This window comes from Azospirillum thiophilum (assembly GCF_001305595.1).
Classification (GTDB): Bacteria; Pseudomonadota; Alphaproteobacteria; order Azospirillales; family Azospirillaceae; genus Azospirillum; species Azospirillum thiophilum.
Genome location: NZ_CP012401.1, coordinates 505938 through 736623, shown reverse-complemented (window position 1 = coordinate 736623; position 230686 = coordinate 505938). Strand labels below are relative to the sequence as shown.

General features: G+C 67.0%; 193 protein-coding genes, 2 tRNA genes and 7 pseudogenes (2 of these 202 only partly in view). 104 read left to right on the top strand and 98 right to left on the bottom strand.

Annotated elements, in window-relative coordinates:
• Positions 1-109, top strand: the end of a protein-coding gene (locus AL072_RS03315; RefSeq protein WP_082108874.1) for a flagellin N-terminal helical domain-containing protein. It extends 2261 nt beyond the left edge of the window; the window shows 109 of its 2370 coding nt (coding positions 2262-2370); the start codon falls outside the window, past its left edge; it ends in the stop codon at positions 107-109.
• 86 nt (positions 110-195) lie between these two features.
• On the opposite strand, the gene AL072_RS03310 is transcribed toward AL072_RS03315, so the two are convergent.
• The 8 genes from AL072_RS03310 to AL072_RS03275 form a co-directional block, all read right to left on the bottom strand.
• Positions 196-525, bottom strand: a complete 330-nt coding sequence (locus AL072_RS03310; RefSeq protein WP_144428137.1) for a hypothetical protein — start codon at positions 523-525, stop codon at positions 196-198.
• Positions 526-680: 155 nt separating this feature from the next.
• The gene (locus tag AL072_RS03305; protein ID WP_045581527.1) at positions 681-1262 is read right to left on the bottom strand and encodes a hypothetical protein; all 582 of its coding nucleotides are present in this window, start codon (positions 1260-1262) and stop codon (positions 681-683) included.
• Positions 1263-1273: 11 nt separating this feature from the next.
• Positions 1274-1618, bottom strand: a complete 345-nt coding sequence (locus AL072_RS03300; RefSeq protein WP_060721690.1) for a hypothetical protein — start codon at positions 1616-1618, stop codon at positions 1274-1276.
• Between the two features lie 364 nt (positions 1619-1982).
• Positions 1983-2417, bottom strand: coding sequence for a DNA N-6-adenine-methyltransferase (locus AL072_RS33230; protein ID WP_144428136.1), 435 nt, complete (start codon positions 2415-2417; stop codon positions 1983-1985).
• Between the two features lie 8 nt (positions 2418-2425).
• Positions 2426-3655 (bottom strand): hypothetical protein, encoded by a 1230-nt coding sequence (locus AL072_RS03290; RefSeq protein ID WP_045581530.1) that lies wholly within the window; start codon positions 3653-3655, stop codon positions 2426-2428.
• Positions 3656-4732: 1077 nt separating this feature from the next.
• A complete protein-coding gene (locus AL072_RS03285) occupies positions 4733-5680 on the bottom strand; it encodes a hypothetical protein (RefSeq protein ID WP_144428135.1) in 948 nt (315 codons plus the stop codon).
• Complete coding sequence (locus AL072_RS03280) at positions 5665-6909, bottom strand: MBL fold metallo-hydrolase (RefSeq protein ID WP_045581532.1); 1245 nt, start codon at positions 6907-6909, stop codon at positions 5665-5667. The genes AL072_RS03285 and AL072_RS03280 overlap by 16 nt, the downstream gene beginning before the upstream one ends.
• On the bottom strand, positions 6906-7580 hold the full coding sequence (locus AL072_RS03275) for a hypothetical protein (RefSeq protein ID WP_052709954.1): 675 nt from the start codon (positions 7578-7580) through the stop codon (positions 6906-6908). The genes AL072_RS03280 and AL072_RS03275 overlap by 4 nt, the downstream gene beginning before the upstream one ends.
• A gap of 96 nt (positions 7581-7676) precedes the next feature.
• On the opposite strand from AL072_RS03275, the gene recD2 reads away from it, so the two are divergent.
• Complete coding sequence (gene recD2 / locus AL072_RS03270; RefSeq protein WP_425388569.1) at positions 7677-9917, top strand: SF1B family DNA helicase RecD2; 2241 nt, start codon at positions 7677-7679, stop codon at positions 9915-9917.
• A 464-nt stretch (positions 9918-10381) separates the two neighbouring features.
• Here the strand turns inward: recD2 and AL072_RS03265 are convergent, their stop codons facing one another.
• Both AL072_RS03265 and AL072_RS34835 read right to left on the bottom strand, forming a co-directional pair.
• A complete protein-coding gene (locus AL072_RS03265; protein WP_045581533.1) occupies positions 10382-10750 on the bottom strand; it encodes a hypothetical protein in 369 nt (122 codons plus the stop codon).
• A 56-nt stretch (positions 10751-10806) separates the two neighbouring features.
• Positions 10807-10974, bottom strand: coding sequence for a hypothetical protein (locus AL072_RS34835; protein WP_158511039.1), 168 nt, complete (start codon positions 10972-10974; stop codon positions 10807-10809).
• A 310-nt stretch (positions 10975-11284) separates the two neighbouring features.
• Between AL072_RS34835 and AL072_RS03260 the strand changes: the two genes are divergently transcribed.
• On the top strand, positions 11285-11917 hold the full coding sequence (locus tag AL072_RS03260) for a hypothetical protein (RefSeq protein WP_144428134.1): 633 nt from the start codon (positions 11285-11287) through the stop codon (positions 11915-11917).
• A 145-nt stretch (positions 11918-12062) separates the two neighbouring features.
• Positions 12063-12716 (top strand): recombinase family protein, encoded by a 654-nt coding sequence (locus AL072_RS03255; RefSeq protein WP_245636740.1) that lies wholly within the window; start codon positions 12063-12065, stop codon positions 12714-12716.
• A 12-nt stretch (positions 12717-12728) separates the two neighbouring features.
• On the opposite strand, the gene AL072_RS35495 is transcribed toward AL072_RS03255, so the two are convergent.
• Together AL072_RS35495 and AL072_RS03250 are read right to left on the bottom strand one after the other, a co-directional pair.
• Positions 12729-13382, bottom strand: a complete 654-nt coding sequence (locus AL072_RS35495; protein WP_158511038.1) for an SEC-C metal-binding domain-containing protein — start codon at positions 13380-13382, stop codon at positions 12729-12731.
• Positions 13383-13461: 79 nt separating this feature from the next.
• The gene (locus tag AL072_RS03250) at positions 13462-14370 is read right to left on the bottom strand and encodes a hypothetical protein (protein WP_045581536.1); all 909 of its coding nucleotides are present in this window, start codon (positions 14368-14370) and stop codon (positions 13462-13464) included.
• A 281-nt stretch (positions 14371-14651) separates the two neighbouring features.
• On the opposite strand from AL072_RS03250, the gene AL072_RS36200 reads away from it, so the two are divergent.
• Positions 14652-14987, top strand: coding sequence for a GIY-YIG nuclease family protein (locus tag AL072_RS36200; RefSeq protein WP_144428132.1), 336 nt, complete (start codon positions 14652-14654; stop codon positions 14985-14987).
• A gap of 20 nt (positions 14988-15007) precedes the next feature.
• Positions 15008-15412: a hypothetical protein gene (locus tag AL072_RS03245; RefSeq protein WP_045581537.1), complete on the top strand. Its 405-nt coding sequence runs from the start codon at positions 15008-15010 to the stop codon at positions 15410-15412.
• A gap of 43 nt (positions 15413-15455) precedes the next feature.
• On the opposite strand, the gene AL072_RS03240 is transcribed toward AL072_RS03245, so the two are convergent.
• Complete coding sequence (locus AL072_RS03240; RefSeq protein WP_144428131.1) at positions 15456-16016, bottom strand: helix-turn-helix domain-containing protein; 561 nt, start codon at positions 16014-16016, stop codon at positions 15456-15458.
• 334 nt (positions 16017-16350) lie between these two features.
• On the opposite strand from AL072_RS03240, the gene AL072_RS03235 reads away from it, so the two are divergent.
• The gene (locus AL072_RS03235; RefSeq protein ID WP_045581538.1) at positions 16351-16686 is read left to right on the top strand and encodes a hypothetical protein; all 336 of its coding nucleotides are present in this window, start codon (positions 16351-16353) and stop codon (positions 16684-16686) included.
• A gap of 43 nt (positions 16687-16729) precedes the next feature.
• Here AL072_RS03235 and AL072_RS03230 read toward each other — a convergent pair whose 3' ends face one another.
• Positions 16730-17026, bottom strand: a complete 297-nt coding sequence (locus tag AL072_RS03230; RefSeq protein WP_045581539.1) for a hypothetical protein — start codon at positions 17024-17026, stop codon at positions 16730-16732.
• A 724-nt stretch (positions 17027-17750) separates the two neighbouring features.
• On the opposite strand from AL072_RS03230, the gene AL072_RS03225 reads away from it, so the two are divergent.
• Positions 17751-18359 carry a recombinase family protein gene (locus tag AL072_RS03225; RefSeq protein ID WP_307420799.1) on the top strand — a complete coding sequence of 203 codons (609 nt, stop codon included), beginning with the start codon at positions 17751-17753 and terminating at the stop codon, positions 18357-18359.
• Here the strand turns inward: AL072_RS03225 and AL072_RS34120 are convergent.
• Positions 18319-18705 carry a hypothetical protein gene (locus tag AL072_RS34120; protein WP_144428130.1) on the bottom strand — a complete coding sequence of 129 codons (387 nt, stop codon included), beginning with the start codon at positions 18703-18705 and terminating at the stop codon, positions 18319-18321. The two genes, AL072_RS03225 and AL072_RS34120, sit on opposite strands and share 41 nt — an antisense overlap.
• A gap of 256 nt (positions 18706-18961) precedes the next feature.
• Here AL072_RS34120 and AL072_RS03220 point away from each other — a divergent pair, with 256 nt between their 5' ends.
• Complete coding sequence (locus AL072_RS03220; RefSeq protein ID WP_045581516.1) at positions 18962-19198, top strand: hypothetical protein; 237 nt, start codon at positions 18962-18964, stop codon at positions 19196-19198.
• 724 nt (positions 19199-19922) lie between these two features.
• Entirely contained in the window at positions 19923-20306 is a 384-nt protein-coding gene (locus AL072_RS03215) for a hypothetical protein (protein ID WP_045581515.1), read from the top strand.
• Between the two features lie 477 nt (positions 20307-20783).
• Here the strand turns inward: AL072_RS03215 and AL072_RS03210 are convergent, their stop codons facing one another.
• The 3 genes from AL072_RS03210 to AL072_RS03200 all read right to left on the bottom strand — a co-directional run bounded on the left by AL072_RS03210 (position 20784) and on the right by AL072_RS03200 (position 23773).
• A complete protein-coding gene (locus AL072_RS03210) occupies positions 20784-21710 on the bottom strand; it encodes a restriction endonuclease (RefSeq protein ID WP_045581540.1) in 927 nt (308 codons plus the stop codon).
• Between the two features lie 123 nt (positions 21711-21833).
• On the bottom strand, positions 21834-22883 hold the full coding sequence (locus AL072_RS03205; RefSeq protein ID WP_045581541.1) for a DMT family transporter: 1050 nt from the start codon (positions 22881-22883) through the stop codon (positions 21834-21836).
• Positions 22884-23023: 140 nt separating this feature from the next.
• Complete coding sequence (locus tag AL072_RS03200) at positions 23024-23773, bottom strand: SDR family NAD(P)-dependent oxidoreductase (protein WP_045581542.1); 750 nt, start codon at positions 23771-23773, stop codon at positions 23024-23026.
• 186 nt (positions 23774-23959) lie between these two features.
• On the opposite strand from AL072_RS03200, the gene AL072_RS03195 reads away from it, so the two are divergent.
• Positions 23960-24571, top strand: coding sequence for a TetR/AcrR family transcriptional regulator (locus tag AL072_RS03195; protein ID WP_045581543.1), 612 nt, complete (start codon positions 23960-23962; stop codon positions 24569-24571).
• Positions 24572-24698: 127 nt separating this feature from the next.
• Here the strand turns inward: AL072_RS03195 and AL072_RS03190 are convergent, their stop codons facing one another.
• A complete protein-coding gene (locus AL072_RS03190) occupies positions 24699-25097 on the bottom strand; it encodes a MarR family winged helix-turn-helix transcriptional regulator (RefSeq protein WP_245636739.1) in 399 nt (132 codons plus the stop codon).
• A 560-nt stretch (positions 25098-25657) separates the two neighbouring features.
• Here AL072_RS03190 and AL072_RS03185 point away from each other — a divergent pair.
• Positions 25658-26341, top strand: a complete 684-nt coding sequence (locus tag AL072_RS03185; protein WP_045581544.1) for a fumarylacetoacetate hydrolase family protein — start codon at positions 25658-25660, stop codon at positions 26339-26341.
• A 9-nt stretch (positions 26342-26350) separates the two neighbouring features.
• A complete protein-coding gene (gene xth, locus AL072_RS03180) occupies positions 26351-27145 on the top strand; it encodes an exodeoxyribonuclease III (RefSeq protein ID WP_045581545.1) in 795 nt (264 codons plus the stop codon).
• Between the two features lie 37 nt (positions 27146-27182).
• Here the strand turns inward: xth and AL072_RS03175 are convergent, their stop codons facing one another.
• The 3 genes from AL072_RS03175 to AL072_RS03165 all read right to left on the bottom strand — a co-directional run bounded on the left by AL072_RS03175 (position 27183) and on the right by AL072_RS03165 (position 29748).
• Positions 27183-27764, bottom strand: a complete 582-nt coding sequence (locus AL072_RS03175) for a histidine phosphatase family protein (RefSeq protein ID WP_045581546.1) — start codon at positions 27762-27764, stop codon at positions 27183-27185.
• Between the two features lie 14 nt (positions 27765-27778).
• Positions 27779-28648 (bottom strand): YcbK family protein, encoded by an 870-nt coding sequence (locus tag AL072_RS03170; protein WP_245636738.1) that lies wholly within the window; start codon positions 28646-28648, stop codon positions 27779-27781.
• A 212-nt stretch (positions 28649-28860) separates the two neighbouring features.
• Positions 28861-29748 (bottom strand): MBL fold metallo-hydrolase, encoded by an 888-nt coding sequence (locus AL072_RS03165; RefSeq protein ID WP_045581548.1) that lies wholly within the window; start codon positions 29746-29748, stop codon positions 28861-28863.
• Positions 29749-29998: 250 nt separating this feature from the next.
• Between AL072_RS03165 and AL072_RS03160 the strand changes: the two genes are divergently transcribed.
• Positions 29999-30778, top strand: a complete 780-nt coding sequence (locus AL072_RS03160) for a hypothetical protein (RefSeq protein WP_045581549.1) — start codon at positions 29999-30001, stop codon at positions 30776-30778.
• A 42-nt stretch (positions 30779-30820) separates the two neighbouring features.
• Here the strand turns inward: AL072_RS03160 and AL072_RS03155 are convergent, their stop codons facing one another.
• Positions 30821-31525: a response regulator transcription factor gene (locus AL072_RS03155; RefSeq protein WP_045581550.1), complete on the bottom strand. Its 705-nt coding sequence runs from the start codon at positions 31523-31525 to the stop codon at positions 30821-30823.
• A gap of 117 nt (positions 31526-31642) precedes the next feature.
• Positions 31643-32215, bottom strand: coding sequence for a glycosyl transferase (locus tag AL072_RS03150; RefSeq protein WP_245636737.1), 573 nt, complete (start codon positions 32213-32215; stop codon positions 31643-31645).
• 231 nt (positions 32216-32446) lie between these two features.
• On the opposite strand from AL072_RS03150, the gene ribA reads away from it, so the two are divergent.
• From ribA to AL072_RS03135, 3 genes are all read left to right on the top strand, one after another.
• Positions 32447-33751 carry a GTP cyclohydrolase II gene (gene ribA / locus AL072_RS03145; RefSeq protein ID WP_082108878.1) on the top strand — a complete coding sequence of 435 codons (1305 nt, stop codon included), beginning with the start codon at positions 32447-32449 and terminating at the stop codon, positions 33749-33751.
• A gap of 231 nt (positions 33752-33982) precedes the next feature.
• Positions 33983-34948 (top strand): hypothetical protein, encoded by a 966-nt coding sequence (locus tag AL072_RS03140; protein ID WP_045581552.1) that lies wholly within the window; start codon positions 33983-33985, stop codon positions 34946-34948.
• Positions 34945-35511, top strand: coding sequence for a L,D-transpeptidase family protein (locus tag AL072_RS03135; protein WP_082108879.1), 567 nt, complete (start codon positions 34945-34947; stop codon positions 35509-35511). The genes AL072_RS03140 and AL072_RS03135 overlap by 4 nt, the downstream gene beginning before the upstream one ends.
• Positions 35512-35534: 23 nt before the next feature.
• On the opposite strand, the gene AL072_RS03130 is transcribed toward AL072_RS03135, so the two are convergent.
• Positions 35535-36278, bottom strand: coding sequence for a YggS family pyridoxal phosphate-dependent enzyme (locus AL072_RS03130; protein ID WP_245636735.1), 744 nt, complete (start codon positions 36276-36278; stop codon positions 35535-35537).
• Positions 36279-36448: 170 nt separating this feature from the next.
• Here AL072_RS03130 and AL072_RS03125 point away from each other — a divergent pair, with 170 nt between their 5' ends.
• Positions 36449-37063 carry a hypothetical protein gene (locus AL072_RS03125; protein ID WP_045581553.1) on the top strand — a complete coding sequence of 205 codons (615 nt, stop codon included), beginning with the start codon at positions 36449-36451 and terminating at the stop codon, positions 37061-37063.
• A gap of 64 nt (positions 37064-37127) precedes the next feature.
• Here AL072_RS03125 and AL072_RS03120 read toward each other — a convergent pair whose 3' ends face one another.
• The 3 genes from AL072_RS03120 to AL072_RS03110 all read right to left on the bottom strand — a co-directional run bounded on the left by AL072_RS03120 (position 37128) and on the right by AL072_RS03110 (position 41266).
• Positions 37128-38216 carry a porin gene (locus AL072_RS03120; RefSeq protein ID WP_045581554.1) on the bottom strand — a complete coding sequence of 363 codons (1089 nt, stop codon included), beginning with the start codon at positions 38214-38216 and terminating at the stop codon, positions 37128-37130.
• 460 nt (positions 38217-38676) lie between these two features.
• Entirely contained in the window at positions 38677-39771 is a 1095-nt protein-coding gene (locus tag AL072_RS03115) for a porin (RefSeq protein ID WP_045581555.1), read from the bottom strand.
• Between the two features lie 316 nt (positions 39772-40087).
• Complete coding sequence (locus tag AL072_RS03110; RefSeq protein ID WP_045581556.1) at positions 40088-41266, bottom strand: porin; 1179 nt, start codon at positions 41264-41266, stop codon at positions 40088-40090.
• Positions 41267-41589: 323 nt separating this feature from the next.
• Here AL072_RS03110 and AL072_RS03105 point away from each other — a divergent pair, with 323 nt between their 5' ends.
• The 5 genes from AL072_RS03105 (at position 41590) to AL072_RS03085 (ending at position 46980) form a co-directional block, all read left to right on the top strand.
• Positions 41590-42138, top strand: a complete 549-nt coding sequence (locus AL072_RS03105; protein ID WP_045581557.1) for a DUF3576 domain-containing protein — start codon at positions 41590-41592, stop codon at positions 42136-42138.
• A 103-nt stretch (positions 42139-42241) separates the two neighbouring features.
• On the top strand, positions 42242-44812 hold the full coding sequence (gene leuS, locus AL072_RS03100; protein ID WP_045581558.1) for a leucine--tRNA ligase: 2571 nt from the start codon (positions 42242-42244) through the stop codon (positions 44810-44812).
• Between the two features lie 70 nt (positions 44813-44882).
• A complete protein-coding gene (locus AL072_RS03095) occupies positions 44883-45356 on the top strand; it encodes an LPS assembly lipoprotein LptE (protein WP_245636734.1) in 474 nt (157 codons plus the stop codon).
• 34 nt (positions 45357-45390) lie between these two features.
• The gene (gene holA / locus AL072_RS03090; RefSeq protein WP_045581559.1) at positions 45391-46416 is read left to right on the top strand and encodes a DNA polymerase III subunit delta; all 1026 of its coding nucleotides are present in this window, start codon (positions 45391-45393) and stop codon (positions 46414-46416) included.
• A gap of 36 nt (positions 46417-46452) precedes the next feature.
• A complete protein-coding gene (locus AL072_RS03085; protein WP_045582553.1) occupies positions 46453-46980 on the top strand; it encodes a tryptophan-rich sensory protein in 528 nt (175 codons plus the stop codon).
• A gap of 13 nt (positions 46981-46993) precedes the next feature.
• Here the strand turns inward: AL072_RS03085 and AL072_RS03080 are convergent, their stop codons facing one another.
• The gene (locus AL072_RS03080; RefSeq protein ID WP_045581560.1) at positions 46994-48040 is read right to left on the bottom strand and encodes a lysine-2,3-aminomutase-like protein; all 1047 of its coding nucleotides are present in this window, start codon (positions 48038-48040) and stop codon (positions 46994-46996) included.
• A gap of 66 nt (positions 48041-48106) precedes the next feature.
• Here AL072_RS03080 and AL072_RS03075 point away from each other — a divergent pair, with 66 nt between their 5' ends.
• The 6 genes from AL072_RS03075 (at position 48107) to AL072_RS03050 (ending at position 53888) form a co-directional block, all read left to right on the top strand.
• A complete protein-coding gene (locus AL072_RS03075; RefSeq protein WP_045581561.1) occupies positions 48107-48859 on the top strand; it encodes a glycerophosphoryl diester phosphodiesterase in 753 nt (250 codons plus the stop codon).
• Between the two features lie 235 nt (positions 48860-49094).
• Positions 49095-50492 (top strand): NAD(P)H-dependent flavin oxidoreductase, encoded by a 1398-nt coding sequence (locus AL072_RS03070; RefSeq protein WP_045581562.1) that lies wholly within the window; start codon positions 49095-49097, stop codon positions 50490-50492.
• Between the two features lie 207 nt (positions 50493-50699).
• Positions 50700-51158 (top strand): iron response transcriptional regulator IrrA, encoded by a 459-nt coding sequence (gene irrA / locus AL072_RS03065; protein WP_082108881.1) that lies wholly within the window; start codon positions 50700-50702, stop codon positions 51156-51158.
• Positions 51159-51358: 200 nt separating this feature from the next.
• Complete coding sequence (locus tag AL072_RS03060; protein WP_045581563.1) at positions 51359-51772, top strand: rubrerythrin family protein; 414 nt, start codon at positions 51359-51361, stop codon at positions 51770-51772.
• Positions 51773-51893: 121 nt separating this feature from the next.
• Entirely contained in the window at positions 51894-53255 is a 1362-nt protein-coding gene (locus AL072_RS03055) for a (Fe-S)-binding protein (protein WP_045581564.1), read from the top strand.
• 42 nt (positions 53256-53297) lie between these two features.
• Complete coding sequence (locus AL072_RS03050; RefSeq protein ID WP_045581565.1) at positions 53298-53888, top strand: DUF3501 family protein; 591 nt, start codon at positions 53298-53300, stop codon at positions 53886-53888.
• Between the two features lie 48 nt (positions 53889-53936).
• Here the strand turns inward: AL072_RS03050 and AL072_RS03045 are convergent, their stop codons facing one another.
• Together AL072_RS03045 and AL072_RS34830 are read right to left on the bottom strand one after the other, a co-directional pair.
• A complete protein-coding gene (locus AL072_RS03045; RefSeq protein WP_045581566.1) occupies positions 53937-54179 on the bottom strand; it encodes a hypothetical protein in 243 nt (80 codons plus the stop codon).
• Positions 54176-54406 carry a hypothetical protein gene (locus tag AL072_RS34830; RefSeq protein ID WP_045581567.1) on the bottom strand — a complete coding sequence of 77 codons (231 nt, stop codon included), beginning with the start codon at positions 54404-54406 and terminating at the stop codon, positions 54176-54178. Before AL072_RS34830 ends, AL072_RS03045 begins: the two co-directional genes overlap by 4 nt.
• A gap of 208 nt (positions 54407-54614) precedes the next feature.
• On the opposite strand from AL072_RS34830, the gene AL072_RS03035 reads away from it, so the two are divergent.
• Together AL072_RS03035 and AL072_RS03030 are read left to right on the top strand one after the other, a co-directional pair.
• The gene (locus tag AL072_RS03035) at positions 54615-56738 is read left to right on the top strand and encodes an ATP-binding protein (protein WP_245636733.1); all 2124 of its coding nucleotides are present in this window, start codon (positions 54615-54617) and stop codon (positions 56736-56738) included.
• Positions 56739-56778: 40 nt separating this feature from the next.
• Positions 56779-57000, top strand: a complete 222-nt coding sequence (locus tag AL072_RS03030) for a hypothetical protein (RefSeq protein ID WP_045581568.1) — start codon at positions 56779-56781, stop codon at positions 56998-57000.
• A gap of 54 nt (positions 57001-57054) precedes the next feature.
• Here the strand turns inward: AL072_RS03030 and AL072_RS03025 are convergent, their stop codons facing one another.
• A complete protein-coding gene (locus AL072_RS03025) occupies positions 57055-58737 on the bottom strand; it encodes a cation acetate symporter (RefSeq protein ID WP_045581569.1) in 1683 nt (560 codons plus the stop codon).
• Complete coding sequence (locus AL072_RS03020) at positions 58734-59066, bottom strand: DUF485 domain-containing protein (RefSeq protein WP_045581570.1); 333 nt, start codon at positions 59064-59066, stop codon at positions 58734-58736. The genes AL072_RS03025 and AL072_RS03020 overlap by 4 nt, the downstream gene beginning before the upstream one ends.
• Positions 59067-59296: 230 nt before the next feature.
• On the opposite strand from AL072_RS03020, the gene AL072_RS03015 reads away from it, so the two are divergent.
• From AL072_RS03015 to AL072_RS02990, 6 genes are all read left to right on the top strand, one after another.
• On the top strand, positions 59297-62122 hold the full coding sequence (locus AL072_RS03015; RefSeq protein ID WP_045581571.1) for a cache domain-containing protein: 2826 nt from the start codon (positions 59297-59299) through the stop codon (positions 62120-62122).
• 63 nt (positions 62123-62185) lie between these two features.
• The gene (locus tag AL072_RS03010) at positions 62186-62911 is read left to right on the top strand and encodes a response regulator transcription factor (protein ID WP_045581572.1); all 726 of its coding nucleotides are present in this window, start codon (positions 62186-62188) and stop codon (positions 62909-62911) included.
• 181 nt (positions 62912-63092) lie between these two features.
• Positions 63093-64742, top strand: a complete 1650-nt coding sequence (locus tag AL072_RS03005) for an acyl-CoA synthetase (RefSeq protein WP_045581573.1) — start codon at positions 63093-63095, stop codon at positions 64740-64742.
• A 102-nt stretch (positions 64743-64844) separates the two neighbouring features.
• Positions 64845-65594, top strand: a complete 750-nt coding sequence (locus tag AL072_RS03000; RefSeq protein WP_045581574.1) for an electron transfer flavoprotein subunit beta/FixA family protein — start codon at positions 64845-64847, stop codon at positions 65592-65594.
• Between the two features lie 203 nt (positions 65595-65797).
• Entirely contained in the window at positions 65798-66724 is a 927-nt protein-coding gene (locus tag AL072_RS02995; protein ID WP_045581575.1) for an electron transfer flavoprotein subunit alpha/FixB family protein, read from the top strand.
• A gap of 51 nt (positions 66725-66775) precedes the next feature.
• Positions 66776-68596, top strand: a complete 1821-nt coding sequence (locus tag AL072_RS02990; protein ID WP_045581576.1) for an acyl-CoA dehydrogenase — start codon at positions 66776-66778, stop codon at positions 68594-68596.
• Here the strand turns inward: AL072_RS02990 and AL072_RS02985 are convergent.
• On the bottom strand, positions 68538-69197 hold the full coding sequence (locus AL072_RS02985) for a pseudouridine synthase (RefSeq protein WP_045581577.1): 660 nt from the start codon (positions 69195-69197) through the stop codon (positions 68538-68540). The genes AL072_RS02990 and AL072_RS02985 overlap by 59 nt on opposite strands.
• Positions 69198-69276: 79 nt before the next feature.
• On the opposite strand from AL072_RS02985, the gene AL072_RS02980 reads away from it, so the two are divergent.
• A complete protein-coding gene (locus AL072_RS02980) occupies positions 69277-70203 on the top strand; it encodes a 2-hydroxyacid dehydrogenase (protein ID WP_045581578.1) in 927 nt (308 codons plus the stop codon).
• Positions 70204-70290: 87 nt separating this feature from the next.
• Here the strand turns inward: AL072_RS02980 and ubiB are convergent, their stop codons facing one another.
• A complete protein-coding gene (gene ubiB / locus AL072_RS02975; protein WP_045581579.1) occupies positions 70291-71829 on the bottom strand; it encodes a 2-polyprenylphenol 6-hydroxylase in 1539 nt (512 codons plus the stop codon).
• Between the two features lie 6 nt (positions 71830-71835).
• Positions 71836-72612: a class I SAM-dependent methyltransferase gene (locus tag AL072_RS02970; protein ID WP_045582556.1), complete on the bottom strand. Its 777-nt coding sequence runs from the start codon at positions 72610-72612 to the stop codon at positions 71836-71838.
• 250 nt (positions 72613-72862) lie between these two features.
• On the opposite strand from AL072_RS02970, the gene rpmI reads away from it, so the two are divergent.
• The 6 genes from rpmI (at position 72863) to AL072_RS02945 (ending at position 78495) form a co-directional block, all read left to right on the top strand.
• The gene (gene rpmI / locus AL072_RS02965) at positions 72863-73063 is read left to right on the top strand and encodes a 50S ribosomal protein L35 (protein ID WP_012975158.1); all 201 of its coding nucleotides are present in this window, start codon (positions 72863-72865) and stop codon (positions 73061-73063) included.
• A 35-nt stretch (positions 73064-73098) separates the two neighbouring features.
• Positions 73099-73470: a 50S ribosomal protein L20 gene (rplT, locus tag AL072_RS02960; protein WP_045581580.1), complete on the top strand. Its 372-nt coding sequence runs from the start codon at positions 73099-73101 to the stop codon at positions 73468-73470.
• 131 nt (positions 73471-73601) lie between these two features.
• Positions 73602-74669 carry a phenylalanine--tRNA ligase subunit alpha gene (gene pheS, locus AL072_RS02955; protein ID WP_045581581.1) on the top strand — a complete coding sequence of 356 codons (1068 nt, stop codon included), beginning with the start codon at positions 73602-73604 and terminating at the stop codon, positions 74667-74669.
• Between the two features lie 36 nt (positions 74670-74705).
• Positions 74706-75275 carry a hypothetical protein gene (locus AL072_RS34105; RefSeq protein WP_144428127.1) on the top strand — a complete coding sequence of 190 codons (570 nt, stop codon included), beginning with the start codon at positions 74706-74708 and terminating at the stop codon, positions 75273-75275.
• Positions 75276-75297: 22 nt separating this feature from the next.
• Positions 75298-77709 carry a phenylalanine--tRNA ligase subunit beta gene (pheT, locus tag AL072_RS02950; protein ID WP_045581582.1) on the top strand — a complete coding sequence of 804 codons (2412 nt, stop codon included), beginning with the start codon at positions 75298-75300 and terminating at the stop codon, positions 77707-77709.
• A 435-nt stretch (positions 77710-78144) separates the two neighbouring features.
• Entirely contained in the window at positions 78145-78495 is a 351-nt protein-coding gene (locus AL072_RS02945; RefSeq protein WP_245636732.1) for a response regulator, read from the top strand.
• Between the two features lie 67 nt (positions 78496-78562).
• On the opposite strand, the gene AL072_RS02940 is transcribed toward AL072_RS02945, so the two are convergent.
• The 3 genes from AL072_RS02940 to AL072_RS02930 form a co-directional block, all read right to left on the bottom strand.
• Complete coding sequence (locus AL072_RS02940; RefSeq protein ID WP_052709957.1) at positions 78563-80341, bottom strand: DUF3369 domain-containing protein; 1779 nt, start codon at positions 80339-80341, stop codon at positions 78563-78565.
• Positions 80342-80402: 61 nt separating this feature from the next.
• On the bottom strand, positions 80403-81362 hold the full coding sequence (locus tag AL072_RS02935; protein WP_045581584.1) for an SH3 domain-containing protein: 960 nt from the start codon (positions 81360-81362) through the stop codon (positions 80403-80405).
• On the bottom strand, positions 81359-82285 hold the full coding sequence (locus tag AL072_RS02930; protein ID WP_045581585.1) for a LysR substrate-binding domain-containing protein: 927 nt from the start codon (positions 82283-82285) through the stop codon (positions 81359-81361). Before AL072_RS02930 ends, AL072_RS02935 begins: the two co-directional genes overlap by 4 nt.
• A 161-nt stretch (positions 82286-82446) precedes the next feature.
• On the opposite strand from AL072_RS02930, the gene AL072_RS02925 reads away from it, so the two are divergent.
• Entirely contained in the window at positions 82447-82671 is a 225-nt protein-coding gene (locus AL072_RS02925; RefSeq protein WP_045581586.1) for a hypothetical protein, read from the top strand.
• A 49-nt stretch (positions 82672-82720) separates the two neighbouring features.
• The gene (locus AL072_RS02920; RefSeq protein ID WP_045581587.1) at positions 82721-83809 is read left to right on the top strand and encodes an asparaginase; all 1089 of its coding nucleotides are present in this window, start codon (positions 82721-82723) and stop codon (positions 83807-83809) included.
• Between the two features lie 49 nt (positions 83810-83858).
• Here the strand turns inward: AL072_RS02920 and AL072_RS34825 are convergent, their stop codons facing one another.
• Complete coding sequence (locus AL072_RS34825) at positions 83859-84398, bottom strand: hypothetical protein (protein WP_045581588.1); 540 nt, start codon at positions 84396-84398, stop codon at positions 83859-83861.
• A 230-nt stretch (positions 84399-84628) separates the two neighbouring features.
• On the opposite strand from AL072_RS34825, the gene AL072_RS02910 reads away from it, so the two are divergent.
• Positions 84629-85234 (top strand): hypothetical protein, encoded by a 606-nt coding sequence (locus AL072_RS02910; RefSeq protein ID WP_045581589.1) that lies wholly within the window; start codon positions 84629-84631, stop codon positions 85232-85234.
• A 61-nt stretch (positions 85235-85295) separates the two neighbouring features.
• Here AL072_RS02910 and lepA read toward each other — a convergent pair whose 3' ends face one another.
• Positions 85296-87098 carry a translation elongation factor 4 gene (lepA, locus tag AL072_RS02905; protein WP_045581590.1) on the bottom strand — a complete coding sequence of 601 codons (1803 nt, stop codon included), beginning with the start codon at positions 87096-87098 and terminating at the stop codon, positions 85296-85298.
• A gap of 545 nt (positions 87099-87643) precedes the next feature.
• Here lepA and AL072_RS02900 point away from each other — a divergent pair.
• Positions 87644-90478 carry a pentapeptide repeat-containing protein gene (locus AL072_RS02900; RefSeq protein WP_052709958.1) on the top strand — a complete coding sequence of 945 codons (2835 nt, stop codon included), beginning with the start codon at positions 87644-87646 and terminating at the stop codon, positions 90476-90478.
• A gap of 48 nt (positions 90479-90526) precedes the next feature.
• On the opposite strand, the gene glgA is transcribed toward AL072_RS02900, so the two are convergent.
• The gene (glgA, locus tag AL072_RS02895) at positions 90527-91993 is read right to left on the bottom strand and encodes a glycogen synthase GlgA (protein ID WP_045581591.1); all 1467 of its coding nucleotides are present in this window, start codon (positions 91991-91993) and stop codon (positions 90527-90529) included.
• 91 nt (positions 91994-92084) lie between these two features.
• The gene (glgC, locus tag AL072_RS02890) at positions 92085-93356 is read right to left on the bottom strand and encodes a glucose-1-phosphate adenylyltransferase (RefSeq protein WP_045581592.1); all 1272 of its coding nucleotides are present in this window, start codon (positions 93354-93356) and stop codon (positions 92085-92087) included.
• Between the two features lie 658 nt (positions 93357-94014).
• Here glgC and AL072_RS02885 point away from each other — a divergent pair.
• The 3 genes from AL072_RS02885 (at position 94015) to AL072_RS02875 (ending at position 97093) form a co-directional block, all read left to right on the top strand.
• Positions 94015-95334, top strand: coding sequence for an ammonium transporter (locus AL072_RS02885; RefSeq protein WP_045581593.1), 1320 nt, complete (start codon positions 94015-94017; stop codon positions 95332-95334).
• Between the two features lie 200 nt (positions 95335-95534).
• The gene (locus tag AL072_RS02880) at positions 95535-96395 is read left to right on the top strand and encodes a pirin family protein (protein WP_045581594.1); all 861 of its coding nucleotides are present in this window, start codon (positions 95535-95537) and stop codon (positions 96393-96395) included.
• Positions 96396-96535: 140 nt separating this feature from the next.
• Positions 96536-97093 (top strand): invasion associated locus B family protein, encoded by a 558-nt coding sequence (locus AL072_RS02875; protein WP_045581595.1) that lies wholly within the window; start codon positions 96536-96538, stop codon positions 97091-97093.
• Between the two features lie 48 nt (positions 97094-97141).
• Here AL072_RS02875 and AL072_RS02870 read toward each other — a convergent pair whose 3' ends face one another.
• Positions 97142-98245: a catalase family protein gene (locus AL072_RS02870; protein ID WP_045581596.1), complete on the bottom strand. Its 1104-nt coding sequence runs from the start codon at positions 98243-98245 to the stop codon at positions 97142-97144.
• 338 nt (positions 98246-98583) lie between these two features.
• On the opposite strand from AL072_RS02870, the gene AL072_RS02865 reads away from it, so the two are divergent.
• On the top strand, positions 98584-101613 hold the full coding sequence (locus AL072_RS02865; protein ID WP_045582559.1) for a GGDEF domain-containing phosphodiesterase: 3030 nt from the start codon (positions 98584-98586) through the stop codon (positions 101611-101613).
• A 112-nt stretch (positions 101614-101725) separates the two neighbouring features.
• Here AL072_RS02865 and AL072_RS02860 read toward each other — a convergent pair whose 3' ends face one another.
• Together AL072_RS02860 and AL072_RS02855 are read right to left on the bottom strand one after the other, a co-directional pair.
• Positions 101726-102142, bottom strand: coding sequence for a hypothetical protein (locus AL072_RS02860; RefSeq protein ID WP_045581597.1), 417 nt, complete (start codon positions 102140-102142; stop codon positions 101726-101728).
• Positions 102143-102258: 116 nt separating this feature from the next.
• Positions 102259-103173 (bottom strand): pseudouridine-5'-phosphate glycosidase, encoded by a 915-nt coding sequence (locus AL072_RS02855; RefSeq protein WP_045581598.1) that lies wholly within the window; start codon positions 103171-103173, stop codon positions 102259-102261.
• A 39-nt stretch (positions 103174-103212) separates the two neighbouring features.
• Here AL072_RS02855 and AL072_RS02850 point away from each other — a divergent pair, with 39 nt between their 5' ends.
• Together AL072_RS02850 and AL072_RS02845 are read left to right on the top strand one after the other, a co-directional pair.
• Complete coding sequence (locus tag AL072_RS02850) at positions 103213-104277, top strand: ligase-associated DNA damage response exonuclease (protein WP_045581599.1); 1065 nt, start codon at positions 103213-103215, stop codon at positions 104275-104277.
• On the top strand, positions 104274-105893 hold the full coding sequence (locus tag AL072_RS02845) for a cisplatin damage response ATP-dependent DNA ligase (RefSeq protein ID WP_082108885.1): 1620 nt from the start codon (positions 104274-104276) through the stop codon (positions 105891-105893). Before AL072_RS02850 ends, AL072_RS02845 begins: the two co-directional genes overlap by 4 nt.
• Before the next feature lie 67 nt (positions 105894-105960).
• On the opposite strand, the gene AL072_RS02840 is transcribed toward AL072_RS02845, so the two are convergent.
• From AL072_RS02840 to AL072_RS02830, 3 genes are all read right to left on the bottom strand, one after another.
• Positions 105961-106593 carry a 2OG-Fe(II) oxygenase gene (locus AL072_RS02840; protein WP_045581600.1) on the bottom strand — a complete coding sequence of 211 codons (633 nt, stop codon included), beginning with the start codon at positions 106591-106593 and terminating at the stop codon, positions 105961-105963.
• 76 nt (positions 106594-106669) lie between these two features.
• Complete coding sequence (locus AL072_RS02835) at positions 106670-107326, bottom strand: 2OG-Fe(II) oxygenase (protein WP_052709959.1); 657 nt, start codon at positions 107324-107326, stop codon at positions 106670-106672.
• A 148-nt stretch (positions 107327-107474) separates the two neighbouring features.
• Positions 107475-108452 carry a mitochondrial fission ELM1 family protein gene (locus AL072_RS02830; RefSeq protein WP_045581601.1) on the bottom strand — a complete coding sequence of 326 codons (978 nt, stop codon included), beginning with the start codon at positions 108450-108452 and terminating at the stop codon, positions 107475-107477.
• A 162-nt stretch (positions 108453-108614) separates the two neighbouring features.
• Between AL072_RS02830 and AL072_RS02825 the strand changes: the two genes are divergently transcribed.
• Positions 108615-109175, top strand: a complete 561-nt coding sequence (locus AL072_RS02825; protein WP_045581602.1) for an Lrp/AsnC family transcriptional regulator — start codon at positions 108615-108617, stop codon at positions 109173-109175.
• Between the two features lie 192 nt (positions 109176-109367).
• Positions 109368-110324: a dienelactone hydrolase family protein gene (locus AL072_RS02820; protein WP_052709960.1), complete on the top strand. Its 957-nt coding sequence runs from the start codon at positions 109368-109370 to the stop codon at positions 110322-110324.
• Between the two features lie 57 nt (positions 110325-110381).
• Here AL072_RS02820 and greA read toward each other — a convergent pair whose 3' ends face one another.
• Positions 110382-110855, bottom strand: a complete 474-nt coding sequence (greA, locus tag AL072_RS02815) for a transcription elongation factor GreA (protein WP_082108886.1) — start codon at positions 110853-110855, stop codon at positions 110382-110384.
• 96 nt (positions 110856-110951) lie between these two features.
• A complete protein-coding gene (carB, locus tag AL072_RS02810; RefSeq protein ID WP_045581604.1) occupies positions 110952-114200 on the bottom strand; it encodes a carbamoyl-phosphate synthase large subunit in 3249 nt (1082 codons plus the stop codon).
• A 251-nt stretch (positions 114201-114451) separates the two neighbouring features.
• Here carB and AL072_RS02805 point away from each other — a divergent pair, with 251 nt between their 5' ends.
• From AL072_RS02805 to AL072_RS02795, 3 genes are all read left to right on the top strand, one after another.
• Positions 114452-115312 (top strand): PAS domain-containing protein, encoded by an 861-nt coding sequence (locus AL072_RS02805; protein WP_045581605.1) that lies wholly within the window; start codon positions 114452-114454, stop codon positions 115310-115312.
• 11 nt (positions 115313-115323) lie between these two features.
• Entirely contained in the window at positions 115324-115734 is a 411-nt protein-coding gene (locus AL072_RS34820) for a hypothetical protein (protein ID WP_045581606.1), read from the top strand.
• A 362-nt stretch (positions 115735-116096) separates the two neighbouring features.
• Positions 116097-118061, top strand: coding sequence for a methyl-accepting chemotaxis protein (locus tag AL072_RS02795; RefSeq protein WP_045581607.1), 1965 nt, complete (start codon positions 116097-116099; stop codon positions 118059-118061).
• A gap of 102 nt (positions 118062-118163) precedes the next feature.
• Here the strand turns inward: AL072_RS02795 and AL072_RS02790 are convergent, their stop codons facing one another.
• Genes AL072_RS02790 through AL072_RS02770 form a run of 5 tightly spaced genes read right to left on the bottom strand, consistent with a single transcriptional unit; the run spans position 118164 to position 122399 of the window.
• Positions 118164-118781 (bottom strand): cytochrome c3 family protein, encoded by a 618-nt coding sequence (locus tag AL072_RS02790; protein WP_045581608.1) that lies wholly within the window; start codon positions 118779-118781, stop codon positions 118164-118166.
• Positions 118778-119326, bottom strand: coding sequence for a nitrate reductase cytochrome c-type subunit (locus tag AL072_RS02785; protein ID WP_045581609.1), 549 nt, complete (start codon positions 119324-119326; stop codon positions 118778-118780). Before AL072_RS02785 ends, AL072_RS02790 begins: the two co-directional genes overlap by 4 nt.
• Before the next feature lie 11 nt (positions 119327-119337).
• Complete coding sequence (gene napA, locus AL072_RS02780) at positions 119338-121839, bottom strand: nitrate reductase catalytic subunit NapA (RefSeq protein ID WP_045581610.1); 2502 nt, start codon at positions 121837-121839, stop codon at positions 119338-119340.
• Positions 121840-121890: 51 nt separating this feature from the next.
• The gene (locus AL072_RS02775) at positions 121891-122157 is read right to left on the bottom strand and encodes a chaperone NapD (protein WP_045581611.1); all 267 of its coding nucleotides are present in this window, start codon (positions 122155-122157) and stop codon (positions 121891-121893) included.
• A 50-nt stretch (positions 122158-122207) separates the two neighbouring features.
• A complete protein-coding gene (locus AL072_RS02770) occupies positions 122208-122399 on the bottom strand; it encodes a periplasmic nitrate reductase, NapE protein (RefSeq protein WP_045581612.1) in 192 nt (63 codons plus the stop codon).
• Positions 122400-122685: 286 nt separating this feature from the next.
• Between AL072_RS02770 and AL072_RS02765 the strand changes: the two genes are divergently transcribed.
• From AL072_RS02765 to AL072_RS02755, 3 genes are all read left to right on the top strand, one after another.
• Positions 122686-123426: an MgtC/SapB family protein gene (locus AL072_RS02765; protein WP_045581613.1), complete on the top strand. Its 741-nt coding sequence runs from the start codon at positions 122686-122688 to the stop codon at positions 123424-123426.
• An 80-nt stretch (positions 123427-123506) separates the two neighbouring features.
• The gene (locus tag AL072_RS02760; RefSeq protein ID WP_045581614.1) at positions 123507-125660 is read left to right on the top strand and encodes a sensor histidine kinase; all 2154 of its coding nucleotides are present in this window, start codon (positions 123507-123509) and stop codon (positions 125658-125660) included.
• Between the two features lie 89 nt (positions 125661-125749).
• Positions 125750-127870, top strand: coding sequence for a sensor histidine kinase (locus tag AL072_RS02755; protein WP_082108889.1), 2121 nt, complete (start codon positions 125750-125752; stop codon positions 127868-127870).
• On the opposite strand, the gene AL072_RS02750 is transcribed toward AL072_RS02755, so the two are convergent.
• The 5 genes from AL072_RS02750 to msrA all read right to left on the bottom strand — a co-directional run bounded on the left by AL072_RS02750 (position 127864) and on the right by msrA (position 132314).
• On the bottom strand, positions 127864-128478 hold the full coding sequence (locus AL072_RS02750; RefSeq protein ID WP_144428125.1) for a pyridoxamine 5'-phosphate oxidase family protein: 615 nt from the start codon (positions 128476-128478) through the stop codon (positions 127864-127866). The two genes, AL072_RS02755 and AL072_RS02750, sit on opposite strands and share 7 nt — an antisense overlap.
• 10 nt (positions 128479-128488) lie before the next feature.
• Positions 128489-128989 carry a DinB family protein gene (locus AL072_RS02745; RefSeq protein WP_045581615.1) on the bottom strand — a complete coding sequence of 167 codons (501 nt, stop codon included), beginning with the start codon at positions 128987-128989 and terminating at the stop codon, positions 128489-128491.
• A 7-nt stretch (positions 128990-128996) separates the two neighbouring features.
• A complete protein-coding gene (locus tag AL072_RS02740; RefSeq protein ID WP_045581616.1) occupies positions 128997-130946 on the bottom strand; it encodes a DNA translocase FtsK in 1950 nt (649 codons plus the stop codon).
• Positions 130943-131509, bottom strand: coding sequence for a PAS domain-containing protein (locus tag AL072_RS02735; RefSeq protein WP_052709961.1), 567 nt, complete (start codon positions 131507-131509; stop codon positions 130943-130945). Before AL072_RS02735 ends, AL072_RS02740 begins: the two co-directional genes overlap by 4 nt.
• A gap of 163 nt (positions 131510-131672) precedes the next feature.
• The gene (msrA, locus tag AL072_RS02730; RefSeq protein WP_045581617.1) at positions 131673-132314 is read right to left on the bottom strand and encodes a peptide-methionine (S)-S-oxide reductase MsrA; all 642 of its coding nucleotides are present in this window, start codon (positions 132312-132314) and stop codon (positions 131673-131675) included.
• Positions 132315-132520: 206 nt separating this feature from the next.
• Between msrA and AL072_RS02725 the strand changes: the two genes are divergently transcribed.
• Positions 132521-132997, top strand: coding sequence for a hypothetical protein (locus AL072_RS02725; protein WP_045581618.1), 477 nt, complete (start codon positions 132521-132523; stop codon positions 132995-132997).
• A gap of 21 nt (positions 132998-133018) precedes the next feature.
• Here the strand turns inward: AL072_RS02725 and AL072_RS02720 are convergent, their stop codons facing one another.
• The 8 genes from AL072_RS02720 to AL072_RS02685 all read right to left on the bottom strand — a co-directional run bounded on the left by AL072_RS02720 (position 133019) and on the right by AL072_RS02685 (position 141513).
• Positions 133019-133975 carry a TrmH family RNA methyltransferase gene (locus tag AL072_RS02720; RefSeq protein ID WP_082108890.1) on the bottom strand — a complete coding sequence of 319 codons (957 nt, stop codon included), beginning with the start codon at positions 133973-133975 and terminating at the stop codon, positions 133019-133021.
• A gap of 46 nt (positions 133976-134021) precedes the next feature.
• Positions 134022-134600: a YqaA family protein gene (locus tag AL072_RS02715; protein WP_045581619.1), complete on the bottom strand. Its 579-nt coding sequence runs from the start codon at positions 134598-134600 to the stop codon at positions 134022-134024.
• Positions 134601-134757: 157 nt separating this feature from the next.
• Complete coding sequence (locus tag AL072_RS02710; RefSeq protein WP_045581620.1) at positions 134758-135342, bottom strand: YgjV family protein; 585 nt, start codon at positions 135340-135342, stop codon at positions 134758-134760.
• Positions 135343-135639: 297 nt separating this feature from the next.
• Positions 135640-136779 (bottom strand): acyltransferase family protein, encoded by a 1140-nt coding sequence (locus AL072_RS02705; protein ID WP_045581621.1) that lies wholly within the window; start codon positions 136777-136779, stop codon positions 135640-135642.
• Between the two features lie 191 nt (positions 136780-136970).
• Positions 136971-137354 carry a winged helix-turn-helix domain-containing protein gene (locus AL072_RS02700; protein WP_045581622.1) on the bottom strand — a complete coding sequence of 128 codons (384 nt, stop codon included), beginning with the start codon at positions 137352-137354 and terminating at the stop codon, positions 136971-136973.
• Positions 137355-137490: 136 nt separating this feature from the next.
• On the bottom strand, positions 137491-138495 hold the full coding sequence (locus AL072_RS02695) for a glucokinase (RefSeq protein ID WP_045581623.1): 1005 nt from the start codon (positions 138493-138495) through the stop codon (positions 137491-137493).
• Positions 138496-138552: 57 nt separating this feature from the next.
• A complete protein-coding gene (gene otsA, locus AL072_RS02690) occupies positions 138553-139962 on the bottom strand; it encodes an alpha,alpha-trehalose-phosphate synthase (UDP-forming) (protein ID WP_045582567.1) in 1410 nt (469 codons plus the stop codon).
• A gap of 600 nt (positions 139963-140562) precedes the next feature.
• Entirely contained in the window at positions 140563-141513 is a 951-nt protein-coding gene (locus AL072_RS02685; protein ID WP_045581624.1) for an N-formylglutamate amidohydrolase, read from the bottom strand.
• 186 nt (positions 141514-141699) lie between these two features.
• On the opposite strand from AL072_RS02685, the gene AL072_RS02680 reads away from it, so the two are divergent.
• Positions 141700-141774, top strand: a tRNA-Val gene (locus tag AL072_RS02680).
• Positions 141775-141989: 215 nt separating this feature from the next.
• On the opposite strand, the pseudogene AL072_RS35490 reads toward AL072_RS02680, so the two are convergent.
• The 5 genes and pseudogenes from AL072_RS35490 to AL072_RS02660 all read right to left on the bottom strand — a co-directional run.
• Positions 141990-142211 (bottom strand): annotated as a pseudogene (locus tag AL072_RS35490) (ISAzo13-like element transposase-related protein); the annotation flags it as partial.
• A gap of 141 nt (positions 142212-142352) precedes the next feature.
• A pseudogene (locus AL072_RS02675) lies at positions 142353-143552 on the bottom strand (IS256 family transposase).
• Between the two features lie 204 nt (positions 143553-143756).
• Positions 143757-146459 (bottom strand): NAD-binding protein, encoded by a 2703-nt coding sequence (locus AL072_RS02670; protein ID WP_060721689.1) that lies wholly within the window; start codon positions 146457-146459, stop codon positions 143757-143759.
• A gap of 2 nt (positions 146460-146461) precedes the next feature.
• Positions 146462-148225, bottom strand: a complete 1764-nt coding sequence (locus AL072_RS02665) for an ATP-binding protein (protein WP_045581626.1) — start codon at positions 148223-148225, stop codon at positions 146462-146464.
• An 11-nt stretch (positions 148226-148236) separates the two neighbouring features.
• Entirely contained in the window at positions 148237-149217 is a 981-nt protein-coding gene (locus AL072_RS02660; RefSeq protein WP_158511037.1) for an SIR2 family protein, read from the bottom strand.
• Positions 149218-149533: 316 nt separating this feature from the next.
• On the opposite strand from AL072_RS02660, the gene AL072_RS02655 reads away from it, so the two are divergent.
• The 8 genes from AL072_RS02655 (at position 149534) to AL072_RS02625 (ending at position 162098) form a co-directional block, all read left to right on the top strand.
• Positions 149534-149875 (top strand): hypothetical protein, encoded by a 342-nt coding sequence (locus AL072_RS02655; protein ID WP_144428124.1) that lies wholly within the window; start codon positions 149534-149536, stop codon positions 149873-149875.
• Positions 149872-151836, top strand: coding sequence for an SIR2 family protein (locus tag AL072_RS02650; RefSeq protein WP_045581628.1), 1965 nt, complete (start codon positions 149872-149874; stop codon positions 151834-151836). The genes AL072_RS02655 and AL072_RS02650 overlap by 4 nt, the downstream gene beginning before the upstream one ends.
• Positions 151837-152315: 479 nt before the next feature.
• Positions 152316-152609: a type II toxin-antitoxin system CcdA family antitoxin gene (locus AL072_RS02645; RefSeq protein ID WP_045581629.1), complete on the top strand. Its 294-nt coding sequence runs from the start codon at positions 152316-152318 to the stop codon at positions 152607-152609.
• Entirely contained in the window at positions 152609-152881 is a 273-nt protein-coding gene (locus AL072_RS36195) for a CcdB family protein (protein WP_082108892.1), read from the top strand. Before AL072_RS02645 ends, AL072_RS36195 begins: the two co-directional genes overlap by 1 nt.
• A gap of 419 nt (positions 152882-153300) precedes the next feature.
• Positions 153301-154467, top strand: coding sequence for a hypothetical protein (locus AL072_RS02640; protein WP_052709963.1), 1167 nt, complete (start codon positions 153301-153303; stop codon positions 154465-154467).
• Positions 154464-156359: a hypothetical protein gene (locus AL072_RS02635; RefSeq protein WP_144428122.1), complete on the top strand. Its 1896-nt coding sequence runs from the start codon at positions 154464-154466 to the stop codon at positions 156357-156359. The genes AL072_RS02640 and AL072_RS02635 overlap by 4 nt, the downstream gene beginning before the upstream one ends.
• A gap of 13 nt (positions 156360-156372) precedes the next feature.
• Entirely contained in the window at positions 156373-157374 is a 1002-nt protein-coding gene (locus AL072_RS02630) for an AAA family ATPase (protein WP_045581631.1), read from the top strand.
• Positions 157371-162098 carry a tetratricopeptide repeat protein gene (locus tag AL072_RS02625; RefSeq protein WP_052709964.1) on the top strand — a complete coding sequence of 1576 codons (4728 nt, stop codon included), beginning with the start codon at positions 157371-157373 and terminating at the stop codon, positions 162096-162098. The genes AL072_RS02630 and AL072_RS02625 overlap by 4 nt, the downstream gene beginning before the upstream one ends.
• A 310-nt stretch (positions 162099-162408) precedes the next feature.
• Here the strand turns inward: AL072_RS02625 and AL072_RS02620 are convergent.
• The 6 genes and pseudogenes from AL072_RS02620 to AL072_RS02595 form a co-directional block, all read right to left on the bottom strand.
• Positions 162409-162957 (bottom strand): annotated as a pseudogene (locus AL072_RS02620) (transposase); the annotation flags it as partial.
• Between the two features lie 426 nt (positions 162958-163383).
• Positions 163384-166509 (bottom strand): type I restriction endonuclease subunit R, encoded by a 3126-nt coding sequence (locus AL072_RS02615; protein WP_045581632.1) that lies wholly within the window; start codon positions 166507-166509, stop codon positions 163384-163386.
• Positions 166510-166563: 54 nt separating this feature from the next.
• A complete protein-coding gene (locus AL072_RS02610) occupies positions 166564-167697 on the bottom strand; it encodes a Fic family protein (protein WP_045581633.1) in 1134 nt (377 codons plus the stop codon).
• The gene (locus AL072_RS33200) at positions 167694-169022 is read right to left on the bottom strand and encodes a restriction endonuclease subunit S (RefSeq protein WP_082108893.1); all 1329 of its coding nucleotides are present in this window, start codon (positions 169020-169022) and stop codon (positions 167694-167696) included. Before AL072_RS33200 ends, AL072_RS02610 begins: the two co-directional genes overlap by 4 nt.
• Positions 169019-169966 carry a GIY-YIG nuclease family protein gene (locus tag AL072_RS02600; protein WP_045581635.1) on the bottom strand — a complete coding sequence of 316 codons (948 nt, stop codon included), beginning with the start codon at positions 169964-169966 and terminating at the stop codon, positions 169019-169021. The genes AL072_RS33200 and AL072_RS02600 overlap by 4 nt, the downstream gene beginning before the upstream one ends.
• Entirely contained in the window at positions 169963-171798 is a 1836-nt protein-coding gene (locus AL072_RS02595) for a type I restriction-modification system subunit M (RefSeq protein ID WP_045581636.1), read from the bottom strand. Before AL072_RS02595 ends, AL072_RS02600 begins: the two co-directional genes overlap by 4 nt.
• A 400-nt stretch (positions 171799-172198) precedes the next feature.
• Here AL072_RS02595 and AL072_RS02590 point away from each other — a divergent pair, with 400 nt between their 5' ends.
• The 17 genes and pseudogenes from AL072_RS02590 to AL072_RS02520 form a co-directional block, all read left to right on the top strand.
• On the top strand, positions 172199-175627 hold the full coding sequence (locus AL072_RS02590; protein WP_144428121.1) for an AAA domain-containing protein: 3429 nt from the start codon (positions 172199-172201) through the stop codon (positions 175625-175627).
• The gene (locus AL072_RS02585) at positions 175602-177230 is read left to right on the top strand and encodes a coiled-coil domain-containing protein (protein ID WP_045581638.1); all 1629 of its coding nucleotides are present in this window, start codon (positions 175602-175604) and stop codon (positions 177228-177230) included. The genes AL072_RS02590 and AL072_RS02585 overlap by 26 nt, the downstream gene beginning before the upstream one ends.
• 25 nt (positions 177231-177255) lie before the next feature.
• Positions 177256-179466, top strand: coding sequence for an AAA family ATPase (locus tag AL072_RS02580; protein WP_045581639.1), 2211 nt, complete (start codon positions 177256-177258; stop codon positions 179464-179466).
• Positions 179466-181127, top strand: a complete 1662-nt coding sequence (locus tag AL072_RS02575; RefSeq protein ID WP_045581640.1) for a DUF2357 domain-containing protein — start codon at positions 179466-179468, stop codon at positions 181125-181127. The genes AL072_RS02580 and AL072_RS02575 overlap by 1 nt, the downstream gene beginning before the upstream one ends.
• An 11-nt stretch (positions 181128-181138) precedes the next feature.
• On the top strand, positions 181139-183718 hold the full coding sequence (locus AL072_RS02570) for a hypothetical protein (protein WP_045581641.1): 2580 nt from the start codon (positions 181139-181141) through the stop codon (positions 183716-183718).
• Positions 183719-183905: 187 nt separating this feature from the next.
• A pseudogene (gene tnpA, locus AL072_RS36190) lies at positions 183906-184052 on the top strand (IS66 family insertion sequence element accessory protein TnpA); the annotation flags it as partial.
• A gap of 45 nt (positions 184053-184097) precedes the next feature.
• A complete protein-coding gene (gene tnpA, locus AL072_RS36185; RefSeq protein ID WP_045581642.1) occupies positions 184098-184481 on the top strand; it encodes an IS66-like element accessory protein TnpA in 384 nt (127 codons plus the stop codon).
• Entirely contained in the window at positions 184478-184834 is a 357-nt protein-coding gene (tnpB, locus tag AL072_RS02560) for an IS66 family insertion sequence element accessory protein TnpB (protein ID WP_082108895.1), read from the top strand. Before tnpA (AL072_RS36185) ends, tnpB (AL072_RS02560) begins: the two co-directional genes overlap by 4 nt.
• Before the next feature lie 69 nt (positions 184835-184903).
• A pseudogene (gene tnpC / locus AL072_RS02555) lies at positions 184904-186118 on the top strand (IS66 family transposase); the annotation flags it as partial.
• Positions 186090-186368 (top strand): transposase, encoded by a 279-nt coding sequence (locus AL072_RS36180; protein ID WP_144428120.1) that lies wholly within the window; start codon positions 186090-186092, stop codon positions 186366-186368. The pseudogene tnpC (AL072_RS02555) and the gene AL072_RS36180, both read left to right, overlap by 29 nt.
• 104 nt (positions 186369-186472) lie before the next feature.
• A complete protein-coding gene (gene istA, locus AL072_RS02545) occupies positions 186473-187750 on the top strand; it encodes an IS21 family transposase (RefSeq protein WP_045581644.1) in 1278 nt (425 codons plus the stop codon).
• The gene (istB, locus tag AL072_RS02540) at positions 187747-188622 is read left to right on the top strand and encodes an IS21-like element helper ATPase IstB (protein WP_045581645.1); all 876 of its coding nucleotides are present in this window, start codon (positions 187747-187749) and stop codon (positions 188620-188622) included. The genes istA and istB overlap by 4 nt, the downstream gene beginning before the upstream one ends.
• A complete protein-coding gene (locus tag AL072_RS34090; protein WP_144428119.1) occupies positions 188619-188903 on the top strand; it encodes a hypothetical protein in 285 nt (94 codons plus the stop codon). Before istB ends, AL072_RS34090 begins: the two co-directional genes overlap by 4 nt.
• Entirely contained in the window at positions 188900-189253 is a 354-nt protein-coding gene (gene tnpB, locus AL072_RS02535) for an IS66 family insertion sequence element accessory protein TnpB (RefSeq protein ID WP_045581646.1), read from the top strand. The genes AL072_RS34090 and tnpB (AL072_RS02535) overlap by 4 nt, the downstream gene beginning before the upstream one ends.
• A gap of 51 nt (positions 189254-189304) precedes the next feature.
• On the top strand, positions 189305-190876 hold the full coding sequence (gene tnpC / locus AL072_RS02530; RefSeq protein ID WP_045581647.1) for an IS66 family transposase: 1572 nt from the start codon (positions 189305-189307) through the stop codon (positions 190874-190876).
• Positions 190873-191448, top strand: coding sequence for a YecA/YgfB family protein (locus AL072_RS02525; RefSeq protein ID WP_052709966.1), 576 nt, complete (start codon positions 190873-190875; stop codon positions 191446-191448). The genes tnpC (AL072_RS02530) and AL072_RS02525 overlap by 4 nt, the downstream gene beginning before the upstream one ends.
• Positions 191449-191488: 40 nt before the next feature.
• Positions 191489-191947, top strand: a pseudogene (locus AL072_RS02520) (IS66 family transposase); the annotation flags it as partial.
• 268 nt (positions 191948-192215) lie between these two features.
• Here the strand turns inward: AL072_RS02520 and AL072_RS02515 are convergent.
• From AL072_RS02515 to AL072_RS34085, 7 genes are all read right to left on the bottom strand, one after another.
• Positions 192216-192932, bottom strand: a complete 717-nt coding sequence (locus AL072_RS02515; protein ID WP_045581649.1) for a hypothetical protein — start codon at positions 192930-192932, stop codon at positions 192216-192218.
• The gene (locus AL072_RS02510; protein WP_045581650.1) at positions 192929-193564 is read right to left on the bottom strand and encodes a hypothetical protein; all 636 of its coding nucleotides are present in this window, start codon (positions 193562-193564) and stop codon (positions 192929-192931) included. The genes AL072_RS02515 and AL072_RS02510 overlap by 4 nt, the downstream gene beginning before the upstream one ends.
• Complete coding sequence (locus tag AL072_RS02505) at positions 193561-195756, bottom strand: hypothetical protein (protein WP_045581651.1); 2196 nt, start codon at positions 195754-195756, stop codon at positions 193561-193563. Before AL072_RS02505 ends, AL072_RS02510 begins: the two co-directional genes overlap by 4 nt.
• A 207-nt stretch (positions 195757-195963) precedes the next feature.
• Positions 195964-196254 (bottom strand): helix-turn-helix domain-containing protein, encoded by a 291-nt coding sequence (locus tag AL072_RS02500; protein ID WP_045581652.1) that lies wholly within the window; start codon positions 196252-196254, stop codon positions 195964-195966.
• A gap of 114 nt (positions 196255-196368) precedes the next feature.
• Complete coding sequence (locus AL072_RS02495; protein WP_052709967.1) at positions 196369-196599, bottom strand: hypothetical protein; 231 nt, start codon at positions 196597-196599, stop codon at positions 196369-196371.
• 11 nt (positions 196600-196610) lie between these two features.
• Positions 196611-196796: a hypothetical protein gene (locus AL072_RS02490; protein ID WP_052709968.1), complete on the bottom strand. Its 186-nt coding sequence runs from the start codon at positions 196794-196796 to the stop codon at positions 196611-196613.
• Between the two features lie 296 nt (positions 196797-197092).
• Complete coding sequence (locus AL072_RS34085; RefSeq protein WP_158511035.1) at positions 197093-197233, bottom strand: hypothetical protein; 141 nt, start codon at positions 197231-197233, stop codon at positions 197093-197095.
• A 1101-nt stretch (positions 197234-198334) separates the two neighbouring features.
• Here AL072_RS34085 and AL072_RS02480 point away from each other — a divergent pair.
• Positions 198335-198637 carry a hypothetical protein gene (locus tag AL072_RS02480; protein ID WP_045581654.1) on the top strand — a complete coding sequence of 101 codons (303 nt, stop codon included), beginning with the start codon at positions 198335-198337 and terminating at the stop codon, positions 198635-198637.
• Between the two features lie 286 nt (positions 198638-198923).
• Complete coding sequence (locus AL072_RS02470; protein WP_144428115.1) at positions 198924-199226, top strand: hypothetical protein; 303 nt, start codon at positions 198924-198926, stop codon at positions 199224-199226.
• 256 nt (positions 199227-199482) lie between these two features.
• On the opposite strand, the gene AL072_RS02465 is transcribed toward AL072_RS02470, so the two are convergent.
• Positions 199483-199779 (bottom strand): hypothetical protein, encoded by a 297-nt coding sequence (locus AL072_RS02465; protein WP_045581657.1) that lies wholly within the window; start codon positions 199777-199779, stop codon positions 199483-199485.
• Between the two features lie 29 nt (positions 199780-199808).
• Positions 199809-200348: a helix-turn-helix domain-containing protein gene (locus tag AL072_RS02460; protein ID WP_045581658.1), complete on the bottom strand. Its 540-nt coding sequence runs from the start codon at positions 200346-200348 to the stop codon at positions 199809-199811.
• Positions 200349-200629: 281 nt separating this feature from the next.
• Between AL072_RS02460 and AL072_RS34810 the strand changes: the two genes are divergently transcribed.
• The 5 genes and pseudogenes from AL072_RS34810 to AL072_RS34075 all read left to right on the top strand — a co-directional run bounded on the left by AL072_RS34810 (position 200630) and on the right by AL072_RS34075 (position 206466).
• Positions 200630-201625 carry a hypothetical protein gene (locus AL072_RS34810; RefSeq protein ID WP_045581659.1) on the top strand — a complete coding sequence of 332 codons (996 nt, stop codon included), beginning with the start codon at positions 200630-200632 and terminating at the stop codon, positions 201623-201625.
• 26 nt (positions 201626-201651) lie between these two features.
• The gene (locus tag AL072_RS02450; RefSeq protein ID WP_158511034.1) at positions 201652-202620 is read left to right on the top strand and encodes a DNA-binding protein; all 969 of its coding nucleotides are present in this window, start codon (positions 201652-201654) and stop codon (positions 202618-202620) included.
• Between the two features lie 1330 nt (positions 202621-203950).
• Positions 203951-204055: pseudogene (locus tag AL072_RS36175) on the top strand (hypothetical protein); the annotation flags it as partial.
• 74 nt (positions 204056-204129) lie between these two features.
• Entirely contained in the window at positions 204130-205455 is a 1326-nt protein-coding gene (locus AL072_RS02445; RefSeq protein WP_045581661.1) for a site-specific integrase, read from the top strand.
• A gap of 594 nt (positions 205456-206049) precedes the next feature.
• A complete protein-coding gene (locus AL072_RS34075; protein WP_144428114.1) occupies positions 206050-206466 on the top strand; it encodes a hypothetical protein in 417 nt (138 codons plus the stop codon).
• Positions 206467-206812: 346 nt separating this feature from the next.
• On the opposite strand, the gene AL072_RS34805 is transcribed toward AL072_RS34075, so the two are convergent.
• The gene (locus tag AL072_RS34805) at positions 206813-206953 is read right to left on the bottom strand and encodes a hypothetical protein (RefSeq protein ID WP_158511032.1); all 141 of its coding nucleotides are present in this window, start codon (positions 206951-206953) and stop codon (positions 206813-206815) included.
• A 451-nt stretch (positions 206954-207404) separates the two neighbouring features.
• Between AL072_RS34805 and AL072_RS02435 the strand changes: the two genes are divergently transcribed.
• Positions 207405-207845: a hypothetical protein gene (locus AL072_RS02435; protein ID WP_052709969.1), complete on the top strand. Its 441-nt coding sequence runs from the start codon at positions 207405-207407 to the stop codon at positions 207843-207845.
• A gap of 249 nt (positions 207846-208094) precedes the next feature.
• Here AL072_RS02435 and AL072_RS02430 read toward each other — a convergent pair.
• Both AL072_RS02430 and AL072_RS02425 read right to left on the bottom strand, forming a co-directional pair.
• A tRNA-Ala gene (locus tag AL072_RS02430) sits at positions 208095-208170 on the bottom strand.
• Between the two features lie 146 nt (positions 208171-208316).
• Positions 208317-208703: a TIGR02300 family protein gene (locus AL072_RS02425; protein ID WP_045581664.1), complete on the bottom strand. Its 387-nt coding sequence runs from the start codon at positions 208701-208703 to the stop codon at positions 208317-208319.
• Between the two features lie 413 nt (positions 208704-209116).
• Here AL072_RS02425 and aroA point away from each other — a divergent pair, with 413 nt between their 5' ends.
• The 3 genes from aroA (at position 209117) to rpsA (ending at position 213111) form a co-directional block, all read left to right on the top strand.
• A complete protein-coding gene (aroA, locus tag AL072_RS02420; RefSeq protein WP_045581665.1) occupies positions 209117-210481 on the top strand; it encodes a 3-phosphoshikimate 1-carboxyvinyltransferase in 1365 nt (454 codons plus the stop codon).
• 91 nt (positions 210482-210572) lie between these two features.
• Positions 210573-211229: a (d)CMP kinase gene (gene cmk / locus AL072_RS02415; RefSeq protein WP_045582574.1), complete on the top strand. Its 657-nt coding sequence runs from the start codon at positions 210573-210575 to the stop codon at positions 211227-211229.
• A 175-nt stretch (positions 211230-211404) separates the two neighbouring features.
• A complete protein-coding gene (gene rpsA / locus AL072_RS02410; protein WP_045581666.1) occupies positions 211405-213111 on the top strand; it encodes a 30S ribosomal protein S1 in 1707 nt (568 codons plus the stop codon).
• Positions 213112-213254: 143 nt separating this feature from the next.
• Here rpsA and AL072_RS02405 read toward each other — a convergent pair whose 3' ends face one another.
• Positions 213255-213707 carry a PRC-barrel domain-containing protein gene (locus AL072_RS02405; RefSeq protein ID WP_045581667.1) on the bottom strand — a complete coding sequence of 151 codons (453 nt, stop codon included), beginning with the start codon at positions 213705-213707 and terminating at the stop codon, positions 213255-213257.
• A 743-nt stretch (positions 213708-214450) separates the two neighbouring features.
• Between AL072_RS02405 and AL072_RS02400 the strand changes: the two genes are divergently transcribed.
• The 3 genes from AL072_RS02400 (at position 214451) to ppdK (ending at position 223724) form a co-directional block, all read left to right on the top strand.
• Entirely contained in the window at positions 214451-218191 is a 3741-nt protein-coding gene (locus AL072_RS02400) for a vitamin B12-dependent ribonucleotide reductase (protein ID WP_045581668.1), read from the top strand.
• A gap of 261 nt (positions 218192-218452) precedes the next feature.
• Positions 218453-220708 (top strand): putative bifunctional diguanylate cyclase/phosphodiesterase, encoded by a 2256-nt coding sequence (locus tag AL072_RS02395; RefSeq protein ID WP_045581669.1) that lies wholly within the window; start codon positions 218453-218455, stop codon positions 220706-220708.
• Positions 220709-221030: 322 nt separating this feature from the next.
• Positions 221031-223724: a pyruvate, phosphate dikinase gene (gene ppdK, locus AL072_RS02390; protein WP_045581670.1), complete on the top strand. Its 2694-nt coding sequence runs from the start codon at positions 221031-221033 to the stop codon at positions 223722-223724.
• Positions 223725-224310: 586 nt separating this feature from the next.
• Here ppdK and AL072_RS34065 read toward each other — a convergent pair.
• From AL072_RS34065 to hrpB, 3 genes are all read right to left on the bottom strand, one after another.
• The gene (locus AL072_RS34065; RefSeq protein WP_144428111.1) at positions 224311-225072 is read right to left on the bottom strand and encodes a hypothetical protein; all 762 of its coding nucleotides are present in this window, start codon (positions 225070-225072) and stop codon (positions 224311-224313) included.
• Positions 225056-226498, bottom strand: coding sequence for a dGTP triphosphohydrolase (gene dgt, locus AL072_RS33180; protein ID WP_082108900.1), 1443 nt, complete (start codon positions 226496-226498; stop codon positions 225056-225058). Before dgt ends, AL072_RS34065 begins: the two co-directional genes overlap by 17 nt.
• Before the next feature lie 515 nt (positions 226499-227013).
• Positions 227014-229635 (bottom strand): ATP-dependent helicase HrpB, encoded by a 2622-nt coding sequence (gene hrpB / locus AL072_RS02385; RefSeq protein WP_045581671.1) that lies wholly within the window; start codon positions 229633-229635, stop codon positions 227014-227016.
• Between the two features lie 177 nt (positions 229636-229812).
• Between hrpB and AL072_RS02380 the strand changes: the two genes are divergently transcribed.
• On the top strand, positions 229813-230286 hold the full coding sequence (locus tag AL072_RS02380) for a ferritin-like domain-containing protein (protein ID WP_045581672.1): 474 nt from the start codon (positions 229813-229815) through the stop codon (positions 230284-230286).
• Between the two features lie 56 nt (positions 230287-230342).
• Here AL072_RS02380 and AL072_RS02375 read toward each other — a convergent pair whose 3' ends face one another.
• On the bottom strand, positions 230343-230555 hold the full coding sequence (locus tag AL072_RS02375) for a hypothetical protein (RefSeq protein WP_045581673.1): 213 nt from the start codon (positions 230553-230555) through the stop codon (positions 230343-230345).
• Positions 230556-230653: 98 nt separating this feature from the next.
• Positions 230654-230686, bottom strand: partial view of a hypothetical protein gene (locus AL072_RS02370; RefSeq protein WP_045581674.1) — the end only. It continues 1071 nt past the right edge of the window; 33 of the gene's 1104 nt are visible here — the last part of the coding sequence; the start codon falls outside the window, past its right edge; its stop codon occupies positions 230654-230656.

Genomic DNA, 230686 nt, shown 5'->3' with positions numbered 1-230686 from the left:
CGAGGAGGGGACCAACCTTCTGACGCTCCAGACGCGGCAGCAGCTTGCCCAGACCGCCCTGGGGTTGGCGAAACAGAGCCAGCAGGCGATCCTGTCCCTGTTCAGGTGACGCCTTGGGAGGCAGCGGTGGGGCCGGTGTCGGTCTGCGTCCCTCCTCGTGGCATCGCGTGGCCGAGAGCAGTATCCTCCGATTATTCACAACGGGTAGAGGTTGAAGTCCAAATCCGTTTCGGAAATTGTTTGGACGGCTTCCCGGAATTTTTCCGGATGCCGCAGGGCAAGCTGGATCACTTCCGACCAGAGTTCGTTCATGATCTCCGGTGGCCACGGCGGCAGCCAGACATCATCAAGAGCGGCCCGTCTGACCGGCAGGTCAGGATAGTCGTGGTGCACCAGTTCGCCGCCGAGGGACGGACACTCGCCTCGTAGCGAAAACGGGGAGCCATCCGGCAATCCGCCGGCCACAAGCTCCAGAAAGGCCCGCAGGTGCAGGTCACGCGTCAGCCGCCAACCGGCGGCCTCCATCTCATGTTCGAACCGCTCCCGTTCCGCGAGCCCATTCCGGAGTGCATCCAAAAGCTTGTCTGCTCCATGCATATGCGTTGCCTTTCAGATAGCGGTTCGACAGCTTTTGGGTGCAAATATTGATGATCTACCACGCTAGGCAGCAGCTTGGTCGATTAACTGCCCGCCTGTTCCAGTTGGCCCCACGATGCTGCCGCCAAATCCCGGAGAGCCTCCAGGCGAGCCTGAAGGCGTTCGGCTCGGGCAATCGCAGCGTCTCTCTGGGCTTCAGCCTGCTCGGCTCGAACAACCATGGCTTTCATCATGGCGTCTGCGTGTTTGACGCGAGCGTTCAGTTGTCGTTCAGTGTCCTGCCATAGCCCTTCGGCAACCCGGAAGGTCCGCTGCCAGTCGTTAACCAAACCAATCCAATGGCTAACTTCGCGTCTGCGATCCGCCGATGCGGCATCCCTCGCCGCGTTGATTGCTCTCTTGGCTGCCCAGTAGATCCGCTCCTTCTCCCGATACGATTTTCCCTTTCTGTCCTTTGTCAGAAGTTCGTTGATAGCTTCCTCTCCTTCTCCCGGCGGAATGACCAAGAGGTCTGCAAGGGACCACCCAGCTTCCCGGCAAGTTCGGGTGAAAGCCAATGCTGCGGCATCCCGCTCGCCCTCGTGAACGCTCCCGAGCATGCCCAATATTTTCTGAAGCCGAGCGACCGTCGCGGTGATGTCGTCTTTCAGCACAGGGGTGGTCATGAGCCATCCTCCTATTGTGCATCATCGATATGCGGAGGCAGCGGCGGGGCGATGTTGCCGCTCTCCGCCGCGATGGAGATCCGCTCCTCCTCGGAAATCCATTCGACATCGTCTGCCTCGCAGTAGACCTCACCGTCTTCATGCTCGTATGGGAGGTTAAACTCCGTCAGAATCTCCCCAGAGGGAGCAATGACGAACCAATCTTCATCCTCGAACTCGTCGAGATACCACACGACTTTGTAGATCTCCGTGCACGCATCAAGGCTTGGGAGCCCATCAGCACGAAACGTATCATTCCAGTTTCGTAGTTTGTAGAACTTTGAAGCATAACTGAAACTCGTTTCACTGTATTTCATGGCAAAGCTCCACCGTTCCGCGACCAGGGGTCGTCGGCATATTGATGTGTGGATAGATGATCACTAGATAAGTCTGTCTGTGTTCCTCGGCTCGTCAGACACGACGCTGCCTACTCCCGAGGAATTGGTGACCATCCGGCTATTCGCGTTCAAATCGCCTTGGCGGCTACTGAGAGCGTACCCTTGGGGATCATGACTGCCACGGCAGCCCCCGGATGCTCCACCTCGCCAGTCTCGATGTCGGTCATGACGTGGAGTGATTCCTCCAGCACCTCGCCCGCCGGGATCTCCAGGAGTTTGTCGCCGAATCGGATGATCGACCACCTGGACCCCTCCAGGCCAACTTGGAGGCATTCGGCAATGATCAGAGCACCAACACCGAAGCCTCCGTTTTCCGCCGTTCGGCCCCGTCGGGCCACTCGATATAGGCCTGATGGCGGCGGATACAGAACATCACCGGCAGCACGTGGTAATGGAACCAGCCAGCGTAGAGGCTCGCCGACAGGAAACCAATGACCGCGATGATCCAACCGGTCTCGGCTTCGCCGACCACCTTCCGGCACCACTCCATTGTTTGGCTGTATGGCGGATTGCACCACACCACGCCCGACCCCGGCTGCGACAGCCCGTCATGTTTCCTCGTGAACCGTCGCCGTGCCGGCAGCGTCCGGATGGCCGGCGACGCCACATCCAGGTCCACTTGGCGAAGGGCGAGCCTATTCAGTACCTCCTGGACTACAGATCCGGGGGTGTACCATTCATCTGAGGAGTTCACGTAATTGACCAAGGGGCGGACCATGGCGAACCTCACTCGACGCAAGTCGGCAGGGAGTAGAAGACGTTCTTGCCCACCTTCCGGCGACGCAGGGTCCCGTCGCGGACTAGCTTCTGAATTTTAAGATATGCCGCGTAACGGCCGGTCGGAACATCTCCAGCCTGGAACTCCGGCATCGAGCGGGCGACGGCCATGATGTGGTCATATGTGGTGGGACCGACTGCAACGTCCGGAACGGCCTCATAGATTCGTGCCTGTTTGGCTCCGGGCAGCCGGATCGCTCGGAGTTGCCCTGTGCTCAGCATCGCCTTGATCTCCTCACTGACGACGGATCTGGGCAGAAGGAACTTCGCGGTGATGTCCGCGGAAGTCACCCGTCCGCGTATCATCACGTATTTGAGTATCTGGCGGCGGTCTTCTTGGACCTGCTCGGGAGTCCGCTTTTTGGTGCCGCGGCGAAGAAGCGGTTCGGGGGCATCCACGTCATGACCAAGTTTTCCCGCTGCCAACTCGTTCACCATGGCCATCAGCTTCTTCACCCTCCCAGCGTGAAATTCCGCGGTCTTGCGGATTTCCAACAATTCTTGTTCGAGATGCCGATTACGATTTGTGAGGTCATTAACCTCCTGGGTAAGGTCAAAGATCCTTCGATTCAGCCGGGCAGCAACCAGCAGAGCATTGTCGAGCCGCCTCTTCGTAGACCGATTGGATTCCTCCCGCTCATGCTGCTCGGCGAGATGTTGTCGCAAGCTCTCGATTTCATGGTCACGCTGCTGGAGCAGTATCCGAAGATCGCGAAGCTCATGTTCGCGGTCCTGCTGAACGGCTGGCTTGTTGAGGGTGAGCCGCAGGTCGGCCAGCATGGCGTCCAGCGAATCCTGTTCCGGAACCGACACTGCCGTCGCCCGCTTCTCGACAGGTTCCGGCTTTAGCTCTTGATCAGCCATATAGATTTCGATGACGGCCCAAGCCCGTTCCTGCCGTCTGAGTCTCACTTCCGTATTCTGGATCGCGTCCCGAACGACCCGGCGGAACCGAGCACGTTCGGTGTCGGACCGGCTATCCCCGAGGCGTTGGTCGAGTAGTGGCAGCTTGCAGGATCGGGCCGCGTTCAGTTCCATTACGTGGATCTCACGAAGCGGAGCACCGGCAATGAAGATATGCTCAAGTTGTACGACCGTTTGATTTGCCCGAGCAGTCGCTGGTTGGGCGAGCCAAAGTTCCATACCGATCAACGTGTCGAAGGCCTCCCAAAGATCCATTGCGATCTCCTGTAAATACGCCTATTGGCAGGATCTCGTATGAGTGCGATTTGGCGGCTTGAGCAATCTGCTCGCATGCCGACATCGGTCCTTTCCCGAAACCGTGGATTCCGAGTTCATATCTTGGGTTTCTGAATTTCTCGGTGGCTTCAGGCGGCTGCCCCCGAGGGGCAAGCTCGCCGGATCGCATCCCAGTGTGGAATTCGATATAAACGAATATTCTTGACGGATAAAATCGCTCTGCCATCAGGATAAATGGCATATTTGCCATAATTGTCCCGGCTGACGCTTGGTAAATCTAGGATTATGACAGAAAAATACTTAGCGAATCCACGGAATCTCAGGAGCGAACTGCATCCCGAGCCAACAAAATTCTGCTGTTTTGCTTTCAACCTCGCTGTGTTCGTGGGAGTAACATAACGCGATTTCTGTGGCCTGAAAATATGACAGGTTCCATAGGCACCTCTCAGGTTCCATTTCCCGTCTTCTTGACAGCCTTGAAATCTGTATAATTATAGCCGCTCCTAAAATTTTCCTTCATTGAGGCCCTGCCTTGGCGACTCGGGATTCGGGCGAGCGGAATGAACCTACATTGGGAGCATGCCGGGGATCAAAGGGGGGCATATATCTCATCGGATATATCCCAAACCTTGGGTCTGGCTACGTGTGGTCCCGACCGTGTGAGTTTGGGTAGGACACGGGGATTGGCGGGTACTCTGCGGGTCTCCGCCCCATCGCCGCTACTGATAGCCAAGCCCTTGCCGGGCGGCGGCTGAGGGCCGGCCAAACGGGCGGGAGAGCCCGCGGTAGGGCTGCCGGCGATGCGGCTGCTCCAGCAGTATCTGGAGCAGCCACCGGGCGATGAAGCCCCGGATCGCTGGGAGAATTTCCCGCCCTGGTCCAGGGCGGTCTGCCCCGCCCCGAGGGCCGCCCGGCCAAGCGGTTCTGCCGGAGATCTTCGCCCTCCGTGCCTATTGACGATGCCATGGTGGGAACTGACGACGGAAGGCTCAGGAGCGATATGACGGTTGAGGGCAGCCAGCGGTTCGTTCTCGCAGGTGTCTTCACCCCTTCCCCCTACGGTGCCGAGATTCCATTGGTGAACCCGACGCTGTTGCCGCGGAGCAGGATGCGGTCGGCCCCCAGCAGGTCCACAAGCTTGCCCCGGTGCTTGGTCCAGACCACCCCCCTCCGCTGATCGTCGTCGAAACCGAACAGGACCAGCCGAGGCCGGTCGCAGATCACCAAGGGCTTCTCACCGGCCAGCACCTTCCGCAGCACCGCATCCCGCTCAGGATGACGACCGACGACGCCCTTCATCGCCAACAGGTTCCCGAACACCCGCCGGTAGGATCGCTCAACTTGTTCGCCGTGTTGCCGCAGCAAGGCAGCGTAGCGGTTGACCTGCTCCACGACCTTCGGCGGGGTATCGCCGCCGGCCCTGACCTCAGAGTTGGAGAACAGCTTTGCCTCGAAGAAAACCAGCCGGACCTCGTCGACCATCTCGTGGATGGCGGCGAAATCGACCCGTGGGTTGCCGGAGTCACCCTCTTCAGTGCCGGCTACGCTGAATGCGACCTCCACATCGACGATGTTCGGGTTGCCCATGACGATATCATGGACGCCGACCTTTTCGGCACCGGCATAGGGCTTGGCCGCCGCCTTGAGGGATCGAAGGTCGCCGATGTTCTGGGTGAGAAAAGACGCCGGGTCAGGGATCACGGGGCGGCCATCCTCGACCAGGACATAGTCGGGCGTTCGACCGGCTCGGAGCAGGTACTTGTAGTGGACCCGTCCGACCAAACGCCCCTTTTCGCAGGATACCTTCAGCAGGCTGTTGCCCCGCCAGTAGACGTTCAGGTAGTTCGACCTAACGGCGATGAGGAGATCGGTGTCGTCAGCCAGCGTCCTCCACCAACCACCCGCATCGTAAGCCGCGTTCAACGCGGAGACGAACGCGTCGTCGATGCCGCGGTCGAACACGGTTGGCATAATCGTCCCGTCCAGCGTCACACCTCCCACCATTCCCCATCTCCCCGAACGTCCACATTGTCGAAAAAGTCAGAGTAGCGATCCGGGCCGAAGCTGTGCACAGGGACCAGATGCCGGGGCCGAACTGCATCGGCCAGACGCTTCAGATCCCTTATGGACGCGTGTCCGGAAGTGTGAACCTTCACCATCGGCAAACTATGCCGGTTGAGCCAATCTAGGAATGGTTCCGAGCGTTCGTCCTGGAGGTACCCTTCCCACATCGAGTAGACGACCGAGCCCCCTGCGAGGCAGCCCGCCCGCTCCAGGTCCTCGCACATCGACGGGCGGAACAGGACGGTGGTCATCGAGGCCGCCGACGCAAGCTCTTCCGGATAGATGCGGTTGGTCCGGTACCGTGGGATGAGATCATAGAGTTCGTGTCGCTTCACCCATACCCGCTGCCGGTGGGGCAGGAACACTCGAACGCCGTTCCACCAGCCTTGAGGTATCCGGTCGTTGCCGGTGGCCCTCAGCACCTCGGCGGTGTAGAGGTCAATCACCAGTTGGCGGCCGGTCTTCCGGCACGCCCGGAACATCGTCACCAAACGGTCGATGTTTTGGCCGGAAGCGTACACCAGCACTGTGCCCCTCGTGGCCTGCATCACATCCACGAATTCGTGCTCCAGGTCGTCCTCCGAGGGGAAGCTGCCGTCCTCGCCAAGACGGCCGATGGAAGAGCCCTCCATCAGAAGGACATCGACACCGACGGGCGGCTGCTCGATAATCCGCTCAACCAGGGCTGCCTTCCGACCGTGCACCCGGAAATCGCCGGTGTAGAAGAGCCGCTTCCCGTCGGCTTCAACGAGGAGCGAGTAGGCGTCGTACGCCGAGTGATCGACCAGCAAGGGCTGGACGCGGAAGGGGCCAATCTCCACCACCTGCCGATCACGCAACGGAATCACGTTCTGGAACGAAACGCCCGAACGGATGAAGCACGCCGCCGCCTTGAGGATTCGGTCGGCCGCCTCGCCGATCATGATCGGTAGATCGGGGCGGAGGTGCCGGGCAAGGCCATAGTGGTCCTGGTGGGGATGGGAGATCACGGCGGCCAGCAGGCTGTCGTCCGGGTCGCGGAAGCCCGGCACCGCGGGCAGCAACGACACGGTGTCGTCGGCGGCATCCAGCGGCAACCCGACATCAAGAGCGATCCGCTGACCACCGGCCTCGATCTCGATGCAGGTGCCACCGATCTGTTTGGCCCCGCGATGGATGCAGACCCTCATCTTGGGTCCGCCGTGATGCTGTTCAGCAAATAGCGAAACGTCCCGTTGGTGCCGGGCACCGTCGAGTACTCACGCCACGCCGCTATGTAGGTGCCCTTCAGCATAACCGCGTGCTCGCGGTTCCGTTTGGTTCCCGCCGCCGCCCGCTCACCCCAAGCCAAGGAGCCCGACAGCCGCCGCCCCTCAGGAAGACGAAATGCGGCGTCGATGGTCCCGGCTTCGGAACCACCTAACCAGCACTGCCGGGTATTCGTCAACAGCACGGCGTGCCCCTCGATGGGACCTTGGTTCTGGAACGCATTCACGACCCGTTCGAGTCGTTCGATGTCGGCGACGCAGTCGTACCGGCGGACAGGCATGGCACTCTGGTGAGCGAGCCGAAACTCCTCACCACCGATGACCGCCTCCAGCTTCGACGTGAGGTACTTCAGTTCGACCGCCACGATCCGCTCCCCCAGACGAAGCCAAATGTCGATCTCCGGCCGCGGCCCGGTGATGGCCGGCTTGTACTCCAACCGCACCCCGGCGGAGGGGTGGAGTTCCCGAACGGTCCAGACGAAGGCGTGCTGGAAGTCGGCTTCCGAATGGAACACCGGCCGGCTGGTCGCCAGCCGCCGCATGATCTCTTGGATATCGGTAGTGGCCGTCGTAAGACTCTCGATGCCAACCAAGTCCGGACAGCCTCCTACCTTATATTCCGGCAATCCCGGACCTCATGTATCATCGCCCAAAGCTGAGTTGGAACAACCGGCTTTCCAGCCGCTCGCGTGACGGTCAAGATGCCGCATTCACCCGCAGTCGAACACCGGGAATTCCTCTCGGGCCTGATCGAACGGGTCACCTACCACAACCCCGAGAACGGCTACTGCGTGCTGCGGGTAAAGGCTCGTGGCCACCGGGACCTCGTGACCCTCATCGGCCATGCCGCCTCGATTCAGCCCGGTGAATGGGCACAGGCCAGCGGCAACTGGGAGGTCCACCGAGAACACGGGCAGCAGTTCCGGGCGACGCACCTGAAAACGGCCCAACCGACCTCCCTGGAGGGAATCGAGAAGTACCTGGGTTCCGGGCTAATCAAGGGCATCGGCCCGGTGTACGCCAGGAAGCTGGTGAAGGCGTTCGGCGAGGCGGTGTTCGACATCATCGAACAGGACCCGAGTCGTCTGTCCGAGGTCACAGGCATTGGGCCGAAGCGGGCCGCCAAGATCACCTCGGCCTGGGCCGACCAGAAGGCGATTCGGGAGATCATGGTCTTCCTCCAAAGTCACGGTGTCGGGACCTCGCGGGCCGTGCGGATCTTTAAGACCTATGGGGTGGACGCCATCGCCCTTGTGACCGAGAACCCCTACCGGTTGGCCCGTGACATCCGGGGCATCGGCTTCAAGACTGCCGATATGATCGCGGAGAAGTTGGGTATCCCGCAGGACGCCATGATCCGGGCCAGGGCGGGCATCTCCTACACCCTGCTTGAGGCGGTCGATGACGGCCACTGCGGATTGCCCAGGGACGACCTACTCACCACGGCGGAGAAGCTCCTGGAGATCCCGGTGGCGATCCTGGAGGACGCGATCCGGCTCGAACTCGACGACGGTGTAGTCGTCGCCGACCAAGTGGCTGATCAAGACTGCGTATTCCTCCGCCGGCTTTGGGAGGCCGAGCGGGTGATCGCCGGCAGGGTTGCGTTGCTGCGGGAGGGGGAGCCACCTTGGCCCAGTGTCGACGCTGACAAGGCCATTCCGTGGGTTGAGGGGAAGCTCGGCGTCAGCCTCGCCGCGAGCCAGAAGGACGCGGTCAGGATGGCCCTGGCGTCGAAGCTCATGGTGATCACTGGGGGGCCGGGCGTCGGCAAGACCACCTTAGTGAATTCGATCCTGAAGATCCTGGCGGCCAAAGGCGTTCATGTCCTCCTCGCCGCTCCGACCGGCCGGGCTGCGAAGCGGATGACTGAGGCAACCGGCATGGAGGCCAAGACGATCCACCGCCTGTTGGAATTCGACCCCACGACCGGCGGCTTCCGCCGAAACGAGGAGATGCCCTTGCAATGCAATCTCCTGGTCCTGGACGAAACCTCAATGGTGGACGTTCCCCTCATGGCGTCGGTCCTACGGGCTGTGCCGGCGAAGGCGGCTGTCATCCTGGTCGGCGATGTGGACCAGCTACCGTCTGTAGGACCGGGGCAGGTCCTAGCCGACACCATCGAGTCGGAGGCGGTGCCGGTCGTCCGTCTGACAGAGGTCTTCCGACAGGCGGCGACCAGCCAAATCATCACGAACGCTCACCGGATCAATGCTGGCCAGATGCCGGTCCTGACGCCGCCGAAGGACGGCGAGACCACCGACTTCTACTTCGTCGATACCGCCGACGCCGAAGATGCGGTCAGAAAGGTCGTGGAGATCGTCCAGCACCGCATCCCCCGGCGGTTCGGGTTCGACCCAATCCGCGATATCCAAATCCTGACCCCGATGAACCGTGGTGGTCTCGGTGCCCGCACGCTGAACCTCGCCCTCCAGGCGGCCCTGAATCCGGCGGTCGATCAGCCCGCCGTCGAGCGGTTCGGCTGGACCTACCGGCCCGGCGACAAGGTCATGCAGGTTGAGAACGACTATGACAAGGAGGTCTACAACGGGGACCTGGGGCTGGTGACCGCCATTGATCCTGACGCCCAGCAGGTCGTGATCAACTTTGACGGTCGAGACGTAGTATACATTTTTGGGGAACTCGATGAGGTCTCGCTGGCTTTTGCGACCACGATCCACAAGTCGCAGGGCTCGGAGTACCCGGCAGTCGTCATACCCATTGGGATGCCACACTTCATGATGCTCAAGCGGAACTTGATCTACACTGGGGTAACGAGGGGCAAGAAACTCGTGGTCCTAGTTGGTCAGCGGCGGGCAGTGGGGCTCGCTGTTCGAACTGCTGAGGACGGTCGAAGGTGGTCGAAGCTCCGTGAAATCCTGAAGAAGCCTGTGCCGGTCAAAAATCAGGCCGGCACTTGGCTGACTTCTTGAGGGCCAGCCTTCAAGGCACACGGGAAAACCGCATGCCCCAGGCTCCCGCAGTCATTCCTCAGGTGCCTGTCGGAGGAGTGTCCACCGACTGGTCGCCGTCCCCAATCGTGAGGGACCGCACCGAGAGGTTCGGCGTAGTGTCGCTGGTTGGTACGTCGCCCACGATCACAGTCCGGCTGACCGTGGACCAGCATCTCGCCGGGACCGACGGTAGCGTCCGGATCGGCCTCGACTTGCAGAAGACGAGCATCCGATGCACCTGTGGGGCGATGTCGCCCCTGTACCCCCCCTGGCGGCAGCCTCGATTGGGCTCTGCCAGAGGCCGCTGTCAACGGCCTTGTGGACTGCATTGACCATGACGAGCTTGCCTCGCTGCTCCACCATCTGCCGGCCGGATCGCTGCCGGCCATGCAGGTTTCGCTTTGATAGCGAAACACCCCAGCATTCATCCATCTGAGAAAGACTTAGACATACTGAATGGAGCAGTACTGAATGGAGCAGTTTCGCTGGAAGTCGTCCCAGTCAATATTCTCAATAGCTTTATTGAAGCTCTGCTTCTCATCTTCATGAACGGGAAGCAGAGAGGCACCGCCTGCGTCAACTTCAACCTCAATTCCGCAGCCATCCACATCGAACTGCACCCAATGAGCATCCGTTGGGTTCCACGGACAAGGGGAAATGTCGACGAGAAGATCGCACGAAATGGCTTCATCGTTCTCCCCAAGAGTAAATCGGTAGGACAGCTTAACCTCGGAATAGAGACGGAAGGAGAATCCGGCTGCGAATTTCTGAGCCAGAAGCTCCGAAGCACTGATGCAGGTATCGATGTTCATTGGTGACATCCTTGTATACGCATGAAGAGAGAGTTTCACTGTATTGAGGATAGAGGTTAGCTTGGACTGGCCATTTCCTCGGCCAGCATGGACAGGATCTGGAAGTCGAGATCAATGGCGTCGTTGTTCACGACGAGATCCGTCACGGCATTGAACAGCAGGCTGGAGATCCGCTCGGCAACAATCGGTGGGACGTTTTCACCGAGAATTCGGTAGGCGTTCATTTGCTTGTCTCTTTGGCTATTTTGACGTTGGCCCTGACAGAAGCTCTACAGGCTCGGAAACGCTGAAGTCAAAATTCCGGATTTGAATTTCAAGCGGTTGAATGGGTCAGAATTGGAGCAACGGTCTCTAATCCGAACAGATCCGGTCCGACATATGTGACAACGGCGAGGCTGACCATGATGGAATTCTCGGCCTCATCCACAGACACCGATGTTCATCAGGGGGAAGCATCGCGACCAGCTTGCAAAGCTCATTGTTTTTTCTCACGTCGGTCAGTGTGGTTGGATTGTTGATCCCGAGCCTACGTGGGTGGAATCGCTCAAGTCAAAATTCCCGACGGTGCCGGAAGGCCGCATGGGGGTGATGAGCGACAGGCTGATGATCCCCGTAGAATGGTCAGGCGGCGGGGAGGTCGGCTTCGGTGTGCCCGCCCTGGAGCGGCTCATGCACGCCGACGCGTGGCAGTCCATCTGGCTGGGGCGGCGGGAAGCCCTGTGGCAGATCCGGGCACTCGGTGCCGAACCGCTGCCGTTGTTCGCAGCAGCCGACGCCAGAGCCCAGTCGGGGGACAACCGCGGACCGGTCGAGCGGGGGACGAACCCGACGTGGACCTGCCCGGCGATGTGGCTGCTCCAGCAGCACCTGGAGCAGCCACCGGGCGATGAAGCCCCGGATCGCTGGGAGGATTTCCCGCCCTGGTCCAGGGCGGCCCTCGCGGGCCTTCTGACGGCGTTGCGGCAGCCCCGACTCGATCTGTCGCCGGCCGACCAGGAGACTATCTGGATGGTGGTCACGGCGGACATCTACCTGCCGCCCGGCCTGGAGGCGGCCCTGCCACGGCTCCAGGAGGTGCCCCGAGAGGTCATGGTGATGAAGCTGATCGCCATCGCCCAGGCTGGTAACAATACCTACGGTGCCGGCGTCCCCATCAGGCGGTCCTGACCGACGGCCGCCCGGATGTCATCGACCACCGTCATCCCGCAATCCGCACCGGCGTGAGTTGACAGTTCTCGGAACCGTGGGATGTTCGAGTTCAGTGAACGACGGTTTAATGGGTTGTGACATGCGATACGTGGCGTATTATCGGGTGAGCACGCGAGACCAGGGTCGCAGCGGTCTCGGCCTGGACGCCCAACGGGCCGCCGTCCAGCGGTTCCTCCGCGACGATGACACTCTCGTCGCCGAACACCAGGACATCGAGACCGGCAAGCGGGACGACCGTGAGGGTCTTGGGCAGGCGTTGCGGGCTTGCCGGATTTACAATGCGGTTTTGCTGATTGCCCGGTTGGACCGACTCAGCAGGAACATCGCCTTCGTGACCCGCTTGATGGCTGATGGCGTCCAGTTCGTCAGCGTGGACAACCCGGCCATCAACGAGTTGACCGTTCACATTCTGGCCGCTGTCGCAGAAGCCGAGAGGAAGGCGATTTCCGAACGAACCCGCCTTGCCCTAGCCGCAGCGAAAGCCCGCGGCACCAAGCTGGGCAACCCCGCCAATCTGAAAGGACAGGACGAAGGACGGCAACGCGGAGCGGCGGCCGTTGCGGCCCAGGCCGCCAAGCGTGCAGCGGATCTCCGCGACGTAATCGCCGCCATTCAGGCCGACGGCGTAACAAGCCGGCGGGGAATTGCCCGCGAACTCAACCGCCGCGGCATCCGGAGCACTCGCGGCCAGGACTGGTCGGCCGGTCAGGTCCACGTCCTGCTGGGCCGCCTCAGCCATGTCATCCCTACCGCCTAGGTGCGACCACCCTCAGTCGTTTCCGTGGCATTTTTTGAATTTTTTGCCACTCCCACACGGGCATGGGTCATTCCGACCGACACGTCTTTGATTCTGCCCTCGGCCCTTTTTGCCATACCGCTCTGCTAGGTAGTTCAAGAGCACCTGCTGGCGGGATGCGAGAGGAAACAGTTCGGCTGGATTGAACGAGACTGTCAATCCCACAGATTTTCTTTCCATAAATGCCGCCATTTCGGCGGCATTTTCGAGAAATTCACGAAGATATGGGTCGTCAGCGATGGCAAGTCTTCTGTTGTCAATCCGTCGATTGCTCTCCCAATCATAAACCGTCTCCGGATCAGGAACGAACAGGACCTTCTTTTCTCTTTCGGGTCGGGGCGTCACATCGATCAGATCGCCCGTTGGGGATCTCCAGACAGCGTGGTGCTCCGCTTCGATGAACACCTCCGGCCATTCCCAGATGCTCCAGCCGTAGGCGATCTCCCCGCCATCTCTTTCGACCTTCGCGGCAACGTTCGGAAAGCACTCGCTGACGACAGCGGTGGGTTCTGGGACAACCGGCACGAACACGGGAGGTGCCGGAGCAATGCTCCGGCAAAATTCCTCTATAATATTCGTAACGGCTTTAGGAGTTGAAGAATTCAAAGCCAACGGGGGGAAGTCCATGCCGCCCTCTGAGGAGTAATACATCGGGTTGAACCAAGAACCGGTCAGCGTTCCAGCAAATACACGCTGCCTCCTCTCATCAGGCGGTTATCTGCCACCCCGTCAAGTCGCTGGATGCAGGCTGACAGACCGTGTGCTTGATCGTCCAGTTGTTCACGTCCTTCGCACCGCTCACGATGGCGGTGAGGTCACCCGTGAAGCTGGGAGTCTTGTCCACGACACGCTGGATGGTCACATCGCGGCAGTTATTGCCCCCGCGATTGTATCGCTCGCCCGCCCGGACATTGCCGCCAACGGCCTCCACCATGAGCCAGCCTGAGCGGCCCTCCGGGTTCGTCACGGCATCGTGCACGGCCTTGGCAATCTGTTGCCGCTCCGTCTCGACGAGGCGGGAAAGGTTCGGCGACCCCGTCATCTGGGCGGTCAGGGCGTCGTATTGGGCGATCAACTCCTGGGCCGCCTTGGCCTTCGGCTGGGCAAACCGGATCGGCTTCAGCGTGGACGACAGAGGGGAAACTTCAGCCAGGAAGGCTTCGTTGTTCGCCCCCGTGTTGGCGAAGAGATCGACGCCTACGAAATCGTGCACCGGCGATGGACTCCGCTTGCTCTGGGTCGAGAAAATGTCAGCGATGAACAAGATGCGGTCACCCGCGGCACAGATCCCGTAGGCGTAGCGGCCGTTCTGTTTAGCACAGAAGGCGGCGAAATCCCGATGGAAGGCCGCGATCCCGCCAGCCGCCGAGGCCACGTCCTTCTGAACACGTTGGTACGTTTGCCCTTTTAGCTCGTTGGCACTGCCCATCACCTTGCTGAGGCCGGTCGTGTGATCGACGAACCGGACCTTGGCGAAGGACACCACGTCGTTGGAGTTGGCTAACGCGAGGGCCGGATCAGTGTTCGCGAGGATTCCGCCCCCGCCGTTGCTGGTCTGGCAGGCAGAGATCATCAGCGTCGCGGCCAGAACCGCGGGAAGAGCGAGCCGGGGCATTTTCGTTTCCGATTGAGTGTTCCGCATGCAGCATCCTCTCCGGATAGCATGAACAGAAGCCGCTCTCAACTTACGACACAACTCCAGAAGCGGTTCTGCTCCTGGACATTGGGTCGTGCCCACCGGCATGCCGCCCAGCAGTGTCGCGGCTCAGTCTGCCATTCATCAGGGCCGCCACGGCGAAGACCGCAGCCCCGTTACGGCAGCGGGTCTTCCCTGTGGCATGGTTGCACACGCCCCGGAAGTTCACGTACCATGATTTTCTCACCTTGGGGGCGTCGATGGGATACAGGCCACGCTTTCTGTATGTTGCGGTTTCTATTGATCACCCAAATCGCGTGAAGGTTGGAATCTCAGATCATCCAAGGCAACATGGCGAAGAGCTTTGTCTCGGTTCGTACGCGGGCTCAGACCGGTGGCGGATTGCATTCGCCCAAAGGATTTGGAATGCCGAAAAGGCCGAGCGAATGGCCCATGGAGTTCTCAAGAGGCGGCATGGTCGGGCTGAGGGTTTGGTCGGCGGGAACGGTAGAAGATCACGGGAGGTGTTTGAAGCTCCGTTCCAGCATGCCGTTGCACTTGTGCGAAAGTTCGGCCGCGATTTTGGCAGTCGATGACCCGGACGGACACACGTCAAATGTTCCTCATCCTTCCTGTGGCTTTCTTCGGTTTGTTCCTCTACGTCCTCACGAAGGTCCTGAAAGCCGCCGTTCGAAGCCAGGAGGTTGCACGCTTCGGGAATGGCAATGGACTCGCCGAGTACAAGGACAACCATCCGGACTGCTGCTGCGAGGGCACGGTCGCCTGTTACGCCTGCGGGGGCGGCGACATCTGGCTGGAAAAGGTCGCTGACGACTGCTTCAACCATCGGTGCCGGGCGTGTGCGACCCTGCTTTACCAGTCGAACACCCGATACCCGGCCGGTACACGCCAGTCCGAGCAATACCGAAACCTTCGGGAATGGATGGAGGGTGAACGACGGAAACGCCAGCTTCAGGCCCACCGAACCGAACCGCGGCACGACGACGAGAGAGTACATTGAGGCTGCGACCTTCTCCTAACCGTGCCTACCTCGGCCTGAGACCCTATCCCAGCACGTCCTCGACGGCCTCAGGGTGCTGCTCGATCACCTTCAAAAGGATGCGGGTCGGGGAATCGGGTTGGTAGCGACCCTGTTCCCAGTTCTGCACCGAATCGACATCGAAGCGGAACTGGACCGCGAACTCCTTCTGGGTCACCCCGAGTTTGGCCCGGATCGCCTTCACGTCGATGGAGACCGGCGGATGCGGGAAGCCCACCGCGACACCCAGCCGCTCTAGCGTGGAGACCACCTCGGCCGGCTCCGGAGCGTCCGCCAGCAGGACAGGCAGCTTCTCCCCGGCGACCAGCCGGGTGACGACCTCGTGGGCTTTGCGGAGCACCAGCCCCCAGCGGGCCAAGGTCTGGATCAGGGTGACGGGGTGATCGACGGCCCCGCCGAGCCGCAGGACGACGCTAACGGTGGAACGGATGGGGCTGGGCTTCTGGCCCCGCTGCTTTCCTGTTGTTCGGGTCGCTCCCTGAACGACAACTTTCCGGACATTGGCGACCTCCGGCAGCTTGCGGCCGACAGCGTTCAGCCCCGACCGCCCCAGGGCGAACATCACGCCCCCAGTCGAACGTCAGGGCCACCCCGCCGACGGCGATCTGCTCCACGGAGACATCGAACACCTTGACCAGGATCACCACCGAGGCCACGGCCAGGAGGTTCTGCTTGGTAGTTCGGGTCGCGGTCGAGAGGGGATTGGCTACCATGCTGGGGTTCCACGTGGTCGTGGATCAGGTCCGGCGGGTGGCCGGAAAAAGACCAGAAGATACGCTCGGCCGTGCAACCCTAAGGCCATCCTGACCGCGTCCTTTATGACGTTGTGGTGCATCGGCGGTCGATTGTGCAATACAGCCTGATCCGCTGGCCCAGGCCGGCATGAAGAGGAATTGACCATGAACCGCGTGGTAATCGTCGGGGCTGCTCTGGTGGCTCTGCTGTCCGGTCCGGCCCAGGCTCAACTGGGACCGCCGCAATCAAAAGTTCAGCGTCCCGTCTGCGAGGTGATTCAGGACGCCTCCAACTTGATGGATCTTCAGCCCAAGCTTTCCGATGCAATGGAACAATGCGGGTCGGAAAGCTGGGTGTCCGTGAACCTCGGAATCTTTTCCGCGGCCGATGTGGCGGGTCTGATCTGTCGGCCGGGTCTCCCCGTCGTGGTTGACGGGGGCAAGCTGGGATGCATGGTCGGCGTGTGGTCGGTTAACCGCCGGGTCGTCAAGACCAAGTAGGAATGGTGGGCCTGGGCCGCTGGAATCCAGAACGGTACAGGCCCTATTTCCCTCTTGGCGGTTCAGGCGGCGTGATCCCCACCTCCGCATCGGTCAGGTACCGATCCCGTTCGACCATGAAACAGCGTTTGATGGCTGGCCTCTCCGCCGTGGGAGTATGGGTGGAGTACCCGCAGACCTGAAGGGAGCCGGTTGCCGAATCCAAGACCCAAACCGACGTGTCCCCGGCCTTGACCATCTGGAACTGACCGACGTTGGATGGTGGGCGGCCGACAAGTCCATACAGGACGGAGCCGCCCAGAATGGCGGCCGACACGACAATTGCGGTCTGGGTATTCATGAACTTCCTCTGGGATCGGTCGGGAGCGACAGCATAACAGCAGTTGTACAAGGGTCGAGCCTTGTCCGGAAACGGCCCAGAACAGCAGTTGGGGATCGCGTGATCAATACGCCCAATGCCGCAAGGGGGTTCGGTCATGTCCCCCCTCGGTGAACCGGAGCAATCACCCCGTCCCGCGACTTCACCATCATCCTATGACTGTTCCATCCATCGGCCTTGGCCTGTCGGCGGATGGTCGGCTCCGAAACGCCGCGTGTGGCCGCGATCCGGGCCAGCGGGTTGTCGGGGAAACTGCGTGGCATGCGGGCAGTGTAGCGGCCGGGCGGGTGGAAATCGAAATTCCACTGTTCCAGGACCGGGCCATGGCGTCCTGGACGGCGAACGTCCCGGCCCGGTGTACCGGGGGCATGTTCCGTTCGGGTCGGTCGGCGAGGCGTCGGCTGACGGGAAGAGCGGATCGGGGGTACGGCCCAGGTCGGGGTCAAGAACGGCTCAGGATGCGGGCTGGGATTGGGCTCAGTATGGAATGAGAGAACGGCAGGGTGGAGAACACTGGGAAAGCACCAGCCCGGCTTGGTCGAATCCTGAAGCTCTGACGCTTGGGTCTACCCCCCCGGCATAGCATGGTCGAGGGGGCAGCCGCCATGTAATCCCACATGGCCCTGCCGGTGCTACCCAGCGGGCCTGAGTGCCACCGGGGCCGGATTTGACAGTTTTGGAACCCATGGTTCACTGGGTCCTTGAGTTGTCAGGAACCGAGGACGCCATGCTGGTCGGCTACGCCCGCACATCCACCCATGATCAGGTCGCCGGCTTCGAGGACCAGATCGAGCACCTGAAGCGGCTCGGCGTCGAGAAGGTCTTCGCCGAGCAGGCGTCGGCCGTGGGAGACCGGCCCCAGCTTGCGTCCTGCCTGGACTTCCTCAGGGAGGGCGACACGCTGATCGTCACCCGCCTGGATCGCCTGTGCCGGTCCACCGCCCACTTCTGCGAGGTGTTTGACCGGCTGGAGCGGAAGGGAGCGGCGATCCGCGTCTTGGACCTCGGGATCGACACCTCCAGCCCCACCGGCCGGATGGTGGCTGAGATCGTCGTGGCGGTGGCGGCGTTCGAGCGGCGGCTCTTGCTGGAGCGGCAGCGGGTCGGCATCGCCGCGGCCAAGGCCCAGGGCAAGTACCGCGGCCGAGCCCCGACGGCCCGGCGGCGGTTCGCCGAAGTGATCGAACTCCGCCGGGCCGGCGTGCTGCCGGCCGAGATCGCCATCCGGCTCGGCATCAGCCGGTCGTCGGTGTTCAGGGCGTTGCGGGAAGCGAAGGCATCCGCAATGCCCTGAACCACGCCGCCGTTCCCACGACAGGTCCGTAAGGTGCATCAGACCGCGAGCGGTTGCCCGGAAACTCGACCTCAATGCCGATAGACCCGACATAGATCGGTTCGACCGGCACGTCCGGCTGATTCTTCCAAGCGGTCAGATGCGATGCCAAAAGGTCCCGAACGGCTTCTTGTCCAGGCAGGTGGCTCTCGGCAATCAAGGACGCCCGAGCAACCGAAATGACCAGATCGGCAACCACCTCATGGCTCACCGGTCCGGTATGTTCGTAGTTCGAATGCCCAAGGATCACCCAGATCTTCTGTTGAGTTCCGTCCGCCCAGCGGATTTTGACGGTAGCCAGTTCCATTTTTGCTTTCCCTTCGTATGTGGAGGCCCTGTGACCTCGCTGAGGTCCTGGCTACCTGACTCCGAATCGGGAAGTCGAAATTAAAAGTTCCGGGCAGACGCCTTTTCATCGCGATGCCGATGCCGATGGCGGAGCGGCGTGGCCCCGGCGATCCAGGCCGTCCTGGACGGGCGGGACGGCCGTCCGGAACCCGGCCGGTAAATACCCGGAGCCCGTCACGGGGCCAGCCGACAACCAGCCAATCCGAGGTCCCGCCATGAAGGCCAGCGAGGTCTATTTCAACCGCAGTCCCCGATCCCAGCATCCCCACGACCATGTCGCCATCCTGGTCCTGGATGGCTCGAACTGGGTCCGGTTCCGCTCCTTCTTCGAGCCGGGTGACGCCGGTGTCGTGATCCTGGACGCCCAGGTGGACGGCATCGACCGCATCGTGGTGCGGGCGGGGTGTGCGACCCAGGAGGTCCTGGAGCGACTCTGCGACGGCTGGGCCTGACGGTCTGGCCCCAGGGGGGGAAAACCTTCTTTCCCTACTTAGAGGCACCAATCCTCCCGTTCTGCCCAGGTCAAAGGGGGGGAAAACCTTCTCCTCCAGGAGGAGGAGAACGCTCCCCCGCCTCTGCCCCGGTCAAAACGAGATGATCGAACCTAACACCGGCCCTCCCGGCGTGAGTCTCGGGCTTCGCCCTCGTCTCCCGCCGTGCCGGGCCTCGTTGCCGACTGCGTCGCCGTGGGGAATTCGGCCATGCCAGCGGCTTCGGGGAAACACGGTCGTGGCCGCTCCTGCGTCGCGACCACGAGGTGCCGACCTTCGCGGCCCTCGCTGCCGCTCGGCCCGCTCCGGCCGGCACCGGAGTGCTTCGCCGGATCTGGATGGGTCGGAACCGCCGTGCCCGAGCTTGCGTCAGGGCCGGTATGGCCCGGCTGTCCGGCGGGTCGCTGCCGTTCAGACCGGGCTGGCGAGGTGGGCATCGGCCGAGCCCAGGGCCAGGATGGGTGCCCGGCCTGGATCGCGGAGACCAGGGAAACCGGGGGCCAGGATGAGCCGCCCCATCACCAGGAAGGCTCGCCGGGAATTTTGCGTTCCGAAAAGGCCGGGTGGTAAAAATGAAGGAGGAGAAGAGCGAGGACCAATGGGTAATGCACGCCCAATCCACGAACGGCTGGAAATGCACAGTGAGGACGACCTCAATACAGGATGCCGGATCTGGAAAGGAAGAGTGGACAAGAACGGCTACCCGGTGCTGAAGATCAACGGCGAACGTGTATGCGTTCGCCCCGTAGCCTTCGAAGCGGCCTACGGAAACCGTCTCAACTCCAACATGGTCGGGCGACCGCAGATTCGCATGACCTGCGGGATGAAGACCTGCATCAACCCCGCCCACATGACCGTCCGAACCGACGAGGACCGATTGTTCCTGGAGATCCGGCAGGAGGTCTACCTGAACGGCCGGACCAGGGCCGAGGCGAACCCCCGCTTTGCATTCATGACGACACCGAAGTTCGTTGACGCCGAGGCACGCCGACAGCTTGAGATCCGGCTGGCCAGGGAGGCACCGCTCACCCCAGAAGTCCAGGCGATCCTGGATCAGATCCGCCGGTAAGGGTGAGGAACGCTGGCGGCCATGCCGGCGAGGCCAACAGCGGGATCGGTAACGATCCGATCACTCCGGCTGGTTGCCGCAACGAGGTATGACGGCCTCATTTGCCGCCCTGGGCGTGCCGCTGACCATGCCGTTCTGGAACCACTCGACCGCCAAAAGCCGGTGCTGGACAATGTCACCGGACAGACCTGACCCGGTGCCCGCATGACCCTCCTCGGCTCCACCAATTTCACCCTCCCGCGGAGGGGCATAAAAGTTCTGTAGAGTGGTAGCGGGCGTAGCCGGGAACGGCTTTCGGCCCGCTTTTTATTTTGGGGTTCGATGCGGTTGTCATGAAACGCAGGAACCTTCCGCCCTTTGTCTGGCAATCGGATTCACGCTTCAAATCGATTCCGATTTTACTCGATCCGATCCAAGCCATGGGCCGAAGCGACGGCCCGGCGGACCGGATGGCCCGCCGGTGGCTCCGCGCCCCTGCTACTCGAAGAAATCCTCGTCCACCCGCTTGATGTGCAGGGTCTCCTCGATCCTGCACCCGACCTCGTGGCGGATCATCAGCCTGGCCAGTTGGATGCCGTCGATCAGCACGATGCGGGTGCCGAGCCGGTCCGCCGTCTCCCTGGCCGAGGCGGTGAAGGCGGAGGTGGTGACGAACAGCCCCTTGGTCGCCTTGAACAGGTTCAGGCTGCCGAAGAAGTCGCGGATCGCCCCCGCCCCGACGGTGTTGCCGTCGGCGTAGCGCTTGGCCTGGACATAGACCCGGTCCAGTCCGAGCGGGTCCTGGTCGATGATGCCGTCCACACCGTCGTCGCCCGATTTGCCGACCAGGGCCTTGTCGAGTTCCGTGACCGACCCGCCATAGCCCATGGTGATCAGCAGGCGGACCACCGTCTTCTCGAAGAAGGCGGGCGTGCCGGACCGCACCCGCAGGAGGATCTCGTCGGCCAGCGACGCCTCGATTCGGGCATGGGCCTGCCGCATCACCTCGTCGGGGGTGAGCGGGTTGTCGGCAACCGGCAGCACGGCTTCGGCGATTTCGGCAGCCTCGGCCGTTCCGGCCTCGCCGTCGCGGAAACCTTTGAAGCTCTGGAATTGCTCCAGGAATCGGATGGTGATCTTCTCCGGCGGCGACTTCAGCACGCTCCGGCCCTCCGGAGTGATGCGGAAGTGAGCCCGCCGGGCCATTTCGACCAACCCGGCCTTATTGAGGTAGCTCTTCGCCCAATGGACCCGGTTGGCGAAGGTCGTCTGCCGGCCCGACGGCAGAAGCTGGGCCCGCTCCTCGTCGGTCAAGGTGAACGCGTCGGCAAGCAGGTCCACCACATCGCCGATGCGGACCTCGCCACCCCCGGATGCGGTCTTCAGGACGGGGAGCATCAGGGTCTGGAAATCTGGAATGGCCATCGCGAGCCCAACGCCCCTTCAAAGCTGTGCAAGGCGGCGGCACTCTATCAGACCGGGTGCGGCAGGCAACGGCGTTGACCGCGAGCGGGCTTGCCGCCCGCCGCGGTTCGTCCGGTCCGTGCCTCAATGTGTGTGGACGTGGTGGGCATCGGGGAAATGGGCGTGCCGGTGCCGCAGACGCCCATGACGATGCTTGTGGGTGTGCGGCTCGGTCACCGGGCCGTCATGGGCGTGCCGGTGGTGCTCGTCATGCATGTGCGGGTGATCGTGCTCGACCTCCTCGTGAACATGCTCATGGTCGTGGTCCTCGGTCAGGTGCAGCCAGACGCCCAGTCCCATCAGGACCGCCGCGGCGGCCAGCCCGGCCGTCAGCGGCTCCCCGAACATAAAGAGGGAGACGATGCCGCCGACGAAGGGGGCCGTCGAGAAATACGCCCCGGTCCTGGCGGTGCCGAGATGCCGCAGGGCGACCACGAACAGCACGAGGCTGATGCCGTAGCCCAGCAGCCCGACCAGCATGGCCGCGATCATCGTCGGCACGGCGGGCAGGCCGGCGCCAAGGGCCAGGGCGATCCCGACATTGACGCCGCCGGCGACCAGACCCTTGATCGCGGCGATGTCCACCGGATCGGCCAGCGACACCTTGCGGGTCAGGTTGTTGTCCACCGCCCACATCAGGCACGCGGTGGCGACCGCGGCCGGCCCCCATCCTCCGGCGATGTCCACCGCTCCGCCCCAGGAGAGCACGACCGCCCCCGCGACGATGGCGACCATGCCGGCGACGAGCCGCCGGTCGACGCCTTCCCGGAAGACGAACCACGCCAGCAGGGCGGTAAACACCCCTTCCAGATTGAGCAGCAGCGAGGCGGTCGATGCCGAGGTCGCCGTCAGGCCGAACATCAGCAGCACCGGTCCGGCGATCCCCCCGGCGAAGACGGCGGCCAGCAGCCAGGGCCACTCGGTGCCATGGAGGCTCCGTTCGCTCCGCCCATGCTGCGGAGCCGTCAGCCCACGGGTCAGCCGAACCAGCCCCAGCCCGATCCCGGAGCCGAGATACAGCAGCCCCGCCAGCATCCAGGGCGACAGGTCATGGACCAGCAGCTTCGCCAGCGGCGTGCTGACGCCGAAGAGCACCGCCGCCAGAATGGCGGTTGCCGAGCCTGTTCGACCCATGGGGCTTCGTCCGACCGGGGGTGGAAAAGTTCTCCCGGCCGACCCTGATGGAGGTGCCGGACATTGTCCAGCCGATTGGCCGCCCGTCCTGCCGGGGTCGGACGCCGGGACCTTCCGACCCCGGTATCGGGGTATCGGGCCTACAGGCCGCCGGCCACGTCGATCACGCCGCCGGTCATGTAGCCGGCGTTCGGCCCCGCCAGGAAACAGACGAGGGCCGACACCTCCTCGAGCGTCGCGATCCGGCGGATGGGGTGCAGGTCCATGATCGCGTCGGGGAGATTGTCGCGAACCGCCGCCGCCATGTCCGTCGGCATGATGCCGGGCTGGACGACGTTGACCGTGATGTTGCGTCCGCCGAGATCGCGGGCGACGCCCCTCGCATATCCGGCGATGGCCGCCTTGGTTCCCGAATAGTCGGCGACGCCGGCGAACGGGACGCGGCTGCCCAGGAGGGAGCCGATGAAGACGATCCGGCCGCCGTCCGGCAGTACCGCCGCCGCCGCGCGCGTGGTCGCCACCGTGCCCATCACGTTGATCTGCCACTGGCGGTCTAGATTGACCGTGTCGAGGTCGGGGTCGTCGACCGTCCTGCCCTGCACCGCGATCGCCGCGTTGGCGACGAGGATGTCGAGCGTGCCGAAATGCGCGACCACCGCGTCGACCAGCGGCCTGGCCGCCGCCATGTCGGCCTGGTCGCTCCGGATCGCAAGGGCGCGCACGCCCTTCGCCTTCAGCGCCTCGACCACCGCTTCGGCCTTTTCGGCCGACGCCACGTAGCTGATCGCGACATCCGCCCCCTGGTCGGCAAGCGCCAGCGCGGCGGCGGCGCCGAGCCCGCGCGAGCCGCCGGTGACGAGCGCGACCTTGCCCTTCAAAATGGTCGACATGAGTGGTCCTTCCGTTGTGCCAGGCCTTTGTGCCATCGGGCCTTTGCGCCCTCGGGGCGCCGCCAGATCGCCTTAGGTGGCGATGATTTCATAACGCATGTTACGATAACGATCGTTATGAAATATGGACAGAAGGCTGTCAACTGGTTTAATAACGGTCATTATGAAAAGGTCGGGGGTGGGCTGATGGGACGCCATCGCGAATTCGACGTGGAGAAGGCGCTGGACGCCGCCCTGTGCGTCTTCTGGCGCAAGGGCTACGAGGGGGCGTCCTACGCCGACCTGACGGAGGCGACAGGGGTCGAGCGGCCGGCGCTCTATTCCGCGTTCGGCAACAAGGAAGCGCTGTTCCGCCGGGCCCTGGACCGCTACTACGAGCGCTATCTGGACTTCATCCCGCAGGCGATGAAGCTTCCCACCGCAAGGCACGTCGCGGCGCACATCCTGTACGGCGCGGCCGATCTCAACACCCGCTATCCGAGCCACACCGGATGTCTCGGGATCAACGGTGTCCTGGCGGGATCGGACGAGGCGGAAGCCGTGCGGCAAGCGCTGATCGAATTCCGCGCGACCGGCGAGGCACAGCTGCGCGAGCGCTTCGAGCAGGCGAAGGCCGAGGGCGACCTGCCGGCGAGCGCCAAGGCCGACGCCCTCGCGGCCTTCGTGATGGCCGTCTCCCACGGCATGGCGGTGCAGGCCAAGGCCGGCTTCAGCCGCGACCAGCTGGAGGCCGTTGCCGAGCAGGCGCTTTCCACCTGGCCCACCGGCGGCTCCGCACCGTCGGGCTCCTCGCCCTGACATTTGCGTCCCGACTTTCCGGTCCGGACGCCACAATAGAAAAGCCCGCCCCGCATCCGGCGTCTGCCGGTGCGGGGCGGGCTGTCAGTCGTCCGCGGTGCCTGGAGCGTGGCGGTAAGGCCGGGCCTTACTTCGCCCGCGACACCCGGCGCAGGAAGTCGATGAACTGGACCTGCTCCTCCGGAGACAGATCCTTGACCATGCCCTGGTCGTGGGCCTGGACGCGCGGGATCAGGTCGTCCATCAGCGACTGGCCTTCCGGCGACAGCCGCAGCGCATAGGACCGGCGGTCGTTCGGCGAGGGCGCGCGGACGACGAGGCCGCGCGACTCGAGCCGGTCGATCACCGCGACCATGGTCGACCGGTCGATGCCGACCGCCGTGCCGAGGTCGGACTGGGACAGCCCCTCGTTCTCCCGGATCATGATCAGCACGCCGAACTGGCCGGGCGTGATGTCGTGCGGAGCGACCGCAGTCTGGAAGCTCTGGAACACCGCGACCTGAGCCTTGCGCAGGTTGTAACCCACGAGTTCAGGAAGAGGGCCGAGAGCAAGCTTGCCGTTCTTCCCGGGCCGCAGACGCGACCGCCGGTCGGCGGGAGTGGAACGCTCGTTGTCAGTCACCGTGGATGCCACATTTTGGATGAATTTTCGGATGAACGGATAAAATGCGGGCAAGCCATTCGTTTGTCAGCAAGAACCGCACATGCAATAGGCTGTGCATACCAGATATGCGCCAAACGTATTGGTTGGAGGCCATACAAATTCCATCTTGAAGAGTCAAGAAGTGGTCGACGCCGATTTGACGCCGATCGCCCGCCGAGCGGTTTCCCCTGCCGCAGGCGGGTTCCCGAATCGGAGCTTCCGGCGCCCGGTCCCCCCCAGACCGGGCGTCTTCGTGTCCGGGCCCTGCCGCGGCCCCGGGCCGGATTCGGGCCGGCTTCGGGCCGGGCCCGCGACTCGCCGGCTGTCTGGCCGGGATGGCGGGGCACCTTGCAGGGCAGGGCGGATGGTTGGGCGCTTGGTCGGTAGCCCGCTTTCGGGTTAGCTGTTCGGGACGTCTCAAGCCCAACCAGAAAGCCGATGCCATGGCCTTCGCCATTCCCCTGTGGTCCCAGCCGGCCGTCCCCGTCGCGGGCGGCGATCCGTTCCCGGTGCGCCGCATCTATTGCGTTGGCCGCAACTATGCCGCCCATGCCCGCGAGATGGGTGCCGATCCCGACCGCGAGCCGCCGTTCTTCTTCATGAAGCCGGCCGACGCCATCGTCGCCGACGGCGCCACCATCCCCTATCCGCCCCGGACCGCCAATCTCCACCACGAGATCGAGCTGGTCGTGGCCATCGGCACCGGCGGGCGCGACATCGCGGTCGAGAGCGCGCTCGACCATGTGTTCGGCTATGCCGTCGGCCTGGACATGACCCGGCGCGACCTGCAGAACGCCGCCAAGAAGGAAGGCAAGCCCTGGGACATGGGCAAGGGCTTCGACCAGTCGGCCCCGTGCAGCGCCATCCGCACCGTCGCCGACCTCGGCCACCCGGCCAAGGGAGCGGTCACGCTGCAGGTGAACGGCGAGCCGCGGCAGAAGGGCGACCTGTCCGACCTGATCTGGTCGGTGGCGGAGACGATCTCCTACCTGTCCGGGCTGGTCGAGCTGCAGCCGGGCGACCTGATCTACACCGGCACGCCGGAAGGCGTCGGCCCGGTGGTGTCCGGCGACGTGCTGACCGGCGCGGTCGAGGGCGTCGGCACCATCACCCTGACCATCGCCTGAGCCGCCGGCATGCGCATCGCGACCTGGAACATCAATTCGGTCCGCATGCGTCTGGACCTCCTCCTCCGCCTGATGGAGGAGGAGCGGCCGGACGTGATCTGCCTGCAGGAAACCAAGGTGGTCGACGCCGACTTCCCGTTGGCGCCGCTGGCGGAGCGCGGCTATGTCCACGCCCACATCCACGGGATGAAGAGCTACAACGGCGTCGCCATCCTGTCGCGCCTGCCCTTCACGTCGCATGACGTGCAGCATTGGTGCGGCAAGCAGGACTGCCGCCACGCGCTCGCCCATCTGCCGGGCGGGATCGAGCTGCATTGCGTCTACATCCCGGCCGGCGGCGACATCCCCGACCCGGCGGTGAACGACAAGTTCGCCCACAAGCTCCAGTTCCTCGACGAGATGACCCGCTGGCTGGGCACCGAGCGGTCGCCCGACCGCCCGATGGTGCTGGTCGGCGACCTGAACATCGCGCCGCTGGAACAGGATGTCTGGAGCCACAAGGAGCTGCTGTCGGTCGTCTCCCACACCCCGGTCGAGGTGGAACGGCTGGCGGCGATGCAGGCCTCCGCCGGCTGGGTCGACGCCATGCGCCGCTTCGTCCCGCCCGAGGAGAAGCTCTATACGTGGTGGAGCTACCGCGCGAAGGACTGGGCCGCCTCCAACCGCGGCCGGCGCCTGGACCATGTCTGGGTGACGCCGCCGCTGGAAGGCGCGCTGCAGGGCGTCAAGGTGCTGCGCGATGCCCGCGGCTGGGAGCCCAAGCCATCGGACCATGTGCCGGTGATCGTCGACCTGGATGTCTGACGGGGGAGGGGGCGCAACGCCCCCTGTTCCCGCAGCCTTATTCCAGCAGGCCGATGTTCATCCGAACCACCGCCGGCGTGCCGTCGGCGGCCAGCCGGAACAGGTGGGCGCAGCCGTTGACGAGATCGTCGCCCGGGGCGTCTCGCATGTCCCATCCGGTGGCCAGCGCATAGAGCGCGCGCAGGATGCCGTTGTGGGCGACGGCACCGGCCGGGCGGCCGTCCATGGCGACATCGGCCAGCCAGGAGCGCAGGCGGGCCTGTACCTCGCGCGGGCTCTCGCCGCCGGGGGCCTTGAAATCGAGGCCGAGCCGGTCATGCCGGTCGGGCATGCGGCCGTCGGCGCGCAATTCCTCGATACGCAACCCTTCCCACTCACCCCAGTCCATCTCGACGATCCGGGGGTCCGGCGTCGGGGCGAGGCCGAGCAGGGCAGCGGTTTCCCATGCCCGGCGCTTCGGGCTGGCGAACCAGCGCAGATCGGCCGACCCGGGCGGCAGGCGGTAGCGGGCGACCCGGGCGCGGCCGGCGTCGGACAGCGGCTCGTCGATGCTGCCCTGGATGCGCCCTTCGGCGTTCCAGGCGGTCGGTCCGTGGCGGAGGATCAGCAGGGTGGTCATGCGGGACGGCTGCCTCAGCGCTTCGCCGGCTTCTGGGCCGGCATGTCCTTCAACTGGGCCAGCACCACCCGGACGCGCGGCAGGTCCGGCGGCGGTGCCTTGGCCGGTGTCTTGGCCGGCTTGGCCGCCGCGTCGGCGACCTGGGTCGGCGCCTTCGCCGTGGATTTCGCCCCCGGTTTCGGCCCCGTACTTGCCACTGCCTTCCCCTGGCCCTTGGCCTGGGTCTTCTCCTGGGCCTGGGCGAGCATCCGCTCCCGGGCGCGGGCACGGGCCTGCGCCTCCAGGATCTGCGGGGCGCGCGGCTCGCCGGTCTTGGGCGTCCAGGTCCGGAACGGGCCGGTGTCGACATGGACATGGCCGGTGTGGGCGTACATCGCGTAGCCGCCGCGCTGCATCGCCGCCGCCTCCTCCGCCAGACGGGCCGGCGGGACGCCGGCGATGGAGAAGTCCGCGGCCTGTCCGCGCATGTGGTAGGAGTTCTCGGCCACGTTCGGGTTGCTGCGGGCAAGGCCGGCGTTGGTGGCGCCCGACCGGTAGCCCGAGGTGATGCGGATCGGCGACTCGGGCGGCGCGCCGACGCGGCGGCGCAGTTCCACCAGCATGTCGACCAGGGCCGGATCGATCGGGATCGTCTCGTCGCTGCGGCGGTCGCGGAACAGCACGGCGATCTCGCGCATCGCCGCCGGGTCGTAACCGCCATCCGGGCCGCCACTGGGGCGCCAGTAGGTGACGGACGCCGTCTCGCCGCTGGCGGGGTGGTGCAGCACCACCGAGCGGGGTTCGCCGTCCAGCCCGGCGCTGTCCAGCGGCCCGGTGGTGGCGCAGCCGGCCAGCTGCGTGGCGAGGGTCAGCACGGCGAGACTCCACACGGCACGACCGGTCATGCGCATCGCTTTTCCCCCCGAGCTTCGCACGCCAACGGGACCCCGCCCGCCCCAATCGAGACGGGGTTGCACGCCGATCTAATACCAAGATTGTCACACGAGGCCAGTGTGACAAAGCAACCTGTGGCGCAATCGACACGCACAAGTGCTTTTGGCTGGGGGAAGTCGGATTTTGGATTCAACTGCCGGGACGGATATGGGGGCGGGGGCGCCTACAACGACAGTTCCATCCCTTCGCGGGCGACCAGCGATCCGGGGCGCATCGCCTCGGCCTCGGCGGCGATGACGTCCAGCTCCTCGTCGGTGCGGGCCGGGTCGTGGTGGAAGACCACCGCGCGGCCGACGGCGGCGGCGTCCGCCAGCCGCAGGCATTCCTGCCAGGTCGAATGGCCCCAGCCGACGCGCGAGGGATATTCGGCGTCGGTGTAGGTGCTGTCATACACCATGGCGTCGGCGCCGCGCAGCAGCTCCAGGATCGCAGGGTCGCGGCCTTCGGCCGGATGCTCGGTGTCGGTCAGGACGCACAGGCTGCGGCCGCCATGCTCCACCCGGTAGCCGGTGGCGCCGTCGGGATGGTTCAGGCGGCAGGTGCGCACCGTCACCCCCGGCACCGGCTCCAGCGTCTGGCCGGCCTGGAAGTCGCGGTACTGGCAGTCGGCCCGGAAGATCTCCACCGGGACCGGGAACAGCGGCGCCGTCATCATGTCGGACAGCACGGTGCGGAAGGGCCGCTCCGGAGGCAGATGCCCGGCCCACAGCCGCAGCCGGCTGGCCGGGTCGAAGGCCGGCGCGAAGAAGGGCAGGCCGCAGATGTGGTCCAAATGGCTGTGGGTCAGCAGCAGGTCGATGTCCACCGGCCTACCGTCCCGCACCAGCGCCTCGCCCAGCGGACGGATGCCGGTGCCGCAATCGAAGACGATGTGGGCGCCGCCGCAGCGCACCTCGATGCAGGCGGTGTTGCCGCCATAGCGGATGGTCGACGGCCCCGGCGAGGCGATGCTGCCGCGCACGCCCCAGAAGCGGACGGTGAAGGGCGATGCGCCGCCGGCCTCTTTCCGGGCGGGCGGGGGGGCGGCATTGTTCGAAGGGGGAACGGTCATGACGGCGCCATCGTGGCGGCCCCGCTTGCCCAAGTCTAGGCAAAACCAAATCCCGGCCGACCGTATCGGGCGAATCCCTTCGGGCAGGTCGTCGCCGTCCGATCAGGGTGCATCCCGACCGGCCAGCCCACGAAGGGCATCTGTCCAAACCCATAAGATGTGGTAGGTTGAGCCTGGTCGCGCAGTGCGCGGCATGACCTGCAATGGTCCCCGCGCCGGTGGGGACCGGCTCCGGCGGAACCCGACGCGGATGGATCCTGACAAGCTCGCCAAAGTCCTCGCCATGGCCGAGTCGGAGCATCAGGGCGAGGCGCTGTCCGCGTTGCGCGCCGCCCGCATCATGCTGTCCCGTGCCGGCCTGTCCTTCCGCGACCTGGCGGAGCGCGCCCGCGCCCCCGTATTCCCGGCGCCGGAGCCGCCGGCCGCCGAACCGCCCGGCGCCCCCGCCCCGCCGCCGCCGCCCGACGAGCTGGTCCGCGGCCTGCGCCGGCAGGTGAGGGATCTGGAACTCGAACTCGCCACCCTGCGCCGCCAGCTCGACAAGGCGGCGGGCGATGCCGACCGCCAGCGCGAGGAGGCCGACCGCTGGCGCACCCTGGCGCGCGAGACGGCGGAAAAGCTGTGGGACATGGGCAAGGCGCTGGAGCGCAAGCACTCCCGCCATGCCGACACCGACAAGCGGCGCACCGTGCTGGAGCTGTTGCAGGATCCGGGCAGCGCGCTGCTGTCCGACCGCGAGATCGCGCGCCGCGTCGGCGTCTCGGCCCATGACGTGACCCACTGGCGCCGGCGGCTGGCGATCGTCGGGCGCAAGCTGCGGCTGCTGCCGGTGGTGTCGCGCGGGCGCGGGCTCTGGATCGGCCCCTCCGCCAGCGGGTTGGCTACAGGCGGCTCCGGCGCCGGGACCATGCGGGGGCGGCCCGGCGGGCCGCCGGCAGGGGAGCGCCGCCGCTGGCTGGGCTTCGCCGGCGAGGTGACCATCGCCGAACGCGGGAGCCGCCGGGACCTGGCCCCCTGTGGCCGGCGCTGACCGGCAGGCGCTGATCGGCAGGCGCCGGTCGGCAGTCGACGGTCAGGGCACCAGCCGGTAGCCGCCGGGCTCGGTCACCAGGATGCGGGCGTTGGACGGGTCGGCCTCGATCTTCTGGCGCAGGCGGTAGACGTGGGTTTCCAGCGTGTGGGTGGTGACTGCGGCGTTGTAGCCCCAGACCTCCCCCAGCAGGGTCTCGCGCCCGACCACCAGATCGCCGGCCCGGTACAGGTATTTCAGGATCGCCGTTTCCTTCTCGGTCAGGCGGATCCTGCGGTTGGCGGCCTCGTCCAGCAGCAGCTTGGCGCCGGGGCGGAAGCTGTAGGGGCCGATGGCGAAGACGGCGTCCTCGCTCTGCTCGAACTGGCGCAGCTGGGCGCGCAGCCGGGCGATCAGCACCCCAAGCCGGAAGGGCTTGGCCACATAGTCGTTGGCGCCGGATTCCAGCCCCAGGATGGTGTCGGCGTCGCTGGCCGACGCGGTCAGCATGACGACGGGGCAGCGCACGCCCTCGCGCCGCAGCAGCTTGCAGACGTCGCGCCCGTCCATGTCCGGCAGCCCGACATCCAGCAGGATGGCGGAAAAGCCGGTCCCTGCCGCGGCAGCAGCCCGCGCCGCCGCCAGCGCCGCGGCGCCGTCCCCGGCCTCCTCCGTCTCATACTCCTCCAGCAGCCGGAGCTGCTCCGCCAGGGACTGGCGCAGGGCGGTGTCGTCATCGACCAGGAGGATGCGCTTTGCGGAGGTCATGGGTCGTGCGGCACGGAACGGGAAGCGGGGGCCCCGGCGGCGGGGCCGGGCCTTAGTAGCATGGCGCCGCCGGATTGTCGTGATGGCTTGTGGCCGCCCGTCCACCCGATGCTGCCGCTATTCCATCGACAGCGCGGCCAGCAGCGCCGCCGCTCCCTCGCCGTCCGCCGCGGCGAGCACCAGCCGGTCGGGCCGCATCCCCAGCGCCTGCACCGCCCCGGCGGTCGCGCCGTCCGGCACGACGATGCGGCGCATCAGCGACAGCACCCCCTGTTCCAGGTTGTGGCGCACCGCCGCCTCGTCGGCAGCCAGCGCCGGATCGCTCCAATGCAGCCGCTCCACCAGGGCCGACAGGCGCAGGCGGCGGTGGTCGGCGGGCAGGCTGGCGGCCAGATTGAACAGCGCGTTGCCGTCCAGCAGCACCGTCGCACCGTCGGGCAGCCGGGCCAGCGCGACGTCGGCGGCCAGGATCGCCGACGGGTCGACCCGCGGATGCGGGCCGGGCAGGGCGTGGATGGTCATGCCGGCCCCAGCGGCGCGCAGCGCCTCGACCATGCGGCGGCCATAGGAGTCGGCGGGAAGATCCGCCGGCATCGCCACATGAAGGCCGGGCCTAGGGTGGCCGGGCCTAGGGTGGCCGGGCTGGGGCAGGCCGGGCTGGGGTTGGGTCTTCACGGCATCGGTCGTCACGGGTGGTACTCTCCCGAATGATGGGGCGGGTGCTGTCGGGCGGCATCCTGACATGGCCGCGCTTTCTCCGGAACAGGCCGGCCGGCGGGATCGTTGCGCCGCCGGCAACGGTGTGGCGCGCGGGAATCGCTGGACAGGGGCGCGCCACCTGCGCTTTGCTTCGCCCGCCGACCGCACCATGTCCCGTTCCTGCGCCGGATGAGGCGCTCCCGCTACGTAAAGCCGCTGACGATGCACGCCGAACGCCCTTCCTCCGCCACCGCCATTCCGTCCGCGCCCGCGGCCTCTTCCGCATCCGGTGCCGCAGCCACTGCTGCAGCCACTGCCGCATCCGGTACGGCGCCCATCGACGAGGCGGCCGTGCGCGCCGTCGACCGGGCGCTGGCCGCGTTGCGCCGGGGCGAGGTCGTGGCGATCGAGACCGCCGACGGCACCGTCGGCGCCGCGGTTTCGGTGGAGTCGGTGGCGCTCGACGCGGTGGAACGGCTGAAGGCGCTGACCGGCGGTTCGCCGCGGCTGGTCGTCACCCGCCGCCGGGCGATGGTGCTGGGGCTGGCCGATGCACGCCCGGCCCCGGCGTCCGGCGACGGTTCCTCCGACGGCTCCCTGGGCGAAGGCTTCGGCGCGATGGCGCTCGACCGGCCCGGCGGGCTGAGCGCCGATCAGGCCCACGCGCTGGCCGATCCCGAACAGCATCCGCTGGCGCAAGGCAGGCTGCCCGCCGGCCTGACCGCGGCGGAAGCCTGCCCCGGCAGCCGCGAGGCCACCGCGGTCGACCTTGCCCGGCTGGCCCGCCTGCTGCCCGCCGCCATCACCGCCGACCTGCCGCCCGCTGCGGACGCCGGTGCCGCCAGTACCGCGGCCGCCAATGCCGCGGAGTGGGCGGCCGAGCATGACCTGCTGCTGGTGCGGGCCGCCGACGTCGCCGACTACCGTGTCCATGTCGTGCGCACTCTGCGCCTGGTCGCCGACGCACGGGTGCCGCTGGTGGGATCGGAGAACACGCGCATCCATGCCTTCCGCCCGGCCGACGGCGGGCCGGAGCATCTGGCCATCGTCATCGGCGACCCCGATCCGGAGCAGCCGGTGCTGACCCGCCTGCATTCCGAATGCTTCACCGGCGACCTGCTGGGATCCCTGCGCTGCGATTGCGGCGACCAGCTGCGCGGGGCCATCGCAGAGATCGCCCGCCACGGCAGCGGCGTGCTGCTGTATCTGGCGCAGGAGGGGCGCGGCATCGGGCTGGTCAACAAGCTGCGCGCCTACCGCATCCAGGACAGCGGCTTCGACACCGTCGACGCCAACGAGATCCTGGGCTTCGAGGCCGACGAGCGGGTCTATCTGCCGGCGGCGGAAATGCTGCGGCAGCTCGGCTTCCCCGCCGTGCGGCTGATGACCAACAATCCGGAGAAGCTGCGCCAGCTCGCCCGCTGCGGCATCGCCGTGGTGGAGCGGGTCGCCCATGTCTTCCCGGCCAACGGCCACAACGACGCCTATCTCCGCACCAAGGCGGAACGCAGCGGCCACATGTTCTGAGCCGCAAGCCTGCAAAGGGGAGGGCGGGGCAGGAAGCGCCGGGCCGACCCGGCAGTTCTTGCCCGGTGCCGCCACCAGCCCTCTCCCGCGGGGGAATCGGATTCCGGGTGCGGCGGTCCGGCAGCCCGGAATCGGTCCCCGGAGCGGCGGGATTCCGCTCCGGACAGGGGGCGAGCGCTGGCACGAGGCTTGCTTTCCCTTCTCTCCGACCACCGAGCCGGGAGACCGCCCATGGCCATCGACGCCACCACCATCGACAGCAGCGCCGTCCAACGTATGGCGCCGCGTGAAAAGGCGTCGCCGGTCATCAATGACGGCCACAACGGCGGCCCGGTCGAAATCCGCGGCGAGATGTCCTTCTGGGATTTTCTCGACGTCATCAATCCGCTGCAGCACATCCCGATCGTCAGCACCGTCTATCGCGAGATCACCGGCGACACCATCCAGCCGTCCATGCGGGTCATGGGCGACATGCTCTATGGCGGCGTGGTGGGCGGCATGGCCTCCATCGCCAATGCGGTGATCGAGGAGGGGACCGGCACGGACATCGGGGACAAGGTCATGGCCTCGCTCGGCTTCGGGAGCGGCGACCAGCCCGCCGATTCCATCGCCGTGGCGGACGCCCCGGGAGGGCCGGCCGCGTCCGCTGCGACGTCCGCTGCGGCATCCGCCCAGGCCCCTGCCGGACCTCCGCCCGCAGGCGGGCTCGCCGCGGCGCTGGCCGCCGCCAGGCCGACCAGCCTCCAGCCGCCTGCGCCGGCGACCGGCCAGCCGGTCCGGCTCGCCGCCGCGCAGGAGCCGCCGGCGCTGGCCGCGCAACTGGCCGCCGGCGGGACGGGAGCGCCGCACCCCGGCAAGATGCCGGCGCGCGACACGCCGCTCGCCAGTTCCGCGCTTGCCAAGCACAGCGTGCCGCGCCAGGTCGCGCCGACCACCGGGGCGGTGATGGCCGCCGCGCGGGCCGCCGGTGCGGCGCCCGCCGACGGCACTCCGGGCGCCTCCCCGGGGACTCCACCGACGGGCGCCCCGGGCACTGCGGCGGCCGCAGCAGCCAAGGCATCGTCCGGCGAGGCCGCCGGTCCGCTGCCGGTCGCGCCCGACATGCTGTCGGAGACGATGATGCGCAATCTGGCGAAGTACGAGCAGTCGCGCAAAGCGGCGCAGGCCGCCGCCAGCACCACGCGGCTGTCGGGATGAGCGTCGAGATCATCGTGACCGCGGATGACTTGACCACGGATGACGGGACCGCAGCCGATGGGATCGCAGCCGTCACCGGCCGCCTGCGCTGGCCGGGAGGCGAGGCGCCCTGCGTGCTGGGCCGCGGCGGCGTGCGTGCCGACAAGCGCGAGGGCGACGGCGCGACCCCCGTCGGCCGCTTCCCGCTGCGCCGCGTGCTGTGGCGGGCCGACCGGCTGCCGGTGCCGGAGACCGGCCTGCCCGTGCAGGCGATCGCCGAGGACGACGGCTGGTGCGACGAGCCGCGGGATCCCGCCTACAACCGCCCGGTCACAAGGCCCTATCCCGCCAGCCACGAGGAGATGTGGCGGGACGACCATGTCTACGACATCGTGGTGGTGATGGGGCACAACGACAACCCGGTCGTGCCGGGGCTGGGCAGCGCGGTGTTCCTCCACCTCGTCCGTCCCGACCGCGCGCCGACCGCCGGCTGCGTCGCGCTGGCGCTCGGCGACATGCTGCGCCTGCTCAACGATTGCGGGCCGGGCAGCGCGCTGAGCGTCGCCGGTCCGGCCGCCGGGTGATGCCGCCCGTCAGAGGCCGTCCGTCAGGGAGCGGGGTAGGGGCGGGCGCCGAAGATCGCCGTGCCGACCCGCACATGGGTGGCGCCGAAGCGCACCGCGATCTCGTAATCGCCGCTCATGCCCATGCTGACCTCGGCCAGTCCGAGCCGGCGCGCCATCTCCGCCAGCAAGGCGAAGTGCATCGCCGGCTCCTCGTCCACCGGCGGGATGCACATCAGGCCGGTGACGGGCAGCCCGAGCCGGTCGCGGCAGTCCGCCAGGAAGGCCTCGACCTCCGCCGGGGCGATGCCGGCCTTCTGCGGCTCCTCGCCGGTGTTGACCTCGATCAGGCAGCGCGGGCGGCGGCCGGTCCTGGCCATCTCCTCGGCCAGCGCCTCGGCCAGCTTGGGGCGGTCCAGCGTCTGGATCGCGTCGAACAGGGCGACCGCGTCCTTGACCTTGTTGGTCTGCAGCGGCCCGATCAGATGCAGCTCCAGGTCGGGGAACCGCTCCTTCAGGGCCGGAAACTTGCCCTTGGCCTCCTGCACGCGGTTCTCGCCGAACACGCGCTGGCCGGCGGCCAGGGCCTCCTCCACCGCCTCTGCCGGGTGGGTCTTCGACACCGCCACCAGCGTCACCGCGCCTGCGCCGCGCCCGCAGGCCGCCGCTGTGTCGGCGATGGCGCGGCGCACCGAGTCGAGCCGGCCCGTCACCGTGTCCACGACCCCCGAACCGCCTGATTCGCTGCCGGTTCGCGTATCCTTGCCAGTGCCCTGCGTCGTCGTCATGGCGGCCCCCAATCCGGTCGCTGCGGGTGTACAGCGCTTCCGCGGCGTGTTAGCCGACGATCCGCGGAAACGCAAGCGCCCCAAGCAACCGGCCACTGGCGGCCGGCAACCGGCCATCGGTTCGGCGGGCGCCGGCATCGCCACCGTTTGCAAATCGAGGAGACCTCCGCATGCGGAGTCCGTTTCGTTCCCTGCTCTCCGCCCTGACCCAGGCGGCTCCCGCCGGCCTGCTCACTGCCGGGCTGCTTTCCGCCGGCCTGGTTGCCGTGGCGTCGGTCGCCCTTCCCGCCCACGCCGAAGAGCATGCGAAACCTGCGCCCAAGGCCGCGGCACCGGCGCCGGCAAAGCCCGGGGCCAAGTCCGCCAAGGCCAAGCTCATGGTCGGGTCGCCGATGACCAAGGTGCGTTTCAGCGAGCCCGCCTTTCCGCTGACCGACGACGGCACCTATCGCGGCTATATGGACAGGATCCTGGACGAGTACGGCCGCCGTTGCGTGCGGCAGGAACAGTTCGGCTGGGAGATCGCGAAGGACGACCAGGAGCGGCTGGACTATATCTTCCAGGGGACGATGACCAATTACGGCCGCATCGGCTATCTGCTGGGCGAGATCCATCCCAAGGCGGTCACCGATCCCGAGACCATCGCCTTCCTCGCCGACCGCGAGAAGAAGCGTTTCCTGCTGGTGTGGACGCCGCTGGAGACGTCGGTGCTGTTCATGATGTGCGAAACCGTCGACAAGGCCGCCAAGACCGAAGCCACGCCCAAGACCGTTCAGAAGAAGTGACCGTAACAAAAAGAGGCGGCGGATTGCTCCGCCGCCTTCGCGTCTGCTGCCAGGAAGCCGTCGCTCAGAAAGCGAAGCGGGTGTCCCACAGAACGATGTTGGCGTCGTTGCTCACGCCGCCGACCTTGTTGTCGAGGTAGCTGTATTCCAGGCCGGTGGTCAGGCCGGGGGCGACGGTGTAGGTCACGCCGGCCTGCCAGACATGGGCGCGGGAGTTCAGGCCTGCGAAGTTGCTGTCGATGCCCTGGGCGTCGGTGTAGGTGGCGGCCAGGATGACCGGACCCATCGTGTAGTTCGCGCCGACGATCCAGATCTGCTGATCGTCCACGCCGGTGGTGCCGGTGGCATAGCCGCTGTCGCCGCTGAAGGCGTAGCTGCCGCCGACCTTGAAGTTGGCGTAGGACACATTGGCGCCGACATGGACCGACGACAGATCCTCGAGCCCGCTGGCCGCCTTGGCGAACTGGTAGGCCGCGCTGGCCTCCACGCCGACGCCGCCGAACTCGGCCTTGTAGGTGGCCTGGACTTCGCCCATGTCGCGGTAGGCGGTGCTGTTCTTGCGACGGTTCACGTCGGTGTTGCTGCTGCCGTAGGTCGGGGTGTAGGCGGCGCCGACCTGGAAGCCGGCGAAGCTCGGCGTCAGGTAGATGATCTTGCTGCTGGCATCGCCCGACTCCAGCGTGCGCAGGCTGCCCAGCACGTAGGGAGCACCGGCGGCGTTCACGTAGTAGTTGATGTACTGGGCGTCCGGCGACGCTTCGATGCCTTCGACGTTCGGGCCGATGATGCCGTATTCGTCGGCCAAGCCGTTGATGGTGCCGGCCTGGACGGTGCCGAAGGTGCCGTTCACGAAGATGAACGCGCGGTCATTGTCGGTGGTGCGGCTGCCGCCCGCGGCGGTGACGGAGCGCAGGCGCAGGCGGGCGCCGTATTCCAGCCCGTTGTCGGCCTTCGCCGTCGGGGTCAGGGTCAGACGGAAGCGGTTGGCGAACTCGGTCGTGCGCAGGCCGCTGTCGTTGTCCTGGTCGACGTAGGCGCCCTGGAAGTACGCGTCGCCGCCCAGGAGGATGTCGAACTTGGACTGGGCCGAGGCGGTTCCGCAGCCGGCGGCGAGGGCGACGGCGGCGCCGCCGATGATGAGGGAACGCTTCATGGAGTGTCCATCCTTATGCCTGCGCCCCAGGAGTCGAGAGGGGCGGAATTGTATCCTTGCTTGCGTCGATTTAATCCTGCCGGGTATCGGGCAGCAAGTGGCAAACAGACGGCCAATCGCCACCGGCGGAAAGGCGTGACGCGAAAAACACGGCTTTTCGGATGGTTTCGCTTCGGATGTGAAGCAACTCTTTGCTTTTGGAGGATTTGCCGGGTCATTCGTGCCGCGCCACCTGATCGAACGGCTTATCCATTCGGATGAGTGTGCTGGAGGGAGCCGGGATCTGATGTTTATCTTGGCAGAGTGGGTGGCAGGCGGCCAATCCAGGCGGTCAATCGATCAGGGGTGGTGGTGCATCGGACGGTGACGGTGCCGGTTGTGCCCCCGCTGGTCGTCCGGCAAAAAAAGAGGCGGCGGAATTGCTCCGCCGCCTTCACGTTTGCTGCCAGGAAACCGCCCCTTAGAAGGAGAAGCGGGTATCCCACAGGAAGATGTTGGCGTCGTTGTCCACGCCGCCCGACTTGTTGTCGACGAAGCTGTATTCGAGGCCGGTGGTCAGGCCCGGGGCGACGGTGTAGGTCACGCCGCCCTGGTAGATGCGGGCACGGGCATAATCGGCGGCGGTGGCGGCGCCGGTGCCGACATTGGCACCCTTGGCATCGGTGTAGGTGGCGGCCAGGATCATCGGACCCACGGTGTACTGGGCACCGATGAGCCAGACCTGGTTGTCGTCGACGCCGGTATGGCCCTTGGCGTAGCCGCTGTCGCCGCTGAAGGCATAGCTGCCGCCGATGGCGAAGGCGCCGTAGGTGACGGTGGCGCCGGCGTGGACCGACGACAGATCCTCGAAGCCCGTCGGAGCCTGGGCGAACTGGTAGGCGGCGCTCGCCTCCAGGCCGAGGCTGCCGAAGGCGCCCTTATAGTAGGCCTGGATTTCACCCATGTCGTTGTAGGTGACGTTCTTGCGGCGGTTGATGTCGGTGTTGCTGCTGCCGTAGGTCGGGGTGTAGGCGGCGGTCAGCTTGAGGCCGGCGAAGCTCGGGGTCGCGTAGACGATCTTGGTGCTGGCGTCGCCCGACTCCAGCGTGCGCAGCGCACCGGTCACGTACGGCAGCGTGGTGACGCCGTAGAAGGAGGAGTAGAAGCCGTCCGGGCTGCCCGAGATGCCGTCGATGTTCGGGCCGATGACGCCCGAGTCGTCCGACGGACCGTTGGTCACGCCGGCCTGCACCGAACCGAAGGTGCCGTTCGCGAAGATGTACGCGCGGTCGTTGTCGGTGGTGCGGCTGCCGTTCGCGGCGGTGACGGAGCGCAGGCGCAGGCGGGCGCCGTATTCCAGACCGTTGTCGGCCTTCGCCGTCGGGGTGATGTTCAGGCGGAAGCGGTTGGCGAACTCGGTCGTGCGCAGGCTGTTATCGTTGTCCTGGTCGACATAGGCGCCCTGGAAGAAGACGTCGCCACCCACCAGGACGTCGAATTTGGATTGGGCCGAGGCGGTACCGCAGCCGGCGGTGAGGGCAACGGCGGCGCAGCCGATGATCAGGGAACGCTTCATGGAGTGTCCATCCTTTTGCGTGCGCCCCGTCTTACCGGGGTGCGAACGGTTGTCTTTGTGACTTTGACTTAACCGCGCGCGGTTCCGGCCGGCAAGAGGCAAACTGTGACGTTTTCACTCATCCGCCACATAGTGGCAACAAAAGCACATAGGTAAGTGTTTGAAGTAAAACGGAAAAATCAAAGTGCTGCTTTTTTGGTACTCTTGCTGTGCGAAAAATCGGCACATGGATCAAAAATTGAGCGCAAAAAGAAAGGGCGGTGACCGAAGCCACCGCCCTTTCCATCCGTTGCCGGACGCCTTATCGGAAGACCGATTAGAACGCCAGGACCGAACGGAGGATCACGACGTTGCCCTTGTCGTCGCGGTCGACGGCGGCGGTCGTCTGATCGCTGTCGGCCTCGAAGTAGTCGTACTGGGCCTGCAGGGTGAAGCCCGGGGCGACGGTGTAGCCGACACCGATTTCGTAGACCTGCAGCTCACGCTCGCCACGCGACAGCAGCGAACCGGCGTCCTTGCCGTTCTTGTAGTTGGCGCCGACAACGATCGGGCCGGTGGTGTACTGGACACCGACAACCCAGTTGCGGCTGTTCTCGGTGAAGTAGCCGGCGCGCTCGTTCTGGCCCGACTTGCCGAAATCGACGTAGCTGCCGCCGACGCTGAAGCCGGCGTAGCCGACCTGCGCACCGAGCTGCCAGGCGTTCAGGTCCTTGTAGTTCGACGAGACACCGCCGGCGGTGACGTCATCGACGGCCTGACCCCAGAAGTAGCCGGCGCTCGCCTTCAGAGCAACGCCACCGAAGGTGTTGCTGTAGTTGGCGCCGACTTCGACCATGTCGGTGAAGGTGGTGGCGAACTGACCAGCGACGGTGCCGACCGGATCGGTGCGGTTCACGTCGGTGTTCGAGCTGTCGTTGCGCGGGGTGTAGCTGGCGCCAACCTGCAGACCGGCGAAGCGCGGCGAGAAGTAGACGATCTTCGACGAGTTGCCATCGGGAACCAGCGACTGCACGAGCATGCTGCCGCCATTCAGGCTGGCGAAGCCGCCCGAGATGTCGGTGTTGGAGCCGAGGAACGCGGTCACGCCGTCATAGATGCCGAGCGGCAGGTAATCCTGCGGGGCCGTGACGTAGGTCTCGTCGCTGAAGGTGTTCTGCGTGCCCATGCGGACCTGACCGAACGAACCCTGCGCGAAGATGTAGGCGCGGTCGTTGTCGGTGGTGCGGGCGTTGTTGGCGCCGCCGACCGAACGCATGCGCAGACGGGCACCGTACTCCAGGCCGTTGTCGGCCTTGGCGGTCGGGATGATGTTGATGCGCATGCGGTTGCGGAATTCCGTCGAACGGAGGCCCGTGTCGAGATCCTGGTCGACGTAACCACCCTCGAAGTAGGCGTCGCCGCCGACCTTCACATCGAACTTGGCTTGGGCGTTGGCAGCGCCAGCACCGAGAGCGAGAGCAATGGCGGCGGAGCCGGCCAGCAGATAACGGTTCATAATAGGTGCCTCCATCCTGGCAGCAGATGTTTCAGCCTGGTTGACGTCCTGGCTGAGACTTTCGTACGCACCCCCGCCCTTGCCAGCAAGCGGCAAATCTCCGTGATTGCTGCATTGGGGGGACAGTGTGTCGCACGGAGCACACTAAGAAGCCCCCCCATCCGGCGCCGCCACAGTCGAACCCGGCACGGCGGAGCCGGTGCCGCGAGGCGGGGCGAAGATGCTTCCGCTGTTGCGTGGGGCCGTCCACTTATGGTCTGTTCAGCGGCATTCCGCGCGTGACTCGCGCGCGGCAACTCCTTTTCTGAACCGGGTTACCGACCATGCGCCGTTCGACCGCCCTTCGCCTTGTCCCTGTACTGCTCGCGGCCTCCGTCTCGATCGCCGGCTGTGCAAGCTGGGGCGGCAAGACCGAAACCGTCGAAGAGCAGATGAAGAACAAGGACTACAAGTTCGGCAGCCTGCTCGGCACGGACGGCGGCATGAACCTGTTCGGCAAGAACAAGCGCGGCGGCGACCAGGACGCTTCCGGCGGCATCGGCGTCAACAGCTTCCTGTGGCGCGCCTCGCTCGACACGCTCTCCTTCATGCCGATCGCCTCTGCCGATCCGTTCGGCGGCGTGATCCTGACCGACTGGTACACCCCGCCCGACTCGGCCAACGAGCGGTTCAAGGTCAACCTCTACATCATGGACCGCCAGCTCCGCGCCGACGGCATCCGGGTGTCGGTGTTCAAGCAGCAGCGCACCGGCGCCGACTGGCGCGACGTTCCGGTCGGTCCGGAGACCGCCGGTACGCTGGAGGACGCGGTGCTGACCCGCGCCCGCCAGCTCCGCGTCTCGCAGAACGCCCAGAACGCGGCCACCCGCTGACGGCAGGGCCGCTCCCGGCCTCTGAGGCCGGGCAGGCATCCAGACCCGGCCGGAGGCCGGGCAAGCATCCAGCATCTGGCACAACGGAAACGGCGTCGCGCTCATGTCGCGTTACAATGTCAAGGAAACCGAGGCGAAGTGGCAGGGCGTGTGGGACGGCAACGGCTGTTTCACCGCGCGCGAGGACGCCTCACGGCCCAAATACTATGTGTTGGAGATGTTCCCCTATCCGTCGGGGCGCATCCACATGGGCCATGTCCGCAACTACACCATCGGCGACGTGATCGCACGCTTCAAGCGCGCCAAGGGCTTCAACGTCCTGCATCCGATGGGCTGGGACGCCTTCGGCCTGCCGGCGGAGAACGCCGCGCTGGAGAAGAAGGTGCACCCCGCCGCCTGGACGCGCGAGAACATCGCGACCATGCGCGGCCAGCTGAAGACGATGGGCCTGTCCATCGACTGGGACCGCGAGATCGCCACCTGCGACGTGGACTATTACCGCCACGAGCAGAAGATGTTCGTGGATTTCCTGAAGGCGGGCCTGGCCTACCGCAAGGAATCCTGGGTGAACTGGGACCCGGTGGACAACACCGTTCTCGCCAACGAGCAGGTGATCGACGGCCGCGGCTGGCGCACCGGCGCGCTGGTGGAGAAGCGCAAGCTGTCTCAGTGGTTCCTGAAGATCACCGCCTATGCCGAGGACCTGCTGAAGGGGCTGGAGACGCTGGACCGCTGGCCCGAGCGCGTCCGCATCATGCAGGAGAACTGGATCGGCAAGTCCACCGGCGTCCGTTTCCGCTTCGGCATCAAGGGGCGCGAGGACGAGCTTGAGGTCTTCACCACCCGGCCCGACACGCTGTTCGGCGCCTCCTTCGCCGCGATCTCCCCGAATCACCCGCTGGCCGCCGAACTGGCCGCCGGCAACCCGGACCTCGCGGAGTTCATCGCCGAGTGCAACCGGCTGGGCACCAGCGAGGAGGCGATCGAGACGGCGGAGAAGCGCGGCTTCGACACCGGCCTCAAGGTCGTGCATCCCTTCGACCCGTCGTGGGAGCTGCCGGTCTATGTCGCCAACTTCGTGCTGATGGACTACGGCACGGGCGCGATCTTCGCCTGCCCGGCGCATGACCAGCGCGACCTGGACTTCGCCCGCAAATACGGCCTGCCGGTCCGCCCGGTGGTGATCCCGGCCGACGCCGATCCGGCGGCCTTCGAGGTCGGGACCGAGGCCTATACCGGCCCCGGCGTGCTGCGGAACTCCGCCTTTCTCGACGGGCTCGACACCGAGTCGGCGAAGGAGGAGGCCGGCAAGCGGCTGGAGGCGGCGGAGCGGGGCGAGCGCACCACCCAGTACCGCCTGCGCGACTGGGGCGTGTCGCGCCAGCGCTATTGGGGCTGCCCGATCCCGGTCGTCCATTGCGAGTCGTGTGGCATCGTCCCGGTTCCGGACGACCAGCTGCCGGTCGTGCTGCCGGAGGACGTGACCTTCGACAAGCCCGGCAACCCGCTGGCCCATCATCCGACCTGGAAGCACACCAGCTGCCCGGCCTGCGGCAAGCCGGCGCTGCGCGAGACGGACACCTTCGATACCTTCATCGAGTCGTCCTGGTATTTCGCCCGCTTCTGCTCGCCGAAGACCGAGGATGCGGCCTTCACCCGCGAGGCGGTCGATTACTGGCTGGGCGTCGACCAGTATATCGGCGGCATCGAGCATGCGGTCCTGCACCTGCTCTACAGCCGTTTCTGGACCCGCGCGCTGAAGACCTGCGGCTATCTGAACCTGGACGAGCCGTTCACCGGCCTGTTCACCCAGGGCATGGTCAACCACGAGACCTACAAGGATTCCGGCACCGGCGCCTGGCTGGCTCCGACCGACCTGACGAAGACCGACGCGGGCGAGTGGGTCCGCGCCGACAGCGGCGCGCCGGTCACCGTCGGCCGCGTCGAGAAGATGTCGAAGTCCAAGAAGAACGTGGTCGACCCGGCGCACATCATCGGCACCTACGGCGCCGACGCCGCCCGCCTGTTCATGCTGTCCGACAGCCCGCCGGAACGCGACCTGGAATGGACCGAGGCCGGCATCGACGGCGCCTGGCGCTACATCAACCGCCTGTGGCGGATGGTGACCGAGGCGCCGGTGGACCTGCCCGCCGCCGGCACGCCGAGACCCGAGTCGTTCGGCCCGAAGGCCGAGGCCGCCCGCCGCCTGGTCCACAAGACCATCGCCGGCGTGTCGGAGGATCTCGACAAGTTCCGCTTCAACAAGGCGGTCGCCCGCGTCCGCGAGCTGTCCAACGCGCTCGGCGAGCTGGACGGCAGGGGTGAGGGCGAGGCCTGGGTGCTGCGCGAGGGCTTCGAGTCGCTGGTCCGCCTGCTCGGCCCGATGATGCCGCATCTGGGCGAGGAGCTGTGGGCGCAGCTGGGCCACGCCACCCTGCTGGCCGACCAGCCCTGGCCCGACGCCGATCCCGCCCTGGTGGTGGAGGACAGCGTCAAGGTCGCGGTCCAGGTCAACGGCAAGCTGCGCGCCACGCTGGAACTGCCGCGCGACATGGACAAGGACGCGGCGGAGCAGGCGGCGCTTGCCGATGCCAACGTCCTGCGCGCCATGGACGGCAAGCCGGCGCGCAAGGTCATCGTCGTCCCGAACCGGGTGATCAATGTTGTCATCTGAACCCAGACCGGTCCGCCAGACCGTATTTCGGCGCACCCTGGCGCGGGGGCTCTTCGCCCTCGCGCTCGGCTTGTCGGCCTCGTCCCTGTCAGGCTGCGGCTTCCAGCCGCTCTACGGCGGAAGCGGGGTCGGGGCCGCGGCGTCGGACCGGCTGATGGAGGTCGACATCGCGTCGATCCCCAACCGGGAGGGACAGAAGCTCCGCAACCTGCTGATCGACAATTTCTATCCGTCGCAGCGGCCGGGCAATCCGCGCTACCGGCTGGACGTCGCCCTGTCGGCGTCGGAGCAGAAGCTGGCCCTGCAGAAGGACGCCACCGCGGTGCGCGCCCAGCTTCTGGTCAACGCGCCGTACCGTCTGACCGACACCCAGACCGGCAAGGTGGTGTTCCAGTCCAACTCGCGCTCAATGATCAGCTACAACACGCTGGAACAGCATTACGCAGCCATCGTGACGGTGCAGAGCGCCTATGACCGGGCGTTGGAGGATATTTCCAACGACATCACCACCCGCGTCGCCATGTTCCTCGGCCGGGAAAGCTGAACCAGCCGGGGAACGCTGAAGAAGGACGGCGCCGGTGAAACTCCAGGCCAAGGCGATCGACGGCTTCCTGCGCAGCCCGGACCCCAAGGTCCGGGCGGTGCTGCTTTATGGCCCCGATTCGGGGCTCGTGCGCGACCGGGCCCAGACCCTGGGCAAGACGGTCGTCGCCGACCTGTCCGATCCCTTCCGTGTCGCCGAGTTCCTTGGCCGGGCACTGGCCGACGATCCGGCGCGGCTGGCCGACGAGGCCGCGGCGCTCTCCTTCACCGGCGGCCGCCGGCTGATCCGGGTCCGCGATGCCGAGGACAACGCGACCGGCGCCTTCGCCGCCTTCCTCGACGATCCGCCGCCGGGCGACAGCCTGGTGGTGGTCGAGTCGGGCGACCTGTCGGCACGGTCGAAGCTGCGCCTGCTGTTCGAGGGCGCGGACGGCGGCGCCGCCATTCCCTGCTATGTCGAGGAGGAGGCCTCGCTCGGCCGGGTCATCGCCGACATCCTGCACGGCCATGGGCTGACCGCCGATCCCGATGCGCTCGCCTTCCTGTCGGCCAACCTCGTCGGCGACCGCATGGTCGCCCGCGGCGAGGCGGAGAAGCTGGCGCTCTATATGGGAAGCGGGAAGCGGGTGCGGCTGGAGGATGCCCAGGCCTGCATCGGCGACAGCGCCGCCCTGTCGATGGACGAACCGGTGTGGGCGGCGGCCGAGGGCGACTTCGCCACGCTCGACCGCTCGCTGGCCCGGCTGTTCGCCGAGGGCACCTCGCCGGTGCCGATCCTGCGCGGCGCCCAGCGCCATTTCCAGCGCCTGCAACTGCTGTGCGCCCAGGTCGCCGCCGGCAAGGCGCCGGAGGCCGCCGTCGAGTCGCTGCGCCCGCCGGTCTTCTTCAAGCTGAAGACCCGGCTGGTCAAGCAGGCCCGCCGCTGGTCGCCGGCCCAGGTCCGCCAGGCGCTGGAACGGCTGGTCGATGCCGAGGCCGACTGCAAGCGCACCAACATGCCGGATCAGACGCTGTGCGCCCGGGTGCTGTTCCAGCTCGCCTCGCTGGGCGCCCGGCGCTGACTTGACCGCACTGCCGGGCGCGCTATGTCGCCGGACATGAGCGATGCGTCCTTCTCCCCGCCACGGCCCGCCCCCTTCCGGGTGCGCTGGTGGCAGCCCCTGCTGTTCTGGCTGATCGTCAATGGCTGGGGCTTCGTCGAACGCGGGGCGCAACCCTTCGCCGGCCACCAGCCGTCGCCGCTGCAGCCGCCCGGCTGGGTGTTCCCGGTGATGTGGTTCACGCTGAACGTCTTCCAGATCTGGGGCGACATCCGGCTGTTGGATCCGGCGCGGCCCATCCGCGACCGCGGCCTGCTGATCGGGCTCCAGGCGCTGACCTGGGCGATCTACGCCAGCTTCAGCCTCGTCTACTTCACGCTGGGCAGCTCGATCCTCGCCGCGGCCTGGACGATCACCTTCTTCGTCGTCACGTCGGCCTGCATCGCCCTGGTGGCCCGCGACGACCGCGGCATCGCGCTGATCTGGACGCCGCTGATCCTGTGGACCGGCTTCGCCTCGGTCGTCGGTGTCCACAACGCGCTGATCAACCCCGACCCGCTGTTCGGCACGCCGGCTTTGTGGTGAGGCGCGGGGGCCGTCAGCCCCGGTAGTCGTGGACCCGTCCGGTGAAGTCGGTCGCCCGGTAGCGCCCCTCCCCCTCCTCCTCGACCCACGCCGCGGCGGCGGGAGCCTTGCCGTGGCCGCCGGGGATGTCGAGGACGTAGGTCGGCTGGCAGAGGCCGGACAGCCGGCCGCGCAGCCCGCTCACCAGCGCCCGCCCTTCGGCCAGGGAGGGGCGGAAGTGGCTGGTGCCGGCGGCGAGGTCGGGATGATGCAGGTAGTAGGGCTTCACCCGGTTGCGCACCAGCCCGCGGAACAGCGCCTCCAGCGCCGCATGGCTGTCGTTGATGCCCTTCAGCAGCACGGTCTGGCCGACCAGCGGGATGCCGGCGTCGACCAGCCGCGCCAGCGCGGCGCGCACCGGCGGCGTCAGCTCGTCGGCATGGTTGACGTGCACGGCGACCCAGGTCGCGAGGTCCGGAGCGGTCAGCGCCTCCACCAGCTCCGGCGTGACGCGGTCGGGGTCGGCAGCGGGGATGCGGCTGTGCAGGCGCACCACCCCGACATGGGGCATCGCCGACAGCGCCTGTACGATGCCGCGCAGCCGGCGGGGCGACAGCAGCAGCGGATCGCCGCCGGTGACGACGACCTCCCACACTTCTTCATGGTCGCGGACATAGGCGAGCGCGGCGTCCAGCTCCTCGGCGGTCAGCGCCTCGCCGCCCGGACCGACCATCTCGCGGCGGAAGCAGAAGCGGCAATAGACGGCGCAGGCGTGCAGCGGCTTCAGCAGGACACGGTCGGGATAACGGTGGACGATGCCCTTGACCGGGCTGCGCACGACGTCGCCGATCGGATCCTCGCGCTCCTCCGGCGCGGTGTACGCCTCGGCGGGAGAGGGGACGTACTGCGCATACAGCGGATCTTGAGGATCCTTGGGGGCCGTACGTCCGGCCAGCGTCTCGCGCAGGTACGGCGTCAGCGCCACGGCATAGCGGTCGGCGACCGTGCGTACGGCGTCGCCGGCCTCGGGCGTCATCAGCCCGGCGGCCACCAGATCGGAAACGCTGTGCAGGGCCTTCATCGCTCTTTCCCGTCTCGACGGAATGGGTCATGTAGGAAAGCGACCGCTCTTACTCCCGCGAGACCCATGCTGTCGACTCTTCCCCGCCTGATCGGCCATCGCGGCGCCAAGGAAAACGCGCCGGAAAACACCCTCGCCTCGATCCGCGAGGCCGCCCGCCAGGGCGCCCGCTGGGTGGAGGTGGATGTCATGCTGACCCGCGACCGCCGGCCGGTGCTGATCCATGACGACACGCTGGACCGCACCACCACCGGCAGCGGCCCCGTCCCGCTGCTGGATCTGGATGAGCTGCGGCAGCTCGACGCCGGCCGCTGGTTCGATGCCGGTTTCGCCGGGGAACGGGTGCCGACGCTGGAGGAGGCGGTGGCGCTGGTCCGCGAACTCGGCCTCGGCCTCAACCTGGAGATCAAGCCCTATCCGGGACAGGAGGAGGCCACGGCGGAGGCGGCGATCGACACGCTGCGCCGCCTGTGGCCCGCCGGCCTGCCGCTTCTGCTGTCCAGCTTCGAGGTGCCCTGCCTGGAGGTGGCGCGGCGGTTGTGGCCGGAGAACCCGCGCGGCTACCTGCTGTGGGATCCGCCGGCCGATTGGGCCGCCATCGCCGACCGCATCGGCGCTGCGACGCTGAACGTCCACCAGGACCGCCAGACCGCCGGCAGCGTGGCGGAGTATCGCGCCACCGGCCGCCCGGTGCTGGCCTACACCGTCAACGACGCAGCCCGTGCCCGCGAGCTGTTCGGCTGGGGCGTGTCGGCGGTCTTCACCGATGCGCCCGGCCGGCTGGCCCGCGACCTCGGGCCGGAGGCCTTGGGGAGCTGAGGGGAGCCGCGGTCCGCACGGCGGCGCTTCCGTTCGCAACTGCGGCAATTCGTGAACGTTTTTTGCGCGAGGGGCTGAATCCACTCGTCGGGCGGGCCAATTCCTCATATATAGAACCGCAATGGCGATCCCGCCGGAATCCATGCGGATTCCGGCGGAGCCTTTCGTCGTCTGGTTGTCCGCCGCTTTTGGTCCGGCGCCCCCGCGGCGCCACGTTCGGTCTTTGGAGGGTTCGTTGAAGGCGTTGAAGCCGTTGCCGATGTCCGGCCGGGAGGTTTTGCCGCTCGTCGAGGGTGGCAAGGGTATTGCCGTGTCCAACGGCGAAAGCTCCGGCGCCTGGGCGGCTGCCGGCGGGATTGGGACCTTTTCGGGTGTCAACGCCGACAGCTACGATGAGAACGGCAACCTTCTGCCGCAGATCTACAAGGGTCGGACCCGGCGCGAGCGCCACAACGAGCTGATCGCCTTCGGCATCCAGGGCGGCATCGCCCAGGCGCGCATCGCGCACGAGGCGTCGAACGGCCAGGGCCGCATCCACATGAACGTCCTGTGGGAGATGGGCGGGGCCGAGCACATCCTGCACGGCGTGCTGGAAGGCTCCCAGGGCCTGATCCACGGCGTGACCTGCGGTGCCGGCATGCCCTACAAGGTGGCCGAGATCGCGGTGCGCTACGGCGTCCACTACTACCCGATCGTGTCGTCGGCGCGCGCCTTCCGCGCGCTGTGGCTGCGCGCCTACCACAAGTTCCGCGACAATCTTGGCGGCGTGGTCTACGAGGATCCGTGGCTGGCCGGCGGCCACAACGGCCTGTCCAATTCCGAGGATCCGCAGAAGCCGGAGGATCCGTTCCCCCGCGTCCTGGCCCTGCGCCAGATGATGAACAGCTTCGGCCTGACCGATACCCCCATCGTGATGGCGGGCGGCGTCTGGTGGCTGTCCGAGTGGGAGGACTGGATCGACAACCCCGATCTGGGCCCGATCGCCTTCCAGTACGGCACCCGCCCGCTGCTGACCCAGGAAAGCCCGATCTCGATGGCGTGGAAGCGCAAGCTCGTCGCGCTGCAGCCGGGCGACGTCTTCCTGAACCGCTTCTCGCCGACCGGCTTCTATTCGTCGGCGGTGAAGAACCCCTTCCTGCTGGACCTGATGGCCCGGTCGGAGCGCCAGGTCGCCTATCTGTCCAAGCCGGTGGGCGAGCATTCGGCCGAATTCCCGGTCGGCCCGCGCGGCCGTCCGGTCTATGTCACCGAAAGCGACAAGCAGCGCGCCGAGGGCTGGCTGTCCCAGGGCTTCACCACCGCCCTGAAGACGCCGGACAGCACGCTGGTCTTCGTCACCCCCCAGCAGTCGGAGCGGATCCTGCACGATCAGGTCGACTGCATGGGCTGCCTGTCGGCCTGCGGCTTCTCCAACTGGATGGAGAACGAGGAGGGGACGACGGGCAAGCGCGCCGATCCGCGTTCCTTCTGCATCCAGAAGACCCTGCAGGCGGTGAGCCACACCGACGACTGCGAGAACCAGCTGATGTTCGCCGGCCACAACGCCTATCGGTTCGCCAGCGATCCCTACTACAACGACGGCTTCATCCCGACGGTGAAGCAGCTGGTCGAGCGCATCGCCACCGGTTACTGACCGGTCCGGTCCCGGAACGGAAGAGCGGCCGGCGAGTTCGGCCGCTCTTCCGTCCGGCGCGACAATGGCTTGCGTCGCCTTTGCGAATGGTTTTACAGTTCAGCGACCTGCGGCCTTGTGCCGCGGTTCGCCAGCGGCCACGCGTCGCCGGCCCGATCCCGGACAGCATGTCCGATTTTTTGAGCCGACTGTACGGGGGCCGCGCCCATGATGACCGCCGAACGTCCCTTCAAGCGAGCCCTCGACCGGCTGAACGGTGCCGGTCTGCGTCCGACCCGCCAGCGTCTCGGGCTCGCCCGCCTGCTGTTCGAAGGCTGCGACCGGCACATCACCGCCGAGCAGTTGCATGGCGAGGCGCTGGCCGCCGATCTGCCGGTGTCGCTGGCGACCGTCTACAACACGCTGAACCAGTTCACCGACGCCGGACTGCTGCGTGAAGTCGTGGTCGAGGCCGGAAAATCCTATTTCGACACCAACACCAGCGACCACCATCATTTCTTCGTCGAATCCACCGGCCGGCTCGAGGACATTCCCGCCGAGCGCCTCATCGTGCAGAACCTGCCCAATCCCCCGGCGGGCACCCGTGTCACCCGCGTCGACGTGATCGTCCGCCTGGTCGAGGCCGGCGAGGACGAGGGCAAGGGCGAGAACGGTACGGGCGCCTGACGCCGCGGCACCTGGATCAAGCTGGCATCCTGCTTGCGAGCGGCTCGCAAAACCGGTTGATGCGCCGTCTGTTGGGGCGGTGTTTAGAAGCGGTCCAGACTGTTGACCTCACGAACGGTTGGTGACAAGATCCAATCCACGCCGGCGCACATCAGTCACAGGCGTGGGACGCCCGGCGCAACCGTCCGGAGGAACCCGTCATGTCGTTGAAGGGCAGCAAGACCGAAGAGAACCTGAAGGCCGCCTTCGCCGGCGAAAGCCAAGCGAACCGCCGCTATCTGTACTTCGCGCAGAAAGCCGACATCGAAGGTTACAACGACGTCGCCGCCGTCTTCCGCTCCACCGCGGAGGGCGAGACCGGCCATGCCCACGGCCATCTCGAATTCCTGGAGGAGGTCGGCGATCCGGCCACCGGCCTGCCGATCGGCGAGACCGGCAGCAACCTCAAGGCCGCCATCGCCGGCGAGACCCACGAATACACCGACATGTATCCGGGCATGGCCAGGACCGCCCGCGACGAAGGCTTCGACGAGATCGCCGACTGGTTCGAAACCCTGGCCAAGGCCGAAAAGAGCCATGCCGGCCGGTTCCAGAAGGCGCTGGAAGCGCTGTAAGGGCGCCGTCCGCCATTCCCTCTGACCGTCTCCTTCTCCCGCGCGAGGGGGGAGGGGATGGTCAGACCCCGCCAAGACCCGCCAAGATCACCGGGAAGCAATTCATCGGGAAGGACCGCCCATGCGCGAAGGCAGCCTGGAGGCGCCCGTCCGCCATCCGCTCGACTGGACGGATCCCGCCTTCCATGACGAGGCGGCGCTCGATGCCGAGATGCGGCGGGTCTTCGAGATCTGCCACGGCTGCCGGCGCTGCTTCAACCTGTGCGACAGCTTTCCCCGGCTGTTCGACCTGATCGACGCGGCGGGGGATGCCGAGCTGCATGGCGTGCCGTCCGCCTCCTTCAAGGGGGTCGTCGACGCCTGCACGCTGTGCGACATGTGCTTCATGACCAAATGCCCCTATGTGCCGCCGCACGAATGGGCATTGGATTTCCCGCACCTGATGGTGCGCTACCGGGCGATGGAGGCGAAGAGGGACGGCGTTCCTTTCGCGCTGAAGCAGCTGACCCAAACCGACCGCAACGGCGAGCTGGCGCGCCCGGTCGCGGCGGTGGCCAACTGGGCCTCGGCGGAAACCAACAGCCTCACCCGGCCCATCCTGCAAAAGGTCGCCGGCGTCCATGCCGAGGCGCATCTGCCGAAATTCACCGGCAAGACCCTGATGATGCGCGCCAAGGCGGACCGGCCGGAGCTGAACCGGGAGGCGCCGGCTTTCGGCAAGCGCAAGGCGGTGCTCTACGCCACCTGCTTCGCCAACTACAACAACCCGGCCATCGGCATGGCCGCCCGCGCCATCCTGGCTCGCAACGGGGTGGAGACCGAGGTGGCCTATCCGTCCTGCTGCGGCATGCCCCAGTTGGAGCAGGGCGATCTCGCCGGCGTCGACGCCAAGGCGGCCAAGGTGGCGCAGGCGCTCGGCTCCTGGATCGACAAGGGCTACGACGTGGTGGCGCTGGTGCCGAGCTGCGCCCTGATGCTGAAGATGGAATGGCCGCTGATCGTGCCGCGGGACGCGCCGCACCGGGCGGCGGTGGAGCGGCTGGCGCAGGCGACCTTCGACGTCAGCGAATACATCGTCGACATCGCCCGGCGTGACGGACTGGCCGAGGGGCTGCGGCCGTTGCCGGGCGGCGTGGCGCTGCACATCGCCTGCCACGCCCGCGCCCAGAACATGGGGCAGAAGGCGGCGGAGATGCTGCGGCTGATCCCGCAGGCCGACCTGAAGGTGATCGAGCGCTGCTCCGGCCATGGCGGCTCCTGGGGGGTGCTGACCGGGAATTTCCCGGTGGCGCTGAAGGTGGGCAAGCCGGTCGCCACCCAGGCGCTGAAATCGGAAAAGCGGTTCGTCGCGTCGGAATGCCCGATCGCCGGCCCGCACATCATGCAGGGGATCGAGCGGCTGAAGGGCGAGGATGCCGGCTCCGGTCCCGAGCAGCTGCATCCGGTGGAGCTGTTCGCCCGGGCCTATGGGATCGTCCTGTAGACGGCCCTTTTTGGAGATGCCCGTTTTTTGGAGACGAAAGCCATGACGATCAGGACGGAGATCACGCGGGCCGACATCCTGCCGATGGACCGCTATGCCCGCGAGCGGGCGGAGCGCCGCAAGGCGGTGGTGGCGCTCAAGCGGAGCCGCCGCATCGCCGTCGGCCCCTACGCCACCTTCCATTTCGAGAATTACGAGACGATGCTGCAGCAGGTCCACGAGATGCTGCACATCGAGAAGGGCGGGGAGGAGCAGATCGCCGACGAGCTGGGCGCCTACAACCCGCTGGTGCCCAAGGGGCGCGAGCTGGTCGCCACCGTGATGTTCGAGATCGACGACCCGGAGCGCCGCCAACGCGTCCTCGGCAGCCTGGGCGGGGTCGAGGATCGCATGAGGATCCAGCTCGACGGCCAGAGCATCGCCGGACGGCCGGAAAGCGACCTGGAGAGGACGAACGAGGCGGGCAAGACCTCGTCGGTCCATTTCATCCATTTCGACTTCACCGCCGCCCAGGTCGAGGCGTTCCGCCGGCCGGGCGCGCAGGTGCTGATCGGCATCGACCACCCCGATTACGGCCACCTCGCGGTGATGCCGGAGGCGATGCGGGCGGCGCTGGCGGCGGATTTCGCCTGAGTGACTTGGTTTGAGGGAAGACTGCCTTGGGCAAGTCGCGCGGTTCGGTCAGCCCTCGTCCGCGGGGAGCGCCGGCTGCCCGGCCGGGCGGTCGACGAAGGGCCAGCGCATATAGGCGAAGACCCAGATGGCGAGGATGTTCACATAGGGGAACAGCAGCAGCAGGATCCACAAGGGGCTGCGTCCGGCCTTGGCCAGCACCCAACCGCCGGCGACCATGGTGTAGGTCAGCACCAGCGAGATGATCAGGTAATATTGCCAGGGCTCCAGCCCGTTGACGAACGCGCTCATGCCGTCCTCCGCGCCTTGGTCTTGCGGGGCTGCCGCACCGGCAGGACCGGCCAGCGGCTGTGCGCCAGCACGCCGATCACCGGGACCAGCCCGAAGGGCACCAGCGCCAGCAGCGCCCACCAGGGCGTCAGCCCGGCCCGGCGCAGGATGCGCCACAGCGGCCAGACGATGGCGACGTTGAACAGCACGAGCCCGAACAGGGGGCTTTCGATGAAATCCTGCAGCATGTCCGGCCCGAACCCTCCTCGATACCGCCGGGCAGAGAAGCGCGGGCGGCCGGCTTTGTCGAGCCAAAGTTTCCTGCATTCCGCATCCGGGGCCGCCTGGAAGGCGGTGACGGCGTGAACTTGGGCGGGCGGGCATGCTACAGTCGGCCGTGTCCGGCCCCATCGGCCCGGCGGTTTCATCGACAGCAGCGGCGGCGGACCATCTCCCTTGACGGATCTTTCCGAACCGGACCGCGGCGGGTTCCAGGGGCGCCGGCGCTTTCCGCTGCCGTCGCCGGTCGCCGGCTTGCGCATCGGCCTTCTCATGGCGGTGATCGCCGGCTTCTGGCTGGTGGCCTACGCCGACCTGGAACGCGCGCGTGACCGTGCCGTGCAGGACGGGCTGCGGCAGACCGGCAACCTGTCGCGTCTGCTGGAGGAGGATGCCCGCCGCGTCATGTCGGTGACCGCGCGCACCCTGTACGCGCTGGCGGAGAGTGGCCGGATCCCCGCCCATCTCATGACGGAGGCGGCGAAGGCGGACGCCGGCCCCGGCCCCAGCTCCGGCCCCGGCCCGGCACTGCGGACCTTGCTGATCATGGCCCCCGACGGGCGGGTGCGGCAGGCCGCCGGACTCGATTCGCCCGAATCCCTGGCCGGAACGGTGCCGTTCGAGATCGCGCGCACCGAAGCGGCGTTCGTGGGGCCCTACCGCGACCCGGACGGCGGCTGGCGCGCCATCCTGAGCCGCCCGCTGGTGGACGGCGGCGGCATGGCGATGGCGGTGATCGATCTCGACCGCTTCGCCCGGCTCTATGCCGGCCAGGACATCGGCCCGCGCAGCATCATCCTGCTCTATGGCGAGGATGGCGTGGTGCTGGCCTATTCGCGCGCGAGCAGGCTGCTGGATGCCGACCGGGCCGCTTTCGCATCGATCGTGCCGCGCCTGGAGCCGGGCGAGACGGCGCGGACGCTGTCCGGCTTCGACCCGTCGGAAGGACGCGAGCGCATCGGCACCGTCCGCCGGGTGGCCGGCTGGCCGCTGTACGTCTATGTCCGCGTCGGCACCGACGACGTGCTGTCCGGCTGGTACGACGACCGCTGGAAGCGCATCCTGGAAACCGCGGCGGTGTCGGTGGTGCTCGGCCTGCTGGCCCTGCTGGCCTTGCGGCAGCTCGGGCGGCTGGAGACGACGACCCTGGCGCTGCGGGCAAGCGAACGGCGGTCGCAGGCGCTGTTCGACAGCAGCTTCCAGATCATGGGGCTGCTGTCGCCCGACGGCCGGGTGCTGGCGCTGAACCGGCCGGCCTGCGCGCTGGCCGGCTTGCCGCCCGAGGCGCTGGTCGGTCATCCCGCCTGGGAGTTCCGCGGCTGGGCGCGGACGGACGAACTGGCGAACGCCTTCCGCAATTCGATCGACAAGGCGGCATCGGGCCGCTTCGTCCGTTACGAGACCGATGTGGTCGCCGACGGCCTCACCCGGGTGATGGACGTGTCGATCAAGCCGGTGCATGACGATGCCGGCGCGGTGACGCTGCTGGTGGTGGAGGCGCGCGACATCACCGAACGGGTCGAGGCCGCCGAACGGCTCGCCGCCGCCCGGGATCAGGCGGAGGCCGCCAACCGCGCCAAGAGCGCCTTCCTGGCGACCATGAGCCATGAGCTGCGCACGCCGCTGAACGCGATCATCGGCTTTTCCGAGATCATGCTGCATGAGCTGTTCGGCCCGCTGGGCAGCCCGCGCTATCACGATTATGCCCGTCATGTGCAGGGCAGCGGGCGCCATCTGCTCGACCTGATCAACGACGTGCTGGACATGTCGAAGCTGGAGGCCGGGCGCTATACGCTCGACGAAAGCTGGCTGGCGCCGGCGGCGGCCATCGACGATTGCCGGGCGCTGTCAGTGGTGCCGGCCGAGTCCGGCGGGGTGGCGCTGACGGCCGACTGCGCGCCCGGCCTGCCCGACCTGCTGGCCGACGAACGCGCCCTGCGGCAGGTGCTGCTGAACCTGTTGTCCAACGCGGTGAAGTTCACCCCGCGCGGCGGCCGGGTGGCGGTGACGGCCGGGGTCGATACGGCGGGCGGGCTGGCCATCGCCGTGCGCGACACCGGCATCGGCATCCCAGCCGATGCCCTGGCCCGCATCATGGAACCGTTCCAGCAGGCGGACAGCAGCATTCCCGGCCGTTTCGGCGGCACCGGGCTAGGGCTGTCGATCTGCCGCGACCTGATCGCCCTGCATGACGGCAGCCTGTCCATCGACAGCGAACCCGGGCGCGGCACCACCGTGACCATCCGCTTCCCGGCCGCCCGCGTCCGTCAGCCGGTTGCGGTGGAGGATGGGCGGGCGTAAGCCTGTCCATCCGGGAACCAGACAGGGAAACGCAGAGCCGATGATCGGGAACGACGGAAAGCCGGTGTCCAAGGAGGACCTGCGCAAGCACATCGCCGCCTACAACAGCCAGTCGCGCGGGTCCAAGGAGTTCGCGGCGATCCCGCGCGCGCTGGTGACGATCCTCGACGGGCTGAAGCCGGGCAAGACCGGCTATGTCAAATGCCTGGACGGCCAGGTCCAGCTGTCCCGCCGCAAGGACAACAGCGTCCAGGCGGGGTGAAACGGAAAACGCTCTTCCCCGGGAGGCCGGGGAAGGGCGCAGGACTTCGGATGGTCAGTGCTTCGCCGCCGCGGCGGCGCCGATGCCGGTCTGGGAGCGGACGAACTGGTCGGCGAAGGCGGCCTGCTCGGCGCGGGCCGACGCGCTGCGGTCGAGCTTCGACACGACGATGGTCACGAGGAAAGCCAGCGTCATCGAGAACAGGGCCGGCTGCTCGTAGGGGAAGATCGGCGCCGGGTTGTTCAGCACCACGACCCACACCGCGTTCGACAGGATCACCAGGGTGACCGCGGAGATCAGGCCGGCGATGCCGCCCGCCAGCGCGCCGCGGGTGGTCAGCCCCTTCCAGTACATCGACAGGATCAGCACCGGGAAATTCACCGACGCCGCGACGCCGAAGGTCAGGCCGACCAGGAAGGCGACGTTCTGCTTCTCGAAGGCGATGCCCAGCACCACCGCCAGCACGCCCAGCACCAGCGACGCGATCTTGGACACGCGCATCTCCTCGCGCTCCGTCGCCTCGCCCTTGCGGATGACGCGGGCATAGAGGTCGTGGGCGATCGCCGAGGCGCCGGCCAGCGCCAGCCCCGACACCACCGCCAGGATGGTGGCGAAGGCGACAGCCGACAGGAAGCCCAGGAACAGGTCGCCGCCCAGCGCCTTGGCCAGATGCATCACCGGCATGTTGCCGCCGCCGATCAGCTTGCCGCCGATCTTGCCGCCTTCGAAGAATTGCGGGTCGGTGCCGACGATGGTGATCGCCGCCATGCCGAGGATGCAGACGAGCAGGAAGAAGAAGCCGATGAAGCCCGAGGCGTAGAACACCGACTTGCGGGCCTCGCGCGCGTTGGGGACGGTGAAGAAGCGCATCATGATGTGCGGCAGCGCCGCGGTGCCGAACAGCAGCCCCAGCGACAGCGACACCGCCGACACCGGGTCGGCCAGCAGGGTGCCCGGCCCCATGATCTTCACGCCGTCCTTGTGGGACGCGATGGCGCTCTTGGCGATGGCCTCCAGGCTGAAGCCGAAGCGGGACAGGGCGAGGAAGGTCAGCACGATGCCGCCGCCCAGCAGCAGCACCGCCTTGATGATCTGTACCCAGGTGGTGGCGATCATGCCGCCGAAGGTGACGTAGACCACCATCAGCACGCCGACCACGATCACCGCGACATTGTAGTCCAGCCCGAACAGCAGCTTGATCAACTGGCCGGCGCCGACCATCTGGACGATCAGGTAGAAGCACACCACCGTCAGCGAGCCGATGGCGGCGAAGGTGCGGATCTTGCCCTGGTCCAGCCGGTACGAGGCGATGTCGGCGAAGGTGAAGTGGCCGAGGTTGCGCAGCCGCTCCGCCAGCAGGAACAGGATGATCGGCCAGCCGACGAAGAAGCTGATGGTGTAGACGAAGCCGTCATAGCCCTTGGCGAACACCAGGCTCGACAATCCCAGCAGCGTCGCGGCCGACATGTAGTCGCCGGCGATGGCGAGGCCGTTCTGGAAGCCGGTGATGCCGCCGCCCGCGGTGTAGAAGTCGGAGGTCGAGCGGGTGCGGCTGGCCGCCCAATAGGTGATGCCGAGCGTCATGACGACGAAGGCCAGGAACATGGCGATGGCGGACAGGTTGACCGGCTGCTTGTCCACCGCGCCCAGGTCGCCGCCCGCGGCCAGCGCCGGCAGGGCGGTCAGGCAGGCGGCGCTCGTCGCGGTCGCCGCAAGGAGGATACGCCGGGCGGTCATTGCAGGGTCTCCCGGGTGATCTCGTCGGTCAGATCCTGGAAGCTGCCGTTGGCGAAGTGGGAATAGACGCCGGTCAACAGCCAGGACAGGATGATGATCGCCGCCCCGATGGGGAAGCCGACGCTGAGCGACGACTCGTCGGACAGCGGCTTGTGCAGCAGGTCCGGCGCGAAGGCCACCACCATCATGAAGCCGTAATAGCCGACCAGCACGACGGCCGACAGCAGCAGCGCCAGCCGGCTGCGCCGGCGCACCAGTTCGTGGAATTTGGGGTTTTTGCGGACCCGCTCGTAGACGGAGGCGAGCGGTGCCGGATCGGCGGAGTGCATGTTTCCTCCAGACGCTGGGCGTCCTTGTGATGCCCTCTCGGGGCTTATGGTCTTCCGGCTACCAAAACACTGTTTCGCAAATTTCCCGGAAATATGACGAATTGTTTCAGCGCAATTTCGGCAACAATCACACCGATAGGCGTTGAGTGACCGTGGCGAAGCTGGAATGATGGCGGCCATTCCGCCGATGCCGGCACCCCGGCCGGCTCCCTGATGACCCCGTTCGCAAGATGATCCGCTCGCCCCTGTTCCTCCGGCTGTTCTCGGCGATCCTGATCACGCTCGGGCTGTTCTCGGCGGCGGCCTATGTCCTCTCGGTCCCCTTCATCGAGGAGAAGGCCTACGAGATCGAGCGCGACGCCAGCCGCACCATCCTCGACAACGTGTTCGAACTGGTCGGACGGATCCGCGGCGGGTTGGAGGAGCAGCGGGCCGGCACGGTGGAGTCCTACAAGACCCGCCTGCGCGACGTGCTGGACCTGGCCGTCGGCTACATCGAGCATGTCCAGGCCCGCGCCGACCGCGGCGAGATCGGCGCGGAGGAGGCGCGGCGCGAGGCGATGGAGGGCTTGCGCGCCTTCCGCTACGGCAACGGCGATTATGTCTGGGCGATCGGCTACGACTCGGTGATCCTGTCCCACCCGTCGCCCGACTATCAGGGCCGCAAGGCGGACGACCTGCGCGACAATCTGGGCCGCCACATCCTGCCCACCATCGTCGCCACCGCGAGGCGGCAGGGCGAGGGGTTCCAGACCTATCCGTGGTGGCGGCCCAACGGCGACGAGCGGGCGCCGAAGCTCAGCTTTTTCAAGGATCTGCCCAGGCTGGGGCTCATCGTCGGCACCGGCGCCTATCTGGCCGACGTCGACGCCGAGGTCGAGCGCCGCAAGGCCGAGGCCATCGAGGATCTGCGCCAGGCCCTGCGCAAGCTGCGCATTGCCCGCACCGGCTATCTCTACATCTTCGATTCGGCGAACCGGATGATCATCCACCCGAACGCCAACATCGAGGGCACCGCCTTCGGCGACCGTCCGAACCCGGCGACCGGCCGCTCCATCGCCGAGGATCTGAAGGTCGCGGCGGCGAAGGGGGAGCCGCTGACCTACCTGTGGGACAAGCCCGACGATCCCGGCAACTACGCCTACGAGAAGATCAGCTGGGTCCGCCATTTCGAGGGGTTCGACTGGTACATCGCCTCGTCGGTCTATGTGGAGGAGCTGCGGCGGTCGTCGGTGGTGCTGGGCAACCGCATCCTCGCCATCGGCATGGCGCTGATGGCCGCCGGCAGCCTGCTCGGCTACATCGCGGTCGGCCGGCTGGTCGGGCCGCTGCGGCGGCTGGCCGACACCGCGGTACAGGTGCGCGCCGGCGATCTCGACGCCCAGAGCGGCATCCGCCGCGGCGACGAGATCGGGCTGCTGGCATCCGCCTTCGATGGCATGGTCCGGCAGCTGCGCGACACCGTCGCCACGCTGGACAGCCGGGTCCGCGACCGCACCGCGGCGCTGGCCGAGGCGGAGACGCGCCAGCGCGTCATCCTGGATGCGATTCCCGCCTGCATCGCCGGATTGGATCGCGACGGGCGGCTGACCTTCGCCAACCTGCGCTGGGGCGAGCTGGTCGGGCGTGACAAGGCCGACGTGATCGGCCGCGACCTCGCCGCGGTGGTCGGCCGGCGGGCGATGGCGGTGCTGCGCCCGCAGATCGACCGCTGCCTGGCGGGAGAGGCGGCGACCTTCGAATACACCTTCCCGCGCGGCGGCCGCAGCCTGGTGACCAAGACGACGCTGATCCCGCACCGTGGCGAGGGGCGAGGGGAAGACGGCGTCGTCACCGGGCTGTTCGTGCTGACGCTGGACATCACCGACGAGAAGCAGACCGAACGCCAGCTGGTGGAGGCGCAGCGGCTGAAGGCGGTCGGCCAGCTGTCCGGCGGGCTGGCGCATGACTTCAACAACCTGCTGTCGATCATCATCGGCAACCTGTCGGCGGCGCGCGAGCGCTATGCCGGGGTCGAGGGGCTGGACGCCTATCTGGAGCCGGCCCAGCGCGCCGGCCGCCGCGGCGCCGACATCACCGCCCGGCTGCTCGCCTTCTCGCGCCAGCAGCCGCTGAAGCCGCAGCCGATCGAGCTGTGCGGCCTGCTGCGCGACATGGCGGTGCTGCTGCGCCGCTCCTTCCCCAGCTCAATCGCCATCGGCGTGCCGGAGGAGGGGCGGGAATGCTGGACCATCGCCGACCAGACCCAGCTGGAGAACGCGCTGGTCAACCTCGCGATCAACGCGCGCGATGCCATGCCGGACGGTGGCCGGCTGGAGGTCTCCGTCGCCGTCCGCAAGGTGGAGGAGGGGCTTTCGTTCGACGGGCCGGCCTTCGACGAGCCGGTCCGCCCCGACGATTACCTGGAGATCCGCGTCACCGACACCGGCACCGGCTTCACGCCGGAGGCGCTGGCCCGCGCGGTCGAACCCTTCTTCACCACCAAGGCGCTGGGCTCGGGGCTTGGGCTGTCGATGGTCTACGGCTTCGTCAAGCAGTCCTGCGGCTATCTGCGCATCGACAGCGGGCCGGGGGGCAGGCACGGGCGGGGGACCGCCGTCACCCTGCTGCTGCCGCGGGCCGAACCGGTGGCCCGCCTGCCCGAGGACGACCCGGTGGCGGCCGAGCCGCAGGGCGGCGGCTCCGGCGGCTGGAGCGGCCAACTGGCGCTGGTGGCGGAGGACAATGACGATGTCCGGCAGGTGATGCGCCAGCAGCTGGTCGATCTCGGCTTCTCGGTGGTGGAGGCGGCGAGCGGCGACGAGGCGGCGGAGCTGGTGGAGCAGATCGACGGGTTGTCGCTGCTGGTCAGCGACATCGTCATGCCGGGCCTGTCGGGGGTCGAGCTGGCGCGGCGCGCCCGGCTGCTGCGGCCGGCCATGCGGGTGGTGCTGGTCAGCGGATTCGCCGTCGAGTATGGCGATGTCCCCGCCGATGCCGTCATACTGCGCAAGCCATGGGACAAGCGGGACCTGGTGGCGGCCATCGGCCATGCCGCCGAACCCGCGCCCGCCTGATATATTCGGGCCAATACGGCGCCCCGGGAAAACCGGGCGAAAAGCGCAAGGGGGGAAACGCGCGTGGGACAGAGGAAGCGCATCTACCTGATCGAGGACGAGGCCGACATCCGCCGGCTCGTCGCCGGCGTGCTGGAGGGCTACGGCTATGAGGTGTCCTGCTGGGCCAGCGGGCGCGAGGCGCGGGCGGCGATCCTGCGCCAGGCTCCGGACCTCTGCCTGGTGGATCTCGGCCTGCCCGACATGGACGGGCTGACCCTGGTGCGCGAGCTGTGGGAGGACGTGCGGTTCGGCGTCATCATCCTGTCCGGGCGCGGCGGCACCTCCGACCGGGTGCTCGGGCTGGAGCTGGGCGCCGACGATTATGTCGTGAAGCCGTTCGAGCCGCGCGAGCTGGTCGCCCGCGTCAACAGCGCCATCCGCCGCCGCGAGCAGCTGGCCGCTGCCGCACCGTCCGCCGCCGGCACTGCGCGGGCACGCTTCGGCCCCTGGGTCTTCGACCTCGGCAACCTGACGCTGACCGCCGACGACGGCCGCCAGGAAAGCCTGACCGCGGCGGAGGCCTCGCTGCTGCTGACCCTGCTGAAGGCGCCCAAGCGGGTGCTGTCGCGCGACCATCTGCAGGGCCCCGACCAGGAGCGCGACGATTTCCCCTACGACCGCAGCATCGACGTCCGCGTGTCGCGCATCCGCAAGAAGATCGAGGAGGATCCGCGCGCGCCGCGGCTGATCAAGACGGTCTACGGCGCCGGCTACCTGTTCGCGGGCGACGTGACGTGGCTGCGATGAGGGAATGCCGCGCATGCGCCGTTGCCGCGGCGCTCCAATAACAATTGGTCATAATCCAGAGAAAGTTGCGCAAAGCTGATCTGGTAGAGGCTGTTTCCAACACCGCCGCATCCAATGGCCGCATCCAATGGCCACGTCCAATGTCGGCGCGCAAACAAGAACCCCTAGGGAGAAATGTCCGATGAGTGACGCCACCGCCGGCAATCCGCAAGCCAACCCGTACGAGCGCGACCTCGACCGCAACGCCGCGAACTTCGTCGCGCTGACGCCGCTGACCTTCCTGGAGCGCGCGGCGTCGGTCTGGCCCGACCGGGTCGCCGTCATCCATGGCCCGGTCCGCCGGACCTGGGCGGAAACCTTCGGCCGCGTGCGCCGTCTGGCCGCGGCGCTGGCGGCTGCCGGCGTCGGCAGCGGCGACACCGTCGCCATGCTGGCCGCCAACACGCCCGAACTGTTCGAGGCGCATTTCGGCGTGCCGCTGGCCGGCGCCGTGCTGAACGCCATCAACACCCGCCTGGACGCCGAGGCCATCGCCTTCATCCTGAAGCATGGCGAGGCGAAGATCCTGATCGTCGACCGCGAATTCTCCGGCGTGGCGAAGAAGGCGCTGGCCCTGCTCGACGCGCCGATCCCGGTGGTGGACATCGACGATCCGGCCTACAGCGGCGGCGAGCTGATCGGCGACCGCGACTATGAAGCCTTCATCGCCGACACGGGAGCCGAACACCCGTGGACCCTGCCGGCCGACGAATGGCAGGCCATCGCGCTCAACTACACGTCGGGCACCACCGGCAACCCGAAGGGCGTCGTCTACCACCACCGCGGCGCCTATCTGAACGCGGTGTCGAACGCGCTGTCCTGGAACATGGGCGACGCGCCGGTGTATCTGTGGACGCTGCCGATGTTCCACTGCAACGGCTGGTGCTTTCCCTGGACCATCGCGGTCACCGCCGGCACCGCCGTCTGCCTGCGACAGGTCCGGCCCGACGCCGTGCTGTCGCTGATCCGCGACGAGAAGGTGACCAACTTCTGCGGCGCGCCGATCGTGCTGAACATGCTCAACAACGCGCCGGCCGAACTGAAGCAGGGCATCGGCCACAAGGTCAAGGTGATGGTCGCCGGCGCCGCCCCGCCCGCCGCGGTCATCGCCGGCATGGAGCGGATGGGCTGGGAGGTCACCCATGTCTATGGTCTGACCGAATGCTACGGCCCGACGGTGGTCTGCGTCTGGCATGACCGCTGGGACGGGCTGTCGCTGGACGAGAAGGCGGCGATCAAGGCCCGCCAGGGCGTCCGCGGCCCGATGCTGGAGGCGGTGATCGTCGCCGATCCCTTCACGCTGGAGCCGGTGCCGAAGGACGGCCGCAGCATGGGCGAGATCATGATGCGCGGCAACAATGTGATGAAGGGCTATCTGAAGAACCCGAAGGCGACCGACGAGGCCTTCGCCGGCGGCTGGTTCCACACCGGCGACCTCGCCGTCTGGCATGAGGACGGCTATGTCGAGATCAAGGACCGGTCGAAGGACATCATCATCTCCGGCGGCGAGAACATCTCCTCGATCGAGGTCGAGGACGTGCTCTACAAGCATCCCGAGGTGCTGGAGGCCGCGGTCGTCGCCCGCCATGACGAGAAGTGGGGCGAGACGCCCTGCGCCTTCGTCACGCTGAAGGACGGCGCCACCGCGACCGAGGCCGACATCATCGCCTTCTGCCGGTCGCACATGGCCCATTTCAAGAGCCCGCGCACGGTGGTGTTCGGCCCGCTGCCGAAGACCTCCACCGGCAAGATCCAGAAATACGTCCTGCGCAAGCAGACCGAGACGCTGTAGGGGCACGCCCGGCCGTCCCCCCGTCCCCCTCCCTCTTCGAAGGGGAGGGGGCAACGCCCCCGCATGCCCGCAAGCCGCCCAGTCCCGAAGGGAACCCGCGCCATGAAGATCCTGTGCGCCGTCAAGCGCGTCGTCGACTACAATGTCAAGATCCGGGTGAAGACCGACCAGTCCGGCGTCGAGACGTCCAACGTGAAATTCTCGATGAACCCCTTCGACGAGATCGCCGTCGAAGAGGCCGTCCGGCTGAAGGAGGCCGGCAAGGCGACCGAGATCGTCGTGGTGTCGGTCGGCCCGGCCCAGGCGCAGGAGACCCTGCGCACCGCGCTGGCCATGGGGGCCGACCGCGCCATCCTGGTGCAGACCGACGGGACGACCGAACCGCTGGCGGTCGCCAAGGTTCTGAAGGCGCTGGTGGAGAAGGAGGCGCCGGGGCTGGTGATCCTCGGCAAGCAGGCGATCGACGACGATTGCAACCAGACCGGCCAGATGCTGGCGGCGCTGCTCGGCTGGGGCCAGGGCACCTTCGCCTCGAAGATCGTCGCCGGTGACGGCACGGTCGCGGTGACGCGCGAGATCGACGGCGGGCTGGAGGTCGTGTCGCTCACGCTGCCGGCGGTGGTCACCGCCGATCTGCGCCTCAACGAGCCGCGCTACGCCTCGCTGCCCAACATCATGAAGGCGAAGAAGAAGCCGCTGGAGACGGTCACGCCCGATGCGCTCGGCGTCGACGTGGCGCCGCGGCTGACGACCTTGAAGGTGGTCGAGCCGCCCAAGCGCAAGGCCGGCGTCAAGGTGGCCGACGTCGCCGCGCTGGTCGACAAGCTGAAGACCGAAGCGCGGGTGATCTGAGGGGAGTGGTCGCCCCATTGCCCCCTCCCCATCCCTCCCCCGCTTCGCGGGAGAGGGGGTAGGACGCTTGCCGGCGTGAATTGCTCGCGCAGCGGCGGCAGTCCCCTCTCCCGTGAAACGGGGGAGGGTTAGGGAGGGGGCATCCGCAGCCGACACTCCTCCATACCATCCGCCAAAGCCCCGCCACCAAAGGACCCGCCCCCATGCCCATCCTGATCCTCGCCGACCACGACAACGCCAGCCTCAAGCCCGCCACCGCCCATGCGGTGACCGCAGCCGCCAAGCTTGGTTCCGACATCCATGTCCTGGTCGCCGGCCGCAACGCCGCCCCTGCTGCCGACGCCGCCTCCAGGCTGGCAGGCGTCGCCAAGGTGCTGGTCGCCGACGATGCCGCCTATGAGCACGCCCTTGCCGAACCGCTGGCGGCGCTGCTGGTGTCGCTCGCCCCCGGTTACGGCCATATCCTCGCCGCCGCCACTTCGACGGGCAAGAACGTGCTGCCGCGGGTCGCGGCGCTGCTCGACGTGGCGATGATCTCCGACATCACCGCGGTGGTCTCGGCCGACAGCTTCGAACGGCCGATCTATGCCGGCAACGCCATCGCCATCGTGCAGTCCGCCGACCCGGTGAAGATCCTCACCGTCCGCACCACCGCCTTCGAGGCGGCAGGCTCCGGCGGAAGCGCCCCGATCGAGCCCGTCGCCGCCGTGGCCGATCCCGGCCTGTCGGGCTTCGTCTCGGCCGAGCTGTCGAAGTCGGAGCGGCCGGAGCTGACCAGCGCGCGCATCGTCGTGTCGGGCGGGCGCGGCATGCAGTCGGGCGAGAATTTCCCGCTGCTGGAGGCGCTGGCCGACACGTTGGGCGCCGCGGTCGGTGCAAGCCGTGCCGCCGTCGACGCCGGCTTCGTGCCGAACGACTATCAGGTCGGGCAGACCGGCAAGATCGTGGCGCCGGACCTCTACATCGCCGTCGGCATCTCGGGCGCGATCCAGCATCTGGCCGGCATGAAGGACAGCAAGGTCATCGTCGCCATCAACAAGGACGAGGAGGCGCCGATCTTCCAGGTCGCCGATTACGGCCTCGTCGCCGACCTGTTCAAGGCCGTGCCGGAGCTGCGGCAGGCGCTGTAAGGCGCTCCCCGCTTCCGTCGTCCCCACCCGTCTATCCGAAAGGTCTCCGCCATGACCGCCGCCGCGATCCCCTACACCCCGCCGCTGAAAGAGATCCGCTTCGTCCTCGACCATCTCGCCGGCATGGCCGACGTGGCGGCGCTGCCGGGTTTCGAGGATGCCAGCCCCGACATGGTGGACAGCATCCTGGGCGAAGCGGCGAAGATCGCCCAGAACATCCTGGCGCCGCTGAACCGGATCGGCGACGTGCAGGGGGCGAAGCTCGACGCCGACGGCGTCGCCCGCACCGCGGAGGGCTGGGGGGCGGCGTGGCAGGCGCTGGTGGAGGGCGGCTGGAACGGGCTGCCCTTCGATCCGGCGCGCGGCGGCATGGGGTTGCCCAACCTGCTGAACACCGCGGTGCAGGAGATGTGGCATTCCGCCAACATGGCCTTCGCGCTCTGCCCGATGCTGACGCAAGGGGCGGTGAACGCGGTGCAGCTCTATGGCTCCGACGCGCTGAAGGACCGCTATCTGCCGAAGATGATCTCCGGCGAGTGGACCGGCACCATGAACATCACCGAGCCGCAGGCGGGTTCCGACCTTGCCGCCACCCGGTCGCGCGCGGTGCCCAACGGCGACCATTACCTCGTCAGCGGACAGAAGATCTTCATCACCTACGGCGACCATGACCTGACGGAGAACATCGTCCATCTGGTGCTGGCCCGCCTGCCCGACGCGCCCCCGGGCGTGAAGGGCATCAGCCTGTTCGTCGTGCCGAAGTATCTCGTCAACCCGGACGGCAGCCTGGGCTCCCGCAATCAGGTGAAGTGCGTGTCGCTGGAGCACAAGCTGGGCATCCACGGCAGCCCGACCGCCGTGCTGTCCTTCGGCGACGAGGGCGGGGCGACCGGCTTCCTGGTGGGCGAGCCGAACCGCGGCCTGGAATACATGTTCGCCATGATGAACCACGCCCGGCTGAACGTCGCCATGCAGGGGCTGTCGATTGCCGAGCGGGCCTACCAGCAGGCGCTGGCCTATGCCGGCGACCGGGTGCAGGGCAAGCCGCTGGGCTGGACCGAGGGCCGGTCGAAGGGCATCGTCAACCATCCCGACGTCCGCCGCCTGCTGATGGGCATGAAGAGCCGCATCGAGGCGATGCGCGGCATCCTCTACACCGCCGCCGCCGCGGTCGACGTGGCGCACCACCATGCCGACGAGGATGCCCGCGGCCGGGCCGCCCTGCTGGTCGACCTGCTGACCCCCATCGCCAAGGGCTGGTGCACCGAGACCGGCCAGCAGCTGGCATCCGACGGCGTGCAAATCCATGGCGGCATGGGCTTCATCGAGGAAACCGGCGCCGCCCAGCATCTGCGCGACGCCCGCATCACCACGATCTACGAGGGCACGACCGCCATCCAGGCCAACGACCTGATCAACCGCAAGATCCTGCGCGACGGCGGTTCGGCGGCGAACGATCTGCTCGACGAGATCGCGGCGCTCGGCGCCGAGCTGTCCGGCCACGCGGATCAGGCGCTGCGCGTCACCGGGGCGGAGCTGTCCGCCGCCGCGCAGGAGGCGAAGCAGGCGGTCGCCTGGGTGCTGGGTACGGCGAAGGAGGATGCGGCGTTGCCGGCCGCCGCGTCGGTGACGCTGCTGGAGCTGATGGGCGTGGTCGCCGGCGGCTGGCAGCTGGCCCGCGCCGCCAGGGTCGCGGCGGAACGGCTGGCGGAGGGCGACGCCGACACCGCCTTCCTGTCGGCCAAGCCGCTGACCGCCCGTTTCTACGCCACCCACGTCCTGCCGAAGGCGGCGTCGCTGCGGGCGACCGTCGTCAGCGGCTCCGCGAGCGTGATGGTGTTGAGCGAGGAGCAGCTGTTCGGCGCGGCGTGACGGGGCCGCGCCGCCGGGCCGGCGCCGGGGTCTTTGGCCCCGGATCGGGGGTGGCGGGCGGTTGGGGGATCTCCCGCCACTGCCCCGGCGCCAGCCCGTCCAGGGTCCAGTCGCCGATCGACCAGCGGATCAGCCGCAGGGTGGGGAAGCCGACCGCCGCGGTCATCCGGCGGACCTGCCGGTTGCGGCCCTCGCGCAGGGTCAGCGCGATCCAGCCGGTCGGGATGGCGGCGCGGTAGCGCACCGGCGGGTCGCGCGGCCACAGCGCGTCGGGCTCCGCCATCCGCCGCACCTCCGCCGGCAGGGTGGGGCCGTCCTTCAGCGTGACGCCGCGGCGCAGCGCCTCCAGCGCCTCGTCGGTCGGCACGCCTTCGACCTGCACCCAATAGGTCTTGGGCATCTTGTTGGCGGGCGAGGCGATGCGGGCGATCAGCGGGCCGTCGTCGCTGAGCGCCAGCAGCCCCTCGCTGTCGCGGTCGAGCCGCCCGGCGGCATAGACGCCCTTCACCGGCACCAGGTCCGCCAGGGTCGGGCGGCTCTGGTCGTCGGTGAATTGCGGCAGCACGCCATAGGGCTTGTTCAGCAGGATCAGGCGCGGCACGGCTTTGCTTCCTTGCGGAGTTCGGGAAAGGCGCTATCGTTCGCACCCCAACACAGACCTAGATAGCAGGGGTTCGGCCGTGACGCTTCTGTTCTGCTCCGCCAGCGACAGCGCCGAGGACTGGCGCCGGGAAATCGCCCGCCATCTTCCCGATCAGGAGATGCGTGTCTGGCCCGAGACCGGCGACGTCGCCGACATCGAGGTGGCGGTGGTGTGGAAGCCGCCGGCCGGCATGCTGGCGTCCCTGCCCAACCTGCGGCTGGTCGTGTCGCTGGGCGCCGGGGTGGAGCCGATCCTGGAGGATCCGACCCTGCCCGACGTGCCGCTGGTGCGCATGGTGGCGGACGGGCTGACGGTCGACATGGCCGGCTATGTGGTCTTCCAGATTCTGTACTGGCACCGGCTGATGGACGCCTATGCCGCCCTCCAGGCCGAGGCGCGCTGGGAGCAGCTGGACCATCGCCCCGCCTCCGGGGTGACGGTCGGCTTTCTGGGGATGGGCGAGCTGGGGGTGGCGTCGGCCCGCACGCTGCGGACCCTGGATTACCGCCTGGTGGGCTGGAGCCGCAGCCCCAAGAGCATCGAGGGGGTGGAGAGCTTCTCCGGTCCCGAGGGGCTGGCGGCGATGCTGCCGCAGTGCGATGTCCTGGTCTGCCTGCTGCCGCTGACCGACGAGACCCGCGGCATCCTGAATGCCGGGCTGTTCGCCGCATTGCCCAAGGGGGCGGTGGTGATCAACGCCGCGCGCGGCGGGCATCTGGTCGAATCGGACCTGCTCGACGCGCTGGAGAGCGGGCATCTGCACGGCGCCAGCCTGGACGTCTTCGCGACGGAGCCGCTGCCGGCCGACCATCCGCTCTGGCACCATCCGCGGGTCCGCGTCACCCCCCATGTCGCCGGGGTCACCCACCCGTCGCTCTGCGCCGGGCAGGTGGCCGACGCGGTGAAGGCTCTGCGCGAGGGCCGGCCGCTGCCCAATCCGGTGGACCGCAGCCGGGGCTATTGAGAGTCTTTTCATCGAGTATGAAGCCTGACAGATCAGGCTTCATACTCTTTGCCCTCAATCGGCGGTCATCCTCAATGACCGCCGGTGTTACAGCATCTGCACCGCGATCACCGCCAGCAGGGCCGCGATCACCCACAGGGCGGCGCGGTCGGAGCGGCGGCGGCGGTCCCAGCCGGTCAGCATCTGGCGGACGGTCTGCGGGTGCAGGCGCACGCCGCCCTCCGCCATGTCGCGGGTGACGCGTTCGGCCTCGCTGACCAGGGCGGGGATGCGGCGGATCGTCGACAGCAGCGCGCCGGCGTCGTCGATGAACTGCGCCTCCGGCCCGCGATTCTCGCGCATCCACTCCTCGATCAGCGGACGCGCCAGCTCCCACATGTTGATGTTGGGGTTCAGCAGCCGGCCGACGCCCTCGGCGGTCAGCATGCTCTTCTGCAGCAGCAGCAGCTGCGGCTGGGTCTCCATCTCGAACTGTTCGGTGACGGCGAACAGTTGGGCCAGCAGCCGGCCGACCGAGATGTCGGCCAGCGGCTTGTTCTGCAGCGGCTCGCCGATGGCGCGGCAGGCCTGGGTGAAGATCTCGATCGACTGGTGGCGCGGCACGTAGCCGGCCTCGAAATGCACGATGGCAACCCGGCGGTAGTCGCCGCTCAGGAAGCCGATCAGCATGTCGGCGAGATAATAGCGCGTCTCGCGGTCGAGCCGGCCCATGATGCCGAAATCGACCGCGGTGATGGTGCCCTGTTCGTTGATGAACAGGTTGCCGGGATGCAGGTCGGCGTGGAAGAAGCCGTCGCGGAAGACCTGGTTGAAGAAGCTGGCGGACGCCATCGCCAGGATCTCGTCGCGGTCGAAGCCGGCGGCGGAGATGCGGGCCGGCTCGTCCACCTTGAAGCCGCGGATGCGCTCCAGCGTCAGCACCCGGCCGCCGGTTCGCTCCCAATCGACCTTCGGCACGTTGAAGGTCGGATCCTCCTTGAAGTTGTCCGACAGCTCCGACGCCGCCGCCGCCTCCATCCGCAAATCCATCTCCAGCCGCGAGGTGCGGGCGAAGGTGTCGACCACCTCCAGCAGCCGCAGCCGCTTCAGCCTGGGCAGCACCCATTGGGCGAGCGCCGCCAGCCGGTAGAACAGGTCGATGTCGCGCTCGAACGCCGCCTCGATGCCGGGGCGCAGCACCTTGACCGCCACCTCCTGCCCGTCGGCGGTGACGGCGAAATGCACCTGGGCGATGGAGGCGGCGGCGACCGGCTTGTCGTCGAAGCTCTGGAACAGGGCGTGGACCGGCTGGCCGAACTCCGCCTCGATGATGGCGCGGGCCTGATGGGCGGGGAAGGGCGGCAGCTTGTCCTGCAGCTCCGCCAGATCGACGGCCATCCGCTCACCGACCAGATCGGAGCGGGTGGAGAGAAGCTGTCCCAGCTTGATGTAGGTGGGCCCGAGTTCGGCCAGCGCGCGGGCCAGCCGCTCGCCCTCGCGGCCGGGGACGTCCTTGCGGGCGACGCGGTGCCACAGCCAGAGCAGGCCGGGGGCGGTGCCGAGCAGGCTGACGGGCAGGGCGTCGTGGCGGGCGACCGTCCGGCCGATCACGGCCATCCGGACCAGATTGCGCAGGATGCGGAACACGGGGTCTTAAATCCGCCAGCCGGAATGGATGGCGGCGATCCCGCCCGACAGGTTGCGCACCCGCACCGCACCGAAGCCGGCGGCCTCGATCCGTCTGGCCAGATCGGCCTGGGGCGGGAAACGGCGGATGCTTTCGGCCAGATAGCGGTAGCTCGCCTCGTCCTTCGCCACCATGCGCCCCATGAAGGGCAGCACCTGGAAGGAATAGACGTCGTAGAGCTCGCGCAGCACCGGCAGGACGACGTGGCTGAACTCCAGGCAATAGAACTTGCCGCCCGGCTTCAGGACGCGGTGGGCCTCCCTGATCGCCTCGTCGATGCGGGTGACGTTGCGCAGGCCGAAGGCGATGGTGTAGGCGTCGACCGAGCGCGGGGCGATGGGCAGCCGCTCGGCATCGCCGACCGTCCATTGCACGCCGGAGAGGATGTTGCGGTCGACGGCGCGGTCGCGCCCGACGCGGACCATCGCCTCGGTGATGTCGCAGACCACCGCAGCCCCGCCGCCCTTCTTGAGGAAGCGGAAGGCAATGTCGCCGGTGCCGCCGGCCACGTCCAGCAGGGTCATGTCCGGCCTGGGCGCCACCATCTCCATCAGCGCGTCCTTCCACAGCCGATGGATGCCGCCCGACATCAGGTCGTTCATCAGGTCGTAGTTGGTCGCCACGCTGTCGAAGACGGCGCGGACCAGCCCGGACTTGGCGGACGGATCGACGGGGGTGAAGCCGAACCAGTTGCCTTCGGCACCGGACGCGGGCTTTTGCGGGTCGGGGATGCGGTCGCTCATGGTCGGGAACATAGCGCGGGCAGGGGCCATGCGCCAGCGGGGGCATGGGGGTAGCCGGCCGGACGGGCGGCCCTGCGGCGTTTCGCATCCGTGTCCCGAACCTTGGCCGCTCCCTGAGGAATTCCTTGCTTCGTTTGCAAGTCGCGCGTATAAGCGCAGCCTTCCACGGGCGGCGAGGCTGGGCCGTATGGCTCAGGGCATGCCCAACCGTCCGATGGAATTCCGCCTCATTTCCACCCAGGAAACGAAAATGCCCAAGCTGAAGACGAAGAGCGGCGCCAAGAAGCGCTTCAAGGTGACCGCCACGGGTAAGGTCCGCGCTCAGGCCGCCTACAAGCGCCACTGCCTGGAACAGAAGTCCCCGAACATGAAGCGCAACGCGCGCGGCATGATGACCCTGTGCGACTCCAACGCCCGCACGGTGCTGAAGAACTGGCTGCGCAACGCCTGATCTCGGCACACTGACAAATTCGGAAGGACTGAACCATGGCTCGTGTTAAGCGCGGCGTCACGACGCACGCCCGTCACCGCAAGATCCTGAAGCTCGCCAAGGGCTACCGGGGTCGCAATTCCAAGAATTTCCGCATTGCGATCGAGAAGGTCGAGAAGGCGCTTCGTTACGCCTACCGCGACCGCCGCAATAAGAAGCGCGATTTCCGCGGCCTGTGGATCCAGCGCATCAACGCCGGCGTCCGTCAGTACGGCCTGACCTACTCGCGCTTCATCAACGGCATCAAGATGGCCGGCATCGAGATCGACCGCAAGGTCCTGTCCGATCTGGCCGCGCGCGAGCCGGAGGCCTTCAAGACCCTGGTGGACAAGGCCCAGGCCGCGCTCGCCTCCAAGGCCGCCGCGTAACGACCTGCGCTTCCCCATCCAGGGAAGGCTTGCCGTCACGGCGTCAGTTGTAAGAGAAGGGAGCCGGGCCGCTGGGCCGGCTCCCTTTTTCTGTTTGCACCGATTTTCCCCCACGCTTGCCGGGAACCGCCATGCTCGACGCGCTGAAAGACGAACTTCTGTCGCAGGTCAACGCCGCCGCCGACCTCTCGGCGCTGGACGAGGTGCGGGTCTCCGCGCTCGGCAAGAAGGGGCGCATCACCGGCTTCATGAAGGAGCTGGGCAATCTCACGCCCGAGGAGCGCAAGGAGCGCGGCCAGGCGCTGAACGCGCTGAAGGACGAGATCGCCGCCGCCATCGACGCGCGCAAGGCCGACCTCGCCGCCGCCCACCTGAAGGCGCGGCTGGAGGCCGAGCGGGTCGACGTCACCCTGCCGGTCCGCACCGAGACCGAGGGGCGCATCCATCCCATCAGCCAGACGATGGACGAGATGGTCGCCATCTTCGCCGAGATGGGATTCTCGGTCGCCGAAGGGCCGGACATCGAGGATGATTTCCACAACTTCACCGCCCTGAACTTCCCGCCCGGCCACCCGGCGCGCGACATGCACGACACCTTCTATCTGCCCGACTCGGATGAGAAGAAGATGCTGCTGCGCACCCACACCAGCCCGGTGCAGGTCCGCACCATGCTGAACAGCAAGCCGCCGATCCGCATCATCGCGCCGGGGCGGACCTACCGCTCCGACTACGACATGACCCACACCCCGATGTTCCACCAGATCGAGGGGCTGGTCATCGACGAGGCGACCAACATGGGGCACCTGAAGGGCTGCCTCGTGGAGTTCTGCCGCGCCTTCTTCGATGTGGACGACCTGCCGCTGCGCTTCCGCCCCAGCTTCTTCCCCTTCACCGAACCGTCGGCGGAGGTCGATATCGGCTGCTCGCGCAAGGGCGGCGAGCTGAAGCTGGGCAACTATGGCGACTGGCTGGAGATCCTCGGCTGCGGCATGGTCCATCCCAACGTGCTGGAAGCCTGCGGCATCGACAGCACCCGCTACCAGGGCTTCGCCTTCGGCATGGGGGTGGAGCGCGTCGCCATGCTGAAATACGGCATCCCCGACCTGCGCACCTTCTTCGACGCCGATTTGCGCTGGCTGAAGCATTACGGCTTCTCGGCCCTCGACATTCCCAACATCGCCCACGGCCTGACGCGCTGAGAGCAGAGTGAGACATTGCAGAGCCTGGGGGGCGTTATGAGTGATGAGAGCAAAAGGTCGCAGGCAGATATTGAGGCTGAATTAAGAAAAGAGCTTTGGGAGGCGAAAAGATTTTTTCTCGAAGATTATGCAAAATCGATGAGAGAGAAGGAATCGTCCAGAAGTTTATTCTGGCAGAATTCTTTCAAGACAACATTTATTATGAATGGAGCGGGAGTTGTTTCTCTTCTGACGTTTTCTGCGTCGCTTATCAAAGATCACTCGGTAACTGTTTCGGTGGTTTCTCACTCGCTGGCCTTGGCAATGCAGCTTTTTTGTTGGGGTTGCCTCATAGTGGCTCTGGCTACCTTTTTCGCATGGATTTCTCACCAGACATCGACGGATCGATATAAAAATTTAATGGAAAAGGCGCTCAAGGCAAAAGATTTTTCTGAAATCGAGAAAATACATACAGAATATTGCAAGGGGCTGGATGATGGGGTTAGCAACAGGTCTGGTCTTGTCATGATAATGACTTTAGTGTTTCAGTTCGTTCCGATTTTACTATTTGGATTTGGAGCGTACTTCGCGACAGACATGTTCGTGCTTCTTGGGAGCGTCAAGTAATGTGCGCATCGGGAGATCAATGATGAAGTTCACGCTGTCCTGGCTGAAGGACCATCTGGAAACCGACGCCTCGCTCGACCAGATCACGGAAAAGCTGACCGCTCTCGGGCTGGAGGTGGAAGGCGTCCTCGACCGCTCGAAGGAGCTGGCGCCCTTCCGCGTCGCCCATGTCGTGTCGGCAGAAAAGCACCCGGACGCCGACAAGCTGCGCGTGCTGATGGTCGATACCGGCGCCGGCACCCTGCAGGTGGTCTGCGGCGCCCCGAATGCGCGCGCCGGCATGAAGGGTGTCTTCGCGCCGGAAGGGACCTATGTCCCGGGATCCGACATCACGCTGAAGAAGGGCGTCATCCGTGGTGTCGAGTCGAACGGCATGATGTGCTCCAAGCGCGAGCTGAAGCTGTCGGACGAGCATGAAGGCATCATCGAGCTGCCGGACGACGCTCCCGTGGGCGCCGGCTTCGCCGACTATGCCGGGCTGAACGATCCGGTCATCGACATCAACCTCACGCCCGACCGCGCCGACTGCGCCGGGGTGCGCGGCATCGCCCGCGACCTTGCCGCGGCCGGCATGGGGACGCTGAAGCCGTTGGTCGAGGGGCATCTGAACGCCGCGCCGGTGGAGGGCCGCTTCGCCAGCCCGATCGGCGTGACGATCGAGGCTCCGGAGGCCTGCCCGCTGTTCGTCGGCCGCTATGTTCGCGGCGTGAAGAACGGCCCGTCGCCGAAGTGGCTGCAGGACAAGCTGGTGTCGATCGGCCTGCGCCCGATCTCGGCGCTGGTCGACATCACCAACTACCTGACCTTCGACGCCGCCCGTCCGCTGCACGTCTTCGATGCCGACACGGTGACGGGCAACATCACCGTCCGCATGGGCCGCGAGGGCGAGACGCTGGCGGCGCTGAACGGCAAGGAATACGCGCTGGACGGCGCGATGACCGTGGTGGCCGACGACGCCCGGGCGGAGGCGCTGGCCGGCATCGTCGGCGGCGAGCCGACCGGTTGCACCGAGGCGACCGTCAACGTCTTCGTCGAGGCCGCGCTGTTCGACCCGGTGCGCACCGCCCAGACCGGCCGCCGGCTGGGCATCGACTCCGATGCCCGCTATCGCTTCGAGCGCGGCGTCGATCCGGCCGCGGTCTTCACCGGCATGGAGCGCGCCACCCGCCTGATCCTCGATCTCTGCGGCGGCGAGCCGTCGGAGCTGGTGGTCGCCGGGGCCGAGCCAAACTGGAAGCGCAGCCTGAGCCTGCGTCCGGGCCGGGTCGCGGCGCTGGGCGGCGTCGAGCTGCCGCGCGACCGTCAGGTGCGGATCCTGATGGACCTCGGCTTCACGGTGGAGCGCGAGGACGAGGAGGGCCGGCTGGTCGTCGGCGTTCCGTCCTGGCGGGCCGACGTCCATGGCGAGGCCGATCTGGTCGAGGAGGTGCTGCGCGTCCACGGCTTCGATGCCATTCCGGCGACGCCGCTGCCGCGCGAGACGGTGCTGACCCGTCCGGCCCTGACGCTGAAGCAGCGCCGCGTGGCGCTGGCCAAGCGCACGCTGGCCGGCCGCGGCCTGTCGGAAGCCGTCACCTGGTCCTTCCTGGCCGGCCCGGTCGCCGCGCTGTTCGGCGGAATCGTGCCCGGCCTGCAACTGGTCAACCCGATCAGCAGCGACCTGGACGTCATGCGCCCGTCCATCCTGCCGAACCTGATCCAGGCCGCCGGCCGCAATGCCGACCGCGGCCATGCCGATGTCCGCCTGTTCGAGGTCGGGGCTGCCTTCCGCACTCCGGCGCCCGACGGGCAGGATACGGTCGCCGCCGGCATCCGCGCCGGTGCTGCGGTGCCGCGCCATTGGGCGGAGAAGGCGCGCGCCGTCGACGTGTTCGACGCCAAGGCCGATGCCCTCGCGGTGCTGGATTCGGCCGGCGCCCCGACCGCCAACCTCCAGGTCACCGCCGACGCGCCGGGCTGGTACCATCCCGGCCGGTCCGGGGTGCTGCGGCTCGGCCCGACGGTGATTGCGCGCTTCGGCGAAATCCACCCGTCGGTGCTGGAGGCGCTGGGCGTCAAGGGCCCCGTCGTCGGGTTCGAGGTGATGCTGGACGCCGTGCCGCTGCCCAAGAAGAAGGGTGGCACCGCCAAGCCGATGGTCCAGCTCTCCCCCTTCCAGCCGGTGGAGCGCGATTTCGCCTTCGTCGTCGACCGCAAGGTGGAGGCCGACCGGATTCTCCGGGCGGCGAAGGGGGCCGACAAGGCACTGATCAAGGATGTCGCGGTTTTCGACATCTATGAAGGGCCGGGCGTCGGCGAGGGGCGCAAGTCGATCGCCGTGTCCGTCACCTACCAGCCGACGACAGCAACCTTGACCGAAGAGGCGATCGAGGCCACCGGGCAAAAAATCGTCGCATCGGTGATCAAGGCGACCGGTGGAACTCTTCGTTCGTAAGCAATTCCTCTCAAGGTTGAGAAAAACACCGTTTCCTGGAACGAAAGGCCCTTGCCACCGCAAGGGCCTTTTGTTTGTGGCTTGAGTTTGGAAAAGCTGTTTTGCCCCGGCGATGGAAATTTGCAATCATATGATGAATCGCTGATTGAAGAGACTGGAGTGCATCCGGTAAGGGAAGACCCTGGTACTCTTCGGTGCTGTTCAATGTTCGGCGGCTTTGTGACATTCAGTGGAAAGATTGCGTATCAGCTTCATCTATTTTCGGTAAGCCCATGATATGGTTGATATCACCGTTATCGCACAGGCTAGGCTTGCATTGCCTTGGCGTGCTTGGTGGCAATCAGGATGTCGAGGACGGAGTGGGGCAAATCAATGGCTGAACCAACAAACGATCAAGCAACCGAATCTGTAACATATAAGCCACTTATCATTGTGGTGGACGACGACCGTTCGATCGTGGAAGGGTTGGAAATCCTTCTGGATGGCTGGGGGTACGAGGTGATGACCGCGCTGAGCGCCGCCGCTTTGGAACAGCAGTTGGGCGGCCTGACCCGGGCACCGAACCTGATCATCGCCGATCATTATCTGCCGGGCGGCCGGACCGGCCGCGACGTGGTGGAACTGGTGCGCACGGCGACCGGGCAGGCGGTCCCGGCCATCATCCTGACCGGCGACAGCACTCCGGAACGGCGGGACGAGGCCGAACTGCTGGGCTGCCAGCTGCTGTTGAAGCCGGTCCAGGTCGGCCCGCTGCGCGATGCGGTCGAAGCCCTGAGCAGCCGTTGACCGCAGCCGCTCACCGCAGCCGCTGACGGCGATTTCTGATCGGGCTTTCCGATCCCCCGTCCCCGCGTCAGGCTGCGCTCAACCCAGAGTCCGGGCCGACCGCGCCGATCTCCGGCGCCACCGCCAGGAAGGCGTCTGCCACCGCCGGGTCGAAGCGCAAGCCGGCCAGCCGCCGGATTTCCGCCACCGCCTCCTCATGCCGCATCGCCGCCCGATAGGGGCGGTCACGCGTCATGGCGTCGTAGGCGTCCGCGACCGCGACGATGCGGGCGCACAGCGGGATCGCCGCGCCGGTGCGGCCGTCGGGATAGCCGGTTCCGTCCCAATTCTCATGATGCCAGCGTGCCACGGCGGCCCCCAGATGCAGGTGGGTCGGACCGTCGGTCAGATGGCTTGCCTGATCCAGCAGGGCTGCGCCGGCGACCGTGTGGGCCTGCATGGCGCGGCGCTCCGCCGGATCGAGCGGGCCGGGTTTGGCCAGGATGTCCGGGTTGATCACAGCGTTGCCGATATCGTGCAGGATGGCGGCCAGCCCGATGATCTCCAGCGTGGACTCGTCGAGCGACTCGGGGAACCGCCCATCGGCGTGCAACCGGCGCGCGATGCGTTCCGTCAGGGCGGCGATGCGCAGCGACCGGCTGAACCGGCCGCCGGCGGGATCGCCCGCTGCCGCCCCGCTGTCCGCCGCATCCGCCTGCCCATCCGCCAGGACGTCCGCCGTCAGGGCGCCACGGCCGCGTTCGGCCAGATCGGCCAGAGCCGCCAGTGTGCCCTGCTGTGCCCGGTAGAGCTGCTCGTAATGATGCAGGTTTTCGAAGCCGACGGAGATCTTGCCGCAGAACACCTCGATCAGCCGGCGGTCCAGGTCGGACAGAGGCCGGCCGGAGCGCAGATAGACCACCGTCTCGCGGTCGTTCGGCGTGCGGATATAGAGCGTGCAGTGGTCGCCGGCATAATGATGCGCCCGCTTTTCCAGGCAGGCGCCCACCGCGTCCAGCACCGCCGGGTCGACATGGCCGGCCGCGGGTTCGTTGATCAGCGCCTCGAACCGGCCGGACCCGGCCAGCACATACAGCCCGTCACAGCTGACGGCCGTGCCGGTCCGGGGATGCGGGCCGCGCTGCACGCACAGGATCGCATCCGGCCCGACCCCCAGCAGCCCCGACAGTTGGGTCAGGACGCCGGCGGCGAACAGCTTCATCGACCGGGTGCGGAACAGCGACGACGACGCCTCGATGATCTTTTCCAGCCCGCGCCGGTTGGCGTCGATCGTCACGATGTCCTCGTAGGACCGCAACGCCGCGACGGTGGTGGTGAAGAGCTGCTGCGCGGTCAGCTGGGTCTTCGCCTTGTAGTCGTTGATGTCGTAATCGAGGATCACCGCCCGTTCCGGCGCCTGTCCCGGCTGGCCGGTGCGCAGGATGATCCGGACATTGCGGTTCTGCAGCTCTTCCCGGATATGGTGGACCAGCCGCAGGCCGGCATCCTCGGTCTCCATCACCACGTCCAGCAGGATCAGCGCGATGTCGCTCTCCCGCGCCAGAATCCGCCTCGCCTCCGCGGCGGAATGGGCGGACAGGAAGCGCGCCTTGCGCCCCTTGTAGGTGAAGTCGGACAGGACGAGCTTGGTGATGGAGTGCACCTCCGGCTCGTCGTCGACGATCAGCATGGTCCAGCGGTTGCCGGGCGGCCCGTGCCCGCCTCCGCCACAGCCGCCGGCTTCGCCGTCCACGGGATCGGTGCCCGCCGGATCGCTATCGTCCAGGAAAACGAGATTTTCGTCCCCGTCACCCTCCTCGGGCGAAGGGGGGTCGGTTTGCGGCTCGGTCGGGTTGGCGTTTGTCATGGCACTTTGATCATGAAGGGATCATGAGGATGGGCGCAGCCGGCCCGCATGGTGGGAACCATCAAAACGTATCCAACTCGATCACCGTACAATCGAGTCCGCGTTGCGCCAACGTGCCGCAGGCGGTGTCGACCTGCAAGCGCGTGAACGGTGCCACCCCGACCCCGTAGAGCAGCCGGGCCTTCTGGAACACCGGCCAGACCATCGGCGGCAGGTCGCGATAGGCGCTGCCCGGTCCGGCGGTGAACTCCCTCCAGGCGCGCAGCCCCTCGGCATAGCTGACATAGTCGCCCAGCTTGATGCCGTACAGCATGCCCGGCTCGACCGGCGGCATGCCCGGCAGCGGATAGGGTGCCACCACCCCGACCAGCCCCTGGACCGGGGCCAGCGCGCGGGTGCCGGCGGGCAGCGCCAGCGTCGCCTCGCCGTTCGCGGCGCCGATCAGCGCGACCACGTCGCCCTTGCGCAGGGTGAAGCCGCGCCGCTTGCGGTTCGCCAGGATCTCGGTCGCGGCGATGGGAGCGGCGGCGACGACATAGCCCTCCGCCGGAGTCTGGGCCGCCTTGTCCCAGGCCGCGCGCGGGACGACGGCGGCGCTGCGGTGGGGCGGGAGAGCGTCGGCCGGCTGGGAGCCGGCGGACTTGGGCGGCCGCGGCCCTTCTCCGCCGATCGCCGGCCGGCCGGTGACCATCAGCGCCGGGTCCAGCGAATCGGCCGGGACATAGCCGATGGGCTGGCCGCCGATGGCGACCTCCGTCCAATAGGTGCCGCGCGGGGTGCCGAGCGCGTTGAGCGCCTTGCCCTGCTTCATCGTCATGACGATGCGCGCATCCTCGCTTGGGCCGATCCGCACCTCGATGTCGCGGTTCAGCACGACTTCGCCGGTCAGCGGGGCGCCGATGGCGACCGGACTCTGCGCCCGTGCCGGTGGGGCGGCGGTCACGGCTCCGGCAAGGGCGGCACCGGCAAGGGCAAGGATCACCGGCAGGGAGCGGAGGGCGGTTGTCCGGATTCCACTCATGCGGCGGTCTCCTCCACGGGCTCCGCCGGCTTCCGGCCCAGCAGCTGGCGGCCGACCAGATCATGGATGGCGTCGGCCAGCAGCCGCACCGGCTTGGGCGCCACGCCGCGAGCCCGGTGCAGGGCGATGTCGATGTCCGGCAGGTCGGGAAAGCCCTCCGCCGCGCCGATCCGGCGCAGGCTGGGCGGCACGGTGCAGCACTCCATCGCCGTCACCCCCAGCCCGCCCATCACCGCGCCATGGACGGCGACGACGCTCTTGCTGGTGAAGGCGACGCGCCAGTCACGGCCGATCCCGTCCAGCGCGGCGACCGCGAGGTCGCGCACGACGCAGCCCTTGGGGAACAGCGCCAGCGGCAGCGGATCAAGGCTGTCGACCGGTCGGTATCCCGCCTGCGGCACCGGGTCGAGCGGCGGGGCGACCCAGGCCACCGGCTCCTGCCGCACCAGCTCGCCGCCGCTGTCGCCGGCCTTGCGGGTGACCAGCGCCAGGTCGTAGCGGCCCTTGTCGATCTCGGCCACCAGATCGGGGCTGTTGTCGCACACCACCTCCACCATCACCTCGGGGTAGGCGGCGTTGAAGCGGGCCAGCACCTCGGGCAGCAGCATGGTGGCGTAGTCGTCGGGCGTGCCGATGCGAACGCTCGCCACCGTCGGGCTGCGGTGCATCAGCGCCATCACCTCGTCGTTCAGCGTCAGCATGCGGCGGGCATAGGCCAGCAGCACCTCGCCGTCGCGGGTCATGCGGACGCCGTGGGTGTCGCGTTCGAACACGCGCTTGCCGACGATGCCTTCCAGCCGGCGGACCTGCTGGCTGACCGCCGCCTGGGTGCGGCCGAGCCGTTCGCCGGCGCGGGTGAAGCTGGCGCTGTCGGCCACGGCGACGAAGGCGCGCAGCAGGTCGGTGTCGAGATTGGCGGGCATGGATGGTGAACCGGAAGTTGCCGCCCATTCAAACAGAGCGCCGGCCGCTCCGCAATGGCGCGGTCATCACGGATCGTGATGACGGCATAATGCCTATTCGTTTCCAAGGGAATGACGGGCGCCCCATTGTCGGCCTCCAATCCTCTGAGGAGTGTCCGATCATGTCGCTGTTCGCCGCCTGGACCAGCGTGACCCTCGGCGCCGCCCGGATCGAGCCGGCCGCCCTGCCGACGCCGGCGGTGCCGGAGCCGCGGCGCTTCCGCCTCGCCCACAATCCGCTTGCCGGTCCCGCCGGGCATCCCCGGTTCCGGCCGGTGGCGGAGCCGGCATCGGTTTCCGTCCGGACTCCGCTGCCGGCGGCGGGCCGGCTGTGCCTTGAGAAGTAGGTGGCCGGCAGCCTATCCTGCGGCCGGAACCAAAAAGGAGGGGCGGGCGATGGCGCGGGTCTATGTGCTGTACACCGGGGGCACCATCGGGTGCGTCGCCAACGAGGACGGGGCGCTGGCTCCGGTGCCGGGCGCGGCGTTCGAGGCGCTGGTCCTGACGATGCCCGGCCTGTCCGGCCATGGGGTGCGGGGCTATGACGGGCTGAGCTGGACGATGGGCTGGTTCGACCGCACGCTCGACAGCTCCAACATGACGCCGGCGGACTGGCTGGCCATCGCCCGCCGGCTGCTGTCGGTCTATGACGAGTATGACGGCTTCGTCGTGCTGCACGGCACCGACAGCATGGCCTACAGCGCGTCGGCCCTGTCCTTCCTGCTGCCCGGCCTGTCGAAGCCGGTGGTGTTCGGCGGCTCGCAGGTGCCGCTGTCCTTCACGCTGAGCGACGCCCCGGCCAATCTGGTCGGCGCCATCGTCGCGGCGGGTACCCTGCCGGTGCCGGAGGTCTGCGTCTATTTCGACACCAGGCTGCTGCGCGGCAACCGCTCGTCCAAGGTCGACGCCAACCGCTTCGCCGGCTTCGATTCGCCGAACTTCCCGCCGCTCGCCACCATCGGCAGCGTGGTCGCCCGTAACGAGCTCTATTGGCTGCCGATGCCGGGCGAGGAGGTCTCGCTGGCCGGGGCGGAGAACCGGACCCGGCGGCTGGCGGCGCTGGAGGCCCAGGCGGCGGCGCTGGCCGGATTCTCCGTGGTCATGCTGTGGCTCTATCCCGGCATCCGCGCCAGCACGGTCTCGGCGATGCTGACCGGCACCGACCCGGCGGCGAAGGGGGCGGTGCTGCTGGCCTTCGGCGAGGGCAACGGCCCGACCGACCCGGAGTTCCTCGACGCCCTGTCGGCCGCGGTGAAGGCCGGGGTCGTGCTGATGGACAACACCCAGGTCCAGCGCGGCGCGGTGCTGCCCGGCGCCTATGCCACCGGGCTGGGCGCGGTCGGCGCCATCGGCGCCTATGACATGACGCCCGAGGCCAGCTACGCCAAGCTGGTCTGCCTGCTGGCCGCCGGCCTGGACGCCGACGCCGTCAAGGCGGAGATGCCGAAGCCGCTGGTCGGCGAACTGACGGTGATCGAGGGGTGACGTCTGTCGGGCGGCGGGAGGCTGGGTCGGCCTCCCCCGTCCGGTGTCCTTACTGGCCCATGGGGGGCTGGGTCGGCGTCATCATGCGGTCCGGCGTGCCGTTCATCGGGGTGCCCATCGGGGCGCTCATCGAGCCGCCCATGGAGCCGCTGCCCATGCCGTTGCCCATCTGCTGGCCGCCCATGGCGCCGCCCGTCGAGCTGCCGTAGCCGGTGGTGGCCTGGCTGCTGTACTGGGCGAGTTGCTGCAACTCGTTCCGGTCATGCATGATGACGACCTGTCTGCCGCGCCGTTCGAAGGACGCCGGGGTCAGCATCATCGTCTGGCCCGTCCCCGCCAGCTTCAGCTCGACCATCGTCTGGCCGTCGGCGCCGGTGGTCACATTCTGGATGGTGCCCGCGACCGGCCCGCCATGGCGGTGGACCACCCGCTTGCCGATCATGTCGCGGCTGGCCTGGACGTCGCGGGCACCGCTGTCCATCGTACTGTTGGCGGCGTTGGCCCTGCCGGAACTGGTTTGGGCATGGCCCGGCGCGGCGGCGGCCAGCAACAGCAGGGCCGGAACCGCGGCGGCGAGAAACTTGCGCATGTCATCCTCCCGGAGTGAATCACAGATGAGGGGCGCCCGGCGCCGTCGCGCGCCCACGCCCCTGCTTGATGACACGCCAGACGCCGGTTTGTTTCGTGTCCGCCTGCGATTTTCCAGCGCAGAGGCCGAATTAAGGCAAAGTTACAACCTGAACATCATTGTTCATTTGGAGTCCAAACGAAAACGCATGGATACTGTCGTCCCGTATCGGAAACCGATGGATTGACTCCATGGCCTCTCTTTCTCCGGCATACCGTTCTGGCGATATCATCATCAGCGACGGGACCATTTCCCATTGCGCCCTGGTGATCGGAGAGAAGGTCGTCTATCTGCGGAACAAGGTGCGGACCGACTGGGCCACCCTTCACGCCACCGGGTTCGGCAGCGACCAGCCGCGCAACGGCATCAAGAAGGGCGAACTGACCAATATGGGCCGGGGACGCCTGTTCAGGTCGCGCGTCATGACCGATCAGCAGGCCGAGGCGGTGCAGGCAACCGCGCTGCGCTTGCAGATGGCCTCGTCCTCCTACGGCACGTCCAGGGCGGTCTTCGCCTGGGCCGGCTCGACCAGTTTCGGCGAGGGAGCGTTCGGACGGCTGCAGAAATACAAGGAACGCCTGTCCCATACCGAACATCAGGGCGTGGTGAAGAACGTCTTCTGTTCGGAGTTCGTGATCCTGTGCTACCAGCTGAGCTTCCTGGACGACGCGCAGAAGACCAAGCAGACCAATCCGCTGTTCATCACCCTCGACGCCAAGCACAGCTATCCCAAGCACCTGCGCGAGTATCTGCGGAAGAACCCGACCCATTGGGAGGAAGGCGACTTTCCGCCCTGACCGGCGGACGGCATTTCCGGCAAGAAAAAAGGCGGGCCGAAGCCCGCCTTTTTCACGATCTTTATTCGTCGCCCATCTTGAGCGCAGCGATGAAGGCGCTCTGCGGGATTTCGACCTGACCGAACTGGCGCATGCGCTTCTTGCCTTCCTTCTGCTTGTCCAGCAGCTTGCGCTTGCGGCTGATGTCGCCGCCGTAGCATTTGGCGGTCACGTCCTTGCGCATGGCGCTGATGCTCTCGCGGGCGATGACCTTGCCGCCGATGGCGGCCTGCACGGCGATCTTGAACAGCTGGCGCGGGATCAGCTCCTTCAGCCGTTCGCACAGCTGACGGCCGCGGCGTTCGGACTGGCTGCGGTGGACGATCATCGACAGGGCGTCGACCGGCTCGGCATTCACCAGGATCGACAGCTTGACGAGGTCGCCTTCCTCATAGCTGTCCATCTGGTAGTCGAAGCTGGCATAGCCGCGGCTGATCGACTTCAGCCGGTCGTAGAAGTCGAACACCACCTCGTTCAGCGGCAGGCGGTAGACCAGCATGGCGCGGGCGCCGGCATAGGTCAGCTCGATCTGCTGGCCGCGCCGCTCGGTGCAGAGCTGGAGGACGCCGCCGAGATACTCGTCGGGCAGCATGATCGTCGCCTTGATCCACGGCTCGTCGATGTGGTCGATCCGCATCACATCGGGCATGTCGGCCGGGTTGTGCAGATCCCGCACCGTGCCGTCGGTCATCGTCAGCTTGTAGACCACCGAGGGGGCAGTGGTGATCAGGTCGAGGTTGAACTCGCGCTCCAGCCGCTCCTGGATGATCTCCAGATGCAGGAGGCCGAGGAAGCCGCAGCGGAAGCCGAAGCCCAGCGCCGCCGACGTCTCCGCCTCGTAATGGAAGCTGGCGTCGTTCAGCTTGAGCTTGCCCAGGCTGTCGCGCAGCCGCTCGAAATCGGCGGCGTCGACCGGGAACAGGCCGCACCACACCACGGGAATCGACGGCTTGAAGCCCTCCAGCGCCTGGGCCGCCGGCTTGCGCTCGTCGGTGATGGTGTCGCCGACCTTGGTCTGGGTGATGTCCTTGATCGCGGCGGTGATGAAGCCCATCTCGCCCGGCCGCAGTTCGCCGGTCAGCAGCGCCTTGGGCGTGAACACGCCGACGCGGTCGACGTCATGGGCCGAGCCGGCGGCCATGAAGCGGACCTTCTGGTTCACCTTCAGCACGCCGTCGACGACGCGCACCAGGATGACGACGCCGAGATAGGGATCGTACCAGCTGTCGACCAGCAGCGCCTTCAGCGGCGCGTCGGCATCGCCCTTGGGCGGCGGCAGCCGCTTGACCACCGCCTCCAGCACCGCGCCGATGTTGAGGCCGGACTTGGCCGAGATCTCGACCGCGTCGGAGGCGTCGAGCCCGATCACGTCCTCGATCTGCTGCTTGATCCGCTCGGGTTCGGCGGCGGGCAGGTCGATCTTGTTGAGGACCGGGATGATCTCGTGGTTGTTGTCGATCGCCTGATAGACGTTGGCGAGCGTCTGCGCCTCGACCCCCTGGGAGGCGTCGACCACCAGGATCGAGCCCTCGCAGGCGGCCAAGCTGCGGCTGACCTCATAGGCGAAGTCGACGTGGCCGGGGGTGTCCATCAGGTTCAGCGTGTACTGCTTGCCGTCCTCGGCCTTGTAGAGCAGGCGGACGGTCTGGGCCTTGATGGTGATGCCGCGCTCACGCTCGATGTCCATGCTGTCGAGCACCTGCTCGCGCATCTCGCGCGCGTCGAGGCCGCCGCACTGCTGGATCAACCGGTCGGCAAGGGTCGACTTGCCATGGTCGATGTGGGCGATGATCGAGAAATTGCGGATGTGCGAAAGGTCAGTCATCGGGGCCCGGACAAACGAGAGTTTGCCGGGAACATAGGGCCGGCGCGGGTTGGGCGCAATGACGGTGTGCTTGGCGCTGCGGCGGGGAGTGGACCGTTTGGAACGGTATGGAACATTTTCCGGCGGCTGTTCACTGGTCCATCGACTGCGGCCGGTCTTGCCGGCGGGCGGCGGATGGAACGTTTGAAACAGTGTGGAACGGTTTTCGCGGCGTGTTCCATGTTCCATCCTGGGGTGCGGGGGCTTCGGGGGCACCCGCCCGGAATGATAGGGCGGATGCGGCACGATGCCCATCTTGATCTCTAAATGGTGGAAATGGGACAGTGGGGAGCACGAAAAGAGACGGCAGGGCCGGTAATGCGCGTTCGTTTCCTCCATGACGGTGATGGCCTTCTCCAGGAAGAGGCGAGCGGAGGCTGCACTGCGCCACGCTGGCTGATCGCAGGCGGGGGCGCGCTGCTGATACCGGGGCGGGATTGGATCGCCTCCCACGGCTGAGGCTGGCGGGCGGCGACAGGCGACAGTGCGGATATAAGGAGCGCATCATGGTTGCGGTTGAGCGGGCCAGCCTTGCGCGGGCGTTAAGCAAGGTGGCGGTCGATCTGGCCGACCTGAATTTCGGCAGCGCGATCAAGGGGGTGATCGATGCCACCGGCGCTTTCAAGCCCGATCCCCAGACCCCACCCACGGCGGAGGAGGGGGCGAAGCTGCTGCTTCAGCGCGCCGCCTATGCCGCCGCCATCCGCACCATCCAGGCGGAGGCGCGCAACGCCCTGGCCCTGGCGGCGGAGGCCGACCTGCGGGAAATCGAGGCGGCCATCCTGGGCACCACCGCCGACGCGGCCCTGGAACTGACCGCAACGGCCTTCGCCGATCCGGAAGGCTGGCCGGCCCTGGGGGCGTTGCTCACCCTGTTCGACGGGTTCATGCGGGCCTGTGCGGTGCCCGACCAAAAGCGGCAGCCGATCCGCCGCGCCTTCGCCGACGCGCTGCCGCTGGCGCTTGCCGGAGAGTGGCGGAATACCGAGCGGGAGAAGGAGTACCAAGCGCTGCGGGCGGCGCTGGAGCCGACGCCATTCGACCCGGCGGCGCAACGGTCGTTGCAGTGGAACGCCTACCGCGACCGCCTGGTCAAGGCGATGCATGCGCCGTTGCGGGCGCTGAACCCGGAGAAGATCCGCTGTTCCCTGAACGACCTCTATGTCCCCCTACGGGCCGCGCTGGGTGATCCGGAGGCGCCGGAGAGGACAGGCGGAGAGCGGCGCAAACGGACTCTCGTCTGGCTGGACGACACGCTGTACGGCTGGGCGACCCGGACTGACCTTGCTTCGTCCGACCGCATCCGCGTGCTGTCCGGGGAACCCGGCGCCGGCAAATCGAGTGCCTGCATGAGGCTCGCCGCCCGGTTGGCGGCGGAAAAACGGCGGGTGCTGCTGGTGCCGCTCACCCGGCTCAACATCGCCAAGGACTCGCTTGGGGAGTTGGCGCGCTATCTAACTGTCGACCTCGGGCATGATCCCTTCATTTCTCTATCGGCCGGTGAGCCTCTGGTGCTGATTCTGGATGGGCTGGACGAACTGGCCAAGGCAGGCCAAGGGGCGACAGTGCTGCTGAGCGGGTTCATCACTGATTTGGGACAGCGCCTGTCTGAGTGGAACCGTGACGACACCTGCGTGCTGCTGTTGCTTGCCGGTCGGCCGGGTGCCGCCGGTGCCGCGGTCGCCACCGGGGCTATCGGCCGCGGCGATGAAGCCCGTCTGCATGTGCTGCGCTATCGCATCGGTGCGGGCAACCGTTACGGTTACGAACCAGGGGAATTGGCTGGTCTCGACCAACGGTTGGACTGGTGGGACCGCTTCGATCCCGTGAGCGGGATGCCCGAGCCACTGAAACGCGATGACCCGCATATAGACTCGCTGACCGAGCAGCCGCTGTTGAACTGGCTGCTGGCCCAAATTCTAACCGAGGAAGGGCCGGAGCAGGCTGCGACAATCAGCGGTGTCCATGACCTCTACGCCCGCCTGTTCGGCCATGTCCTCGACCGTATTCATCGGCGACGTCACGGGGATGGTAGTACGGAGGCAATCGACCCTGTTCGTGGGCGACTGGAAGAGATGCTGGAGGAGGTCGCGGTGGCAGCATGGCATGCTGGCACCGACCGCGCTGTACCCTTGAGTGATGTGGAAAAGCGGCTGGCCGACAACAGGCTTGCCGGGGAGTTGAAGCGTCTTTCTGACGACACCGATGCAGCACTAACGTCGTTGCTCGACAGCTTTTTCTGTCGCGCCCACCAGGGGGTAGAGCACCGGCTGGTCGAATTCACCCATAAGAGCTTCGGTCAGTTCCTCGTCGCCCGTCGGGTGGTGCGCTTATTGCGGGAGATGCCGAACGCGCAGGAGGTCCGGCAGAACAGGATAGATGCTGCATTGAAAGATTGGCTGGAACTATGCGGTCCGGCGATCATGGACCGGGCGACCTACGATTTTTTGTCCGCACAAGTGGCAGCCGAAGGCGGTCGAGACCTGCTAGAGGCGGTCAGATGGCGGGACGCCCTATCCAGCCTGTTGGTGGAGTGTCTAGAAAAGGGCATGCCTTTGCCGGACGGTGCGATACGCTCACGGGTTAGCGAACGGCTGGTTCGCAATGCCGAGATCGCCATGCTTTGCGCCATCGCAGCAACTTTCCGCGTTCCGGCGGGAAAACCCGCTCCCATCCGCATTAATTCTGCGATCTTGGCAGCAACCCTGCATCGCCTCGCCGGCCCTCCGATGGAGTCGTCCGTCGTTCGGGATACATTCTACATCTTTGACCTGAGGGGCGCTTACCTGAGGGGCGCCGACCTGAGAGGTGCCAAGTTGGCGGGCGCCGACCTGACGCGCACCAACTTGGCGGGTGCCGACCTGACGCGAGCCAACCTGACGGGCGTCAACCTGACGGACGCCAACCTAACGCGCGCCAACCTGACGGGCGTTAAGCTGATGGACGCCAACCTGACGGGCATTAACCTGACGGACGCCAACCTAGCGCGCGCCAATCTGACGGGCGTCAACCTGACGGGCGCCAACCTGATGCGCGCCAACCTGACGGGCGTCAAGCTGATGGATGCCAACCTGATGGGCGCCCACCTGCGAGGCGCCAACCTGACGGGCGTCAAGCTGATGGACGCCAACCTGACGGGAGCTAACCTGACGCGCGCCAACCTGACACGTGCCAACCTGATGGGCGCCAACTTGATGGGTGCCAACCTGACGGGCGCCAACCTAACGCGTGCTAGCCTGATGCGCGCCAACCTGACGGAAGCCAATCTGAGGGGCGCCGACCTAACGCGCACCAGCCTGATGGACGCCAATCTGACGGGCACTAACCTCGAACCAGGGTAATTGGAACCTAACCAACTTTCCGCCTGATCCAGGCGGCAAGGTGCTCCGTTATTTCGCCACCCCCCGATACAGCTCCATATACTCCTCTGCCGGGCCGTGCCAGCCGAAGTCCCGCGTCATGGCGCGGCGCTGCATCGCCTGCCAGCGCTCCGGCTTGCGGTAGATCCCCAGCGCCCGGCGCAGCGACCACAGCAGTTCCTGGGCGCTGGCCTCGACGAACTGGAACCCCGTCGCGCTGCCGTCGGCGCTGGCGGCCGGGTTGGCGTCGACCACCGTGTCGGCAAGGCCGCCGGTGCGGCGGACCAGCGGCAGCGTGCCGTATTTCAAAGCGTAGAGCTGGGTCAGGCCGCAGGGCTCCGACCGCGACGGCACCAGGAACAGGTCGGCGCCGGCCTGGATGCGGTGGGACAGCGGCTCGTCATAGCCGATGCGGACGCCGACCGATTGCGGATGCCACTGGGCGAGATGGCGGAAGCCGGCCTCGCTCGCCGCCTCGCCGCTGCCCAGAACCACCAGCTGCCCGCCCCAGCCGATCCATTGCGCGGCCGCCTCCAGCACCAGGTCGAGGCCCTTGTGCCAGGTCAGCCGGCTGACCACCGCGGCCAGCGGCGCGTCGGGGCGGCGGTCGAGGCCGAAGGCGGATTGCAGGTCGGCCTTGCAGGCGTCCTTGCCGCCCAGATCGTCGGGGGTGTAGCGGGCGGGAAGATGCGGGTCGGTCGCCGGATTCCACACGGCATAGTCGACGCCGTTCAGGATGCCGGTCAGCACGTCGGCGCGGCTGGCGAGCAGCCCCTGCAGGCCGGTGCCGTGCTCCGCCGTCTGGATCTCGTTGGCGTAGGTCGGGCTGACCGTGGTCAGGCGGTCGGCGTAATAGCAGCCGGACTTGAGGAAGCTGACATTGCCGTAATACTCCACCCCGTCGACCCGGAAGCTGGAGGAGGGCAGGCCGAGGTCGCCCATCATCCAGGGGCCGAACAGGCCCTGATAGGCGATGTTGTGGATGGTCAGAACGGTGCCCGGCCGGAACGGGCCGGAAAAACGGTCGGGGCGCAGCGCCAGATAGGCCGGGATCAGCCCGGCCTGCCAGTCATGGCCGTGCAGGATGTCGGGCCGCCACCAGGGATCGTAGGACGGCTCCGCCGCGAAGCCGGCGGCGACCCAGGCCAGGGCTGCGAAGCGCTGGGCGTTGTCCGGCCAGTCCTTGCCGTCCGGCCCGAGATAGGGGTTGCCGGGGCGGTCGTAGAGCGACGGCGCGTCCAGCACATAGGCCAGCACCCCGTCCGCCGTGCGGCCCATGCGCAGCCGGGCGCGGTCGCAGCCGGGCAGGTCGGTGATCAGCTCCCCGACCTCGTGCAGGTTCTGCAGGCTGCCCAGCACCGCCGGGTAGCCCGGCAGCAGCAGGCGGACATCGGCCCCGGCGGCGTTCAGGGCCGGCGGCAGGGCGGCGGACACGTCCGCCAGCCCCCCGGTCTTGACCATCGGGTAGCATTCGGACGTGACGTAGAGGACGCGCATCGGGACGGCACTCGGGTAAAAAAGGCGGGAAAGGCGGAGACGGACGGCCCTGCCGCCCGCAGGGGGAGACGGGCGGCAGGCAGGCCGTCGCCTACGCCTTCGGCAGCTTCTCGATCATCTCGCGGGTGATCAGGACGACGCCGCCCTCGCTGCGGTGGAAGCGGCTGGCGTCCAGCTCCGCATCCTCGCCGACGACGAGGCCGTTGGGGATGGTGACGCCGCGGTCGATCACCACCTTCTTCAGCCGGCAATGGCGGCCGATGTCGCATTCCGGCAGCACCACCGCCTCGTGCAGCTCGCTGTAGGAGTTGACGCGGACCGAGCTGAACAGCAGCGAGCGCCGCACGGTGGATCCGGAGATGATGCAGCCGCCCGAGACCAGGCTGTCCACCGCCATGCCGCGCCGGTTCTCGTCGTCGAAGACGAATTTGGCCGGCGGCAGCTGCTCCTGGTAGGTGAAGATCGGCCAGTCGCGGTTGTACATGTTCAACTGCGGCGTGACGTGGCAGAGGTCGAGGTTGGCCTCCCAATAGGCGTCGATGGTGCCGACGTCGCGCCAGTAGGGGGCATCGTCCGGCGCGTCGATGATCGCGCTGTCGGCATAGTCGTGGGCGACGATCCGCGCGCCCGCCTTGACCAGATGCGGGATGATGTCCTTGCCGAAGTCGCGGCTGGAGCCGGGGGTGGCGACGTCGCGTTCCAGCTGGTCATACAGGAACTGGGCGTTGAAGACGTAGATGCCCATGCTGGCCAGCGCCATGTCGGGGCGGCCCGGCATCGGCGGCGGGTCGGCCGGCTTCTCGACGAAATCGATGATGCGGCGCTCGTCGTCGATGTGCATCACGCCGAAGCCGCTCGCCTGTTCGCGCGGGACCGCGATGCAGGGGACGGTGACGTCGGCCTTGCGGTCGATGTGGTCGAGCAGCAGCGCGCCGTAATCCATCTTGTAGATGTGGTCGCCGGCCAGGATCAGGACATATTCCGGCTCGTGGTCGCGCAGGATGTCCAGGTTCTGGAACACCGCGTCGGCGGTGCCCTGGTACCATTCCGTCTCGCTGATGCGTTGCTGGGCCGGCAGCAGGTCGCAGAACTCGTTCATCTCGCCGCGGAAGACGTTCCAGCCGCGCTGAAGGTGGCGCAGCAGGCTGTGCGACTTGTACTGGGTCAGCACGCCGATGCGGCGGAAGCCGGAATTGACGCAGTTGGACAGCGCGAAGTCGATGATGCGGTACTTGCCGCCGAAATAGGTCGCCGGCTTGGCCCGCCGGTCGGTCAGCTGCTTCAGACGGCTTCCGCGTCCGCCGGCCAGCACCAGCGCCACCGCACGCCGCGGTGCGAGGCGCAGATCCCGTTTGTCGAGCATGGCCGTTACCCCCTTTGCCTTATTCTTGCAGCCGCGCGCGAGCGGCCTACCTGTGTGGAGGCGTTGACGGTGCCACAACTCGCCGCCATGTCCAATAGGCCCGGCGGGGGGAGCGTCTCGGCCGACCGGCCGCCGGTCTTAGGGCAGGCATAGGCCGGACGGGCGGCGGATGGGCGGCCATGGCAGGACGGGATACGAGGTGTGTCCTTCGTGCCGCGCCGCTGACCGCCGCGCGCCCAGTGCGTGCACAAATTTTCATCATTTGCCGGAAAGGCAGCCAAGTTGTGGTGCCGGCCCCGTGCAGTCCGCCCTGTCAAACGCCCGTCAACCGTCCGGCGATCGCTAGAAAGCCTGAAAATTGCGGGCCAATGTCAGCGCCGACATCTGCCCATTTTCTGGGCGATCGGGGGGCGCGACTCGTAAGGGGCTGCCCGTTCGGGGGTCCAGGCAGGGGACAACCCTGACGATTCCAAGCCGTTTTCGGTTGGCACGCTTCTTGTAACGCTGGAGGCGTCCTTGGTCCCGTCCGCCGCCCCGTCTTTGCCGGGGACGGGGCGACCGGGACGGGGTCGTCCCGGGGCGGCGCCCGCGCGGAACACCTCCGGTGCCGTGCCGGCCGCCTCGGGGCGGGAGCGATTTTGGAGAAAGAGGAGCCTCGATGAACCGTCTCTTCCTTATGGCCGCACCGATGATCGCGGTTGCTCTTGGCGCGGCCGGCCTGCCGGTCGCTGCCTTTGCCCAGGACGCGGCGGCGGCAGCCACCCCGGCGCCGACGCTCAGCGCGGGCGATACCGCCTGGATGCTGACGGCGACGGCCCTGGTCCTGTTCATGACCATTCCGGGCCTGGCGCTGTTCTACGGCGGCATGGTGCGCAAGAAGAATGTCCTGGCCACGGTCATGCAGAGCTTCGCGATCTGCTGCCTCGTGTCGATCCTGTGGATCGTGATCGGCTACAGCCTGGCCTTCAGCGAAGGCAGCCCCTATGTCGGCGGCCTGTCCAAGGCACTGCTGAACGGCCTGACCAAGGACAGCCTGTCCGGCGTGATTCCGGAATCGGTCTTCATCGTCTTCCAGATGACCTTCGCGATCATCACCCCGGCCCTGATCACCGGCGCCTTCGCCGACCGCATGAAGTTCTCCTCCATGCTGGTGTTCACCGCGCTGTGGTCGGTCGTCATCTATGCCCCGATCACCCACTGGGTCTGGGGTCCGGGCGGCTATCTGATGGGTGACGGCGTGCTCGACTATGCCGGCGGCACCGTCGTCCACATCAATGCGGGCGTGGCCGGCCTGGTCGCGGCGCTGGTGCTCGGCAAGCGCAAGGGCTATCCGAACGAGAATTTCGCCCCGCACAACCTGGTGCTGAGCCTGGTCGGCGCCGCCATGCTGTGGGTCGGCTGGTTCGGCTTCAACGCCGGTTCGGCGGTTGCCGCCGACGGCCGTGCGGGCATGGCCATGCTGGTCACGCAGATCGCCGCCGCCGCCGCCGCTCTCGCCTGGATGTTCGCGGAGTGGGTCCTCAAGGGCAAGCCGTCGGTTCTCGGCATCATCTCCGGCGCGGTCGGTGGCCTCGTCGCCATCACCCCGGCCTCGGGCTTCGTCGGTCCGATGGGCGCGCTGGTCATCGGCGTGGTCGCTGGCGTGGTCTGCTACTGGGGCGCCACCGGCCTGAAGCATGCGCTCGGCTATGACGACAGCCTGGACGCCTTCGGCGTGCACGGCATCGGCGGCATCGTCGGCGCCGTCCTGACCGGCGTCTTCGCCCAGGAAGCCATCGGCGGCACCGCCGGCCTGCTGGAAGGCAATGCCGGCCAGGTCGTCACGCAGCTCTACGGCATCGTCGCCACCATCATCTACTCGGGCATCGGCTCCTTCATCCTGCTCAAGGTCATCGACGTGGTGATGGGCCTGCGCGTGGAAGAGGACGTGGAGCGCGACGGTCTCGACCTCGCCCTGCACGGCGAGAGCATCCACTAAGACAAAACCCTTTCCCACAGGGTCTCTCGCGAGAAGGCCGCCGGGTTTCCGGCGGCCTTTTCATTTGCCGCCTTTTCCGTCGGTTGGCGGCGATTGTTGCGCGGGCGGAAACGCAGTGACGCGGCAGGGCGGGCTTCACGCCGGGGCCGGGGCGGATTACCTGTGGTCCATCGCCACAGCGTTTTTCGGGAGCCGCCGCCATGTCCGTCCAATCCGCCACCTCCGGCGCCCGTCCGGTGCTCGCCGCCATCGAGGGCATGGCCACTTCCGACGGTGCCGGCGTCAGCATGACCCGCATGCTGGGCACCCCGCGCCTGCGCACGCTCGATCCCTTCCTGATGCTCGACCTGTTCGGGTCGGACGAGCCGACCGACTATCTGGCCGGCTTCCCCGACCATCCCCATCGCGGGTTCGAGACGGTGACCTACATGCTGGCCGGCCGCATGCGCCATGCCGACAACCACGGGCATGAGGGCGTGATCGAGACCGGCGGCGTGCAATGGATGACCGCCGGCCGCGGCCTGGTCCATTCCGAGATGCCGGAACAGACCGAAGGGCTGATGCGGGGCTTCCAGCTGTGGATCAACCTGCCGGCCCGGCTGAAGATGACCGAGCCGCGCTATCAGGAGTTCCCGGCGGCCTCCATCCCGGTGGAGCGGCGCGAGGACGGGGCGACCGTCACCGTGATCGCCGGCGACACCGCCCGCGGCACCGCGGGCCCGGTGCGGGCGGAGGCGACCGACGCCCGCTATTTCGACGTGGTGCTGCCGCCGTCGGCGTCCTTCGCCGAACCGCTGCCCGCCGGCCACACCGCCTTCCTGGTGCTGTTCGAAGGCACGCTGACGGTGGGCGGCCAGGGGGAGGAGCTTGCCGGGCCGCGGGTGATCGTGCTGGGCGAGGGTGAGCGGGTGGAGGCGGTCGCGGGCTCCGGCGGCGCCCGCTTCCTGCTGCTGGCCGGCGAGCCGATCGGCGAGCCGATCGCCTGGGGCGGCCCCTTCGTCATGAACACGCGCGAAGAGGTGATGCAGGCCTTCCGCGACTTCGAGGAAGGGCGCATCTGAGCCTCCCTGCGTCCCGTCGCCGTCCGCATCGGCCGGTTCGCCGATGCGGACGCGCGGCATCTCGTACCTTGCACCCCCGCCGTCCCCGGTTATCATGGCGCCCTGCGTCTTAATACGAACGATTGCGGGGAGCCGGGGCGATGCGTGCAAAGGGTCTGATGGATGGCTTCAGGGCGGCCGCCGCCGGGGGACTGGCCGCGGGGCTGCTGGCCCTGACGCTCGCCGGGGGCCTGTTCGCCGCCCGGCCGGCCGCCGCGGTGGATTTCTCCAAGGCCGCGGCCGATTTCGGGCCGGAAGGCGCCTGGAGCAACCAGTGCGACATCGACCGGATGACCGACAGCAAGACCTGCCGGCTGATGATCTACCGCCTGTTCGACGACGGCAAGGATGTCGGCTTCATCGCGCTCAGCGTCATCCCGACCGGCAATGACTTCCACCTGTTCCTGACCACCAGCCAGGGGCTGGTCGATCGCTGCGCCATCCGCGTCGACCGCCAGCCGCGCATCGAATCGCATGTCGCCACGCTGAACATGTGCATGTTCCCGAACTTCGTGTCGGGCCGGGTGGCCGACCAGTTCCGCAACGGCTCGACCATCCTGGTCCGCGTCAGCTCCCCCCGCCTGGGCAAGCGCGACATCGACTTTCCGCTGAACGGATTCTCCCGCACCTTCGAGGAGATGCAGCGAAGCCTGCAGTGATACCGGCGGCACCGGTCACCGACCTGTGCCGCCGGGGACGGCGCCCGGTCAGCCCGGCAGCCGGAAGCCCGCCGCCGGTTCCCGCATCGGGCAGCCGTTGCGCTCCATGCGGAATTCGGCGGAGCGCGCATAGGCCATGCGCCGTGCGCGCATGATCGAGCCGAGCGGGCGGTGCGCGGCCAGCCCGTGCCAGGGGCTGAAGGACAGCCGGTCGTCCCCGGCGCGCGACCGTTCCTCGCTCCATGCGGTCTGCGGCGGGACGGTGATGCGAGCAACGGTGCGATAGGGGCTGAACTCCTCCGGCCAGCGGACGCCGGCGTTCTCGACCGGCATGCGGTCGGCGTCGGTGCGCAGTTGGACGCGCAGTTCCCAGACCGCATCCTGTTCGCGGAAATACTCCACCACCGCCTCGCGCAGGCTGTCGGGCCTGCCGGCCACGGTCAGCGGCGCGCCGGTCAGCGCCGTCAGGCCGGGCGAAACCGGGACGACCGACAGTTTGGCGACATGGTCGCCATGGCGCAGCGCAGCCTGGCTGTAGAAGGTCTCGCCCAGGATGTGCGTCGCCGGATGGCCGCCGAGCGTCTTCAGCGTCGCGCTCTCGCCGCCGAAGGCCTCCACCACCCGTTCGGCCGCCCGCAGCGTCGCCGACAGTGCCGTCTTCGCCGTTTCCGCCCGGTCGGTGGTGGCGGCCAGCAGCTTCAGCGTCTTCAGGAAGCTGCGGGCGTCGGGGGCCGAAAAGACCGGAGCGTTGGCCATGACGAAATCCTGGGTCGCCTGCCCCTCCGAACCGGGCAACCGCTCTCCGGTCACGCCCAGCACCTTCACCGCCAAGCCGCGCGGCGTCGACACGCTGTCGGGCAGGAGGTCGCCCGGCGTCGTCGACAGCCGCAGGATCGCCGGATAGCTCTCCGCCCGTGCGAACAGGCCCTGGGCCAGCTCCGCCGGCAGCTCGTCCAGCACGTCCAGCCGGCCCAGCAGCAGGCCATGGCTCTTGGCATGGACGCTGCGCAGCGCATGGCCGCCGTCCTCCCAGGTCCTGGCACTGATCGACAGCATCGTTTCGGCCAGCTCGGCGAAGAGTTGCTCCTCGTCGGGGTCTGGGGTTTCGAGCGACGGAGCGTAGGGCAGGGGCTTGGTGGGGGCAACTGACACGGTGGACGTCTCCCGAAGGGGAAGGGGCGGGCGCAGCCGGGACAACAGCAGGAAGCGGCGACCGTTCCGCGGTGGTGTATGGCGGCGGCGTGGAAGCGGTTGCAGCATTCTCATAATGCAACGCAAAAAAAGAATGGGACATCGATCAATAATCAAGCGCGCCTTGCGCGGGAGGAAGATGTATTCATCCCAATCAGGCATGGAAATTAACCATGAATCTGCGGGATGTCCTTAGCGGAAACATGTGGCGCCGGAGAGATGGCTTTGTTTATCGTCCTCTAATGGACGAGCTGCGCCCATCGGAGGGCGGGGCCGGGGACGCCATCAGGGGATGCGACATGACCGATTGGCCCTTCAGATGGGCTGCCACATGGCTGCGCGGCTGTGCGTTGCTGATGGTGCTGATCTCGACGATGGCCCTGTCCCTGCCGGCGGGGGGGCGTGCGACCGCACCGAACCGTACCGTTCTGGTGCTGCATTCCTACCATCAGGGCTATGAGTGGACCGATGGACAGGCCGCCGGCATTGCCCAGGCGCTGACGGCACCCGACAGGCTGCCCGTCGTCCATTACCTGGACTGGAAACGCTTTCCGAACCTCGCCGGGCTCGACCAACTGCGGGCATTGATCGCCCATCGTCACCCGAAGGGCACCATCGACGCCATCCTCACCACCGACGACGCCGCGCTGACCTTCGCGCTGGATTTGCGGCGGGAGATCTACGGCCCGGTGCCGCTGATCCATGGCGGGGTGATCGGCTCGACGGCGCGCCGGCTGACCGAGGGCGAGGCTGCGGTGACCGGGGTCGATGAGGCGAAGGACATCGAAGGCACGCTGCGCATGGCGCAAGCGGCCAACCCGAATCTCCGCCGCCTGTACATTCTGCGCGACCATACCGAATCGGGACTGGCGCTCGACGGCGAGATCGAGAAACTGGCCGCCGCCGGCCGGATCCCCGCCGGACTGACGCGCCAGTTTCTGCCAGACCTGCCCTTCGCCCAGCTGGAGGAGAATCTGGCGACCCTGCCCGTCGACAGCGCGGTGCTGCTGGGAACCTACGCCACCGACCGCGACGGGCTGGTGCTGCCGCCCGAGCAGTTTCTGGACTTGATGAGCCAGAAGAGCAGCGTGCCGATCTATGGCCTCCAGGATTATCTGCTGGGCCACGGCCTGGCCGGCGGCAGCCTGCTGAGCGGGCAGGAGCATGGCCGTGCGCTGGGCGAACTGGCGGCGACGCTGCTGAACGGCGCCCCTGCGGCGGATCTGTCGGCCGATCTGCCGGCGGAGCGACGTTCGTCCGTCGTCAAGGCGATGGATCACCAGCAGGTGGAGCGCTTCGGTCTCGACCTGTCGCGGGTCGGTCCGCTCGACCTTCTGGTGAACAAGCCCTTTTCCTTCCTGGAAAGCTACCGGTGGCTGGTGGTGACGGTCGGCATCGTCATCGTGATGCTGGCCTGCATGGTGCTGGTCCTCGCCTTTTCCCTGCGCCAGCGCCGTGCCGCGGAAGCGGCGTTGCAGCGGAGCAATCTGGCGCTCGGCGACTCGCGCCGCGAATTGCAGTGCAGGCTCGACGAGCTGACCGCCAGCCAGCAGGCGCTGCGCGAGCGCGAGCGGCGGATGCGGCTGGTGGCCGAGGCGTCGCGCGACATCATCTGGACCTGGGAAATGACGGCCGACCGCCGCGTCCTGTCCGGCCGGGTGGAGGAGCTGCTGGGCGTCGACGCCGCCAGCATCGATTCGCGTGCAGCGTGGTTCGACCGCATCCATCCGGAGGACCGCGAACGGGCGGAGGAGGCGTTGCGCCGCCATCTGGCCGGAGAGGTGCCGGAATACCGGGTGGAATACCGGGTGCGCCATCGCGACGGCAACTATCTGTGGATCTCCGCCACCGGCAAGGCGCTGTTCGACGAGGAGGGGCGGCCGACGATCATGGCCGGATCCTACACCGACATCACGGCCGACAAGCGGCAGCAGGCCTGGCTCGACCATATGGCCCATTTCGACCCGCTGACCGGCCTGCCCAACCGGCTGATGCTGGAGAAGCATGTCGACGGGCTGATCGCCGCCGACAAGGCAGCCGGCAATTCCCGGCCGCTCGCCCTGCTGTTCCTCGACATGGACAATTTCAAGGTCATCAACGACAGCTTCGGCCACAAGGCGGGAGACGAGCTGCTGATGGCGGTCGCGATGCGCGCCCGCAGTGCGGCGGGCGACGGGGTGTTCATCGCCCGGCTGGGCGGCGACGAATTCGTCATCGTCGTCCATGGCGCCCCCCCCGGCGATCCGGCCGAGGTGGCGGGGCGGCTGGAACAGGGGTTCGCCGCGCCCTTCCTGGTCGAAGGCCAGCATTTCTTCGTGACCTGCAGCGTCGGCGTCGCCCGTTTTCCCTGGGACGGCCGCTGCTTCGACGACCTGCTGCAGAATGCCGACACCGCCATGTACCGGGCCAAGGACAGCGGCCGCGGCCGCACCTGCACCTTCACCCCCGACATGAACCGCAAGGTGGTGGAGCGGATGCGGCTGCTCAGCCGGGCGCGGCTGGCGTTCGAGCGCGGCGACTTCGCCCTGCATTACCAGCCGCAGGTCACGACCGCCGACGGCCGCGTCCGCGGGTTCGAGGCGCTGGCGCGCTGGACCGATGCCGAGCTGGGGCCGGTGTCGCCCGACCGCTTCATCCCGGCCTGCGAGGATTCCGGCCTGATCGTCCCGCTCGGGCTGTGGGTGCTGGAGACCGCCTGCACCGAGGCGATGGCGATGGCAGCCCGGGGAATCGGTGACGTGACGATGAGCGTCAACATGTCCGCCGTCCAGCTCGCCCAGCATGATTTCGTCCCGCAGGTGCTGGACATCCTGGCGCGCACCGGCCTGCCGCCCCACCGGCTCGAACTGGAGATCACCGAGTCGCAGATGATCGGCTCGCTCGACGCCGCCATCGAGAAGCTGAAGGAACTGCGCCACGCCGGCATCCAAATCGCGCTGGACGATTTCGGCACCGGCTATTCGTCGCTGACCTACCTGCGGACCCTGCCGATCAACACGCTGAAGCTGGACAAGGCCTTCATCGACGATGTCCATCGCCGGCCCGACGCGCGCAATTTGGTGGCGTCGATTGCCCGCATCGCGCGGGATCTGTCCCGCACCGTCGTGGCGGAAGGGGTTGAGGATGAGGGGCAGTGGGACGCGCTGTCGCAGATGGGCTGCGAGCTGATCCAGGGCTATTTCGTCAGCCGGCCGCTGCCCGCCGGCCGGATCGACCGCTTCATGGCGGCCTGGGAGGTGCGGCGGTCCAGCCTGCCCAACGTGGCCCGCGCCGACGTGGTGGTCGGCCTGTCCGGCCGGACCGACCGGTCGGGCAGGCCGGACATGTGAAGAACGCCCCGCAGGCGGCCTGCGGGGCGTTCGTCTTCAGACAGGAGCCGGATGGCGGGCCCGGATGGTGACGGGCTTGATGGCGTCGCGTTGGACGGGGTGACGTCCGCGGTCAGTGGCGGGTGCGGGCCGGAGTGACGTAGACGCCGTCCCAGTCGACGCCGAACAGTGCGTCGTCGCCGGCCTCTTCGACCAGATCGTCATATTCATGCGCCTCGATCAGTCCGAAGATCGAGGCGGTGCCCGAGGCGTCGAGGTCGCAGGTCACGACATGGCCGCCCACCTCGACCGAGGTGAAGAACACCTCCGGCAGTTCCATGCCGTCCAGGTCGGTGGTGACCGCGCTCTCGATCTCGTGGACGAGACGGGACGACAGCGACACCCGCAGCTTGGCGGCCTGGGAGGCCCAGACGATGCGCTTCACATGGGCGGGCGCCTTCATCTCGGCCGCACCCGGCGCCTCGTCGCCTTGGCCGGCCATCGCGATCATCCGGGAAACCAGGGTCGAGGTGCTGCTCGGTGCGCGCATGAAAGCCTCCGCTCGTGTGATGGCGACAGGTTTGCGCGCAGGCGGTTAACGTGGTCTTAAGCCGCGACCGGGGCTTAAGCCTTACCTCCCATGAGGTATGGCCTATCCCTTCGGCCTTAAGGGGTGGACAGGGCGGTGGCGACCCCTGCCGCGACCCGCGCATTGTTGCGGATCAGTGCGATGTTGGCGGTCAGGCTGCGCCCGCCGGTGAGGCGCTCCAGCGCCGCCAGCAGGTGCGGGGTGATGTCCTTGCCCTTGATTCCCTTGGCTTCCGCATCGGCCAGCGCCTGGGCGACGGCGGTTTCCATGGCGTCGGCGTCGAGTTCGTCGCCGGCCGGGATCGGGTTGGCCAGCAGCACGCCGCCCTCCAGCCCGAGCTGCCATTTCGCCCGCAGGATGTCCGCCACCTCGGTCACGGTGTCACAGCGATGATCGACCGGCAGGCCGCTGCGCCGGCTGTAGAAGGCGGGAAATTCGCCGGTGCCGAAGCCCAGGACCGGGACGCCGCGGGTTTCCAGAACCTCCAGCGTCTTGGGCAGGTCGAGAATCGACTTGGCCCCGGCGCAGACCACGCAGACCGAGGTCCGCGCCAGCTCCTCCAGGTCGGCCGACACGTCGAAGCTGGTCTCCGCCCCGCGATGGACGCCGCCGATCCCGCCGGTGGCGAAGACGGCGATGCCGGCCAGCCGCGCCGCGATCATCGTCGCTGCCACGGTGGTCGCCCCCAAGGCCCCGGCCGCCAGCGCGATGGGCAGGTCGCGGCGGCTCAGCTTGCGCACCGCATGGCCGCCGGTCGCCAGCCGCTCCAGCGCCTCGTCGTCCAGCCCGATGCGGATGCGCCCGTCCAGCACCGCGATGGTGGCCGGGACGGCGCCGGCGGCCCGCACCTCCGCCTCCAGCGCGCGGGCGGTCTCCAGGTTGCGGGGGTAGGGCATGCCGTGGGAGATCACCGTCGATTCGAGCGCCACCACCGGGCGTTTGCCGGCAAGCGCGTCGGCGACCTCGGGGGTCGGCAGCAGGAAGGAATGCATGCCCTGTCTCTCCGGTTGGGACGCCCTACATTAGGACGCATGTCCGCTGCATTCCATCCCAATCCCGACCGCCTCCATCCCGACAGGTGGATCAAGGTCCGTCCCGAAGGCCTCTATGTCGAGCCGGGCGGCTTCCACATCGACCCGGTGCGGCCGGTGGAGCGCGCAATCGTCACCCATGGCCATTCCGACCATGCCCGGCCCGGCAACCGCCATGTGCTGGCGACTCCGGCCACGCTCGCCATCATGCGCCAGCGGATCGGCGAGGGGGCCGGCGGGTCGTTGCAGCCGCTGGAGTATGGCAAGGGCCTGACCATCGGCGAGGTCGCGGTGCGGCTGGTGCCGGCCGGCCATGTGCTGGGCAGCGCCCAGGTGGTGCTGGAGCATGCCGGTTCGCGCGTCGTGGTGTCGGGCGACTACAAGCGCCGTCACGACCGCACCTGCGCGGCTTTCGAGCCCGTGCCCTGCGACGTCTTCGTCACCGAGGCGACCTTCGGCCTGCCGGTCTTCCGCCATCCGCCTGACCTGGGCGAGGTGGGCAAGTTGCTGCATTCGATGAGCCTGTTCCCGGAACGCAGCCATGTCGTCGGCGTCTATGCGCTCGGCAAGTGCCAGCGGCTGATCACGCTGCTGCGGGCGTCGGGCTACGACCGGCCGATCTGGCTCCATGGCGCGCTGGAGCCGATGTGCCGGCTCTACCGCGAGCATGGGGTGGAACTGGGCGAGCTGCGCCCGGCGACTGCCGCCGCCAAGGAGGAGCTGAAGGGCGCGCTGGTGCTGGCGCCGCCGTCGGCGGTGGCCGACCGCTGGGCGCGGCGGCTGGCCGATCCGGTGGTGGCGATGGCGTCGGGCTGGATGCGGGTGCGCCAGCGCGCCCGCCAGCGCGGGGTCGAGCTGCCGCTGGTCATCTCCGACCATGCCGATTGGGACGAGCTGTGCCGGACGCTGGAGGATGTCGGCGCGCCGGAGGTCTGGGTCACCCATGGCCGGGAGGAGGCGCTGGTCCATTACGCCACCGGCCGCGGCATCCGCGCCCGGGCGCTGGCGCTGATCGGCTTCGAGGATGAGGATTCGGAGGGGGAGTCGGGGGAGGGGGCGTCGTGAACCGCTTCGCCGCGCTGATCGATGCGCTGGTCTTCATGCCGTCGCGCACCGGCAAGATCCGCCTGCTGGTCGAGCATTTCGCCACCGCGCCGGACCCGGACCGCGGCTGGGCGCTGGCGGCGCTGACCGGGGCGCTGAGCTTCCGCGAGGCCAAGCCCGCCGCCATCCGCGAGCTGGCGGCGACGCGGGTCGATCCGGAGCTGCTGGCCCTGTCCTACGACTATGTCGGCGATCTGGCGGAGACGGTGGCGCTGATCTGGCCCGAGCGGCCGGCATCCTGGGCAGAGCGGGCCAACAGCCTGCCGCCCGGCCTGGACGAGGTGGTGGACGCGCTGCGGAGCGCAAAGCGCGGGCAGGTGATGGGGCTGGTGGAAGGCTGGCTCGACACGCTCGATTCGTCAGGGCGCTTCGCCTTGCTCAAGCTGATCACCGGGGCGCTGCGCATCGGCGTGTCGGCCCGGCTGGCCAAGACCGCCCTGGCGGAATGGGGCAAGGCGGCCCGGCCGGAGGTCGGCATCGACGATGAAATCGGCGTCGACGATGTCGAGGAGGTCTGGCACGGGCTGAGCCCGCCCTATGTCGAGCTGTTCGCCTGGCTGGAGGGGCGGGCGGAGCGGCCGGCCGCCGGTCATGGCGCCGGATTCCGCCCGATGATGCTGTCGCACCCGCTGGAGGAGGAGGAGCGGGCGGCGCTCGACCCTGCCGCCTATGCCGCCGAATGGAAGTGGGACGGCATCCGCGTCCAGCTGGCGGCGCGCGACGGCCAGCGCCGGCTCTACAGCCGCACCGGCGACGACGTGTCAGGCGCCTTTCCCGACATCACCGACCATATGGGCTTCGACGCGGTGCTGGACGGCGAACTGCTGGTGGCGCGCGACGGGGTGGTGGCGCCTTTCAACGATCTGCAGCAGCGGCTGAACCGCAAGACGGTGACGGCGCAGATGCTGCGCGACGGGCCGGCCTGGGTCCGGCTCTACGACATCCTGTTCGACGGCGCCGAGGATCTGCGCGGGCTGCCCTTCGTCGAGCGCCGCGCCCGGCTGGAGCGCTGGTACGACGCGGTGCGGCCGCGCCGGATGGATGTGTCGCCGCTGGTGCCCTTCGCCGCCTGGGACGAGCTGGCGGCGCTGCGCGAGGGGGCGCGGGAGAACGGCATCGAGGGGCTGATGCTGAAGCGGCGCGACAGCGCCTATCTCGCCGGGCGGCCGAAAGGGCCGTGGTTCAAATGGAAGCGCGGGGCGCTGACGCTCGACACCGTGATGATGTACGCCCAGCGCGGCCACGGCAAACGGTCGAGCTATTATTCCGACTACACCTTCGGCGTCTGGCGCGGCGAGGAGCTGGTGCCGGTCGGCAAGGCCTATTCCGGCTTCACCGACGCCGAGCTGGTCGAGCTGGACCGCTGGGTGCGCACCCACACCACCAAGCGCTACGGGCCGGTGCGCGAGGTGGCGGCCGGGCTGGTGCTGGAGGTCGCCTTCGACAGCGTCCACCCGTCGACACGGCACAAGAGCGGGCTGGCGATGCGCTTCCCCCGCATCCACCGCATCCGCTGGGACAAGCCGGCGCATGAGGCCGACCGGCTGGAGACGCTGGCGGCGATGGTGGCGGGGTGAGGGGGGAGAGGGGGGAGTTGGACCCCCACCTAACCTCCCCCGCTGGGCGGGGGAGGGACTGCCCCCCTCAATACCCCTTCGACTGCCCGCCGAAGACGCCCTTCGCCCAGGCGCCGACGCGGTGGCGCCATTGTTCGTGCCAGATATAGACGCTGCCCTTGACCCAGTTCATCTGGATGGCGCGGCGCTGGCCCTCGAACGGGTAATGGCCGTGCCAGGAGCTGTCGCAGCGGCGGAAGCACATCAGGGTGCCTTCCTCCGGCGGAACCTCGGCGGCATAATCCTCCAGGTTCTGGGAACGCAGGATGCGCAGGCGGCCGCCGGCGGCCTCCCAGGGCGGGTTCATGTAGATCAGGACGGTGATGACCTTGCTGGCCGAATCCGGGTGGATCTTGCCGTCGGTCGCCCGGCACATGCCCCGCGCGGTGAACATGGTCGGGTAGGACGACAGGTCCAGCCCGAACTTTTCGGAGAAGGCCTTGCAGAGCTCCGGCCCCTTCAACTCGGCGATCAGCCGGTCGAAGCTCGGCCCTTGCGGGAAGACGCCGAGCGGAATCGAGCCGGGCTTGTCGATCCTGGGATAGTCACGGTGAAGATCTTCAAGATATTCCCGCTTCACGAAACCCGGAACGCAGAGAAAATCGAAGGGGTCGCGCTGAAGTTCCACAGCACGGAATTTGTCCAGATCAAGCATGGACATGGATCAGAAACTCCGAAAGGGCGTGCCGGCGCTGGTCTGGCCCCCCGACCGACGTCACTTAAACAGGCACAAAATTTTATGCAACAGCTTTGTCGGGGAAGCAGAGTTCATGCCGCGCCCGCCATTCGGGGCCGACGTAATTCACGATGATCGACTTGCGCACGCCGTCGATCGGACGTTTCGCGAAGCCATGCCAGGTGTTGCCGGCGGGGATGAAGATCAGCCCTTCATTGAAGGCGTAGGGCGCCCGGGCGACGATGGTCCGGGTCTCGTCCAGCACGTCGGTCCCCCAATGGGCGCAGTTCGGTCCCTTCGAGAGATAGACCAGCATCGTGTATTTCTTGACACCGATGTCGGTGTGCGGCTCCAGCCAGAAGCCGTCGGTGTCCTGGCAATATTCGATGCGCAGGCTGGTGCCGGTCAGGTCGACCTTGCAGGTCCGCTGGATCGCCTCCACCACCGGGCGGCTCTGGAAGGCCCGGGCCACCGTCTCGCACACCGGATGGGTTGCGCGGTTCTCCACCCCGAAATAGGTGCGCGAGGCGTTGTTGGTGTCGCGCTTGCCGGAGCTGTCGGATACCGGCGCCGGTCCCCAGGGCAGGGCGGCGATGGCGTCCGCGGCATCGGTCGGCAGGGCCTCGGACAGGAGCCAGTGGTCGTAGGGGGTGCCGGACTTCCGGCTGCGCTCCAGGCAACGCAGGAACGAGGCGGAGACGGCGTCGGGGGTGGTCATGGCTGGTCGATTCCGAATCGGGGGCGGACCGATCGGTTCGGTCGTTTTCCCGGCTTATGGCACGGTCCGCGGCGGGATGCCGCCGCAAACCGGTACCGGCGGCGGGGTGCGCGCATCGGTCGCGCGAAGCGCCCCCCGTCCCCTGATTCTACGTCAGGCCGTGCCGTTTCCTGTGCGCCGGCAGGCGCCGCATCACCTCGGCGGCCACCGTCTCGCGGTCGTTCAGCGGCGGATAATCCCAATGCTCGAGCGTGCCGTCGAAGGGGCGGGTGATGCCGTCCCGGTACAGCCCGTCATGGAAGGCGCGGAACTTGGGCGACCCGCCCTCCATCTCGATCACATAGACCGGCTTGCCGGTCGAGCAGGCCTCCGACGTCATCGACACGCTGTCGCAGGTCACAACCACCGCGTCGGCCAGCCCGAGATAGGCGAAATAGGGATTCTCGCCGCTGCCGTCCCACACCTCCGCCGGCAGGCCGGACAGGCGGGCGCGCAGGATCGCCTCGTTGTCGGCGCCGGTGCGGCGCGACGGCGTGACCATCAGCCCGGCGCCATGGCTGCGCGTCAGGTTGGCCAGCCGTTCCGCCACGTCGCCCATGATCGTCGGCGTCAGCCGGTAGACGCCGTTGTCGCCGCCGATCAGCACGGCGATGCGCGGGTGCGGCAGATGGGCGAGCCGCGGGGCGAAGCGCGCCGCCGCCCCGGCCAGGACGGCGGGCGTTACCCGGTGCAGCGCGCCGCGCGTCACCAGCACATTGTCGCCGCGCAGCTTGTCGTGGCGCGGCACCACCACCAGGTCGAACCTGTGTGGGTTCATCACCGGATCCTGGGTCTGGATGGTGAAGCTGCGGCCGCCCGACAGGCTGCGCACCGCCAGCGAGACGGGGATGCTCTGCCGGCCGGTGCCGATCAGGATGTCGGGCCAGGGGGGAGCCACCGGATCGCCCTCGGGGCTGGGGGCGAAGCGGTTGCCGATGCGCAGGTACGGGGTCAGCTGGCGCCAGGGCGTGCGCAGGCGCACGCGCTTGATCACCGGCGTCAGGCCCAGCGCCTCGGCCAGGCCGATGCACTGGTTTTCCATGCCGGCCTTGCCGTCGGACACAACCCAGCAGGTCAGGGATTGCATGAGCGCTCGGATCGTTGGGGCTGCGGAGGGGTTGGCGGCCGCGGCGGCGGAAAGGCCGGCATCCGGGTCGCTCGCCCTTGTAAGGGTTTCGGTCTTGGCGTAGACACCATGCCCGTGTAATATCCTTTCTCCAAATCACCCCCGGAGCGACCGAGTAAAACCATGCGGCGGGTAAAACTCGACCGAATTGACCGTCGGATCCTGCGCGATCTGCAGAACGACGGCCGGATGACCAATGTGGAGCTTGCCCGGCGTGCCGGCATCTCCGCCCCGCCCTGCCTGCGCCGCGTCCGCGCGCTGGAGGAGGCGGGATTCATCCGCGGCTACCACGCCGACGTCAACCCCGATGCACTGGGGTTCGGCGTCACGGTGTTCGCCCAGGTCGGCCTCAGCAGCCAGGCCGAAGCGGACCTAAAGAAATTCGAGGAGCTCGTCAACAGCTGGCCGCTCGTGCGTGAGTGCAACATGCTGGCCGGTGAATATGATTTCGTCCTGAAGATCGTGGCGGAGGACTGGGACGACTACCAGCGCTTCCTGACGACCAAGCTGACGTCGGCCCCCAACGTCGCCCATGTGAAGTCCGCCCTGTCGATCCGCACCTCCAAGCACACCCCCGGCGTTCCCATCGACGTCGATTCGCCCGACATCCCGGAAGGGACGGAGGACGACGAGGACGAGGAGTTCGCCGAGGACGAGACGCCCACCCGCGCCACCCGGCGCTGAGCGGGGCGCGGTTACCGGTAAGAAGAGATGCGGCGGGCTCCGGAAGGAGCCCGCCGCATCGCTTTCCACCGCCTCGATGCCATGCCGGGAACAATTGGCGGGCACCCATGGCCTTCCGCAACGCACAGGTTTAATATTGCGTCCGCGAGCGCCGCCGTCGTGGCCGGCGCCTGGAGTCGGGGACGCAGCAGAATGAAGGCTTCCGCCCGCGGTCTTGCGGCTGTTCTGGGTGCGGTTCTGTGCAGCGGTGCCGGGACGATGGGCATTGCGGGACTGCCCCTGTCGGCGATGGCATCGGCGATGCTGTGGACCGGGACGGCCCAGGCCGCCGCCGGCGTCCATGCCGAAGAGATCGTGCGCTTTCCCTCCGCCGACGGCGACCTGACCGGCGGGGCGCCGACGATGCTGTCCGGCCGTCTGCTGCGCCCGTCCGGCAGCGGCCAGCATCCGGCAATTGTCATGCTGCACGGGTGCGGCGGCCTCTATGCCCGCAGCGGCCGAGTGTCGCAACGTCACGTCTGGTGGGCGACCCACCTGCAGCGGCAGGGCTACGCGGTGCTGATGGTCGACAGCTTCGGCCCGCGCGACGTGGACGAGGTCTGCACCACCGCATTGAAGGACCGCACCGTCCGCGCGACGGTGGAGCGCAAGCGCGATGCCTGGGGGGCTCTGGCCTTCCTGCGCCGCCGGCCCGAAATCGACCATGGCCGCATCGGCCTGATCGGCTGGTCGCAGGGCGCCGGCACCGTGCTGGCCGCCTATGGCGCCGGCGACGACGGGCCGGCCGGGTCGGAGGAGGGCGGCTTCCGGGCCGCCGTGGCCTTCTATCCCGGCTGCCGCGCGTCGCTGAGCGACGAGGACTGGCAGCCCGACGGCCCGCTGCTGCTGCTGGTCGGCGACAAGGACGACTGGACGCCGCCTGAACACTGCAAGGAACTGGCCGGCCGCGACGGGGTGAAGGACAAGCTGGCCCTGGTGGTCTATCCCGACGCCTATCACGGCTTCGATTCGCCCGACGCCCCGGTGCGCAAGCGCAAGGATCTGGCCACCGCGCCGGGCGGCACCGCCCATGTCGGCACCAACGAAGACGCCCGCTCGGACGCGATCCGGCGGGTTATGGAATTCTTCCAGGAGAAACTGGGGGGATGAAGCCGGTTGCCCCCTCTCCCCAGGGGGGAAAGGGGGCAACCGGGAGAAGGGAAAGCCTCAGCGGAATTCGACCGACACGATCTCGTACAGCTTGGAACCGCCCGGGGTCGAAACCTCGACGCTGTCGCCGACCGACTTGTTGATCAGGGCGCGGGCCAGCGGCGCCTGGATCGACAGCAGCCTCAACTTGATGTCGCTCTCGTCCTGGCCAACGATCTGGTAGGTCGTCTCCTCGTCCGTGTCCTGGTCGGCCAGGGTCACGGTCGCACCGAACTTCACGGTATCGCCCGTCAGCTTGGCCGGGTCGATGACCTCCGCCCGGCTGATCTTGTCCTCAAGCTCCAGCACGCGGCCTTCGATGAAGCTCTGACGTTCGCGCGCCGCGTGGTACTCGGCGTTTTCCGAAAGGTCGCCATGTTCGCGGGCCTCCGCGATGGCTTTGATGACCGCCGGGCGTTCGGTGATCTTAAGGTGCTTCAATTCCTCCTGGAGGCGGTTGAAGCCCGCCGCTGTCATCGGAACTTTTTCCATGTTCGGTCCATCACCGCTTGCAGTCGTTCGACCTGTCCAAAGCGACATCAAGGACGAAGACGGCGCGGAGGAGGTCCGCCGCGCCGTCGTCCGTCCTTAATACGATCCGCTAAGGTACGACTGCAATGGAGCGACTTCAAGGCTGCCGTTCCGGAGTGCGTCAATCGCTTCCACCGCGGCGCGGGCACCCGCTACGGTGGTGTAGTACGGAACATTGTAGGTCAGGGCGGTGCGGCGCAGGCTGAAGCTGTCGGCCAGCGCCTGGGCGCCCTCGGTGGTGTTGATGACCAGATGCACGTCGCCGTTGATCATGGCGTCGACGATGTGCGGCTGGCCTTCGACCACCTTGTTGATGGTCTCCGCCTCGACGCCGGCCTCCTTCAGCACCTTGGCGGTGCCCGACGTCGCGAGGATGCGGAAGCCCATGTCGTGCAGCTTCTTCGAGATCACCGCCAGCGCCGGCTTGTCGCGGTCCTTGACCGAGACGAAGACGCTGCCCTTGACCGGCAGGGTGACGCCGGCACCGAGCTGCGCCTTGGCGAAGGCCAGCGCGAAGTTGTGGTCGAGGCCCATGACCTCGCCCGTCGACTTCATCTCCGGACCCAGCACGATGTCGACGCCGGGGAAGCGGGCGAAGGGGAAGACCGCTTCCTTGACCGCGGTGTGCGGCGGGGTCGGGCCGTTCAGGGTGAAGGAGGACAGCTTCTCGCCCGCCATGACGCGGGCGGCGATCTTGGCGATGGCGGTGCCGGTGGCCTTGGCGACGAAGGGCACCGTGCGGCTGGCGCGCGGGTTGACCTCCAGGATGTAGACGGTTCCGTCCTTGACCGCGAACTGCACGTTCATCAGCCCGACCACCTTCAGCGCATGGGCGAGCGCATCGGACTGGCGGTTGATCTCGGCGATGATGTCGGCCGGCAGCGTGTAGGGCGGCAGGGCGCAGGCGCTGTCGCCGGAATGGATGCCGGCCTCCTCGATATGCTCCATCACGCCGGCGACATAGACGTCGGTGCCGTCACAGACGACGTCGACGTCGACCTCGATGGCGTCCTGCAGGTAGCTGTCGATCAGCACCGGGTTCTTGCCCGACACCTGCACGGCGGTGCCCATGTAGCGCTGGAGTCCGGCCATGTCGTGGACGATCTCCATCGCACGGCCGCCCAGCACGTAGGACGGGCGGATGACGACCGGGAAGCCGATGCGGGCGGCGACCGCCTCCGCCTCTTCCAGCGAGCGGGCGAGCCCGTTGGCCGGCTGCTTCAGGTTCAGATCGACCAGCAGCTTCTGGAAGCGCTCGCGGTCCTCGGCCAGGTCGATGGCGTCGGGGGAGGTGCCCAGGATCGGGATGCCGGCGGCCTCCAGCGCGGCGGCGAGCTTCAGCGGGGTCTGGCCGCCGAACTGCACGATGCAGCCGAGCACGGTGCCATTGCGCTGCTCGACCCGCACCAGTTCCACCACGTCCTCGGCGGTCAGCGGCTCGAAATACAGGCGGTCGGCGGTGTCGTAGTCGGTGGAGACGGTCTCCGGGTTGCAGTTGACCATGATGGTCTCGATGCCGGCCTCCTGCAGGGCGTAGACGGCATGGACGCAGCAATAGTCGAACTCGATGCCCTGGCCGATGCGGTTCGGGCCGCCGCCGAGGATGACGACCTTGCGCTTGTCGGTCGGGTCGGACTCGCACTCCGCCTCGCCGGTCCCGTCGGTCTCGTAGGTCGAGTACATGTAGGGGGTGGCGGACGCGAATTCGGCGGCGCAGGTGTCGATCCGCTTGTAGACCGGGGTGACGCCGGCCATGCGGCGGGCGGCGGCGACCGCGGCCTCGCTGGACCGGGCCAGCTCGGCCAGGCGGGCGTCGGAGAAGCCCATCTGCTTCAGCTTCAGCCAGCCGGACTTGGCGGTGGGCAGGCCGTCGGCGCGGATCGCCTCCTCACGGTCGACGATCTCCTTGATCTGCTCCAGGAACCAGGGATCGTACTTGGAGACGGCCTGCACCTCCTCCACGGTGAAGCCGTGGCGGAAGGCCTGGGCGATCACCAGCAGCCGGTCGGGCGTCGGGGTCGCCAGCGCGCCGCGGATGGCGGTGCGGTCGGGGGTGTCGTCCGGACCGATCTTCACCTCGTTGAAGCCGGTCAGGCCGGTCTCCATCGAGCGCAGCGCCTTCTGCACCGATTCCTGGAAGGTGCGGCCGATCGACATCGCCTCGCCCACCGACTTCATCGAGGTGGTCAGCAGCGCCTCGGCGCCCTTGAACTTCTCGAAGGTGAAGCGCGGCATCTTGGTGACGACATAGTCGATCGTCGGCTCGAAGCTCGCGGGCGTGGTGCCGGTGATGTCGTTGGTCAGCTCGTCCAGCCGGTAGCCGACCGCCAGCTTGGCGGCGATCTTGGCGATCGGGAAGCCGGTGGCCTTCGACGCCAGCGCCGAGGAGCGCGAGACGCGCGGGTTCATCTCGATGACGATCAGCCGGCCGTTGGCCGGGTTGACGGCGAACTGGACGTTCGAGCCGCCGGTGTCCACCCCGATCTCGCGCAGCACCGCGATCGAGGCGTTGCGCATGATCTGGTATTCCTTGTCCGTCAGCGTCAGCGCCGGCGCGACCGTGATCGAGTCGCCGGTGTGGACGCCCATCGGATCGATGTTCTCGATGGCGCAGATGATGATGCAGTTGTCGGCGCCGTCGCGCACGACCTCCATCTCGTATTCCTTCCAGCCCAGCACCGATTCCTCGATCAGCACCTCGCCGACCGGGCTGGCGCGCAGGCCGCCGCGCACGATGTCCTCGAACTGCGCCCGGTTGTAGGCGATGCCGCCGCCGGTGCCGGCCAGCGTGAAGCTGGGGCGGATGATGGCGGGCAGCCCGACCAGCTCCAGCGCCTCCATCGCCTCCTCCAGCGTGCGGACCATGCGCGAGCGCGGGCTCTCCAGCCCAAGCTTGTCCATGGCGTCGCGGAACAGGATGCGGTCCTCGGCCTTGGCGATGACGTCGCGCTTGGCGCCGATCATCTCCACGCCCAGCCGCTCCAGCGTGCCGTCGTCGGACAGCGCCATCGCCGTGTTCAGCGCGGTCTGGCCGCCCATGGTCGGCAGGAGCGCGTCGGGACGCTCCTTCTCCAGGATCTTGGCGACGACGGCCGGGGTGATCGGCTCGATGTAGGTGGCGTCGGCCAGACCCGGATCGGTCATGATGGTGGCCGGGTTGGAGTTGACGAGGATGACGCGGTAGCCTTCCTCGCGCAGGGCCTTGCACGCCTGGACGCCGGAATAGTCGAACTCGCATGCCTGTCCGATGACGATCGGACCCGCGCCGATGATGCAGATGGATTTGATGTCGGTGCGTTTGGGCATGGGTCCGCTTCTCTGAGATGTGGTCAGCCGAAAGCCCCCCGGCGCCGGGGGACCGGAGACGGAGAGCGGGCGAGGTCTATCGTGCAAGGGCTCCTTATAGGGGGTTCGGGTCCGGGGGGGAAGGGGTGGCATGGATGTCACCCTCGCATGACTGTATCTCGGGCGGGGCGGTGCCTCCCGATGGCGCCCCTTGAACCGGGGGGGAAAGCCCGGCATCAATTCCCACGCACATTCTTTGGAGATACGCCCCGATGAGCCACGCCTTCGCCAAGGACAGCCGCGCCTGCGCCGCCTGCGTCTCCTGGGGCGGGGAGCGCGCGCTGTCGGAGGACAACACGCTGGTCCATGTCGCCCGCCACGGGGTGGAGGGGGAATGCCGCACCGCCAGCAGCCAGGACTACCGCCGCGTCACCAAGGGCTATCACACCTGCACCGCCTGGGCGCCGCTGCCGATGCTGAAGAAGCATGGCGGCCGGATCGGCCACACCGCGGCGGACCTGCACCTGCCGGTGACCGCGGCGGCCTCGCGGCCGATCCAGTCCGCTGCCCAGTCCGCTGCCCAGTCCGCTGGCCAGCCCGCCTCCCAGCCGGTGCCGGCAGCCGCCGCCTTCGCCGCCGCGCCGGTCGCGGTCGCGGTGCTCGATGTGCCGCCGCCGCCTTGCCGGGCCGACCCCATCGACGTGGAGCAGTCGCCGCAGGTCAGCGTGCTCTACACCCACTGGCTCCGGCTGAAGCGCAAGCGCCGCATGCCGCTGGCCGTCGAGATCGACACCTCGCAGGTGCGCGAAAGCGTGCCGCGCATCGCCCTGATGGAGCCGACCGCCGACGGCGCCGATTTCGTCTACAAATCCTGCGGCCGCGCCTTGCAGCGCCGGCTGGCCGAGCGGCCGACGACGCGGCGGGTGACCGAGTGCCATCCCGAACAGGCGGCGCAGCGCTGGCTGTCCGACCTGCGCCTCTGCCTGGAGAGCGGCGAGCCGCGCTGCCTGCTGGTGCGCGACGACCCGATGCTGCCGGGGGCGAAGTTCGTGGAGCTGCTGCTGCCGCTGGCCGACGTCGAGGGCGGACCGGCGACGCGCGTGCTGGCCTACCGCCATGTTCCGGGCGGCTGAGGGAGGCGGCGATGGGCGGGGATGACGGGACGGCGAAGGGCGGGCCGAAGAAGGATGGGCCGAACAGGGAGGGCGCGCGCAGGATCGATCCGGGGCCGGAGATCGTCGGCGTCTGGCCGGCGGCGGTGTGGATCCTCGTCGGCACCGGCCATTACCTGACCGATCCAGACCAGTTCGCCGGCTGGAAGGGCGCTCTCTATTTCGTGCTGGGCACCGGGCTGGTGGCGCTGGTCGGCGGCATCGCCGGCCTGTCGACGCGGCGCACCGTCGCCGGCATCCAGGACCGCCTGCTGAAGGAGATCCGCCATCGCCGCGACCTCGCCACCTGGGTCGTCGCGCTGGCACTGCGCGGGCTGGTCGGGCTGGGCGAGGCGGTGCTGGTGACGCTGCTGGCGCTGTGGGTGCTGGCGCTGCTGGGGTGAGCAGGCTTCATGCGTTCCAAATCAAACGCATGGAACTCCAGCCCTTATGTTTGGCGATTGAACTCACGCTCCAAATCGATTCCGAATTTGCGTGATCCGATCCGGGCAGGAAGCCTTTTCACCTCGGCGGCGGCGTTCTTTTGCAATCCTACGCCCAAAAAGCGACGGCCGCTTAGACAATATCTCTGCTGAATCCTGCCGTTCTCCTAGAGCGAACCCTAAGGTGCGCCGCTTAGTAGTGCGCGATACAAATGGATTTGTCATTTCCCGGCAAAAAGACGGGCTTCCGGCTAAATCAGGCTCGTGGTCGCTCGGATCGGTTCGCTCGGTTTCGCAGCCGCCCAGCGAAAAAGGAGAGCGCATTGCTTCAGCTTCATTCCATTGCCGCAAGGCTCGTGGCGGCGATTTCCGTCGTCGCGGCCGGTACGGCTGCCATCCTCGGCGGTGTGGCCACCCATCAGCAGACCGCGTCCACCGAGCTCGCCCTGCAACGGGAGATGACGCTGCAATACGAGAGCGTCATCGCCGCCTTCGACTATGACGGGCGGACGATGTCGGCGGTATCGGCCATCGTCGCCGCCATTCCGCCGGTGCAGGACGCCTTCCAGCGTGGCGACCGCGATGCGTTGGGCGCGCTTCTCGGCCCGGCCATGGGCGCGGCCAAGGCGCAAGGCGTGGATGTCTGGGTGTTCAACAAACCGCCGGGCGTGGTGATCTACCGGGTGAACGCCCCCAAGGTGTTCGGCGACGACGTGTCCGGCCGCCGCCGGATGATCAAGGAGATTCACCAGAGGCACGAGCCGCTGATGGGGATCGAGCAGGGCCGCGAGACCCTGAACATCTTCGGCACCAACCCGATGACCATCGGGACCCAGTATGTCGGCGCGGTCGATGTCGGCACCGCCTTCGGCCCGGAGTCCATCAAGCGGATCACGAGCCGCTTCGCGGTCGATCTGGCCGTTCATCGCCGAGAGGGCGAAGGTTTCGCAACCATTGGCGCCAGCTTCGCGGAAAAGACGCTGGCGAGTCCCGATGAACTGGCCTTGGCCCTGTCCGGCGGAACGGTCATCCGCCGGGCGGACAAGGCGGGCCGCCCGGTGGCGATCTATCTCGGGCAGTTGAAGAACTTCGCGGGTGAGCCGGTCGCCATCATCGAACTGGTCAAGGACATCTCGTCCTTCGTGGCGGCGGAAACCGGCGCGCGCTGGGTCCTGCTGGGCAGCATCGCCGGGGTGCTGGTCGCCGGAGCGATCGTGGCGTTGGTCCTGGGCCGCGGCCTGTCGCGCCCGATCGACCGGCTGTGCGCGGCGATGGGGCGGCTGTCGGCGGGCGACACCGGCGCGGCGATCCCGGGGGATACCCGCCGGGACGAGATCGGCGCCATGGCCAGGGCGGTCGCCGTGTTCAAGGACAGCATGATCGAGACGGAACGCCTGCGCGCCCGAAGCGACAGCGACCGCAGGAACGCCGAGGCGGAGCGTAAAGTCATGATGGCGTCGCTTGCCGACAGTTTCGAGGCCAGCATGCGCGGCGTGGTGGATGCGGTCTCCAATTCCGCCGTGGAGATGCGGGGAGCGGCGCGGACCATGGTCACCACCGCCGACGACACCCGGCGCCAGTCGATGGCGGTCAGCCTGGCGTCCGACCAGACCTCTGCCAACGTGCAGACGGTGGCGACCGCGACCGAGGAGCTGTCGGCCTCCATCAGTGAAATTTCCCGCCAGACCGCCGAGGCGGCGCGGGTTGCCGGCGACGTCGCTGCCGACGGCCGCCGCACCGACGCCATCGTGTCCGGCCTCGCCACCGCCGCCCACCGGATCGGCGAGGTGGTGGCGATGATCAACAGCATCGCCTCGCAGACCAATCTGCTGGCGCTGAACGCCACCATCGAGGCCGCGCGCGCCGGGGAGGCCGGCAAGGGCTTCGCGGTGGTGGCGTCGGAGGTGAAGCTGCTGGCGACCCAGACCGGCAAGGCGACCGAGGACATCCAGGAGCAGGTGACCGCGATCCAGCAGGAGACCGAACGCGCGGTCTCCGCCATCCGAAGCATCTCGTCGCGCGTCGAGGATCTCACCGGCATCACCGCCGGCGTGTCCAGCGCGGTCGAGGAACAGGGGGCCGCGACGCGGGAAATCGCCCGCAGCGTCCAGCAGGCCGCCCAAGGCACGCAGGAGGTGTCCAGCACCATCGCCTCGGTGACCGAGGCGACCGATCAGGCCGGCGGCGCGGCGTCGCGGCTGCTGACCTCGGCGGACGAGGTTGCCCGGCAGTCCGACTGCCTGCGCGACGAGGCTGACCGCTTCCTCGCCAACATCCGGCGGGCCTGACGGGGACGGTCCGCCTCCGGGCGGGCATGAAAAATGAAAAAGGCCGCCTTTCGATGAAAGGCGGCCTTTTTCGTCATGGGGATGGCTTGGCTCCCGGCCCGCTTATTGCGCGCTGGTCTTCATGCTCCAGCCCGGCTCGACGCCGTGCATGTCGGGCAGGCGGTGGGCGATGCCCTTGTGGCAGTCGATGCAGGTGTTCTCGCCGGTGAACAGGTAGGTCTCGTGCATCTTCGCCGCGCGCGGGTTCTGCTTGGTGATGTCCATCGACTCGGCGCTGTGGCAGTTGCGGCATTCCAGCGAGTTGTTCGACTTCAGCCGCGCCCATTCGTGCTCGGCCAGCTCGCGGCGCTTGTCCAGGAACTTCTCGCGGGTGTCGATGGTGCCGAAGATCTTGCCCCAGACCTCCTTCGACGCCTGCATCTTGCGGGCGATCTTGTCGGTCCACTCATGCGGGACGTGGCAGTCCGGGCAGCTGGCGCGCACGCCCGAGCGGTTGGTGAAGTGGATGGTCTGCTTCAGCTCCTCGTAGGGATTGTCGCGCATCTCGTGGCAGCTGATGCAGAAGGCTTCCTTGTTGGTGGCCTCCAGCGCGGTGTTGAAGCCGCCCCAGAAGACGACGCCGGCGATGAAGCCGCCCAGCGTCAGGAAGCCCAGGCCGAAATGGACGCTGGGGCGGGCGAACAGCCGCCACAGGCCCAGGAATGCGGAGCGGATCGTCATTTCGCGCCGCCTTGGCCCTGGCCCTGGCTTTGGCCTTGACCTTGGCTATGCCCCAGGACCGCGTCGAAGTCGCGGAAGCTGTTGGGGACGATGGGCTGGGCGTCGGTCTGCGGCACATGGCACTGGGTGCAGAAATAGCGCCGCGCCGCCACCGTGCCCAGCGTCTGGCCGTCGCGGTCCTGGAAATGGGTGACCGACAGCATCGGCGCCTGCGACCCTTCGGTGTTCCGGCGGTCGTGGCAGGTCAGGCACTTGTTGATGTTCAGGTCGATCTGGTAGTCGCGGATCGCATGCGGGATCAGCGGCGGCTGGTCGGCGTAGTTGCGGGCGCGCTTCTGGTCGTCGGTGATCTCGCGGTGGGTCGCCTCGGCCGGGGCGTCCAGCGTGATTGGGTGGTTGGCGGAGGGAATTTTGATCCCCCCCACGGTGCCGGTGCCGGATTCGGCGGCGGCGACACCGGTGGCCGCGCCGGTGGCGAGGCCGGCGCTCAGGGCCGGGACGCCGGCCAGCAGGGCCAGCGCGGCAATCAGGAAACGGGTCTTCATGCCGGCTCTCCTCAGGCGTTCGCGACGGGCGTGATCTTGACCGCGCATTTCTTGTAGTCGGTCTGTTTGCTGATCGGATCGGTGGCGTCGAGCGTCACCTTGTTGATGAGGACCGTGTGGTCGAAGAAGGGGACGAAGACGAGGCCGCGCGGCGGCTTGTTGCGCCCGCGCGTCTCGACCCGCACCCGCACCTCGCCCCGGCGCGAGGTGACGCGCACCTCCTGGCCGCGGCGGACGTTCAGCTGCCTGGCGTCGTCGGGGTGCATGAAGACCACGGCGTTCGGGAAGGCCTTGCGCAGTTCCGGCACCCGCAGCGTCATCGAGCCGCTGTGCCAGTGCTCGATCACCCGGCCGGTCGACAGCCAGAACGGATAGTCGGCGTCGGGCGATTCGGCCGGCGGCTCGTAGGGCAGGGCGAAGACATTCGCCTTGCCGTCCTTGTTGCCGTAGAAGCGCATGCCCTCGCCCGCCTTCACGTAAGGATCGGAGCCCTCGCGGTAGCGCCACTTGGTCTCCTTGCCGTCGACCACCGGCCAGCGCAGGCCGCGCTCCACATGATACTGCTCGAAATCCGCCAGATCATGGCCGTGGCCGCGGCCGAAGGCGGCATATTCCTCGAACAGGCCCTTCTGGACGTAGAAGCCGGCCGCCTTGGCCTCGACATTGTTGTAGTTCGGGTCGAGGTCGGACAGCGGGAAGCGGTCGACCTGGCCGTTGCGGAACAGCACGTCGTAGAGGCTCTTACCGCGCAGCTCCGGCTTCTTGTTCAGCAGATCCTCCGGCCACACCTCCTCGATGCGGAAGCGCTTGGAGAACTCCATGATCTGCCACAGGTCGGACTTGGCACCGTCCGGCGCATCGACCAGCTGGCGCCACAGCTGGGTGCGGCGCTCGGCGTTGCCGTAGCCGCCCTCCTTCTCGACCCACATGGCGGTGGGCAGGATCAGGTCGGCGGCCAGCGCGGTCACGGTGGGGTAGGGGTCGGAGACGACGATGAAATTCTCAGGGTTGCGGTAGCCGGGGAAGGTCTCCTTCGCCGTGTTCGGGGCCGTCTGCATGTTGTTGTTGCACATGACCCAGTAGGCGTTGAGCTTGCCGTCCTTCAGCATGCGGTCCTGCTGGACCGCGTGGTAGCCGACCTTGTCGGGGATCGTCCCCTCCGGCAGCTTCCAGATCTCCTCGGCGTGTTTGCGGTGCTCGGGGTTGGTCACCACCATGTCGGCGGGCAGCCGGTGCGAGAAGGTGCCGACCTCGCGCGCGGTGCCGCAGGCCGACGGCTGGCCGGTCAGCGAGAAGGGGCCGTTGCCCGGCTGCGAGATCTTCCCCGTCAGCAGGTGGATGTTGTAGACGAGGTTGTTGGCCCAGACGCCGCGGACATGCTGGTTGAAGCCCATGGTCCAGAAGGACACGACCTTCACCTTGGGATCGGCGTAGAGCTCGGCCAGCGCCTCCAGCCGGTTCTTCGGCACGCCCGACAGCTCGTGCGCCTTGTCCAGCGTGTAGGGCTCGACGAACTTCGCGAACTCGTCGAAGCCGATCGGATCGGAGTCGTTGGCCTTGGCGGCGTTCTTCGCCTTCGCCTCCAGCGGGTTGTCGGGGCGCAGGCCGTAGCCGATGTCGTCGCGGCCGCGCTTGAAGTTGCAGTGCTTCTCGACGAACTCCCTGTTCACCCGGCCGGTCTTGATGATGTGGTTGGCGATGTAGTTCAGGATCGCCAGATCGGAGCCGGGGGTGAAGACCAGCCCGATGTCGGCGAGGTCGAAGCTGCGGTGCTCGAAGGTGGAGAGGACGGCGACCTTGCAGCCGGGATGGCTGAGCCGGCGGTCGGTGACGCGGGTCCACAGGATGGGGTGCATCTCCGCCATGTTGGAGCCCCACAGCACGAAGGCGTCGGCCTGCTCCATGTCGTCGTAGCAGCCCATCGGCTCGTCCATGCCGAAGGTGCGCATGAAGCCGGCCACCGCCGACGCCATGCAGTGGCGGGCATTCGGGTCGAGGTTGTTGGAGCGCAGGCCGGCCTTCATCAGCTTGGACGCGGCATAGCCCTCGTAGATGGTCCACTGGCCGGAGCCGAACATGCCGACGGCGGTCGGACCCTTCTTCCTCAGGGTCTCCTTCCACTTCTCGGCCATGATGTCGAAGGCGGCGTCCCAGCCGATCGGCGTGAACTCGCCCTCCTTGTCGTACTTGCCGTCCTTCATGCGCAGCAGCGGCTGGTTCAGCCGGTCCTCGCCATACATGATCTTGGAGAGGAAATAGCCCTTCACGCAGTTCAGGCCGCGGTTGACCTCGGCCTTCACGTCGCCGTGGGTGGCGACGACGCGGCCGTCCTTGACGCCGACCATCACGCCGCAGCCGGTGCCGCAGAAACGGCAGGGCGCCTTGGACCAGGTGAGCCTGGCGCCTTCGCCGGTGAGGATGTTGGCGGCCGAGGCCGGCAGGCTGATTCCGGCCGCCGCGGCGGCGGCAGCGGCGGCTTGCGCCTTCAGGTAATCGCGGCGGGACAGGAACATGACAGGAAGACTCCAGGTTCGGAGAAGGTCGGGGGACGGGAGAGGCGCCGGTCAGGCCGCGTCGATCGCGTCCGCGGGTTCGTAATGGTGGTAGACCATGGTGGTGCTGTGGACGCCGGGGACGGCGTTCAGCAGGGCGATGCGGTCCACCACCTCGGCGGCGCTGGCGGTGACCAGCGTCACCACCGCCTTGCCGTTCTCCGCCGCGCACCAGTCCAGCCCGGCGACGGTCGCCGCCGCCGCGCGCACCGCGTCGGTGCGGTCGGGGCTGTGCTGGATGACGAGGCTGGAGATGTGGATCTCGGGAGCGCGGGGCATGGCGGGGAACCTCGGGAGCGGAAGGCTCGGTGCGTGGGGAGGCTGACGCCTCAGTGCGTGAGGATCTGGTAGATCCAGATCGAGAAGCCGTAGGCGGAGACGGTGCCGACGGCGATCAACGGCCAGACCAGCACCGCCAGCCACAGGAACATCAGCCCTTCGGCCCGGCGGGTCGGGGCCGGCGCGAAATCCTCCGCCTTGCGGTCGGACGGCTGGGACAGGGAGGGGTTGGTCGGCCTCATGGCGGCACTCTCGGTCGGAGCGGGAACGGTTGAGACGGTACCAAAGGATGATACTATGGTACCGGTTTTCGGCCCTTAGTATCGATACTTTCCGGTGGTCTGGAATTGACCCACGTCAAGTGGGGGCGTTGCCGGCCTGTGACCGAATGGCGCCTCGCACGGAGCGGGCGGCCGGTGCCGGGGCGCGGCAAGCTGGAGCCCGGCCTTGCCGTGCCCGGCGATCGGGGCCAGGATCGGTTCCGAAAGAGTGGCTGGGAACGGATCCCGGCCTGGAACGGGACACGCCATGGACGTGCTGCTCTCCTACTGGTCGCCGGCCGCGCTGGCGACCAACGGCCTGATCCTGCTGCATCTGCTGGGGGCGCTGGCGGTCGGGCTGCTGCTGGGCTACGAGCGCAGCTTCCACGGGCGGGCGGCGGGGATGCGGACCTATGGGCTGGTCTGCCTGGCATCGGCCGCGCTGACCGTGGTCAACGCCTATCCCGCCATGTGGTTCGGCGGCATGGGGGGGAGCGGTCATGGCGCCGTCCCTGGAATCAGCGATCCGACCCGGGTGATCCAAGGCATCGTCACCGGCATCGGATTTCTCGGCGCCGGGGTGATCATGCGCGAGGGGCTGTCGATCCGCGGCCTGTCCACCGCCGCTTCGATCTGGGCGACATCGGCCATCGGCATCGTCATCGGGCTCGGCTTCTATGCGGTCGCCATCGCCGCCGCCCTCCTGACCATCCTGGTGATGAGCCTGCTGCGGCCGATCGAGCGGCTGCTGCCCCACCGGTCGGTCATGCATCTGACGCTGGTCTTCAGCCGCGACAAGGCGCCGTCGCCGGAGGATTTGCGGGTCGAGGCCAGGAAGCAGGGATTCGAGGTGGTCGACTGGGCCTTCCATCTCGCCAACGGCAGCGGCCTGTTCGAATGCCAGCTGGTCCTGCAGGGCAAGGGCGATCCCGATCCGATGGAGCTGGTGCGTTCGCTTGGAACCGCCGATAGCGTGGTTGGGTTCAAGCTGTCGCCGTCGAGAATCTGACGCGACGGCGGGCCCGGGAGGAGTGGCCCGCATACCTGTTTAATCATTTCCTAAAACTTTAACCTTATCGACCGCTGACGATGACGAAGGACGCGATCATCGGCCGGCAGGGCGGCCAACCGGCCGGACATGGTGCCGGCGGCGGTGGGCGGCGGCGGAAGCCGGTGCCCGCGGCACCGCTGGATTCCCGCGTCCATTGCTATTCCGGGCGTACTCTCCGGCGTCCGGGCGTCCTTGTCCTCCTGATCTGCGCGCTGCTGCCATGGCTTGCCGGTGCGGGCAATGCATCGGCGAGTGGGGCGGCCGACGGGCAGGTCGAGCCGCTGCGGCTGGAGGCGGCCACGGCCGGCGCGAGCCTTGCCGGCCATTTCGCCCGGCTGGTCGATCCGGAGCGCAAGCTGGACTTCGCCGACGTCCTGAAGGCCGACGCCGCCGGACGGCTGGAGCCGCGGGCCGATTTCCGCGGCGTCGGGCAGACGCGCGACATCCACTGGTACCGCTTCGACCTGCTGCGCCCGCCCGGCGCGCCGGCCGAGTGGATCCTGGAGATGGGCGAGGCCTACATCGATCATCTCGACCTGTTCGTTCCGAAGCCGTCGCCGTCGGGGCGCCCGCCGGAGGGAGCCGAGGGCTACCGGCTGGTCCGGCTGGGCGATTTCGTGCCGTTCAGCCAGCGGCCGTTGAAGACCCGGCTGCATGCCCTGGCGCTGACCCTGCCGGAAGGGCGGCCGGTCTCGCTCTATCTGCGGGTCGATTCGGTCAGCGCCATCCGCCTGTCGGCGCGGATCTGGACGCCCGCCGCCTATATCGCGCACCAGGGCGCCGACCTGCTGTTCCAGGGGCTGTTCCTGGGCGTGCTGGGCATCCTGGCGCTGGGCTATGTCGCGCTGGGGCTGCTGCTGCGCGACGGGGCGCTGCTGGCCTATACCGGCTATGTGGCGACGGTCTTCGTCTATTATCTGTTCGCCAACGGCACCGCCGCCGTCCTGCTGCCCGACCTGCCGGGCTGGGCGTTCAACCTGGCGGTCGGCGCCAGCGGCTTCCTCGGCTTTTCCGCCGCGCTGGTCATGTGGGTCCATATCCTCGACCTGCGGACCCATGCGCCGCTGTTGGGCCGCTGCTACCGGGGGCTGGCCCTGCTGGTGCTGCTGGCGGTGCCAACGACGGTCACCCCGCTCTACGCCCTGACCAACCCGGCGGTGACGCTGTCGGCGTTGGCGGTCGTGGTGATCGCGCTGGCGCTGACCGCGCGGCTGGCCTGGCTCACCCCCGGCGATCTCAGCCTGCGCTTCTATCTGGCCAGCACGCTGGTGTCGCTGAGCGGGCTGACGGTGGCGCAGCTGATGCTGCGCGGCGTGCTGCCGGCCGATTTCGCGATCGCCGATCCCTATCAGGTCGCATCGATGCTGGCGGTGCTGGTGCTGGGCGTCGGGCTCGCCCTGCGCATCGGCCGGCTGCAGGCCGAACGGCTGCGGGCGCGCGAGGAGTCGGCCTTCGCCACCAAGCGGGCGGAAGAGCAGCGCACCTTCGTCGCCATGCTGTCGCACGAGTTCCGCGCCCCGCTCGCCAACATCGACAGCGCGGCGCAAATGATCGCGCTGTCGGGCGCCGTCGCGGTGCCGTCGGCGCTGAACCGCCTGGAGCGCATCCGCGTCACCACCCGCAAGATGGCCGAGCTGGTGGACCTGTTCCTGTCGGCCGACGCGCTCGACCAGGGCGCGCTGGCGCTGAAGCCGGAGCCGGTGCGGCTCGGCCAGCTGATGGAGGAGGCGCTGGGCGGGCTTGAGGAACCGGAGGAGGAAAGCCGGCTGGCCGTGGCGGTGGATGCGCCGGACCTGCCGCTGCGGGTCGATGCGCCCTTCCTTGGGGTGGCGATCGGCAACCTCGCGCAGAACGCGCTGCGCTACTCCCCGCCGGAGTCGCCGGTGCGGGTGACGGCCGGGGAGGATGGCGAGGGCTGGGTGGTCGTCCGCGTCGCCGACCGGGGCCGCGGCATGAGCGCGGAGGAGGTGGGGCAGATCGGGTCGATCTATTTCCGCGCCGCCTCCTCGCGCGGGACCAAGGGTGCCGGGCTGGGCCTCTACATGACGCAGAAGATCGTCGCCGCCCATGGTGGGACCCTGACCGTCGAGAGCGTGCGCGGCGAGGGGTCGGTCTTCACCATCCGGTTGCCTCCGACCGCTGGAACGAACGGCTTCGGTTCTCCCGGTCCGGCCGGGAACAAGTCCGGGTAAACCCATCCCTTTCGGCCGATGTGCTCTTGGCGTAAGCTCCGCCGCGTTTGGCGGGGAGCACGATCATCAGCCGGGACGGCCGACGGGACATGCCGCATGCGATTTCGGGACCGGACCGGGGACCGGGACCGCATGGTCATGCGCGCCTTTTTCCCTGGGCGTCCGTCCCGATCCTGTGGCTGCTGCTGTGGGCGCTGGCGGGTTCGGCGGCATGGCCGGCGGCGGCGCAAGCCCCCGGCCCCCCGGCGGCAGAACCGCTGCGGCTGGAGGCGGCCACCGGCCGGACATCGCTGGCCGGACATTTCGCCCGGCTGGTCGACCCAGACCACGCGCTGACCTTCGCCGACGTGCTGCGGGCCGATGCCGAGGGGCGGTTCGAACCGCAGACGCTGTTCCGCGGCGCCGGGCAGACCCCCGATGTCCATTGGTACCGTTTCGACCTGCTGCGGGAGACCGGCGCGCCGGCCGACTGGATCCTGGAGCTGGGCGAGGCCTACATCGACCATCTCGACCTCCATGTTCCCGCCTCCCTTGTGCCCGGCCCCGCCGCGTCCGGCGGGGCGGCGGGCTACCGGGTCATCCGCATGGGCGATTTCGTGCCGTTCAGCCAGCGGCCGATGCGGTCCCGGCTGCACGCCACGCCGCTGACCCTGCCGGAAGGCCAACCGGTCTCGCTCTATCTCCGCGTCGAGTCGGTCAGTTCGATCACCCTGCGCGCGGCGGTCTATGCGGTGCCGGCCTTCGCCGGCTACCAGATGACCAACCTGCTGTTCCTGGGCCTGTTCTTCGGCGTGCTGGCGATCCTGATGGTGGGCTATGTGGCACTGGGCCTGCTGCTGCGCGACGGGGCGCTGCTGGCCTATACCGGCTATGTCGCCAGCGTCTTCATCTTCTACCTGTTCTCCAGCGGAATCGGGGCGCTGCTGCTTCCCGACATGCCGGGCGAACTGACCAACCTGCTGGTCGGCGGCAGCGCTTTCCTCGGCGTCGCGGCGGCCGCCGGCATGTGGGACCGCATCCTCTCGCTGCGGGTGCAGTTCCCGATCCTGCACCGCATCTATGCCGGCATCCGCTGGATGGGAATCCTGGCCGTGCCGACGGCGATGTCGCCGGCCTATTCCATCACCAACCCGGTGGTGCTCACGGTCGCCAGCCTGTCGACCGTGATCGGGGCCGCCCTGTCGGTCCGGCTGGCGGTGAAGAACCCGGCCGATACGAGCGCGCGCTTCTACGCCGCCGCCGCGCTCGCCGCCGTGGCCGGCCTGACGGTGACGCAGTTCACCGTGCGCGGGACCCTGCCGGTGGACCTGATGTTCGCCGATCCCTATCAGTTCGCCGTGCTGGTGTCGGTGCTCTGCCTCGGCTCCGGCCTCGCGCTGCGCATCCGCCGCCTGCAGGTGGAGCGGGTGCGGGCGCAGGAGGAATCGGCCTTCGCCACCAAGCGGGCGGAGGAGCAGCGCACCTTCGTCGCCATGCTGTCGCACGAGTTCCGCACCCCGCTCGCCTCGATCCAGGGGGCGGCGCAGATGATCGAGCTGTCGGGTGAGGTGAGGACGCCGTCGACGCAATCGCGCGTCCGCCGCATCGTCGAGACGACCCGGCGGATGTCCGACCTCGTGGAGCTGTTCCTGTCGGCCGACGCGCTGGACCAGGGGGCGCTGGCGCTGAAGCCGGAAAGCGTGCCGCTCGACCTCGTGATGGACGAGGCGCTGGAGGGGTTGGAGGGGCTGGCCGGCACCGACGGCGAGCCGCGGCTGGCGGTGACGGTCGGGACGCCGGACCGGCCGGTGCGGGTCGACGTCCCTTTCCTGGGGGTGGCGGTCGGCAATCTGGTGCGCAACGCGCTGCGCTACTCCCCGCCCGACACGCCGGTGCGGGTGGCGGCGGGGGTGGCGCCCGGGGTGGTGTCGGGGGCCGCGGGGGGCGAACTGGTCATCCGCGTCGCCGACCAGGGCCGCGGCATGAGCCCGGAGGAGGTGGAGCGGATCGGCTCCATCTATTTCCGCGCCGCGTCCTCGCAGGGGACCAAGGGGTCGGGGCTGGGGCTGTACATGACGCAGCGGATCGTCGCTGCCCATGGTGGAACCCTGACGGTGGAGAGCGCCGTCGGCACCGGATCGGTCTTCACCATCCGGCTGCCCGGCGTCGGCGGAGAGGAGGCCGGAACGGCGACGACCGGTACGGCGGCCGGCCGCCTGCCTGCTCAGTAGAGGGTCTTGGGAAGCCGCTCGGCCAGCGACCGCTCATAGGCCTCGCCGCCCTCGCGCCCGGCGCTGGCCTCGGCCAGCAGCGTCCCCACCGAGGGCAGGGCGGCGCGCGGCACCTGCGCCGCCGGATCCCACAGGCGGGAGCGCAGCAGGGCGCGGGCGCATTGGAAGAACACCGAGTCGATGGCGACCACCAGCACCGATCTCGGCGCCTTGCCGTCGACGGCGAAGCTGTCGCACAGATCCCGGTCGGCGTCGATCGTCGCCCGGCCGTTGACGCGCAGCGTCTCGTTCATCCCCGGCACCAGGAACAGCAGCCCGACCCGCGGGTCGGCCAGGATGTTGCGCAGGCTGTCGATGCGGTTGTTGCCGCGGCGGTCCGGGATCAGCAGCGTGCGCTCGTCCGCCACCCGGACGAAGCCCGGCCCGTCGCCGCGCGGCGAGGCATCCAGGCCGCCCGGCCCGCTGGTGGCGAGGATCAGGAAGGGCGACGCCTCGATCAGCCTGCGGTAGCCGGGGGTCAGCGCCGGCACCTCCTTGGCGAGGGAGGGGGCGGCCGGCTCGCCATAGAGCGCCTCCAGCATGGCAAGGTCGGCGACCGGCCGGCTCAACGGGAGGCCCTCATCGCGATTCGAGCAGGAAATAGACGAAGTCGAGCACCGGCGTCTTCAGCCCGAACTGGCTCAGCAGCGAGTGCGCCTGCCCGCGGTGGTGGGTCTGGTGGTTGAAGACGTGCGTCATCACCTGGGCGAAGGGCAGCTCATGGGGGACGCCGGCGGTGTTGCGGTAGGCGAGGATCGTCTCGAACCGCTCCGCCGGGGTGGCGGCGACCACGCTCAGGATGCGCTCGTCCTCCGCCTCGCGGGCGGTGCGCAGGCCGGCGAAATCGTGATGGAGGATCTCGTCGAGCGAAGAGGGTTTCGGCCCATGCCCCTCGATCCGCTCCAGCCACAGCCGGTCGGCGACCAGGATGTGGTTCAGCGTGCCGCACAGCGAGCCGAAGAAGGCGCCGCGGTCCTCGACGAACTGTGCGTCGGTCAAGGGTGCCGCGGCCTCGTAGAGCCGCCGGTTGGCCCAGCGATTGTAGCGGGCGAGGGTCTCGAAATGCGGCTTGGGGTCCATCGCTCTCTCACACTCCCGCGCGTTTGGCCGACAGGCCGGCGTGGGACAGCAGCACCTCGCGCTTGCCCTGGTGGTTGGCCGGGCCGACCACGCGCTCGGTCTCCATCCGCTCGACCAGCCGGGCGGCGCGGTTGTAGCCGATCTGGAGCTGGCGCTGGATGAAGCTGACCGACACCTTGCCCTCGCGCACCACGAGGTTGACCGCCTGCATGTAGAGGTCGTCGCCGGTGGCGCCCGAACCACCCTCCTCGTCCTCCACCGCGGCGGCTTCCTCCTCCTCCTCGGTGATGGCGGTGACGTAGTTGGGGGCGCCCTGCGCCTTGACGTACTGGACGATCTCCTCGACCTCCGAATCGGAGACGAAGGGGCCGTGGACGCGGGTGATGCGGCCGCCGCCCTGCATGTAGAGCATGTCGCCCTGGCCCAGCAGCTGTTCCGCCCCGGCCTCGCCCAGGATGGTGCGGCTGTCGATCTTGCTGGTGACCTGGAAGCTGATGCGGGTCGGGAAATTGGCCTTGATGGTGCCGGTGATGACGTCGACCGAGGGACGTTGCGTCGCCATGATCAGGTGGATGCCGGCGGCGCGGGCCATCTGGGCGAGGCGCTGGATCGCCGCCTCGATCTCCTTGCCGGCGACCAGCATCAGGTCGGCCATCTCGTCGACGATGACGACGATGTAGGGCAGCGGCGTCGGCTCCGATGGGGTCAGGTCGAAGACATTCTCCGGTTCGCCGGGCGGGGTGGCGCGGCGCGGCATCTTCTCGCCGGCGGCGATCATCTCGGCCATGCGGGCGTTGTAGCCCTCGATGTTGCGCACGCCGAGCTTGGACATCGCCTCGTAGCGGCTTTCCATCTCGCGCACGGCCCAGCGCAGGGCCACCACCGCCTTCTTGGGGTCGGTGACGACGGGGGTCAGCAGGTGCGGGATGCCGTCATAGACCGACAGCTCCAGCATCTTGGGATCGACCATGATGAAGCGGCAGCGCTCCGGCGGCAGCCGGTAGAGCAGCGACAGGATCATGGTGTTGATCGCCACCGACTTGCCCGAGCCGGTGGTGCCGGCGACCAGCAGATGCGGCATGCGGGCTAGGTCGGCCACCACCGGTTCGCCGCTGATGTCCTTGCCGAGCGCGATGGCGAGCTGGGCGCCGGTGTTGCGGAAGGCGTCGTGGTCGAAGCTCTCGCGCAGATAGACCATCTCGCGCACCGGGTTCGGCAGCTCGACGCCGATCACGCTGCGGCCGGGAACGATGGCGATGCGGGCGGTGACCACGCTCATCGAGCGGGCGATGTCGTCGGTCAGGTTGATGACGGTGGCCGACTTGGTGCCGGGCGCCGGCTCGAACTCGTAGAGGGTGACGACCGGGCCGGGCCGCACGTCCATGATCTCGCCGCGGACGCGGAAGTTCTTCAGGACGGTTTCCAGCATCCGCGCATTGCGGGCCAGCACAGCCTCGTCATGCTGCTGCACCGGGCGCGGCGGCGGGGTCTGCAGCAGGGAGACCGTCGGCAGCGAATAGGTCGCCGGATCGTTGGCCGGATCGGTGGCCGGGGCCGCGGCGGCCGCGGGCGTGGAGACGGGGGCGGGCGCGGGCGCGGCGGCTTGGGCCGTTTCGGGGACTGGGGCCGGCACCGGGGCGGGCGCCGCCTCGCACGGGGCGGCGGCCTCGGGCTCGGCCGGTTCGCGTGCCTCGTAGGCCCATTCGACGCCTGACAGGAAGGCGAAGCCGGCGACCACCGCCAGCGCCTCGTCCGACAGGTTGGTGGAATAGACGGTGCCGGCGCGCGGCGTGCCGGGCAGCACCTCGACATCCCACAGCGCGCGGCCGTCGGACCGCGGGTTGGGCACGAGGTTGAAGGGGCGGCCGTTCAGCGCGCACCACAGATTGAACTCGTCGGCGGTCACCACGCCCGCCTGGGTGGGCGGGGCGGCGAGATGCGGCATACGCGGGGTCATGCCGAGGCTCCCGGCTTCTGAACGGTGAGGGGGACCGGACCGGAGGAGGCGCCGGGCGCCGGGGAGTGCCCTGGGGAGTGCCCCTGGGAGTGAACCGGCGGTCTGGCCGCCAGTTCGCGCGGCGTCATCTCGTAGGCGGCGACCAGCAGCTTGTCGATGCTGGTGCCGTCGCTGGACATCGGCAGCACCAGCCGTTCGAAGCTGCGGGTGCGCCCGCCGAAGACGGCGGTGTGGACACGGGCGACGGGCAGCCGTTCGCGGCGCACCGTCTCGTATTCGGGCTGGAGCACGGCGCGCTGTTCCGGCGGCAGGTCGTCCAGCGTGGCGCCCAGGCGCGACTGCCCGAAGGCGGCGACCAGCGCCCGGCCGTAATAGGAATAGACGAAGGTGCCGGATTCCTCCCCGATCACCTCGAACACGACGATGTTGTCCTTCCACGGCCGCAGGTCGGCCGGGGCGATGCTGCTGGGGACCGGCGGACGGCCGGCGACGGACTTGGTGAGCCAGAATTCGAGCAGGCCGCTGAGATACGGCGTCGCCAGCTCGGTTCTTTCCTTGGTCATGACAATCGCAGCTGGACGGGCGGCGCTCCAGCGGTCGGGTGCCGCCGGAGCTTTCAAGAGCCGCCCGAACCATACCCGCAAGCGCCGGTGCGGCGCAACCGCAAGGGCTTAGCCCGAACGGTCGCCGGACGGCGGAGCGATGCCCGGATCGACCGGGCCTTCATCATGCGGCGCAGGTGACGCCGGTGCCGCCCAGGCCGCAATAGCCGTTGGGGTTCTTGGCCAGATACTGCTGGTGATAGCCCTCGGCGAAATAGAAGGGCGGCGCGTCGCGGATCTCGGTGGTGACCGGGCCGTAGCCGGCCTCGGCCAGCCGCTCCTGGTAGGCGGCGAGGCTCGCCTCCGCCGCCGCCCGCTGGGCCGGGCCGTGGGTGTAGACGGCGGAACGGTACTGGGTGCCGACGTCGTTGCCCTGGCGCATGCCCTGGGTCGGGTCGTGCGATTCCCAGAAGACGCGCAGCAGATCGTCGGCCGTCACCATCGCCGGGTCGTAGACGACGCGCACCGCCTCGGTATGGCCGGTGCGGCCGGAGCAGACCTCCTCATAGGTCGGGTTGGGGGTATGGCCGCCCTGGTAGCCGACGGCGGTCACCCAGACGCCGGGAACCTGCCAGAACTTGCGCTCGGCCCCCCAGAAGCAGCCGAGTCCGAGATCGAGCACCTCCAGCCCCGGCGGATAGGGCGGGGTCAGGCGGTGGCCGTTGACATGATGCTGCCCGGGCACCGGAAGCGCTTCGCTGCGGCCGGGCAGTGCCTCTTCCGGTGTCGGCAGCGTCGCCGGCTTGCGAAGAAAATGCCCCAGCATGGTCGGGTCTCCCATTGATGACGGTCCTTCGGATCGGTGACGATCCTTCGGAGGAACCCCTTATGTCGGGTCGCGGCGGGGCTGCGGCAAGGTGGCGCAGGCGGCGGCGCTGCCGCCGGAAGCAAGCCCGCGGAATGGACCTTTGCGCGGCCTTGCGCGTTTGACTTCACAACCCGTGAGGATCTTTGGATAAGGAGACCGCCATCATGGCCAGCGCTGCCCCCGGCACCACCACCGCCGACACCCGTCTCGTCGAGTCCCTGATCGACCAGGGCCGCCGCACCGGCAACCGCCTGAGCGCCGAGGCGCTGGGCGCCATCCTGCCGGTGGACAGCATGACGCCGGAGGAAACCGCCGCCGTGATCGAGCGGGTCGAGGCCGCCGGCATCGAGGTCGAGCTGGACGATTCCCGCCTGATGCATGGCCGCCCCAACCCGGCGCTGGCCCGTCCGGCCGGCGACTATCGCCGCGGCGACGGCGTGGTCGACATGGCCAGCCCGGCGGCGCCCGCGGTGTCGGCCCCCGGCGCCGCGCCCTCGCGCCATGGCTGGGCCGACGACATCGCCGACGGCCATGCCGGCGGCCATGGCAAGGCGCCGACCTGGCAGCGCAACGGGGTGGAGATGCTGCCGCTCGCCTCGGTCGCGGTGGTTGCGGTCGTGCTGATCGCCCTGCTGGGATAGCGGGTCCGGAATGGCGGAGGCTCAGCCGGCCGCCAGGGCGTGGATGAGGATGGCGGCGGTGGCGGCGACGTTCAGCGACTGGACGCGCCCGCTGCCGGGGATGGTCAGCACCGCGTCGCAGGCGGCGAGCGTGGCCGGCGGGATGCCGTCCTCCTCGTTGCCGAGCACGACAATGGGTGGTTTGGCGGCGGGTGGTTTGGCGGCGGGTGGTTTGGCATCGCTCTGGCCGGTTCCGCCGGTCCGCCAGCCGGTGAGCGCGCCGGCGTCGACCGTCGGCCGGTTCTGGTCCAGCGCGGTGCCGAACACCCGATGGCTGGCGCGCAGCAGTTTCAGCAGGGCCGGCAGGGCGGGTGCCCGTTCCAGCGCCACCCACTCGAACCCGCCCTCGGCGACGCGGTAGGCGGCTTCCGATGGCAGCGCCTGGCCGGGATGGTCGGAGACCAGAACGCGGGGCAGGCCGAAGAAGGCCGCGGTGCGCAGGATGGCGCCCAGATTGTGCGGATTGCCGATCCCGTCCAGGATCAGCAGCGGTTCGGGGGCCCGCCGCGCCGCCTCCGCATCGAACAGCGGCAGCGTCCGCGGCGCCATCAGCGCCACCACCCCGCCATGCAGCACGGTGCCGGCGACCTTTGCCAGTTCCTCGGCCTCGACCATGCGGTAGGGCTTGCGGGCTGCCGCCATCGCCTTGCAGTAGGCTCCGACCGCCGGCTTCAGCCGCTCGTCGAAGAACAGGCGCTCGACACGGTCCGGTTCATGGGCGAACAGGGAGGAGACGGCAGCCAGCCCGGCGACGCGGAACAGCTTGCGCGTTTCGGATTGGGACGGGGCCTGGGCGGTTTGGGCAGAGTCGCGGTCGGCCGGACCGGGAGCGGACGGGCCGCGCCTGGAGACGGGTTTGGTGCCTGGATGCTGGCCATGTTGCTGGCCGGCTGGCTGGCGGGCGCGGTCGGAGTGGGGCGGGCGCCCGCGGGGAGGCATGGAAATCCTGTCCTGTCGGCCTGCAATGGCGGATTGCGATGGCGGGTTACAGCAGCTTCACCACCAGGAAGCCGCCGATCAGCGCCACCGCGAAGACGCTGGTGACCAGGGTCAGCCGCTTTTCGATGAAGGCGCGGATCGGCGGGCCGAAGAAATACAGCAGGGCGGCGACCAGAAAGAAACGCATCGACCGCGAGATGATCGAGGCGCCGATGAACACCCACAGCGGCAGATGGGCCACGCCGGCGGTGATGGTCAGCAGCTTGTAGGGGATGGGCGTCATGCCCTTGATGATCAGGATCTCGGCCCCGTACTCGACGAAGGTCAGCCGCAGCTGCTCGAACTTGTCGGTCAGGTGGTAGAAATCGATGACCCAGCGGCCGATCGTCTCGTAGAGGAAATAGCCGATCATGTAGCCGGCGATGCCGCCGACCACCGAGGCCAGCGTGCAGATCGTCGCCAGCCTCCAGGCCGCCTGCCGGTTGGCGATGATCATCGGCACCAGCAGCAGATCCGGCGGCAGCGGGAAGAAGGAGCTTTCGGCGAAGGACACGCCGGCCAGCCATTTGGTCGAATCCTTCGACGCCGCCTTGGCCATGGTCCAGTCGTAGAGACGCTTCAGCATGGATGGGCCGCCCTTCGTCGCTGCCGTTGCGATGCACGCGCTTCTTTTAGGCGGGACGGTGCCGGTGCGCCAGTGCCCAATTCGATCGCCCCCGGACTGGGCGGACCCATCCGGAGGCGGTAGCTCCTTCCGGTTCGCCCGGCCGTCCGGCCTCGGGTCAGGCGGCGGCCAGCCCGCCGGACGTCGCATTGGCGTTGGCGGCGGGCGCGGTTGCCGCCGCCGGCAGGGCGGCCTTGCGGCGCTCGCTGCGCAGGCGCAGCAGGTTGGCGGCGGCGGCGAAGGCGTCCGACGCCATGGCGAAGGGGGACATCACCAGCGCGTTGTGGCTGACCCAGAAGGCGCCGGCGACCAGCAGCAGCAGGCGCATGCGCAGCGCGTCCGACTGCCAGCGCGCCAGCGTCGAGAAGGTGATGCCCAGGCTGGACAGCGCCGACGGCAGGCCCGACCAGGTCAGGGCGGCGATGGCCGCGATGGCCGGCACCGTGGCGGCGAAGACCGCGGTCTGCCAGCGGTTCCGCCCCTCCGGCATGGCGGCCAGGGCCTGCACCACCACCAACAGGCACAGCGCCGCGGCGGTGTGGGCACCAAGCAGCACATAGTGGGTGATGAACATCAGGTTGGTCGCGGCCTGCCCGGCCAGCAGCGAGCGGCGCTTCTTCATCAGCGGCCACAGGCACGAACCGGCGAAGGCGGCTGCGCCGAAGGCATCGGCGGCGGTGAAGGGCAGCGGAAGGGACAGCATGGCGGGGCGGGGTGCTCGGGTGGTGAGGGGCAGGGCATGCCGATGCGGCGCCGCGGCTGCGGCCCGTCTGGGTATCGAATGGCCGGATGCTGGATCGGGTCTGGTCGGGAAAGGCGTCTGTTGCCGATCGGTCACGCTGGCGCCGGGCTGCAACAGAGCCATATGTACGGCGCCGCGCCGCCCCGCGCCACCGGACTTCCCGTTGCCCAGGGCTGCACCGCATGCATGGAAGAAAAAGCGGACGGCAGGGCTTCGGTAAGTTTTGCCGATACTTCGCGGACCGCCCTGTCCCGTCGATCAGGCGGCGATGGCCGGCGACGGCCGTGCCGCGTCGAGCATGTAGGTCTTCCGCATCTTCATGAACGGCTGTTCGATCGCGTGGAAGGTCAGCGCCGACAGGGCGATGGAGGCCGGCAGCACGACGGCGGTGCAGACCAGCAGCGCATTGACATGCGGGTTGGGCACCAGCGTCAGGGCGCCGATGTGCTTGGCGACCTGGGTGATGACGATGAAGTTGGTCAGGTAGATGGAGTAGGAGATCGAACCGACATAGGCCGCGGCCATCGACAGGATGCGGGAGCCGGGGATGCGGACCGACAGGCAGGTCACGACGACCAGCGCCCAGCCGCAGGCCTCGATGGTGGGCCAGACGGTCTTCCAGGTGGCGATCACCGGATAGCCGCCGGCCCGATGGAAGATGGTGACGACGGCCAGCATCAGCAGGCATGACGGAAGGAAGGCGCGGCCGATCCATGGGACGATCCGCGGATCGCTTCCATGGCGGCGCAGGGCGACGGCGGCGATCATGCCGATCAGGAACTGGTCGATGCGTCCGACGATCGTCCAGTAGGCGACCGCGCGGGAGTTGGCGCCGAACTGGTCGGCGACGAGACGATAGACCAGGGCGCACAGCACCATCAGCATCAGCTGGCGGCATCCCTGGCGGTTCAGGATCGACAGCAGGAACGGAAAGATCAGGTAGAACTGGAACTCGATCGCGACCGTCCAGAACAGGCTGGTCGCCACGCCGTAGGTCGCCTTGTTCCCGGCATTGAGGAAGGGGATCGCCATCTCGACGATCCTGCCGGGATCGACGGCGTCCGGGTGCATGGCGATGCCGACAAGAAGAAGCCAGGCATAGAGCGGGTAGATCCGCAGCAGGCGGTTTCTCAGGAAGCCGGAATAGGCGACCTCGCGGCCGTTCGCGCCCCATGTGAAGATGAAGCCGGACAGGACCATGAAAAGCGCGACGCCGGTGTGCCCCTCGACCACTATCGCCAGAAACGGATTCTTCGTGTGAATCCAGCCCTCGACCTGGCCCCCGCCGGGCGACTGGGGAAGCAGCTGGAGCGAGTGGTAATACAGGACGATGAGCGCCGCAAAGGCACGGAGATGGTCGAGCCGTGGAAGATAGGCGATGTTGACGGATTTGGTCATTGCGGCGCACTACAACTTTTTATTGTTAATGCAAGGCGTGCTCTACCCGGAGTCGCGTGCGGGGCGCTCCTTGACCGGTCCTGCCGGTATCGGCACGCCGCGTCAGGTTGTTCTTCGAGATGGCAGGAAGTGTCAAGCCGTCGCTTGCGCGGCTTTGCCGGGCAGGCGCGGGCGAAGCGGGCAGGGAGGCGTCAGGACGGGCTGCCGTCCCCCTTCGCCTCCGTCTCCGTCTCCGCCTCCGTCTTCAGCGTTTCGTCGAGCCAGCGCAGATGGGGCTCGGCGGCCTTGCGGGCCTCTTCCTGCACCTGGCGGTAACGGGCGACGACCTCCTGGCCGAGCGGGGTCAGGCCGGCGCCGCCGCCCTCGCGGCCGCCGACGCTGGTGCGGATCACCGGCTCGCGGAAGGCGGTGTTCATCGTTTCCACCAGGAACCAGGCGCGGCGGAAGGTCATGCCCAGCGACCGCGCCGCGGCGGAGATCGAGCCGGTGCGGTCGATGGCCTCCAGCAGCGCGATCTTGCCGGGGCCGATGGCGCCCGACGGGTGCAGGAAGCGGACACGAAGGTCGGTGGCCATGGCGTTCCGTTGCGATCCGAAAAAGGAATGGCAACAACCATGTGGGGCCGGCCCCGCCGGTTCAAGCCTCAAACCTGCCCGGATCGGATCGCGTAGAATCGGAATCGATTTGAAGCGTGGCTCCGATCGCCAACCTCTAGTCCGCCCCTGCCGCCTCCGCCAGCCCGAGGAAGGCGGGCAACTCGTGGGTGATGACATAGGTCGGGGCGGGGGCCAGGAAGTCGCGCATGCGGCCCTTCTCGACGAAGCGTTTGCGGAAGCGGGAATGGGTGAAGAAAGCCCCCAGCTTGGGCACCACGCCGCCGGCGATGTAGACGCCGCCGCGCGCCCCCAGCGTCAGGGCGAGGTTGCCGGCGACGGTGCCCAGCATGGCGCAGAACATCTCCACCGCCTCGACGCAATGGGGCTCGCTGCCGGCCAGCGCTGCGTCGGCGATCCGGGCGGGGCCGAGCGCAGCCGGCTCGCGGCCGTCGAGGATCGACAGCGCCTCGTACAGGTTGACGATGCCCGGCCCGGACAGCACCCGCTCGGCCGAGACATGCTCGAAGCGCTTGCGCAACTGGCCGAGCACGGCGCTCTCGCGGTCGCTGACCGGCGCCATGGTGACATGGCCGCCCTCGCCCGACAGTGCGGTCCAGCGTTCGCCGGCGCCGGGCACCAGCCCCGACACGCCGAGCCCGCTGCCCGGCCCCAGCACCGCGACCACCGCGCCCGGCTGCGGCGTGCCCTCGCCGATCTGGCGCCGGTCCTCCTCGGCCAGCCGCGGCACCGACAGGGCGACGGCGGTGAAGTCGTTGATCACCGCCAGCCGGTCGAGCCCCAGCGCGTCGCGCACCCGGCCGGTCGAGAATTCCCAGACCAGATTGGTCATGGCGACATGGTCGCCGGTGACCGGCCCGGCCACCGCGAAGGCGCCGCGCCGCGGCCGGCCGGGGGTGCCGGGCGCCGCCAGACCGACCGCCGACAGATAGGCGGTGGCCGCGTCGTCGATCGAGGCGTAGTCGGCGCAGCGCAGCACCCGGGTGTCGCGCACCTGCCGCCCGTCGATCAGGCCGAAGCGGGCATTGGTGCCGCCGATGTCGGCGACCAGGATGGGAGAGCCGGCGGGAGCAGCGGGGGTGGGGGCGAGATCGGTGTCCATGGATCCGGGTCTGCGGTGGGGTTGCGGGTCTGCGATAACGGCGGGATGAGCGGATGCTCAGGTGACCGGAAAGTCATACGGTGCGCGGGTCAGCGCGTCCACATAGCTTTCCCGCCACCAGCCGATGTCGTGCTGCCGCAGGGTCCGCATCAGTGCGGCGTGGCGTTCCTTGCGCTCGCCCAGCGGCATGGTCAATGCCCGTTGCAGGGCGTCGCCGACACCTTCGATGTCGAACGGGTTGACGATCAGCGCCTCCCCCATCTCCTGCGCCGCGCCGGCGAACTGCGACAGCACCAGCACGCCCGGATTGTCGGAGTCCTGGCAGGCGACATATTCCTTGGCGACCAGATTCATGCCGTCGCGCAGCGGCGTCACCAGCCCGACATTGGCCAGCCGGTAGAAGCCGGCGAGCACGCGCTGGCCGAAGCTGCGGTTCAGGTAGCGGATCGGCTGCCAGTCGAATTCGGCGAAGCGGCCGTTGATGCGGCCGGCCATCTCCGACAGCTCGCGGCGAATGGCGATGTATTCCGGCACGTCCTCGCGGCTCGGCGGGGCGACCTGCAGGAAGGAGACGCGGTTGCAATGCTCCGGGTAGCTTTCCAGCAGCTGCTCGAAGGCGGCGAATCGCTGGGGCAGGCCCTTGGAATAATCCAGCCGGTCGACGCCGATGATCAGCCGGCGCCCGACCAGGCTCTCGCGCAGCCGTTCGGCCTGGCGCGAGCGGCCGGCGGTGCGGGCCAGGCTCTCCAGCGCCTCGGTGTCGATGCTGATGGGGAAGACCTTGGCCAGCAGGGTGCGGCCGAAGGCGCGGATCGTGGCGCTGCCGTAGGCGCCGCGCTGTTCGACGGTGCCGTCGGTCTCGGTGCGGATGTAGTCGCAGAAGCCGCGCATGTCGGTGGCGGTGTGGAAGCCGACCAGATCGTAGGCGCACAGCTCGCGGATCAGGTCGCGGTGGTTGGGCAGGGCGGTCAGCAGTTCCGGCGGGGGAAAGGGCGTGTGCAGGAAGAAGCCGATGCGCTGCGAACAGCCGCGGCGGCGCAGCTCGTCGCCGAAGGGGATCAGGTGATAGTCGTGGACCCAGACCATGTCGTCGGGGCGCAGCAGCGGTTCCAGCTTGTCGGCGAAATAGGCGTTGACCCGTTCATAGCCTTCGCGCGTCCGCCGGTTCACCGAGATCAGGCCGAGCCGGTAATGGAACAGCGGCCATAAGGTCTGGTTGGCGAAGCCGTTGTAATATTCCTCATGGTCGCGGCGGCCGAGATCCAGCGTGGCGTAGGTCAGCTTGCCCATCTCCGTCCTGGTCGGTTCCGCCTGGGACTCGCCGTCGACGACGTTTCCGCTCCACCCGAACCAGATGCCTCCGGTCTTCTTCAAGGCCGCCAGGATTGCGACGGCGAGACCGCCGGCCGCCTGCTTGCCCTCTTCCATCAGGGCCACCCGGTTGGATACGACGACGAGCCTGCTCACGATGTTCTTCTCCTTATTGGCCGCCGGCGGGGCGTTTGCGCGGTCCCGAGGGGCCGGGCTGCCATGGCGGTGGTCCATGGCGGAGTCCCGGCTCGGGACAGCTTTGAAACGACCGTCGGCGGGCTTGGTTCCGAAAACCGGACACCGGTCCGGAGCGTCGGACCGGAAACTCGGTCCAAAGTGCCGGCCATTCCTGCCCATTCGGTCAGGCCACCCCGCCTTCGGTCATTGTGCGGTGCAGCGAGACTGCTGGGGCTCTATCCGGTTCGCACTACCTCCACTTCTGGTAAGGTTATGAAATGAAAAAGAAATTCATTTTCGGCTTGAAGCCGGGCGGGGTCGCGTTCATATTGTGCAGTGCGGCAATGGTCGCGCCTCGGCGCGGGTGTTGGCGTAACGCACTTCTTGGGCGTTTCCTCCCTAGACTGAGGCCGCGGGTTCTCCCGCGGCCCTTTTTTTTGTGCTCACGGCAGGGGCGCAAGGCGCCTGCAAGCCGAAGCGTGGCCGCAAGACCGATAAGCGCGAACTGTGGCGCGGAGAGGGCGGTTCAGGCGGATCCGCTGGAATTATGCCGCCGCGCCCACCGGTATTACCGGGACATCAGCGCGGTCCCAGCCCGTCCGGCGGCAACAGCCCCAGCGTGTCGACCAGTTCGGTCATATGGCGGGCCAGCACGTCCAGATAAGGCAGGCGGCTCAGCGCCGTCTCGTCCATGTAGAGGTCGCGGGCGATCTCGATCTGCAGCGCGTGGATGCCCTGGCGCGGCCGGCCGTAATGGCGGGTGGTGTAGCCGCCGGCATAGGGATTGTTGCGGCTGACGGCATAGCCCAGCCCGCGCAGGAAATTCTCCGCCGCGTCGATCACCGCGGCGGCACAGGCGTTGCCGTAGCAGTCACCCAGCACGATGTCGGGATGGCTGGCGCCACGCCCGCTGCGCCCGCCACTGGCCGCGGCGCCGGCCGACGGCATGGAATGGCAATCGATCAGCAGGGCATGGCCGAAGGCGTCGCGCGTCGCGTCCACCAGGTCGCGGAGCGCGGTGTGATAGGGGGTGTAGCAGCGGCCGATCCGGTCCAGCGCCTCGGCGAAGCGCAGCTTGCCCTTGTAGATGTCCTCGCCGTTGGCCACCACGCGGGCGATGGTGCCGAGCCCTGCCGCGACCCGCGGCGAGCGGGTGTTGACGTAGGCCGGCAGGGGGTCGGCGAACATCTCCGGATCCAGTTCGTAGGCTTCGCGGTTGACGTCCAGATAGGCGCGCGGGAACAGGGCGCGGATCAGCGGCACGCCGAAGCCGGGGGCGAAGGCGAAGATCTCGTCGACGAAGCAGTCCTCCGACTTGCGCAGCGCGCGGGCATTCAGGCGGGAGGAGGCGAGGAAGGCGGCGGAATAGCTGCTTCCGCTGTGCGGCGAGGCGAGCACGAGCGGCAGCCTCTGGCTTCGCGGGGCCAGAATCTCGAAGGCCGGGGCGTTTGCGGCCGGGCCGGGGGCGGGATCCGGGGCCGCATCGGGGCCGGCGTCGGCGTCGCTTTGCGCGTCGAAGGAGGCATCCATGGTCGAATGATGTAATGGACGCCGGCCGCCGTGTCACGGGAGCGCCCGTGCGCGCGCGGCCATCGGATAAAAAAAGCATATGGCGCGATGAAAGGGCTTGCACGCCCACGCCGAGGCCGGTATACACCCGCCCACGCCGGACGGAACGACGCCAAGCGCGCCGCAGCCGCCACCGGACGCCATAGTGGGCGGTTAGCTCAGCGGGAGAGCACTACGTTGACATCGTAGGGGTCACTGGTTCAATCCCAGTACCGCCCACCATCTTGAAGGCCGCGAACCGGAACGGGTTCGCGGCCTTCGCCATGTCCGGTCCGTTTTCCAGAGCCGCCTCAAGCGGTCAGCGACCCGCCAGGACAGCGGGGTGCCGCCGCGCACGCGCCAGCCGTCGGGCTCCAGTCCCAGGCGGGCGGAACCCAGGACCGCCTTTTCGAACAGGCCGCAGCCCCAGTGTAACTGTCCGCCGAAGGCCGTCTGTCATCGGGGAACTTGATTCCCTTATCGTAGGTGGTGGTGTCGAGTTTACAGGCGACGGTCAGGCCGGTCTTGGTGGTCGTGGCAGCGCTCAGTTTGACGACGGCGAGCCGGCTGGTTAGCGGGCGGGCACGCCAGTTCTGGGAGATGTGGCAAAAGAGGCGGTGCTTGATCTTGTTCCATTTCGAGGTGCCCGGCGGGTAGTGGCACGCCTGAATGGTCAGACCGAGTCCATCTGCTTCACGTTGAGAATCCCAGGCCGCACAGGAAGCTCAATCGATTCGTCTATTTTGGATCGGATCATGCCCCGAGGAGTGGTGTAGGATCTGGGTCGCTCATCAGGTTCTCCGGCCGGTCTGGCCGGATGGTCAGGCGGCCACAGCGGGCAGGCTGACGATGGGATCATCGCCGAGCGGGGCGATGGTTTCCAGCGTCATGTAGCGTGCCCGCTGAACGGCCCATTCATCGTTTTGCTCCAAGAGGATGGCGCCGATGAGCCTCGTAATCGCTTCCTCGTTGGGAAATATGCCGACAACCTCGGTGCGCCGCTTGATCTCGCCGTTGAGACGTTCAATCGGGTTTGTCGAGTGGAGCTTGGCCCGATGCTCCCTGGGAAAGGTCATGTAGGCCAGGACGTCTTCTTCCGCCTCGTCCATCAGGGTGGCCAGCTTCGGCAGCTTGGCCCGGACCTGATCGGCCACTTGCCGCCACTGCGTGCGAGCAGATGCCGCATCGTCCTGGGCGAAGGCCGTGGCGATGAAGGCCGCCACGACACGGCGTCCGCTCTTGCCGGCGTGGGTGAGCGCTGTCCTGGAGAAATGGACCCGGCACCTTTGCCACGTCGCCTGGAAGACCCGGGTGACGGCGGCCTTGATGCCGCCATGGGCGTCGGAGATCACCAGCTTGACGCCGCTCAGACCACGGCGCTTGAGCTTGCGTAGGAACTCGATCCAGAAGGTTTCCGCCTCGGACGGGCCGATGTCCATGCCCAGCACCTCGCGCCGGCCGTCGGTGTTGACCGCCACCGCGATGGTCACGGCGACCGAAACGATGCGTCCGTTCTGGCGCACCTTCACGTAGGTGGCATCCAGCCACAGGTAGGGCCAGTCGCCCTCGATGGGACGGCCGAGAAAGGTCTTAACCCGCTCGTCGATCTCGGCTCACAACCGACTGACCTGGCTCTTGGAGATGCCAGACATTCCCATGGCCTGGACCAGATCGTCCACCGAGCGCGTCGAGATGCCCTGGATGTAGGCCTCCTGGATCACCGCCGTCAGCGCCTTCTCAGCCATCCGCCGCGGCTCCAGAAAGCCGGGGAAGTAGGAGCCCTTGCGCAGTTTGGGAATGCGCAGCTCGACGGTGCCGGCTCGAGTTTCCCAGTCGCGATCGCGATAGCCGTTGCGCTGAACCAGTCGCTCGGCCGACCGTTCGCCATGACCGGCGCCGGTCAGGCCCTGCACCTCCAACTCCATCAGCCGCTCGGCAGCAAAGCCGATCATCTCGCGCAGAACATCGGCATCCGCGCCCTTCTCAAGCATCGCGCGAAGCGCCATCATCTCGTCGGTCATCGTGGTCACCCTTCGGTCGGGTTGAGGTGTGGTGACCAGACTCTATCGAAGAACCGCGATGACCGCCCCGCTATGGATAAGCGGCCCGCCTACGCCAGCCATCGGAGGGCGCTACGGCGGGCCGGTTCCCCACAGCTCCTACACCACCCCGTGGGGCACGACCTTGGATCGGCTCCTGAGGGTGAGTGGAGAAGATATCGTCTTTTACAGCTCGCTGCCTGAAATCGACACCCATTCCAATCCACCAAGCGATGGTTGCTCCACTCGGATGAGGCCGGAAACCTCTCGGTGGCGGGCGAAGCGGCCCAGCGGCACCGATGAAAAGCATGCGGGAATATGTTCTGGGTGGTTCCAGTAGCCGTACAAAGCTTGCCAGTCGCGCGTGCGTTGTGACTCATCAGCGACGGTGTTTTCGAACAGACGTTCGGCCAATTCGAGGAAAGCCGCGGCACTGTCCGTCGGGTTAACCTCGGTGCTGATCGAGGGGGACGGGCTGGGCGCCAAGTAGATCAGGCTGTCACAACGCTCGATCCAATAGGCGAGCGCCCGCGCCCGTTGCGCGGCCACGGCATCACGCCGGGGACGTGGCAGATCATTCGCTGATTGGGCGTAATAATTCTCGTAAAAGTCGTCTCCGAAACGGCCTGCCGGGATCATGTCGATGACCCATTCCGGTGTGCGCCACCACTGTGGTCGATTGCCTTGAGAGCGGAGCAGCGGGTCGTCGCCATCCTTGATTCGGGGGACCGGCAAAAAACGGGGACAACGCAGAACGATCGAGCGCTCCTCGAGGCGGCGTTGGGTTGCCTCGGGCCGCTTCTCCTCGACGGGCAAAACGTTGTCCAGGAGCCGCCAAACGAACTCCGCCTCGGCCGGCTCCTCAATGGCGGCCAGCAGCACGAGCCGGTGGTTGTCTGTGCATGCGCGGAGCCGGGCAAGGAGCGCCGTGGCTTGAGCGCTTTCCCAGAACCCGGCTGGCAGGCCATGGCACCCGACAGCGGCATGACCGATCACGCCCACCGTGTGGTTGCGACGCAGCCGATGAACGTCGGTGCCGCCGTCGTCCTGGCCGAGGACACCGTCCAGCAAGAGGAGATTCATGTCGCGGTCCTTAGCGTCTTCATGGCGCAACGCCTCGAAGGGGACCAGAAGACGGTGCAGGCGGCGGTCGTCATCCTTGATGGTGTCGGAAGGGCGATAGCCGATCGCGGCCCGGTCGGCCATCCATCGGGTGTGCTCCAAACGATCCAGCCAGCGCAGGGCCGGCTTCGATGGCAGTTCCGCCAATCGGAAGGCGCTGGTTGGACGGTTCGACAGGTCATAGCCAAGGCCCGCCAATTTCACCCGCAGGTGATCGGCCCCGGCCCGGCTCGAATCACGGAACGGCTCCGGGATTCTCATCCACTCCGGCAGCAACGCCTCGCGCCGGCTGGAAAGCTGGCGAACGCAGGTGCGGTAGAAGTCTGGAATTCCGTCGCCGTCCTGGTCCCGTGATCGCTCTTCGGCCGTCAACGCCATGCGCGCCGTGTAGCCAAAATGCAGAATTTGCGCCAGCCATTCGGAGTCGCCCTCGATGCCGCTGGCCCCCAGGATGTCCCTGACCAGGCCGAACGGGCGCAACTCGTCCTGGAAGCGCCGGCACTGGTTGGCGCCGGTGGACGGCATGAAATCCTCAAGCCCCTCGGCGTTGCGGATTCGCACGTAGATCGGCGCCAGAAAGCGCCTGTAGCGCGTCATCAGGGCGCGCAGTTCCAGAGCGGCCGCGATGTTGTCGGCTTCCACCCCCAGGCACAGAAAGGTCGCGGTGATGCCGTCGGAGTTCTCGATGTCGCGAAGCGTGTCACTGTCATCCAGCGCGGTGCGGCCAAACTCGATCGGATCGACCGTCCACCGGCAGGCTTGATCTATTTGCGGATAGCGGGCGGCGATGATGCGGCGGCAATCGTCGGGGTTGCGGTCGAAGATGGAGATGCGCGGCGGCTCGAAATCCTTGTAATGGCCAAGCTGGGCAATCTGCACGAACAGGCTTTCTCCCATGCTGCCGAACCCGAAGATGGCGGCATGGATGCGGCGTTGGCCACGCAGGTCGGCAAACTGGTGCAGCGGCACCGTGCGCAGCAATTCGCGCGCGGTCACGGTGTAGAAGCTGAACGGCAGCATGGAGACGGTGGCGTTTCCGGTGGTGGATGGCAGGTGGTGGTCGTGCAGGCGGAGCGCCAACCGAGGATCGAAGATATGAACGTACAGGTTGAGAGAATTCGGAGCCTCTTGGTCCATCCGCAGCCTTCGAATGCGCCCGGCGACCTCCATGTTGCGGACGTCGTCGTCGGTCACGACAGCCACGCGCTCCACCCGCCCGTCCAGGATTGGGTTCAGAACGTCGGGGTCGGCGCCATCGCCAACGATAAGACGAATCGAATGACGTTGGCAGAACGCGACCAACTCGTCGGATGGGTTGGAGTCCACCCCGACCACAAAGAGGTTTCTGTTCCGGTATTCCCGCGCGAACATTCGCCCGATCTGACCCAGCCCGATGACAACGGCGGTTTTCCTTTTCGTCCATCGGCTGAATCGGAGGGTCGTCGCGTCCCAAACGTTGGATAGCGTGTGCAGCACGGCGGCGGCCAGCGCGAACGGCGTGGCGATCCGCAGCATTTGGAACGCCCACCACACCCAGTCCGGTGCGTCGGTGAACTGCGGATCGAGATTGTTGCCCTCAAGGGTGAACAGCATCAGCGCCCGGTATGCGATAGCCAGCAATCCCGACAGGCCGGAATCGACACAGGCCTTTTCCTCCGCCTTCTCGGGCAACGGGCAATCGGGCAGACCGAAATACAAAAAGGAAAAATTGATCGCGAGAACGATGAGAATCAAAAAGATGGGTAGCTTCCGCAAGCGTATCGGCATGGTCAGGCATCGGCCGGCTGAGGGGCGGGGGCGGCTTGCAGGCTTTGTCGACGCCACGCTTCGCAGGCGTCACGCAAGCTGTCCGGGTTGTCGGTGCCCGACCAGCGGGTCCAGAATTCAATGGTTCTGCTGTCGGGCTTGTTGCGCGGCTCGGCGATGCGGATGCGGGCGGGCAGCAGGCTGGCGTCACCCACCACCACCGCCTCGCCGACGTCGAGGATGGGCAGCAGATCGGCGAAGCCGGCCAAGGTGTCGGGCAGCAGGCCACGCACCCGGTTCTGGTCCTCGGCGTTGGTCAGGCGCATGGCGATGACGTTGTTGCACTGGCTGATCACGGTGCGGCTGACCTCGGCCGGGCGTTGACTGATGATGACCAGCCCGACGCCGTACTTGCGCCCCTCCTTGGCCAACCGCTCGAAGGTGCGGACGGCGACGCGCGCCTCGGAATCGTCCTGAGCGAGGTCGGGAATGTAATTGTGTGCCTCGTCGCAGAACAGCGCGATGGGATGCCGCCGCTCCGAGGGGGTCCATTGCTGAATGGAGAAGGCCAGCCCGGCGACCATGGCGACGATCAGCGGCAGAATGTCGGAGGGCACCTCGGAAAAGTCGATGATCTTGACGCCGCCCGCGCCATCCGCCTGCCCGCACCGCCCGGCCAACAGGCGTTCGACGAGGGTGTCGAGATAGTCGAGTTGCATGGTGGCGGGCTGACCGCCGAACAGGAAGCCGTGGCGGCGGTCTTGGAGCTTGGCGTCGAGGCGCGCGATCAAACGGCCCAGCTTGTTGTTGAATTCGGCTTGACGCTCCTTCCCAGTGTTCGGGTTGGTTTCCATCGCTTCGTTATGTTCGACAAGCCCGTCCAGCACCCATTTCAGGTCGAAAGGAATCGGGCTGTCGACGGTGAAGCCAGGCAACAGGTCTTCCCGTCTGGCGTCCTTGATGAACGTCTCCTTAGCTTCCCGTACCAGACGACTGATCAGCATCGACTGGTTGGGCGCGTTCTGGTCGCTGCGTTCCACCAACAGCGTGCGAAGCGCCTCATAGTTCAGCAGCCAATAAGGCAGGTACAGGATGTTCGGCGATGCCGTTTGAGTATCGAGATCGGTCGGGCCTGCCACCCGCAGGTGCCGGAAGCCAGGACCTTTCAGCGTGCGGTATTCGCCATGGATGTCGAAGACCAGCGCGTTGGCGTTCGGTAGATCCGCCACCTGCTCCAACAAACGTGCCGTTGTCCAGCTCTTGCCCGAGCCGGTGCTGCCGACGACGACGGCGTGACGTTGGAAAAAGCGATTGCCATTCAGCAAGGCGGCGGCTCCGGCGTCCAGGGTGTAGCTGCCGAGCGACAACGCCGTCTCTTCGCCCTTGCCGATCTGGGATACGACCTGCATGAAGGCCGTCAGGTCAGACCCTTCCAACGCGAAGCACAAGGCGTCGATCTGTGGCACCGCCTCAAGCGACCGGCGGAACACATTCCGATGCTCGCGGTCGCGGTGAAAAAGCGTGCCCACCAGGGCGATGCGGACAAAGTTGCTTTCCGATGGATCCAGCCCGGGAAGGACATCCTCATCCAACCCGCCACCATCCATCTGGCGGGTGATCTTGCGCACCACGCCGATCAGCGGCTGTCCGGGACGCGCCTGGAGCACGACCAGCCGGTTCACCTGCAAGCGTTGCAGCCGATTCGGATCCGGGACCTGCACCACGGCATTTCCCGTATCCACCGAAACGACCTTGCCCAGGGCGTTCTCGTCACGAAAGGCGAACATGATCGTTTTCCTCATGACGCGAAATTCAGGAAATGATGAAAGTCCCACAAATCGACACCTTCCACCTCCAGACCATCACGGCAGTTCGGGGTGTGGATGAGGGTCTTACCCTCTGTTTCCGCCTTGGACAGGATCACGCAATTGGCCTTGGCGTCGATCAGCAGTTCCTTGGCCTTTGGCGTGATGTCGCGGGTCAGGAGAACGACCGGCATCTTGGCGTCGCGGCAGCGTCCGATCAGGCGTTCCTGTAAATGGCTGTCGTTGAAACCATAGCCGACGCATAGAAAGGCTTCCGCCTGCGACAGCGCGCGGTCGGCCTCCTGCATGCAGGATCGGTAGGGATCGCGGTGGGTTTCCTCATATTTGCTCCGCCCCGGCGGCACGATCACCGGGCGGGCCATCGACATGCGGGCGGGCGGAGCCTCGTTTGATGCACCGATCGGCAGGCTGAGAATGCGCTCTTGCCCCGGCGCGCCCAGGCGGAACCAGTCGATGGAGCCATGCACCTTCCAGATGTCGATCGTGCGCGCCTCGACCTTATGGATGGTGTCGTAATATCGAACCGGCCGGTTCATCTCCTGCCAGGTCCGGATGTAGCCGGAGCCGAATCCGGTGCGATGGCAGTAGCCGGCGATGTCGGCGGCGTATTCGGCGATGCGGTCATAGTTGGGCGTGACCACCGTCACCCGCCGGTTCTGGCTGCTCAGCAGAAAGCGGAACAGCCGGGCGAGCGGCGGCTCACTGCCGGCAAGGAAGGTTAGAAACGCCTGCTGATCGCCGGTCGCGACGCACATCCAGGTCGCGTTGATCACCGCCTCGTGCAGGGTGGGGTGTTCGTGCAGGTTGGCTTGCTGAAGTGCGGTTTCGAGATCCGTGAATTGCCCGGTGTCCGGATCCTTGGCGGCCAGGATTTTCTTGAACGCCTCCCATGCGGTTTGCTCCGCCTTGGTCCGCTTGCCCGGCTCGATCGCGGCGACGATGGCATCCTTCAAGGCGGACATCGTCGGCAGCCCGTGCCGGACCGAGGCGCCGCTGCCCAGCACGATCACCGGATTGCGGGCGAGGCAGTTGTTGGCGATGAACTGCCGGGCTTCTTCAAGGACGGCTTTCTGATCGGACTCGGATGGCATCGGGCTGACCTGCGCGGCGGGAGACGGCGCTTTTTTTTAGCACGACGTTCATATGGCGCAACCATCACGAGCCATTTCATTCACATGAAGTGGATTTTGGATGTGTAAGGTGGATATAATGCTTTCTATTGGAGCAAGAAACTGGCCTTCCTTCTCAAAAGATGGTTCCAAGAGAGGCATGGACACGAATCCACTCCTTAATCCGATGGTCGTCGCCCGTGAATTGGTGCGGCGCCTGGAGGAGCAGACCGGCGTCACCCTGCCGGATGGTGCGATGATGTGGCTCTTGTACGGAGACAGCGAAGCTTTCCCCGCCGATGTCGGTGGCGCGCCGCTCTATCCGATGCAGGAACTGGGCTGCATGGCGGGCCCCTACCGTTGGCTTGCCAGCCAGGATCTGGGGGAGGCGGTGTTCGCCACCAAGCGGTGTTGGGAGGTGCGCGGGCTGAGCGCCGCGCCCCATGACCTGGAACGTCAGCGGCGCTGGTATGAGGCGCTCCGCGTCGGAACCGTGGCATGACGGAGAATACCTGGCTGGCACGAAAGACGGCGGCGGTGCCGGAGGGACGGTTGATCGTCTGGTTCGGTGCCGGCGTGTCGAAGGCGAGCGGCATGCCGCTGGGCTACGGCCTGACCGAGCAATGGCTGCGTCATCACCTGCCGGACGGGGAGGCGGACACCATCCTTGCCCTGTTTGCCGACAATGCGGAGCTTCTCGACAAGGATCTGCCTCGTCTGGAAAAGGTGATCGAGGACGCGCGCTGGACCTTCGGCATCGACTGCCTGAAAAATCTGGAGCTCTTCCGTCTGTGTCGGCCGAACGCCCTGCATCGGGCGATCGCCGATCACATCGTGGCGCATCGGCTGTACGCCATCACCACCAACTTCGACACGGTGGTTGAGGATTGCTGGCCGGGCGTGATTCCCGTGATGACGCCCGCTACCGGCATCACCGCCGATTGGGGGTTGATCAAGCTTCACGGCTCGTTGGGCGAAGACCTCGCCACCCTTGGCCATTCCATCGCCAATCTCCAGGCGGGTTTGCCACCCGCGTTGCGCGAACGGGTCGAGACTCTGCTCGACAATCCCGGCAACACGATGGTGTTCTGCGGCTACAGCGGCGCGGACTTCTTCGACATCGTGCCTTTGTTCCAGGACCGCGCCCGTATCGAGCGTCCTTTCGCGGCCCGCATCGTCTGGCTGCACCATGCAGTGGCCGCCTCCGTGGACGTTCAGACCCACGGCGTCGATGATCGGGCTTGGACCGACGATATGTGGGAGGAGGCTCTGAGCACCGGTGCGCTGGATATGCTGCGGGCCTTCGATCCGGCGCGCAAGGAGGGTCGTGCCGGCGACACGCGCGCGCTGCTCGCCGAATTGATGCCGCTGCCGGAGCTTCCCGACCCGTCCCCCGGAATGCCATGGCGGAGCGGTTGGGAGAAACGCTTCCGCCCCGATGCGGATGGCAAGGCGCTCTACGCGGCAAAGCTCTACGCCAGCATTGGCATGGGCGCGCGAAGCGCCGCGTTCATCGACATGGCACGGTTGCCGAGGAATCGATTCGACCATCGCCACCAGCTTCTGTTCAACGCGTTGCGGGATCAGGGGTTCTATGACGCCGAACGGATTTTGCACCGATGGGCGATGACCGTGGATTTCTCGGACTATTCGCGGAGTTTCCACCGCCGTCAGTGGGCGGCGGCGCTCCGTTTGTCCCGTCGTCCGATCACGGCCGGTATCCTTTATCTCATGATCCTTTGGCGTTTCCGGAATGAGCGGCCTTTCGCCGACTCTGATCGGCGAGAGGCCTTGTGGTCGGTGGTTGAAGCCGGCCTGTTCGCGCAAGCGATCGTCGCCGGATTGCCGCCGGAACGGGCCGTGCACGCACTTCTTTTGCCTTTGATTCTGCCCCTGCGTTTGATGATCGGGGCATCCCTGGCCCTTTTCCAGCGCCATGCGGCGGGGAGTCCGGAAGCCACCGACCCGCATCTTCTGGCCCTGGTGACGCGGATCAGTTCCTTCCTTGCCGACTGGCCGGGGCCGGTGGTGGCCTTCCTGGAACGCGTGATCTACCGCCGGGATGGACTGCCCGTGCTGGAGTTCCACGATGACACCCCCGAGCGCTATCGCGAGACGGACAGCCTTCTAGGACTGGTCAATCATGGACGCAACCACGCGGTGCAGGCGCTGCGGGCGGCGGGCTGGGGGTGGCTGGGGCGCCAGGATGATGACAAGTCCGGCCATGGCTGGATCGTGGAAGCGGTCAGTTCCCTGAAGCTGTCGTACAGAATCGCCGGCTTGATTGGCGATCCGATGGGGCGGATCAAGGCGTTGCGCCTTCTGGCCGGGATCGCGCGCCGATGTGGTCAACACCGGATCGCCGCGGGACGCCAGCGTCTGGCCGTCGAACTGGAGACCCGGCAGGCTTTGGCCGCCCGTCTGGCGCATCGGCGGGCCAAGGCCTGGGTTCAGTGCGGGTGACGAAGCGATGAATGGTTCTTATGCAGTCCGGGTTAAACGGAAGGCGGCCAGTTGGAAGCCCAGAGCGTGGAAAGATGTCCTGCACGCCTATGAACGACGAAGCGCGCTTCCGCCCGGCAGCCAACCGAAAGCCTGAAAAGACCAAGGGCTTCCAGATTTCTCTGGAAGCCCTTGGTCTTGTTTGGTGGAGCCAAGCGGGATCGAACCGCTGACCTCTACAATGCCATGGTAAGGGTTTCCACGTTAATACGTTGATATTTCTTGATTCCAGGTGACGGAAATCGACGGAACCCAACGCGAACTGACGGGAGCTTCGTTGAAGCTCGTTGAAGGACGTTGAAGCCTTCGCGTCGAAAAAGCACCTATGGCGAGATGAACTGCCCGGCGCTTGGCGGCGTTCCATCGTTCCTCGAGGAGGAGCCTTCTTGCCCTCTTCGCCAATGCGCACCACCATACGCACGACACGGTGGAGGGTTAGCATGAGTCACATCCAGCGGACTGCGGCCGGCTACGATGTCGGAGCTTCGAAGAAGCGCGTCAACGTCACGCTCAACGAAGACCTCGTTCGAGTCGCCCAAGCCTACACCGACAACCTCTCCGGCACCATCGAGACGCTGCTTGCCACTTGGGCGCAGATGGAACGGCGGAAGCGGGAGGACGATCAGAAACACCATCGGAAGGTCGCCGCGGCTTGGAACGCCTTCAACGAACGGCATGGTCGTTTCGCCGACGAGTGGAATCGTGACTTCATGCCGGACGACGAGGACCGCTGATGCCGCAGTTCGACGTGCACCGCAACCCGGGTCGCACCGGGGCCGCGATCCCGTTTGTCCTCGTCGTGCAGGGCGACAGCTGGAAGGACCGCGCCGATCGCGTCGTCGCACCGCTGGTCCTGGCGAGCGAGGTCGGGTATCGCGGACCCGACCCTGAACCCGGACTTCACCATCGACGGCACAGCGGTCATCCTGAACCCGCTTCAGTTGGCGACCATTCCCACCCGTGTGTTTGGCCCCGCAGTGGGAAGTCTCGACGGCGAGCACATTAGGGTCATTACGGCGATTGATGCGATGATCGCCCAGGGCCATAGCCGGCGCTGGGCTGGCCAGCGCCTTGGCTTCTCGCTCCGTCGGAACTCGCCCCTGGACCAAGCGCCGCGCCTGTCGCATCCTGCGCGTGCTATCAGAAGAGGTATTTTTAATGGCAATGGGTGCGCAGCGCTGGTTGACGATCACCGAGTCTCCGTTCCCTTGGCCGTGACCGCCCGGCTCTGGTTCAGAGGCCAATTCGCCCAACCGCAACCAGGGTTATAGGGAAATCTGGCAGGGTTCACCTTCGGCGGAAGGAACGCCGCCGTCAAAGCTCCACATAATCAGGCGAATCCGCACGTGAAAAATGCAATTCCCCCATGGAGCATTTATTTGGCGGGTGATATTATGTCATCTGCAACAATTAGGATAGGGCGGAATGGCGGACGGTACCATCATCCTTGTTCACGGCACGGGGGTTCGCCTCGAAAGCTACACCACCACCTTTGCCTCTGCCGTTTGGCAGGCGCGGGAGGCTGGCATCGGAGCCCGCCTTGTTCCCTGCGCCTGGGGCGACCCGCTAGGTGTCGCGTTCGAAGGGCGGTCGCTACCCGATCCTCCCGAGGCGGCGGTGCGCGATGCCGAGGCGGCAGAACTCGCCCGCTGGAACTGGCTGTTTCCCGACCCGTTGTGCGAACTGGACCAACTCACCATCCCCGACCGCCGCGCCCCGCCCGCGCCACCCGCGCCGCCGAACCGGCCGCCAGCTTGGCAGGTCGCCTGGGAGTTTATCGCTGCCTACACGCCAAGCTCTGAGCTGCTGATTCTGCTGAAGGGCGGCGGCCTGGATGGGCTGTGGCCGGCGGCCTGGTCCGAGATCATCGGTGACCCCATCCCGAAGCAAGCTTTCGAACGCTCGGCTCACGAAATTCCAGTGGTCGCCCGGGCGCTGGCCAGGGCGCTGGTCGCTAGGCTCCACACGCTGGCACTGGAGGCTAGGCTGCCTGGACCGTCGAGCGCCCTGCGCGCCAAGCTGGTCGAGCGTCTGGTGCAGGACTGGAAGCAGGATGTGCTGGGCCTCGGCAGCTTTCTGGTCGGGACACTGAAGCGCCGGGCGACACGGCTGATGCGCGAGAACCGGCACGGCCTGTCCCACGGGGCGGCGTTCCCGCTCGGCGACATCCTGTTGTACCAGAGCCGGGGGGAAGCAGTCCGCGCCTTCATCCGCGAAAAGATCGCCGCCGCGCGCGCCAACGGGCCGGTCACGCTGGTCGCCCATAGCCTGGGCGGCATCGCCTGCTTCGATCTGCTGGCCCTTCCCGACCCGCCAGCAGTGGACCGGCTGGTCACCGTCGGGTCGCAGGCGCCGCTGCTGTACGAACTGGGCGCGCTGTCAAGCTTGGCCCCGGGCGACCGGTTGCCGGACGGTTTTCCCCCTTGGCTCAACATCTACGACCGCAACGATCTGCTCAGCTACGTCGCCGGTCGGCTGTTTCCGCAGGCCAAGGACGTCGCGGTCGAGTCCGGCCAGCCCTTCCCGGACGCCCACAGCGCGTATTTCGGCAACGGCAGCGTGTGGGCGGCGATCCGGGCTGCCCTGCCATGACGCCGGGCGGCCAGATGGCCGATGTCTGCGCCTTCGTCGTCGGCCTCGACCATTACGAGGCGCCGGACTGGACGGTGGCCGGGCCGTGCCGCAACGCGCTGGACATCGCCCGCTGGCTGCTGGACGAAGCGGGTGTGCCGGCCACCGGGATCCACCTGTTCCTGGCGGTCGACCGCCAGCGGATGGCGTCCGGAGAATCGGCGGATTTGCGTCGCGACATCGACTATCTGCGCGCGCGCCACGTCGCGGTCGAGGAGAATGCGACACAGAGCGTCATCCGGACGTTCTGGCGCGGGCCGCTCAAGGATGGAACCGGATCGAAGCTGTTCGTCTACTGGAGCGGTCACGGCATACTGAACGAAGAAGGGCGGGCCTTCGTCTATCCAGGCTACACGACTGACGATCCGGCCCAGGCGCTACACGTTGAGTCCTTCTGCAGGACACTGCGCAGCGACGCGTACGGTCGCTTCACGGAGCAGATGATCCTAGCCGACGTCTGCGGCGTCTTCAGACCCGAGCTCAGGCCACATGCGGACGACGTGACGGGAGTCGCCGTCGACACCCTCCAGATCCGCGCCTTCGCCACCCCGGAAGGCGGTTACACGCGCGGACAGGGGCAGTTCACCCGCGCCCTTCTCGACGCGCTGGGTGGCTTTCCCGGCTGGCCGATCGATCGGAGAGACAGAGGGGAGGGATTCTACAAGGCGGTCAATGGCGCCTTTCGGCAACAAAGCAGCGAAGTTCTGCATTGGGGTGTGTCCGGCGCCGAAATCTCGTCCGACTGGTGCGTCGGCTGCGGAGAGAACACGCTGGAACGGTCGTGTCGGGACATGCTGTCCAAATGCCATCTGCCGGACGAGTGGCTGCTCGCCCCCTACCGCCGGACCGACAGCCGGCTGAACGGCGTTCTGCCGGGCGCCGACACGCTGGCCGCCAAGCTCCGCGCCCTGGGCACCCTGGAGCGTACCGAAGCGGGGAAGGCTCCCCTCGGCCTCGCCGACTTCCTGCTGCGCGTTGCCGACTTGCCAGAGATCACCAAGGCCGATGCCGAACGCATTCTCCGCTGGCTGGAGAACAATACTACCACCCAGACGCTGGCCACCGCCCGCCATGAGATCGCGGGCGAGAGCCGGAGCCGGCACCTGATCGTGACGCTGGTGGAGGACAAGACCGACGGCACCCTGTCCGGCTGCCGGAGCGAGCTGCTGTTCGGCGATGGCAGCCCGGTGCTGCCGAGCGAGGCGGACAGCGCCGATGAAGGCCCCATCACCAAGGTCACGTCAGTGGCGGCGCTGGAATGTTACCTGAGGGAGCGGATCGCCATCCTGTACAAGGATGGCCATCTGCGCGAGGGCGACCACATTCACATCCTGGCCAAGCCGGTGTTCTTCCACATCCCGTTTCACGCGCTGGACATCGCCCCAGACGGGGCGGAACTGGGTACCGTCTTCATCGTCACCTTGCACGGCCGCGCGCGCGTTCCGGCCGGATCGTCGGACCCGCCCCCCATGTGGCTGGGCATCCGCAAGCACGATGAGGAGCTGCGTCGGCGCGGAACGGCGGCGTGCGTGCGGAACTGGATCGAGGTGGAGCCCGGTCAAATCCTGTCGGCGGCGGCGGGGCTGCGCATCCTACCCTTCCCCCCGCCGCCCGAAGGGCGGAAGGCCCGGGACGTCCTGGTCAAGCTGCTGCGGCTCGGCATACCCTATCTCTGCCTGCCCGACCCGACGCGGATCAACCGGCCCTTCGACCTGCCCGGGGCCTTGGCTGTCGATAGTCTGGACGACATCCCGGCGGCGTTCCACCGGGCCCGGCTGTGCGGCCATCCGCTGGCCGCGCATTCCGGATTGCTGTGGGACAACCCGCACCTTCTTCCCTACACGCCGGCATAGAAAGGCCCGCAGGATGAACGACTGGAAAATCTTCCGCGGCGACGGCGTTACCCATGACGGCCTCATCGATCTGCCCGATCCGCCGCCCTGGCGCTTCGGCGGGCAGGCCAAGGGGATCGAGCCCGTGGCGCCCGGCGCATGCTCGTTCGACCCTCTGGCGGAGGCGCCGCGGGCGCGGGCGTTCCTGCCGACGCAGGAGATGATCCTGGCGGTCAACGCCGCGTTGTACCTGCGCCGCCCGCTGCTGCTGACGGGACGGCCGGGAAGCGGCAAATCGACCCTGATTAGCAAGGTCGCCCACGAGCTGATGATGGGGCCGGTGCTGCGCTGGCCGATCAACTCGCGCTCGACCGTGCGGGGCGGGGTGTACGAATACGACGCGATCGGCCGGTTGCAGGCCGACCGGGAAGCGCCGCCGCCGGTGGAGCAGTACCTGACGCTCGGCCCGCTAGGTACGGCGCTGGCGGCCAAGAGGCGGCCGCGCGCGCTGCTGATCGACGAGATCGACAAGTCCGATCTCGACTTCGCCAACGATCTGCTGAATGTGATCGAGGAGGGGGATTACGAAATCCCCGAGTTGCGGCGGCTGGGTGAGGGCTTGGTCAAGGTGCGCAATGCGTCGGGCAACGAGGTATCCGTCACAGGCGGGCGGCTGACGGCCACGCAGTTCCCGTTCGTTGTGATGACATCGAATGGCGAGCGCGAATTCCCGGCCCCGTTCCTGAGGCGCTGCATCCGCCTGACCATCGAACCGCCCGAGCGCGAAAGGCTAGGGAAGATCATCGAGGCGCAATTGGAACGGTACCGCGCGGCTCTTGCTCCCGACGCCGTCGAGGCGCTGATCGACCGCTTCCTCGAAAACCACGAGGAGGGGAAGATGGCCACCGACCAGCTCCTGAACGCCGTCTTCCTGACGGTCGCCCTTCGCGGCGGCGAGGGGCGGAGCTTCAGCGATCAGGAGCTGGAGGATCTGCGGGAGAGCCTGCTGCGCCCCCTCGACGGAGCGGACGTGTGAGGCTGGACGCCCTTCTTGTCCATCTGGAGCGGGCCGGGCTGGCCAACGACACGGCAGGCCTGCTGGACGCCCTGTGGCTGGCGACGCGTGGCCGGGTCCTGACGCTGCATAACGCGGCCACGGAAAAGCCCGCAAAGCCCGCCCTGCCGCCGGCCAGCGCCGGCGTGTTGCCGCCCGCAAGGTCCGAGACCGGCGTCCAGGCGATCGAACTCCCGGAGTCGGAGCGCCTGGAGCGGCCGGACGCCGCCAGCGAGGCGGAACCGTGCGGAGTGCCGCCCACCGACACCGTGCTCTATCCGCCGGGCATGCCGGACGACGGCGGGCGCCCCGGCAGTCTTGCGGCGATCCCGGCGGCGCACACGCTTTCGGAACGCCTGCCGCTGACCTGGGCGCTGCGCCCGTTCCGCCAAGCCTGGCCGTCACGGCGCGACGTGGAACTGGACGAGGCGCGAACCGCCGCGCAGACGGCCGAGCTGCGCCAGATTTTGCCCCATGCGCTGGCGCTGGCGCTCCGCCCGCGCCCGGAACGCTGGTTCCAGGTCGATCTGGTGATGGAGGACGCCGAAACGGCGGGGGTGTGGGCGGGGCCGCTGCGGGACTTTGCTGCGCTGCTGCGCGATTCCGGCGCTTTCCGGTCCGTCCGGCGCTGGCGCCTGCGTCTGAACCGCGCCCCGACCGGTTCAGCGCCCCGGCCGATGCTGGAGGCACCCGGCGGCGCTCTGGTGCCGACGGCACGGCTGGCCGGTGACCGGCGCCGACTGATCTTGTTCGCCAGCCACGGCCTGTCCGGTCATTGGCGCAACGGTCACTATGCTAAGCTGCTGACCGGCTGGAGCCGGGGGACGTGCGTGGCGCTTCTCCACCTGCTGCCACCGCCGCGCTGGGACGACACGACGCTGGGCGACGGGCACGGGGTGTGTAGCGCCCCGCACCCCGGCGCGCTGGGAGTGGAGTTGCGGCCCGAGCCGGCGTGGTGGTCAATGGCGCCGAACTTGGACCGCCCGGGCGGCATCGCCCTTCCCGTTCTCGCCATGGAGCCCGCCATGGTCGCCAGCTGGGCGCGGATGCAGATGGGGCAGAGCCATCGCGCGCCCATGTTCCTTCTCCACTCACCCGGGACTGAGGCCGGAACGGATGGGATGGCCGTGGCGGAGAACGCAGCCGATCCAGACGGAGGCACCATGACCCCAGCGATGGTGCAGCGTGCCGTCACCAACTTGCGCGGGTGGTCGCCCGCCGGCTTCCGGTTGGCGGTGCTGCTGAGCGACGTTCCCTTCACCCTGCCGGTCGCCCGGCTGGTGTTGGAAGCGGCGGATGTCCGCGACGGTCGCGGCCCCGAGGCGCTGGGCCATCTGCTGCTGAGCGGCTTGCTCCGCGCGCGGTCCGTCGCTGGGGGGGCGCCGGACCCCGACCGGGTGTGGTACGAGATCCGGCCAGAGGCATGGGCGCTGCTGCGGCGCTCCCGGCGCACCGACACGGTGGCGAGCGTCGCGCACGGGCTGGAGGCGCAGGTCCGGACACACCTTGAGCAGGCACGGGGTCGAGCGATCGACACCCGGGCCTTTGTTCCCGACACGGCCGGACGCTTCGATCTGCCCGATTGGGCGCAGCCCTTCGCACATGTGTCCCGTTCCCTGCTGCGGCGGGAGCCCCCATCGCCGATCCCGCCCGCACCTGCCCCGGTGGAGCGACGAAACAGCATGGATGCGGTGGTCATAATCCAAAGAGCCGACGGGGATGGCCTCACGCTGACTTGCGGTGGCGTTGCCCTGCATCTCCAAGCCAAGCACGCCCGGACGCGTGCGCCCCGCTCCGACCTTGACCTTCTTCGGCCGGAAAGCCGGCTTCTTGATCTCGTTGGCCGTGAGGTCGAAATGGCACGGCTCGACGCTTGGCTTGACGATCAGCGCCCCGTACTCGTGCGCGGCATCACCGGCCACGCCGGCAGCGGCAAGACGCGGCTGGCCATCGAGCTGTGCAGCCGGGCCGCCGCCGCTGGCTGGCGGGCCGGCTTCCTCGGCGGTGGCGACCTCGACGCCTTTGTCAAGGCGCAAGGCACTGCGGTCTGGCCGGCGGCGGAGCGGATGCTGATCGTCGTCGATTACGCCGCCCGGCGGGCGGGCGGGCTCAACGCTTGGCTCCATAGCCTCGCCCAGCGCGACGGGGCCCACCGGCCACGGCTCCGCCTGTTGTTGCTGGAGCGTCACGCAAGCCCTAGCGAGGGCTGGTGGGCCGACCTGACCCGGCCGGAGGGCAGCGACAGCCTCCATGACGGTTTCGATCTCCTGGAACCGGTTCCGCTGCGTCCCCTCGCCGAGGTCGAGCAGCGGCGCGACCTGCTGGCCGGCGTCATGGCCGCCTGGTGCCGGCGCAACGGCACGCCGGTGCTGACCCCGCCGGCCGCCAGCGCCGATCCGCAATTCGACCGCTGGCTTGCCGACCCGGGGCTTACCGCCGAGCCGCTGTTCCTGATGATGGCGGGGCTGGTCGCCGTGCGGGACGGGATGGAGACGCTGTTGAGTCTGGGCCGGCTCGATCTGGCCTTCCGACTGGCGTCCCAGGAGCGGGACCATCTGGCGCGGCTGGCGCGCGAGCATGCTGTCAGCGTGCCGCTCCTTCTCCACCTCGTGGCCTGCATCACGCTGTGCCAGGGCGTCGAGCGTGACGCGTTGCGCACGCTCATCGATGAGGAGTGCGCGGCCCTTCCCCAGGAGAGCGGCACCGGGCGCGACCGGCTGGCCGAGTTGCTCGAAGCGGTTCTCCCCGCCCAGGCCGTTGCGGGCCGGGCAAACGGGCTGGGCGGTATCGAACCCGACATCATCGGCGAGAGCTTCTGCCTGCTGGTTCTGGCGGCCGGCCGGGATCTCGACGAGGAGGCGCTGATCGACCGCTGCCGCGAGCGCGCCCCGGTGCGGACAGCGCAGACCTTGATCCGCATCATCCAGGACTTCACCCGCCCAGCCGCCGAACTGGCTAACGACGGCACGCCCGTCGCCCGTCGCCCGGAAGGCCGCCTGCCAGCCGGCCTGCTGGGCGAAGCCAACCCAGCGCTCGGCTGGCTCGACCGGCTGCTGGCCGGAACGGTGGAGCCCGGAATCTTGATGGCGATCTCCAATCAGATGCCGCGGCACAGGCGAATCTTGCGCGAGCGATTGGTGGTCATCCATCAGCGGATCACCGAGATGCTGCGCCTCGCCCTCGGCGTAGCGGAAGGCGGTGCGTTGGAATCGACGCCGGGCGCCGCAAGGCCCGCCGCCCTCCGCTCCAACCTCGCCGCTTCGCTCAACACTCTGGCCGGTCGCCTGAGCGATCTGGGACAGTACGAGAAGGCCCTCGACGCCGCTGGCGAGGCTGTGGCGCTCTACCGCGACCTGGCCGCCGAAAAGCTCAACGCTTTTCAATCCGATCTTGCCACAGCACTCAACAATCTGGCCAATATCATGAACGCTTTGAGGCAGCGCGAGCAGGCCCTCGACGCCGCTACCGAGGCGGTGGCGCTCTACCGCGATCTGGCCGCCAGAGGGCCCGATGCCTTTCAATCCAGCCTCGCTGGTTCCCTCAACACTCTCGCCAAAGTCTTGAGGGCTCTTCATCGTCGCGAGGACGCACTCGACGCTGCCGAGCAGGCCGTGGCGCTCTACCGTGATTTGGCGGCGGCCCGTCCCACTGCCTTTCAACCTGACCTCGCCACGGCGTTCAACAATCTGGCCGGGCTGTACCGGGATCAAGGCCGGCTGGACGAGGCGGCCCCGCTTCTTGCCCGCGCCTTGTCAATCCGGGAGACGGCACTCGGTCCCGACCATCCCGACACCGCCAGGAGCCTCAGCAATCTGGCCGGGCTGTACCGGGATCAAGGCCGGCTGGACGAGGCGGCCCCGCTTCTTGCCCGCGCCTTGTCAATCCGGGAGACGGCACTCGGTCCCGACCATCCCGACACCGCCAGGAGCCTCAGCAATCTGGCCGCGCTGTACCGGGATCAAGGCCGGCTGGACGAGGCGGCCCCGCTTCTTGCCCGCGCCTTGTCAATCCAGGAGACGGCACTCGGTCCCGACCATCCCGACACCGCCAGGAGCCTCAACAATCTGGCCGCACTGTCCCGGGATCAAGGCCGGCTGGACGAGGCGGCCCAGCTTCTTGCCCGCGCCTTGTCAATCCGGGAGACGGCGCTCGGTCCCGACCATCCCGACACCGCCAGGAGCCTCAACAATCTGGCCGCACTGTCCCGGGATCAAGGCCGGCTGGACGAGGCGGCCCCGCTTCTTGCCCGCGCCTTATCAATCCGGGAGACGGCACTCGGTCCCGACCATCTCGACACCGCCAGGAGCCTCAGCAATCTGGCCGGGCTGTACCGGGATCAAGGCCGGCTGGACGAGGCGGCCCAGCTTCTTGCCCGCGCCTTGTCAATCCGGGAGACGGCGCTCGGTCCCGACCATCCCGACACCGCCAGGAGCCTCAACAATCTGGCCGGGCTGTACCGGGATCAAGGCCGGCTGGACGAGGCGGCCCTGCTTCTTGCCCGCGCCTTGGCAATCCGGGAGACGGCACTCGGTCCCGACCATCCCGACACCGCCAGGAGCCTCAACAATCTGGCCGGGCTGTACCGGGATCAAGGCCGGCTGGACGAGGCGGCCCCGCTTCTTGCCCGCGCCCAGGCGATCCGAAAGGCGATGCTCGGTCTGGACCATCCAGACACCACCAGCAGCCTCGACACTCAGGAGCAATAAGCGGACGCGACGGTAGATTGCGGCGGATGAGGTCGCTCTCCAAGGTGTACTTCCCGTTGCCGTCCGGGATGGCAAAGGTCACCTCGACACGGCGAAGGTCGAACTGACCTACCACAGCTTGCAAATCCTGCCGCAGGTTGGAAAACAAAAACGCTATCCGGTCCTCGCCTGACGGTCCTGCATACCCGAGAACGTGACGCGCCCGCCGCCCGGCCGCGCATTGACTGGAGGCTACACACCGATCTGCCTGTTTTCTCGAATGAGGACACCATTGAGTGAACCGCGCCGGGTTTCCCGGAGGCCGATTTGGTTGAGTCACGCCGACCTGGAAGCCGACCAGTTCCTTCTTGCCCTCCGGCGTGGCACCGATGATGACTAGCATGCACTCGGCGACCGGCTCCATGCGGGCCCGCAGGTAGACGCCATCAGCCCAGAGGTAGACGTAGTGCCGTGCCGACAAGTCGCGCTTTTGCCAGCGTGTATAGTCGGACGCCCAGTCCTGCTTGAGCTGGGCGATGACGGACGGCGACAGGTTCGGGGCATCCTTGCCGAGCAAGGCGGTGAGCGCATCCTGGAAGTCGCCGGTGGAGACACCGCGCAGGTAGAGCACCGGCAGCAGGGCGTCCAAGCTCTTGGAGCGCCGCGCTCAGCGGGGCAGGATCGCCGAGGTGAGGCGGAGCCGGTCGCCGCCTTCGTCGGCGCCACGGTCGTGCAACTTGGCGCGGCGCATTTCAACCGGCCCGACGCCGGTATGGATCGCCCGCTCGGGGCTGTGCCCGTGCCGCACAACCCGGTCGTGGCCGTCCGCCAGCTTGAAGTCCTTCATGGCGCTCAGGAAGGCGTCCACCTCCGCCTCGATACGCCGCCCTCATCAGACCGTCATCACCCAGATTCCCGCATAGCTCCAACGACCCGAACGCCCGCCTCGTTTGGAAAACGCTTGAACGTCGCCTCGGCGCTTTGGAGGCGGAGGTGAAGGCGATCGAAACGTCTCTGCGATCCTTGAACGATTTACGCCTTGCGCTGGTCGGTCGCTCGGTCGCTCGGTCGCCCTGTTCGAGTTTCCGTTGGCCATCGCCAACGTGTTCGGGCAACTCTCTGGAAAAGTAGTGTATCCCATGCTTTCAAGCAACTCTCCGCCGGAGGAACCGTCGGCTTGGTTCATCCTGCTGGCGGTTTGCATGACATGGGCTTTGGCAATGGCTTTTCTGTCTTTTTGGTTGTGGAATGAGGGACGTATCAAGTCTGAGAGATAGACCTTTCTCCGGGAGCGATGATTCGCATCCTATACGCGCCCGGCTTCCCCACCGTGGGAACGTAGAGCTTCATAGAGTTGTCCTGGACCGAGCAGGATATCCTTCAACCCGTGCCGCACCTTTTCGGAGTTCAGTGCCTGCTTGCTCATTGAGGTGTGAGCGGCGAAGGCATCCATGATGGCGTTCAACAATTCGTTAGCGAGATCCGGGGAGTTGGCGAACTGCTCCTTTGTGTTGTTCGCGGCCTGCTGAACCAGGATCTCCGACTCCAGAAGCTTTCCCTTCAACACGTTGTTCACGTAAACCAGCTTGTCGTCGTCGGTCAGTTCGCCCTCGAACAGGTCATTCACCTTGGCGATAATCTCCGACAGTTGGACCTTTTCCTTCTCCTGGACCTCGCCGCTTCCCGGTGCCGTGAAAGGCTTCAACGTGTCGGCCTCACCGCCGGCAAGCGCCAGATCACGCTTGCCCCGGTTCCGCAAGGCGTGATGGGTCAGCGTCACCTTGGACAGATCGACGCCACTCCGTTCGCGGCCGAACTCCAACAGTGGCAGCAGGCGCTTGAAGAAGATCGCGCGCTTTTCGATCGACGTGTTGCCGTAGTCGAAGATCTGCGACAGGAAGCCATACACCCGCAGGAACACCCCGAGATCGCGCTTGAACAGAAGGAGGACGTTCATCGCATTCCGCGCGTCCTGTTCAGCCTGGGCGTCCTGCGTCGAGCGGGCGGCCTGTAGCGCCTCGGTCGCGGCCTTGTAGCGCCTCAATAGGCGGTCGGCCACGGGCTCGAGCGCTGCTGCGAGCTGAGCCTGGGAAGCGTTGACGGCCATCTCGACGGCGACGACACGGTCCACCTCGTGTTCGTCGTAGTACCCCGTCGCGTCGAGCTTGGCGCGGAGATCGAACACAATGTCCGGGTCGGTCGTCGCCTCGAGCTGTGCCGTGTCGTGGTAGGTGCGGAAGGCGGCCAGAACCTCGTCCGGGTCATTCACAAAGTCGAGAATGTATGTGGTGTCCTTGCCGGGATAGGCCCGGTTCAGGCGCGACAGGGTCTGAACCGCCTGGATGCCGGCGAGACGCTTGTCCACATACATCCCGCACAGCAGGGGCTGGTCGAAGCCGGTCTGGAACTTGTTGGCGACCAGCAGGATCCGGTAATCCTCGGTGGCGAACGCCTCGGCGATGTCGCGCCCGCGCAGGTTCGGGTTAAGCGCCGCTCCGGTCTCGGTGAACGGGTCTGGCCCCGATTCGGCATCTTTCACCTCGCCGGAAAAGGCGACCAGCGTGCCGATCCTGTAGCCCTGGTCCTTGATGTAGCGGTCGATGGCGAGTTGCCAGCGCACGGCCTCGACCCGGCTCGCCACGACGACCATCGCCTTTGCCCGACCATCCAGCAGCGTCGCGATGTTCTCCCGGAAATGCTCGACGACGACCTGAACTTTCTGGCTGATGTTGTAGGGGTGGAGCCGGACCCAGCGCATGATGCCCTTCATGGCCTCGTTGCGCTCGACCTCCGCGTCGTCCCATTCCCGGCCGCCGGTTGCCAGACGGAAGGCCAGACGGTACGGCGTGTAGTTCCGCAGCACGTCGAGGATGAAGCCCTCCTCAATGGCCTGCCGCATCGAGTAGACATGGAAGGGCGTGGGCAGGTTGCCCGGCCCGGCCGGGCGGCTGGGATCGGGGCGCCGCCCGAACAGTTCCAGCGTCTTCGCCTTCGGTGTCGCCGTGAAGGCGATGTAGGTAATGCCGGCGTCGTTCGCGCGCGCCGCCATCTGGGCGGCCAGTAGGTCTTCGGCGCCGACCTCGCCACCGTCGGCGAGTTCCGCCAGTTCGGCGGCGTTCAGAACCTGCTTCAGCTTCGCGGCGGCCTCGCCGGTCTGCGAGCTGTGCGCCTCGTCGGCGATCACGGCGAAGCGCTTGCCCTGCGTCGCCGCCAGTTCCTGTACGGTCTGGAGCGCGAAGGGGAAGGTCTGAATGGTGCAGACGACGATCTTCTTGCCGCCGGCCAGCGCCGACGCAAGCTCACCACTCTTGCTCTGCGATTCGCCCTTCACGGTGGCGACGACGCCGGTGGTGCGCTGGAAGCTGAAGATCGCCTCCTGCAACTGATCATCGAGAACGGTCCGGTCGCTGACCACGAGCACCGTGTCGAACAGCTTGCGATTGCCGCCGTCGTGCAGGTCTGCGAGGAAATGCGCCGTCCAGGCGATGGAGTTCGTCTTGCCCGATCCGGCCGAATGCTGGATCAGGTACTTCTGTCCAGGCGGATCGGCGAGCACGGCGGCGACCAGTCGCCGGGTGGCGTCGAGCTGGTGATAACGGGGGAAGACCAACGCGGTGATCCGCGTCTTGCCGTCCTTCTTGGCGACGAGATAGCGGCCCAGAATGTCGAGCCAACTGTCCCGCTGCCAGACCTCTTCCCACAGATAGGCGGTGCGATGGCCGTTCGGGTTCGGCGGGTTGCCCGCCGCGCCGTGGTCGCCCCGGTTGAAGGGCAGGAAGACGGTGTCCGCGCCCACCAGCTTCGTCGCCATGCGGACGTCGGAGTTGCTGACGGCGAAATGGACCAGCGCCCCGCGCGGAAATTCCAGCAGCGGTTCGGCGGCGGTCTGCCCCTTGGGCTTCGGGTTGCGGTCGAAGCGGTACTGGTCCACCGCGTCGCCGACGCCCTGGGTGAAGTCGCTCTTCAACTCCGCCGTGGCGATGGGCAGGCCGTTGAGGAACAGCACCAGATCGATGGAGTTCTCGTTGTGCAGCGAATAGCGGACCTGCCGGACCACGCGCAGCCGGTTCGCCGCGTACTTCGCTTGCAGGTCGGGGTTCATCGCCAGCGCCGGGCGGAACTGGGCCAGGGTCAGGGGCTGGCGCAAGCCCAGCATTTCCACGCCGACGCGCAGGACATCCAGCGTGCCGCGATCGTCCATCTGCTTGCGCACACGGTCGAGCAACGTGTCTTCCGCCGCCGTCCCATGGCTCTTGACCAGGGCATCCCAGGCCGTGGGCTGGGTGTCGCGGACCCAGGCCAGCAGATCCTCGGGGAACAGGGCGCGCCGGCGGTCGTAGCGGGCGGCGGCGTCGGGATCATGCAGCCATCCCTGCGCCGCCAGATGCGCGCAGATGTCATCCTCGAACGCGATTTCCCGGTGCAGGCTCATGACCGTTTCCGCCTTAACTGAACGTGGAGATAGGTTAAGGGAAATGACATTCCCTTAACTTACGAAGAGTGTAAGGTAACGGTGAAAGGCGTAGCTGCGGCCTCGCTGCTGCCCCGTGATCTCGATCAGAATGCCCAACTGCATCAGGTCGCGGATCAGCGCGTTCGCCGTCGGCGTGCTGACGCCAAGAGTCACCTCGATGTCGGCGGCCGAGACGATCGGCTTGCGATACAGCAGGTTCAGCGTCTGCCGGGCGTTGGGGGTGCGCTTGCCCAGCCCCAGCACGGCCTGTTCGACCTCGGTGCGCAGGGCCAGAATCTGGCGGAACACGTCCCGCCCCTTGGTGGCGGTCTCGGCCACGCCGTTGAGGAAGAAGCGCACCCAGTGGATCAGGTCGTTCGACACGCGCACCCGCATGAGGGCGTCGTAGTAGCTGGCCCGGTTGCGCTCGAAGAAGTCCGACAGGTACAGCGACGGCTTCGCCAGCAGCCCGTGGCCGACCAGATAGAGGGGGATCAACAGGCGCCCGATGCGGCCATTGCCGTCCAGGAAGGGATGGACGGTCTCGAACTGGTAGTGGCTGATGGCGATCCGCACCAGATGGGGCACGGCGATGGTGTCGTTGTGCCAGAACTTCTCCAGGTCGCTCATCAGGTCCGGCACCCCTTCGGGATGCGGCGGGATGAACACGGCGTCGCTGACGCTGGACCCGCCGATCCAGTTCTGGCTGGCGCGGAATTCGCCGGGCTGCTTGTGCTCGCCGCGCACCCCCTGCATGAGGATGGCGTGGGTTTGCTTCAACAGGCGGTTGGACAGGGGCAGGGAGGCGAGTTCGGCGATGGCCGTGTTGACCGCCTCGATGTAGTTGCGGACCTCGCGCCAGTCGTCGCGCTTCTCGGGCTGAATCTGCTCCTCCGGCATCAGGGCTTCGTCGATGCCGGTCTGCGTGCCCTCGATGCGGCTGGAGGTCTGGGCCTCCTTGACCACGTGCATCTGGATGAACAGGTCGATGTCGGGAACGATCAGGGAGAAGGCGTTCAACTCGCCCAAGGCCCGGTTGGCGGCCTCCAGCAGCGTGTTGACGGTCGGGTCCTCCCACGTCCATTCGTGGTTCACGGGAACAGGCTCGAAGCTCTTGTACTGATAGCGCGGCTGCCAGCGCCCGGCCCGGAACGTCTCGAACTTCATGCGGCGGCCTCCGATTCCACCAGCCCGCGCACGTCGATCTGTCCGGTGACGGCGGCGGAGATCAAGGCGGCGCGGCGCTCCTTGAGGAGGTCGATGGCGCGTTGGGCTTCGGTGATGAGGGTGTCGAGTTTGACGGTTTCCTTGTAAACGTGCTTTACAAGAATGGCCCTATCGGTTGGTGGAGGGCAAATCATTGGAAATTCGCAAATATTTGTCGAGGATATTGATGCCAAATTCGTGCTTTGCTTAGAGCGCGACATAAAGTAAAAGCGCCCGTAATCTGCGCTTGTCTGTAGATTCAGCCATTCTGATTCAATGTATTTTGGCCGAACGGCAAATACATGATTTTGATGTATGCAGTTTTCGATTTCGCCTTTCCAAATATGGCCTCTGCCAAGTTTATCAAAATCTCCGCCCTCATTCATGAGAACGTCGCCATTTTTTAGCAAAAATCGCTCTAATTCTCTGGATTCAATCTGAATTGTGGCAATATCATCCAAATCAAGATACCCATCTTGAACGTTAGTAACTCGAAGATATGGGACATCAATTGCATCAGAATTTTCAATTTCACGACCCTTTGCTACACCACCTTGAACTTCAGCGACAAATTTTAGGCGAACAATTCTCCAATTCATCGGAATTTTGCCCAACCACTCGATACCTGAATCCTTCATAGGGGCGTCGGGGTTCAGGCCCTTGGTGACGGCATGGGAAATGACGGCCTGCCGCTTCTCCTTCAGCAGTTCAATCAACCGCTCCTGCTCCGCCACCAGCGCGTCGATTTTTGCCGTCTCGCGGTCGAGGAAGGCGACGATAGCATTTTGTTCGGTATGCGGCGGCAGAGGAACCTTAATTTGGAGGAATTTATCAGGCTCAAGTCGCCACTGTTCATTGCGAATTCCGTTCGATATCAACCTGTAAACGCTTGGCATGGCGTTTGATCGAAGTAGGTTATGGAGATAGCCTGAAACTTCAGAGTGTATTTTTTCAAATACAGCATAATCCGGGCTAGTGATCCCGTGGATTTTCGATACCCCAAGAGAGCCCTGCCATGCCTTCATTTTGTTGATAACCAAATCGTCTTCCAAGACAGTTTGGTAAAGAGAAAGATCGTCCGGCGTCTTGTTGTTGTTATCTGATCTTGATGATTTTTCTATGACACCATATTCACGGTATACTGAAAGAACTGGTGCATCCGCGTTGTCTTGACGCTTCACAAAGCGATACAGCGCTTTGATAGAAACCAGAGACCAATGGCTCGGCATCTCCCCCAACCAAGCCATTCCACTGTCTTTGGTGTCGGTGTAACGCGGATAGGTCATCCTTCGCCTCCAACCGGATCGACGGCAGCGACCCGCTCTTCTTGCCACTGCGCATAGGTCTTGTTGGTGCCCTTGACGCGCCAGGAGAGCCGTCCATTGTCCGCTCGACCGAGAACAGCGGCGGACGCCGCGCTCGGACTGCGAAAAGCGCGGTCGCTGGCGAATCGGAGTGGCCCTTCTGCCTCTCCGACCAACACGCCGCTATCAACCAACTGCTGGTGCAAGGCTTGGTAGGAGTGGCCCGCCACACCGATCCACTGCCGCTGGGCCTGCGAACCGGCCAGAACGACGAAATCTCCATCGACCTCCCGTGCTTCGGCCCGCAGATCGTGCTTCGGGCTGCTCATTTCGAAGGAAGGAGGGATTAGCAACGCCAGGGTGGACGTGTCCGCCGCTGGTTTTGGGGCGGCAGCGGTGGAGACGCGTGGTGGCTCGCGCAAGAACTCCAGCCCCAACACCGGCAGCACGGTGCGGATCTGCTCGATGAAGAATTCCATGTCGGCGATGTCGGACTCCGGGAGCAGGCCGTAGTCGGGCGCCGTACCGTTCATCAGCTTGGCGCGTCCGGCCTGTCCGGCGATGGCGATCAGGCGGCTCTCCAGATAGCGGGCGTGTGCCTTCGTCAGGTTGTGGTCCTTGCTGGTGACGACGCAAGCACGCTCCCAGAACGCCTTGTCCTCGTCGCGATTGTGCTGGGCGAGGCGTTTGCCCACATTGTCCGTCTCCCCTATGTAGACCAGCGGGGCGAGTGTCCCGTCCGGGTCGTCGCCGCTGAGGAAATAGACGCCGGTACGCCCGGCCTCCGACCGCCGCAGCAGGTCGGGCAGCCGAGACCGGGGCGCCACCATGACGTGACCGGTCCAGTTCACGATTTCGGCCGTGATGATGCCGCCCGGTACGCCGTCGGCCAGGAACAGGCGGATGGAACGTCCGAGGGCGCTCATCCCACCACCTCGCCCAACAGAGCCTGAATCCGTCCAATGACTCCGTTCAGCTCCGCGTCGATCTCAGCCAGGGGGCGCGGCGGCTCGAACACGTAGAAGTGACGGTTGAAGGGAATCTCGTAGCCGATCTTGGTCTTGTCATGGTCGATCCAAGCGTCGGGCGCGTGCGGCAGCACCTCGCGCTTGAAGTACGCCTCGACATCCTCGGTCAGCGGCACGTTTTCGGTGTCGCGCAGCTTGGAATCCGGCAGCGGTTTGCCCTTCTGCTTGCCCTTCTGGCCCAGCACGATGGCCCCCGCCGCGTCGCGCTCCGGGCGTTCGACGGTGATGCTGCGGTAGCCGAAGGCGCTGTTGGCGAAGATGCGGCTGATCGGCGCGCGTTTGCGCTTGCCGCCGGTGGGAATCGCCGGGTCCGGGTCGGCGAGGCCGACGATCCGGCGCTCCGTCTCCTTGCCGTTGGCGTCGAACAGCGTGACCAGATCGGCCTCGACGAAGTCCCCGAACAGGCGGGTGACGTCGGCGATGTGGGCGTCGGACATCTCCTTGCGCTTGCTGCCCAGACCCTTGCGCATTTTCTGCCAGAAGGCGCCGGCGTCGATCAGTTGCACCTTGCCCTTGCGCGCCTCGGGCTTGCGGTTGCCGACGATCCAGACATAGGTCGCGATGCCGGTGTTGTAGAACATGTCGGTGGGCAGGCCGATGATGGCCTCCAGCAGGTCGTTTTCCAGAACGTAGCGCCGGATCTCGCTCTCGCCGCCGCCCGCCCCGCCGGTGAACAGCGGCGAGCCGTTCAGCACGATGCCGAACCGGCTGCCGCCTTCCGACGCCGGGCGCATCTTGCTGAGGAGGTGGAGAAGGAACAGCATGGACCCGTCCGACACGCGTGGCAGGCCGGGGCCGAAACGGCCGTTGTAGCCTTGGCTTTCGTGCTCCTTGCGGATCTCCTTCTCGACCTTCTTCCATTCCACGCCGAAGGGCGGGTTGGACAGCATGTAGTCGAAGCGCCGGTTCGGGTGGCCGTCGTCGGACAGCGTGTTGCCGAAGACGATGTTGCCGACATCCTGCCCCTTGATCAGCATGTCCGCCTTGCAGATGGCATAGGATTCGGCGTTCAGCTCCTGCCCGGACATGGTCAGCCGGGCCTGGGGATTAAGCTCGGCCAGATACTCCCCGGCGATGGACAGCATGCCGCCTGTGCCGGCGGTCGGATCGTAGATGGTGCGGACCACGCCCGGCTTGGACAGAACCTCGTCATCCTCGATGAACAGCAGCGTCACCATCAGCCGGATGACCTCGCGCGGGGTGAAATGCTCCCCGGCGGTCTCGTTCGACAGTTCGGCGAATTTGCGGATCAGCTCCTCGAAGACCAGCCCCATCTGGTGGTTGTCGACGCGGTCGGGGTGCAGGTCGATGGCCACGAACTTCTCGACCACCTGATAGAGCAGCCCGGCCTTGTGCAGGCGCTCCACCTGGGTGGGAAAGTCGAAACGCTCGAACACGTCGCGCACCGCCGGGGAAAAAGCGGCGACGTAGCTCAGCAGGTTGGCCTTCAGGTTGTCGGCGTCGCCCATCAGCGTCTTCAGATCGAAGGGCGAGGTGTTGCAGAAGCTCTGCTTGGCCTTGCGCAGCAGGAACGGTTCCGGGTTCAGCCCCTGCGCCGTCTTCTCCGCGAACTCGGCCAGGACGGCGGCCTTGGTCGGCTCCAGCACGCAGTCCAGGCGGCGCAGAACGGTCAGCGGCAGAATGACCCGACCGTATTCGGACTGCTTGTAGTCGCCGCGCAAACGATCGGCGACCGACCAGACGAGAGCGGAGAGAGACTGATGGCTCATCGGAAAAAGGCGTCCTTGTGCATCCTGATGCCCGCCGAAGGCGGCGCGGGGCAAATTCGCACACTCCGAATGAGGATGGAAAGTTGTAAAAGCGGGGCGCCGCCGGTCGGGACATGGCGCGCGCGTTGGGACCTATCGCGACGCCACGCAACGGCAGTCCTTGAGCGAGAAGCGGTTGAACGCCCCGCGGAGCCTCAGGCTCGGCGATTCACAGAACCACTCCTCGCGTGCGGTTGAACATGCTTTGCGGCAAGACCAACGTTGTGTGACAACCTTGAAACGCAAATCCAGCCGGTTCGCGCTCTTTTTGGTGGCCGTTGTTGCAGTGGTGTGATTTTATCATGGTTGCATTTTGAACTCATGCACAATCAACTACCGGTAAAGGAAAAGAGATCGCCACTTGGTTGACGAATCCTTAAGAAAAATAAGCTCTGCAAGAGTGTCGTTTCCTCCCGACATTATTGCTCGCTTGTCGCCACACCAGAACAGCCGTGCTGCGCCCGAGGCTATCCGGGCTGCCTTGCGGGCCGCGCTGGAAGGCCGTCATGAAGGGTTCGGTCTTTTTCGCATCCTGCGTTTCCTGCGGGCCTCGCGCCTCGAAACAACGCCGGCGGCCGTTGCCGAAGGACTCCTTCACCTGCAGCGCGATGGTTTCGCCCGGATCGCTCCGGATCGTCGTTGGGTATGGAGCGGACCCACCGGCGCCGGAACGCCCGGCCGGGAGCGCGCCGACGCTGCCATATCGGAACCCACCGGCGCCGACGGCCGACGCCTGCTCGCCGTTCCCGGTACGGTCGCCTTTGCCGGTGGCCAGCCGCAGGCTCCGCCGGAGCCTTGCGACTCCGGATCTGTAGAGCATGGCTTGGGCAATCTGCGCCGGCTTCTGCCATTCTATCGAGAGTGTCTGGTCCGAAATGAATCCCGGGACACCAACGGGAACGCCGAGGGCTACGGCAAGCAGTTCCTGTTCTGCCGCCCGCAGGGACGGTGGTGGCCCGAGCTTGGAAGCGTAGGATGTTTGCGGATCGAGCGGGCACGCCTGCCGGAGGATTTCCTTGCCGGCTTAGCGCGGCGCAGGGCCGAGCCGCTGGTGCTCTCCTACCCCGTGCACTACGTTCGGCCGCGCGGCGACGACATGCCGCCGTTTGTGCTGCCGGTGGCCTGGGTGGCCTGCGGCTGGTCGCTGACGACGGACGCGCTGGAGATCGTCGTCCCTGCCGAAACTCCTCGCTTCGCCTCCGACTGGCTGAAGGACCAGCGCTTCCGGGGGCGCGACACCAGCGATCTCGCCCGCTGGGCGACGTTGGAAGATACCGAGGACGGCAAGGACGCGCCGTTCCAGGATTGGAGTTCGGTGGCTGCGCACGCGCAGAACTTCGCCGCCGCGGATATGAGGGCACCCATCGAGCCGGCGCATCTCGCCGATGCCCTCGACCTCTGCGATCGCACGGGCATGTACAACCTGCTGGGAGTGTTCCTCCCCTCGGAGCTGCGATTTGCCCGAGGCGCCGCGCGGGAGATCGGAGAGATCGCCGCTTGGTCTGAACACGATCTGGCCACCACGGCGCTCGGTGCTGTGTTCGCTCAGGAGGCCGACGAGAACGAAAGTCCCTCCGGCAGAGAAACCCTCGCGGCACCATCGGTTGGAGAGCCGCTCGAACTCGGCCAGGATCAACTCGCCGCGCTGAGGGACGCGCTGCGCGGACCGCTGACGGTGGTCACCGGTCCGCCCGGAACCGGCAAATCCCAGGTGGTTGCGGCGATCATGGCCTGCGCCGCGCTCGAGCAACGCAGCGTTCTCTTGGCGAGCCGGAACCACAAGGCCCTCGACGCGGTGGAGGAGCGCATCCGCGCTCTCGTCGACGACAAGCCCCTTCTGACGCGCGCCAACGCTGATGGCGATTCGAGCGGCTTCAGCTTCGAACACGCCATCGAGTCGATTATGGCGCGGCCCGCTGCCTCCGGGCGTCGGGAGCGTCTCGCCGAGGCGCTTGACCAGATCCGCCGCCTCGACGATCTGCGTGTCGCGGCCTGCCGCAGGATCGACGAAGAGGCCGCCGCAACTGATGCGCTTGGTCGGATCATCGAGGAGATCGATACCCTCGAGGCCGAACTCGGCGCGGAAACAGCCGGCTGGATGCTCCGCACTCCGGCGTTGCCGGACCTCGGCCGTACTCGCTGGTGGACGCGCTTCCTGCCGCGGCGCCTCGCGCGCCACCTCCTCATGCGTGCCGTGGCCCGCCTCGGCCCTCCAGGCGCTGCGGCGTCTCTCGACGAAGAACACTTGGAGAATTGCCGCGACACCTTCGGGAAGGGCGCGCGGCTGCGCGCCGCGTTGGCCGAACGCGATCGCCTCGAGGCCGAACTGCGCGCGTTCGGCGCCGCCGACCAGCCGGATTTAGCCGGGTATGCCGCCAGCATCAGAGGCCGCTCGGCGGACGTGTTGCGGATGTTGGTCGACGCACTGGCGGAGTGCGAGCCGTCCCACCGGGCCGAGCTTACGGACCTGCGCGGGGAGGTCGGGCTCAACCAACGTGGCGGCGCCGTCGGTGCCGAACGCTACCGCGAGCTCTGGCTGCGTGCCAAGGAACTCATCTTCCGCCATTTCCCTTTGTGGGCCGTGTCGAACCTCGGCGTTTCCAGCAAGCTCCCGCTCGTCCCCGGACTCTTCGACATCCTCATCATCGACGAGGCGTCGCAATGCGACATCGCCTCGGCCATCCCATTGCTGGCTCGTGCGCGCTCAGTGGTGGTGGTCGGCGACCCCGCGCAGTTGAAGCACATCACCAAAATTGACCATGCCTGGGAAGTCGACGCGCTGCGGGCCGCCGGACTGTACGCAGCCGGCATCGGCCGCTACAGCTTCGTCGCCAACAGCCTGTTCCATCTGGCCGCGGCGGCGGGCGGGCGGCAACATCTGCTGCGCGACCATTACCGCTGCCATCCGGACATAGCCGACTACATCAGCGACACCTTCTACGGCCAGCGCCTGCGTCCGCTCACCGCGCCTTCGGCGATCCGTCCGCCGCCAGGCACGGCGCCGGGCTTCCATTGGACGCCCGCCATCGGGCCGATCAGTGCAGCGGCGAGCGGCTGTTGGTCGCGGTCCGAGGCTGACGCCATTTGTTCGCATCTGCGCGCCCTGCTGCTTGACCAAGGTTACCGCGGCTCGGTCGGTGTCGTCACACCATTCGCCGTGCAAGCCGACCGCCTGCGGGACCGGCTCGACGCCGAGATCCCGGCTGACATCCGGGATGCCGTCCATCTCACGGTCGCCACCGCACACAGGTTCCAGGGCGACGCGCGCGACCTCATGATCTTCAGCCTCTGCCTGGGGCCGGACATGCCGCGCGGCGCTCGGGGCTTCGTGGCCACCACGCCGAATCTGGTGAATGTCGCCGTCAGCCGGGCTCGCGCCGTCTGCCACGTTTTCGGCAACCTGGAGTTCGCGGCGACATGCGGCATCGGCCATGTCCAAGCGCTCGTTGCCCGGCGCAACCGGCGTGCGGCAGATCACATCGGCACCTTCGATTCGCCTTGGGAGAAGCGCTTCCACGATGCGTTGCGCGTGCGCGGCATCGCCACTGTGCCGCAATTTCCCGTGGCCGGGCGCCGTCTCGATCTGGCGATCGTCGACGGCGGCCGCATGATCGACGTCGAGGTGGATGGCGACCGCTGGCACCGCGACATCGACGGCAACCGCAAGCAGTCCGACTATTTCCGCGACCTGCAGCTCCGGTCGCTGGGTTGGAAGGTGCTTCGATTCTGGGTCTACGATCTTCGTGAGGACATGGAGGGATGCGTTGAACGGGTCGTACGAGAACTCTGAGGGCGACCGGGTGTCGGCGCGGACCGTGGCCGACCGTGCCCTCGCCGGGCACTCCCGCCTGTTCAAGGCGGTGTGTGGTCTCGGCCTGCTCGGCACGCTCGGGCTTGCAGCCGCCGGTGCCGCCATCCTGTCCGACGGCGCTGGCCGCCGTGCCTGGATCGAGCAGCGCGCCCAGCTCACCACCCTCAACGATGAGCTTGCTCGCAGCCGCTCCTCGCTGGAGAAGGACATCGTGCGCCTCCGCCAGGAAAAAGCGGAAGCCGACGCCGCAGCCTCGCGGGCGACAGCCGAGTCCAGGCAACTGGATGGGCAACTTTCCGACGCGCTGCAACGCCTCAAGGCATCAAGGGAGCAGGAGACGGCCGCCCACGCCGCAGTGACCGCTTTGGAGGCCGAGACCAAGCAACTCGCACAGCAGATCGAAGGGGCACGCCGGCAGACGCAGAGCGCAGAACGCGACCTCGACGGCATGCGGCGGAGCGTGGCCGCTGCGGAGCAGGCAACCCGTGAGGCTGAGAGTCGGCGGAAGGCCGCCCAGGAGGCGGAGCAGGACGCCGTGGCCAAGCAGAAGGAGAGCGCCGCTCTCCTGCAAGAGCGGCAGCGCAAGCTCGCTGATCTTGAGGGCGCCATGGACCGCGTTTCGAAAGACCTTGCTGCCGCCACCGTCCAGTTGACGACCACCCGCGCAGAGGCCGGCAATCTGAAGATGGCAGCCGATGGCGCCCGCGCCGACCGCGACCGCGATACCGCGACCGCCCAAAAGGCACGCGAAGCGGCGGCCGACTTGGATCGGCGACGCGATGACGCCGAGCGCCAGACACGCGAGGCAGAAGAGAAGGCGAGAACGGCGGTCGCCCGTTCGGCCGACGCCATCAAGGCGCAGGAGGGCCGCAAAAAGGACCTCGACGACGCGATGGACCGTGTATCGAAGGATCTTGCCGCCGCCACCATCCAATTGACGGCTACCCGCACGGAGGCTGGCAATCTCAAGGTGGCGGCCGATGGTGCCCGCGCCGAACGCGACCGTGACGCTGCGGCCGGCCAAAAGGCGCGCGACGCAATGGCCGATCTGGAACGGCGGCGCGATGATGCCGAACGGCAGGCCCGCGACACCGAGGAGAAGACGCGCGCAGCGACGGGGCGGCTGGCCGAGGTGGCCAAGAAGTTCGAGGTCGCCCAGAAGGAGCTTGAGACCGCCCAGGCCGGGGCTCGCACTGCCGAAGGGCAAGCCGCCGAAAGCCGTGGCGCGCGCGACCGCGTCGCCGAGGAGGTCGCGCGAATGCGGGCGGAGGTGGACCGGTTGCAGTCGGTTCGCCAGGAGTTGGATGAACGAGAAAAAGCTCTCGCCGTCGCCCGGACCGAACGCGACGAGGCGGAGCGACGCCGCGCCGTAGCCAGCGAGGCTGCGGCGCGTGCGGAAGGGCGCCGTCAGGAAGCCGAGAGCGCCGCCCTGGCCGCCGAGGCCCGCATCAAGCTCTTGGAAGAAAAGGCGGCCAAGCTGGCGACACCTGTCCAGGGCACGTCCTTCCAACCCACCTCTCCCGTTCCCGGCGCGGTGGTCACGCCAGCCGTCGAACTGCAACCGGCCTCGCCCGCCCGCTGATTGCGCCGCCAAGGAGCTTTTCCCGATGGACCTCATCGATCCCGGCTTCACCCCCGCCCTGTTCCTGATCGGCGCGCTCCTGGCGTTCGCCGCCGTGGTCATCGGCGGCGTGGCCCTGTACGCCAACGGCATGGTCCTCAAGCGTGTGCCGGCCGCCGCCTTTCTGGAGGAGGTTGCGGCGCGTCTCTCTGCCAAGCGCGAAGAATTGACGCTCATCGAGCTGTCGGAGGAGGAACGGCGTCGGGAGGCCCGCGAGGCGCTGGTCGAACTCGAACGAGTCCGCGCCGTCCGCCAAGCCGAGGAGGAGCGTCTGTCGGCGATCCGCGTGGACATTGAAGCCTCCAAGGACGAGGCACGCCGAGCTGAGGAGATCTCCGCCGAGCTGGCCGAGAAGTTCCAGCGCCTCGCCGAGGTTGAGCGGGACCTCCGGGACAAGGAGGAACGTCTCGAGGAACTCGGGCGTCGCGAAGCGCGCATCGATGATGCCGAGAAACACATCGGCGACATCGAGACGGCGATCCATGCACTCGCCGACGCCAAGGCGAAGGCGCAGGAGGACCTCGACCGGACGAACGGCGATCTGCAGGCAAAGCGCGACGAACTGCAGATGGTCGAACTCGGAGTCACCGAAGCGGCGGCCCAGGCGGAGGCGGCCCGCAAGTACCTCGACGCGGTCCGCAACGCTACCAACGAGTTGGAGGACCGCATCGCAGAGCTCCGGCAGCAAGCACATGCTGGAGACGGTGAGATCGCGGCCATCGAGGCGCGGATCCGGGACGCCCAAGAGCGGGTCGACGCGGCGGACCGGGCTGCCGCCGCCGCCCAGGACGCTGCCGCGGTGCAGCGGGACCTTCTGGCCGATGCAGAAAAGGCATCCGTCGAGGCTGTCTCGGTCCTGAAACGCATACAAGAGGAGGTGGCGCAGGCCGAGCGGAGCGTCGCAATCCTCCATGTGCGGGCCGCCGCCCTGGAAGCGGAGATCCTGCGTCTGCGTGGCGAACACGCCGGCGGCTCCGACGCGGACGCCAAGACGCCGCCCCTTGACCTCGAGCGGGTTCCCGAGTGCCTTGGCGAAGAGGATGAGGACGGCCGTGTCAAGCCGGCGATGGCCAAGAGTCGGACGCGCACTGACGAGCGCGACGCGTTGGACGGTGTCCGCAGGCACCTCGCTGCCCTCAAGCTCTCGTTCCCGGAGCGGACTCTCAAGGCATTCCACACTTCCCTCAAGGTGTCCCCGATCAGTCCGATCACCGTTCTCTCCGGCGTCTCCGGCACCGGCAAGAGTCAGTTGCCGCGGCGGTACTCCGAGGCGATGGGGCTGCACTTCCTCAAGGTCGCGGTGCAACCGCGCTGGGACGGGCCTCAGGACATCCTCGGTTTCTACAATTACCTCGAGAAGACATACAAGGCGACCGACCTCGCCCGCGCGATGGTGCATCTCGACCCCGTCAATTGGCCGGATCGGGCGCGCCCCTTCCATGGGCACATGATGCTGGTGCTCCTCGACGAGATGAATCTGGCCCGCGTCGAGTACTACTTCTCCGAATTCCTCAGTGGCCTCGAGGGTCGCCCGATGCCCGGGACCGAGACCGAGGACCGCGTCCGAAAGCTGAGCCTCCAGCTCGACCTCGGACGGATCGGCAAACGTGTCCGCGGCCTGTATCCCGGCCACAACATCCTCTTCGTCGGCAGCATGAACGAGGACGAGTCGACACTCTCGCTCTCGGACAAGGTGCTCGACCGTTCGAACCTATTGCGTTTCCCGCGGCCCGAAACCCTCGCCAATGAGCCGCCCGAAGACAAAGACAACACGTTTGACGCGCATCTTCCGGAGAAGCAATGGCGGAGCTGGTGCCGCCGCTTTGGGGATCTGCCGGATTCGGTGAAAACAAATGCAGAAAACTGGATGCGTCGTTTGAATGCATTGATGGATAGCATGGGCCGTCCATTTGCTCATCGCGTGAACCAAGCCATCCTGTCGTATGTCGCCAATTACCCTGATTCAGATGATCAGGATGTTGCTCGCATTGCCTTTGCAGACCAGATTGAACAGCGCATTCTTCCAAAATTGCGAGGCATTGAACTCGAAAATAATCGCGGACACCTCGAAAAACTCCAGCGTCTTGTGACTGAGGATCTCAAAGATCAAGTTCTTGCCAAGGCTTTTGGTGAGGCAATGATCGATGACGCCTCAGGACAGACCTTCAACTGGCGCGGAGTGCGAAGGACCGTCTGATGCCGGCTCTCCCTTTCCTGCTCACGGTACCGTGGGGTCTCTACGCAGAGACGCCGATCAGCGGTGCTGCACCCCGCGTCCCGCTGCGCGACGGCGCGACAGCACAGGTGATGGCCGCCCATGGCCTCATGCTCGCCATCCCCACCGCCGCGCGCGTGCTTGTCGCCGGCCGTCGCCTGCGCATGCAGCAGGAGGGGGCACCTTTCGACTGGGCGCAGGACCGGTTCGCAATGCATGCCCTGCCGTCCGGTATCCGGCCCGAGGAGCGCACCCTGGCGCTCGCCATCGGAGCCCCGGATACCGAGATGGCGGCGTCCATCGAACTCGACGGCTACTTGGCGAAGCCACAGAAGCGGCAATCCGACGCACCGGCTAACGATGGCGACCGCATTCAAGACTTCATCCTGAAAGTGCTGTCACGGATCCGCGAGGCCGAGGCGTCGGACGGCGAGCGCCCCGCGGGCGGCGTGGCCGCGTGGTCGCGCATTGCCGCCGCCTGGACCACCACCGAGGCGAACGCGCTCGACGCCCCGAAGGAACTCATCGTCGAGCACGCCGAAACCTACCGCCGCGTCCTGATGGAGGTTGCTCAGCACCCCCGCCGGGTGCTCGCCCGTGTCCGCCGCCCCATGCCGCTTGATCGCGTTCAGGAGATCGACAAGGGATGCATCGACTGGCTGATCAGGCAGCCCGGCACGTCGATCGAGGAGAAGGCCGGCCCGCGCCAGGCGGTGCTCGGGATCGCCCGCGAGGAGAACTTGAACACCCTTGAGAACCGCGTCCTCAAGGACCTGCTGCGCCACTCGACGATGGAGGCTAACGGCTACCTGCGCGCCAACAAGCGCTACGCGGCGAGTGAGCGTTACCGCTTGGTCGCCGCCTATGCCGGCCTGTGCCGCCGCACCTGGCGCGAGCTTGAGGCCCAGGGGATAGCGGACCCCACCCATCCCGTCACGCCCAACTACGTGCTTCAGCACGACGCCCGCTACCGGTCCATCTGGAAGGCGTATCAGGAGGTCCTCGGCGACGAGCGGCGCCAAGACGACACGTGGCGCTGGCAGCGCCGGCTGTGGAGCGACTTCGTCCGGCTCTCCGTCCACATCGCCCTGGGGCGGATCCGGGGATGCCGCCCCGTAGCGCTCAGCCCGCTGCGGATCCGGCGCGAGCAGGGCCGCGGCCGCTGGAGCGATCTGGCGCAGCAGAGCGGACTCTTCCTCCTCCGGCGTCCCGGCCGCGATCTGGCGATCTCCGTCCTCGACGCCACCCTGCCGGACGGCCATCCATCGCTTCGCCCATGGCAGCACGCGCTGGGCGCCACCATTGTCCTCGCCGTCGAGGATTGCGCGACCGGGCGCCAAGCGGCCATCTGCGTCTGGCCGATCCACGGCACCGGGTCGGAGCCGATCGCGCTGCAGGAGTTCATGGCGTCCGCCGACGAGGCCCTACGGATCGTCGTCGACGAGGAGCGGCGCTACCGGGACGTCCGGGAGGAGGTGCGCGGATTGGTGATTCGCTCCAGCCTCGACATGGCCAACCCCGACTGGGGGCAGCAGGGCCGCGTCTATGGCCTCGCGATGGGGCCGTCCGCCGAGATGATCGAGGAAACCATGGAGATGGGCGCGATGGTTCTTGAGGACGCGATCACATCGTTGCATTGGTAGGAGGTGGGGCGATGGACGGGAGCGTCATCGGAGATCGGCCAGCCTCGTCGGCGGTGGCGGTCGGAGTGGACCTGAACGGCGTTCGTGATCGCTGCCTGATCGCCGGCGCGGGCCGCGAATCGTTTGTCGGTCCACCCGGACCGGTCGTTGTTCCCATAGGCAGCAACCACGTGTTGACCGGCGACGAGGCGATCGCGTCGTTTCATGGCCGAGGCTGGCCGTCGCCGCCCGAGGCCGCCGACGTGCAACCGCGCCTGCCGGTTCTCGCGATGATCCAGCGCATCGGGCGCCACCCCGGCCCGGAGAGCTATGCGCTGGACCTCGTCCTCGGCCACCATATCCGCTCCATTGTCCCCCCGCGCGTGCGCAGTTGCGTTCTGGCCGTGCCCGACCTCCCCGAGTACGACGAGGACGTCCGCAACGCCTTCATCGAGAGCGCCGGTCGGGTCGGCCTTGATCTGAAGCTGCTGTGGCGACCGGTTGCCGCGGTGCTCGGGTGGGGAGAGGACGCAACGCCGAACGAACTCGCACACCTGCACGACGCCGAGGCGATCGTGGTGCAGATCCTTCCTGACGGCATCGCGGCCACAGGCTTGCGACTTGAGATCCTGCCACTCGGCGGTGCCCTGGCGGTCGTCCCGGTGCGCCGGCGGGATGATCTGCGCACCGTCGTCCACTACGATGGTGGAAACCTCGCCGCTCTACTCCGGACCGCCGCGGAGATCGACGCGGACGGCGATCCCGGCGTGGCCAGCCAGATCCTTTGGTCGACCGGGTGCTACTGGAACCCGATGGCCGGCCTTGATGCCGTGGATGGTCTCGTGCGCGGCACCGGTGGATGCTGGCGGGTGATCGACGGCAGTCGGACGCTTCCCGAGCCGGTCGCAGTCGGCATGACGCGCGCGATCCACGCGTTCTGCGAGCGTCATGCGACGGCACTGCGGCACGCTGGCCTTGTCATCGTCGAGGGACCGCTGGCTGGCGCCGCACTGGCGGACGGCATCGACGCGACCACTCCGCTGACCATCCTCGCAGAAGCGATTCGCGCTCTTCGGCCGGACGGTTCGCCGGTGGTGTCCGCTCCCCCGGAGCGCGGGCTCGTCGCCCTTGGGTGTGCGGTCTACGGGCGCCGGCGCGCCCTTGGGCAGACCTCCTACTTCGACTTCCTGCCCGCCATCGAGATCAACGCCATCCGCGATGGACGGCATTGTTTCGTCCACCTCGTCGAACCGAGCGCGCGTGTCGAGGGTGGCATGACCTACGAACGGTCGCTTCTCGACCGCTTCGAAGTTACCGCAGGCACGGAAGAACTCGAATTCTACTTGTTGAAGCAGGACGAGGCGGCAGCGCGGCACAGCCTCGTTCGCTTCGCGAACCCTCCGATGTCCGACGTCCGGGTTGCCGTCCACGTGACGCAGGTGCCGGCCCAGGGACATGCGCGGGTTGAAGTCCGTCCGGATGCAGCGGGGGCTCTCGGCACCGCACCGGTTCTCCTCGACTGGGGGGGCATGGAGGCGATTGAGCAGGATCGGGACGCCATTCTGGAAATCCTGAACGGCAAGGGAAGCTACCCCATCGTGACCCCTCAGGAGGCGCACATTTGTCTCTGGACCTGGGTCCGCGCGAACGGCGGCTCCTTGAGGAAGGATCTCTACGACTTTCTTCGGATCGGCGCACCGGACGCGGCCAATGCCATGGCCTACAAGAGGTTCATCAGTGGTCGGTTCGAGAAGACCTTCGCAGTGCGGGCCGCCCCAATGTTCGCGACCGGCGGTGCCGATCCGGACCGACGGCCGTATACCCTGTTCTCGTCCGACGGGCGGCCGCCCGCCGCGATCGGGGCCGATCCGGGGTGGACCGATCTGCTCCAGGCGGTTCTGGCGAAGCTCGACTCCGATTACGGCGCCCTGTTCGGCGCGCCCACCCTCTCCCCCACCCAGCAGAGTGTTCTTCGGGTTCTACGGAAAATCGCGACCTTCACTTTCGGCGCCTGTCCGCCGACGGTTCGCGGATCGTTCCGGCGGATGTGCATCGACAACGCCCCAGATCGCCGCGCTACCATGTATATGGGGCGCGTGCTGCGCGACGAGGCCGATCTGGCCGTCCTGTTCACGTTCCTGTCTGAGCGGGCGTGGCTCAGCATGAATTCCGGCAAGGCGCTGAACTCCGACATTGCGAAGGCGGCGGCGGATGTCCTCGCCTTTCACGAATCCGCTGGAGCGGTCCTTATGCCGGAGCAGGCCGACACGCTGGCCGAGTTCGCCAAGGCGATGCTCGACGACTGCGCCGATCATCGTCGTCCGCAGAGGTACGCTGGCGCCCTGCGTCTCACCGCATTCCTACTGCGCCATCGCATGCGACGCCACGACTTCCTGTACCCGGACGCGTCGGATGAAGGCACCGCGAACGTTGGTCGGAAAATCGAGAGCCAGTTGAAGGCGTTCAAGGAGAAGATTGCGAAGACGTCGTACGGCCTTCAGCACGATGCTGCGATCGACGAGATCCTCGCTCTGCTCCGGCATCGTGGCAAGGGCCTGCGAATCGACATCGACGATGAAACCAGCGAGGACGGGGGCGACAGTGACGAGTAATCGTAAGCGCTGCGTGACGACAAATCGGATACCGGAGTTGTTCAGAGCCGAGAATACCAACGCTTACGCTTTGATTGAACCCGCACTTGGCGATCGCTGAAGCATCGTAAGCGTTGCGTGACGACACATCCGACGTGATCGTGGTTCATGAAATATTCCGCTGATCGCAGCTCAGCGGGGTAAGGGGATGTCGGGTCAGGATCTGGAGAGCTATTGGCGCGGTCATGTCGAGGCCTGGAAGGGCAGCGGGCTGACGCTGAAAGCCTATGCTGAAGCCCATGGAATTGGACGCTGGGCTCTGGGACGGTGGTCGCGCCGCTTTGCCGCTGCGAAGGGGGTGAGCGCTCGCTGTCATAGGGATAGTCCTGGTGCTGTCCCTATGACGGCGAGCGCTCCCTTGGTGATGGAGATCGTCGAGGCGGCACCCCGCCGGCGGTATTGGTCGCAGGCGGAGAAAGAGCAGCTGGTGGCGGAAACCTGCGAGCCCGGCGTGAGCGTGTCGCTGGTCGCCCGGCGGCGCGGGGTCGATCCCAGCCTGCTGTTCCGCTGGCGCCGCCAGATGCTCACTCCGGCCGAGCCGCCGCCCATCTTCGCGCCGGTGGAGGTGGCAGACACCACGTCCGCTCTTCCCCTCACGCCGCCAACTCCATGCGGTGCCAGCATGATCGAAATCGAGTTGGCCGGCGGACGGCGGCTGCGGGTCGGTCGGGATGTCGATGCCGAAGCACTGCGCCGGGTGATCAGCGTGCTGGAGCGGTCATGATGCTGTCGATCCCGGCCGGTGTACGCATTTACCTGGCGCTGGAGCCCTGCGACATGCGCCGCGGCTTCGACGGACTGGCCCTGCTGGTGCAGCAGGCGCTGGGCAAGGATCCGTTCTGCGGCCACCTCTACATCTTCCGAGGGAAAGGTGCTGGACGCGTGAAAATTCTCTACGCCGATCAGAACGGCATGTGCCTGTTCGCCAAGAGGCTGGAACGTGGCCGTTTCGTTTGGCCAACGACGCGGACGCCGGGCGGCACAGTGGTACTGACGCCGGTGGAACTGTCCCTGCTTCTGGAGGGGCTGGACTGGCGTCACACCGTGCCGGTGTCGCGGCCGACTGCAGCGGGATGAATGGGAGAAAAGGTGAGGAAAACCACAGGCTTGGCTGGCTTGGGGCCGTGATCCAAGGTACAATCGGCCATGCGCTTCGACCTCGACAACCTGCCCGCTGATCCAGCCCTGCTGCAGCAGATGGTGCGCGATTTGGCCGAGGTCGTTGAGCGCCAGAAAGCCGATCTGGCGGAGCTGGAGGCTCTGCGTCAGCAGCTCCGACAGATGCAGCGCACCGTCTTCGGGCGCCGCTCCGAACGGCTCGATCCCGATCAGCTCGATCTCGGGTTGGAGGAGCTGGAGGCGGACATCGCCCGGGTCGAGGCCAAACTCGCAGCCCCTGAACTGGAACCGTCAGCCCCTGCGGAACCACCCAGCCGTGGCCGCGACTTGCCCGATGATCTGCCGCATCACGATCTCACACTCGAGCCGCCTGGGCTGGAGTCCGGCGCCGGGGTTTGCCCCTGCTGCGGCGGGGCTTTGCATGAGGCCGGCGAGACGGTGGCCCGGATGATCGACTACGTGCCGGCCCAGGTGCGGGTGCTGCGCATCCGCCGGCCCAAATACGCCTGCCGCGGCTGCGGCACGCTGCATCAGGCGCCGGCCCCGGAGAAGCCGATCGCCAAGGGCATGGCGACGCCGGCGATGCTGGCGCACGTCATCACCAGTCGCTACTGCGATCATCTGCCCTTCTACCGCCAGGCGCAGATCCTGGCCCGCAACGGCTTTCCCGTCGACCGCTCGGTTCTGGCGGGCTGGGCGGGACAGGCGTGTTGGTGGCTGGAGGCGCTGCATGAGGAGTTGGCCAAGGCCCTGTTCGCCTCGGCCAAGCTGTTCGCCGACGACACGCCGATGCCGACGCTGGCGCCGGGAACCGGCCGGGTGAAGACCGGACGGCTTTGGGCCTATGCCCGCGATGATCGGCCCTGGCAGGGGCTGGACCCGCCGGCGGTGATTTACGCCTACACCAGCGATCGCAAAGGCGAACGCCCAGCCGCCCACCTGCGGGAGTTCTGCGGTGTGCTGCAGGTGGACGGTTATGCCGGGTTCGAACGGCTGGCTGCCGGCAACCGGGTCGTGCTGGCGGCGTGCTGGAGCCATGCGCGTCGACGTTTCTACGACTTGGCCGAAAACGGCTCGCCGATCGCCGCCGAGGCGCTGCGCCGCATCGCCCGGCTCTACGCGATCGAAGGTAAGCGCTACGAGCGCACCCTTCTTCCCGAAACGGTTTCCGTGACCGAGATTGCGCGCGGGTTCACGGGAGACGGAGGGCACGATGGGAGAAGGCGTCAGGCTTCATCCCAGACTTGAAGCCATGGATGAAGGCAGGCCGTATCGGCGGATTGAGGTGATCACGGGGCGGCGTCAGCGGCGCTCGTATAGGGCGGAGGAGAAGGCGCGCATCGTGGCGGAGAGCGCCGTGCCGGGCGCCAACATCTCCGAGGTGGCGCGGCGCAACGGGGTGAACCGCGGCCTGCTCACGGTGTGGCGTCGGGAGGCGGGCGTCGTCCCGGTGTCAGTGCCGGGTGAATACTCCCCAGAAGGGGGCGGGTGAAATTTCCCCAGTTTGATGCAACAGCCCGGCTCCGGGGCGATCGCCCCGGAGCCGTGCGCCCGCCGTTTGCCATGATCCCCTCCATCGATGGAGGGAGGGCGCCGGTGGTCAGACTTGGGGAACTCGTCATGATTCTCGATCTCGCACGCGAAGGGCTGACGGTGTCGGCGATCGCCCGCCGCACCGGTCTGGACCGGAAAACCATCCGCAAATACATCGCCCAGGGGCTGGAGCCGCCGGCCTACACGCCACGGCCCCCGCGGCCGACGCTGGTCGGGCCCTCCTATCTGCGCGAACGCCTGCAGGCGTTCCCGGAACTCAGCGCCCGGCGCCTGCTGCGCGACATCCGCGAGCGTGGCTACCAAGGCGGCTACACGATGCTGAAGGCGTTCGTGCGCACCGTCCGCCCCGCACCCGTCCCATCTTTCGAGCGCCGGTTTGAGACGCCGCCCGGCAAGCAGGGCCAAGTCGACTTCGCCTTCTTCAAGACGACCTTCACCGACGAGCCCGAGGCGGAGCGGATCGTCTGGCTGTTCTCGATGGTGCTCGGCCACAGCCGCATGATGTGGGCGCGCTTCGTCGCCCGCCAGGATCTGCCCACCGTGCTCCGCTGCCACATCGCCGCCTTCGAGAGCTTCGGCGGGGCGCCCGAGCAAATCCTCTACGACCGCATGAAAACCGCCGTGCTCGGCGAGGTCGAGGACCCCGACCAGCCCGGCCGCGGCATCGCCTACAACGCCAAGCTCCTCGACCTCGCCGCCCATTACGGCTTCCTGCCCAAGGCGTGCCGACCCTACCGGCCCGAAACCAAGGGAAAGGTCGAACGGCCTTTCCGCTATGTTCGCGAGGACTTCTTCCTGGCCCGCAGCTTCCGCAACCTCGAGGATCTCAACGCCCAGTTCACCCAGTGGCTGGACCAGATCGCCAACCGTCGCCGGCACGCCACCACCCAGCGCGTCGTCGCGGAGCATTTCGCCGAGGAGCGGCCCCACCTCAAGCCGTTGCCGGCCGGCCCCTTCAACAGCGTGCTGGCCCTGGAGCGCCGCGTCACCCGCGACGGCATGGTGTCGGTCGCCGGCAACCTCTATTCCGTGCCGGACAGCACCCGCCGGCGCGCCGTGGAGGTGCAACTCACGGCGGAGACCGTCACCATCCTGGAGGACGGCGCTCCCGTCGCCTCTCACCCCGTGCTGGAAGGACGCGGCCAACGGCGCATCGCCACCGGCCACCGAACCCAGCCCCCACCGCCCAACAGCCAGACCCCCAGGGATGTCGCCTCCCAAGCCTCCCAGCCCCAGGGCGACACGGTGACGCCCCGCTCGCTGGCGATCTACGACGCCATCGGCCGCCGCCTCGCCGGCCAGCCGGAAGCCGTCCGATGAGCGCCGCCTCACTGGACAGCGGCCCGGCCAGCCTGGACCGCATCCGCCGCTACCTGGTCGGGCTGAAGATGCCGCGCGCCCTGGAGGCACTGGAACACATCTTGCGCCGCATCGAGCGCGGCGAGATCTCCGCCCTGGAGGCCATCGACGCCCTGCTCGGCGAGGAACTGACCCTGCGCGAGGGACGCCGCGTCAAGGCCGCCCTGAAGATGGGCCGCCTGCTCACCGTCAAGACACTGACCGGCTTCGACTTCTCCTTTCAGCCCTCGCTCGACCGCGACCGCATCATGGCCTTGGCGGAACTCGACTTCGTCGACCGCCACGAGGTGCTTCATTTTCTCGGCCAGCCCGGATGCGGCAAGACCCATCTGGCCCTCGCGCTCGGCGTCGAGGCCGTGAAGACCGGCCGCTCCGTCTACTTCTCCACCCTGGCCGACATCGTCAGTTCGCTGGCCAAGGCCGAGCGGGAGGGCAGTTTGCGCGAACGCCTGCGCTTCCTGTGCCGGCCGCAGTTGCTCATCGTCGATGAGATCGGTTACCTGCCCGTCATTCCCGGCGGCGGAAACCTGTTCTTCCAGCTCGTCAACGCCCGCTACGAGCGCGGCGCCATGATCCTGACCTCCAACCGCGGCTTTTCCGAATGGGGCGACGTGTTCGGCGGCACCGTCGTCGCCTCTGCCCTGCTCGACCGCTTGCTTCACCACGCCGTCGTCGTCCAGATCGAGGGCGCCAGCTACCGCCTGCGCCGCCATGCCGAGCTGATGCCGGAAAACACCCGCGCACGTCCGATCAGCCCGTCAGCACCACCGGCGGCACGACGCCGTGGGCGCCCACCAAAAGACAGGGAGGCCAACCAAGACAGCAACACTTGACCACACCAACCATCTGGGGATTTTTCACCCGCCCGATCTGGGGAAACTTCATCCGGCCTTTACACCCGGACGCGGCTCCGGTGGAGACGCCGCTGTTCGTCCCCGTCACGGTGGCCGAGGAACCCACGCCCGCTCCTCCAGAACATCGATCTCCGTCGGCCCGGGAGACGGCGCCGGGCCGGATCGAGATGGACGTGCGAAGCGGACGGCTGGTGTTCCACGGCGCGGTTGATCCCGGCCTTGCGGCGGCGGTTGTCGCGGCGGCCTGGGGGCGGGGATGATCCCTCTGCGCCCCGACCTCAAGGTCGTGGTGGCGACGCAGCCGGTCGATTTCCGCAAGGGCGTTCACGGCCTGGTCGCCCTGGTGGCCGAGGCGCTGAAGGCCGATCCCTACTGCGGCGACGTCTTCGTCTTCCGCTCCAAGCGCAAGGATCGGCTCAAGCTCCTGGTCTGGGACGGCACCGGGGTGATCCTCGCAACAAAGTGGCTGGAGGACGGAGGATTTTCCTGGCCGCCGATCCGGGACGGCACGGTCCGTCTGAGCGCGGTTCAGTTTGCGCTGCTGCTCGATGGATTGGAGTGGCGCACGGCCTCGCCGCCGGCGATCAAAACGCCCCGTTGGATGGGTTGAAAGCATTGAAACGCCTGGGTTCTGACGCATCTCTGCGGTATACTCCAGGGCATGGTCCAGCCTCCCGACCCGCTCCCCACAGACCCCGCCGAACTGGCCCGGATCATCGGCGATCTGGTGGCCCGGAACGCGGCGTTGCAGGCGCGGGTGGAGACACTGACGGCGCTGATCTTCGGGGCGAAATCGGAAAAGGCGTCGGTGATCGACCCCGAACAGGGCGTCCTCGACCTCGGCGACCTTGCCGTTGAAGCGGCTCCGGCCGCCAACGACAACGCCGATCGGACTGCCGGTAGGCCCAAGCGGCCCGCGCGCCGTCCAGCGAACCGTAACGTCGGGGCGCTGCCCCGGCATCTGCCGCGCCTGGAGACGACCATCGAGCCGGAAAGCACCGCGTGCCCGTGCTGCGCCGGGGCGATGCACCGGATCGGTGAGGACGTCGCCGAAGCGCTGGATGTGATCCCGGCCATCGTGCGCGTGCTGCGCACCATCCGGCCGAAGTACGCCTGCCGGGGCTGCGCCGGCGCCCTGGTCCAGGCCACCGCCAAGCCGCGGGTGGTGGACGGCGGCATGGCCTCCACCGCGCTGGTCGCCCACGTCGTGGTGGCGAAGTTCGCCTGGCATCTGCCGCTGTATCGGCAGGCCCAGATGTTTGCCGGCCAGGGCATCGTGCTGGACCGGAGCACGCTTGTGTTCTGGGTTCGCCGGGCCGCCTGGTGGCTGAGGCCGCTGTATGATCGGCTGCTGCTCTACATCCGCTCTCAGCAGCGGGTGTACTGCGACGAGACGCCGTTGCCCCGGCTCGATCCGGGACGCGGGCGGACCAAGGTCTGCCAGTTGTGGGCCCAGGCGGTGGACGACCGTCCCTGGCAAGGCCCCGCCATGCCGGCGGTCGGCTACGTCTACGCCGAGGGGCGGGATACGGCTGCTGTCCAGGAGCAGTTGGCGGGCTTCGATGGCATTCTGCAGGTCGACGGCTACGCCGCCTACAAGGCGCTGGTCCGCCGCCGCAAGCGAACTGGTATCCGCCTCGTCTTCTGCCTGGCGCACGCGCGTCGCAAGTTCGTGGCGGTGTTCAAAACTACCAAGTCCGAGGTGGCGCGCGACGTGATCACGCGCATTGGCACGGTGTACGCCATTGAGGAGCGCATCCGCGGCACCACGGCGGACACCCGCCTGCGGGTCCGGCAGGCCGAAGCCCGGCCGATCATGGCGGCGCTGAAGGCCCGACTGATGGAAGTGCGGAGCGAAATCTCCGGCCAGTCGAGCCTGGCCAAGGCGATCGCCTACACGTTGGGCCACTGGGACGGGCTGATCGCCTTCCTCGACGATGGCCGCATCGACGTGGATACGAACGCGGTGGAGCGAAGCATGCGCCCGATCGGTTTGGGCCGTAAGAACGCTTTGTTCGCCGGCTCGCCAGCGGGTGGCCAGGACTGGGCGATCCTCGCCTCGCTGCTCAACTCGGCCAAGCTGAACGACATCGACCCGTTCTCCTACATGGCCGACGTGCTGGAGCGCATCGTGTCGGGGGCGGTGAAAGTGAACGACCTCGACCGCCTGCTGCCCTGGGCGTGGAGGGCGGAACGGGACGCCGCGCCTACGGTCGAGGCACGGGCGGCATGATGGCCAAGCCCGCCGCAAACGCCGCCACGGCGGTGCCCAAACTGATGCTGGATGCCGCCGAACTCGAAGCCTATCTGCGGGCACGCGGCCGGGCGGCGCCGGTGTCGCGCCTCGACGGGCTCGACGGCTACCTGACCGCCGTGCTGATCGGGCCGACGTTCATCGATCCCCAGATTTGGCTCGGCCACCTCCTGGGCGACCACGCCCTGCTCTGCGCCGAGGACACGCGGGAGCACCGCGCCATCCAGGCCGTAGCGGCCCAGCACAACCGCCTGTCGGAGACGATGGCGCAATTTCCCTATCTCTACCGGCCGCAACTGCCGCCCCACCATGCCGGAGGCTTGGACCCGATCTTCTGGTCCTTCGGCTTCCTCATGGCAACCCGGCTGGCGCCCCGCGCCTGGAAGAGCATGACCAACCCGGACAAGCCTGAACACACCACGTTCCAGGCCTTGCACACTCTTCTGATCGGCACAACGCCCATCATCGAGGCCGACGTACCAGCCCTGGCCAAGGGAATCCTCGACCTTCGCGAACACTTCAAGGCCCGCCGCAACAGATCCATGCGGTGATCCCGGGGAATCGGTGAAGGGTGCGCTCGCACCGCTTACGATCGAAGAGCGCATCCGCGGCCGCACGGCAGACGAGCGCCGGCAGCTTCGGCAAGCCGAGGCCGCTTCCCAGGTGGCGGAGCTGAAGGCGTGGCTGGAGCACGAACTTCCCCGCCTGCCGGGCCGCTCCAAGCTGGCCGAGGCGATCCGCTATGCGCTTGGCCGCTGGAAGGCGTTGTGCGTCTACCTGGATGACGGCCGGGTGGAGATGGATACCAACACGGTGGAGCGCTGCATCAGACCGGTAGCCCTCGGCCGGAAGAATAGCCTCTTCGCCGGCTCGGAGGGCGGCGGCCATCGCTGGGCGGTGATCGCCTCGCTGGTTGAGACCTGTAAGCTCAACGGCGTCGAACCCTTCGCCTACCTGCGCGACGTCCTGGAGCGCATGGTGAACGGCTATCCTGCCAGCCACCTCGCCGATCTCCTCCCCTGGAACTGGAGCCCAGCTGTCAACGCCTGATCCGGTGCGATCACGCCCCGCTTACGAAGCATCCGCTTCACGGCTGGTTGTTGACCGCAGACGGCACGGCATTGGCGGGGTTTGCTAACGGCTTGGGATGCGGCCGTCGCGGAAAGAGGGGTTGCCGCAGGTTTTCACCTGGGGGAACAGGAGGCCCCCATGTGATCCCGGCCTTTTTCAGGGAGTCGAGCCACTCCGCGATCGCCACCACCGGGTCGGTTTCGGGATTGACCCCACCGACATAGGTGATGACGACTTTCCCGTCGCGTCACCGCCGCTTCTCGAGGCGGTTGAGCAAAGCAGCGCGCTGGTTCTTCTCGTGCGGGGTCATGCTCCGTCCCAACCGCCGCTCAATCACATCCTCGAGTGTTCTCGCCGCGGCTGTGGTGGAAGCTTGCTGTATGTAGGGCTGGCAGGAGCGCGGATCCCGATGCCCGAGCAGGCGCGGGATAAGGTCGACCAGTTCCGGAGCGTGGTCGACGATCGCCGTGGCGGTGACATCCCTGAACAGGTGCGGCCCCAATCCCAGTCCAAACTCCTCCGCAGTGATATCCATCACGCATTCCGTAAGGCTTTTGGGCATCAGCGGGGAACCAATAAAGCCTGGGCAGGCCGACAGCCAGAGGGCTTCGCCCGATCGTTCCGTGGCGAGCGCTATACGCCAATGTGTCAGCCAGCGTTCCATCGGTCCGACGACATCGGCCGCCAACTGTTCAACTCGGTGGTCGCCGTTCTTGGTGTCCAGCAACATCAGGCTGAAACCGCCGCCCGGCAGGTGGTCGATGAAGCTGCCAGTGATGGCGTTCTTTGGCGCTTGGCCAATGCACAGTTCGTGCAAATTGCGGCGTCGGATCGGATGATGGGTTAACATCAGAATGATCAGGCCCTTCTGAAAGAGCGCCGCCGCACGCCGACTTCGCCCGGCTTTCTCTGCCCGTGCCATCAGCCCTCTAGCGAGTTCGCGGAGTTCGATAACGCTTCTCATCCGCTCATGCTTCCGACGCGCCTTCGGCGCCTCCTTGGCCTGCTTCTGAAGTTCCAGGGCATGATTCCACAGCCAATCCCAGTCGTCACCGGGCCACAGGGCGCGACCGTCAGCGGGAGCGAAGCCGATTGGCAGAAGGCGAAATACATCCCCATATTCCTCTCACGCAGATTGACCGTCTCCGCCGACCACTTTCGCGCTGGGCTATCGTTGCTCATTAGATCGCGCAACGACAGTCTGCGCCCACCCGTGCCCCGAGCGGCGATCCATGCGGCGCGGATCGGCGCCGGCCACTCCTCAACCAAAAGGCGAACCCGCCGGCGCTGGCTGGCAGCACCCCGGCCCGGTCCGTCCGACGATTTGCGCGCCGACGAGGCCATCCAGACCGCCCGCACGGCGCGTTCGACCCACAGATGGTCGCCGTCCGGATCGCGCTCCCGCAAAGCGGCCGCCAGACCGTAGAGCAGTTCGCACATGTCCTTCGGCCGACTGGCATGGGTTACCGCCAGATGGGCGACGTAGGCCTCGAGGCGGCCGGGATCGATGCCCGGCTCCTCCGCGCCGCACCAGCGGCGATAGGCATTCCAGCCGCGGAGGTTCCGGCGATTGTGGATGCGTTCGTCCCGCTTCACGACGACCTCCGTGCGGCTTTCGCCGTCCGGCGCGCGCGGCCGGGGGCGCGCGCCCGAATACGATCGACCGCGGTCTCCAGCGCCGCCGCAGCCTGATCCTGCGACACGCCGCCATACTCGCGCCGTCCCGCCCCATGATGACCGAGGAGGCGGCTGACCGTGTCCCGATAGCGCGGGTCCTCATCCAGCAGCAGCTTGGTGGCGAGATGACGCCACAGGTGCGGGTTCATGGCCAGGCCGGTTTCGCGCGCGACCACCCGCGAAATGAGCCCGGAAAACGGCGCCGCCCGCATCGGCTTGTCCTCGCCTTGACGGGGGAAGAGAAAGGAGTTGCCGACATCGCCGAGCAGCAGGCGGTAGTGAGTGCGATAGATGCTCAACAGCATCATCTTCCAGGATTTCAGTACGGCGCGCGCAGGGATCTTCCCCTTGGTCTGCCACGCCTCGTACGCGACGGCGCCATCGGCGTGGCGGGACAGCGGCCACTGCACGTTGTCGAGACGAGTGCCGCTGAGTGTCAGCACGCGCACCGGCAGGCTGTTGAGCAGCAGCACCCCCATCGCCGCCGCCGCGGTCAGCGCCATGCGCGGCGTGACCGGCGTTTCCCCCGCAGCGGTTCGGGACTGCCGTTCGCTTTCCAGATACTCCATCACCCGGATCGGCATCTCGTGCAGCGCGCGCAGGTTCTCGGGGATGGCGAACTGGGCGAGCTTCTGCTGATTCTCCGGAGTCAGCTCGCCATAGGTCTCGTGCTCCTCACGGGCACAGTCGAGCATCGGGAGAAGATCGGCGACCACCGGGGCGTCCTCCAACGGCAGGCGGATGGCGGCCATGGCGAGGAAACCGCAGGCGTTGTGCAGAGTCTTGGCCGGCTTACGCGGCATGTCCTCCTCGCCAGTGGGAACGTGCTTGTCACAGTAGGCGTCGTACCACGCTACGAACACCTGCTCATTGACGACGTCGCTGACGGCCCTCAGGTCCTCCAGCTTCCTATGGCCGTGGTGAACAGCCCAGGAGGCGAAGCGGCGGACGAAGTCACCCAGCCCCTCGATGGACGCATCGCGAAGCCGCTTGCGCCCGCCATTATCCTTCTTCCGGCTGTCATCGCCCTTGATGGCGCGGCTCTTCCGTGCCTCGGCTCTGGCCCGCAGCCCGGTCACGCCGGGCTGGTAGCCAGTGCGCGCGACGACCAGAAGGTCCTCGAGGCTACGTTGGAAGACCGACGGGAACGCGGTCAGCGGCAGGCTGACCGGCCCTCTGGCGGCCAGCCCGAGCGTCAGGCGTCGGCTCGGCCAGCCGGGGACGGTCTCCACTGCCTGGTTCCAATAGCCTCGGATGTGGCGGATCGCCATCGGCAGATCCCTGCGGCAGCCGCAGGCCATCATGCGATCGGCTACCGCGGCGGCGACGGCGTCGTCGACAGCGTCCGGGGCGATCCCGGTTGCCGAGCAGTGGCGCATCAGGAAGGACAGCGGACCATAGGCCTTGGGCACCGTCGCCCGCCACGCCGTCCACAGCGTCCGCCATTCCGGCGTTAGGGCGCTTGGGTCGCTCACCGGCGGCAGAGCCGGCCTCGGAGCGATGAGGTCCAGCGCCTTGCGCAGCAGCGACTTGACGTTCGTCACCGTCTTCCGGGAGACTCCGAGTTGGGCGTAATGGCGGGCGAGCGCTTTGAGTTTCGGGTCGAGGGACCTCAGGTTGGCCGGCAATTCGCCGGGCGGACGCCCCAACCAGCGCGCGGCGCTGGTGATCGCGCTGACCAGCGCCATTCGTTCATTGTCAGCCAACAGGGGGGAGGAGGCGACGACCTGCCGGAGATCCTCGAGTGTCCGAGCCGTCGGTCGGACCACAGCCGAGGTCAGTGGCCTGGGCGGCCGTGGCGGCGCCTGTATGATCGCCTGGGGCCAGCCGGGGACCTGCTTCACGGCAGCGTTCCAGTAGGTCCGCACCTGCCGATAGGCCTCCTTGCGGTCGGTCCAGGTTCCGGCAGTCGTCAGATAGTCGGCCACCGCCGCCAGCACGGTATCGTCGACGGCGAACGGCTCGATACCGTTGGCGCTGCACCAACGTGCGGTGGTGGACAGCGGTCCCGGGATCCTGCCGAGCGCCGCACGGGCGTCGCATAGCCGGCGCCAATCCAGTGACAGGGCGCCCGGCGCATTGCGGCGGGAAAGTGTGAGTTGGTCCGTCATGCGGTCCTCCTGGTTTCGTCCGATGCGAAAGGCTTCGGGATGGCAAGGGGGCCGACACTGCGCGACGATCCACGACAATCCGCGACATCGACGCACATTCGGGACAGTGGGTGGAGGAAAAAATTCCATTGTGTCATGCCCCTTGTCCCGAGCCGGCCCAAGTGATTGGAAAATCAACGACAATCGACGACAATCCCCGACGCCGCGTCAGCCTGGCCGGCGCGACGTGATTCGGGAGCGGGGGTGCTTCCTTTTCGTGCCCCCGCCGACGGCCCCGGAAGGGTTGGCAGCTTCGGGCGCAAGCGCGGGCGGCAACGTCACCGACTGGTTGTGCAGTTCGAACGCCAGAAGCGACGCAGCGCTGATGCGGCGGGTGGTGCCGGCCAGCGTGGTGACGACGATGCGTCTGTCCTGCGCCCAGCGTTCGACAGTCCGCCGTGTGACGCCGTACCGGTCGGCGACCTCGTCAAGGCTGTACCAAGGCTGATCAAGCGGCATCAAATCCTCCTCCTGTGTTACGCCGGCCATATGGGGCCGTGGAGAGAGGAGGCGGGCGCAGGACGCCAATTTCTTCGGCGTCCCGCGGACACGGGGCGAACGGAATGTCCGACATCAGCGAAGGACCGCCCCTCGCTCCTTACTCGGATAATCATGCACCGTGATAGTGGTCTCGAGGTGCTGGTGGGGGTCGGCGAGGCTGCCGCTGACAATGGCGTCCTCAGTCATCGCCCGAAGCACGTCAAGAACCAGGGTCTCGACGGTGCGTTCTTCGGCCTGCTGGTTTAGGACCACGTCGAATTTGGCTTTGACGAGCAGGAAGTTGCCGAAAGGCTGGAGAGGCACCGATTGATGAGTCAGTTGACCAAATCTGGGGTGCTGAACTCGACAGCCTCCAGGGTGCGCAATGCCCTGCACCGCCGGATCACTTCGCTCTTATGATGGTCATTGATCGTCTTGGCCAATCGGTCGTCGTGCGAATCGCCGACGCTGCCCACGGAGGCTTCGATGCTGACCTCGGTGAGGGAATCAATGTTGCGCATGGAGGCGCATTGTGACCCAAGGTTGTTTTGATGAATTAAGTCGCTACCCATAACTGGATGGCTGTCGTGAACCGCCCGATCGAGCCCGTCCAAGGAAGTCAGCGTGGGCAGTGCATGATCACCGCTGGTCCACGATGTGGTGGACAACGGTATCAATGACGAACGCCGCATAGGCGAAGCCCTACCATCTCGGCGAATACGTGCAACTTGCGCCTGCAAGGCGTTTGGGCGCGCTGCCTGGAACTGGTGGTTTGCCCGCTCGCGGGCATGGTCGCTCTTCGTTCTGACGGGGCGCGTCAGCGCCACGACCTGAAATAGACCACCAGCGCCAGCCCCATGAGGCCCACGGCGAGCACCAGCAGCAGGAACCCTTCCGACCAAATCGCCAACCAGGCGACACCGAGCGAGGCAAGGGCCAGCGCACATGCGAATTGCACGCGCAACAGCCACCGGAAGGGGATTTGGTCATGTGTTCCCATGGGCTAGATTCTACACGACGTTTGAGAGGAGATCGACATGGGCGATCGGGTAGAGAGGCGGCAGACGAAGAAAAGCAGGATGAGGAAACGGATCTTCATGCCCTCTCGTGCTGTGGGGCCGCAGGGCTGGTACGATGTCTCTCGCCGGTGGTACCCAACTCTCTCCCTCTGGCGGAACCGCAGATGGAGCCACTATGGGGCGCGGTTCAGCCAGGCGCCTCCGGGCATGCTGCTGAAGGGGCCGAGATGGACCCGCGGCTGGGGCATTGCGTGCAGCCGGCAGGCGCTGCGTACGAGCGAGCGGTTTCTCGCCCGCCTCCGCGCCGGTCGACATCCGGCGTCGCCGGCCGTCGCGCTCGAACTGCTGATGGAATCCATGCGCTATGACGATCTGACGTTCCACGAACAGACCGCAGCGATTCGGGACGTCGTACGGCATTATGGGCCGGGAAGGTCGAGGTGATCAGGCCGGCTTGGCGCTTCAAGCGTCGAATCTTCCGCGCGCACTCGCATGTGGGTGCGAACGGGGCTTTCCACGCGCCGCAATGGTCACCGCGCTGTCTCGGGTATCCGCCGCGCGCGGCTCACCCCCGCTACTGGTCCGCAAGGACCCCCGGCATTCCCTTCCGGCAACCGCGCCTCCGCGGCCCGCGCTGGCGACAGGCATGGGGCCGGCGATGGTTCCACGCATGGTCCCGCAAGAGGTCACCCACATTTCTCGCACGCATCCGCGCCGGTCTGTTCCAGGCGTCGCCGGTCATCGCCGTAGAAATGCTGGTGGAGTCGGCCGCCTACCAGCGGCTGACCGCACACCAACAGCTGGCGGCTTTGCGGGACGTGGTGAAGCACTACGGCGCGGGGAGGAGCCAGACGGGCGCGACGTGGACATGAGTGGCTCCGGCCGACAAGGCTGGGCGCTCGACCTTGCGAGCGTGCGGTCACCCGTGCGCCGCGTGCCGCCGACCCTCGGGCACCTGAGACCGGCGGCAGATGAGTTCACCGCCGTGGCGCCGGACGAACCGCAGTTCATCGGCGCAGAAGAGGCAAAGGGGGGAAGCCGTGATCAATGAAGACAGCGCCCGCTGGGAAACCGACATCGTCACAGGCGTGGCATGCCTCAGCATCGAATCCTGGACGGCTCTCGTGGCACGCAAGAGCGATGGGTGGCACTACCTCGTTCACAGCAGCGAACGCGCCGGCGGGTTCATCGGGGCGTCGATCCAGAGCCAGTGGGGCTTCCAGAAGCGTGCGGAGGCGCAGCAGGCGGCCGAAGCCGTCATGGTGGAACAGGGCGCGCTGTCCGCGCATGCGGCGGCGGAGCTCATCCGGCAGCGTCTGCCGCGGCGCAGGGACAAAGAATGAGCGATCTGCTCCTGGACTGGTCCCCCCTCAAAAGCTCCGTCAGGCGGGACGTCCTCACTTCCTGGAGGCCGTCGGGTCCCGGCAATGACGGCTGGCTCCTGATGGTCTGGCCCTCGCTCCAGCCGGGAATCGGATGGGGGTGGCGGACGAACCTGTATGCACCCGTCCGGTCTGGGATCGGGCGGGCGGAGAACCAACTGGAGGCGCAGCAGTCGGCTGAAAATGCGCTGATGGACATGCTGACCGCGCACCAGCAGGCAGAACTTCTACGGGAAAGGAATGAACGATGGGCAAAGCTGTGCAGATCCGGTTGATGGGGGACGATCCTGAGGAGGTCAGGCGCGTGACGGCGATGCTGGCGCAGCTGCCGGGCATCGCCTTCACCGGCACCGCGCCGAACCGGCGCGGTCCGGGCCTGCGGGCCTATGGTGCGGTCGCTGTACCCTCGAGCATGCCCCCGTCTTACAGGCTGGACGATCTGCTCGCCGGCGTCACCGACGCCAACCGACACGGGGAATTTCCCGCCATCGGCAAGCCCGACGATCCTCCGGCGACGCGCCGGGGCGTGCGGGGTCGACGCGCCCGGTGAGTGCCGGCTCGTCACCCTGAGGGGGCAACCGCCGGGGGTCGCCCCCCGACCATAACCGGCGACGCTATGGCGAAGGGTCAAAACCAGGTTCAGTTCGAAAGCCGAAGCCGCCGTCGATACAGACCTTGGGCATCAGGGCAGAAACAACGCGGAACCGCCCGGGACTGAGAAAGACCATGGGGACGGGCGTCGATCTCGAAATCCGTCCCCAACCGACCGGCTGCACGGCATCAGCGATCCCGCCAGGCCGGCAGCCTTATCGGGTGCGATGCTCACCCGGCGGTGCATCTCCCACAGCGATGAGGGCGAGCCTCCGGATGATGTCCGCCCGATCGCCCTGTGACAATCCGGCGAAGTGGTCACTCAGATGGGCTTGGCACAGCGCTTCACGGGCTTCGGCCGGAGTCGGCAGCCGGTCGATCACCTCGCTGGAATCGTAGAATCCGTCGCGCGTGTAGCGGTGGATCATCACGACGCAACGCTCGAGGGACACGGCGACCGTTCGTGTCGGGCGGCCGTCGAGGTGAATGAGGATGTGACGGTTGGGCTGCATGGATCGGGTCTCGCTCCTGACGGTGAGGATCAGTCGGCGCTGCCCAGGCAGTCAGAAGGCCAGGACGAGTGGGGAAGAACCCGATGGATGCGGCGGACACGCATGACCGTGCCGGACGATAGCCCCACCGTCTCTGCGATCACCCGGATCGGCATGCCGCTCGCCGACAGGGCGAGGATCTCGGCGACGCGTTCGGGCGTCGCGCGGCGGTAAGGGCGGCTGTCCCGGCGTGGCGACGGCATATCGGCGGCGTCCGGCAGGGCCTCGAGGAGAGCGGCGGCCCGCAGGATGCTGGCGCCGTCGATGCCGTCATGCAACAGGGTGACACGGGCGCCGACCTCAACGGCGCGGCGCAACGAGGCCAGGATCATGCTGCTGGTGGCGCCGAGATGCTCGAGGCCCGGAACGAGAAGTTCGTCACCATCGACGAGGAGCGTCAGCAGGGTGTCGCGGCCGGCCTGTTCGGCGCTGCTGTCCCTCAGGACGCGGGCGCCGGCGATCGCGGCTGCGTGCCGGTCGAGCAGATCGGCCGTCGGGGGAGCGGAAGAGTGGATGTAGAGAATGCGCATGGAGAACCTCCTGTCATGACGACGGCGGCCGATCTGTGGATCGGCGCGGTCAAGAGCAGGGTCTAATGCTCATATGGGATCGTGCCGGTGGGGCGGTTCCCGAAAAATCCGCATTTGCTTCCCGATCCGCTTGCACCGCCTTGGGACGCACCGCCGCCGCTCGGCGGGGTGGCGATCCATGGGGGCGATCCGGCAGAACAGCGGCACCGGCCGGTCATTCCGCCCGTCTTGCCCCGCCGCCGGCATCCTGCCGGCCGGCAGATCATGGGCAGGAGATTGCCATGCTTCATCCCGACCTGCTGGATTCCGCCATCGTCGATCCCACCAGGCCCGCCCCTGTCCGCCATCGGCCGGGCTCCCTCGCCGACGATGCCCTAACGGTGCTGCGCCATCCGCACGTCCTCGGCGCCTGGCTCCATGCCGACCGCCTGGCCGAACTGCTGGCCTCCGCCTCAGGCTCGCACCGCGCCGGCAAGGCGACGGCGCAGATCGCCAACGAGCTGCGTGCCAAGCTGCTGACCCCTGCCCGGAAGCGACCCTATCCTGACATCGAGGTGCAGCCCGGTTCCCTCATCCGAGCCGTCGCTCTGTCAGGGGCCGGAGCGCCGACGACCGTCGCCGGCCTCCCCTGTCCGCTCTCGCGGCACGAGCACCTTCAGGGGCTGCTGGCCAGCGTTCACCTCCTGCTCGGCGACGCCGTCTATCTGCCGCCCGGTGACCGTGGCCGGCACCCCGGACTGCGAAGCCGACTGACGCTGCCGGCGCTCGGTCAGGCCGCCGTCGAACGGAGCCTCGCCCAGATCGACGGCGTCGTGCTGCGCGGCGGCCGACTTCACCGGCTCTACGAGATCGAGACCGACGCTGGCAAGGCGACCAAGGCTCTGGTCCGTCTCAACGACGTTCTGGCGGCGGCCGGGGCGCCGGATGGGGGATCCGTCGTCGCCGTACCCGACGCGCAGCTCGACCGCCTGCGCCTCGAGCTCCAGCGTCCAACCCTACAGGCGCTGCGGGGCGTCTGCCGCTCGCTGCCGTTCTCCGCACGTCGAGAACCCCTACGACCCCTGACGACCTCGGCCGGGACCGGAAACAGCGTGACAACCGTGCCCTGGCGCCTCCCGTCGCGGAGGGCGCCATGGCAGGACAATTCGATATGGCCTGGAGACGGCGCCGTACCATACCGGATCGAGATCATACCGGACCATACCGGCCTGTACCGTTCCAAGCCGTACCGTACCGGTTCCTCCGCCGTGCGGATCGCTCTTCTGCTGCCTCTATAACCGATGCCACCACAGGAAGTGATCACATGTCTGTCACAAAAGCCACGCGTGCAGCGGTGCAAGCCGCCTATGACGCACTTCGAGTTGAAGGGATCGAGCCCACAGCCGACCAGATTGTTCAAATGACCCGCGGGTCGAAGACGACGGTCTGTCGGCACCTGCGTGAGATCGGCGCCGCCTCGCCGCCGCCGGCAACGCCCTCCATACCGCTGTCCACGCTGCCCTCGGAAGAAGCGCAGGTCGAACTGCCGCGCGAGTGGCGCGAAGCCGCGGACGGGCTGTCGCGGACCTTCGCCCACATCCTGACCAGGACGATCGCCGCCGAGCGGGAGCGGGCCATGCAGCTTCTCGAGGCGGAAGCGGCGGCTCGAGGCGCCGCCGTTGCGGTCGCGCAAGCCGAAGTAGAGACGCTGCGGCAGACCTGGGAGAAAAGCCGGGAACAGGCAGACGCGAACTTCATCATCGCTGCCGACGAGGTCAAGGCGCTGCAGGAGATCATCGCCACGCTGCTGGCAGCTGTCGATCTCGAAGCCTCCGATGACCTCGATGATCTGCGTGCCGTCGCCGGCCGCGCCATCAATGGGATTCGCGATCGGACCGAGGCGGCGGTGCGCGTTCGAGAGTTGGAGGTCGCTGCGCAAGCAGCCGAGAGCCGCATCGCTGAGCTGTCGACCCTCGCCATTGCCGGCGCCGAGGCGATCGGGCGGGCCAAGGCGCTGGAGCAGGTCGTAGTCCACCTAACCGGAAAGCCCCACGCCCCCACCTCAACAGCGCCAGCGCTGGCTCGGAACTGCAGCCGTTCGGCAGAACACGCTGGCGGTGCGGCAATGGAGACCGCCGACATGGTGAATGACGTCGGCGGTACATCGCCGGCTATGACGACAGCATCCGCGGACCAACGGCTGCCTCTCGCCGATCTGGTTCTGGCAGCGCCACCCTCGAGGGACAGTGAAGCACCACCCACCCAACCGGTGTTGCCCGCCTCCCCCACCTGACTCGAAGAACCAGGATGTTCTGCAGGTCTATGCCCGCTCGATGAAGATCGCATGCCGAAGATTCGGTCGATCCAGCCGCCGCCCAGGGGGGCAACCGGTCGCTGCGCCACACTCGTGCAGTCGAGGCTGTATCCGTTGTGATGCGACATCGTTGCTCCTCCTTTCGTTGCACCGGCTATATGGGTCGCCCGAAGGGAGGAGGCTCAAGGATAGCCTGCTGGTATCGATTTTTCCGACATCGGAGACTCTCGCGGTGACGGGAAGACGTTCCGAGATCATCAATGACTCTTCGATGATTTTGCTCGCCTTTCGAATCAAGGTCTTACGGGCAGCTTTCGTTTGCCTTTGCCGGTTTTTTGCCATCTGCGGCTAGCTTTTTGGAAGCATCCCCGAATGAATGCCGGAAAGCTCCCGAATGAATGCCGGAATTCTCCCAAACAGATGCCGGAATTCCCCCAAACGAATGCCGGTACCCTCCCGAACAGATGCCGGAATACCGTCAGTAGTCGATTGATCGGGCAGAGCTTTCGGCTCCCTGAATCCTTCGAATCCGCCGAATCATAGGAACAACAAGGAAAGGCGACGCCCCTCGACAGGGGCATCGTGAGGGCACTTCGCGGCCAGTGGTCCGGGAAAGAGCGACACGACTGAGGGACATCGCCGAAAGGGCGAACCAATATTCCCGGCGTACCGATGCTGGAGAAGGACGACAGCCGTGAGGATGAGACGAACGATCCGGGACGTGACGATGCCGATCGCGTCGTATGACGGACAGCTCCCGTCCGCTAGTTGTACGCTCGTGTCCGCCAACTGCCGATGTCATCCACCCTGACCCTGGCGACCGGGGATCGTCATAATCCAGGAGCGGAGAGCAGTAGGCACGGCGACTGCCTCCCAGTGATTGGCGTCCGCTACGATCCAACCGCTCATCGTAGACGCCCCGCGTCATCGCCGAACTGACTGAGACCGAAGCGGCGTAATGCGGAAACATTCTTCACTAGCGCAATTTATGATTGTTCTAATGAAGAATTCTAGAGGGCGTCCCTGCCCTGGTGGTGCAGAGCCACCGTGTCCGCTCAACACTGGCCGATCCTGCCGAACACGCAGTGGTGATGTGCACCGGAGGCTGTACGGCCTCGGCGCCATCCTGGTCGAACTGGTCAGTGCCGCCATGACCGCCGGCCTGCGTGGGCGAACCAGGGGCCTGACCCGCCGCCGGTAGAGCACCTGATCAAAAAAAATCTGCGACTCGAGGGACGTCGAGAAATGACGGACCGAAATACCCGCTGGTGCCGCCCGGCGCACTGGATGTGAACGACGAGAGGGATCGATGACTAGGCTGATGACCGAGCGCGAGGCCGCTGAACAGCTCGGTATCCACCCGGTGATGCTGGCCCGTGCCCGCAAGGGCGGAACCATCGCGCACCTCAGCGTCGGCATGAACGGTCGATCCATCCGCTACACCCACGAACAGCTTCTGGCCTACATCGAGAGGAGCACCGTTGCCGCATGTCCCGTCAACCCGAACAGCGTTACGCCGAAATCGGTGACTTCTGGCTCGTCAAGGTCCCCGGCTCAAACCGCTTCTACATCGCCTGGTACGACGCCGAGCGACAGCAGCGCCGCACTCGCAGCACTGGCACGGAGGACTTTCGCGCCGCGGAACTCCTCCTCGCGGAGCACGCGCTGAAGCACAGCGCGCCACCGACGAAGGCAGACCCCAAGGGCGAAGCGCTCAACAAGGTTCTGCTGCGCTACTACCACTGCCGGGCCGAGCATCAGGCGCAGGCGGATCAGGTGCGTCGTGCCTTCGCCTTATGGACGGAGTTCTGGGGAGAGGCAAAGGTCGCCGATCTCACCATTCAGCGGCAGGGCGAGTTCGTCGATTGGCTGCGTACCGAAAAAGGCTGCAGCGACTCCTACATCGATCGCATCATGTCCAATGGCAGGGCCGCCCTGGGTCGAGCCCAAGAACTGCACGAACTCTGCGAGGTCCCCGTTATCCGGAACGCGTTGGGCGTCGACCAGAAAGGGCTGCACCGGACTGACGCCGATCCGAAGGGACGACCGCTGACCCTCCAGGAAATCGGTGCTCTCATCTCGCACATTCCCGAGGAGTCGCCGCACCTCCTCTCCTTCATCATGGTCATGCTGAACTGTGTCTGTCGGCCCGACGCCGCGATTCAACTGACGGCTGACCGAGTTGACCGCCTGCATCGGCTGGTCGCTCTGAATCCGGAGGGGAGGCGGCAGACCAAGAAGTACCGTCCTATCGTGCGGTTGACGCACTCGCTCGATTTTCACGCAACCGGCGTGACCGGTCCCCTGGTCGCGTTCGAGGACAAGCCGGTCAAGTCGGTTAGGACTGCATGGCGGGCCTTGCGCGCCCGCATCTGGCCGGCAACTGCGGAACAGCTCGCCGAGTTGCCTGACGCGGAAGCGCTGGCAGCCATGACGGCGGACGATCGCAAGATGGCCCTTCGACAGCGCTTCCTGCTTTGCAGCCCAGATGGGCGTGAAGTCCAGCCGTACTCGCTCCGCCACACGATGGCGCGGGAGTTGCGGAGCCGCGGCGTGCCCCATGACCAGATCGAGATCACCATGGGACACACGCTGCCGGTCGGGCACTCCCCGACGACGAAGCGGTACGCGCCCTACGATCCGAGCTACTGCCAGGAAGCCGCCCAGACCATCGACAAGATCATGATCGACATCCAAGAGTACACCAAGCGCCGGATCGTTCCGGAGCACATGGTCGCCGTGCCCGGCCAGAAGGTGAAGGATGACGAGGTGCGGCAGACGCGGCTTCCCCGAGGTCGGTCAGCAAAGGTCTAGGGCTTCGAAGGTCATGGGGCGACCCGGCTGGCCTGCGGGTTTACGAAGCGTTGACGGACGCGGCAGGATTGGGGGGCTAACTGGGCGGCGCTCGACGCTGTTCCTCGTTCCTCCTGCTGACGTCTGATTGACCTGCCCCATCGTCCTGATCTGATTGAGGGTAGAGCCGATGACAACCGGCGATGCCTCGAGGCCGCCCCTGAACTCGTCAGAGAACTCCTGACTTCCCTGCCCCCGACATTCCCATCTGACAAGGAGCGTCGGCGGACAAGGAGCGGTGAGAGGTTCTGCCAGGTCTGGTCGTGAATGCCGCGGTGGACGATGCAACGGTTACCCGGGGGCGGACATGCAGAGAAAATGTTTCAACAGTGAGGGATGTCGCCACCGCGATGAACCCATATGTCCTCAGAAGGGGCTGTGAACTGGAGCTGGTCAGGTGGAGCAACCGCTCTCCGACCAAACAGTCGGGTTCCGCAGGCTTGGCGCGGTCCTTTCTCCGTCCTCTCCACGCTTGGCTCTGAGATCGCCGCCGTCGGTGGCGATCTGCAATGCCTCGGCCGTCACTCGGCCGAACCGCCAATCGTGGAGAGTCGAATGCCTGACACCGTGATGTTCCCGCCGGCCGTCGTTGTCGGCGAACCAGACGACTACCCCCTCGCCGTTGCGCTGGTACGCGAAGTCGCCGCCGGCCACCGCCCCCGGGTCATTCTCGACCAGCCTCTGCCGATCGCTGCATGCTCGGTGGTCGAGACCCTCGCCGACAGCCTCGACGAGTTGGATCGCGACCTCGTACGCCTCCGCCGTCGTCGCGGCGCTCCCCCCAGCATCGGCGGCCGAATCCGGCAAGCCGCTGCCGAGGCCGAACTGCTCGGTAGCTACGCCCACGACCTCGCCGAGTCCCTCAAGGCACTGCGTAGCGCCGGCGCTGGCGTAGTGATCGGAAAGATCGGCGAACGTAGCCGGCCGGCCTGCGCTGATGACGAACGCGTCAATCTCCGCCTGCTCTGGTAGGCGACCTCTGCGGACAGGGACGGAGCGGTGAACTGCGTCCCTGTCCGCGCGACGATCGTCCACCTGTTCGGCAGCCGGCCACCACATCCCTCACCGCAACGGGCCACATGTGGCTCCGTTGCTCGATCAAGTCCCCGGGTCGGTGTCATCGCTGACCGGCGACGGTACCTACGACTGCACCCGCGTGTACGCCGCCGTGCAGGGGCGTCATTCCAGAGCCCGAGGGTAGCGCCACCTCGCTGTAACGCCGTGCTCGTGCGCTTCCCAACCGGCGGCACCAGCCGGCTATCGCCTGCGAATCGCCTGGATTGCGGATCGCGCCGCGGGCAAGCGATCGATCAACTGGCTATGTTAAGGAGATGATCTGATTGGTGTCCTCGAGTGCCATATCCTCGAGCGTCTCATCGGCCAGTGCGCACTGTCGCTCGGAAAGCGGTAGCGACGCCAGTACCTCGAGCACCGCCTCCCGCCGCAGGTCGTCGAGCATCCGTGCCTCCGTTCTTGCCCTCCGTCTCATCATATCGTGACCATGCGGGCTGTGCAGCGCGCATTTCGGTTTCGCTCGTTCGGTAAGATCCGACTTGACCGCCGCCGAACGCCCAAGCTTCTCTGCCGGCCAAGCCGTCGTCGTTCTCGATTTTTTGGGTGCTTGGCGGAATGCTCACACCCATATGTCAGTTTCGTCCAACCCGTTGTATGAGGGACAGAGATGACCGGATGGACGCTGGACGGGGGAGTGTGGCGGCGGGTTGAAGGCGAGCGTCAGGCTCTTATTTGGCGCATCGGCGGCGCCTGGGCTTATCGCGTTGTCGATCTCCACGATCCCCGACCGCGGCGTGACTGCGACGGGTCCGGCCCCAATCGCGCCGAGGTAATGGCGCGGGCCGACGCGGCGCTCGCGGCGGCTCTCCTGGCGCGTCCTGCACATTGGGATGGGCATGGGTCGGATCGTCGCCGCCACGCTGACCGACCGCGGCTTCGATGATGCCTCCCAAGTTGGTCCCTTGCTCGATTATATCGTAGGACCTGTGGCCTCTCTGACCGGGGGGGGCGGTGCGTATGACCGGAGTGGCGTCTACGCGGGCGTGGCACCGCCGCGCAGCGACGCAGTGTTCAGCGAGATGGCCGACACCACACCGACTCAACGCGATCGTCACATTCAGATGATCGCGCAGACGGGCCGTATGGCATGGCAGCGGACCAGCGGCTGCAATAAGCGGGCGGGTGTGGAGAGCCAAATAGCGCGATGGAAAAGCGTCCTCAGCGAGGCGTTGCGCTTCCATTCCGATCAGACGCAGGCCACCGAGGTCGCCATCGGCGTCGCGGTCCTCAACTGCATGCTCGACCTTGGATGCCCGAACTCTGTCCGCGTCGCCTGATCACCAGGGGGCAATCTCCTGTCCTCATCATCTCCGTGCAGCAGCCCGATTCGGCGACAGAATGTGGAGTGCGGTCGGTCGAAAATGGTGGGGGCTGTGAGTTAGCCTCGAGGACGATGAGATCAAGCAGCCTTCTGGTCGCACCGATCTCCCGGAATGCTCGTTGAAGCCTCGTTGAAGTCGGCTCAAAAACAAGAGCGCCGTAAAAAAGGAAAAGCCAGCAACCCATTGAGGTTGCTGGCTTTATGATGGTGGAGCCAAGCGGGATCGAACCGCTGACCTCTACAATGCCATTGTAGCGCTCTCCCAGCTGAGCTATGGCCCCTTTGTCCCTGGGGGCCGGTCGTTTCCGTCCGGCCTTGGTGGAGCGGGATAATAGTCAGGCGGTGGAGTGATGCAAGCGGAAAATTCACCTTTTTCCGCTTTTTCCCATCGCCGCCGCCGCTCCCCGCTCCGCCGGGAAGGGCGGTATTACCGCTCCTCCTCGTCCTCGCCCTCGACGACGACCTCGTCCATGTCGTCCTCGCCAAGCTCGGACGTGTCCTCGATGAGGACATCGTCCTCGTCCTCGGTGGCGTCGTCGGCCTCCTCGATGTCCTCGACGGACATGCCGTCCTCGACATCCTCCAGCTCCGGAGTCTCGGCCTCGGCCTCGACCTCCTCCTCGTCCTCGGCGACCACCACCACCTTCTTGGTGTCGTCGACCGGGGCCGGGCGGGCCTTGCGGGACTTCAGCAGAGCCTCGGGGTCGAACTGCGCGCCACAGCTCGGGCAGACCGGCGGGTCCTTGCGCATGTCATAGTAACGAGCGCCACAGCTCGGGCAGATGCGCTTGACGCCCCATTCGGGTTTGGCCACGCCACGTCCTCCGTCACAAAAATCAGGGGGTTCTCAAGAGGCGCCCTTTGCCACGCCCCGAGGCGCTTGTCAAAAAAAAGATGAAGCGGCCGGACGTCCGCAGCGTCGCAAGGGCCGCGGGAAAGAGGTATCCCGCCCGGACAGGGGGTGTCTTTACAGTGGGTTAACCATAGTTCGCTACAACGGAGCTGCACATCGTGCAATGCCTCCATTTGGGCCTCCATTTGGTATCCTCCTTGAACTCGGGGCCGCCGTCGTGCGGCCTCTTTTCATGTGCGGGGCGGGCCACGCCCCGATCCTCTGCAAGGGCTCCTTCGCCAGGTCCTGCCGCCCGGCCCCCTCGCATCGGGGCTGGGGCTGTGATAGGAACGCGGCCACAACCGCTTCACGTTCCGATCCGAAGGACCCGTCCCATGTCGCAGGCCCCCCTGACCCATGCAAGGCCGCTGCGCTCCACCGTCACCGGCGCGATCCGGGGTGCCATCCGCGTGCCCGGCGACAAGTCGATCTCGCACCGGTCGCTGATGCTGGGCGCCATCGCCGTTGGCGAGACGGTGATCCATGGCCTGCTGGAGGGCGAGGACGTCCTGCACACCGCCGCCGCCATGCGCCTGCTGGGTGCTTGGGCGGAGCGCGAAGACGATGGGTCCGGGGCCGGCGTCTGGCGCGTGCGCGGCGTCGGGCTGGGCGCGTTGCAGGAGCCGGCGCAGGTGCTGGACATGGGCAACAGCGGCACCGCCGCCCGCCTGCTGATGGGGCTGGTCGCCGCCCATCCGATCACCTGCGTCTTCACCGGCGACGCCTCGCTGAACAAGCGGCCGATGGCCCGCGTCACCAAGCCGCTGGAGGAGATGGGCGCCCGCTTCGTCGGCCGGTCCGGCGGGCGGCTGCCGCTGACCGTGGTGGGAAGCGACCAGCTGGTCCCGATCACCTACCGCCTGCCGGTCGCCTCGGCCCAGGTGAAGTCGGCGATCATCCTGGCCGGGCTGAACACCGCCGGCGCCACCACGGTGATCGAGACCGAGCCGACGCGCGACCACACCGAACTGATGCTGCGCCATTTCGGCGCCACCGTGACGACCGAGCGGCTGGAGGACGGCGCGCTTGCCGTCACCGTCATCGGCCAGCCGGAACTGACCGGCCGGACCATCCATGTCCCGGCCGATCCCAGCAGCGCCGCCTTCCCGGCGGTCGCCGCCCTGCTGCGGCCGGGCTCGGAGTTGGTGCTGAACGATGTCGGCATGAACCCGCGCCGCACCGGCCTCTACGACACGCTGGTCGAGATGGGCGCCGACATCGCCTTCGAGAACCGCCGCGACCAGGCGGGCGAGCCGGTGGCCGACCTGCGGGTCAGGCACAGCCGCCTGAAGGGCGTGGTGGTGCCGGCCGACCGCGCCCCCAGCATGATCGACGAGTACCCGGTGCTGGCCGCCGCCGCCGCCTGCGCCGAGGGCGACACGGTGATGCTGGGCCTGAAGGAACTGCGGGTGAAGGAAAGCGACCGCCTCGCCATGGTGGCGGAAGGCCTGACCCGCTGCGGCGTGTCGGTGGAGGTCGGCGCCGACGACAGCCTGACCGTGCACGGCACCGGCAAGCCGCCGAAGGGTGGCGCCACCGTCGCCACCGCCATGGACCACCGCATCGCCATGAGCTTCCTGGTGCTGGGCATGGCGACGGAGGAGCCGGTGTCGGTCGACGACGGCGCCTTCATCGAAACCAGCTTCCCCGGTTTCGTCGGGCTGATGAACGGGCTGGGCGCCGCGATCGTGGAGGCGTGAGGCGATGACGCAGCCGCTCTCCAATCAGGACGAACCGGGCGAGACCGAGCCGGGCCAGGGCGAACCGGGCCAGGGCGAACCGGTCGTGTCGATCGTCGTCGCCATCGACGGCCCGGCCGCCAGCGGCAAGGGCACCCTGTCGCAGCGCATCGCCGACGCCTTCGGCTTCGCCCATCTCGACACCGGCGTGCTGTACCGCGCGGTCGGCGTTTCGGTCCTGCGCGCCGGCGGCGATCCGGCCGACAACGCGGCGGCGGCGCGCGCGGCCTACGAGCTGCATCCCGAGCATCCCATCCTGCAGGAGGTGGCGCTGCGCACCGACGAGGCGGCGCAGGCGGCCAGCAAGGTGGCGGCGGTGCCGGAGGTGCGGGCGGCGCTGCTCGACTTCCAGCGGCGTTTCGCCAGCCATCCCCCGGGCGGGGCGCCGGGGGCCGTGCTGGACGGGCGCGACATCGGCACGGTGGTCTGCCCCGACGCCCAGGCCAAGCTGTTCGTTACCGCTTCGGTGGAGGTCCGGGCCGAACGCCGACTCAGGGAGTTGCAGCGGCGGGGGATTCCGGCTATATCCTCCGATGTCCTGGAGGACATGAAGGCTCGTGATGCGCGTGACAGCCAGAGAGCGGTAGCCCCGCTCCGTCCGGCTGTCGACGCTTTTGTGCTTGATACTTCCGCTCTCGATGCCGATCAGGTGTTCTCGATGGCGGTCGCTCACATCGGCTCGAAGACCGGTCTGAAGCCGGCGGCGTGATGCCGCGGCTGCGGCGGTCGGGAGCGGCGCGGGCGGGTCGGACGCCCTCCACGGAAAACCATCAACCAAGTCGCCGGGCGTGGTGCCCGGCGCGGCGGTTCGGTCGAGGTCCCACCCGTTTTGCCGCGGGAGGGACCGGAACGGGGCCGCTTTCGCGCCACCTTTAGGAGTTTCAATGGCACAGTCACTGGCCCGCACGGTCGAAAAGGAAAGCTTCGCGTCTCTGTTGGAAGAGTCGCTGGGCGCGGCCGAGTCGCTCGAAGGCACGGTCGTCAAGGGACGCGTCGTCGCCGTCGAGAACGACATGGTCACCATCGACGTCGGTCTGAAGTCGGAAGGCCGCGTCGCGCTGAAGGAATTCGCCGTTGCCGGCCAGCCGCCCGAGCTGAAGGCGGGCGACACCGTCGAGGTCTACCTCGAGCGGATGGAAGACAAGAACGGCGAGGCGATGCTGAGCCGTGAGAAGGCGAAGCGCGAAGAGGCCTGGGCTCTGCTGGAGAAGTCGTTCAACGACCAGACCCGCGTCACCGGCGTCATCTTCGGCCGCGTCAAGGGCGGCTTCACGGTCGACCTGTCGGGCGCCGTGGCCTTCCTGCCCGGCAGCCAAGTCGACATCCGTCCGGTCCGCGACATCTCCCCGCTGCTGGGCACCCCGCAGCCGTTCCAGATCCTGAAGATGGACCGCTCGCGCGGCAACATCGTCGTGTCGCGCCGCGCCGTGCTCGAAGAGAGCCGCGCCGAGGCCCGTTCGGAGCTGGTCGCCAACCTCAAGGAAGGCCAGATCCTCCAGGGCGTCGTCAAGAACATCACCGACTACGGTGCGTTCGTCGACCTGGGCGGCGTCGATGGCCTGCTGCACGTCACCGACATCGCGTGGCGCCGCATCAACCATCCGTCGGAAGCCCTGCAGATCGGCCAGACCGTCACGGTCCAGGTCATCCGCTTCAACCCGGAGACCCAGCGCATCAGCCTCGGCATGAAGCAGCTGGAAGCCGATCCGTGGGAAGGCGTCGAGGCCAAGTACCCGGTCAGCGCCAAGTTCAAGGGCCGCGTCACCAACATCACCGACTACGGCGCCTTCGTGGAGCTGGAGCCGGGGATCGAGGGCCTGGTCCACGTCTCGGAAATGTCCTGGACCAAGAAGAACGTCCATCCGGGCAAGATCGTGTCGACTTCGCAGGAAGTCGAGGTCATGGTCCTGGACGTCGATCCGCAGAAGCGCCGCATCAGCCTCGGCCTGAAGCAGTGCCTGGACAACCCGTGGGAGACCTTCACCGACAAGTTCGGTCCGGGCACCGAGCTGGAAGGCGAAGTCAAGAACATCACCGAGTTCGGTCTGTTCGTCGGCCTGCCGGGCGACATCGACGGCATGGTCCACATGTCCGATCTCGACTGGAACAAGTCGGGTGAAGAGGCGATCGCCGAGTTCAAGAAGGGCGACCGCGTCAAGGTCAAGGTTCTCGACGTCGACGTCGAGAAGGAGCGCATCAGCCTCGGCATCAAGCAGCTCGCCAGCGATCCCTTCGAGTCGGCCACCGCCGGCCTGAAGAAGAACGAGGTCGTGACCTGCACCGTGACGCAGGTGACGGACGGCGGCATCGAAGTGACCGTCGGCGAGGGCTACACCGGCTTCATCCGCAAGTCGGACCTGTCCCGCGACCGTTCCGAACAGCGCCCCGACCGTTTCGCCGTCGGCGAGAAGGTCGATGCCAAGGTCACCCAGATCGACCGCGCGTCCCGCCGCATCTCGCTGTCCATCAAGGCCCGCGAGATGGAGGAAGAGAAGCAGGCGATGGCCGAGTTCGGTTCGTCCGACTCGGGCGCCTCGCTGGGCGACATCCTGGGCGCCGCTCTGAAGCGCAAGCAGCAGAACGACGAGTGATCGCCTGACGCCCTCCTCCCCCGCGGCATCGGACGGACCTCCGGTCCGCCGAGGGTGGAGGGGGCTTGCGATCTCCCGGTAGGGTTGAGAGAAAGGCCGCGTCCCGGTTGGGGCGCGGCCTTTTTCGTTGTTCCATCCGGTTGTTACCGCCGCGACTCCGGGCTGCGGGTCAGGGACGTGATGCTGTCGTCGTAACGGAACTCCGGCATGTCGCGGACGCTGGCCGCGGTCACGTCACGCAGTTGGATCGCTTCGCTGCCGGATCGGAGGTCGGCCAGGGTCAGGTCGGCCGCGATGTCCTTGCCGCCGAAGCCGAACAGGCCGCCGGAATGGATGACGATGTACTGGGCCTCGCCCCGGTCGTTGAGGATCACGTCTGTGACGGTGCCAATCCTCGCCCCGTCGGCACCGACGACGCTGCGGTTCATCAACTGGTCGACGCTGGGACCGGTCTTGCGCTCCACCGCGGCGCCGACCACCGGAGTCGGGCTGTCGACGAGGATGGTTTGGGCTGCCGACTCCGGCGGGGCCGCGATGCCGACCAGCAGCGTCAGCGCGGGCAATATGGACCACATCTTGTGCATGGGCGTCTCCATGGGCGTTTCCCCTCCCTTGAATCCACCGCTTCCCAACCATGGGCACAGGAAAAAGTTGCGGGTCCACGGTTTCCGCTCCTTATCCATGCCATCTTCCCCGACCGCCTTCCCCGGCCATCTTCCCTCGCCATCCGCGGCCGGGCCGGCGGCGACTCGGAGGCGGGAGGACCGGGTTTTTCGAGTCGTTCCTTGGAGTCCGCCAATTCCGCCCGAGTCGCCTCGCGGAGAATCGGTGGTGGGTGCAACGGGGCGTAGGCAACAAGATGTTGATTTTCTCCGCAAGGAAGCTCTGGCGGACCGGCGCGTTTTGCGCTCTAATCAGCTGTGTCGCCGCCCGATCCGGCATTGGCGGCCGTTCGAGTGCCTTGACGTGCCTCGCAGCCGTGCCGCGGCCCTGCCGTCCCTGTCCGAAAAAAATGCTTGGCGGGCGGGAACAGGATCCCCGGCGACGGGTTGAACACCAAAGACTCAAGAGTTTGAGGGGTTCGGTGATGTCAACCACAATATCTAGCAGAGTGGGGCTTGCTTGCCCCGGCCGCGCTGGCTAGGATGCAGCCCACGTGACCCGGCCGTCCAAACGGCGGCCCCGGTCCCGGCAAGGATAGCGGCGACGGCGTGCAGTCGGGCTTCGGGCCCCTGCCGTACGGCGCCGTGCCCGTTGCCGGTACCCGCTTTTCGGGACGGGTCGCCCCTATTTCCATTCGAGTCCGCCACGGCGGGCTCCAGCAAGGGACAGTGTCATCATGCGGATCGAGCGTCGTTTCACGCACGAAGGTCAGGACGCCTACGCCAGCCTCGGTTTCCGTCAGGCGACGAGCGAGATCCGCAACCCGGATGGCACCATCGTCTTCCAGCAGACCGGCATCGAGGTGCCGGACAACTTCTCGCAGGTCGCCAGCGACATCCTGGCCCAGAAGTATTTCCGCAAGGCCGGCGTCCCCGCCGCGCTCCGCGCCGTGGAGGAGAACACCGTTCCGTCCTGGCTGTGGCGCAAGGAGGCCGACACCGAGAAGCTGGCCGCCCTGCCCAAGGAGAAGCGTTTCGTCGGCGAGAGCTCGGCCCGCCAGGTCTTCGACCGTCTGGCCGGCACCTGGACCTATTGGGGCTGGAAGGGCGGCTATTTCGACGGCGAGGCCGACGCCCGCGCCTTCTTCGACGAGATGCGCTTCATGCTGGCCGCCCAGATGGCGGCCCCGAACAGCCCGCAATGGTTCAACACCGGCCTGCACTGGGCCTACGGCATCGACGGCCCGAGCCAGGGCCATTTCTACGTCGATTTCAAGACCGGCCTGCTGACCTCGTCGGCCTCGGCCTATGAGCATCCGCAGCCGCACGCCTGCTTCATCCAGTCGGTCGCCGACGACCTCGTGAACGAGGGCGGCATCATGGACCTGTGGGTGCGCGAGGCGCGCCTGTTCAAGTACGGCTCGGGCACCGGTTCCAACTTCTCCAAGCTCCGCGGCGAGGGTGAGAAGCTGGCCGGCGGCGGCAAGTCGTCGGGCCTGATGAGCTTCCTGAAGATCGGCGACCGCGCGGCCGGCGCCATCAAGTCGGGCGGCACCACCCGTCGTGCGGCCAAGATGGTCACGGTGGACATGGACCATCCGGACATCGAAGGCTACATCGACTGGAAGGTGAACGAGGAGCAGAAGGTCGCCGCACTGGTGACCGGCTCCCGCATCTGCCAGAAGCACCTGGTCGAGGTGATGGCCGCCGCCCAGAAGGGCCTCGATCCGAAGGAGAACAAGGAGCTCAAGAAGGCGATCCTCGCCGCCCGCAAGGATCAGGTGTCGGAGAACTACATCCAGCGCGTGATCCAGTTCGCCGGCCAGGGCTTCACCTCGATCGAGTTCAAGACCTACAACACCGACTGGGATTCGGAAGCCTACCTGACGGTTTCCGGCCAGAACTCCAACAACTCGGTGCGCGTCTCCAACGAGTTCGTGCAGGCGGTGCTGGACGATGCCGACTGGAACCTGATCGGCCGCACCAGCGGCAAGGTGATGAAGACCATCCGCGCCCGCGACCTGTGGGACAAGGTCGGCTACGCCGCCTGGGCCTGCGCCGATCCGGGCGTGCAGTTCGACAGCACCATCAACGAGTGGCACACCTGCCCGGCCTCGGGGCGCATCAACGCCTCGAACCCGTGCTCGGAATACATGTTCCTCGACGACACCGCCTGCAATCTGGCGTCGCTGAACCTGATGTCCTTCCGGCTGAAGGACGGTTCCTTCGACGTCGAGGCGTTCGAGCACGCCTGCCGCCTGTGGACCGTCGTGCTGGAAATCTCCGTGCTGATGGCGCAGTTCCCGTCCAAGGAAATCGCCCAGCTCTCCTACGAGTTCCGCACGCTTGGCCTGGGCTTCGCCAATCTCGGCGGCCTGCTGATGGCCACGGGCCTCTCCTACGACAGCGACGAAGGCCGCGCCTATTGCGCCGGCATCTCCGCGGTGATGACCGGCGTCGCCTATGCCACCTCGGCCGAGATGGCGCAGGAGCTGGGCACCTTCCCGGGCTTCGAGGCCAACCGCGACCACATGCTGCGGGTCATCCGCAACCACCGCCGCGCCGCCAACGGCGAGATGAACGGCTATGAGGGGCTGGCGGTCGAGCCGGTGCCCTTCGTCGCCGACCTCTGCCCGGACCAGGATCTGGCGCTCGCCGCCGTCCGCGTGTGGGACGAGGCGCTGGAACTGGGCGAGGCTCACGGCTTCCGCAACGCCCAGGCCACCGTGGTCGCCCCGACCGGCACCATCGGCCTGGTCATGGACTGCGACACCACCGGCATCGAGCCCGACTTCGCGCTGGTGAAGTTCAAGAAGCTGGCCGGCGGCGGCTATTTCAAGATCGTCAACCGGCTGGTGCCGGAGGCGCTGAAGACGCTCGGCTACACGCCCTCGCAGATCGAGCAGATCGCGCTCTACGCCGTCGGCCACGGCACGCTGAAGAACGCGCCGGGCATCAACCACGAGTCGCTGAAGGCCAAGGGCTTCACCGACGCACTGCTGGAGCGGTTGGAAGGCAACCTCGGCACCGCCTTCGACATCAAGTTCGTCTTCAACCGCTGGACCATCGGCGCCGATTTCTGCACCCAGACGCTGGGCATCCCGGCCGAGACGCTGGACGCTCCGGGCTTCGACCTGCTGAGCCACATCGGCTTCACCAAGTCGCAGATCGAGCTGGCCAACACCTTCTGCTGCGGCGCCATGACGCTGGAGGGCGCGCCCTTCCTGAAGGACGAGCATCTGCCGGTGTTCGACTGCGCCAACCCCTGCGGCCGCATCGGCAAGCGCTTCCTGTCCTGGGAATCGCACATCACGATGATGGCGGCGGCGCAGCCCTTCATCTCCGGCGCCATCTCCAAGACCATCAACATGCCGAACTCGGCGACGGTGGAGGAGTGCAAGGACGCCTACCTGATGTCCTGGCGCCTGGGGCTGAAGGCGAATGCGCTGTACCGCGACGGCTCCAAGCTGAGCCAGCCGCTGCAGGCCGCCCTGCTCGACGACGAGGAGGACGGCGAGGCGGTCGAGGCGATGATCGAGGCGCCGGCCGCCGTCCGCGCCCAGATGGTCACCGAGCGCATCGTCGAGAAGGTGATCGAGCGGGTGGTGGAGCGCAAGAGCTCCGCCCGCGAGCGCCTGCCGCACCGTCGCAAGGGCTACACCCAGAAGGCCAATGTCGGCGGCCACAAGGTCTATCTGCGCACCGGCGAGTATGAGGACGGCCGGCTGGGCGAGATCTTCATCGACATGCACAAGGAAGGCGCCGCCTTCCGCTCGCTGATGAACAATTTCGCCATCGCGGTGTCGATCGGCCTGCAGTACGGCGTGCCGCTCGAGGAGTTCGTGGAGGCCTTCACCTTCACCCGCTTCGAGCCGTCGGGCATGGTGACCGGCAACGACACCATCAAGATGGCGACCTCGGTCATCGACTACCTCTTCCGCGAGATCGCCATTTCCTACCTGAACCGCACCGATCTGGCGCACGCCACGCCGGAGGATCTGGTGCCCTTCACCGTCGGCAACGGCGACAAGCAGGGCGACCTGCCGGACACCCAGGTGCAGCCGTCCGACATCGTCCGCCGCATCGCCTCGACCGGCTATGTCCGCAACAACCTGCGCGTCCTGCATGGTGGCCAGACCCAGCGTGCCAGCGCCGCCGCAGCCTTCGCCGCCACCGGCACAGACACCGCGGCGGTGAGCGCCACCGCGTCCGCCGGGATGCAGGCGTCCGCCCAGGCCGCGATGGCGGCCAGCCCGACGGTCGCCGCGGCCACCGCCCAGGGCCATGTCGCGTCCGGCGCTGCCACCGGCACCGCCTATGGCGGCAGCACCAGCGATCAGCGCTTCGACCGCATCCGCGAGGCCCGCGCCCGCGGCTATGAGGGCGATCCCTGCGGCGAGTGCGGCAACATGACCCTGGTGCGCAACGGCACCTGCCTGAAGTGTGACAGCTGCGGGTCGACCACCGGCTGCAGCTGAGGTCCCGACCGGCGTGCCATCCGGCCGCCGCAAGGAGATCGAAGACGAGAGGGGAGGGAGCGGGAGACCGCTCCCTCCCTTTTCCTTATGTTTGTCTTGCCGGTCCGGCCGCGGTTCGGAAGCCGTCTTATGCGGTTGCAATAACGTCGTCGCCGCCATGACGAGCCTTGACCGCGCCGCGTGTATCCGTGTTAGCTGATTCCCCTGGGACGCCGCCGCGGCGCTTCCCGAAGGATGTCCGGTGTGGGGAGATCAGGGTTCATGGAATCGGCCGAGGCCGCGCTGGACGACCGTCTTCCCTCCGACCGCCTGCTGCGGGTGACCGCCGCGCAATGGAGCGCGGCACTGGTCTGGGTCTCGGCCGACGGGATGATCGTCGGCGCCAATCCCGGATTTTCCCGGCTGGCCGGCCGCCCGCTCGACACGCTGATCGGGCGCTCCCTGCCGGCGCTGCTCGATCTGGGCGGATGCGACTGGCAGGCGGTGTGGGACGGGATGCGGGGAGATTGTGCGCCACCCGGCAACGGCGCGCTGTGCGTCCCGCGCTGCGACCCCGTTCCGGTCGACCTGCACTGGCAATTGCTGACCGACGGTGACGAGACGCTGCTGCTGTGCGAGATGCGCGGCTTCGACGAGCGCGAGCGGGCCGAGGCGGTCGCCCGTCTGCAGCAGAATGTGCTGGAACTGGTGGCCGGCGGCCGGTCGCTGCGGCTGGTGCTGGACTTCCTGTGCCGGCAGGTGGAAGCCTGCGCGCCGGAGGTGACCTGTTCGGTGATGCTGCGCGACGACGATGGTCGTATGCGCGTGGCCGCGGCGCCGTCGCTGCCCTCCGCCTACGCCGACGCCATCGATGGGCTGCCCATCGAGCCGAACGTCGGCTGCTGTGGCAGTGCGATGAGCGCGGGCGAGGCGGTGATGTCCACCGACATCGCCAGCGATCCGCGCTGGGCCAAGCGCCGGCAACTCGCGCTGGCGCAGGGGCTGGCAGCCTGCTGGTCCAACCCGATCAAGGGCCGCGACGCCCGCGTGCTGGGCAGCTTCGCCTTCTATTACCGCGAGTCGCGCGCCGCTGTCGCCCCGTTCCACCGGCGGCTTGTCGATGCCTGCGTCCATCTCTGCGTGCTCGCCATCGAGCATGACCGGGCGCGGGCGGAGATCAACCGGCTCGCATATTTCGACATGCTGACCGGGCTGCCCAACCGCCAGCTTCTGGCCGACCGCGCCACCGCGGCGCTGGCGCTGGCCGGGCGCACGCGCCAGCCGGTGACGCTGATGTTCCTGGACATCGACCGCTTCAAGACCGTCAACGACTCGCTGGGCCATGCGGTTGGCGACGAGCTGCTGCTGGAGGTGGCCGGCCGCCTGCGGAGCGTGTTCATCGAGGGCGACACGCTGGCCCGGCTGGGCGGCGACGAGTTCGTGGCCCTGCTGCCGGGCTGCGATGCCGCGCATGCCGCGTTGCTGGCCGAGCGGGTGCTGGCGACGCTGGCGGTGCCGCTGACCGTGGCCGAGCTGACGCTGACGCCGACCGCGAGCATCGGCATCGCCGTGCATCCCGACGACGGGATGGATTTCGACACGCTGCTGCGGCAGGCCGATGCGGCGATGTACCGGGCCAAGCAGGCCGGCCGCAACCGCTGCCACTTCTTCCGCCGCGACATGAACGAGCAGGCGGTGCGCCGGCTGGAGATGGAGGCGGCGCTGCGCGAGGCGCTGGACCGCCAGGAGGCCGGGATCACGGACGGCATCTCGCCGTTCGAGCTGCATTACCAGCCGCAGGTCCGGCTGAAGCCGCACCGCCTGCACCGGGTGGAGGCGCTGATCCGCTGGACCCACCCGCGTTGGGGTGCGGTGTCGCCGATGGAGTTCGTGCCGCTGGCCGAGGAGTGCGGCCTGATCGACCGGCTCGATTCGTGGGTGCTGGAGAGCGCGGTGGCGCAGCTTGGCCGCTGGCGGGCCGCCGGCCTGCCGGTGCCGGGGCTGGCGGTCAACATCTCGGCCGTCCGCTTCGCCCGCGGCGACCTGCCCGACCAGGTTGCCGGCATCCTGGCCGCCAACGGCATCCCCGCCCAAGACCTGACGCTGGAGATCACCGAGCGGCTGATGATGACCGAGGAGATCGGCGTCCATGACGCGCTCGATGCCCTGCATGCGCAGGGGGTGACGCTGTCGATCGACGATTTCGGCACCGGCTATTCCAGCCTCAGCTATCTCAAGCGCTTTCCCGTCGGTGAGCTGAAGATCGACCGCAGCTTCGTCAAGGAACTGGACATCGACGCCGCCAACCGGCCGCTGGTCCGCGCCATCATCCAGATCGGCGAGGCGCTGGGGTTGACGGTGGTGGCGGAAGGGGTGGAGCGCGAGGCCCAGCAGCGCATGCTGGAGGCGGAGGGCTGTGCCATCGGCCAGGGATACTTGTTCGCCCGGCCGATGCCGGCGGCGGCGCTGGCCGACTGGCTGGCCGGCGCGGGCAGCCAGTGGGTGGAGTGTCCGGACGAGGCCCTGGCCGGTATCTGAAACATCCGCCGGGGTACTTCGGCCGTATGTCGCCATCCGGCCCGGTGCTTATGCGGTTTGCCCGGGCAATGCGAAACCGGCCAATCCGATATAGCCGCAATGCTCCTTTGCCGGCCAAGCGCAGGTCATCCCGATCTAGACCACGCGACCGTCTTGTATCCCAACGTTCGGGGCGATAGAAGGTCCATTCAGCGGCATGTGCGGTCAAGCAAACTGACCACGGCGTTTCGCTGAGCGGAAAACACCCGCCCGGCGGACGGTCGATGGAGCACAAGGGGAGCACCCGCATGCCGGACGACCATGGGGCGAGAGGAAATCCGCGATGGCGAGCCAGGGTGAATCCAAGTGGGTCTACAGCTTCGGGGCCGGTGCCACCGAAGGACGGGCCGATATGAAGAACCTGCTGGGCGGCAAGGGCGCCAATCTGGCCGAGATGGCCAATCTTGGTCTGCCCGTTCCGCCGGGCTTCACGATCACCACCGAGCTGTGCACCTATTTCTACGCCAACGGCCGCTCCTATCCGCCGGAGCTGACCACGCAGGTCGAGGCCGCGGTCGAGCGGCTGGAAACGGCGATGGACGCCCTGTTCGGCGACCCGGTCAACCCGCTGCTGGTGTCGGTGCGCTCCGGCGCGCGGGCGTCGATGCCGGGCATGATGGACACCGTCCTGAACCTCGGCCTGAACGACGCGACCGCCGCCGGCCTCGCCAAGCGGTCGGGCGACGCCCGCTTCGCCTATGACAGCTACCGCCGCTTCATCCAGATGTATTCGAACGTCGTCCTCGACGTCGAGCATCACCATTTCGAGGACATCCTCGACAACCACAAGCGCGACAAGTCCTACAGCCTCGACACCGACCTGTCGGCCGAGGATTGGCAGGCGGTGATCGAGGATTACAAGAAGGCGGTCGAGCGCGAGCTTGGCCGGCCCTTCCCGCAGGATGTGCAGGAGCAGCTGTGGGGCGCCATCGGCGCCGTCTTCGATTCGTGGATGAACGCCCGCGCCATCACCTACCGCAAGCTGCATGACATCCCGGCCGCCTGGGGCACCGCGGTCAACGTGCAGTGCATGGTCTTCGGCAACATGGGCAACGACTGCGCCACCGGCGTCGCCTTCACCCGCAACCCGTCGACCGGCGAGAACGCCTTCTACGGCGAGTATCTGGTGAATGCCCAGGGCGAGGACGTGGTCGCCGGCATCCGCACGCCGCAGCACCTGACCATCGCCGGCAAGATCGCCAACAAGTCCGACCTCCCCGCCATGGAGGAGGTGATGCCGGAGGTGTTCAACCAGCTGAACGAGGTCCGCCTCAGGCTGGAGGGCCACTACCGCGACATGCAGGACATCGAGTTCACGGTCCAGCAGAACAAGCTGTTCATGCTGCAGACCCGCAACGGCAAGCGCACCGCGCCGGCCGCGCTGAAGATCGCGGTCGATCTGGCGAATGAGGGCGTCATCGACCAGAACGAGGCGGTGCGCCGCATCGATCCGGCCTCGCTCGACCAGCTGCTCCACCCGACGCTCGACCCCAAGGCCGATCGCAAGATCATCGCCAAGGGCCTGCCGGCCTCCCCCGGCGCCGCGTCGGGCAAGGTGGTGTTCACCGCCGACGAGGCCGAGCTGATGGCCGGCAAGGGCGAGGCGGTGATCCTCTGCCGCATCGAGACCTCGCCCGAGGACATCCACGGCATGCACGCCGCCCGCGGCATCCTGACCAGCCGCGGCGGCATGACCAGCCACGCCGCCGTGGTGGCGCGCGGCATGGGCCGTGCCTGCGTGTCGGGCGCCGGTGACCTGCGCATCGACTACAAGACCAGGCAGATGTCGGTCCGCGGCGTCGCGGTGAAGGAAGGCGACATCCTGACCATCGACGGCTCGACCGGCGAGGTGATGCTGGGCGAGGTGCCGACGATCCAGCCGGAGCTGTCGGGCGACTTCGCCACCCTGATGGGCTGGGCCGACAAGATCCGCCGGATGAAGGTCCGCGCCAACGCCGAGACCCCGCTGGACGCCCGCACCGCGCGCAAGTTCGGCGCCGAGGGCATCGGCCTGTCGCGCACCGAGCACATGTTCTTCGACCCGGAGCGCATCCTGGCCGTCCGCGAGATGATCCTGGCGGAGGACGAGGCCGGTCGCCGCAAGGCGCTCGCCAAGCTGGAGCCCTTCCAGAAGAAGGACTTCGTCGAGCTGTTCACGATCATGGCCGGCCTGCCGGTGACGATCCGCCTGCTCGACCCGCCGCTGCACGAGTTCCTGCCCAACACCGACGAGGACATGGCGGAGGTCGCGGCGGCGACCGGCACCGACCCGCTGCGGGTGCGCCACCGCACCATCCAGCTGCATGAAGCGAACCCGATGCTGGGCCATCGCGGCTGCCGCCTGGGCATCTCGTACCCCGAGATCTACGAGATGCAGGCCCGCGCCATCTTCGCCGCCGCCGCCGAGGTCGCCAAGACCACCGGCGAGGCCGTCATTCCCGAAGTGATGATCCCGCTGATCATCACCAAGAAGGAGTTCGACATCCTCAAGGCGGTGATCGACCGGGCGGCCGAGCAGGTGAAGGCGGAGACCGGCGTGACGGTGGAGTATCTGACCGGCACGATGATCGAGATCCCGCGCGCGGCCCTGAAGGCCGGCGAGATCGCCGAGTCTGCCGAGTTCTTCAGCTACGGCACCAACGACCTTACCCAGACGACGCTCGGCCTGTCGCGCGACGACGCCGGCAGCTTCCTGCCGGAGTACCAGCGCCAGGGCATCCTGGAGCAGGATCCGTTCCAGACGCTGGACGTCAGCGGCGTCGGCGAACTGGTGGAGATCGCCACCGAGCGCGGCCGCAAGGTCCGCCCGGACATCAAGCTCGGCATCTGCGGCGAGCATGGCGGCGACCCGGCCTCGATCTCCTTCTGCGAGAAGATCGGGCTGACCTATGTGTCGTGCTCGCCCTACCGCGTGCCGATCGCCCGCCTCGCCGCCGCCCAGGCCGCGCTGCACAGCGACACGGTCAAGCGCGACTGAGCCGCTTCGGGTAGCTGAAACGACGTCGGCCCTCTTCCCGCAAGGGACGGGGGCCGTTTCGTTTTGGGGGCGGAGTTGGGCGGGTGGAACATCGTGGAACAGGATTCGGCGGGCTGTTCACTGTTCCATCCGGAGCGCCCGCCCCGGCCTGCGGCGGTCGGATGGAACGTTTGAAACGGTTTGGAACGGTTTTCCGGCGGCTGTTCACTGTTCCATCCGGCGGGGCCGGTGCGCGGGAGGATGGGCGCAAGGGGGCGTGGCGCCATTGGCACGGCATGCAGGACACTCCTTGGGCGATTGAGGCTTATAGTCCTATCATGGATGGCGGTCGGCGATAAGGGAGGCGTGGAAAAGGCGTGGCCGATGTGTGGGCTACCGCGGCGACGGGGCCGGGCGTTCGTCGGGGGTTCCCCAGCTGTCAAGCCAGTCGGCAACGTCACGCAGGGGGATGGTTTGACCGGCCGCTACTTGGGATCGCGCTTCGGCAACGGCGCGTGTCAGCGCATCGTGATCGGTCAGTTCGAATGCGGTCGCAGGCTCGGCCATGGGGCACCTAGTTAGTTGAAGTATAGTTTATGAAAATACCTTATATTCCTCTGAATCTAAGTTGGTGTGGAGCAATTTTTTGCTGACTCATCTCAAGTATTGCATGGCGAGCATCTTTAGCGTTTCTCCAACATTCAGTGACAGGCAGCGGATAAGTGGCTTTTTCTTTTTCTTTGATGTGCTGAAATGTTTGATCACTCAAAGCTTCTTCGATGAAAGAACGCAATGTTGGCCCTATGCCAAGGCGCCACAGCATGATGCGCCTTATTGATCGCAAGAGGTTGCCCTCAAGTGAAGGGGTAAGACGAAGATTGATGTCGAGAGCACCATTTCTAATCCGCTCCAGATAATCATCACCACAGATCAGCTTTCTGGAATGCAAATCATATGCGGCTGCATCCCAGTCAAAAAAGGTGCAACGAATCACATCGTCCAAAGTTTTTACTGATATACCGGCATATCGCGCTGCCCATGTGGTTTCCAAAGCCCAAAAATCGATTTGCCAAGGCCCTCCACGAAAACCATAACCACCAAACCGATTAGGTATGGCGTTTAGAGAACTAGCCAATTGTGCGACTGCTTCTGCGGGTGCATCGATAACTAGATCAACATCGGACCTAAAGCCTGCGCGGCCTCTATGCGCGAAATCTCGGACGAGTCCTCCCATCACTGCAACTCGATCAAATTCCATGAAGTATTTGTCGAGATATTCATGCAAAACCTTCATTTCAGGGAGATGGTTCTTCCAAAAATAGCGATCTAATCGCTGTTTGAGCGAAGAAAGATTAGGGGCAACGGACATGCGGCACCGTACTGATATCCTGCCAGAGCTTCGTAGCATATGTGTCAGTCATTCCTGACACCATGTCAGTGAGAAGGCGTAGTTCACGATAGCGTAGATTACCTGCTATTCCACTTAAAGACTTAGCTTCTTCGGCTTCTTCTAGATAGTTCGGGCTAATCAAAGAGAAGATGTACCGCGAACGGGCAGAGTTGCGTATCGATTTTAAATCATCTGCTTCTCGCTCAGAGATAGCTTCCCACAGTGATGACATAATCCCATCGATTGCTACGGCGCCTACAGCTTCCGTGCGGAGCACTGACGGATGTCGCAGGCCATATTGCTTGGCTATATCTTTTAATGCATCGCATACAGGGTTGTTATCCATCAGAGGAGACTCGTGACTAAGATTCATAATCTGGTCTACGTTCTCCACGAATGCATCGCTCGCATCATTGATAAGCGATTCAATCACGTATGCTCGCAGAAATTGTATTTTGATGTCGTGACGGATTTCAATACATCTGTTGCTGTCATTTACCTCCTTAAACTTTTCGTCGATTTTCTTTATAACGTCTCTATTTGCGATTTTCCTATTATGCTGGAGCGAAATAATTACGTCGTCTGGTGAGAGAAGCCCCTTCTTTAGAAGATCGTCAACGTCAAGTACGGAGTATGCGATGTCATCGCATGCCTCCATTATCCATGTGAGTGGATGGCGCTGCTTTTCGTCAAGGCCAGTCTCTTTACGAATCCATCCAACGATCTCTTTCTCTGACTCGAAATACCCATATTTTTTTATATGAGACTTTTCCTTGTCTACTCCTGTAACATGAACAGGGTACTTCAAAGTAGCTGCAAGTGTTGCAGCCGTCAGATCTAGCCCCAAACGCGCGTGATGCGTTTGGAGCTTTGCCAGAAGACGAAGGCTCTGTGGATTGCCGTCGAATTTAGTAAATTCCGGCCATATGCTCTCCGGAATTTGAGTAGGCAAATTTTTGCTTTTGTCGTAGGATTTAGTAAATATCCAACCTTTTCTTGCTTTAAACCAGTTGCCTATTGCGGTTTCGCCCTGATGCCCAAAAGGCGGGTTGCCAAGGTCATGAGCGAGTCCAATAGCTGAAAGCATCGGTTGAATTGTATCGCTTAGGCTTGCTCCACTGAATGCTTCATCTGCTCGCCGATAAGCACGCGTTCCAATTGACCGCGCCAGATTCGCAACCTCATGGGAATGCGTTAGGCGAGTGCGAACTCCGTCGTTCTCATCCATCGGCCAAACTTGTGTTTTGTCCGCTAGACGGCGTACTGGCGTAGAAAACAGAAGCCTATCATAATCTTGTTGAAATAAAGAGCGAACGCCATTCGGGTCATGGTCGTTTGTAGGAGCTTCGCTGCCTGAACTTTTTGCCCTCGGGCGTCGAGTTTCGCTCCAAAAATTCACCGCCATAATGCGTTCCTTTGTTAAAGAGTGGTTCAAATTCTGCGCTTGAGGCCGAAACGAACTTTACATGATCGCCAATCTTTATCGCGAATCGAGTCGCACCAAACGAGGTTCTTCAAGGAAACAGCGATATCTCACTCTAACTCAGTAAGTATTTCTATTTTTATCGATACCATTTACGGAAATTTCTGGCTATCACGATGATCTTCCTTCGAGAAAACAAACGAAATGAGGCACTAGTTTCTAGTGCATATTCTATTGCTGACTGCCTGGAACCACAATCCCTGATTCCCAGGTTGATGTAAGCAATTGGTTCATATCTGACAAGCTCCGTCACCCCCCTCTCCACTTACTCCTCGCCTTCGTGGATGGTCGGGCGCGCTGCCGCGCGCCGCCAAGGGGCATGCTGCCCCTTCGCGATCCCCTGGCAAAGGCTGGCGCCTTTGCTGCCCCCTCACCCTGACCCTCTCCCCAGGGGGGAGAGGGAAAGTTTGCGGAGGGGCGGAGGCGGGGGCGGGCCGTTACCGCCCCCGCGGCTTCGCCCTGGCGGTCGGTTCGGCCTCCAGCGGGTTGTCGGGCCAGTAGTGTTTCGGGTACTGGCCCTTCAAATCCGCCTTCACCGCCTTGTAGGCATTCGCCCAGAAGCTCGCCAGATCGCGCGTCACCTGCACCGGGCGGCGGGCGGGGGACAGCAGGTGCAGCAGCAGCGGAACCCGGCCGCCGGCAATCCGCGGAGTCTCGGCCAAGCCGAACATCTCCTGCAACCGAACCGCCAGCACCGGCTCCTCGCCATCATAGTCGATGGGGATGCGCGAGCCGCTCGGCACCTCGACATGGGTCGGGGCCTCGGCGTCCAGCCGGGTCCGCAACTCCCAGGGCAGCAACGCGCGCAAAGCGCTCGACAGGTCGATGCGCTCCAGATGGGCGCGGCGCGACACGCCGTCGAGGAAGGGGGCCAGCCACTCCTCCAGACCGCCCATCAGGGCCGTGTCGGACAGGTCGGGCCAGTCGTGGGCGTCGCCCTCCCGCGCGCGCAGGAACATCACGCGGGTGCGCCATTTGCGCAGCTCGTCGGTCCAGGGCAGGCAGGTCGGACCCAGGGCGCGGATGCCCTCGATCAGCGCGGCGGTCATCGCGTCGGCCGGCGGCTTGGCCAGCTTCTCGTCCTTCAGGATCAGCGCGAACAGCATCCGCCGCCGCCGCGCCAGGACCGCCTGCTCGCGCGCGTCCCAGGCGACGACGGTTTCCGTGCGGATGTCGGCGGCGAAGCTCTCCTCCAGGTCGGCCAGCGTCACCGGGGCGGCCAGGAAGATGCGCGACTCGCGGGCGGCGCCGTCGAGGTCGGCGATGGCGAGCCACTCCTCGGCCGACAGCGGCTCGGCATCCTGGAAATAGGCGCCGCGCCCGCCCGACAGCCGATACTGCGCCGCCACCCCGCCGGGCTGGCCGCCGGGCCGCCGCTGGCCGATGCGGTCGGGATAGGCCAGCGCCAGCAGGATGCCGACGGCGTTCGAGTCCATCGCGTCGTCATCGCGGACGCCGAGCTGGCGCCGCCACTGCCGCGCCTGCTTCACCGCCTGCTGCGCCCCGCCGCGGTCGACGGCAAGGCCGCGCGCCGCGCCCTGGCCGCCGCGCTCCTCGCCGCGCAGCAGATCGACGCGCAGCCGCAAATCGGCATCGCGGAAACCGGGCTGGGCACGCACGATGTCGCGCTCGCCCAGCAAGGCGGCGACCAGACAGGCGAGCGCGCCCTGGCCCATCGCCTTGCCGGCCAGCATCATATGCGCCAGCCGCGGATGCACGCCGAAGCCGGCCATGCGGCGGCCATGCACGGTGATGGCTCCCGATCGGTCGTCCTTATGATCGACCTTGCGGTCGAGCGCCCCCAGCCCGGTCAGCAGCTCGCGCGCCTGGGCCAGCGCCGCAGGCGGCGGCGGGTCGAGCCAGGCCAGCGCCGCCGGGTCGGACACCCCCCACATCGCCAGCTCCAGCGCCAGCGGGGCGAGGTCGGCGTCCTGGATCTCCGGGGTGGTGAAGGGGGCGAGCGCCTTGTGCGTCGCCTCCGGCCACAGCCGGTAACAGACGCCCGGCTCCAGGCGGCCGGCACGGCCGCGGCGCTGCTCGGCCGAGGCCTGGCTGACCTTCACCGTCGCCAGCCGGGTCATGCCGCCGCGCGGGTCGAAGCGCGGTACCCGCATCAGGCCGCTGTCCACCACGATGCGGATGCCCTCGATGGTCAGGCTGGTCTCGGCGATCGAGGTCGCCAGCACGATCTTGCGCAGGCCGGGCGGAGTCGGGCCGATGGCGCGGTCCTGCGCGTCGGCCGACAGGTCGCCATAGAGCGGCGCGATGGTGACGGTGGGTCCGAGGTCGGACTGTTCGAGAAGAGACTGGACGCGGCGGATCTCGCCGACGCCGGGCAGGAAGACCAGGGCGTTGCCCGGCTCCTCGCGCAGGGCGCGGCGGACGGCGGCGGCCACCGCATCCTCGATGCGGGCGCCGCCCGGCCGGCCGGTCGGGGGCGGGGCGTCGAGATGGCGGGTCTCGACCGGATGGGCGCGGCCCTCGCTCGTCACCATCGCGGCGGGGCCGTCGGCGTCGGCGAGAAGGGCGGCGACCGGGGCGGCGTCCAGCGTCGCCGACATCACCACCAGCCGCAAATCGTCGCGCAGCGCCCCGCGCGCCTCCTGCACCAGGGCAAGGGCAAGGTCGCTGTCGATGCCGCGCTCGTGGAACTCGTCGAACAGCACCGCGCCGACGGCGGGAAGCTCGGCATCCTCCTGGAGCTGGCGCAGGAACAGGCCGTCGGTCACCACCTCGATCCGCGTCCGCGGGCCGACCTTGGTGTCGAGCCGCACGCGGTAGCCCACCGTCTCGCCGACGCTCTCGCCCAGCATCGCCGCCATCCGGCGGGCGGCGGCGCGGGCGGCGAGGCGCCGCGGCTCCAGCACCAGGATCTTGCGGCCCTTCAGCCAGTCGGCACCCAGCAGGGCCAGCGGCACCCGCGTCGTCTTGCCGGCGCCGGGCGGAGCCTGGAGTACGGCGGTGCCGCGCGCGGCCAGCGCCTCCAGGAGGGCGGGCAGGACGGGATCGATCGGCAGGAGCGGCAGGGGCGGCAGGGCGGGGAGGGCGGGCTTGCTCATGAGGGGGAGTCTGCTGCCGCGAACCGGAGCGAAAGGCAATGATTTTCCAGGGCGGCGACGGTGGGCGCGCGCCAAAAGGTCGCACCCTCCGGCCCTGCCGCGGTGAGGCGCGACCCATGTCCGCAAAAGCGCTATGGTTTTAGCGTCGTCGGGCTTATTCGCTTATCGCAGGGATCCATGACCGATATCCACGACGCCGCCCTGTTCCTCGCCCACGCCTGCGCGCTGGAAGAGGACGCCGCCAACCGCTTCTCCGACCTGTCGGAGGGGATGAAGACCTATGGCAACCAGGAGGTCGCGGCCTTCTTCGCCCAGATGGCGAAATTCTCGCGCATGCATCTGGCCGAGGCGCGGGAACGGTCGGGCTTCCGCAAGATCCCCGATCTGGCGCCGGAAGACTTCCAGTGGCCGGACGGGGAAAGCCCGGAATCGACCTCGATGGAAGGCTCGCACTATCTGATGACGGTGGAATATGCGCTGGAGCTGGCGTTGGACAGCGAGCGCCGCGGCCAGGCCTTCTATGCCGAGGTGGCGAAGACCACCACCGATTCCGAAGTGCGCATGATGGCCGAGGAGTTCGCCGCCGAAGAGGCCGAGCACGTCGCCCAGCTGGAGGTGTGGGCCAAGCGCTACCCGGCGCTGCAGGCGTAGGGGGGCAGGCGTAGAGGTTGGGTGAGGAAGGGGGCGCTGGCTGCCCCCTTCCCTGATCACTTCGACAGGGCGGACCAGTCGATTTCGTACACCTTGTCGACCGGCTTGTAGGTCTTGAAGGCGGCGATCACGTCGTCGACGCTGACGCCGCTCGGGACGTTCTGCACCTCGTAAACGACCGAACTGCCGCTGGTCGGGCCGACGTCGGCGCTGCGGTGGGCCTGCGAAACCAGCCCTTCGCCAGCCTTCTTGATCATGATGGAAGCCATGCATCCGTCTCCTGTTGCAACTCGCCCGACCGGGAAACCATAAACAAAAAGTGGTTTCACCGGAAGGCGGAATGAACGGGTTTGGGTGCGATGCAGCATCAGGGGAGCGACGCGGCTTCCGTGACCGGGGG

Bases quoted from the DNA above. Each gene is read 5' to 3' on its own strand.
- AL072_RS03310 (WP_144428137.1), bottom strand. From the start codon at position 525: ATGGAGGCCGCCGGTTGGCGGCTGACGCGTGACCTGCACCTGCGGGCC.
- AL072_RS03305 (WP_045581527.1), bottom strand. From the start codon at position 1,262: ATGACCACCCCTGTGCTGAAAGACGACATCACCGCGACGGTCGCTCGG.
- AL072_RS03300 (WP_060721690.1), bottom strand. From the start codon at position 1,618: ATGAAATACAGTGAAACGAGTTTCAGTTATGCTTCAAAGTTCTACAAA.
- AL072_RS33230 (WP_144428136.1), bottom strand. From the start codon at position 2,417: ATGGTCCGCCCCTTGGTCAATTACGTGAACTCCTCAGATGAATGGTAC.
- AL072_RS03290 (WP_045581530.1), bottom strand. From the start codon at position 3,655: ATGGATCTTTGGGAGGCCTTCGACACGTTGATCGGTATGGAACTTTGG.
- AL072_RS03285 (WP_144428135.1), bottom strand. From the start codon at position 5,680: ATGGTGGGAGGTGTGACGCTGGACGGGACGATTATGCCAACCGTGTTC.
- AL072_RS03280 (WP_045581532.1), bottom strand. From the start codon at position 6,909: ATGAGGGTCTGCATCCATCGCGGGGCCAAACAGATCGGTGGCACCTGC.
- AL072_RS03265 (WP_045581533.1), bottom strand. From the start codon at position 10,750: ATGAACATCGATACCTGCATCAGTGCTTCGGAGCTTCTGGCTCAGAAA.
- AL072_RS34835 (WP_158511039.1), bottom strand. From the start codon at position 10,974: ATGAACGCCTACCGAATTCTCGGTGAAAACGTCCCACCGATTGTTGCC.
- AL072_RS35495 (WP_158511038.1), bottom strand. From the start codon at position 13,382: ATGGACTTCCCCCCGTTGGCTTTGAATTCTTCAACTCCTAAAGCCGTT.
- AL072_RS03250 (WP_045581536.1), bottom strand. From the start codon at position 14,370: ATGCCCCGGCTCGCTCTTCCCGCGGTTCTGGCCGCGACGCTGATGATC.
- AL072_RS36200 (WP_144428132.1), top strand. From the start codon at position 14,652: ATGGGATACAGGCCACGCTTTCTGTATGTTGCGGTTTCTATTGATCAC.
- AL072_RS03245 (WP_045581537.1), top strand. From the start codon at position 15,008: ATGTTCCTCATCCTTCCTGTGGCTTTCTTCGGTTTGTTCCTCTACGTC.
- AL072_RS03235 (WP_045581538.1), top strand. From the start codon at position 16,351: ATGAACCGCGTGGTAATCGTCGGGGCTGCTCTGGTGGCTCTGCTGTCC.
- AL072_RS03230 (WP_045581539.1), bottom strand. From the start codon at position 17,026: ATGAATACCCAGACCGCAATTGTCGTGTCGGCCGCCATTCTGGGCGGC.
- AL072_RS03225 (WP_307420799.1), top strand. From the start codon at position 17,751: ATGGTTCACTGGGTCCTTGAGTTGTCAGGAACCGAGGACGCCATGCTG.
- AL072_RS34120 (WP_144428130.1), bottom strand. From the start codon at position 18,705: ATGGAACTGGCTACCGTCAAAATCCGCTGGGCGGACGGAACTCAACAG.
- AL072_RS03220 (WP_045581516.1), top strand. From the start codon at position 18,962: ATGAAGGCCAGCGAGGTCTATTTCAACCGCAGTCCCCGATCCCAGCAT.
- AL072_RS03210 (WP_045581540.1), bottom strand. From the start codon at position 21,710: ATGGCCATTCCAGATTTCCAGACCCTGATGCTCCCCGTCCTGAAGACC.
- AL072_RS03205 (WP_045581541.1), bottom strand. From the start codon at position 22,883: ATGGGTCGAACAGGCTCGGCAACCGCCATTCTGGCGGCGGTGCTCTTC.
- AL072_RS03200 (WP_045581542.1), bottom strand. From the start codon at position 23,773: ATGTCGACCATTTTGAAGGGCAAGGTCGCGCTCGTCACCGGCGGCTCG.
- AL072_RS03195 (WP_045581543.1), top strand. From the start codon at position 23,960: ATGGGACGCCATCGCGAATTCGACGTGGAGAAGGCGCTGGACGCCGCC.
- AL072_RS03185 (WP_045581544.1), top strand. From the start codon at position 25,658: ATGGCCTTCGCCATTCCCCTGTGGTCCCAGCCGGCCGTCCCCGTCGCG.
- xth (WP_045581545.1), top strand. From the start codon at position 26,351: ATGCGCATCGCGACCTGGAACATCAATTCGGTCCGCATGCGTCTGGAC.
- AL072_RS03175 (WP_045581546.1), bottom strand. From the start codon at position 27,764: ATGACCACCCTGCTGATCCTCCGCCACGGACCGACCGCCTGGAACGCC.
- AL072_RS03170 (WP_245636738.1), bottom strand. From the start codon at position 28,648: ATGACCGGTCGTGCCGTGTGGAGTCTCGCCGTGCTGACCCTCGCCACG.
- AL072_RS03165 (WP_045581548.1), bottom strand. From the start codon at position 29,748: ATGACCGTTCCCCCTTCGAACAATGCCGCCCCCCCGCCCGCCCGGAAA.
- AL072_RS03160 (WP_045581549.1), top strand. From the start codon at position 29,999: ATGGATCCTGACAAGCTCGCCAAAGTCCTCGCCATGGCCGAGTCGGAG.
- AL072_RS03155 (WP_045581550.1), bottom strand. From the start codon at position 31,525: ATGACCTCCGCAAAGCGCATCCTCCTGGTCGATGACGACACCGCCCTG.
- ribA (WP_082108878.1), top strand. From the start codon at position 32,447: ATGCACGCCGAACGCCCTTCCTCCGCCACCGCCATTCCGTCCGCGCCC.
- AL072_RS03140 (WP_045581552.1), top strand. From the start codon at position 33,983: ATGGCCATCGACGCCACCACCATCGACAGCAGCGCCGTCCAACGTATG.
- AL072_RS03135 (WP_082108879.1), top strand. From the start codon at position 34,945: ATGAGCGTCGAGATCATCGTGACCGCGGATGACTTGACCACGGATGAC.
- AL072_RS03130 (WP_245636735.1), bottom strand. From the start codon at position 36,278: ATGACGACGACGCAGGGCACTGGCAAGGATACGCGAACCGGCAGCGAA.
- AL072_RS03125 (WP_045581553.1), top strand. From the start codon at position 36,449: ATGCGGAGTCCGTTTCGTTCCCTGCTCTCCGCCCTGACCCAGGCGGCT.
- AL072_RS03120 (WP_045581554.1), bottom strand. From the start codon at position 38,216: ATGAAGCGTTCCCTCATCATCGGCGGCGCCGCCGTCGCCCTCGCCGCC.
- AL072_RS03115 (WP_045581555.1), bottom strand. From the start codon at position 39,771: ATGAAGCGTTCCCTGATCATCGGCTGCGCCGCCGTTGCCCTCACCGCC.
- AL072_RS03110 (WP_045581556.1), bottom strand. From the start codon at position 41,266: ATGAACCGTTATCTGCTGGCCGGCTCCGCCGCCATTGCTCTCGCTCTC.
- AL072_RS03105 (WP_045581557.1), top strand. From the start codon at position 41,590: ATGCGCCGTTCGACCGCCCTTCGCCTTGTCCCTGTACTGCTCGCGGCC.
- leuS (WP_045581558.1), top strand. From the start codon at position 42,242: ATGTCGCGTTACAATGTCAAGGAAACCGAGGCGAAGTGGCAGGGCGTG.
- AL072_RS03085 (WP_045582553.1), top strand. From the start codon at position 46,453: ATGAGCGATGCGTCCTTCTCCCCGCCACGGCCCGCCCCCTTCCGGGTG.
- AL072_RS03080 (WP_045581560.1), bottom strand. From the start codon at position 48,040: ATGAAGGCCCTGCACAGCGTTTCCGATCTGGTGGCCGCCGGGCTGATG.
- AL072_RS03075 (WP_045581561.1), top strand. From the start codon at position 48,107: ATGCTGTCGACTCTTCCCCGCCTGATCGGCCATCGCGGCGCCAAGGAA.
- irrA (WP_082108881.1), top strand. From the start codon at position 50,700: ATGATGACCGCCGAACGTCCCTTCAAGCGAGCCCTCGACCGGCTGAAC.
- AL072_RS03060 (WP_045581563.1), top strand. From the start codon at position 51,359: ATGTCGTTGAAGGGCAGCAAGACCGAAGAGAACCTGAAGGCCGCCTTC.
- AL072_RS03055 (WP_045581564.1), top strand. From the start codon at position 51,894: ATGCGCGAAGGCAGCCTGGAGGCGCCCGTCCGCCATCCGCTCGACTGG.
- AL072_RS03050 (WP_045581565.1), top strand. From the start codon at position 53,298: ATGACGATCAGGACGGAGATCACGCGGGCCGACATCCTGCCGATGGAC.
- AL072_RS03045 (WP_045581566.1), bottom strand. From the start codon at position 54,179: ATGAGCGCGTTCGTCAACGGGCTGGAGCCCTGGCAATATTACCTGATC.
- AL072_RS34830 (WP_045581567.1), bottom strand. From the start codon at position 54,406: ATGCTGCAGGATTTCATCGAAAGCCCCCTGTTCGGGCTCGTGCTGTTC.
- AL072_RS03030 (WP_045581568.1), top strand. From the start codon at position 56,779: ATGATCGGGAACGACGGAAAGCCGGTGTCCAAGGAGGACCTGCGCAAG.
- AL072_RS03025 (WP_045581569.1), bottom strand. From the start codon at position 58,737: ATGACCGCCCGGCGTATCCTCCTTGCGGCGACCGCGACGAGCGCCGCC.
- AL072_RS03020 (WP_045581570.1), bottom strand. From the start codon at position 59,066: ATGCACTCCGCCGATCCGGCACCGCTCGCCTCCGTCTACGAGCGGGTC.
- AL072_RS03015 (WP_045581571.1), top strand. From the start codon at position 59,297: ATGATCCGCTCGCCCCTGTTCCTCCGGCTGTTCTCGGCGATCCTGATC.
- AL072_RS03005 (WP_045581573.1), top strand. From the start codon at position 63,093: ATGAGTGACGCCACCGCCGGCAATCCGCAAGCCAACCCGTACGAGCGC.
- AL072_RS03000 (WP_045581574.1), top strand. From the start codon at position 64,845: ATGAAGATCCTGTGCGCCGTCAAGCGCGTCGTCGACTACAATGTCAAG.
- AL072_RS02995 (WP_045581575.1), top strand. From the start codon at position 65,798: ATGCCCATCCTGATCCTCGCCGACCACGACAACGCCAGCCTCAAGCCC.
- AL072_RS02990 (WP_045581576.1), top strand. From the start codon at position 66,776: ATGACCGCCGCCGCGATCCCCTACACCCCGCCGCTGAAAGAGATCCGC.
- AL072_RS02970 (WP_045582556.1), bottom strand. From the start codon at position 72,612: ATGAGCGACCGCATCCCCGACCCGCAAAAGCCCGCGTCCGGTGCCGAA.
- rpmI (WP_012975158.1), top strand. From the start codon at position 72,863: ATGCCCAAGCTGAAGACGAAGAGCGGCGCCAAGAAGCGCTTCAAGGTG.
- rplT (WP_045581580.1), top strand. From the start codon at position 73,099: ATGGCTCGTGTTAAGCGCGGCGTCACGACGCACGCCCGTCACCGCAAG.
- pheS (WP_045581581.1), top strand. From the start codon at position 73,602: ATGCTCGACGCGCTGAAAGACGAACTTCTGTCGCAGGTCAACGCCGCC.
- AL072_RS34105 (WP_144428127.1), top strand. From the start codon at position 74,706: ATGAGTGATGAGAGCAAAAGGTCGCAGGCAGATATTGAGGCTGAATTA.
- pheT (WP_045581582.1), top strand. From the start codon at position 75,298: ATGAAGTTCACGCTGTCCTGGCTGAAGGACCATCTGGAAACCGACGCC.
- AL072_RS02940 (WP_052709957.1), bottom strand. From the start codon at position 80,341: ATGACAAACGCCAACCCGACCGAGCCGCAAACCGACCCCCCTTCGCCC.
- AL072_RS02935 (WP_045581584.1), bottom strand. From the start codon at position 81,362: ATGAGTGGAATCCGGACAACCGCCCTCCGCTCCCTGCCGGTGATCCTT.
- AL072_RS02930 (WP_045581585.1), bottom strand. From the start codon at position 82,285: ATGCCCGCCAATCTCGACACCGACCTGCTGCGCGCCTTCGTCGCCGTG.
- AL072_RS02925 (WP_045581586.1), top strand. From the start codon at position 82,447: ATGTCGCTGTTCGCCGCCTGGACCAGCGTGACCCTCGGCGCCGCCCGG.
- AL072_RS02920 (WP_045581587.1), top strand. From the start codon at position 82,721: ATGGCGCGGGTCTATGTGCTGTACACCGGGGGCACCATCGGGTGCGTC.
- AL072_RS34825 (WP_045581588.1), bottom strand. From the start codon at position 84,398: ATGCGCAAGTTTCTCGCCGCCGCGGTTCCGGCCCTGCTGTTGCTGGCC.
- AL072_RS02910 (WP_045581589.1), top strand. From the start codon at position 84,629: ATGGCCTCTCTTTCTCCGGCATACCGTTCTGGCGATATCATCATCAGC.
- lepA (WP_045581590.1), bottom strand. From the start codon at position 87,098: ATGACTGACCTTTCGCACATCCGCAATTTCTCGATCATCGCCCACATC.
- AL072_RS02900 (WP_052709958.1), top strand. From the start codon at position 87,644: ATGGTTGCGGTTGAGCGGGCCAGCCTTGCGCGGGCGTTAAGCAAGGTG.
- glgA (WP_045581591.1), bottom strand. From the start codon at position 91,993: ATGCGCGTCCTCTACGTCACGTCCGAATGCTACCCGATGGTCAAGACC.
- glgC (WP_045581592.1), bottom strand. From the start codon at position 93,356: ATGCTCGACAAACGGGATCTGCGCCTCGCACCGCGGCGTGCGGTGGCG.
- AL072_RS02885 (WP_045581593.1), top strand. From the start codon at position 94,015: ATGAACCGTCTCTTCCTTATGGCCGCACCGATGATCGCGGTTGCTCTT.
- AL072_RS02880 (WP_045581594.1), top strand. From the start codon at position 95,535: ATGTCCGTCCAATCCGCCACCTCCGGCGCCCGTCCGGTGCTCGCCGCC.
- AL072_RS02875 (WP_045581595.1), top strand. From the start codon at position 96,536: ATGCGTGCAAAGGGTCTGATGGATGGCTTCAGGGCGGCCGCCGCCGGG.
- AL072_RS02865 (WP_045582559.1), top strand. From the start codon at position 98,584: ATGACCGATTGGCCCTTCAGATGGGCTGCCACATGGCTGCGCGGCTGT.
- AL072_RS02860 (WP_045581597.1), bottom strand. From the start codon at position 102,142: ATGCGCGCACCGAGCAGCACCTCGACCCTGGTTTCCCGGATGATCGCG.
- AL072_RS02855 (WP_045581598.1), bottom strand. From the start codon at position 103,173: ATGCATTCCTTCCTGCTGCCGACCCCCGAGGTCGCCGACGCGCTTGCC.
- AL072_RS02850 (WP_045581599.1), top strand. From the start codon at position 103,213: ATGTCCGCTGCATTCCATCCCAATCCCGACCGCCTCCATCCCGACAGG.
- AL072_RS02840 (WP_045581600.1), bottom strand. From the start codon at position 106,593: ATGTCCATGCTTGATCTGGACAAATTCCGTGCTGTGGAACTTCAGCGC.
- AL072_RS02835 (WP_052709959.1), bottom strand. From the start codon at position 107,326: ATGACCACCCCCGACGCCGTCTCCGCCTCGTTCCTGCGTTGCCTGGAG.
- AL072_RS02830 (WP_045581601.1), bottom strand. From the start codon at position 108,452: ATGCAATCCCTGACCTGCTGGGTTGTGTCCGACGGCAAGGCCGGCATG.
- AL072_RS02825 (WP_045581602.1), top strand. From the start codon at position 108,615: ATGCGGCGGGTAAAACTCGACCGAATTGACCGTCGGATCCTGCGCGAT.
- AL072_RS02820 (WP_052709960.1), top strand. From the start codon at position 109,368: ATGAAGGCTTCCGCCCGCGGTCTTGCGGCTGTTCTGGGTGCGGTTCTG.
- greA (WP_082108886.1), bottom strand. From the start codon at position 110,855: ATGGAAAAAGTTCCGATGACAGCGGCGGGCTTCAACCGCCTCCAGGAG.
- carB (WP_045581604.1), bottom strand. From the start codon at position 114,200: ATGCCCAAACGCACCGACATCAAATCCATCTGCATCATCGGCGCGGGT.
- AL072_RS02805 (WP_045581605.1), top strand. From the start codon at position 114,452: ATGAGCCACGCCTTCGCCAAGGACAGCCGCGCCTGCGCCGCCTGCGTC.
- AL072_RS34820 (WP_045581606.1), top strand. From the start codon at position 115,324: ATGGGCGGGGATGACGGGACGGCGAAGGGCGGGCCGAAGAAGGATGGG.
- AL072_RS02790 (WP_045581608.1), bottom strand. From the start codon at position 118,781: ATGACGATCCGCTCCGCATTCCTGGGCCTGTGGCGGCTGTTCGCCCGC.
- AL072_RS02785 (WP_045581609.1), bottom strand. From the start codon at position 119,326: ATGAAGACCCGTTTCCTGATTGCCGCGCTGGCCCTGCTGGCCGGCGTC.
- napA (WP_045581610.1), bottom strand. From the start codon at position 121,839: ATGTTCCTGTCCCGCCGCGATTACCTGAAGGCGCAAGCCGCCGCTGCC.
- AL072_RS02775 (WP_045581611.1), bottom strand. From the start codon at position 122,157: ATGCCCCGCGCTCCCGAGATCCACATCTCCAGCCTCGTCATCCAGCAC.
- AL072_RS02770 (WP_045581612.1), bottom strand. From the start codon at position 122,399: ATGAGGCCGACCAACCCCTCCCTGTCCCAGCCGTCCGACCGCAAGGCG.
- AL072_RS02765 (WP_045581613.1), top strand. From the start codon at position 122,686: ATGGACGTGCTGCTCTCCTACTGGTCGCCGGCCGCGCTGGCGACCAAC.
- AL072_RS02760 (WP_045581614.1), top strand. From the start codon at position 123,507: ATGACGAAGGACGCGATCATCGGCCGGCAGGGCGGCCAACCGGCCGGA.
- AL072_RS02755 (WP_082108889.1), top strand. From the start codon at position 125,750: ATGCCGCATGCGATTTCGGGACCGGACCGGGGACCGGGACCGCATGGT.
- AL072_RS02745 (WP_045581615.1), bottom strand. From the start codon at position 128,989: ATGGACCCCAAGCCGCATTTCGAGACCCTCGCCCGCTACAATCGCTGG.
- AL072_RS02740 (WP_045581616.1), bottom strand. From the start codon at position 130,946: ATGACCCCGCGTATGCCGCATCTCGCCGCCCCGCCCACCCAGGCGGGC.
- AL072_RS02735 (WP_052709961.1), bottom strand. From the start codon at position 131,509: ATGACCAAGGAAAGAACCGAGCTGGCGACGCCGTATCTCAGCGGCCTG.
- msrA (WP_045581617.1), bottom strand. From the start codon at position 132,314: ATGCTGGGGCATTTTCTTCGCAAGCCGGCGACGCTGCCGACACCGGAA.
- AL072_RS02725 (WP_045581618.1), top strand. From the start codon at position 132,521: ATGGCCAGCGCTGCCCCCGGCACCACCACCGCCGACACCCGTCTCGTC.
- AL072_RS02720 (WP_082108890.1), bottom strand. From the start codon at position 133,975: ATGCCTCCCCGCGGGCGCCCGCCCCACTCCGACCGCGCCCGCCAGCCA.
- AL072_RS02715 (WP_045581619.1), bottom strand. From the start codon at position 134,600: ATGCTGAAGCGTCTCTACGACTGGACCATGGCCAAGGCGGCGTCGAAG.
- AL072_RS02710 (WP_045581620.1), bottom strand. From the start codon at position 135,342: ATGCTGTCCCTTCCGCTGCCCTTCACCGCCGCCGATGCCTTCGGCGCA.
- AL072_RS02705 (WP_045581621.1), bottom strand. From the start codon at position 136,779: ATGACCAAATCCGTCAACATCGCCTATCTTCCACGGCTCGACCATCTC.
- AL072_RS02700 (WP_045581622.1), bottom strand. From the start codon at position 137,354: ATGGCCACCGACCTTCGTGTCCGCTTCCTGCACCCGTCGGGCGCCATC.
- AL072_RS02695 (WP_045581623.1), bottom strand. From the start codon at position 138,495: ATGGACACCGATCTCGCCCCCACCCCCGCTGCTCCCGCCGGCTCTCCC.
- AL072_RS02685 (WP_045581624.1), bottom strand. From the start codon at position 141,513: ATGGATGCCTCCTTCGACGCGCAAAGCGACGCCGACGCCGGCCCCGAT.
- AL072_RS02670 (WP_060721689.1), bottom strand. From the start codon at position 146,459: ATGCCGATACGCTTGCGGAAGCTACCCATCTTTTTGATTCTCATCGTT.
- AL072_RS02665 (WP_045581626.1), bottom strand. From the start codon at position 148,225: ATGTTCGCCTTTCGTGACGAGAACGCCCTGGGCAAGGTCGTTTCGGTG.
- AL072_RS02655 (WP_144428124.1), top strand. From the start codon at position 149,534: ATGGACACGAATCCACTCCTTAATCCGATGGTCGTCGCCCGTGAATTG.
- AL072_RS02650 (WP_045581628.1), top strand. From the start codon at position 149,872: ATGACGGAGAATACCTGGCTGGCACGAAAGACGGCGGCGGTGCCGGAG.
- AL072_RS02645 (WP_045581629.1), top strand. From the start codon at position 152,316: ATGAGTCACATCCAGCGGACTGCGGCCGGCTACGATGTCGGAGCTTCG.
- AL072_RS36195 (WP_082108892.1), top strand. From the start codon at position 152,609: ATGCCGCAGTTCGACGTGCACCGCAACCCGGGTCGCACCGGGGCCGCG.
- AL072_RS02640 (WP_052709963.1), top strand. From the start codon at position 153,301: ATGGCGGACGGTACCATCATCCTTGTTCACGGCACGGGGGTTCGCCTC.
- AL072_RS02635 (WP_144428122.1), top strand. From the start codon at position 154,464: ATGACGCCGGGCGGCCAGATGGCCGATGTCTGCGCCTTCGTCGTCGGC.
- AL072_RS02630 (WP_045581631.1), top strand. From the start codon at position 156,373: ATGAACGACTGGAAAATCTTCCGCGGCGACGGCGTTACCCATGACGGC.
- AL072_RS02615 (WP_045581632.1), bottom strand. From the start codon at position 166,509: ATGAGCCTGCACCGGGAAATCGCGTTCGAGGATGACATCTGCGCGCAT.
- AL072_RS02610 (WP_045581633.1), bottom strand. From the start codon at position 167,697: ATGAAGTTCGAGACGTTCCGGGCCGGGCGCTGGCAGCCGCGCTATCAG.
- AL072_RS33200 (WP_082108893.1), bottom strand. From the start codon at position 169,022: ATGACCTATCCGCGTTACACCGACACCAAAGACAGTGGAATGGCTTGG.
- AL072_RS02600 (WP_045581635.1), bottom strand. From the start codon at position 169,966: ATGAGCGCCCTCGGACGTTCCATCCGCCTGTTCCTGGCCGACGGCGTA.
- AL072_RS02595 (WP_045581636.1), bottom strand. From the start codon at position 171,798: ATGAGCCATCAGTCTCTCTCCGCTCTCGTCTGGTCGGTCGCCGATCGT.
- AL072_RS02580 (WP_045581639.1), top strand. From the start codon at position 177,256: ATGGACCTCATCGATCCCGGCTTCACCCCCGCCCTGTTCCTGATCGGC.
- AL072_RS02575 (WP_045581640.1), top strand. From the start codon at position 179,466: ATGCCGGCTCTCCCTTTCCTGCTCACGGTACCGTGGGGTCTCTACGCA.
- AL072_RS02570 (WP_045581641.1), top strand. From the start codon at position 181,139: ATGGACGGGAGCGTCATCGGAGATCGGCCAGCCTCGTCGGCGGTGGCG.
- tnpA (WP_045581642.1), top strand. From the start codon at position 184,098: ATGACGGCGAGCGCTCCCTTGGTGATGGAGATCGTCGAGGCGGCACCC.
- tnpB (WP_082108895.1), top strand. From the start codon at position 184,478: ATGATGCTGTCGATCCCGGCCGGTGTACGCATTTACCTGGCGCTGGAG.
- AL072_RS36180 (WP_144428120.1), top strand. From the start codon at position 186,090: ATGGGAGAAGGCGTCAGGCTTCATCCCAGACTTGAAGCCATGGATGAA.
- istB (WP_045581645.1), top strand. From the start codon at position 187,747: ATGAGCGCCGCCTCACTGGACAGCGGCCCGGCCAGCCTGGACCGCATC.
- tnpB (WP_045581646.1), top strand. From the start codon at position 188,900: ATGATCCCTCTGCGCCCCGACCTCAAGGTCGTGGTGGCGACGCAGCCG.
- tnpC (WP_045581647.1), top strand. From the start codon at position 189,305: ATGGTCCAGCCTCCCGACCCGCTCCCCACAGACCCCGCCGAACTGGCC.
- AL072_RS02525 (WP_052709966.1), top strand. From the start codon at position 190,873: ATGATGGCCAAGCCCGCCGCAAACGCCGCCACGGCGGTGCCCAAACTG.
- AL072_RS02515 (WP_045581649.1), bottom strand. From the start codon at position 192,932: ATGAGAAGCGTTATCGAACTCCGCGAACTCGCTAGAGGGCTGATGGCA.
- AL072_RS02505 (WP_045581651.1), bottom strand. From the start codon at position 195,756: ATGACGGACCAACTCACACTTTCCCGCCGCAATGCGCCGGGCGCCCTG.
- AL072_RS02500 (WP_045581652.1), bottom strand. From the start codon at position 196,254: ATGCCGCTTGATCAGCCTTGGTACAGCCTTGACGAGGTCGCCGACCGG.
- AL072_RS02490 (WP_052709968.1), bottom strand. From the start codon at position 196,796: ATGCGCAACATTGATTCCCTCACCGAGGTCAGCATCGAAGCCTCCGTG.
- AL072_RS02470 (WP_144428115.1), top strand. From the start codon at position 198,924: ATGGGCAAAGCTGTGCAGATCCGGTTGATGGGGGACGATCCTGAGGAG.
- AL072_RS02465 (WP_045581657.1), bottom strand. From the start codon at position 199,779: ATGCAGCCCAACCGTCACATCCTCATTCACCTCGACGGCCGCCCGACA.
- AL072_RS02460 (WP_045581658.1), bottom strand. From the start codon at position 200,348: ATGCGCATTCTCTACATCCACTCTTCCGCTCCCCCGACGGCCGATCTG.
- AL072_RS34810 (WP_045581659.1), top strand. From the start codon at position 200,630: ATGCTTCATCCCGACCTGCTGGATTCCGCCATCGTCGATCCCACCAGG.
- AL072_RS02450 (WP_158511034.1), top strand. From the start codon at position 201,652: ATGTCTGTCACAAAAGCCACGCGTGCAGCGGTGCAAGCCGCCTATGAC.
- AL072_RS02445 (WP_045581661.1), top strand. From the start codon at position 204,130: ATGTCCCGTCAACCCGAACAGCGTTACGCCGAAATCGGTGACTTCTGG.
- AL072_RS34075 (WP_144428114.1), top strand. From the start codon at position 206,050: ATGCCTGACACCGTGATGTTCCCGCCGGCCGTCGTTGTCGGCGAACCA.
- AL072_RS34805 (WP_158511032.1), bottom strand. From the start codon at position 206,953: ATGCTCGACGACCTGCGGCGGGAGGCGGTGCTCGAGGTACTGGCGTCG.
- AL072_RS02435 (WP_052709969.1), top strand. From the start codon at position 207,405: ATGGGTCGGATCGTCGCCGCCACGCTGACCGACCGCGGCTTCGATGAT.
- aroA (WP_045581665.1), top strand. From the start codon at position 209,117: ATGTCGCAGGCCCCCCTGACCCATGCAAGGCCGCTGCGCTCCACCGTC.
- rpsA (WP_045581666.1), top strand. From the start codon at position 211,405: ATGGCACAGTCACTGGCCCGCACGGTCGAAAAGGAAAGCTTCGCGTCT.
- AL072_RS02405 (WP_045581667.1), bottom strand. From the start codon at position 213,707: ATGGAGACGCCCATGCACAAGATGTGGTCCATATTGCCCGCGCTGACG.
- AL072_RS02400 (WP_045581668.1), top strand. From the start codon at position 214,451: ATGCGGATCGAGCGTCGTTTCACGCACGAAGGTCAGGACGCCTACGCC.
- AL072_RS02395 (WP_045581669.1), top strand. From the start codon at position 218,453: ATGGAATCGGCCGAGGCCGCGCTGGACGACCGTCTTCCCTCCGACCGC.
- ppdK (WP_045581670.1), top strand. From the start codon at position 221,031: ATGGCGAGCCAGGGTGAATCCAAGTGGGTCTACAGCTTCGGGGCCGGT.
- AL072_RS34065 (WP_144428111.1), bottom strand. From the start codon at position 225,072: ATGTCCGTTGCCCCTAATCTTTCTTCGCTCAAACAGCGATTAGATCGC.
- dgt (WP_082108900.1), bottom strand. From the start codon at position 226,498: ATGGCGGTGAATTTTTGGAGCGAAACTCGACGCCCGAGGGCAAAAAGT.
- hrpB (WP_045581671.1), bottom strand. From the start codon at position 229,635: ATGAGCAAGCCCGCCCTCCCCGCCCTGCCGCCCCTGCCGCTCCTGCCG.
- AL072_RS02380 (WP_045581672.1), top strand. From the start codon at position 229,813: ATGACCGATATCCACGACGCCGCCCTGTTCCTCGCCCACGCCTGCGCG.
- AL072_RS02375 (WP_045581673.1), bottom strand. From the start codon at position 230,555: ATGGCTTCCATCATGATCAAGAAGGCTGGCGAAGGGCTGGTTTCGCAG.